The sequence below is a fragment of the Acinetobacter guillouiae genome (assembly GCF_002370525.2).
Taxonomy (GTDB): Bacteria; Pseudomonadota; Gammaproteobacteria; order Pseudomonadales; family Moraxellaceae; genus Acinetobacter; species Acinetobacter guillouiae.
In genome coordinates this window covers 2,595,218-2,825,903 of record NZ_AP014630.1, presented here as the reverse complement: position 1 = coordinate 2,825,903, position 230,686 = coordinate 2,595,218, and the positions used below count along the sequence as shown (strand labels likewise).

At 37.9% G+C, this 230,686-nt stretch carries 217 protein-coding genes, 2 tRNA genes, 3 rRNA genes, 1 other RNA gene and 2 pseudogenes (2 of these 225 cut by a window edge); 119 read left to right on the top strand and 106 right to left on the bottom strand.

Annotated elements, in window-relative coordinates; translation table 11 throughout:
* The 3 genes in view from rplI to rpsF are tightly spaced (at most 11 nt apart) and all read right to left on the bottom strand, a layout consistent with a single transcriptional unit that may run on beyond the window.
* Nucleotides 1-427: the 5' portion of a 50S ribosomal protein L9 gene (rplI, locus tag AS4_RS13130; protein WP_004719333.1), read on the bottom strand. The gene continues 20 nt to the left of window position 1, outside the view; only the first 427 of its 447 coding nucleotides appear in the window; the start codon lies at nt 425-427; its stop codon lies off the left edge, out of view.
* Between the two features lie 9 nt (nt 428-436).
* Nucleotides 437-664 (bottom strand): 30S ribosomal protein S18, encoded by a 228-nt coding sequence (gene rpsR / locus AS4_RS13125; RefSeq protein WP_004719336.1) that lies wholly within the window; start codon nt 662-664, stop codon nt 437-439.
* An 11-nt stretch (nt 665-675) separates the two neighbouring features.
* Nucleotides 676-1,062 carry a 30S ribosomal protein S6 gene (gene rpsF, locus AS4_RS13120; protein ID WP_004719337.1) on the bottom strand — a complete coding sequence of 129 codons (387 nt, stop codon included), beginning with the start codon at nt 1,060-1,062 and terminating at the stop codon, nt 676-678.
* A gap of 276 nt (nt 1,063-1,338) precedes the next feature.
* Between rpsF and AS4_RS13115 the strand changes: the two genes are divergently transcribed.
* On the top strand, nt 1,339-1,824 hold the full coding sequence (locus AS4_RS13115) for a hypothetical protein (protein ID WP_096734425.1): 486 nt from the start codon (nt 1,339-1,341) through the stop codon (nt 1,822-1,824).
* 60 nt (nt 1,825-1,884) lie between these two features.
* Here AS4_RS13115 and AS4_RS13110 read toward each other — a convergent pair whose 3' ends face one another.
* From AS4_RS13110 to AS4_RS13075, 8 genes are all read right to left on the bottom strand, one after another.
* Complete coding sequence (locus AS4_RS13110) at nt 1,885-2,634, bottom strand: DUF3142 domain-containing protein (protein ID WP_096734424.1); 750 nt, start codon at nt 2,632-2,634, stop codon at nt 1,885-1,887.
* A gap of 7 nt (nt 2,635-2,641) precedes the next feature.
* Nucleotides 2,642-4,774: a hypothetical protein gene (locus tag AS4_RS13105; RefSeq protein ID WP_096734423.1), complete on the bottom strand. Its 2,133-nt coding sequence runs from the start codon at nt 4,772-4,774 to the stop codon at nt 2,642-2,644.
* 86 nt (nt 4,775-4,860) lie between these two features.
* A complete protein-coding gene (cyoE, locus tag AS4_RS13100; protein WP_004719345.1) occupies nt 4,861-5,739 on the bottom strand; it encodes a heme o synthase in 879 nt (292 codons plus the stop codon).
* A gap of 6 nt (nt 5,740-5,745) precedes the next feature.
* Nucleotides 5,746-6,072, bottom strand: a complete 327-nt coding sequence (cyoD, locus tag AS4_RS13095) for a cytochrome o ubiquinol oxidase subunit IV (RefSeq protein WP_171066910.1) — start codon at nt 6,070-6,072, stop codon at nt 5,746-5,748.
* Nucleotides 6,069-6,689, bottom strand: a complete 621-nt coding sequence (cyoC, locus tag AS4_RS13090) for a cytochrome o ubiquinol oxidase subunit III (protein ID WP_056512630.1) — start codon at nt 6,687-6,689, stop codon at nt 6,069-6,071. Before cyoC ends, cyoD begins: the two co-directional genes overlap by 4 nt.
* A 4-nt stretch (nt 6,690-6,693) precedes the next feature.
* The gene (gene cyoB, locus AS4_RS13085; RefSeq protein WP_004719352.1) at nt 6,694-8,685 is read right to left on the bottom strand and encodes a cytochrome o ubiquinol oxidase subunit I; all 1,992 of its coding nucleotides are present in this window, start codon (nt 8,683-8,685) and stop codon (nt 6,694-6,696) included.
* 3 nt (nt 8,686-8,688) lie between these two features.
* Complete coding sequence (gene cyoA / locus AS4_RS13080) at nt 8,689-9,753, bottom strand: ubiquinol oxidase subunit II (RefSeq protein WP_096734422.1); 1,065 nt, start codon at nt 9,751-9,753, stop codon at nt 8,689-8,691.
* 295 nt (nt 9,754-10,048) lie between these two features.
* Nucleotides 10,049-10,828 carry an RDD family protein gene (locus AS4_RS13075; RefSeq protein WP_034613420.1) on the bottom strand — a complete coding sequence of 260 codons (780 nt, stop codon included), beginning with the start codon at nt 10,826-10,828 and terminating at the stop codon, nt 10,049-10,051.
* Between the two features lie 189 nt (nt 10,829-11,017).
* On the opposite strand from AS4_RS13075, the gene AS4_RS13070 reads away from it, so the two are divergent.
* Complete coding sequence (locus AS4_RS13070; protein ID WP_096734421.1) at nt 11,018-11,449, top strand: hypothetical protein; 432 nt, start codon at nt 11,018-11,020, stop codon at nt 11,447-11,449.
* Nucleotides 11,450-11,525: 76 nt separating this feature from the next.
* Here AS4_RS13070 and ppsA read toward each other — a convergent pair whose 3' ends face one another.
* The gene (gene ppsA / locus AS4_RS13065) at nt 11,526-13,904 is read right to left on the bottom strand and encodes a phosphoenolpyruvate synthase (RefSeq protein WP_004719359.1); all 2,379 of its coding nucleotides are present in this window, start codon (nt 13,902-13,904) and stop codon (nt 11,526-11,528) included.
* 154 nt (nt 13,905-14,058) lie between these two features.
* Between ppsA and ppsR the strand changes: the two genes are divergently transcribed.
* Together ppsR and AS4_RS13055 are read left to right on the top strand one after the other, a co-directional pair.
* The gene (gene ppsR / locus AS4_RS13060) at nt 14,059-14,895 is read left to right on the top strand and encodes a posphoenolpyruvate synthetase regulatory kinase/phosphorylase PpsR (RefSeq protein ID WP_004719361.1); all 837 of its coding nucleotides are present in this window, start codon (nt 14,059-14,061) and stop codon (nt 14,893-14,895) included.
* Between the two features lie 112 nt (nt 14,896-15,007).
* Nucleotides 15,008-15,760 carry a hypothetical protein gene (locus AS4_RS13055; RefSeq protein WP_227548073.1) on the top strand — a complete coding sequence of 251 codons (753 nt, stop codon included), beginning with the start codon at nt 15,008-15,010 and terminating at the stop codon, nt 15,758-15,760.
* A gap of 50 nt (nt 15,761-15,810) precedes the next feature.
* Here AS4_RS13055 and AS4_RS13050 read toward each other — a convergent pair whose 3' ends face one another.
* The 6 genes from AS4_RS13050 to AS4_RS13025 form a co-directional block, all read right to left on the bottom strand.
* Nucleotides 15,811-16,368, bottom strand: coding sequence for an NAD(P)/FAD-dependent oxidoreductase (locus AS4_RS13050; protein ID WP_096734419.1), 558 nt, complete (start codon nt 16,366-16,368; stop codon nt 15,811-15,813).
* A 17-nt stretch (nt 16,369-16,385) separates the two neighbouring features.
* The gene (locus AS4_RS13045; protein ID WP_034613436.1) at nt 16,386-17,315 is read right to left on the bottom strand and encodes a ferritin-like domain-containing protein; all 930 of its coding nucleotides are present in this window, start codon (nt 17,313-17,315) and stop codon (nt 16,386-16,388) included.
* Nucleotides 17,316-17,528: 213 nt separating this feature from the next.
* Nucleotides 17,529-18,011: an inner membrane protein YiaA gene (gene yiaA / locus AS4_RS13040; protein ID WP_096734418.1), complete on the bottom strand. Its 483-nt coding sequence runs from the start codon at nt 18,009-18,011 to the stop codon at nt 17,529-17,531.
* A 237-nt stretch (nt 18,012-18,248) separates the two neighbouring features.
* Nucleotides 18,249-19,262 (bottom strand): LLM class flavin-dependent oxidoreductase, encoded by a 1,014-nt coding sequence (locus tag AS4_RS13035; RefSeq protein ID WP_096734417.1) that lies wholly within the window; start codon nt 19,260-19,262, stop codon nt 18,249-18,251.
* Nucleotides 19,263-19,432: 170 nt separating this feature from the next.
* Entirely contained in the window at nt 19,433-19,972 is a 540-nt protein-coding gene (locus AS4_RS13030) for a glycine zipper domain-containing protein (protein WP_096734416.1), read from the bottom strand.
* Nucleotides 19,973-20,275: 303 nt separating this feature from the next.
* Nucleotides 20,276-20,707 (bottom strand): hypothetical protein, encoded by a 432-nt coding sequence (locus AS4_RS13025; protein WP_004822418.1) that lies wholly within the window; start codon nt 20,705-20,707, stop codon nt 20,276-20,278.
* Nucleotides 20,708-21,097: 390 nt separating this feature from the next.
* Here AS4_RS13025 and prfA point away from each other — a divergent pair, with 390 nt between their 5' ends.
* The gene (gene prfA, locus AS4_RS13020; protein WP_004719378.1) at nt 21,098-22,186 is read left to right on the top strand and encodes a peptide chain release factor 1; all 1,089 of its coding nucleotides are present in this window, start codon (nt 21,098-21,100) and stop codon (nt 22,184-22,186) included.
* Nucleotides 22,186-23,004: a peptide chain release factor N(5)-glutamine methyltransferase gene (gene prmC, locus AS4_RS13015; protein WP_096734415.1), complete on the top strand. Its 819-nt coding sequence runs from the start codon at nt 22,186-22,188 to the stop codon at nt 23,002-23,004. Before prfA ends, prmC begins: the two co-directional genes overlap by 1 nt.
* Before the next feature lie 145 nt (nt 23,005-23,149).
* On the opposite strand, the gene AS4_RS13010 is transcribed toward prmC, so the two are convergent.
* The 5 genes from AS4_RS13010 to AS4_RS12990 all read right to left on the bottom strand — a co-directional run bounded on the left by AS4_RS13010 (nt 23,150) and on the right by AS4_RS12990 (nt 27,871).
* Nucleotides 23,150-24,061 (bottom strand): bestrophin family protein, encoded by a 912-nt coding sequence (locus tag AS4_RS13010; protein ID WP_096734414.1) that lies wholly within the window; start codon nt 24,059-24,061, stop codon nt 23,150-23,152.
* 113 nt (nt 24,062-24,174) lie between these two features.
* On the bottom strand, nt 24,175-25,008 hold the full coding sequence (locus AS4_RS13005) for an ABC transporter permease (protein WP_096734413.1): 834 nt from the start codon (nt 25,006-25,008) through the stop codon (nt 24,175-24,177).
* Entirely contained in the window at nt 25,008-25,991 is a 984-nt protein-coding gene (locus AS4_RS13000; protein WP_096734412.1) for an aliphatic sulfonate ABC transporter substrate-binding protein, read from the bottom strand. Before AS4_RS13000 ends, AS4_RS13005 begins: the two co-directional genes overlap by 1 nt.
* Nucleotides 25,992-26,267: 276 nt before the next feature.
* Nucleotides 26,268-26,615, bottom strand: coding sequence for a hypothetical protein (locus AS4_RS12995; RefSeq protein ID WP_004719389.1), 348 nt, complete (start codon nt 26,613-26,615; stop codon nt 26,268-26,270).
* A gap of 227 nt (nt 26,616-26,842) precedes the next feature.
* Complete coding sequence (locus tag AS4_RS12990; RefSeq protein WP_096734411.1) at nt 26,843-27,871, bottom strand: AraC family transcriptional regulator; 1,029 nt, start codon at nt 27,869-27,871, stop codon at nt 26,843-26,845.
* Between the two features lie 190 nt (nt 27,872-28,061).
* Here AS4_RS12990 and AS4_RS12985 point away from each other — a divergent pair, with 190 nt between their 5' ends.
* The 4 genes from AS4_RS12985 (at nt 28,062) to AS4_RS12970 (ending at nt 34,775) form a co-directional block, all read left to right on the top strand.
* Entirely contained in the window at nt 28,062-28,832 is a 771-nt protein-coding gene (locus AS4_RS12985) for a 3-hydroxyacyl-CoA dehydrogenase (RefSeq protein WP_096734410.1), read from the top strand.
* A 206-nt stretch (nt 28,833-29,038) separates the two neighbouring features.
* The gene (locus AS4_RS12980) at nt 29,039-30,172 is read left to right on the top strand and encodes an acyl-CoA dehydrogenase family protein (RefSeq protein WP_096734409.1); all 1,134 of its coding nucleotides are present in this window, start codon (nt 29,039-29,041) and stop codon (nt 30,170-30,172) included.
* Between the two features lie 274 nt (nt 30,173-30,446).
* Nucleotides 30,447-32,093 carry an AMP-binding protein gene (locus AS4_RS12975; protein WP_096734408.1) on the top strand — a complete coding sequence of 549 codons (1,647 nt, stop codon included), beginning with the start codon at nt 30,447-30,449 and terminating at the stop codon, nt 32,091-32,093.
* Between the two features lie 216 nt (nt 32,094-32,309).
* Complete coding sequence (locus tag AS4_RS12970) at nt 32,310-34,775, top strand: ExeM/NucH family extracellular endonuclease (RefSeq protein WP_096734407.1); 2,466 nt, start codon at nt 32,310-32,312, stop codon at nt 34,773-34,775.
* 160 nt (nt 34,776-34,935) lie between these two features.
* Here the strand turns inward: AS4_RS12970 and AS4_RS12965 are convergent, their stop codons facing one another.
* From AS4_RS12965 to AS4_RS12955, 3 genes are all read right to left on the bottom strand, one after another.
* Nucleotides 34,936-36,876, bottom strand: a complete 1,941-nt coding sequence (locus AS4_RS12965; RefSeq protein ID WP_096734406.1) for a sensor histidine kinase — start codon at nt 36,874-36,876, stop codon at nt 34,936-34,938.
* Nucleotides 36,822-37,514 (bottom strand): LuxR C-terminal-related transcriptional regulator, encoded by a 693-nt coding sequence (locus AS4_RS12960; protein WP_096735528.1) that lies wholly within the window; start codon nt 37,512-37,514, stop codon nt 36,822-36,824. The genes AS4_RS12965 and AS4_RS12960 overlap by 55 nt, the downstream gene beginning before the upstream one ends.
* 446 nt (nt 37,515-37,960) lie before the next feature.
* Nucleotides 37,961-39,412, bottom strand: a complete 1,452-nt coding sequence (locus AS4_RS12955) for a SulP family inorganic anion transporter (RefSeq protein WP_096735527.1) — start codon at nt 39,410-39,412, stop codon at nt 37,961-37,963.
* Nucleotides 39,413-39,626: 214 nt separating this feature from the next.
* Between AS4_RS12955 and AS4_RS12950 the strand changes: the two genes are divergently transcribed.
* The 3 genes from AS4_RS12950 (at nt 39,627) to AS4_RS12940 (ending at nt 41,384) form a co-directional block, all read left to right on the top strand.
* Nucleotides 39,627-40,238, top strand: a complete 612-nt coding sequence (locus tag AS4_RS12950) for a glutathione binding-like protein (RefSeq protein WP_004719407.1) — start codon at nt 39,627-39,629, stop codon at nt 40,236-40,238.
* A 200-nt stretch (nt 40,239-40,438) separates the two neighbouring features.
* Nucleotides 40,439-41,020: an NAD(P)H-dependent oxidoreductase gene (locus AS4_RS12945; protein ID WP_096734405.1), complete on the top strand. Its 582-nt coding sequence runs from the start codon at nt 40,439-40,441 to the stop codon at nt 41,018-41,020.
* A 49-nt stretch (nt 41,021-41,069) separates the two neighbouring features.
* The gene (locus tag AS4_RS12940; protein WP_096734404.1) at nt 41,070-41,384 is read left to right on the top strand and encodes a putative quinol monooxygenase; all 315 of its coding nucleotides are present in this window, start codon (nt 41,070-41,072) and stop codon (nt 41,382-41,384) included.
* 109 nt (nt 41,385-41,493) lie between these two features.
* Here the strand turns inward: AS4_RS12940 and AS4_RS12935 are convergent, their stop codons facing one another.
* The 8 genes from AS4_RS12935 to AS4_RS12900 form a co-directional block, all read right to left on the bottom strand.
* Complete coding sequence (locus AS4_RS12935) at nt 41,494-42,201, bottom strand: hypothetical protein (RefSeq protein WP_096734403.1); 708 nt, start codon at nt 42,199-42,201, stop codon at nt 41,494-41,496.
* Between the two features lie 194 nt (nt 42,202-42,395).
* Nucleotides 42,396-43,100, bottom strand: a complete 705-nt coding sequence (locus AS4_RS12930; RefSeq protein WP_096734402.1) for a hypothetical protein — start codon at nt 43,098-43,100, stop codon at nt 42,396-42,398.
* Nucleotides 43,100-43,780 carry a hypothetical protein gene (locus tag AS4_RS12925; RefSeq protein ID WP_096734401.1) on the bottom strand — a complete coding sequence of 227 codons (681 nt, stop codon included), beginning with the start codon at nt 43,778-43,780 and terminating at the stop codon, nt 43,100-43,102. The genes AS4_RS12930 and AS4_RS12925 overlap by 1 nt, the downstream gene beginning before the upstream one ends.
* Nucleotides 43,781-43,857: 77 nt before the next feature.
* A complete protein-coding gene (locus AS4_RS12920) occupies nt 43,858-44,658 on the bottom strand; it encodes a thiazole synthase (RefSeq protein ID WP_004719418.1) in 801 nt (266 codons plus the stop codon).
* 14 nt (nt 44,659-44,672) lie between these two features.
* Nucleotides 44,673-44,870 carry a sulfur carrier protein ThiS gene (gene thiS, locus AS4_RS12915; protein WP_004719420.1) on the bottom strand — a complete coding sequence of 66 codons (198 nt, stop codon included), beginning with the start codon at nt 44,868-44,870 and terminating at the stop codon, nt 44,673-44,675.
* A gap of 50 nt (nt 44,871-44,920) precedes the next feature.
* Entirely contained in the window at nt 44,921-45,286 is a 366-nt protein-coding gene (locus tag AS4_RS12910) for a DUF423 domain-containing protein (protein ID WP_004719421.1), read from the bottom strand.
* A gap of 177 nt (nt 45,287-45,463) precedes the next feature.
* Nucleotides 45,464-46,333 carry an RNA polymerase sigma factor RpoH gene (gene rpoH, locus AS4_RS12905; protein ID WP_004719424.1) on the bottom strand — a complete coding sequence of 290 codons (870 nt, stop codon included), beginning with the start codon at nt 46,331-46,333 and terminating at the stop codon, nt 45,464-45,466.
* Nucleotides 46,334-46,471: 138 nt separating this feature from the next.
* A complete protein-coding gene (locus AS4_RS12900) occupies nt 46,472-46,711 on the bottom strand; it encodes a sulfurtransferase TusA family protein (RefSeq protein ID WP_004822372.1) in 240 nt (79 codons plus the stop codon).
* A 382-nt stretch (nt 46,712-47,093) separates the two neighbouring features.
* Here AS4_RS12900 and AS4_RS12895 point away from each other — a divergent pair, with 382 nt between their 5' ends.
* Nucleotides 47,094-47,306, top strand: a complete 213-nt coding sequence (locus AS4_RS12895; protein ID WP_004822370.1) for a cold-shock protein — start codon at nt 47,094-47,096, stop codon at nt 47,304-47,306.
* Nucleotides 47,307-47,412: 106 nt separating this feature from the next.
* Nucleotides 47,413-48,564 carry an ATP-dependent RNA helicase RhlB gene (gene rhlB, locus AS4_RS12890; RefSeq protein WP_004719428.1) on the top strand — a complete coding sequence of 384 codons (1,152 nt, stop codon included), beginning with the start codon at nt 47,413-47,415 and terminating at the stop codon, nt 48,562-48,564.
* Nucleotides 48,565-48,656: 92 nt separating this feature from the next.
* On the opposite strand, the gene AS4_RS12885 is transcribed toward rhlB, so the two are convergent.
* Nucleotides 48,657-49,037 carry a hypothetical protein gene (locus tag AS4_RS12885; RefSeq protein WP_004719430.1) on the bottom strand — a complete coding sequence of 127 codons (381 nt, stop codon included), beginning with the start codon at nt 49,035-49,037 and terminating at the stop codon, nt 48,657-48,659.
* A 322-nt stretch (nt 49,038-49,359) separates the two neighbouring features.
* Here AS4_RS12885 and AS4_RS12880 point away from each other — a divergent pair, with 322 nt between their 5' ends.
* From AS4_RS12880 to AS4_RS12840, 9 genes are all read left to right on the top strand, one after another.
* Nucleotides 49,360-49,935 carry a nitroreductase family protein gene (locus AS4_RS12880; RefSeq protein WP_171478422.1) on the top strand — a complete coding sequence of 192 codons (576 nt, stop codon included), beginning with the start codon at nt 49,360-49,362 and terminating at the stop codon, nt 49,933-49,935.
* 74 nt (nt 49,936-50,009) lie between these two features.
* The gene (locus tag AS4_RS12875; RefSeq protein ID WP_056512712.1) at nt 50,010-51,083 is read left to right on the top strand and encodes an NAD(P)H-dependent glycerol-3-phosphate dehydrogenase; all 1,074 of its coding nucleotides are present in this window, start codon (nt 50,010-50,012) and stop codon (nt 51,081-51,083) included.
* A gap of 91 nt (nt 51,084-51,174) precedes the next feature.
* Nucleotides 51,175-51,630, top strand: coding sequence for a SixA phosphatase family protein (locus AS4_RS12870; protein WP_004719435.1), 456 nt, complete (start codon nt 51,175-51,177; stop codon nt 51,628-51,630).
* 38 nt (nt 51,631-51,668) lie between these two features.
* Nucleotides 51,669-52,811: a type II secretion system protein GspL gene (gene gspL / locus AS4_RS12865; RefSeq protein WP_096734399.1), complete on the top strand. Its 1,143-nt coding sequence runs from the start codon at nt 51,669-51,671 to the stop codon at nt 52,809-52,811.
* Nucleotides 52,811-53,290 carry a type II secretion system protein GspM gene (gene gspM, locus AS4_RS12860; RefSeq protein WP_096734398.1) on the top strand — a complete coding sequence of 160 codons (480 nt, stop codon included), beginning with the start codon at nt 52,811-52,813 and terminating at the stop codon, nt 53,288-53,290. Before gspL ends, gspM begins: the two co-directional genes overlap by 1 nt.
* 89 nt (nt 53,291-53,379) lie before the next feature.
* Entirely contained in the window at nt 53,380-54,384 is a 1,005-nt protein-coding gene (locus AS4_RS12855) for a quinone-dependent dihydroorotate dehydrogenase (RefSeq protein ID WP_004719442.1), read from the top strand.
* A gap of 3 nt (nt 54,385-54,387) precedes the next feature.
* A complete protein-coding gene (locus tag AS4_RS12850; protein ID WP_004719444.1) occupies nt 54,388-54,981 on the top strand; it encodes a CvpA family protein in 594 nt (197 codons plus the stop codon).
* Between the two features lie 24 nt (nt 54,982-55,005).
* Nucleotides 55,006-56,550: an amidophosphoribosyltransferase gene (purF, locus tag AS4_RS12845; RefSeq protein ID WP_004719445.1), complete on the top strand. Its 1,545-nt coding sequence runs from the start codon at nt 55,006-55,008 to the stop codon at nt 56,548-56,550.
* Nucleotides 56,551-56,635: 85 nt separating this feature from the next.
* Nucleotides 56,636-58,528: a M48 family metalloprotease gene (locus tag AS4_RS12840; RefSeq protein WP_004822360.1), complete on the top strand. Its 1,893-nt coding sequence runs from the start codon at nt 56,636-56,638 to the stop codon at nt 58,526-58,528.
* Nucleotides 58,529-58,638: 110 nt separating this feature from the next.
* Here the strand turns inward: AS4_RS12840 and bioB are convergent, their stop codons facing one another.
* Nucleotides 58,639-59,628, bottom strand: a complete 990-nt coding sequence (gene bioB, locus AS4_RS12835) for a biotin synthase BioB (protein ID WP_004719449.1) — start codon at nt 59,626-59,628, stop codon at nt 58,639-58,641.
* Between the two features lie 290 nt (nt 59,629-59,918).
* Nucleotides 59,919-61,028 (bottom strand): tRNA epoxyqueuosine(34) reductase QueG, encoded by a 1,110-nt coding sequence (gene queG / locus AS4_RS12830; protein WP_096734397.1) that lies wholly within the window; start codon nt 61,026-61,028, stop codon nt 59,919-59,921.
* A 46-nt stretch (nt 61,029-61,074) separates the two neighbouring features.
* On the opposite strand from queG, the gene AS4_RS12825 reads away from it, so the two are divergent.
* Genes AS4_RS12825 through AS4_RS12810 form a run of 4 tightly spaced genes read left to right on the top strand, consistent with a single transcriptional unit; the run spans nt 61,075 to nt 64,103 of the window.
* Nucleotides 61,075-62,562 (top strand): NAD(P)H-hydrate dehydratase, encoded by a 1,488-nt coding sequence (locus tag AS4_RS12825; protein ID WP_096734396.1) that lies wholly within the window; start codon nt 61,075-61,077, stop codon nt 62,560-62,562.
* Nucleotides 62,562-62,834: an acylphosphatase gene (locus AS4_RS12820; protein WP_096734395.1), complete on the top strand. Its 273-nt coding sequence runs from the start codon at nt 62,562-62,564 to the stop codon at nt 62,832-62,834. Before AS4_RS12825 ends, AS4_RS12820 begins: the two co-directional genes overlap by 1 nt.
* 50 nt (nt 62,835-62,884) lie before the next feature.
* Nucleotides 62,885-63,769 carry a hypothetical protein gene (locus AS4_RS12815; RefSeq protein WP_096734394.1) on the top strand — a complete coding sequence of 295 codons (885 nt, stop codon included), beginning with the start codon at nt 62,885-62,887 and terminating at the stop codon, nt 63,767-63,769.
* Nucleotides 63,762-64,103 (top strand): hypothetical protein, encoded by a 342-nt coding sequence (locus tag AS4_RS12810; RefSeq protein WP_096734393.1) that lies wholly within the window; start codon nt 63,762-63,764, stop codon nt 64,101-64,103. The genes AS4_RS12815 and AS4_RS12810 overlap by 8 nt, the downstream gene beginning before the upstream one ends.
* Before the next feature lie 111 nt (nt 64,104-64,214).
* On the opposite strand, the gene ruvC is transcribed toward AS4_RS12810, so the two are convergent.
* Entirely contained in the window at nt 64,215-64,760 is a 546-nt protein-coding gene (gene ruvC, locus AS4_RS12805) for a crossover junction endodeoxyribonuclease RuvC (RefSeq protein WP_004719459.1), read from the bottom strand.
* Between the two features lie 311 nt (nt 64,761-65,071).
* On the opposite strand from ruvC, the gene AS4_RS12800 reads away from it, so the two are divergent.
* A complete protein-coding gene (locus AS4_RS12800; RefSeq protein WP_096734392.1) occupies nt 65,072-65,641 on the top strand; it encodes an FxsA family protein in 570 nt (189 codons plus the stop codon).
* Nucleotides 65,642-66,110: 469 nt separating this feature from the next.
* On the top strand, nt 66,111-66,740 hold the full coding sequence (locus AS4_RS12795; RefSeq protein WP_096734391.1) for a LysE family transporter: 630 nt from the start codon (nt 66,111-66,113) through the stop codon (nt 66,738-66,740).
* Here AS4_RS12795 and AS4_RS12790 read toward each other — a convergent pair.
* Nucleotides 66,737-66,925 carry a hypothetical protein gene (locus AS4_RS12790; RefSeq protein ID WP_096735526.1) on the bottom strand — a complete coding sequence of 63 codons (189 nt, stop codon included), beginning with the start codon at nt 66,923-66,925 and terminating at the stop codon, nt 66,737-66,739. The genes AS4_RS12795 and AS4_RS12790 overlap by 4 nt on opposite strands.
* 295 nt (nt 66,926-67,220) lie before the next feature.
* Here AS4_RS12790 and AS4_RS12785 point away from each other — a divergent pair, with 295 nt between their 5' ends.
* A complete protein-coding gene (locus AS4_RS12785; protein ID WP_004822342.1) occupies nt 67,221-67,472 on the top strand; it encodes a hypothetical protein in 252 nt (83 codons plus the stop codon).
* A 259-nt stretch (nt 67,473-67,731) separates the two neighbouring features.
* On the opposite strand, the gene metK is transcribed toward AS4_RS12785, so the two are convergent.
* Nucleotides 67,732-68,898 (bottom strand): methionine adenosyltransferase, encoded by a 1,167-nt coding sequence (gene metK / locus AS4_RS12780; RefSeq protein ID WP_004719464.1) that lies wholly within the window; start codon nt 68,896-68,898, stop codon nt 67,732-67,734.
* A gap of 568 nt (nt 68,899-69,466) precedes the next feature.
* Here metK and tkt point away from each other — a divergent pair.
* On the top strand, nt 69,467-71,455 hold the full coding sequence (tkt, locus tag AS4_RS12775; RefSeq protein WP_096734390.1) for a transketolase: 1,989 nt from the start codon (nt 69,467-69,469) through the stop codon (nt 71,453-71,455).
* A 173-nt stretch (nt 71,456-71,628) separates the two neighbouring features.
* Nucleotides 71,629-71,844 carry a hypothetical protein gene (locus tag AS4_RS12770; protein ID WP_004719469.1) on the top strand — a complete coding sequence of 72 codons (216 nt, stop codon included), beginning with the start codon at nt 71,629-71,631 and terminating at the stop codon, nt 71,842-71,844.
* A 206-nt stretch (nt 71,845-72,050) separates the two neighbouring features.
* Here the strand turns inward: AS4_RS12770 and AS4_RS12765 are convergent, their stop codons facing one another.
* The gene (locus AS4_RS12765) at nt 72,051-72,461 is read right to left on the bottom strand and encodes an OsmC family protein (protein ID WP_096734389.1); all 411 of its coding nucleotides are present in this window, start codon (nt 72,459-72,461) and stop codon (nt 72,051-72,053) included.
* Between the two features lie 299 nt (nt 72,462-72,760).
* On the opposite strand from AS4_RS12765, the gene AS4_RS12760 reads away from it, so the two are divergent.
* Nucleotides 72,761-73,339, top strand: a complete 579-nt coding sequence (locus AS4_RS12760; protein ID WP_004719471.1) for a YceI family protein — start codon at nt 72,761-72,763, stop codon at nt 73,337-73,339.
* Between the two features lie 234 nt (nt 73,340-73,573).
* On the opposite strand, the gene AS4_RS12755 is transcribed toward AS4_RS12760, so the two are convergent.
* The 5 genes from AS4_RS12755 to AS4_RS12735 all read right to left on the bottom strand — a co-directional run bounded on the left by AS4_RS12755 (nt 73,574) and on the right by AS4_RS12735 (nt 77,865).
* Entirely contained in the window at nt 73,574-74,167 is a 594-nt protein-coding gene (locus tag AS4_RS12755) for an Lcl C-terminal domain-containing protein (protein WP_227548071.1), read from the bottom strand.
* 290 nt (nt 74,168-74,457) lie between these two features.
* Nucleotides 74,458-75,492, bottom strand: coding sequence for a DUF6670 family protein (locus AS4_RS12750; protein WP_096734388.1), 1,035 nt, complete (start codon nt 75,490-75,492; stop codon nt 74,458-74,460).
* A 33-nt stretch (nt 75,493-75,525) separates the two neighbouring features.
* Nucleotides 75,526-76,149 carry a sterol desaturase family protein gene (locus AS4_RS12745; RefSeq protein ID WP_096734387.1) on the bottom strand — a complete coding sequence of 208 codons (624 nt, stop codon included), beginning with the start codon at nt 76,147-76,149 and terminating at the stop codon, nt 75,526-75,528.
* A gap of 114 nt (nt 76,150-76,263) precedes the next feature.
* Entirely contained in the window at nt 76,264-77,262 is a 999-nt protein-coding gene (locus tag AS4_RS12740; RefSeq protein WP_096734386.1) for an AraC family transcriptional regulator, read from the bottom strand.
* 210 nt (nt 77,263-77,472) lie between these two features.
* Nucleotides 77,473-77,865, bottom strand: a complete 393-nt coding sequence (locus AS4_RS12735) for a helix-turn-helix domain-containing protein (protein ID WP_096734385.1) — start codon at nt 77,863-77,865, stop codon at nt 77,473-77,475.
* A gap of 66 nt (nt 77,866-77,931) precedes the next feature.
* On the opposite strand from AS4_RS12735, the gene AS4_RS12730 reads away from it, so the two are divergent.
* A complete protein-coding gene (locus tag AS4_RS12730; RefSeq protein ID WP_096734384.1) occupies nt 77,932-79,158 on the top strand; it encodes an MFS transporter in 1,227 nt (408 codons plus the stop codon).
* Nucleotides 79,159-79,239: 81 nt separating this feature from the next.
* Here AS4_RS12730 and AS4_RS12725 read toward each other — a convergent pair whose 3' ends face one another.
* Together AS4_RS12725 and AS4_RS22025 are read right to left on the bottom strand one after the other, a co-directional pair.
* Nucleotides 79,240-79,794, bottom strand: a complete 555-nt coding sequence (locus tag AS4_RS12725; protein WP_096734383.1) for a lipocalin family protein — start codon at nt 79,792-79,794, stop codon at nt 79,240-79,242.
* Between the two features lie 76 nt (nt 79,795-79,870).
* The gene (locus tag AS4_RS22025) at nt 79,871-80,080 is read right to left on the bottom strand and encodes an acyl-CoA thioesterase (protein ID WP_096734382.1); all 210 of its coding nucleotides are present in this window, start codon (nt 80,078-80,080) and stop codon (nt 79,871-79,873) included.
* A 242-nt stretch (nt 80,081-80,322) separates the two neighbouring features.
* Between AS4_RS22025 and AS4_RS12715 the strand changes: the two genes are divergently transcribed.
* A complete protein-coding gene (locus AS4_RS12715) occupies nt 80,323-80,643 on the top strand; it encodes a hypothetical protein (protein ID WP_227548070.1) in 321 nt (106 codons plus the stop codon).
* On the opposite strand, the gene AS4_RS12710 is transcribed toward AS4_RS12715, so the two are convergent.
* The 4 genes from AS4_RS12710 to AS4_RS12695 form a co-directional block, all read right to left on the bottom strand.
* Complete coding sequence (locus AS4_RS12710) at nt 80,640-81,173, bottom strand: ClbS/DfsB family four-helix bundle protein (RefSeq protein WP_096734381.1); 534 nt, start codon at nt 81,171-81,173, stop codon at nt 80,640-80,642. The two genes, AS4_RS12715 and AS4_RS12710, sit on opposite strands and share 4 nt — an antisense overlap.
* 201 nt (nt 81,174-81,374) lie before the next feature.
* Nucleotides 81,375-81,644 (bottom strand): putative hemolysin, encoded by a 270-nt coding sequence (locus AS4_RS12705; RefSeq protein ID WP_096734380.1) that lies wholly within the window; start codon nt 81,642-81,644, stop codon nt 81,375-81,377.
* Nucleotides 81,645-81,974: 330 nt separating this feature from the next.
* Nucleotides 81,975-82,691, bottom strand: a complete 717-nt coding sequence (locus AS4_RS12700; RefSeq protein WP_096734379.1) for a glutamine amidotransferase — start codon at nt 82,689-82,691, stop codon at nt 81,975-81,977.
* 67 nt (nt 82,692-82,758) lie between these two features.
* Complete coding sequence (locus AS4_RS12695) at nt 82,759-83,325, bottom strand: TetR/AcrR family transcriptional regulator (protein ID WP_096734378.1); 567 nt, start codon at nt 83,323-83,325, stop codon at nt 82,759-82,761.
* 95 nt (nt 83,326-83,420) lie between these two features.
* On the opposite strand from AS4_RS12695, the gene AS4_RS12690 reads away from it, so the two are divergent.
* The 3 genes from AS4_RS12690 (at nt 83,421) to AS4_RS12680 (ending at nt 85,420) form a co-directional block, all read left to right on the top strand.
* Nucleotides 83,421-84,167 (top strand): SDR family oxidoreductase, encoded by a 747-nt coding sequence (locus AS4_RS12690; RefSeq protein ID WP_096734377.1) that lies wholly within the window; start codon nt 83,421-83,423, stop codon nt 84,165-84,167.
* Between the two features lie 178 nt (nt 84,168-84,345).
* Nucleotides 84,346-84,939 (top strand): 2-hydroxychromene-2-carboxylate isomerase, encoded by a 594-nt coding sequence (locus AS4_RS12685; RefSeq protein WP_096734376.1) that lies wholly within the window; start codon nt 84,346-84,348, stop codon nt 84,937-84,939.
* Between the two features lie 46 nt (nt 84,940-84,985).
* Nucleotides 84,986-85,420: a GNAT family N-acetyltransferase gene (locus tag AS4_RS12680; protein ID WP_197724417.1), complete on the top strand. Its 435-nt coding sequence runs from the start codon at nt 84,986-84,988 to the stop codon at nt 85,418-85,420.
* A gap of 16 nt (nt 85,421-85,436) precedes the next feature.
* Here AS4_RS12680 and AS4_RS12675 read toward each other — a convergent pair whose 3' ends face one another.
* Nucleotides 85,437-86,354 carry an AEC family transporter gene (locus AS4_RS12675; RefSeq protein WP_096734375.1) on the bottom strand — a complete coding sequence of 306 codons (918 nt, stop codon included), beginning with the start codon at nt 86,352-86,354 and terminating at the stop codon, nt 85,437-85,439.
* Nucleotides 86,355-86,501: 147 nt separating this feature from the next.
* Here AS4_RS12675 and AS4_RS12670 point away from each other — a divergent pair, with 147 nt between their 5' ends.
* From AS4_RS12670 to AS4_RS12660, 3 genes are all read left to right on the top strand, one after another.
* Nucleotides 86,502-87,374 (top strand): LysR family transcriptional regulator, encoded by an 873-nt coding sequence (locus AS4_RS12670; RefSeq protein ID WP_126606951.1) that lies wholly within the window; start codon nt 86,502-86,504, stop codon nt 87,372-87,374.
* Between the two features lie 54 nt (nt 87,375-87,428).
* Nucleotides 87,429-87,848 (top strand): hypothetical protein, encoded by a 420-nt coding sequence (locus AS4_RS12665; protein ID WP_096734373.1) that lies wholly within the window; start codon nt 87,429-87,431, stop codon nt 87,846-87,848.
* A gap of 91 nt (nt 87,849-87,939) precedes the next feature.
* Entirely contained in the window at nt 87,940-88,278 is a 339-nt protein-coding gene (locus AS4_RS12660) for an immunity protein Imm33 domain-containing protein (protein ID WP_096734372.1), read from the top strand.
* Between the two features lie 133 nt (nt 88,279-88,411).
* Here AS4_RS12660 and exaC read toward each other — a convergent pair whose 3' ends face one another.
* Nucleotides 88,412-89,923, bottom strand: a complete 1,512-nt coding sequence (gene exaC, locus AS4_RS12655) for an acetaldehyde dehydrogenase ExaC (protein WP_004719517.1) — start codon at nt 89,921-89,923, stop codon at nt 88,412-88,414.
* A 359-nt stretch (nt 89,924-90,282) separates the two neighbouring features.
* On the opposite strand from exaC, the gene AS4_RS12650 reads away from it, so the two are divergent.
* Nucleotides 90,283-91,464, top strand: coding sequence for a sigma-54-dependent transcriptional regulator family protein (locus AS4_RS12650; protein ID WP_004719519.1), 1,182 nt, complete (start codon nt 90,283-90,285; stop codon nt 91,462-91,464).
* A 57-nt stretch (nt 91,465-91,521) separates the two neighbouring features.
* On the opposite strand, the gene AS4_RS12645 is transcribed toward AS4_RS12650, so the two are convergent.
* The 3 genes from AS4_RS12645 to mdh all read right to left on the bottom strand — a co-directional run bounded on the left by AS4_RS12645 (nt 91,522) and on the right by mdh (nt 94,745).
* Nucleotides 91,522-92,484, bottom strand: coding sequence for an alpha/beta hydrolase (locus AS4_RS12645; protein WP_096734371.1), 963 nt, complete (start codon nt 92,482-92,484; stop codon nt 91,522-91,524).
* 40 nt (nt 92,485-92,524) lie between these two features.
* The gene (locus AS4_RS12640; RefSeq protein WP_096734370.1) at nt 92,525-93,367 is read right to left on the bottom strand and encodes an SDR family NAD(P)-dependent oxidoreductase; all 843 of its coding nucleotides are present in this window, start codon (nt 93,365-93,367) and stop codon (nt 92,525-92,527) included.
* A 205-nt stretch (nt 93,368-93,572) separates the two neighbouring features.
* Nucleotides 93,573-94,745: an iron-dependent methanol dehydrogenase gene (gene mdh / locus AS4_RS12635; RefSeq protein ID WP_096734369.1), complete on the bottom strand. Its 1,173-nt coding sequence runs from the start codon at nt 94,743-94,745 to the stop codon at nt 93,573-93,575.
* A 673-nt stretch (nt 94,746-95,418) separates the two neighbouring features.
* Between mdh and AS4_RS12630 the strand changes: the two genes are divergently transcribed.
* Nucleotides 95,419-96,537 carry an OmpW/AlkL family protein gene (locus AS4_RS12630; RefSeq protein WP_096734368.1) on the top strand — a complete coding sequence of 373 codons (1,119 nt, stop codon included), beginning with the start codon at nt 95,419-95,421 and terminating at the stop codon, nt 96,535-96,537.
* 167 nt (nt 96,538-96,704) lie between these two features.
* On the opposite strand, the gene AS4_RS12625 is transcribed toward AS4_RS12630, so the two are convergent.
* Entirely contained in the window at nt 96,705-98,243 is a 1,539-nt protein-coding gene (locus AS4_RS12625; protein ID WP_004822283.1) for an acetyl-CoA C-acetyltransferase, read from the bottom strand.
* 311 nt (nt 98,244-98,554) lie between these two features.
* Here AS4_RS12625 and AS4_RS12620 point away from each other — a divergent pair, with 311 nt between their 5' ends.
* From AS4_RS12620 to AS4_RS12610, 3 genes are all read left to right on the top strand, one after another.
* Complete coding sequence (locus AS4_RS12620) at nt 98,555-99,946, top strand: 3-oxoacyl-ACP reductase (RefSeq protein ID WP_004822281.1); 1,392 nt, start codon at nt 98,555-98,557, stop codon at nt 99,944-99,946.
* A 191-nt stretch (nt 99,947-100,137) separates the two neighbouring features.
* On the top strand, nt 100,138-100,992 hold the full coding sequence (locus AS4_RS12615) for a MaoC family dehydratase (RefSeq protein ID WP_004719535.1): 855 nt from the start codon (nt 100,138-100,140) through the stop codon (nt 100,990-100,992).
* An 80-nt stretch (nt 100,993-101,072) separates the two neighbouring features.
* Nucleotides 101,073-102,338, top strand: a complete 1,266-nt coding sequence (locus tag AS4_RS12610; RefSeq protein WP_096734367.1) for a serine hydrolase domain-containing protein — start codon at nt 101,073-101,075, stop codon at nt 102,336-102,338.
* Between the two features lie 116 nt (nt 102,339-102,454).
* On the opposite strand, the gene AS4_RS12605 is transcribed toward AS4_RS12610, so the two are convergent.
* Nucleotides 102,455-103,042: a TetR family transcriptional regulator gene (locus AS4_RS12605; RefSeq protein WP_096735524.1), complete on the bottom strand. Its 588-nt coding sequence runs from the start codon at nt 103,040-103,042 to the stop codon at nt 102,455-102,457.
* 114 nt (nt 103,043-103,156) lie between these two features.
* On the opposite strand from AS4_RS12605, the gene AS4_RS12600 reads away from it, so the two are divergent.
* The 5 genes from AS4_RS12600 (at nt 103,157) to AS4_RS12580 (ending at nt 112,248) form a co-directional block, all read left to right on the top strand.
* Nucleotides 103,157-104,644 (top strand): SmvA family efflux MFS transporter, encoded by a 1,488-nt coding sequence (locus AS4_RS12600; protein ID WP_096734366.1) that lies wholly within the window; start codon nt 103,157-103,159, stop codon nt 104,642-104,644.
* 324 nt (nt 104,645-104,968) lie between these two features.
* Nucleotides 104,969-107,203, top strand: coding sequence for a DNA polymerase III subunit gamma/tau (dnaX, locus tag AS4_RS12595; protein ID WP_096734365.1), 2,235 nt, complete (start codon nt 104,969-104,971; stop codon nt 107,201-107,203).
* A gap of 793 nt (nt 107,204-107,996) precedes the next feature.
* Entirely contained in the window at nt 107,997-108,734 is a 738-nt protein-coding gene (locus tag AS4_RS12590) for a hypothetical protein (protein ID WP_096734364.1), read from the top strand.
* 34 nt (nt 108,735-108,768) lie between these two features.
* Nucleotides 108,769-111,516: a magnesium-translocating P-type ATPase gene (gene mgtA / locus AS4_RS12585; RefSeq protein ID WP_096734363.1), complete on the top strand. Its 2,748-nt coding sequence runs from the start codon at nt 108,769-108,771 to the stop codon at nt 111,514-111,516.
* 12 nt (nt 111,517-111,528) lie between these two features.
* The gene (locus AS4_RS12580) at nt 111,529-112,248 is read left to right on the top strand and encodes an MgtC/SapB family protein (RefSeq protein WP_004719550.1); all 720 of its coding nucleotides are present in this window, start codon (nt 111,529-111,531) and stop codon (nt 112,246-112,248) included.
* 65 nt (nt 112,249-112,313) lie between these two features.
* Here the strand turns inward: AS4_RS12580 and AS4_RS12575 are convergent, their stop codons facing one another.
* The 3 genes from AS4_RS12575 to AS4_RS12565 all read right to left on the bottom strand — a co-directional run bounded on the left by AS4_RS12575 (nt 112,314) and on the right by AS4_RS12565 (nt 115,562).
* Complete coding sequence (locus AS4_RS12575) at nt 112,314-112,745, bottom strand: acyl-CoA thioesterase (protein WP_096734362.1); 432 nt, start codon at nt 112,743-112,745, stop codon at nt 112,314-112,316.
* A gap of 227 nt (nt 112,746-112,972) precedes the next feature.
* Nucleotides 112,973-113,779 (bottom strand): OmpW/AlkL family protein, encoded by an 807-nt coding sequence (locus AS4_RS12570; protein ID WP_004822265.1) that lies wholly within the window; start codon nt 113,777-113,779, stop codon nt 112,973-112,975.
* A 628-nt stretch (nt 113,780-114,407) separates the two neighbouring features.
* The gene (locus AS4_RS12565) at nt 114,408-115,562 is read right to left on the bottom strand and encodes an iron-containing alcohol dehydrogenase (protein WP_004822263.1); all 1,155 of its coding nucleotides are present in this window, start codon (nt 115,560-115,562) and stop codon (nt 114,408-114,410) included.
* 120 nt (nt 115,563-115,682) lie between these two features.
* On the opposite strand from AS4_RS12565, the gene AS4_RS12560 reads away from it, so the two are divergent.
* The 12 genes from AS4_RS12560 to AS4_RS12505 all read left to right on the top strand — a co-directional run bounded on the left by AS4_RS12560 (nt 115,683) and on the right by AS4_RS12505 (nt 128,442).
* Nucleotides 115,683-116,186, top strand: coding sequence for a low molecular weight protein-tyrosine-phosphatase (locus AS4_RS12560; RefSeq protein ID WP_004822261.1), 504 nt, complete (start codon nt 115,683-115,685; stop codon nt 116,184-116,186).
* A gap of 39 nt (nt 116,187-116,225) precedes the next feature.
* Nucleotides 116,226-117,254, top strand: coding sequence for a UDP-N-acetylmuramate dehydrogenase (gene murB / locus AS4_RS12555; protein ID WP_096734361.1), 1,029 nt, complete (start codon nt 116,226-116,228; stop codon nt 117,252-117,254).
* Between the two features lie 13 nt (nt 117,255-117,267).
* A complete protein-coding gene (locus tag AS4_RS12550) occupies nt 117,268-118,416 on the top strand; it encodes a YdcF family protein (RefSeq protein WP_056512837.1) in 1,149 nt (382 codons plus the stop codon).
* Nucleotides 118,416-119,447: an alpha/beta hydrolase gene (locus tag AS4_RS12545; protein ID WP_004719563.1), complete on the top strand. Its 1,032-nt coding sequence runs from the start codon at nt 118,416-118,418 to the stop codon at nt 119,445-119,447. Before AS4_RS12550 ends, AS4_RS12545 begins: the two co-directional genes overlap by 1 nt.
* Nucleotides 119,448-119,860: 413 nt before the next feature.
* A 16S ribosomal RNA gene (locus AS4_RS12540) occupies nt 119,861-121,399 on the top strand.
* A 59-nt stretch (nt 121,400-121,458) separates the two neighbouring features.
* Nucleotides 121,459-121,535 (top strand) — tRNA-Ile (locus AS4_RS12535).
* Nucleotides 121,536-121,579: 44 nt separating this feature from the next.
* Nucleotides 121,580-121,655, top strand: a tRNA-Ala gene (locus AS4_RS12530).
* Between the two features lie 337 nt (nt 121,656-121,992).
* A 23S ribosomal RNA gene (locus AS4_RS12525) occupies nt 121,993-124,883 on the top strand.
* A gap of 167 nt (nt 124,884-125,050) precedes the next feature.
* A 5S ribosomal RNA gene (gene rrf, locus AS4_RS12520) occupies nt 125,051-125,165 on the top strand.
* Together the 16S, 23S and 5S rRNA genes with 2 tRNA genes alongside form the textbook arrangement of a ribosomal RNA operon.
* A 378-nt stretch (nt 125,166-125,543) precedes the next feature.
* The gene (locus AS4_RS12515; protein WP_096734360.1) at nt 125,544-125,936 is read left to right on the top strand and encodes a putative signal transducing protein; all 393 of its coding nucleotides are present in this window, start codon (nt 125,544-125,546) and stop codon (nt 125,934-125,936) included.
* Between the two features lie 448 nt (nt 125,937-126,384).
* Complete coding sequence (locus tag AS4_RS12510; protein ID WP_096734359.1) at nt 126,385-127,584, top strand: leucine-rich repeat domain-containing protein; 1,200 nt, start codon at nt 126,385-126,387, stop codon at nt 127,582-127,584.
* Between the two features lie 294 nt (nt 127,585-127,878).
* Nucleotides 127,879-128,442, top strand: coding sequence for a DUF4256 domain-containing protein (locus AS4_RS12505; protein WP_096734358.1), 564 nt, complete (start codon nt 127,879-127,881; stop codon nt 128,440-128,442).
* Nucleotides 128,443-128,783: 341 nt separating this feature from the next.
* Here the strand turns inward: AS4_RS12505 and AS4_RS12500 are convergent, their stop codons facing one another.
* From AS4_RS12500 to AS4_RS12480, 5 genes are all read right to left on the bottom strand, one after another.
* Nucleotides 128,784-129,890 (bottom strand): porin, encoded by a 1,107-nt coding sequence (locus AS4_RS12500; protein ID WP_004822251.1) that lies wholly within the window; start codon nt 129,888-129,890, stop codon nt 128,784-128,786.
* A 221-nt stretch (nt 129,891-130,111) separates the two neighbouring features.
* Complete coding sequence (locus tag AS4_RS12495) at nt 130,112-130,528, bottom strand: HIT family protein (RefSeq protein WP_096734357.1); 417 nt, start codon at nt 130,526-130,528, stop codon at nt 130,112-130,114.
* A 28-nt stretch (nt 130,529-130,556) separates the two neighbouring features.
* Nucleotides 130,557-130,823 (bottom strand): YARHG domain-containing protein, encoded by a 267-nt coding sequence (locus tag AS4_RS12490; protein ID WP_004719576.1) that lies wholly within the window; start codon nt 130,821-130,823, stop codon nt 130,557-130,559.
* Between the two features lie 81 nt (nt 130,824-130,904).
* Nucleotides 130,905-131,777: an NAD(P)-dependent oxidoreductase gene (locus tag AS4_RS12485; protein ID WP_096734356.1), complete on the bottom strand. Its 873-nt coding sequence runs from the start codon at nt 131,775-131,777 to the stop codon at nt 130,905-130,907.
* A gap of 9 nt (nt 131,778-131,786) precedes the next feature.
* Nucleotides 131,787-132,878 carry an alpha/beta fold hydrolase gene (locus tag AS4_RS12480; protein WP_096734355.1) on the bottom strand — a complete coding sequence of 364 codons (1,092 nt, stop codon included), beginning with the start codon at nt 132,876-132,878 and terminating at the stop codon, nt 131,787-131,789.
* 141 nt (nt 132,879-133,019) lie between these two features.
* Between AS4_RS12480 and AS4_RS12475 the strand changes: the two genes are divergently transcribed.
* From AS4_RS12475 to trpB, 9 genes are all read left to right on the top strand, one after another.
* Nucleotides 133,020-134,207, top strand: a complete 1,188-nt coding sequence (locus AS4_RS12475; protein WP_004822243.1) for an O-succinylhomoserine sulfhydrylase — start codon at nt 133,020-133,022, stop codon at nt 134,205-134,207.
* 113 nt (nt 134,208-134,320) lie between these two features.
* Nucleotides 134,321-134,650 (top strand): YbaB/EbfC family nucleoid-associated protein, encoded by a 330-nt coding sequence (locus tag AS4_RS12470; protein WP_004719585.1) that lies wholly within the window; start codon nt 134,321-134,323, stop codon nt 134,648-134,650.
* Nucleotides 134,651-134,660: 10 nt separating this feature from the next.
* Nucleotides 134,661-135,257 (top strand): recombination mediator RecR, encoded by a 597-nt coding sequence (gene recR, locus AS4_RS12465; protein ID WP_004719588.1) that lies wholly within the window; start codon nt 134,661-134,663, stop codon nt 135,255-135,257.
* A gap of 347 nt (nt 135,258-135,604) precedes the next feature.
* Entirely contained in the window at nt 135,605-136,747 is a 1,143-nt protein-coding gene (locus AS4_RS12460; RefSeq protein WP_016539239.1) for a ribonuclease D, read from the top strand.
* 184 nt (nt 136,748-136,931) lie between these two features.
* Nucleotides 136,932-137,237: a YcgL domain-containing protein gene (locus AS4_RS12455; RefSeq protein WP_004822235.1), complete on the top strand. Its 306-nt coding sequence runs from the start codon at nt 136,932-136,934 to the stop codon at nt 137,235-137,237.
* Nucleotides 137,230-137,643: a hypothetical protein gene (locus AS4_RS12450; protein WP_096734354.1), complete on the top strand. Its 414-nt coding sequence runs from the start codon at nt 137,230-137,232 to the stop codon at nt 137,641-137,643. Before AS4_RS12455 ends, AS4_RS12450 begins: the two co-directional genes overlap by 8 nt.
* Before the next feature lie 20 nt (nt 137,644-137,663).
* Nucleotides 137,664-138,515, top strand: coding sequence for an AAA family ATPase (locus AS4_RS12445; protein ID WP_004719598.1), 852 nt, complete (start codon nt 137,664-137,666; stop codon nt 138,513-138,515).
* A gap of 15 nt (nt 138,516-138,530) precedes the next feature.
* Nucleotides 138,531-139,718, top strand: coding sequence for a vWA domain-containing protein (locus AS4_RS12440; RefSeq protein WP_004822231.1), 1,188 nt, complete (start codon nt 138,531-138,533; stop codon nt 139,716-139,718).
* Nucleotides 139,719-139,841: 123 nt separating this feature from the next.
* Nucleotides 139,842-141,050 carry a tryptophan synthase subunit beta gene (trpB, locus tag AS4_RS12435; protein WP_096734353.1) on the top strand — a complete coding sequence of 403 codons (1,209 nt, stop codon included), beginning with the start codon at nt 139,842-139,844 and terminating at the stop codon, nt 141,048-141,050.
* 262 nt (nt 141,051-141,312) lie between these two features.
* Here trpB and AS4_RS12430 read toward each other — a convergent pair whose 3' ends face one another.
* From AS4_RS12430 to AS4_RS12420, 3 genes are all read right to left on the bottom strand, one after another.
* Nucleotides 141,313-141,744: a CBS domain-containing protein gene (locus AS4_RS12430; protein ID WP_004822228.1), complete on the bottom strand. Its 432-nt coding sequence runs from the start codon at nt 141,742-141,744 to the stop codon at nt 141,313-141,315.
* A gap of 147 nt (nt 141,745-141,891) precedes the next feature.
* Nucleotides 141,892-142,269, bottom strand: coding sequence for a DUF2750 domain-containing protein (locus AS4_RS12425; protein ID WP_004719606.1), 378 nt, complete (start codon nt 142,267-142,269; stop codon nt 141,892-141,894).
* A 181-nt stretch (nt 142,270-142,450) separates the two neighbouring features.
* On the bottom strand, nt 142,451-142,684 hold the full coding sequence (locus tag AS4_RS12420) for a hypothetical protein (RefSeq protein WP_004719607.1): 234 nt from the start codon (nt 142,682-142,684) through the stop codon (nt 142,451-142,453).
* Nucleotides 142,685-142,906: 222 nt separating this feature from the next.
* Between AS4_RS12420 and AS4_RS12415 the strand changes: the two genes are divergently transcribed.
* Together AS4_RS12415 and AS4_RS12410 are read left to right on the top strand one after the other, a co-directional pair.
* Nucleotides 142,907-143,266 carry a hypothetical protein gene (locus AS4_RS12415; protein ID WP_004822225.1) on the top strand — a complete coding sequence of 120 codons (360 nt, stop codon included), beginning with the start codon at nt 142,907-142,909 and terminating at the stop codon, nt 143,264-143,266.
* A gap of 245 nt (nt 143,267-143,511) precedes the next feature.
* Nucleotides 143,512-143,838 (top strand): hypothetical protein, encoded by a 327-nt coding sequence (locus AS4_RS12410; protein ID WP_096734352.1) that lies wholly within the window; start codon nt 143,512-143,514, stop codon nt 143,836-143,838.
* A gap of 10 nt (nt 143,839-143,848) precedes the next feature.
* Here the strand turns inward: AS4_RS12410 and AS4_RS12405 are convergent, their stop codons facing one another.
* Nucleotides 143,849-145,459, bottom strand: a complete 1,611-nt coding sequence (locus AS4_RS12405; RefSeq protein ID WP_096734351.1) for a M16 family metallopeptidase — start codon at nt 145,457-145,459, stop codon at nt 143,849-143,851.
* 13 nt (nt 145,460-145,472) lie between these two features.
* Entirely contained in the window at nt 145,473-146,867 is a 1,395-nt protein-coding gene (locus AS4_RS12400) for a M16 family metallopeptidase (RefSeq protein WP_096734350.1), read from the bottom strand.
* Between the two features lie 176 nt (nt 146,868-147,043).
* On the opposite strand from AS4_RS12400, the gene ftsY reads away from it, so the two are divergent.
* From ftsY to AS4_RS12365, 7 genes are all read left to right on the top strand, one after another.
* Nucleotides 147,044-148,150: a signal recognition particle-docking protein FtsY gene (gene ftsY / locus AS4_RS12395; protein ID WP_096734349.1), complete on the top strand. Its 1,107-nt coding sequence runs from the start codon at nt 147,044-147,046 to the stop codon at nt 148,148-148,150.
* Between the two features lie 126 nt (nt 148,151-148,276).
* Nucleotides 148,277-148,597, top strand: a complete 321-nt coding sequence (locus AS4_RS12390; protein WP_034617593.1) for a type II toxin-antitoxin system RelE/ParE family toxin — start codon at nt 148,277-148,279, stop codon at nt 148,595-148,597.
* Nucleotides 148,590-148,862 carry a NadS family protein gene (nadS, locus tag AS4_RS12385; RefSeq protein WP_096734348.1) on the top strand — a complete coding sequence of 91 codons (273 nt, stop codon included), beginning with the start codon at nt 148,590-148,592 and terminating at the stop codon, nt 148,860-148,862. The genes AS4_RS12390 and nadS overlap by 8 nt, the downstream gene beginning before the upstream one ends.
* Nucleotides 148,863-149,357: 495 nt before the next feature.
* Nucleotides 149,358-149,951: a nitroreductase family protein gene (locus AS4_RS12380; protein WP_004719619.1), complete on the top strand. Its 594-nt coding sequence runs from the start codon at nt 149,358-149,360 to the stop codon at nt 149,949-149,951.
* Nucleotides 149,952-150,548: 597 nt separating this feature from the next.
* Complete coding sequence (locus tag AS4_RS12375; protein ID WP_096734347.1) at nt 150,549-152,711, top strand: malate synthase G; 2,163 nt, start codon at nt 150,549-150,551, stop codon at nt 152,709-152,711.
* Nucleotides 152,712-152,901: 190 nt separating this feature from the next.
* A complete protein-coding gene (locus tag AS4_RS12370) occupies nt 152,902-153,522 on the top strand; it encodes a 2OG-Fe(II) oxygenase (protein ID WP_004719624.1) in 621 nt (206 codons plus the stop codon).
* Between the two features lie 148 nt (nt 153,523-153,670).
* Nucleotides 153,671-154,342 (top strand): SOS response-associated peptidase, encoded by a 672-nt coding sequence (locus AS4_RS12365; RefSeq protein ID WP_096734346.1) that lies wholly within the window; start codon nt 153,671-153,673, stop codon nt 154,340-154,342.
* Between the two features lie 19 nt (nt 154,343-154,361).
* Here AS4_RS12365 and AS4_RS12360 read toward each other — a convergent pair whose 3' ends face one another.
* Entirely contained in the window at nt 154,362-154,826 is a 465-nt protein-coding gene (locus tag AS4_RS12360) for a MarR family winged helix-turn-helix transcriptional regulator (protein ID WP_096734345.1), read from the bottom strand.
* A 947-nt stretch (nt 154,827-155,773) separates the two neighbouring features.
* Here AS4_RS12360 and AS4_RS12355 point away from each other — a divergent pair.
* Nucleotides 155,774-157,312, top strand: coding sequence for a TerC family protein (locus tag AS4_RS12355; RefSeq protein WP_096734344.1), 1,539 nt, complete (start codon nt 155,774-155,776; stop codon nt 157,310-157,312).
* Between the two features lie 136 nt (nt 157,313-157,448).
* On the opposite strand, the gene AS4_RS12350 is transcribed toward AS4_RS12355, so the two are convergent.
* On the bottom strand, nt 157,449-158,306 hold the full coding sequence (locus AS4_RS12350; RefSeq protein WP_096734343.1) for an alpha/beta hydrolase family protein: 858 nt from the start codon (nt 158,304-158,306) through the stop codon (nt 157,449-157,451).
* 126 nt (nt 158,307-158,432) lie between these two features.
* Between AS4_RS12350 and AS4_RS12345 the strand changes: the two genes are divergently transcribed.
* Entirely contained in the window at nt 158,433-158,891 is a 459-nt protein-coding gene (locus AS4_RS12345) for a hypothetical protein (RefSeq protein WP_096734342.1), read from the top strand.
* A gap of 53 nt (nt 158,892-158,944) precedes the next feature.
* On the opposite strand, the gene AS4_RS12340 is transcribed toward AS4_RS12345, so the two are convergent.
* Together AS4_RS12340 and brnQ are read right to left on the bottom strand one after the other, a co-directional pair.
* Nucleotides 158,945-159,181 (bottom strand): hypothetical protein, encoded by a 237-nt coding sequence (locus AS4_RS12340; RefSeq protein ID WP_004719635.1) that lies wholly within the window; start codon nt 159,179-159,181, stop codon nt 158,945-158,947.
* A 652-nt stretch (nt 159,182-159,833) separates the two neighbouring features.
* Nucleotides 159,834-161,126, bottom strand: coding sequence for a branched-chain amino acid transport system II carrier protein (brnQ, locus tag AS4_RS12335; protein WP_096734341.1), 1,293 nt, complete (start codon nt 161,124-161,126; stop codon nt 159,834-159,836).
* A gap of 336 nt (nt 161,127-161,462) precedes the next feature.
* Between brnQ and map the strand changes: the two genes are divergently transcribed.
* A complete protein-coding gene (gene map / locus AS4_RS12330) occupies nt 161,463-162,257 on the top strand; it encodes a type I methionyl aminopeptidase (RefSeq protein WP_096734340.1) in 795 nt (264 codons plus the stop codon).
* A 349-nt stretch (nt 162,258-162,606) separates the two neighbouring features.
* Here the strand turns inward: map and AS4_RS12325 are convergent, their stop codons facing one another.
* The 4 genes from AS4_RS12325 to aceR form a co-directional block, all read right to left on the bottom strand.
* Nucleotides 162,607-163,779, bottom strand: coding sequence for a benzoate/H(+) symporter BenE family transporter (locus AS4_RS12325; RefSeq protein ID WP_096734339.1), 1,173 nt, complete (start codon nt 163,777-163,779; stop codon nt 162,607-162,609).
* Between the two features lie 655 nt (nt 163,780-164,434).
* Nucleotides 164,435-165,088, bottom strand: coding sequence for a leucine efflux protein LeuE (gene leuE, locus AS4_RS12320; protein WP_096734338.1), 654 nt, complete (start codon nt 165,086-165,088; stop codon nt 164,435-164,437).
* 149 nt (nt 165,089-165,237) lie between these two features.
* Nucleotides 165,238-166,221 carry a transaldolase gene (gene tal / locus AS4_RS12315; protein WP_096734337.1) on the bottom strand — a complete coding sequence of 328 codons (984 nt, stop codon included), beginning with the start codon at nt 166,219-166,221 and terminating at the stop codon, nt 165,238-165,240.
* Between the two features lie 88 nt (nt 166,222-166,309).
* Nucleotides 166,310-167,200 (bottom strand): HTH-type transcriptional regulator AceR, encoded by an 891-nt coding sequence (aceR, locus tag AS4_RS12310; RefSeq protein WP_034618362.1) that lies wholly within the window; start codon nt 167,198-167,200, stop codon nt 166,310-166,312.
* A gap of 147 nt (nt 167,201-167,347) precedes the next feature.
* Here aceR and aceI point away from each other — a divergent pair, with 147 nt between their 5' ends.
* The 6 genes from aceI (at nt 167,348) to AS4_RS12275 (ending at nt 175,814) form a co-directional block, all read left to right on the top strand.
* The gene (aceI, locus tag AS4_RS12305) at nt 167,348-167,773 is read left to right on the top strand and encodes a chlorhexidine efflux PACE transporter AceI (RefSeq protein WP_004822192.1); all 426 of its coding nucleotides are present in this window, start codon (nt 167,348-167,350) and stop codon (nt 167,771-167,773) included.
* 912 nt (nt 167,774-168,685) lie between these two features.
* The gene (locus tag AS4_RS12295; RefSeq protein ID WP_096734335.1) at nt 168,686-170,755 is read left to right on the top strand and encodes a hypothetical protein; all 2,070 of its coding nucleotides are present in this window, start codon (nt 168,686-168,688) and stop codon (nt 170,753-170,755) included.
* A 131-nt stretch (nt 170,756-170,886) separates the two neighbouring features.
* Nucleotides 170,887-172,602 carry an AAA family ATPase gene (locus tag AS4_RS12290; protein WP_004822190.1) on the top strand — a complete coding sequence of 572 codons (1,716 nt, stop codon included), beginning with the start codon at nt 170,887-170,889 and terminating at the stop codon, nt 172,600-172,602.
* Nucleotides 172,603-172,818: 216 nt separating this feature from the next.
* Nucleotides 172,819-173,040, top strand: coding sequence for a hypothetical protein (locus AS4_RS12285; protein ID WP_016539244.1), 222 nt, complete (start codon nt 172,819-172,821; stop codon nt 173,038-173,040).
* Between the two features lie 397 nt (nt 173,041-173,437).
* Nucleotides 173,438-174,892, top strand: a complete 1,455-nt coding sequence (locus AS4_RS12280; protein WP_096734334.1) for a SulP family inorganic anion transporter — start codon at nt 173,438-173,440, stop codon at nt 174,890-174,892.
* 538 nt (nt 174,893-175,430) lie between these two features.
* On the top strand, nt 175,431-175,814 hold the full coding sequence (locus AS4_RS12275) for a 5-carboxymethyl-2-hydroxymuconate Delta-isomerase (RefSeq protein ID WP_096734333.1): 384 nt from the start codon (nt 175,431-175,433) through the stop codon (nt 175,812-175,814).
* A gap of 38 nt (nt 175,815-175,852) precedes the next feature.
* On the opposite strand, the gene AS4_RS12270 is transcribed toward AS4_RS12275, so the two are convergent.
* Genes AS4_RS12270 through AS4_RS12260 form a run of 3 tightly spaced genes read right to left on the bottom strand, consistent with a single transcriptional unit; the run spans nt 175,853 to nt 178,564 of the window.
* Nucleotides 175,853-176,473: a DUF4240 domain-containing protein gene (locus tag AS4_RS12270; RefSeq protein WP_096734332.1), complete on the bottom strand. Its 621-nt coding sequence runs from the start codon at nt 176,471-176,473 to the stop codon at nt 175,853-175,855.
* Between the two features lie 60 nt (nt 176,474-176,533).
* Nucleotides 176,534-177,400, bottom strand: coding sequence for a hydroxyethylthiazole kinase (gene thiM, locus AS4_RS12265; RefSeq protein ID WP_096734331.1), 867 nt, complete (start codon nt 177,398-177,400; stop codon nt 176,534-176,536).
* A gap of 9 nt (nt 177,401-177,409) precedes the next feature.
* Nucleotides 177,410-178,564: a hypothetical protein gene (locus tag AS4_RS12260; protein ID WP_004719663.1), complete on the bottom strand. Its 1,155-nt coding sequence runs from the start codon at nt 178,562-178,564 to the stop codon at nt 177,410-177,412.
* A 306-nt stretch (nt 178,565-178,870) separates the two neighbouring features.
* Between AS4_RS12260 and AS4_RS22155 the strand changes: the two genes are divergently transcribed.
* On the top strand, nt 178,871-178,993 hold the full coding sequence (locus AS4_RS22155; RefSeq protein WP_319922693.1) for a hypothetical protein: 123 nt from the start codon (nt 178,871-178,873) through the stop codon (nt 178,991-178,993).
* A gap of 134 nt (nt 178,994-179,127) precedes the next feature.
* Here the strand turns inward: AS4_RS22155 and AS4_RS12250 are convergent, their stop codons facing one another.
* Both AS4_RS12250 and AS4_RS12245 read right to left on the bottom strand, forming a co-directional pair.
* The gene (locus AS4_RS12250) at nt 179,128-179,391 is read right to left on the bottom strand and encodes a hypothetical protein (RefSeq protein ID WP_004719666.1); all 264 of its coding nucleotides are present in this window, start codon (nt 179,389-179,391) and stop codon (nt 179,128-179,130) included.
* 128 nt (nt 179,392-179,519) lie between these two features.
* Complete coding sequence (locus tag AS4_RS12245; protein WP_096734330.1) at nt 179,520-180,713, bottom strand: hypothetical protein; 1,194 nt, start codon at nt 180,711-180,713, stop codon at nt 179,520-179,522.
* A gap of 278 nt (nt 180,714-180,991) precedes the next feature.
* Here AS4_RS12245 and AS4_RS12240 point away from each other — a divergent pair, with 278 nt between their 5' ends.
* Together AS4_RS12240 and AS4_RS12230 are read left to right on the top strand one after the other, a co-directional pair.
* Nucleotides 180,992-181,657, top strand: coding sequence for a YccT family protein (locus tag AS4_RS12240; RefSeq protein ID WP_096734329.1), 666 nt, complete (start codon nt 180,992-180,994; stop codon nt 181,655-181,657).
* A 437-nt stretch (nt 181,658-182,094) separates the two neighbouring features.
* Nucleotides 182,095-182,649: a GNAT family N-acetyltransferase gene (locus tag AS4_RS12230; RefSeq protein ID WP_406565198.1), complete on the top strand. Its 555-nt coding sequence runs from the start codon at nt 182,095-182,097 to the stop codon at nt 182,647-182,649.
* Nucleotides 182,650-182,696: 47 nt separating this feature from the next.
* On the opposite strand, the gene AS4_RS12225 is transcribed toward AS4_RS12230, so the two are convergent.
* The 8 genes from AS4_RS12225 to AS4_RS12190 form a co-directional block, all read right to left on the bottom strand.
* Nucleotides 182,697-182,993: a cyd operon YbgE family protein gene (locus AS4_RS12225; RefSeq protein ID WP_004719673.1), complete on the bottom strand. Its 297-nt coding sequence runs from the start codon at nt 182,991-182,993 to the stop codon at nt 182,697-182,699.
* 3 nt (nt 182,994-182,996) lie between these two features.
* A complete protein-coding gene (gene cydX, locus AS4_RS12220) occupies nt 182,997-183,098 on the bottom strand; it encodes a cytochrome bd-I oxidase subunit CydX (protein ID WP_002120988.1) in 102 nt (33 codons plus the stop codon).
* A gap of 30 nt (nt 183,099-183,128) precedes the next feature.
* Nucleotides 183,129-184,274, bottom strand: a complete 1,146-nt coding sequence (gene cydB / locus AS4_RS12215) for a cytochrome d ubiquinol oxidase subunit II (protein WP_004719675.1) — start codon at nt 184,272-184,274, stop codon at nt 183,129-183,131.
* Entirely contained in the window at nt 184,271-185,857 is a 1,587-nt protein-coding gene (locus tag AS4_RS12210) for a cytochrome ubiquinol oxidase subunit I (RefSeq protein ID WP_004719676.1), read from the bottom strand. Before AS4_RS12210 ends, cydB begins: the two co-directional genes overlap by 4 nt.
* Complete coding sequence (cydP, locus tag AS4_RS12205; RefSeq protein ID WP_004719678.1) at nt 185,857-186,048, bottom strand: cytochrome oxidase putative small subunit CydP; 192 nt, start codon at nt 186,046-186,048, stop codon at nt 185,857-185,859. The genes AS4_RS12210 and cydP overlap by 1 nt, the downstream gene beginning before the upstream one ends.
* 534 nt (nt 186,049-186,582) lie before the next feature.
* Nucleotides 186,583-187,197 carry an OB-fold-containig protein gene (locus AS4_RS12200; protein ID WP_004822174.1) on the bottom strand — a complete coding sequence of 205 codons (615 nt, stop codon included), beginning with the start codon at nt 187,195-187,197 and terminating at the stop codon, nt 186,583-186,585.
* 14 nt (nt 187,198-187,211) lie between these two features.
* Complete coding sequence (locus tag AS4_RS12195) at nt 187,212-187,523, bottom strand: Rieske (2Fe-2S) protein (protein ID WP_162242519.1); 312 nt, start codon at nt 187,521-187,523, stop codon at nt 187,212-187,214.
* Between the two features lie 18 nt (nt 187,524-187,541).
* The gene (locus AS4_RS12190) at nt 187,542-188,546 is read right to left on the bottom strand and encodes an adenosine kinase (protein ID WP_096734326.1); all 1,005 of its coding nucleotides are present in this window, start codon (nt 188,544-188,546) and stop codon (nt 187,542-187,544) included.
* 313 nt (nt 188,547-188,859) lie between these two features.
* On the opposite strand from AS4_RS12190, the gene AS4_RS12185 reads away from it, so the two are divergent.
* The 4 genes and pseudogenes from AS4_RS12185 to AS4_RS12170 form a co-directional block, all read left to right on the top strand.
* A complete protein-coding gene (locus tag AS4_RS12185; RefSeq protein ID WP_096734325.1) occupies nt 188,860-189,327 on the top strand; it encodes a GNAT family N-acetyltransferase in 468 nt (155 codons plus the stop codon).
* 356 nt (nt 189,328-189,683) lie between these two features.
* A complete protein-coding gene (locus AS4_RS12180; RefSeq protein ID WP_096734324.1) occupies nt 189,684-190,439 on the top strand; it encodes a COG4705 family protein in 756 nt (251 codons plus the stop codon).
* A gap of 231 nt (nt 190,440-190,670) precedes the next feature.
* Nucleotides 190,671-193,610: an insulinase family protein gene (locus AS4_RS12175; protein ID WP_096734323.1), complete on the top strand. Its 2,940-nt coding sequence runs from the start codon at nt 190,671-190,673 to the stop codon at nt 193,608-193,610.
* A 135-nt stretch (nt 193,611-193,745) separates the two neighbouring features.
* Nucleotides 193,746-194,786, top strand: a pseudogene (locus AS4_RS12170) (phospholipase A); the annotation flags it as partial.
* 817 nt (nt 194,787-195,603) lie between these two features.
* On the opposite strand, the gene AS4_RS12160 reads toward AS4_RS12170, so the two are convergent.
* A complete protein-coding gene (locus AS4_RS12160) occupies nt 195,604-197,475 on the bottom strand; it encodes an ABC transporter ATP-binding protein (protein ID WP_167468983.1) in 1,872 nt (623 codons plus the stop codon).
* A 397-nt stretch (nt 197,476-197,872) separates the two neighbouring features.
* Between AS4_RS12160 and AS4_RS12155 the strand changes: the two are divergent.
* Nucleotides 197,873-198,230: pseudogene (locus AS4_RS12155) on the top strand (type II toxin-antitoxin system RelE/ParE family toxin).
* Nucleotides 198,223-198,525, top strand: coding sequence for a helix-turn-helix domain-containing protein (locus AS4_RS12150; RefSeq protein WP_096734319.1), 303 nt, complete (start codon nt 198,223-198,225; stop codon nt 198,523-198,525). Before AS4_RS12155 ends, AS4_RS12150 begins: the two are co-directional and overlap by 8 nt.
* Nucleotides 198,526-198,927: 402 nt before the next feature.
* Here AS4_RS12150 and AS4_RS12140 read toward each other — a convergent pair whose 3' ends face one another.
* Genes AS4_RS12140 through AS4_RS12130 form a run of 3 tightly spaced genes read right to left on the bottom strand, consistent with a single transcriptional unit; the run spans nt 198,928 to nt 202,968 of the window.
* Nucleotides 198,928-200,490, bottom strand: a complete 1,563-nt coding sequence (locus AS4_RS12140; RefSeq protein ID WP_096734317.1) for a PepSY-associated TM helix domain-containing protein — start codon at nt 200,488-200,490, stop codon at nt 198,928-198,930.
* Nucleotides 200,491-200,493: 3 nt separating this feature from the next.
* Nucleotides 200,494-200,772, bottom strand: a complete 279-nt coding sequence (locus AS4_RS22020) for a hypothetical protein (RefSeq protein ID WP_056511720.1) — start codon at nt 200,770-200,772, stop codon at nt 200,494-200,496.
* A gap of 60 nt (nt 200,773-200,832) precedes the next feature.
* On the bottom strand, nt 200,833-202,968 hold the full coding sequence (locus AS4_RS12130; RefSeq protein WP_096734316.1) for a TonB-dependent siderophore receptor: 2,136 nt from the start codon (nt 202,966-202,968) through the stop codon (nt 200,833-200,835).
* 229 nt (nt 202,969-203,197) lie between these two features.
* Here AS4_RS12130 and lpxB point away from each other — a divergent pair, with 229 nt between their 5' ends.
* Complete coding sequence (gene lpxB / locus AS4_RS12125; protein WP_096734315.1) at nt 203,198-204,373, top strand: lipid-A-disaccharide synthase; 1,176 nt, start codon at nt 203,198-203,200, stop codon at nt 204,371-204,373.
* Nucleotides 204,374-204,533: 160 nt separating this feature from the next.
* On the opposite strand, the gene AS4_RS12120 is transcribed toward lpxB, so the two are convergent.
* On the bottom strand, nt 204,534-205,406 hold the full coding sequence (locus AS4_RS12120; RefSeq protein WP_004719710.1) for a DUF2797 domain-containing protein: 873 nt from the start codon (nt 205,404-205,406) through the stop codon (nt 204,534-204,536).
* A 32-nt stretch (nt 205,407-205,438) separates the two neighbouring features.
* Between AS4_RS12120 and AS4_RS12115 the strand changes: the two genes are divergently transcribed.
* Nucleotides 205,439-205,909 (top strand): DUF6231 family protein, encoded by a 471-nt coding sequence (locus AS4_RS12115; RefSeq protein ID WP_004822152.1) that lies wholly within the window; start codon nt 205,439-205,441, stop codon nt 205,907-205,909.
* Between the two features lie 125 nt (nt 205,910-206,034).
* Nucleotides 206,035-206,634 carry a YidB family protein gene (locus AS4_RS12110; RefSeq protein ID WP_096734314.1) on the top strand — a complete coding sequence of 200 codons (600 nt, stop codon included), beginning with the start codon at nt 206,035-206,037 and terminating at the stop codon, nt 206,632-206,634.
* Nucleotides 206,635-206,690: 56 nt separating this feature from the next.
* On the opposite strand, the gene AS4_RS12105 is transcribed toward AS4_RS12110, so the two are convergent.
* From AS4_RS12105 to glnL, 3 genes are all read right to left on the bottom strand, one after another.
* Entirely contained in the window at nt 206,691-207,407 is a 717-nt protein-coding gene (locus AS4_RS12105; RefSeq protein ID WP_096734313.1) for a hypothetical protein, read from the bottom strand.
* 120 nt (nt 207,408-207,527) lie between these two features.
* On the bottom strand, nt 207,528-209,012 hold the full coding sequence (glnG, locus tag AS4_RS12100; protein ID WP_004822147.1) for a nitrogen regulation protein NR(I): 1,485 nt from the start codon (nt 209,010-209,012) through the stop codon (nt 207,528-207,530).
* A complete protein-coding gene (gene glnL, locus AS4_RS12095) occupies nt 209,002-210,108 on the bottom strand; it encodes a nitrogen regulation protein NR(II) (protein ID WP_034613940.1) in 1,107 nt (368 codons plus the stop codon). Before glnL ends, glnG begins: the two co-directional genes overlap by 11 nt.
* A 363-nt stretch (nt 210,109-210,471) precedes the next feature.
* Between glnL and rimO the strand changes: the two genes are divergently transcribed.
* The 12 genes from rimO (at nt 210,472) to lpxA (ending at nt 222,914) form a co-directional block, all read left to right on the top strand.
* Complete coding sequence (gene rimO, locus AS4_RS12090) at nt 210,472-211,815, top strand: 30S ribosomal protein S12 methylthiotransferase RimO (protein WP_004719723.1); 1,344 nt, start codon at nt 210,472-210,474, stop codon at nt 211,813-211,815.
* 65 nt (nt 211,816-211,880) lie between these two features.
* On the top strand, nt 211,881-212,609 hold the full coding sequence (gene pyrH / locus AS4_RS12085) for a UMP kinase (RefSeq protein ID WP_004719725.1): 729 nt from the start codon (nt 211,881-211,883) through the stop codon (nt 212,607-212,609).
* A gap of 125 nt (nt 212,610-212,734) precedes the next feature.
* Complete coding sequence (gene frr, locus AS4_RS12080; protein ID WP_004719727.1) at nt 212,735-213,289, top strand: ribosome recycling factor; 555 nt, start codon at nt 212,735-212,737, stop codon at nt 213,287-213,289.
* A gap of 7 nt (nt 213,290-213,296) precedes the next feature.
* A complete protein-coding gene (gene uppS / locus AS4_RS12075; protein WP_004719730.1) occupies nt 213,297-214,049 on the top strand; it encodes a polyprenyl diphosphate synthase in 753 nt (250 codons plus the stop codon).
* Nucleotides 214,049-214,873 (top strand): phosphatidate cytidylyltransferase, encoded by an 825-nt coding sequence (locus AS4_RS12070; RefSeq protein ID WP_004719733.1) that lies wholly within the window; start codon nt 214,049-214,051, stop codon nt 214,871-214,873. The genes uppS and AS4_RS12070 overlap by 1 nt, the downstream gene beginning before the upstream one ends.
* Entirely contained in the window at nt 214,874-216,070 is a 1,197-nt protein-coding gene (ispC, locus tag AS4_RS12065) for a 1-deoxy-D-xylulose-5-phosphate reductoisomerase (protein WP_096734312.1), read from the top strand.
* A 2-nt stretch (nt 216,071-216,072) separates the two neighbouring features.
* The gene (gene rseP, locus AS4_RS12060) at nt 216,073-217,428 is read left to right on the top strand and encodes an RIP metalloprotease RseP (protein WP_096734311.1); all 1,356 of its coding nucleotides are present in this window, start codon (nt 216,073-216,075) and stop codon (nt 217,426-217,428) included.
* 36 nt (nt 217,429-217,464) lie between these two features.
* A complete protein-coding gene (bamA, locus tag AS4_RS12055) occupies nt 217,465-220,038 on the top strand; it encodes an outer membrane protein assembly factor BamA (protein WP_096734310.1) in 2,574 nt (857 codons plus the stop codon).
* Between the two features lie 43 nt (nt 220,039-220,081).
* On the top strand, nt 220,082-220,567 hold the full coding sequence (locus AS4_RS12050) for an OmpH family outer membrane protein (protein ID WP_004822135.1): 486 nt from the start codon (nt 220,082-220,084) through the stop codon (nt 220,565-220,567).
* Nucleotides 220,568-220,570: 3 nt separating this feature from the next.
* Nucleotides 220,571-221,641, top strand: coding sequence for a UDP-3-O-(3-hydroxymyristoyl)glucosamine N-acyltransferase (gene lpxD / locus AS4_RS12045; RefSeq protein ID WP_096734309.1), 1,071 nt, complete (start codon nt 220,571-220,573; stop codon nt 221,639-221,641).
* A gap of 2 nt (nt 221,642-221,643) precedes the next feature.
* A complete protein-coding gene (fabZ, locus tag AS4_RS12040) occupies nt 221,644-222,129 on the top strand; it encodes a 3-hydroxyacyl-ACP dehydratase FabZ (RefSeq protein WP_004719745.1) in 486 nt (161 codons plus the stop codon).
* Nucleotides 222,126-222,914 (top strand): acyl-ACP--UDP-N-acetylglucosamine O-acyltransferase, encoded by a 789-nt coding sequence (gene lpxA / locus AS4_RS12035; RefSeq protein WP_004822130.1) that lies wholly within the window; start codon nt 222,126-222,128, stop codon nt 222,912-222,914. Before fabZ ends, lpxA begins: the two co-directional genes overlap by 4 nt.
* Before the next feature lie 71 nt (nt 222,915-222,985).
* Here the strand turns inward: lpxA and AS4_RS12030 are convergent, their stop codons facing one another.
* A complete protein-coding gene (locus AS4_RS12030; RefSeq protein ID WP_096734308.1) occupies nt 222,986-223,858 on the bottom strand; it encodes a YbgF trimerization domain-containing protein in 873 nt (290 codons plus the stop codon).
* A 383-nt stretch (nt 223,859-224,241) separates the two neighbouring features.
* On the opposite strand from AS4_RS12030, the gene ffs reads away from it, so the two are divergent.
* An RNA gene (gene ffs, locus AS4_RS12025) (signal recognition particle sRNA small type) lies at nt 224,242-224,338 on the top strand.
* 387 nt (nt 224,339-224,725) lie between these two features.
* Here ffs and AS4_RS12020 read toward each other — a convergent pair.
* From AS4_RS12020 to AS4_RS12005, 4 genes are all read right to left on the bottom strand, one after another.
* Nucleotides 224,726-225,352 carry a regulatory protein RecX gene (locus AS4_RS12020; RefSeq protein ID WP_096734307.1) on the bottom strand — a complete coding sequence of 209 codons (627 nt, stop codon included), beginning with the start codon at nt 225,350-225,352 and terminating at the stop codon, nt 224,726-224,728.
* A gap of 617 nt (nt 225,353-225,969) precedes the next feature.
* Nucleotides 225,970-227,013, bottom strand: a complete 1,044-nt coding sequence (recA, locus tag AS4_RS12015; RefSeq protein WP_004719755.1) for a recombinase RecA — start codon at nt 227,011-227,013, stop codon at nt 225,970-225,972.
* Nucleotides 227,014-227,173: 160 nt separating this feature from the next.
* Entirely contained in the window at nt 227,174-227,614 is a 441-nt protein-coding gene (locus AS4_RS12010; RefSeq protein ID WP_004719756.1) for an RNA-binding S4 domain-containing protein, read from the bottom strand.
* The gene (locus tag AS4_RS12005) at nt 227,598-228,317 is read right to left on the bottom strand and encodes an HAD-IA family hydrolase (RefSeq protein ID WP_096734306.1); all 720 of its coding nucleotides are present in this window, start codon (nt 228,315-228,317) and stop codon (nt 227,598-227,600) included. The genes AS4_RS12010 and AS4_RS12005 overlap by 17 nt, the downstream gene beginning before the upstream one ends.
* A 288-nt stretch (nt 228,318-228,605) precedes the next feature.
* Here AS4_RS12005 and AS4_RS12000 point away from each other — a divergent pair, with 288 nt between their 5' ends.
* The 3 genes from AS4_RS12000 to AS4_RS11990 all read left to right on the top strand — a co-directional run.
* A complete protein-coding gene (locus AS4_RS12000) occupies nt 228,606-229,931 on the top strand; it encodes a DNA recombination protein RmuC (protein ID WP_096734305.1) in 1,326 nt (441 codons plus the stop codon).
* A gap of 31 nt (nt 229,932-229,962) precedes the next feature.
* Complete coding sequence (locus AS4_RS11995) at nt 229,963-230,190, top strand: hypothetical protein (protein ID WP_096734304.1); 228 nt, start codon at nt 229,963-229,965, stop codon at nt 230,188-230,190.
* 133 nt (nt 230,191-230,323) lie between these two features.
* Nucleotides 230,324-230,686: the beginning of a 3'(2'),5'-bisphosphate nucleotidase CysQ family protein gene (locus AS4_RS11990; RefSeq protein ID WP_096734303.1), read on the top strand. 489 nt of this gene lie beyond the right edge of the window; 363 of the gene's 852 nt are visible here — the first part of the coding sequence; the start codon lies at nt 230,324-230,326; its stop codon lies beyond the right edge, outside the window.

The window sequence follows — 230,686 nt, the reverse complement described above, 5'->3', positions numbered from 1 at the left end:
CGAGAACTTCAGCAGTAACATCATGATGCAATTGGATTGCGATGTTAAATTCGCCAGTGTGACGAAGTGCACCGTTCGGTAAACGAACTTCAGCACGGTCAACAACAAGACCAGCATTTGTTAACGCGTCAGCGATATCACGAGTACCGATTGAACCGAATAATTTACCTTCATCACCAGCTTTCGCAGTGATAACGATGTTTACTTCGTTCAATTGGTCAGCACGTGCTTGAGCAGCAGCTAAAACTTCAGCTTCACCTTTCTCAAGTTCTGCACGACGAGCTTCAAATGCAGCAGTATTCGCTTCAGTCGCTGCAACTGCTTTACCTTGAGGGATAAGGTAGTTACGGCCGTAACCAGCTTTAACTGAAACTTTATCGCCTAATTTACCAAGGTTTTTAATGCGTTGTAATAAAATAATATCCACGGCTCAACCTCACTTATGATTGTCAGTGTAAGGAATCAACGCTAAGTAGCGAGCTTGTTTAATAGCAAGCGCTAATTGACGTTGGTAACGAGCTTTAGTACCTGTAATACGGCTAGGAACAATCTTGCCGTTTTCAGTGATGTACTGTTTTAAAGTGTCGATATCTTTGTAGTCGATGTACGTAACGTTCTCAGCTGTAAAGCGGCAGAACTTGCGACGACGGTAAAAACGTGCCATTGATGTTCTCCTTATGCTTCAACAGAATCTTGAGCTTGTTGTGCTTCTTCACGTTGAGCTTTACGCGCACGTTTTTCTTCAGCACTCTTAGCGAGTAAAGATTCTTCAGTGATTGCGTTTTCACGACGGATAATCACGTTACGAAGGATTGCATCGTTATAACGGAACAATTCTTCTAATTCATTAAGCGTAGTTTGGTTACATTCAATGTTCATTAAAATGTAATGCGCTTTATGGATTTTGTTAATTGGGTAAGCCAATTGGCGACGGCCCCAATCTTCAAGACGGTGAATTTGACCTTCAGCATCTTTGATGTGAGAAATGTAGCGTTCTACCATTCCCACAACTTGATCGCTTTGGTCTGGGTGTACCAGAATTACGATTTCGTAGTGACGCATTGTCAGCTCCTTACGGTTTATACAGCCCCAACCTTAAAAAGATTGAAGCAAGGAGTCACAATCAGCATAAACTTTAAACAACAGTTTAAAAGCCAGTAGATTGTGCCGCAAAAATTGCGAGCGCCTATTATAGGAAAGTTTGTGCGCAAACACAATTTAATATTCAAATATTTATTGGAATAACCACTAAAATTTTACAGACCCGAGATTGAATTTCATCTTGTAACTATTTAGATTGAATTGGATTGAAAATGAATAAAAATATGGATCGCTAAAATGACAAACTACAGTACTGAAAAACTTGAAACCATTGAGTCTTATATTGAAAACCCTACACAAGACTTCTACTTTGATGTTTTTGATGGTCGTTATGACATTGTCATGGTGGTGGATTGGAGAGAAGAGGATGATGCAATTATTGGCTATTGTGAAAATATTTTAGAAACTGGACAATTGTCTGCTGAACTTGAAGATGCTGAAAATCAACAAGGTTTTAGCATCACAATTCATTATGGTGAAAAATCATTGTTGATTCCTTATCAAGGAGAAGGTGCTGATCGTGATACCACACTACGGGCACTCAGTGAAATTTTACAACCTGAGTATGAAATCCGTTTCTGTAAAGCTTCTGATGGTTCCGACACATTAGAATTTATTCCACTTCCGAAAAAATTATGGCATCAACTGGATATGAAATATGCGGGAAAAATGGATGCCTTATTTGCTCGGTTTGAGCATGATTCTGTTTTTTTTGGAAGTTAATTGGGGCACTCAATTAGACGTTAAATTGAATAAAAACGTGAATTTATTGATTAGATTAATTCATGATTTATTTTGTGGTAATAAAAACACCACAAAACCCTTAAAGTTTGGATCAGTATCAAATTTAAGTTGCTGATCCCATTTACCATGTTGTACCAAGCCAATTTTATAAGGCAGTTTCAATGTTGAAGCCTTGGTTAAATAAGTCTGATAATTTGGAATAGTCGTAGTGCCTTGATAGGTTTGAATCACCATTTCATCAATATTTTCTCTAAATAGCCTAAGTGTATCTGGATCACGCAGATTGGCCCAATCCATCAAACTGGTGATGCTGAGTTGATAATGCTGTGGTAACTGCTTTCTAAGCTGTTGTAGAAATAAGCCATATGCTTTTAAATTTTTAGTTGGTGCATCAAAGTCGATTTGAATACCTTGAATGTGATTGCCTGCGCTTTCCCACTGTCGGACGCGTTGTAAAATTTTTTCTATTTCAGTGCCTTGCCAATTTAAATGATGATTTCGAAAAACTAACCATACTTTCTGATGTGGAATTTTAACCACAGAAATGCCTTGTTGGATCAAGATAGATTGGTTGGAATTTTTCTCCAGCCTAACTTCACCTTGTAAAATATAGATTTCCTTAGCTTTGCTTAAATAAGGCGCAGACTTGATATTTCCCCAAATCCAAAAGGCATCATAGTCATTCGCATTGACCTGATCTGAGACTGTTGCGGATTGACTAGGTTGACACGCCATTAATCCTAAACAACATTGGATTGTCAGTAGAACCGAGAAAATCTGTTTAAGCATGAATCAACTACCAATAATATTTTAAAGATTTTGCCCATGTGGTATTTGGATAGTCACGTTTAATTTGTGCGTACCATTGTTTGCGTGTGGATTTTGTGGCCTCTTTTCCACCACAGACATTTATACTACTCGGCGAATAACACATAACAGCGCGATAAAGTGCATAAGCTTGTAATTCACTTTTAGAATTGGATTTAATAATTTCTTTATAAACTTCACCACGACTAAAAGTTTCACCTGTAAAGGCATTTTTCGGCTGGCTAAAACTTGGACCATAGTAATAGTCACCATAAAAACTTTCTAAAGCAGTGCCTTGATTACGCATATATTCGCCTAGGCATAAACGATAAGTTAAATTTTTTGGATTTTTTTCTAAGCCAGCTGTTAAGGTGCTTAATTTAGGGCATTTGAGCGTTGGTGTAATTTCATGACCATTCCAAACAAAAACTTCGAAGTGGGGTTCTGACTTATAAGCTTTAATTTTGCTGTTGTATGCTTTGTATTCTGAGGCATCTTGAGGTAACCATGTGGTATAGGCTTTATTGAATACCGCATAGTTTTGACTCATTAAGCTTTTATCTAATAATGTATATAAAGCCAGATTCTTTTTATCAGCTGAACTGTCTTTGGCAGTAATGATACTTTCCAAAGCTTTGACATCGGCAATTTGAGTAATGAATGCTTTCTGTAAGCTTGTTTGTTTGATTTTTGAATGATTTCCTAAAAAGGCACTTTGGTTATTGGTATTTTTATAGTGAATCGCTAGGGCGACTTCTGCCAAAGCTTTTTGATAAGGATTAGCAGAAATTGCGAGTAAATGGTCCCAATATTGTTCAACCAGATTTTTATCACTACTTTTTTCAAGAATGACCCCTTTAAGCGTATATTGGCTGAGTTCTAAATAATTTTGAATGGAATTAGGTTTTTGTTTCGGTAAATAATTTAATGCATCTTGCGGTTTTTTCTGAATAAAATATAAATGAACGGCTTGTAAATAACGGAACAACTCAGGTTGCTCCTTAAATACAGGTTTTTGTGCATTTAACTCGGACCAGCTAATTGGCCGGTACTGCGTAGAATCATTCTGACGCATATACATCAGATCATAGATGGCTAAAAAGAAGGGATCGTTGAGTGTTTTTGCATTGAAGTTTTCTAAACCAAATACCTTGCGATCTATTTCGGCCGCCAATGTGGACATATCGAGATTGTAATAATCTGATTTTGGGTGATCCATCTGCCAAATCATCTCTTTGACTAGCGCATCTTGTTGATTGGCAATCCAGTAGCCTCGGCGTAAAAAGCCTCTAGCACTGGCTACGTATTGACCTTTAGGGTAAAGCTTAAAATAATCAGTAATGCGATTAAAAAAAGTTTTAAGAAGTGCTTGATCAACTTTCTGAGTATCTAAATCACCATAAGTTCCTAATGACTGGCTATACAACTCATTTAATGATGTGCGGATGAGCATGTATTGAGCTGTTTCTTTTAACCAAGGGTCATCAACTTGACTTAAGGCTGTAAATATTTTAGTTGCTGAGGAATAGTTAGCTTTGTAAAATAAAATGATCCCATTTAAATAAGATGCATACTGTTGAGCGGACTGTGTCCATTGCGCATTGACCTGAATCAATGGAATAGTTTGTTGACAATCTTTAATCTGATTTCGTTGTTCTAACAAGCTGCCTTTTTCGTCTTGAGATATTTTCTTGTGATTTGAAACTTGTTGAAGAAAAACTTCAGCACCAGATTTGAGCGTTATACAGCGCTCATCATAGACGTGATCGTTTGCATCATAAAAAGCACGTTTGTTTGGAATTTTATTTTCAGATGCTTGAGTTAATTCGGTAGGGTAAAAAGGGACTAAGCCACTAGACGTATCCCATAAACTCATTTTATCAACTTCAAATGCTTTGATACTTGCTAAACCTTTGTCACTTAGCAGTAGCATCATGTTGGTTCTATTGTCATTGGCTGGATAGAGTATGGGGAGATTTAATATACGATATTGATTGTTGTTTAGGTCAAAAGTTGGTGATGCGATTTCTTCTGCAGCGCCAGCAAAGCTAGAAGTTGGATAAACTACCAAAGGTAAACCGATAAGAAGGACATATTGCAGTGTTTTATTTTTAAAAAGCATAAAGTGCCTATCGTTATAATAAAAATTTTAATATTTTAATTTTATTTATGCAGATAAAAAAAAGATAGAGAGAACTCTATCTTTTTTTAAAACAGTGGCAAATGAGGTGCAGGGGAGACATAACTAAAACTAAAGCTCACACTGAGCGCTGTAATTAGAATGACGGAATACAAAAAATATTTTTTTGCCCAGACCTGATCATTTTCAGCTTTAAATCCAATAATTGATAAATATACCCAATAGGCACATAAAGCATTAAAGGTAATAAGGAAGAAAATGTTGGTATAGCCAAAACAATACAATCCATTTAAAACTGCAGCAAACAGAATAACGTAAATTAAACTTTCAACTTTCGTGCGAAAAATTGAACGGGCTACAGGTAAAATTGGAATATTTGCATTTTTATAATCATCAAATCGATAGATTGCAATTCCCCAAGAATGTGGCATTTGCCAGAGTGCATAAGCTAAAAAAATCAGCAAAGCGGCAACATCAAATCCGTTAGAAACAGCAGTATATCCAATTACAGGAGGGCTTGCGCCAGAAATACTTCCAATCACAGTTTGGTGAATGGTAGTACGTTTACTCCAAAGACTATAAAAAATCACATACACAACAAAGCCGAGTACAGCAAAGCCAAATGCGTAGGCGTTGACAAAAAACCACAACAAAGCAAAGCCAATTAAACCGAGCACAGCAGAAAAAATTAAAGCAACTGTTGGGCTGATGGTTTTTTTGACGAGCGCACGATTCATTGTACGTTGCATTTTTTGGTCAATGTCTTGGTCAATGACATTATTCACCACACAGCCAGAGGCAACGACAAGCGTAGTGCCTAGTAATGTGATGAGAAGTAAAAGGAAATCTACAGAACCTTGAGCGGCTAAGAAAAAGCCGCCCAAAGTGGTAACGAAGTTACCAAAGAGAATTCCTGGCTTAGTCAGGAATAGATATTTTTTCAACATGACACCCTAGAGCATCATGTTTGAATGTAAGTAGTTCATGATCCATACAGAACCAATTAATAGAACTGCAATCGTCAGAATCGTATAGATGAATGCAATCACATTCCAGCGTTGTTCAGAAGATGAATTCATGTGCAAGAAGAAAACTAATTGTACAAGAACCTGAGCAATCGCAGTGATCGCAATCGTTGCAACAACTGCACCACCAGTCATTCCTTTCATCACCATCCCGAAAGGGATGATGGTCAATACGACAGAAAGAATGAAGCCGATAGAGTATTGTTTGATGTTTCCGTGCGAAGCACCAGCAGCATTATGATCATGACTCATTATAAAGCTCCCAGTAAATAAACTACGCTGAATACACAGATCCAAACGATGTCAAGGAAGTGCCAGAACAAACTTAGGCAAGCAAGACGACGTGTATTTGGAACAGTCAAACCATTTTTCTTGATTTGAACCATTAACACGATCATCCAGACCAAACCAGATGTTACGTGGATACCATGCGTACCTACAAGGGTAAAGAACGCAGATAAAAACGCACTGTGGCTAGGACCATGACCAGCGTGAACTAAATGATTAAACTCATAAAGTTCCATACCGATGAATGTTGCACCAAAGAGCCAAGTGATAATTAACCACATAAGCACTTGGTTGACATTTTTCTTGTAAGAAGCAAGTACCGCAAAACCGAAAGTCACAGAAGAAATCAAGAGAGCAAAGGTTTCAACAAGTACGAAACCTAAAGACTCACCAAATAACTCTTTTGGACTTGGAGTACCAGGCGGAATATGACTGCTTAATACAGCGAACGCGATGAAGAGTGTACCGAATAAAATCAAGTCACTCATCAAGTATGTCCAGAAACCAAAGACGGTGATGTCTGTATCATCGTGATGATGATGTTCATCGTGTCCGTGGTTGTCGTGATGAAGTACTTCAGCCATATCCTTAGTCCTTCTTCAAGTGTTTTTCAAGTAAAGCATAACGCTCGTTTTCGATACGTTCTACTTCAGCAGCTGGTACGTAGTAGTCCACTTTTTTAGTGAATGAACTTACGATGAAGCTGATAACAGCACCAAGGAAAGTTGCAACGACTAACCACCAGATATGCCAGATTAAAGCGAAGCCCATTGCTGTAATGAACAAGGCAATAACAAAACCAGCAGCACGGTCAGTTGGCATATGAATATCTTCATATTTCTCAGGACGTGCATACGCTACACCATTCTCTTTGTCATTCCAGAAAGTATCAATACCATTGATTTTTGGAATTTCAGCAAAGTTATAGAACGGAGCAGGGGATGAAGTAGACCATTCAAGTACACGACCATCCCATGGATCGCCTGTGTTGTCCATGTTGTCGTGACGTTGTAAGAAACCAACAATAACTTGCATTAAGAAACAAGCAATACCGATTGCTACAAGCACAGCACCAAACAAAGCAATTGCTAAGTATGGGTCCCATTCAGGGTTGTCATATGTATTCAAACGACGTGTCATACCCATGAAACCAAGGATATAAAGTGGCATGAATGCAAAATAGAAACCAAAGAACCAGAACCAGAACGATGCTTTACCCCAAGTTTCATTTAACTTCCAACCAAACATTTTTGGCCAGTAGAAAGTGATACCTGCGAACATACCGAATACAACACCACCAATAATTACGTTATGGAAGTGAGCGATCAAGAATAAAGAGTTGTGTACCAAGAAGTCAGCTGGTGGAACAGCCATCAATACACCCGTTAAACCACCGATACCGAAAGTCACAAGGAAGCCAAGTGTCCAGTACATTGGTGATGTAAAGGTAATACGACCCTTATACATAGTGAATAACCATGAGAAGATTTTCACACCAGTAGGAATCGCAATAATCATGGTCATGATACCGAAGAACGCGTTAACGTTGGCACCAGCACCCATGGTAAAGAAGTGGTGTAACCATACCACGAAAGCAAGTACTGTAATTGCAATCGTTGCATACACCATAGACTTGTAACCGAACAACGTTTTACGAGAGAACGTTGAAACGATTTCAGAGTAAAGACCAAAAGCAGGTAATACTAAGATATATACTTCTGGGTGACCCCATGTCCAAATCAAGTTCACATAAAGCATTGGGCTACCGCCAAGCTCATTGGTGAAGAAGTGGAAACCGAAGTAACGGTCTAGCGTTAACATTGCAATTGTTGCAGTCAATACTGGGAAAGATGCAATGATCAATACTGCTGTACAAAGTGCAGTCCAAGTAAAGATCGGCATGTCCATAAGTTTCATACCAGGCGCACGCATTTTGATGATGGTAACAAAGAAGTTAACACCGGTTAAAAGCGTACCTAGACCAGAAACCTGGAGTGCCCAGATATAGTAGTCAACACCAACACCAGGAGAATATTGAATGCCAGAAAGAGGTGGATAAGCCATCCAACCTGTTGCAGCAAACTCACCTAATACAAGTGAAACCATCATCAAACCAGCAGCACCAGCAAATAACCAGAAGCTCACAGAGTTTAATAATGGGAATGCAACGTCACGCGCACCAATTTGAAGTGGTACAGTGATGTTCATCATACCAACAACAAGACCCATTGCTACGAAGAAGATCATGATTACACCATGTGCGGTGAAGATCTGATCGTAATGGTCTGGATGTAAGTAACCTTCACCGCCACCTTTTGCAAGGAACAGTTGAAGACGCATCATGATTGCATCTGCGAAGCCACGAAGTAGCATCACAACAGACACAAGGATATACATAATACCAATTTTTTTATGGTCTACAGATTTAAACCATACATTCCAGAGGTAACCCCATTTTTTGAAATAGGTGATACCGCCGAAAACTGCAATTGCACCAAGAGCCATAATGACCATTGTTACAAGTACAATCGGCTCTTTAGGGATTGCATCCCAATTGAGTTTACCTAATAACAAAGACATGTCTTATTCCCCTACAGAAGCAGTTGCATGTTCAGCACCTGCATGTTCAGCACCTGCATGGTCTGCACCATGGTAGTTGCTCATGTAAGTGTTGATAATGCTTTTGAACAAGTCAGGCGTAACTGAAGAATAATAAGTCACAGGATGAGGCTTAGTAGGGAATGGACCTTTACGTTCAGCTTCGTGTGCAGCTTTAAGTTCTTCTGGAGTATGCGCATTGTTCAGCATTGCTTCAATTTGGTGTTTAGAACGATCACCATCTTTGAGCGTAGCAAATTCAGTCGCATCAAGCGTGGTTTTTTGGATCGCTTCAGGATTAATTGAAGTACCTTTACCTGCTTTAATAGCGTCTACCCAAGTGTTGAAGTCAGCATCTGAAACAGCATGAGCTCTGAAACGCATTTGCGTAAAGCCATAGCCGCTATAGTTTGCTGAGAATCCACGGTAGCCATCTGCAGGACTTGGATGTTCTGCAAGCATATGTAACTTAGTTTGCATACCTGCCATTGCATAAACCTGACCTGCTAACTTAGGAATGAAGAACGAGTTCATTGTAAAGTTAGAAGTGATTTGAAATTCAATTGGTTTATTGACTGGGAAACGAACTTCGTTAATTGTAGCTATTTGTTGTTCAGGATAGATAAATACCCATTTAAACTGTTCAGCGACTGCTTGAATTTTTAAATGTTCTTCCATCTGACCTTGAGTATTCGTTAATGGTCTGTAAGGGTCATATTTGTGTGAACCCCACCATGTTAAATACGCAAGAATAGCAATAATAATACACGGGATACCCCATACTACAATTTCAATCGCAGTAGAGTGTGCCCATGTAGGTTTATAGTCTGCATCTTTATTTGACGCGCGATATTTCCAACCAAACCACAATGCCATCAAGATCGAAGGAATTACGACCAATAGCATTAAGTAGATCGCAGTCATCATCAGGTTACTTTGACCTTCAGCGACTGGACCTTTAGAGTTTAGAAGTACTATATCACCACCACACCCAGTTAAGAGTGCGGCGATCGCAGATAAAGACAATACAGCTAAAGTCGTTTGTCTCATTTTACAACCTCGGTGAAGAGTCCCATTCCCTATATAAATATGGGATAGCGATTAAAGTGCCGCATGATTGAAAATGACTATTATTTCTAAATAGAAAACATTCTCAATGATCTGACACCGCTACGTTGTAGGGCATTATGCCTCATATCGTCAAACTTAGCTATACATAGAGGTTGAATATATTGATGTAAAAATACCTGATATTTTTAGTCGGAATTATAAGGAAAACAAAAACATAAATTATTATTTTGTGCTTGGCTAGCGATAAAAAATGGCGGTATAACCGCCATTTGAATTATTCTGAAAGATCAATAACTTTGGTTTTAGAAATACGATCATGTAATGCATAATTCTCTTTAGAGAAAAACATGAACAAATCAACAATGAAAATGATGGCAATCAGAGGTAATACGCTCATAACTTGAGACAGGATAAGAAATAAAAATGAACGAACAAAAAATCCTCTTAGGGACCCTGGCAATTGATTGGTATTGACATCAACAATCTGCAGTTTGAATATTTTTTTACCAATAGATTGCCCAAATTTGGTAATCATAAAGCATTGAGTGATCAAGAGAATAAGTACAAAGACCATCAGAGCAATATTCAGATAGGCTGGCATACTTTGACTGATCATTTCAGCAATTTTAACTTGGTTATCTACTGAAAAACCATCAGAAGCAACTTTGATTGCATCTTCAGGCATAAAATAAGCAATAGCGATGAATTGGGGTAAAAATAAAAGGGCGAAATCGATAAGTTTGGCTGAGATTCGTTTACCTACAGGTGCCGCTTTAATGATTTTTTTTGTACTTTTTTCAATTTTTATATTGGTAATAGCAGGATTCTGTTGACGATCAATTTGTTCGTTGTTTGATGACGTTGGTGTGACATAACCAATAGGCTCATAAACAAGTTTACCTTGTGTAAGTTCACCAAGCGCTTTCCATTCCGTTAATCCTTGATGCCAAGCTAAATCTGTTAAAAGTACTTGCTGGCTTGCAAGCATTTGATTCAGTTGTTCAATTGAATACGGACCAGCTTGTTGGTTATTTCTCGCCAAGTAAATTTGCATAAAACTCAATTCTCAAAATAAATCTAAAAGTACAAAATTGGTAGATGAAAATGAACATAACCGCAACTTTGTTCACCTACTTTTTTAAACCACTATGTATACTAGATTTTTGAATGTATTAACATTAAATTTACACGAAATCTTAAAATATCAAGAAAAATTAACCTATTTAGCAGGAGAGGGGTAACTGTGAAACTTCGTTTATCATTTAATGTAAGTGGCGAAAACTTTAATACACAATTATGTATCGAACGTTTGTATTCAAATGAGTTAAAGGCAGAATATGATGTTGATTGTCCAAATCATCTTTCATGGGTGCATCCAGATGAATTTACAGATTATCGTGATTATGAGAGTCGTTCAGCTTATGAGAAAGCATACTTAAACTTTATTATTACCAATATAAATATTCTAGATAGGTGTGGGGCGGATGATTTCTCTATATTTACAGAAATATATATACAGGCTGATGAGCAGTGTAATTTCGAAACATTAAGTGAAGGTTTTTATCCATATATCTGGAAATATACGATTCGTATGCCTACAAGTGTTTATATTTGCGATGAAGAATGTGGGTGTGCACAAGATTTTCTTTTAACCAATCCTAAATCTGATATTTGATAGCTTATTAAAATCAAAGTATTAAAAAATATGTATAAAAAAGACCCTGCTAGAGGGTCTTTTTAAACAGCTTTGATTAAGATTGTTTAATCTTTTCTTCTGCAAGGAAGAACCAAGTATCTAAAACTGAGTCTGGGTTTAATGAAACAGATTCAATACCTTGTTCCATTAACCATTTTGCAAGATCAGGGTGATCAGAAGGACCTTGACCACAAATACCTACATATTTACCCGCTTTACGGCAAGCATGAATTGCCATAGAAAGTAATGCTTTTACTGCTGGATCACGTTCGTCAAACAAGTGAGAAACGATACCAGAGTCACGGTCTAAACCAAGTGTTAGCTGAGTTAAGTCATTTGAACCGATAGAGAAACCATCGAAGTGTTCAAGGAATTGTTCAGCAAGTAATGCGTTTGTTGGTAACTCACACATCATGATCACTTTAAGACCGTTTTCACCACGTCGAAGACCGTTTTGAGCCAATAACTCAATAACACGTTTCGCTTCAGATACTGTACGTACAAAAGGAATCATGATTTGAATGTTGGTTAAACCCATTTCATCACGTGCTTTTTTCAATGCACGGCATTCGAGTTCGAAGCAGTCACGGAAGTTATCAGATACATAACGACTCGCACCACGGAAACCAAGCATTGGGTTTTCTTCTTCAGGCTCGTAAAGCTTACCACCAATCAAGTTCGCATATTCATTTGACTTAAAGTCAGACATACGAACAATCACTGGTTTGTCAGCAAATGCAGCTGCAAGGGTAGAAATACCTTCAACCAATTTTTCAACATAGAATTCAATCGGTGATGCATAACCTGCAGTACGTGCCAGAACTGCTGCACGTGTTTCGCGTGGTAGGCTGTCAATGTTTAACAACGCTTTTGGATGCACACCAATCATACGGTTGATGATGAATTCTAAACGTGCAAGACCAATCCCTTCGTTTGGAATTTGAGCAAAGTCAAATGCACGGTCAGGGTTACCTACGTTCATCATAATTTTGAACGGAAGTTTAGGCATAGATTCGATCGAGTTACGTTGAATTTCGAAATCTAACGCACCTTCATAAATAAAGCCTGTATCACCTTCAGCACAAGAAACAGTGACTTCTTGACCATCAACAAGCACTTCTGTTGCATTACCACAACCTACGATGGCAGGAACACCAAGTTCACGGGCAATAATTGCCGCATGACAAGTACGACCACCACGGTTAGTTACAATTGCAGCCGCACGTTTCATCACTGGTTCCCAATCTGGGTCAGTCATATCAGATACAAGAACATCACCTTCTTGTACTTTGTCCATTTCTTTAATTGAGGTAACGATACGAACTTTACCAGAACCAATACGTTGACCAATTGAACGACCTTCACAAAGAACTGTACCTTTTTGTTTAAGCAGGTAACGTTCCATTGTGCCGACATTTTCACGGCTTTTTACTGTTTCAGGGCGTGCTTGAACGATATAGATTTGACCATCATCACCGTCTTTTGCCCATTCGATATCCATCGGCGCTTGATAATGCTCTTCAATGATCAAGGCTTGTTTAGCAAGTTCTTGAAGCTCTAAATCATTTAAAGCAAATTGTTGACGATCTGTTTTTTCAACATCAACAACCACAACAGATTTACCCGCAGCACCTTCTTCACCATAAATCATTTTTTGGTGTTTAGAACCAAGATTACGGCGAATAACGGCATGTTTGCCATTTCTTAGAAGTGGCTTAGAAACATAGAATTCGTCAGGGTTTACTGCACCTTGTACAACCATTTCCCCTAAACCGTAAGAAGCAGTAATAAATACTGCTTCACGGAAACCAGATTCTGTATCAAGTGTAAACATTACACCTGCAGCACCCGTTTCAGAGCGAACCATACGCTGAATACCAGCAGAAAGCGCAACAATATCATGTGCAAAATTTTGGTGTACACGGTAAGCAATGGCACGGTCATTATAAAGTGAAGCAAAAACTTCTTTAATTGCGATAAGAACGTTGTCGATCCCACGAATGTTTAAGAAAGTTTCTTGTTGACCCGCAAATGAAGCATCTGGTAAGTCTTCAGCAGTTGCAGAAGAACGTACCGCAACAGCGATGTCAGGATTACCGTTAGAAAGGGCAGCAAATGCTTCGCGAACTTCAGTCTCTAGACCTGTAGTAAGTGGAGTTTCTACAATCCATTGACGGATTTTTGCACCAGTTTCTGCCAGTGCGATTACATCATCAACATTTAATGCTGCAAGTTCTGCATTGATTTTAGCATTTAGGCCACTTTGCTCTAGGAATTCGCGATATGCATCAGCAGTCGTTGCAAATCCACCTGGAACCGATACACCAGCATTTGCTAAATGACTGATCATTTCCCCAAGTGAAGAGTTTTTACCACCCACGATCTCAACGTCGTGTTTACCTAGTTTTTCCAGACCGATTACGCGTGCTTCCAAAGTTGTTACTCCACTTATGCAGTATTAATCACTATCTTGGCATGAAATTATAACAAAAAACTTAGCATTTTGATTCAACTAAGTGATAGTCATGTAAGATGGGCTTACTATAAAGATTATACATCGCTAAGACAAATGTTTGAGGAGATTTTTAATGTCAGAAAGTAACCAAATAAAGCGGAGCGTATTTTTTATTTCTGATGGTACAGCGATTACGGCTGAAACCCTTGGGCATTCATTATTAGCGCAATTTCCTCATGTAAAGTTTGATATCCATATTATTCCCTATATTACCTCTGAAGAAGCTGCAATGAATGTAGTCGAAGAAATCAATAAAAGGGCGGATAAAGATGGTCAACAACCTTTGGTATTCGATACTTTGGTTGACCCTTATGTTCGTGACATTATTAACACTGCAAATGCTGTAAATCTTGATGTTTTTGAAGGGCTTATTAGTAAGTTGTCGGACGTTTTAGGTACGCCACCTACAACTTTAGTCGGACAAACCCATGCTGTGACGGATTCTGAGTCGTATAAAGCACGTATTGATGCTGTTCATTTTGCTTTGGATAACGATGATGGCGCACGTACCCGCCATTATGACAAAGCAGATTTAATCCTGATCGGCGTATCGCGTTCTGGTAAAACTCCGACTTCAATTTATTTATCTTTGCAGTTTGGTATTCGCGTTGCAAACTACCCATTAACCGAAGAAGATTTAGACGATAACCGCTTACCTGCGGTACTGAAAGAACATAAAAATAAACTATTTGGTTTGATGATTGATGCTGAACGTCTCGTTGCCATTCGTTCTGAACGTAAAGCCAACAGTCGCTATGCGAGCTTTTCGCAGTGTCAGATGGAGCTACGCGCAGTTGAAGGGATCTATATTTCTGAAGGGATTAAATATTTAAATGTTTCAGAGATGTCGATTGAAGAAATTTCAACACGCGTTTTACAAATGACAGGTCTAAAACGTCGTATTGGATAATCCATCATTATATTTTTTTGATGTGTGTTGTGGTGTAAGAACAGTATGGAGCTGAATTAAAATTTGGCTCTTTTCTTTCATGTTTATTACTTTCTATAGTGTGACTTGTTATATGAATAAGATATTAAAAATAAGTTCATTTTTCATGCTTGTAAGTGTACAAAGTATATTTGCACAACAAACTAATGCTGAATCATTGAGCAATTTTGAAAATGGGTTGGTTGAAAAATATTATCAAAAAACCTGTTCAGGACGTGCTGAATGTGATCAGTACAATGAAAAAATTTCCAGCGAAATTGAAAATAAAATGAAAAATGATTCATCGAGTTTTGCATATTCGTTTGCAAAACTCACTGAAAAAAATATGCTGGATATCCATTACAGTCCTGATCGAAAAATTAAATTTTATACGATGGACGTTTCTGCTGGGGGAACGATGAGAGAACCATATAGCTTAATTCAAGTGAAGCAAAGCAATGGTTTGGCGTCCCAAGAGTTAGCTCAAGTTGGATTTATCGATAAAATTGCTCAAGTCAAAATTAAAAATCAGGACGTTTATTTAGTCACCAGTCTATTTATTAATAGTACTTGTTCAAGGAGCTATCGCATTCACTCCTTTGTATTGAATAACGGCAAATTTGTCGCGAAACCCATTTTTGAAACCAAGACTCAAAAACTTGATTCAATTGGTGTTGAAAATGATTGTCAGGAATGGGAGCGTTCTGCTGAAGATTTTATCCGTATCTCAAAAGACTTAAAAAATATTGATATATTGGTGGTGAATGCTTCAGGAAAATTGACCAATAACTATTTACGTTATCAAAAAGCTCCACAAGGTTATCGTTACAGTGGTGTGGTCAAATAATTAAATAAAAGAGGCCTAAAGGCCTCTTAAATTCAAACCTTCTCAAACTATTATTCGTAAGTGGTAATAATCACATCCACTAAATGTTCAATTCCTTCCATACTTTGTACTGCATTTTCAGTAATTTTAACGACTGGCCAAGTGATTAATTTGCAGTTTTTACGTTGTAGCGCTGTATAGTAGCTATCGGATTTTAAAAATACTTTACTCTTTAACGCAGAGTTCGGCATCAACTGACGTTTTAACCATTGTTCCTGAACTTGCGACTCTAGATAACGAATCGCCAACATTGATTTAACACGATGATTAAACAAACGACGATTTTTGATAATCAAAGGGTGCGAAATTAACTTTTGAACCCCTTTTTCAGTTTGCGGTAAAATAAAAGCGGGTGTGATTTGAAACACTTTTACAAATTCAGCACTGTTTAAAACGTGGCAAAGGTGTGTGACTGTAAGTTGATTTGCACCAATAATTGCCACGTTTAAACCGGTAAAATCGGTGAGTTTAATCTCAGTAGATGCAATAATTTTACCTTTATAATGCTTAAAAAATTCCGGCTGATTTTGAAAAAAACCTTCATTTTGACTCTTTTTCCTGTCGAGCATATTATTTCCTTTTTATACTAATTGGTCGCAGTGGGTTCTGACGTTAATTGATATATCCAACTTGGGACTTTAGGTAAAGACTTTTCAGGAATCTTGTCAGTCACGCTAACCATGGCATCAATCGGGATATGGAACCATTTTTTATTGCGATCTACTACATTTTTGCCATGAAATTGAATGATTTGGAACCACGGGTTACGGCGTCCTTCCACTGTTCTTCCGCCAATTTTCGAAAATTTATTCATTGCTGCATATAATTTTTCTTCAGGAAGCCCGAGCTTAATAACATTGTCACGCATTTTATTGATGAGTGGTAAGTAAGCCAAAATACCCAACATCAAACGAGGGTCGATTACTCGTGCAGCCATTTGGGCAAGCTCAATGACGCTTTTATTGATCCCTTGTGCTTCCATCACACTGAAACCCACACCTAAATGCCGTGCTTCATCACCATTAATCAGTTCAAAGGCTTGGTGGCATACAGGATCATCTACAGTATCCAATAAAAAGGTACATAAAGCACCATCCAAAGCAACTTCAAGCATCGGAATCACTGCGCCTAAAATATAAAAAGGCATTTCATCGGCATAGGTATCTAGCCATTCGATAATCAAGCGTAAATTTTTATTTGGTTTAGGGATATCACCATCTAACATTCCCCAGCGTTTCATGAGCGCCATTTCTGCATTGGCATGGCGTTGTTCTTCGGCATGAAATATAGCGTACATTTCACGTAAAGTTGCCGTTGGCGCTTTTTTTGACATTGCTGAAAATGCACGGGCACCTACATGCTCAATCCACATCAGATCTGCCATAAAGTCTTTAAGTTTTGGCCATTGTTCCGCTGTAACTAGCTCACGGCCTGGTGCATCCCAATCAATATCGGATAAAGTCCATTGTGTGTTTTTGACTTTATCTAACATTTTTTCTAAGTCAATTGAAGCCATAGCAAATCTATCAAAAATAAGGATTTCATTGCATTTTATTTAATATTTCTGTGAATCAATTGGCAAAGATATTCATTGTGGAATGATGAAAAATATCAACGCAGTAATGGTTTGATTTTGAATGTGAAAATTTAGCTAAGTGATTGAGATAAAAAGAAAGACTTGTCATAAAAGGACAAGTCTTATCATTTGGAGCAATAGATTGTTTAACAATTAAAATTTATCTTCTGGTGTTTCTAGGTCTTTAACTTCAACTTGTTGAACAGGGTGGGGCTGAGGCAGTTCAGGCTGTGAATGCGTTCTGAGATATTCCAAGTCTCGAATATTCTTTTGTACAGCAACAGCACCGAAAAGGCTAAGTAAAAAAGCCATGATATAAAAACCTTTCTCACTGAGTGCCATCGTCGCATTCCATAAACCCATTGCGAGTAGAACAATACAGATCACCACTGAAGCCCAACACAGTCCATAATAAATTGCTGTGACTGACTGACCTTCAAGTTTATCCCGAACAACTTTTTGCAGTGAAACAGCAGAAAATAAACCATAAAGGATCAGGATTAAATAATAGCCTTTTTCATTTAATAGAATTTGTGCATTGAATAAACCCACACAGTAGGCTGCCGCACCAGCAAGTAAAGCCACCCAACTGACTGCAATAAAAGCAGGGGTGGGTTTATTGATATATTGGTTCATTGTTGTTCCTTATTACTATTTTACTGATTTTTCTATGTTCTATTATGCTGATTTGAAATGAGATGGCAAATCTTTTCAATTTATTAGTTCCAATTAAAATAGGGTTTAAGTGCAAAGAATAGTAAATAGTATTTTAAATCAATTGGATATTTTAGTTATGCAACAGATAAATCAAAAAAAACCAAAATGAAATTTCTCATTTCATTTTGGTAAAGAGGAAAACATGATTGATTTGTATTATTTTTTTAAATCCATCAACAAACTAAAGTTATCTAAGCGCTTCTGTGTATCATAAATATCGCAAGTGAAAATAAATTCATCTACCTGATATTTTTCTAAAAGTTGCTTTAAACCGTTCTTGACCGTATCTGGTGAGCCAATTTGCGCCATACCTAAGAAGTTTTGTACTGACATTTTCTCTGATGCAGACCATCGGCCTTCCATTGTTGCTACAGGCGGTTTCAGTTTTAAACTTTGTCCTGTCAGTAATGCAAGAATACGTTGATACACACTTGTGGCTAGATACTCTGCTTCCTCATCGGTTTGGGCGACCACAGTAGGAACCCCCATAGATACAAACGGTTTATCTAAATAGGCGGATGGTTCAAAATTGTCACGATAGAGCTGAATGGCTTGGCCTAACATTCTCGGTGCAAAATGTGAGGCAAATGAATAAGGAAGCCCCAATTTAGCCGCCAGTTGTGCGCTAAAAAGGCTCGATCCTAAAAGCCACACAGGCACATGCGTACCTTGCCCAGGTGTTGCTTTAATTCTTTGCTGAGGCACTGCGTCAGCGAAATAGCTTAAAATTTCTAAAACATCTTGTGGAAATTGCTCTTCTGTTTCTTGACGACCACGTCTTAATGCACGCATGGTGGTTGGATCTGTTCCGGGCGCACGACCTAAGCCGAGTTCAATACGATTTGGATAGAGTGTTGCCAAGGTACCAAACTGTTCAGCAACCACTAAAGGTGCATGGTTGGGTAACATAATCCCTCCCGAGCCCACTTTAATATTTTTTGTATTGGCTAAGATGTAACCCAGCAATACAGCAGTTGCGGAGCTGGCGATACCATCCATATTATGATGTTCAGCTAACCAAAGGCGATCAAAGCCCAACTGTTCTGCATGCTGAGCAAGTTGCAATGCATGCTTAAGTGAAAACGCAACTGTTTGATCTTCTCGAACAGGTGCGAGTTCTAGGATAGAGAACTTCGTATTCTTTAATGCGGTATCTGTTAAAGACGACATTTTTAAACTCGAAAATAATATATATCGAAATAATACGATATAAGTGTGCAAATGTATATCGAAAATTGTCGATATTTGGTGGTTTTGATGTTGATTTTATTAACCGAAAAACGAATCAAGCACCCGATGGTGCTTGATTTAAATGATTAGCTATTAATTTTGGACTGAAATTAATTTTTCCAGTTGTTCCAACGATTTTTGTTTTTGTAGTGACCATAATGATTGCCATTGTCTTTACGATAGCCACGATCATTGTAGCGATAATCAACATTACGGTAACCGCTACGATCATATCGATCATTATAACGTCCATAACGGTTGTCATAGCGGTCATCATAACGACGATCTTCACTGACTTTTTGACCTAATGCCGAACCACCTGCAGCACCAAGACCCGCACCAATATAGCCACCAGTTGAAGTACCAGTCACATTACGACCTACGGTATAACCACCAGCACTACCTAAAGCACCACCGATGATCGCACCATTACGGTCACGTTTATTTGATGAAGCGCCTGCGCCAACACCACCACCGATTGCAGAACCAATCATCGCGCCTGTTGAACCACCCATTTGTTGGCCAATCGCAGCACCCACCACACCACCAAGTGCAGATGTTAATGCTGTATTGGTTGAGTTGCCTGCATGTGCAGTCGTCATCATTGTTGCTGCAATTACTGTTGCACCAAGGATTGCTTGTAATTTCATTTTAAACTCCTGATCGAAGCTTCTTCGAATTCTTTAACTTGAGGCTAGAATAACGAAACATTTAGCAATAATTATGGATTTGAATGTAAGCAATTTCTGTGTTTTGTGTGTGGATTGTATATTTGGCTGATTAATTTATTCATATTATGTGAATATTAAACTTAATTTTAAGTAAAACCTTATTTTGTACAATCAATATTAAGCTATGAATCATTACTTGTAGTTCTACACGATTGACAGTTTATCTAAGATGAAACAAAACAAAAAAGCACCCGAAGGTGCTTGATATCATTTACGGATAAATTAGTGATGACGACGGTGTTTTTTGTAGTACTTTTTATTGTACTTACGTTGATCTGCATGGCGGTCTTGAGAAACTTTTTTACCAAGAACTGAACCACCCGCAGCACCAGCAGCAGCACCAATATAACCACCAGTGGTACCACCCATATTTTTACCTACGGTATAACCACCAACACCACCTAAACCACCACCGATTGCGGCCGCAGTACGGTCCTTTCTATTGGTTGATGCAGCAGCACCACCTGCACCGCCTACTGCTGAACCAATCATTGCGCCAGTGTTACCACCGATTTGTTTACCTACAGCAGTACCAACGACACTACCTAGAGCAGAAGTTGCTGCAATACGTGTTGAGTTATCAGCATGAGCACTTACTGTAAATATTGAAGTTACTGCCAATACAGTACTAAATATGATCGTATTAAATTTCATGTGTTGCTCCATGTCCTTATCTGGACAGTTCTATCTCTATTCGATGTGGCAAATGTAACAAAAATTTTTCCAAAAAATGTGGAGAGGGATCTGAAAATTGATAGCGTTTGGTATCTGAATGTATGTTTTCTATTAAAAGTGATTTTAAAACACCCATATTAGTTAACAAATAGCATGAATAATGGAGAATAAAAGCATCTAATCAAAAATCATGCGGATCATCTTGTTATAAATTCTATAGCTTATCTTGACGGCGCTTATATAAATGTGTCATTTAAATGGCAGAATCGGTAAACTAGGCACAATTTTAGAATTTTCTTACCAATTTTAAATGGGCTGTTATAAAGCTCGATGTTTTTTGGTAAGGCTTAGCTTGAGAATGTATTTAAAATGAAAGAATCGTTACGTTTACGATTAGACCAACTTTGTGATCGACATGAAGAGTTAGAAGCATTATTGGCAGATGTTGAAGTCATTTCAGACAATAAGCGTTTTCGTAATTTGTCCCGTGAGCATAATGATTTATCAGAAATTACCGATGTTTGGAAAAAGTACAAGCAAGCTGAAGAAGATATTGAAACAGCAGAAGCAATGTTAACTGATCCAGATTTTAAGGATATGGCTGTTGAGGAAATCAAAGAGAACAAAGCTTTAATTGAACAACTTGAAGCTGAGTTGAATATTCTCATGATTCCTAAAGACCCAAATGATGCCAACTCGGCATATTTGGAAATCCGCGCTGGTACCGGTGGTGATGAAGCGGCGATTTTCTCGGGTGACTTATTCCGTATGTATAGTAAATACGCTGAAACTCAAAACTGGCGTATTGAGATCTTATCTGAAAATGAAGGTGAGCATGGCGGATATAAAGAGATTATCTGTCTAGTGAATGGTGAAGGTGTTTACGGTCGCTTGAAGTTTGAAAGCGGGGCGCATCGTGTACAACGTGTTCCAGCCACTGAGTCACAAGGTCGTGTACATACTTCGGCATGTACTGTGGCAATTCTTCCAGAAGTTGATGTAGACACCACAGTAGAGATTAATGCTGCGGATCTACGTATTGATACTTACCGTGCTTCTGGTGCGGGTGGTCAGCACATTAACAAAACTGATTCTGCTGTACGTATTACCCATCTTCCAACAGGTACTGTTGTGGAATGTCAGGATGAACGTTCACAGCATAAAAACAAAGCAAAAGCGATGGCGTTACTGGCTTCACGTTTAGAGAATGCGAAACGTGCTGCAGCCGATGCAGCAACATCTGAAATGCGCCGTGATTTGGTGGGTTCAGGGGATCGTTCGGAACGTATCCGCACATATAACTATCCACAAGGTCGTATGACAGATCACCGTATCAATTTAACTTTATATAAGTTAGATGCAGTAATGGAAGGTGATTTGACTGAACTACTTGACAGCTTACATCGCGAATATCAAGCAGATCAGTTGGCGATGCTTGCACAACAAAATGGTGGTTAATGAATATTGCACAGGCTTTGGCCTTACGTGGAGAAGCTGAAAGTTATGAGCGTCAAGAAAATGCTTGGTTACTTGAGCATATTTTAAAAATTGATGCTTTTGATTTGTCACTTAAATCTACGCAAGAATTAACCGCTAAGCAAGAACAGCAATATGTCGAGGGTCTAGCGCGGATTGCTGCGGGTGAACCCTTGGCTTATGTAACTGGCTCACAACCATTTTGGACTTTGGATTTAACCGTTACCAGAGATACTTTAGTCCCTCGTCCAGATACTGAGGTATTGGTTGAAACGGTTTTAAATCTTGATTTGCCTGAAGATACTCGTATGGTTGATTTAGGTACGGGTACAGGTGCGATCGCATTATCGCTGGCAAGTGAGCGCCCCAATTGGTCTATTATTGCCACAGATATTTATGAACCGACTTTAGAGGTTGCTTTACATAATGCTGAAAAGCATGACTTGGGGCAGGTCAAGTTTTTTCTAGGAAGTTGGTTTAAAGCTTTGAATCGTCAATTTTTTGATGTGATTGTTTCTAACCCTCCCTATATTGATGCTGATGATGAGCATATGCCGCATCTTGCTTCTGAACCTGAAAGAGCTTTGGTTGCTGAGCAGCATGGTTTGGCGGATATTGAACATATTGTTCAGCAAGGTAAAAAATGGTTGGCGACACAAGGCTGGATTGTACTTGAGCATGGTTATGATCAAGCTGAAGCGGTACAAAACATTTTTAAAGGTGCTGGTTTTAAACAAGTTAGAACTGTTAAAGACTATGGTGGTAATGATCGTGTCACGCTAGGTCAGTGGCCAAATTAGTTTTGCATCTTTGTTGTTTAAAAGACTTTGTTGGATGGCGGTGGTTGCTTATCCAACAAAGTCTTTTTTATTGGCGAATAATAAGGATTAAAAGAGTTCGGCGTATTTTAAAGCTAATAGGGAATATAACCTTTAGAAGAACATGCTAAGTCAAATTACTTTTCACCAATTGAATCGGCTCTAAGAGTTTTTCACCCAGAGAGCTGTGCATTTCTCTTTCAATTAAACGGGTAATTGAATCTAAAGGTAAATCATTTTCTTGTAGGCCAAATGGTTCTTCAAGCTGAGCACTCAAAGCATCTAGTCCCAAAAATAAATAAGCAATTAAACTGACGATGACGGGTGTCCAAATCCCTAAACTTGCTTCTAAACTAAACGGCAAAATCAAACAAAAGCAATATACTGTGCGATGTAATAAGACTGAATAAGAATAAGGCAATGGGGTGGTTAGAATGCGATCACAGCCAGCCTGAATATTACCCATAGCAACAATATGATGATTTAAACCTTGATAGATAATGTCAGAAATTTCACCTGATTTAAGTGATTGCACTAAAGATTTTTGGATTTCTTCTAAAACAAATTGTGCAGCGTTTAGGTGGTTTGCCAGTTGGCTGAAGCTTAATTCATCTAAATCAACTTTATTTTTATAAAATTCAATGGATTGATTTTGATTGCGTAAACGATTTCTTAATAAACGGGTAAATAGCATCACACGATACATTAAAACTTTACGCTGGTTTTCTTGTAAAACATGTGTGTCACGAGAAAGATGGCGTGAGGTTGCAATCAAAGCACCCCAGAGTTTACGACCTTCCCACCAACGATCATAACACGCCGTATTTCTAAAACTTAAGAAAATAGAAAGGATAATCCCGAACACGGTAAACCCAATTGCAGGTACAGCAGGAATTGTAAAATAGTGATGTGATGATAGGTAAACCAGAACTGTCGAGATCAGCACAACAAACGTTAATGCGGGTAAGACTTTGGGAAGAATGGTGCCGTGCCAAGCAAAGAGAAGTGCAAAGCTGTTACTTTTATCACGAATGATCATACTGTCTACCTAAATATTACTGTGACAGTGTTTCATAGAGAAAAGCAGAAATGCAAGTTGCAAAGAAGCAATTTAAAAAAATACGGCTGATTAAAAGCCGTATTTTGCACGGTTTATGTTCTCCAACGTAAAAACCAGTTTTCAATCAATTTCATTAGACTGTCTGTGAGTTTGCCGAGGACAGCCAGCAAGATAATCGCAATAATCACAATATCTGGTCTTGACGTTTCTCGACCATCACTGAGTAGATAGCCGATACCTTGTGTAGCCGCAATCAGTTCTGCTGCAATCATAAACATCCACGCTAGGCTTAAACTGTTTCTGAGTCCAACGAGAATTCCAGGCGATGCAGCAGGCAGAACAATTTGGAAGATACTTTGTAGATAGGTCAGACGGTATACTTTTGCCACTTCTAACAACTTTGAATCAACACCATGTATGGCAGATACGCTATTGGTATAGGTGGGAAAGAATGCACCAATCGCGATTAAGGTAATTTTTGAGGCTTCATCAATGCCTAACCACAAAAGCAATAATGGAATCCAAGCAAGACTTGGAATAGATTTGATCGCTGAAAATGTAGGTTCTAAAAATTCTTCAATGTGTTTGTTTAAACCCACTGCAATTGCAAAAATGAGTCCCAATAGGCTACCAATAAAAAAACCTAAAAAAACACGCCAAGTACTGGTATAGATATGGGTCAATAAATCACCTGCGGCAAGCTCCTTGAATGAGTCAACTAAGCTACTCGGTGCAGGGAGCAGATAAGACTCAATCCATCCAAAACGAACTAAATACTCACATAATAAAATGAGCAACAACGGAATCGTAATTCCTTTTACCCATTTTAGAACATTGGCTTTAAAGGCAGGTTTGTTTAAACCCGCCTGCGCTATATGTACATTTGATTCGCTTTGCGTCGATTGAGCATGTGTAGACTTTGTCATTACTTCTCAGCAACCTTGCCAATAACCTTTTGCGCATATTTGCTGTCAAATAGTTGATCCACAACTTGATTTACATTGGTGCCTTTTCGAACCAGTTCCTCTTCAGTCAAAATAGTGCCTGCTTTCTTTAGCGCATTAAGCTGTTTCGCGGTTGGAATGTTTTGATCTAGATTGGTTCGGCTCAATTGCAATTTCGCCACTTCAAGTGGCAATTTTGCTTCACGTGCTAATAATTCTGCAAGTTTATCTGGATTGGCTTTTGCCCATTTACGTGCTTGTTCATAAGCTTTAATTACAGCCTCAACTGCTTCTGGGCTTTGGGTGCTAAATTGATCTTTTACACTTAACACGCTGTAACTATTAAAAGCGATATTGCGATAGAGCAGTTTTGCGCCTGATTGCAATTGTGCAGATGCCATCAGTGGATCAAGACCAGCCCAAGCATCTACCTGACCACGTTCTAAAGCTGTTTTTCCATCTGGATGTTGTAGATGTACCAATTGCACATCGCGTTTATTTAAGCCGACCGTTTCAAGTGCTTGAAGCGTAAATAAGAATGGATCTGTACCTTTAGTTGCAGCAATTTTTTTTCCTTTGAGGTCTTTTAAGGATTTGATTGCAGAATTTTTAGCAACGACTAATGCAGTCCATTCTGGCTGGCTTTGGATATAAACCGTTTTAATTGGACTGCCATTGGCACGACTTAATACTGCTGCTAAACCCGCGGTAGAGGCGAAATCGATACTGCCACTGTTTAAATATTCAAGTGAACGATTACTGCCTTGGCTAAACACCCATTTGACCTCTGTCTTGGGTAAGGCTTTTTCTAATAGCTTTTGTTCTTTAACCACTAAACTTGTTGGGGCGTAATAGGCATAGTCTAATTTCAATGTTGTTGGGATGGCTGCAAAAGATGACATTGCGGATAAGCTTAAGGCTAAGGTGGAAACTAAGCGCGTCATTTTTTTGCTAAAAACTTTCATACATACCCCATAAAATTCAAAGAGAAACACAGAGCTAGATATGTATATTTTTTAGGGTGAAAGCACAAAAAAGAAAAACAGATATTGACTTCTTAAAATATGAAATGTAAAAAATATTGGTTTAACTATATGAATAAATTTATGTTTTTAAGGTATAGATATTTGCTTGTTGAATAGATGATTATTGAAATGAATTATAAAAAAATATTCTAATTAAATTTTAGTCATTAGACATAAAAAATGCCTCTATACAGAGGCATTTTGGGATTGGGCAAATTAAACTGGATAATCTTCCAAACTGTCTGCAATTTCAACTTGGTCTAATGCATTGGTTTCAAGTGCTAGACAAAGCGCAACAATTTTTGCAGTATCAGCAATGTTTTCTTTTTTCATTGCTAAGCCTGATTGAATTGCATCTAATCGCTCTTGGTGAATATCAAGCGCTTGTGCGACTTCTGCAGCATCATTGGTTTTGAAAAAATCATTCATGGCATGTTCAAAGTCATGATCTGAAGCTTTTAAAATACCTTCGATAAGCTCATCTAAATGTTCAGTTTGAGCAGAAAGGGAATGGATAAAGTTTTGAACTAGATTTTGCTCTAGTACATCAATCATCTTAATCATGTTAGTGACCTAAAAGTGATTAAAGGGGAGGAGGGTACCACAGGAAATAAGCAGAAAACCTGCTTTAAATTGGGTAATAAATATACCATTATTGATTAATTTGCAACCTTATTCAGATAAGCTGTAAATATCGAGCTTGTCTTTATATTGATATATTTTTTATTATAATTTTGATTTTAAATAAATTTTTTAAAATATTATCTTTTGCATTAACAATGCTTTCAAGGTTATTTGGGTTCTCTATAAGCACCTGGACTTACTCCAGTCCATTTTTTAAATGCGCGATGAAATGCGCTGGCATCCTGAAAATTCAACAGCTCACTGATGTCTTGTAAGGTATGCGTGGTTTTACCAAGCAGTTCAATCGCCATATCTCGCCGTATATCATTTTTGAGTTGTTGGTAACTGCTACCTTCATTTTTTAAACGGCGTTGTATGGTGGCTTCTGAAATATTGAGCTGCGCTGATAGTTCACCGAGTTCTAACCATTCAGCAGGAGCAATAGAAAGTAATTGCTTGCGAATCATTGAACTTAAAGCCAAAGGATTCTTAAATCTTAATAGTAGATTTTCAGGGGTGTTTTTAATAAAACCATACCAAGACTTTTGATCGCGTTTAATTTGAATGTTTAAGTAGTTTGCATCGAATTGCAGGTAATTTTGATCTGCTTGGTAAGTAATATTTTCACAGAATCGAACGCGATAATCGCTGTCATCTTCAGGGGACATGCATTTTAATTGCAATTGATTGAGTAAAACTCTTTGATCTACTAACCAACAGATCAAACTGTGAATCAACATAATATAAGTGGCATAGCAGAACATACGCTTAGTTTGTAATTTATCTGTAATGACAATGTATGCATAATTTTCATCAATAATCAGTTTGCTGGTGAAGTCATCCAAGACAAAATTAAAATATTGCAAAATTTGTTCAATCGCTGTCTGTAGTGTATCCGCTTGCATGACCATTTTAGACAATAATTTATAACAACCGCGTCGCATCTGATGCGAGTCCATGCCAAAGAACTCATCATTCATATGGTCTGCTATTTTAGTCCAAAGTTTTGCATAAGCAGAAACAGCAATACGTGATTTGGCTGCCTGAAATATTTCCAAGGGTATTTCTGCATCATGCAAAATCTTCTGTATATCATAGCCCTTATCTTGGGCACTGCTCAGCGCTTCATGTACCAGTGCAATTGAAATTGTGCCTTTGCTTTCACTGAATTGTTGATTGTTCACAGTGTATTCCATTATCTTGTGATACGTGTTTTGTGACTAAAGTTTTCCAAAAGATGTTTAAATTGTCCAAATACATCATACAGGATGCAACTTTTGGAAATTGTACTCAAGCTTGACTATGTTTACTCTGCATCTTAAGTCGAAAGTGGGTTTAATTCATCATTTAAACTGCTTAATTCAAACAATGAACTAGGAAAATAAAATGAAAATTGAAGGAAAAGTTTTTGTTGTGACTGGTGGTGCATCTGGATTAGGTGCAGCGACAGCCACACATTTGATTGGTCAAGGTGCGAAAGTGATCATGGTGGATATGAATCACCAGCTTGGCGAAGAAATGCAGAAGCGCTTAGGTGAAAAATCTAAATTTGTTCAACTTGATGTGACGGATGAAGTTGCTGTTGAACAATTCTTTAAAAATGTGGAGCAGGATTATGCTCAATTAAATGGCTTAATTAATTGTGCAGGGATCGGTCCATCCGCCAAAGTTCTGGGTAAAAATGGCATCCATGCTTTAGACGCATTTCAAAAAGTATTGAATATTAATGTCTCAGGAACATTTAACATGCTGCGTTTTGCCGCAGATGTCATTTCTCGTTATGAATTACAAGCAGGTGAAGAAGATCGTGGTGTGATTATTAACACTGCTTCAGTGGCTGCGTTTGATGGCCAAATTGGTCAATCCGCTTATGCTGCATCTAAAGGTGCTGTTGTTGCAATGACATTACCTTTGGCGCGAGAACTTGCGCAACATGCCATCCGTGTGATGACCATTGCACCAGGGATTATGGAAACCCCGATGTTGAAATCATTACCACAAAATGTTCAAGATGCGTTGGGTGAAATGGTGCCTTTTCCTAAACGCCTTGCGAAGCCTGAAGAGTTTGCACAGCTTGTTGGTCATATCTGTGAAAATAGCTATTTAAACGGTGAAACAATTCGATTAGACGGCGCAATCCGTATGCAGCCAAAGTAACCTGATCTAATCCATCTGCTTATTTCTAACTTTGCTTTAACGCAAGCAATAGCAAACTTTTAAAAAATTGAATACTGCCTGACATGATCTAAACCATCATGTTAGGCAGACTTTAGCCTAAATTTATACAAACAACGAGATTTTGATTGGTCGCTGATCATGATTGCAGTGATTTAAAATTTAAAAGTGCTGAGAGGGATGCTCAAATGATTCTCAATGATGAACAAAAAATGGTTCAGGAAATGATGCGAAATTATTCGCAGAATAAACTTAAACCCACAGCTGCTGAACGTGATAAAACTGCAAAATTTCCTCATCAAGAACTCAAAGAGTTGGGTGAACTGGGTGCATTAGGCATGACCGTATCTGATCAATGGGGTGGCGCAGGTTTGGACTATATTTCCTTGGTGGCGGCAATTGAAGAAATTGCCGCAGGAGATGGTGCAATTTCAACTATAGTCAGCGTACAAAATTCTTTGCCTTGTGGAATTATCCAAAAATATGGGACAGACCAACAAAAACAAGACTACTTAATACCATTGGCAACAGGTCAATGGCTTGGCTGTTTCTGTTTAACGGAACCACAGGCGGGTTCAGACGCAGGTGCTTTACTATGTAAAGCAGAACGTGATGGCGATTCGTGGGTAATTAATGGAACCAAACAATTCATTACTTCTGGACAGCATGCGCAAGTGGCGATTGTGTTTGCAGTTACGGATAAATCCGCAGCAAAGAAAGGCATTTCTTGTTTTATCGTTCCAACCAATACAGAAGGTTATATCGTTTCTCGGATTGAAGATAAAATGGGACAACATTGCTCAGATACCGCAACAATTGTTTTTGAGAATTGTCGGATTCCTGCTGAGAATATATTAGGAAATGAGGGTGAAGGATATAAAATCGCCTTGTCGAATTTAGAGTCAGGTCGCATTGGTATTGCCGCTCAATGTGTGGGAATGGCACGAGCAGCGTTGGATGCTGCGGTTGAATATGCCAATCAGCGTAAAGCTTTTGGAGTGGAGTTGGTACAACATCAGGCTGTGGCATTTCGCTTAGCCGATATGGCCACTCAAATCGAAGCAGCACGGCAGTTGATTTACCATGCCGCAAGTTTAAAGGATGCAGGTTTACCTTGTCTAAAAGAAGCATCAATGGCGAAGTTATTTGCATCTGAAATTGCTGAAAAAGTCTGTTCAGATGCGATACAAATTCATGGTGGTTATGGCTATGTTGTTGATTTTCCAGTAGAGCGAATCTATCGAGATGTTCGAGTCAGTCAGATTTATGAAGGCGCTTCCGATATTCAACGTTTAGTTATCGCAAGAGCGGTGATTCAGTAAGTTCAATTGCAGATTAGCGTATCAAAATTCTATCTCAAGACCAGCTTCGCACTGGTCTTTTTTATTTTAAAGCCTTCCACCATGACAGGAAAAGCAGATGTTCAAAAACTGCAATACAATTGAGGTATTTGGAAATTGTGTGTGATTTCTAATCATGGTTATCTATACGCATAGGAACACATGTTGAATGATTCAACATTTTTAGAAAAGCTAGAAAGCAAAATATGGAACCGCACATCGAGATGATTTGTGCTGAAAATACAAGGATATTGCCATGAAAACATTGGAACAAGCCTATCAAGAATTCGATTATGAAAAACTAATCAATGAACAACTGGTTGGCAACCCACAGTCAATCAATGCCTATATCGAGTGCTGCGAGCGTTTTGTCGGTTTAAATAAAGTGGCTTTGATCTGGGAAGGTAAAAACGGTGAGTCTTCACAATGGACCTTTGAACAACTGGCACAAGCATCAGGAAAATTAGCCAATTATTTACACTCGCTAGGCTTAAAAACTGGTGATTGTATTGCTGGCTTATTACCACGTACTCCAGAATTATTGATCACCATATTGGCAACTTGGCGTATCGGAGCAATTTATCAGCCCTTATTTACCGCCTTTGAATCAAAAGCGATTGAGCATCGCGTAGCAACAGCCAATACCCAACTGATCATCACTAACACTGAACAACGTCCAAAATTAAACGGGATTGAACTTCCACATATTCTGACCGTTCATCCACAAGATTTTGCTACAACAAAGGATGCAGATTTTTGGCAAGAACTAGCAGGTCAATCAGCTGAATGTGCACCCGTCATGTTGAGTTTTACTGATGATTTTTTAATGATGTTTACCTCTGGAACAACAGGTTTGGCAAAATCGGTTCCAGTACCATTAAAAGCGATTTTGGCCTTTAAAGAATATATGCGTCACGCCGTTGATTTACGTGAAGATGATTCATTTTGGAACCTTGCTGATCCAGGTTGGGCATATGGTCTATATTATGGTATAGCTGGCCCATTGGGATTGGGACACAGTATTATCATGGATGAACGTGCATTTAGTGTCGACCATGCTTTGGAAATTATTCAAAAATACCAAGTCAGTAATCTTACCGGTTCACCTACAGCATTTCGTATGTTCTTTGGCTTTAAAGAAAAATTTAGTACTTCAATCAAAGCGCATTTACGAGCAGTTAGCAGTGCGGGTGAACCTTTAACACCTGAAGTAATTCACTGGTTTAATCATGACTTAAATGTCAATATTTATGACCAATATGGGCAAACAGAATTAGGTATGGTGATTGGTAACCATCATGCTTTAGCACATGCAATAAAAGTTGGCTCAGCAGGCTTTGCTAATCCTGGTCATCGTTTTGCAGTGTTAAATCAAGACAACCAAGAAGTTGAACGAGGTGAGATTGGAACGCTAGCAATTGACTTCTCTCAATCGCCACTCACATGGTTTAAAGGTTATGGTGGAAATAATCGTAAATCCTTTGTTGGTCATTATTACTTAACTGGGGATACGGTTCGTTTGAATGAATTAGGTGGGGTTGACTTTATTGGTCGTGCAGACGATGTCATTACAACTTCAGGTTATCGTGTTGGGCCATTTGATGTAGAAAGTACCCTTTTGGAATGTTTTGAAGTTTTAGAGTCTGCCGTGATTGGTAAACCTGATCCAGAAAGAACAGAGATCGTAAAAGCTTTTGTTGTACTCAAGCCTCAGTTCACGGGTTGTCACCAATTGAATGCTAAATTACAAGAATATGTACGTTCTCGATTATCTAAGCACTCTTACCCACGTGAAATTGAGTTTGTTGAAAGCTTACCTAAAACATCTAGTGGCAAAATTCAACGTAATTTATTGAAGCAACAAGAAGTGGCTAAATTACAGCAAATGCAATTGCAGGCTTAATATCTTTTAAAGTTCCATGCTTTGCACCCGAAAGGGTGCTTTTTTATGATCTACATAAGATCTCGTATTTCTAAGGTCGTTATAACAATTTTAGTCCACTTTGCCTGTGATATATTTTGTCTAAACAATAAATGGATCAAATAGAATGATTCAAATTCACGATATTGTCATTAATAAAAATTAATCTGCTTTAAATTTCAACAAACGTTAAAAATTATGCAAAATTTAAAACCACATACACTTTGTTTAAGCCTTGCACTATTGGGCTGTTCATTTCCAAGCTATGCACAATTGATGTTTAGCCAATACATTGATGGTACAGGAAGTAGAAAAGGATTAGAAATTTATAATCCAGATGCATCAACCGTCAACCTTGCTGATTATCAAATTCAGCTATATAGCAATGGTAAAACAACTCCTACAACTGTTGATTTACAAGGAACACTTGCGACCAAAGCCAAATTTATTGTGGGCAGTACTGAATTACAGGCAGAAATTGGTAATAAATTAAATCAAGTTGCAAATGCTTTGTCATTTAATGGCGATGATGCCTTAGTCCTTGTGTATAAAGGCACAGCTGTAGATCGTTTTGGGCGGATTGGGGAAAGACCTGCAAGTGGCGGTTGGGGGAACACAATCACCAGTGCTGGAAATAGCCTAAGCAGAATAAAAAATAAAAATGATGTCAGCGCTGTAGATCCAAATAGTGCTTTTGATTTGGACAGTGAGTGGAGCAAATGGTCAGATCGTAATGCATTCAGTAGCTATTTAGGTACTGGTACAACGACACCGCCAATCACTGCAATCAGTTGTAGTACTGCTGATACTGCAATTGCAGATTTACAATCTGCGGCACAAAACCAGCAATATGTGGTTCGAGGTGTCATTACAGCGGATTATCGCTATCAAAATGGTTTTTCAGGTTTCTATATTCAAACCCCTGACAGTAAAGCGAAAGCAAATTTGAGCAATGCGATCTTTGTCTATCTCCCTGCTGCAAGCACAATCACTGGCGGTGAAGTGGGTGAAGAAGTTATTCTGAAAGGGCGTTTAACCAATTATGAAAATCAATTGCAAATTGATCAACTGAGCAGCAATATTCAAACCTGTAATAATCAAGCCGCAAGTTTGGTGAGTTCTACTCCGATTCAACTGCCATTTTCAAGTTTAACCGATGCTACAGGCAATGCACCTAAGCGCTATCAAGGCATGTTGGTAAAAATTCCTCAAACCCTAACAGTTAGCGAGAATTATGATTATGGTCGATATGGTCAATTGTCTTTAAGTTTGGGACGCTTATATATCCCAACCAATTTATATCCTGCGAAATCCAATGAAGCGGTTGCTTTAGCAAAACAAAATTTATTGTCTAAGATTATCTTGGATGATGGTTATAACAATCAAAACAGAACACCATGGTTACCACAAACATTTAATGCGGCAAACACTTTACGTACAGGCTATCAGCTTAAAAATGTTGAAGGGATTTTGGAATACCGTTTCAATGCTTGGCGTATTCAACCGATTCAAAACAAAGCTTTGCCTGAGGTTGTCAAAGACAGTAATCTGCGGAATTCAACCGTCTTGGCAAAAGAGAGTAAACAGGTTCGTGTTGCCGCATTTAACGTCTTAAATTATGACAATTCTCCGCTGATTGGTGTTAAACCAGATCGTGGTGCAAACACCGAGACAGAATTTAATCGTCAACATGCCAAAATAGTCAGTGCGATTAAAACCATTGATGCAGATGTTTATGGCTTAATGGAAATTGCCAACAATGGTTATGGCGAAAAAAGTGCTGTGAATTACTTAACCAAAGCTTTAGGTGCAGATTGGAAATATGTCATCCCACCGAATATGGATAAGTTGGGTACTGATGTGATTGCAGTTGCGATTATTTATAATAGCAAACGTGTAAAACCTGTTGGTAATCCTGTGGTATATGATGATTTGACACAGAAAAACCGAGTCACGATGGCACAAAGCTTCCAAGCGGTAACGGGAGGAAAAACCTTTACTGTTGTACCAAATCACTTAAAGTCTAAAGGTAGTTGTCCTGAGGATAAAACTTCACCAGAAGCAAACCAAGGTGATGGTCAAGGCTGTTGGAATCCGACTCGTGTTACTGCAGTACAAAAATTGATTCAGTGGATTGCAACCAACCCGACCAAAGCTGAAAAGCCAAATTATTTATTGGTCGGGGATATGAACAGTTATGCCAAAGAAGATCCAATCTTGGCATTTGAAAAAGCCAACTACAAAATATTGCTAAATGATGAAAAAGTAGGGCAAGGTAAATCTGCATATAGCTATGTCTTTGGTGTGGCCAGTGATGCAACCGGGAATGGTGGTGCGGGTAATTTAGATCACGCAATTGCAGATGCAAACTTATACCCAATGGTTAAACGTACTTTTGCATGGCATATCAATGCTGATGAACCAACAGCATTAGACTACAATGAAGAATATAAGACTGAAGAGCAAATTGCTTCTTTCTATGCGCCAGATGCTTTCCGTTCTTCTGATCACGATCCGGTTATTGTTGATTTAGATTTAAATGAATCAAGTGGTACTACAGGTGGGCATAAGAGCAGTGGGGGCAGTACGGGACTGTGGTCTTTATTTGGACTGATGTTGCTTACAGCGAGTTCAGTATTAGCGCGTTCTAAAAAGAAATCCTAATACGCGATATCTTTTTTAAAGAGAAACTAGTGATCTAGTTTCTCTTTTTTATGCTTTTATAAAACTATAGAACATAAAAAATTGCACCAACTGATTTAAGACTGAATCTCTTCATAGATCAAGCGAATGAGTGGTCGAAATTCTATTTCATCCATCCCAATTATTCAGTTTTATCTTTCAACGGTACTATGGCTCGGATCACGGTAAAACCCTGCTGAGAATGGATTTCAAAATTACCTCCAATTCTTTTTACTCGCACTTGCATACTCTGCAAACCCACATGCAAACCAGCTTGAACCTGATCTACTTCAAAGCCAATGCCATTGTCTTGAATGGTTAAAACGAGTTGTTGTCGTTCATCTTCAACCAACGAAACTTCGACATCAGTTGCATGGCTGTGTTTTACAATATTGGTTAAGGCTTCTTCTGCGACACGAGAAAAGGTTAAACAAATCAATGCAAGCGGTTTATGTTTCCATTTTTCTGCAAAAATCCAAGTCGATTCAATTTCCATTTCTTCGAAAATTTGTATAAAACGATGACGCAATGGCGCAACCCACATCACTGGGCTTTCTGGTATTTTTGCCCCAGCACTGCTTCCTGAGTCAATCACTTGGCGTAAGTCATTTCTTAACAGTTTAAACATAGAGATCACTTGCTGTTTTTCAATATGTTCACTGTGATCCAGTATAATCATCGAGCGAACAATTGAACCACCCAGTCCATCATGTAATTCATGAGATAGGTTTAGACGCTCTTGCAACCGCATATTATCAATTTCGAGTTGGTACTTTTTATCTAAAGATTGTTCTAAGTCAAACGTGACTTTTTCAATAGTTTCTTCAAGCGTCTGATTAAATTTTTCAATACGTCCAACATTCTGTGAAATACGATAAGCCAAGATAAACGAAATCGCTAAGCTGGTAATTGGTGCGGCCAATGGCGTCCAATAGAGCGTCTGATCCAGATGATGGATCATGCTATAAAAATCATGAACAATAATAAGTAAATAGATGAGGAAAATAAACGCAAGCAGGAGAATGTCCATCTTTCTACGTTTAAAAGCAATCCACTGAAAAAACAAACAATTAAAAATAAATACCATGCCAGAATAGAAAAAGACAGAGGATAAGCTCGGTTCTAGATAATTGATCGGTGTCAATAGCAATGCCGCAATCGCGATTGTAGAGGTCAATAAAAGTAAACGTTCTAAATACGGATAATTGCGATTGGCAAAACGCCAAGCAAATAAACAGAGGCAATAGGTATATCCAACTAAAAACACCAGATTTAGACGTGCTGTTAAGATACTGTCGGTAAAAGGAATAGGAATGGTCGAAATAATATTATAGGCAAACAATACCCATAAAAATGAAGTTAAACCAAACCAACCAAAGGCTTTTTCTTGGCGTCGAAATAGCCAAATGGTAAAACCTGTAGTTCCCACCACAAAGGTAATAATAATATTGATAAAAAATAAAGTTCGCCGTTCAAAAACCAACTGATCCTGTTGATTGGCGATATCTTCGGCCTGACCAAATTTAATTTTTCCTAGACCTGAATGTTGTGATGCAACCCCTACAACACGGACTAAAATTTCATTTTGCTGGTTTTGGATAGATGTCGCAGGAAGCACCCAATACCTTGGCATATTCCAACTTCTAGACAATGGTTCTATTAAGGATTTGTCTTTCCATAACAGTTCATTATTGCTATAGACAGCTCCTGCAATATTGATTCGTTCAATCAGCAAGGCGACAGGTTGATTTTCCTGATCACACTGATATTGCCATTTGATTTTATACCAAGCAGTGCCTGTGTAGTTTTTCCAGCGCGTTTCCCAGTCATCTGGCAACGTGACTGTTTTCCATCCCTGTTGGGGAACCTGTTCAAGATTTGCAAGCGCTTGAGCAACTTGTATGCTTTGGATTTGAAAATGACAGGCTACACCTGTTGTATTGGACTGACCTGTTAAGGCTGCACCAGCAAAAGCAAAATGCTGGGTCAAACTTAGCATAAGACCGAACAACCCGATTAATTTTAGAATTAGTCGAGTAATCCTAAGTTGCGTGCTGTATCGATGGCTTTGGCTCTGTTGCATACCGCAAGTTTCCGATAAATATGTTTAATATGAGATTCAACGGTATAACGGGATAAATTGAGTTGATCTGCAATTTCCTTATTGCTTAAGCCTTGAGAAACCAGTTCTAAAATTCCCAATTCTCTTTTGGATAATACACTGTCCTGATCAGTGACTTTCTGACAGGGTGCAGTTTTATTTGAATTATTTTTTTCATTAAAGTGTAGTTGTTTTAAAATTTTTTGAGCAATAAATGGATCAATCGGCGCTCCACCACGCAAGACACTTTTGATCGAAAGAGAAACTTCTAAGTCATCTCTTTCTTTGAGCACATAGCCTGTTGCACCTGCACTTAGTGCATTGAGGATCGCATCTTCAGTGCTCCACGCAGAGATCACTAAAATCATGATGGTTGGATCATAGTTTTTTAAAATCTCAATAAACTCAATTCCATTTCCATCAGGCAAGCCTAAATCAACCAATGCAAAAGAGGCTGAATGTATACTGAGTTGTTCTTTGGCTTGAGCTAAACTTTGGGCAAAACGTAAATCTGCAATTGAGTATCCTAGATTAATTAATATGTCAGTCAGTCTTTTTTGTATAAGCGGCTCATCTTCTACGATGATGACTGGAACAGGTAAACTTAACTCATTGTTCATGATGTAAAAAACTCGCCCATGTCTATTGGACTTAGTTTTTCAGATATTGATGGCTTTATCTATACCTGATAATAGGTATTTTTAGTATTTGATTCAGCGATATGGAATGAATATTCATTTTATTACAAACGAATATTAACAGGCTTACTGAGCATCAAATAATGCCAATATTCAATTTATTGAGACCAAGTTAAGGTTTTGAGATAAGGGTATTGAGACGGGTTAAGTAAATATTCAAATTTTAGTAGATAAAAATCACAATTTAACAGCAAAATATCGGTTATATTCGCTGAATAATGGATTATTTTTAAAATGGATGTCGTTTACGATGATTAAATTCCTTAGAAATTTGGCAGTGATACAATGTATTGCGATTACTATTTTGGCTATTGTTCTTTACCTGTATTAAACGCTTATCATCACTGCCTTGAGAAAAATAAAGCTGTTTATTCTACCGCACTAAATTGAGCAACCAAGCTACGACTTGCTTCATTCATCCCTATAATTTCAACCTGAATGTTATTTTGCAGAAACTTGTTTTGTACCTGATTGAACATGCTAACAGAGGTAATATCCCAAATATGGGCATGGGTTAAATCGATAATGACATGATCAACAGATTCATTAAAATCAAAAAACTGAAAGAATTTTTCTGAACTGCTAAAGAAAATTTGCCCAAAAATTTCATATTTGCGGGTTGTGCTGTTCAATAGATGAGACTGGACACGCACTGCATTTTCTAATTTATTGACTAAGAAAAGTGCAGATAAAAGTACACCAATCAACACACCTAAAGCTAAATTATGCGTCATCAGTACAATGACCACCACCGCAAGCATCACGCTATTGCTTTGTTTGGGATGTTTTGAAAAGTTTTTGACTGAGTCCCAGTTGAATGTAGTAAAAGCCACCATAATCATAATTGCCACCAGTGCAGCCATTGGAATATAAGACAGCCATTCTTTTAAAAAGACCACTAAACACAGTAAAAAAACACCAGCAACCAAGGTCGATAAGCGAGTTCGTGCACCAGAAGACACATTGATAATCGATTGCCCAATCATGGCACAACCTGCCATACCCCCCATAAACCCACTGACCATATTGGCGATGCCTTGCCCACGGCATTCTTTATGACGATCGCCTTCCGTTTGGGTCACTTCATTAACAATCGTGGTTGTCATCATGGTTTCGAGTAAACCCACGGTGGCCAAGGTGATGGCATAAGGAAAAATAATTTTTAAGGTATCCAAGTTAAGTGGAATGTCTGGAATTAAAAACAGCGGTAAAGTGTCTGGAAATTTTCCTAAATCACTAACAGTACGCATATCTGTACCCAAAAATAAGGCAGCTAAACTCAATATAATAATGCACACCAAAGGCGAGGGAATGAGTTGACCGATTTTGGGAATGTAGGGGAAAAGATAAACCACCCCTAAGCCAAAGGCGACAAATAGATAAGCCGTCAAATCCATACGTTGTAATTCAGGAATCTGTGCCACAAAGATGAGAATAGCCAACGCATTAACAAAACCATAGACGACAGACTGTGAAACAAAGCGCATCAGTTTTGCAACTTTAAAATAGCCAGCAAGAATCTGAAGAATTCCAGTCAAAATTGTGGTGGCAAATAAATACTGTAAACCATGATCTTTGACGAGAGTAACCATCAGCAACGCCATTGCGCCTGTGGCTGCGGAAATCATTGCGGTACGTCCACCGAAGAAAGCAATGCTCACTGCAATACAAAATGATGCATACAAGCCGACTTGTGGATCTACGCCTGCAATTGCAGAAAAAGCGATTGATTCAGGAATAAGTGCCAAGCCTACGACCATTCCAGCAAGTACATCTGTACGAATATTGGAAAACCATTCCGCTTTTTTTAGACTAATCACTATAAACCTTTCATCATTCTTTAAAGATGCGTATGTTAAAACATCTCTTAGTGAAAAAGCAGTTAACTTTGACTTGAAAAAGTCTTCATTTTGTTGAATATTCAAGTTATAGCTGATTTTATAAATTTATGCTTTTTGCAATTTTATGTTTTACGACTTGAAATTGTGATCTGAGCCATTTACAACTTAAACAGTCATATAACAAGGATTAGATATGAAATTATATTATTCACCAGGTGCATGTTCTTTAGCTGCCCATATTTTACTCAACGAAATTAATGTTGATTTTGATCTAGAACGTGTTGATTTAAAAACGCATAAAACAGAAAAGGGCGCAGATTATTACGAAATCAATCCAAAAGGCTATGTACCCGCATTAGAAATCAATCCAGGTTTACTTTTGACTGAAAATGTTGCAGTACTGCCTTTTATTGCACAACACGATCCTAAACAGGATTTGATCCCACCATCAGGTTTGGGACGTGCTAAAGTTTTAGAATGGTTGGGTTATTTAAACTCAGAGTTGCATGATGAATATGCCGTCTTCTTTGACCCAGCAATCACTGAAGATGAAAAAGTACGTGGCTATGCAACTATAGATAAAATGTTGAAATATATAGATGACTATCTTGCAGAGTCTGAATACGATTATTTGGTCAATGACCGCTTTGGTCCTGCTGATGCCTACTTGTTTGTCCTGACAAATTGGTCGAATTCAATTCATCATGATCTAACCCCATTTACCAATATTGTGGCATTACGCAATAAAGTCGCTGAACGTCAATCTGTACAGATTGCAATGCGTGATGAAGGTTTAATTCCTTAAGTATGCTTGAATTGATATACAAAGCACCTACGGGTGCTTTTTTATTGAATTGATTAATGTGAAATGGGTAGAAACAGGGAAAGATGTTTATTGTTGATTTTTAGTCAATAATGTTTTGCTTATTTTTGCATTTTTTGCGATAAAAATAAGCTCTATAGTTGCGCCATAAATCAAGCGTATTGGCAAAACATAGGTAAACAATGAGTAATATCTTAATCGTAAATGGTGCGAAACAGTTTGCACATTCAAATGGTGAGTTAAACGACACCCTGACTGACTTGGGTGAAGCAGTACTTAGCGATTTGGGACACAGTGTAAAAGTGACACGTACCGATGCAAATTACGATGCTCAAGAAGAAGTAGAAAAATATCTCTGGGCGGATGTTGTGATCTATCAAATGCCAGGTTGGTGGATGGGTGCACCGTGGACCATGAAAAAATATATTGATGATGTTTTTACCACTGGTCATGGCAGTTTATATGCCAACGATGGTCGTAGCCGTTCTGATGCTACCAAAAAATATGGCTCAGGTGGTTTGATTCAGGGGAAAAAATATATGTTGTCGTTAACTTGGAATGCACCCTTACAAGCGTTTGATGATCCTGAGCAATTTTTCCATGGTGTTGGTGTAGATGGTGTGTATTTACCTTTTCATAAAGCCAATCAATTCTTAGGAATGCAAAGTTTAGAAACATTTATTGTCAATGATGTGATTAAGGCACCACAAATTGCGCAATATGAACAGGCATATCGCCAACATTTACAGCAGCTTTTTGCTTAAGCAAATTGGAATTTTGAGTATCTCATTTAAAAAATTTAAGGAGTCTAAAATGTTGACCATTGTCGCTGAAATCCGTGCATATCCAAATGGATTACACAAAGATAAAATTATCCAAGCATTTAAGAAAATTACCCCGACAGTATTACAAGAGCAAGGCTGTCATGGTTATCAGCTATTGGTCGACGCTGGTGTTGATGTAAGTTATCAAAGCAAGGATTCTGATTTGATCGTGATGCTTGAAAAATGGGAAAGTATTGAGCATCTCAATGCACACTTACAAACTGAGCATATGCAAGCGTATCAACTTGAAGTAAAAGAGCATGTTGCTGATGTTAAAATCCGTATTTTAGAACATGGATTTTAAAGCTAATTTATTGTTATAAGCTTCTTTCTCGCTTTGGGAGAAGGCTAGGGTGAGGGATTCTTTTATGTTGAATTATTGTTTTTAAAAAATAATTTATAAAAGACATCCATCATTGAACATAACGCTCAAAGTTGATTTGCTCAAGTTTGGGCAAAGGTGCTTTCTTTAATTTTGACCAGGATATCTTTGGTGTATTTTTGCGATCAAGTTCTTGCGTACTGGTGACATTTTTGATTTTCCCTGTTAAAAAATTAGTACTTTCAGTTCGACTGTCACCTGATGGTATATCGAAATAATGTAAATCATAGCCGATCAGATCGAATGATGGGTTTTGATAGCGGAAAGTATAAATATTATTAAAGACCTCCCATGAATTACAACGAAACGAGTAATTTAATGTGATCTTAAGTTGTCCATTCTGGATGATTGGTGAATTGTCTACAATCAATGGATCGATAAGGCAAGGGCGTTCATTGTTGCTTTCTCTAGGGAGTGAAGAATTACTGGTGATAAGGCGGTAAGTTTGAGCGTCTTTAAATAGAACTAATAATTTTCGCTCATTTTGGTTAAGTAGAAGATTTGCTGGCTTTTTATGATTGAATTTATTTTTAACAATATTTATGGGATCCGTATTTTCAATAATCAGTACCATATCCGCTTGTTGATCACCATTTAAGTCACCTTGAACTTTGCTTAGTATTTTCCAATCTTTAGGAATGAAAGCTTGAACATCAGCTCCAGTAGCGGTTTCTGCCCATACTAAACTTGAGCAGACTGTTAATGTAAAAAATAGAAGTAATAGATTGTTATTTTTCATGGTTTTCTTCCAATTCACTGAATCGTAAATTTGTTGTTAAATTTACGCCTATTTTTAGGCATCTCTCCAAGCGATCACTTTTGATTACCTTGTCTTAGCTAATTTTTTATGGCAAATATCGAGTCCTCTTCGACACCTTTATTCTCAGAATAATATGGCATATTTATGAATCGTTGGTAGATACGAAACGTGTTTTATTCAAACTCGCCGTAGTCTTTAAAATTGATCTGCTCAAGTTTAAGTGAATAACTGTTCTTTAATCTTGACCAAGAAACTTGCTTAGCTTGATCCTGATTTTCAAACTCACCACCACCTGTAGTGTTTTTAATTTTACCTGTTAGAAAATTGATACTTTTCGCACTGGTTTCACCAGATGCACGATGGAAGTAATCTGTATCGTAACCAATCAGCTTAAAAGACTGGTTTTGATAACGGAAAGTAAAAGCATTGTTATAGACAGACCATGAACCACAACTGAGCCAATAATGTAAATTAATTTTAACTAATCCATTTTTGATGGTGAGTGGATCGCCTTCACCTAGAGGGTCAGCAAGACAAGGTGATTCTTGATCACCTTCGGTGGGTAGAGTGGAATTACTTGCAACAAGACGATAGCCTTGAGGGGCTTTAAATAAAATTAATAACTTTCGATTGTTTAAATTCAGCTGAGGATTACCTAATCCCTCATTTGTCACAATATTTTTTGGATCTGTATTTTCAATAATTAAAGCAAGATCTGCTTGTTGATCTCCATTTAAATCACCTTGTACTTTACTCAGCACTTTCCAGTTTTTAGGGATAAATGATTGATAGTCAGCTTTGGTGTTGGTGTCTGCCCAAACCAAAGCTGAGCATGTTGTTAATGTACAAAATAAAAGTAATTCAGTTTTGTTTTTCATTATTTTTCTCCAATAAATTGAACGCTAAAGTTATAAATAAATTGTTCGTTATCCCAAGGAATATTCTCCAAGGTATAGCTTGTCGAGGTTCTCAGTGTTTTCCAAACAATTTTGGTTGGCGTTTCAACTTCTGCAAAGATATTTGGAGTAGTGGTCACTTTGGCTTTGTTGCTTAGAAAGTTAAGGCTGGTTTCTTTTTGTTTGCCACTAATTTTATCTAAATCATAAGCATCAAATCCAATCAGGTGGAATTGATTGTTTTTTAGTTTAAACCCATAGGTATACATCAATCCATACGTATTGCTACAGGATGACATGGTATTGAATAACACATCTAAGCGTTGATTTTTTATCGTCAATGAGGAGTCATCTAGAGCATCTTCGATACAGAGTTCTTCTGAACGATAGGTCCAGTTAGGAATTTGTCGACTTAGCTTAAGTTGTAATTGTTGACCTTTTTGAAAAAGCACTAAAAGCTTTCGATTGTGCTGATTTTCATTTTTAGGTTGGATGATGAGGGCAATATCCTTTTTACCATCTTGATTCAAATCACCTTCTGCTTGAGCAAGAATTTCCCAATTGTTTGGGACAAATTTTTGTAATGAGGTAGAAGGCTGATTTGCAAAGCTTAGCGATGAATAAGCGCTCAGGAGCAGGGCGGTATTTATTATTTTATTCATGATCTTTCTCAATGAATTTATCAAGATATTTTGAGCCTAAAAGGACTTCGGAAAATCCTTTTAGGCAATTCAAACGATTATTTAAAGAAATAACCTGTTTCTGGTGAACTCGCATTTGCCATTCGTTTACGTGGCATACGACCCGCCAAATAGGCTTCACGTCCAGCTTCAACCGCTTTTTTCATTGCTGACGCCATTAAAATTGGATGATGTGCAGCGGCAATCGCGGTATTCATCAATACGCCATCGCAACCTAATTCCATTGCAATTGCGGCATCGCTTGCAGTACCTACACCAGCATCAACCAAAACAGGCACTTTGGCATTTTCTTTAATAATTGAAATAGTATGCGGATTTAAAATGCCTAGGCCAGAACCAATTAAGCTACCTAAAGGCATGATCGCAACACAACCCATGCTTTCAAGTTCTTGAGCCACAATAGGGTCATCCGATGTATACACCATCACTTCAAAACCATCTTCAATCAATGTGCGAGCAGCATCAAGTGTCGCTGTTACATTTGGATAAAGGGTTTTCTCATCACCTAATACTTCCAATTTGACCAGGTTATGGCCATCTAAAAGTTCACGTGCAAGCATACAGGTACGTACTGCGCTATTGGCGTCAAAACAACCCGCTGTGTTCGGTAAGATGGTGTATTTTTCAGGTGGAAGGATTGACAGTAAGTTGGGCTGATCTGGATTTTGCCCAATGTTTACTCGGCGAATCGCCACTGTCACAATTTCAGCGCCACTGGCTTGAATTGCTAAATCAGTTTCTTGCATGTCTTTATATTTACCCGTACCCACGAGAAGACGAGATTGAAAAGTACGAGAACCGATAATAAGAGGGGAGTTTTCAGTAGGAAAATCTAGCATGGGAGAGCTCCAAATTAGCCGCCACCGACAGCGTGAATGATTTCAATACGGTCTTTTTCAGCAATAGGGGTAAGTTCAAGTTTACTTTTGGAAATGATCATTTCATTCATTTCTACGGCAAAGCGTTTACCTTCGAGTGAAAGTTCCTGAACCAGTTGTAAAAGATTTTGGCAAGCGGTTTCTTGAGGCTCACCATTTAAGAAAATTTGCATATACATTCCATTCGATTGCGCAAATTGTGATGTCTAAAATCAAAATAATTTTATTTAGCGTATTTCAATGCATTCCATGCAAGGACCAGCCAACCTGCAATCATCAGTGCTCCACCAATGGGTGTAATTGCACCTAAACCTCGTGGTAAACCCAGTGCCATGACATAAAGCGAACCGCAGAAAAATAAAATACCAATTTGGATGAGTAAGAAGCTGGCTTTGATTGGAAGTTGTGGGATGACTTTACTGAGAATAGCCAGTGCCAATAGGCCCAGTGCGTGGTAGAAAAAATAATCAGTTGCTGTTTGCCACCATGCCAACTGAGCTTCAGTTGCGTGAGCTTTTAAACCATGTGCGCCAAATGCACCTAAGATTACTGCAAGCGCTAAATTCAGTGCTGAAATTGCAATCCACATAAGCCAGTCATCTGCATAAATTTGCGCATAACATTAACACAATTTCGAAGCGGGATTAAAGGCAAAATCTATTAAGAATAAAGATTTGACAAAAAATATCAGGCAAAATAAAAGGGCATGTCGCCCTTTTATTGAAAATATAAATTATTGGTCTGGTATGCAGACCGTTTTGAAGATTTAGTTGGATGACATGGCAACTTTGATTTTGTCCATGGCATTTTTTTCTAACTGACGAATACGTTCAGCAGAGACATTGTACTCTGCAGCCAGTTCATGCAAGGTCGATTTATCATCATCTAACCAACGGCGCTGTAAGATGTTGCGTGAGCGATCATCCAACTGTTCCATAGCATTATGCAAAGCTGAAGTACTTTGTTCTTCGTAATCTTCTTCTTCGACTAAACGAGCAGGGTCATAGCGGTTATCTTCGAGATAAAGCGCTGGTGCAACATGAGTTGAACCTTCATCATCGTCATCACCTTGAGCTTCAAAAGCAGCATCATAAGCGGTTAAACGACCTTCCATTTCCAAGACTTGTTCGGCTGTTACATTTAAGTCATTGGCAATTGATTGTGCTTCTTCAAGTGTAAGTTTTTTACTTGATTTTTTTAGGCTACGTAAATTAAAAAACAATTTACGTTGCGCTTTGGTGGTCGCAATTTTGACAATACGCCAATTGCGAATCACATATTCATGAATTTCAGCCTTAATCCAGTGCACAGCAAAAGACACCAAACGCACGCCCATATTTGGGTCAAAGCGTTTAACTGCTTTCATTAAACCGAGATTACCTTCTTGAATTAAATCACCTTGTGGCAAACCATAGCCCGCATAACTGCGCGCAATATGCACCACAAAACGTAAGTGAGACATCACTAACATTTTCGCAGCATCTAAATCTTGATCGTAAAAATAGCGATCAGCTAACTCTTTTTCTTGTTCAGCTGTCAAGATTGGAATCTGATTTACGGTGCTGATATAAGCACCTAAGTTAACACCTGGTGCAGATAAGGACAGGGGCATCAACTGATTGCTGCTGTCACTCATGGGTTCTCCTTATAGGAATTTCGTTGTATAGCTAATGCATTCATCTTAATTCGAATATTGTACATAAGTAAGGAAATTTGGGTATCGAAATGTAAAAATATATGCAAATTTGCAAAAAATAATTTGAATTGAAAATAATTAAGATTCAATTAAGTAATGAAATTCATGCTCTGATCGTTTAGTCAATTGGCAGGAAATCTTGTTGATCTCGCAATAACGCGTAATATCAATTTCACTGTGTGGATCAGAGGACATTAAAAGAAATATTTGATGAGGCAATGCTCTTTTTAATTCACGCTTTAACATTAATAGAGGCATTGGACAGGGTTTACCCATACAATTTATTTCAATCGCTGTCTGACCTAAAGGTTCATTCATTTTTTGGCAAGGTAACAACAGGGTTATGGAACACATATTTTACCAAGTTTATTGAAACACCCCAACAAAAATTGGAATATTCTTCAACAAATAAAAAATAATCGTGAAGCTGTTTAAAAAACACGCTTGATATCGAAAATAATTATCAAAAAAAATTCTATTAATTGTCATAAACCCATGTTAAGCTCGTTGCGTATTTAGGATTTATCAGAAACAATTCTTGTTTTGAAACCCTATTACAAGATGGATGTAACCGGGATTTTGTTAATAGTTTTACAGAATGATTACAAGCTTTGAAATTAGAAAATATTTTAAAACTTTGTTTGCTCTGCTGTTTGCAACACCGGGTGGTCCCTTTTTCTTAATAACTGAGGATTAACTTATGACAGCTCGTGAACAAGGCGTAGTTAAATGGTTCAACGACACTAAAGGCTTCGGCTTTATCCAACGCGCAGGCGGTGATGACGTATTCGTTCATTTCCGTGCTATTCAAGGTGACGGTCATCGTTCACTTCGTGACGGTCAACGCGTTGAATTCAGTGTTGTGCAAGGTCAAAAAGGTTTTCAAGCTGAAGAAGTTCAGCCTTTAGACTAATCTTAAATTTTTAAAATTTAAGTGGCGCTCCAATTTCTTATAAATTGGGGCGTTTTTTGTTTATAATGGGCGCAATTAAAAGTGTCTACAGTTAGAGCTCGTATTTATGTCATCAGGTTTCGAAACCCTTAATTTACATCCGCAACTTAAACAAGCGATTGATGCTTTAGGGTTTAAAGAAATGACCCCAATTCAGCAAAAAGTATTGAAATATACTTTAGCAGGTCATGATGCAATTGGTCGTGCTCAAACCGGCACAGGTAAAACAGCGGCATTTTTAGTCAGTATTATTAATGATTTGCTCACAAACCCAATTAAAGAACAACGTTTCCGAGGTGAGCCACGTGCATTGATTCTTGCCCCAACACGTGAACTTGCAATTCAAATTGAAAATGATGCAAAAGATTTGGTCAAATATACCAATCTAAATGTCGTGACTTTGGTTGGCGGCGTAGATTTTGATAAGCAAAGAAAACAACTGGATCAAGGTTTTGTTGATATTTTAGTGGCAACTCCTGGTCGTTTAATTGATTTCACAGAACAAAAAGAAGTTTGGTTAGATCAAATTGAATTTTTAGTGATTGATGAAGCTGACCGTTTATTAGACATGGGCTTTATCCCATCAGTTAAACGGATTGTGCGTTTTTCGCCACGTAAAGAGCAACGTCAAACCTTAATGTTCTCGGCAACATTTAGCTATGATGTTCTCAATCTTGCCCAACAATGGTTATGTGAGCCAGTTACAGTAGAAATCGAGCCTGAAAAGAAAACCAATGCTGATGTTGAACAGCGTGTATATGTGGTCGAAAAGAAAGATAAATATCGCTTATTGCGCGAAATTTTGGCAGATGAACCCATTGAAAAAGTGATGATCTTTGCCAATCGCCGTGATCAAGTACGTAAACTTTATGATCATTTAAAAGCAGATGGTTATAAGGTGGTGATGCTATCAGGTGAAATAGCGCAAGATAAACGTTTGAAAATGTTAGATCAATTTAAAAATGGTCAACATAATATTATGATCGCAACGGATGTTGCTGGCCGTGGTATTCATGTTGATGGCGTATCTCATGTGGTGAATTTCACTTTACCTGAACAGTCAGATGATTATGTACATCGTATTGGTCGTACAGGTCGTGCAGGTACACAGGGTGTAAGTATTAGTTTCTTGTCTGAAGATGATGCATTTAATTTACCAACTATTGAGAAAGCGATTGGGCAAAAATTGCCTTTAACGCGACTAGATGGTTATTGCTAAGTTTTTTGTTTTTTTATCAAATTGTGTTTAAAAAACCCACTTATTTAAAGTGGGTTTTTTATTGGCTATTTTAGTTTAGACGGCTAAACGGATTAACTTGCTTTACAGCTAAAGGTCAATGTTGTTTGATAGTCAGTATCTTTTTCAATACCGTAGTTTTTGCCCATTACTGAACCTAATACGCCTGCTGCTGCAGTGATCATTTTTCCAGTCTGTTCATCGACGACACCTTTTAAACTGCCATGGTATTCAGTTTTTTCATCCACTAACACTGGTGCACCTTTTTTACCGCAAGCCTTGTTTGCTGCAGTAATGGCATTATTTTTTGCGGTAATTTGGTCTTTACCTAAGCCAGTGACTTCATACTGGTTATCTGCTTTTTGAATCGCTAAAGTTTGTGTTGGATTTGATGCACACGCAGTGAAGAGTAACGCTGAACTAGCAAGTAAAGTGATCGTTGTTAATTTATTCATATTGATTCTCAAATTCCTGTACTAAAAATTAAAAGATACTGCTTTTAAATTAGTTATAATTTGAGCATAGAATGTGGGCTAAATATTGAGAAACATGTATAAATTTTGCAGTTTTTTGGTGGTTTCTTGATGATTTGGCTTTATTTTTAAGGCCAAAGGGTATTGAAGGCATTTTTTGCTAGCAATTGGATTATTAATAAAGTACCAATGAATCGTATGCAGTATTGACGGATGCCAAGTAAATTTTGTCGAAGATAGCTTAATGATTTTAGATTATGCTAATCTTGAAACAAGTGAAATTAACCAGATAATAGATAGGTCAATGTCAGATTTAAACTTCAAAGCAGTACATGACAATATTCATCAACGTCAATCGATTGGTCATTTGGTTGAACCAGCACCTTCACACGATCAACTGAATATTGCATTTAAAGCCGCTTTAACCGCACCAGATCATCACCGTTTAAAACCAACACAATTTATTGTAGTGGATGTTGAGCAACGTGAAGCATTCGGTGCATTACTGGCACAATCTATTGCTGACTTAGGTGAATTAGATCCAGCCCAAGTTGAGCGGGTAAAGCTTCATCCTTTTAGAGCGCCTATTTTGGTGCTTGCCGTGACTAAATTTCAGGATCATCCTAAAGTGCCTTTTTTTGAACAAACGCTGAGTTCAGGGGCTGCAATTGAAAACTTTTTATTGTCGATGCAGGCACAAGGTTTCGCAACCATGTGGCGGAGTGGGGCGGTTGTTGAATCTAAATTATTAAAATCAGCACTGGGTTTAGCTGAACGAGATTTAATTTCAGGCATTATTTATGTCGGCACGGCGGCAAAAGCGATTGCCCCGCGTGCAGAGATTGAAACAACACAATATGTTCATTTTTGGCAAGCTTGAGTCAAAAAGTTATTGATATTTTCAGATTGAAAAATCATTGGGTTATTAGGACAAGCATTTTAGGATAACAATAAATGTCGGATTTACAATTTAAAGATTTAGTTGAACCTATTGTATTGGGTCAGAAAACAGCGTTGCGTGTGACTGTGCTGGGTGGTGGTAGTTTCGGTACAGCAATGGCAAATACAGCAGTACGTAATGGTTGTGACACCATGATTTGGATTCGCGATGAAAGTATCGCAGCTGAAATTAATGCGACTCATGTCAATAAACGCTATTTACCTGATTTTCAATTGGAGGCGGGTTTACGTGCTGAGTCAAATCTAGAAGAGGCAGTGCGTGATCGCGATATTATTTTGGTGGCAATTCCAAGCCATTCTTTTCGTGATGTTCTACGTCAAATTAAACCTTTTATTAGTGCACAAGCCGTTGTTTCATTAACCAAAGGGATTGAAGCAAAAACCTTTAGCTTTATGAGTGACATCATTCGTGAAGAGCTTCCTGAAGTTCCTTATGGTGTTCTTTCAGGACCTAACTTAGCCAAAGAAATTGTTGCAGGACAACCAGCAGGTACCGTAATTGCCAGTGATAGTGAATTAGTACGTTATGCCGTACAACAAGCACTGCATAGTGCCTTGTTTCGAGTATTTGGCAGTGATGATGTACATGGTGTCGAATTGGGTGGGGCACTTAAAAATATTTATGCTGTTGCAATGGGGATGGCTGCTGCTTATAAAGTAGGTGAAAATACCAAGAGCATGATTTTAACCCGTGCCTTGGCTGAAATGAGTCGCTTTGCAGTTAAGTTGGGGGCAAATCCTTTAACGTTCTTAGGTTTGTCTGGTGTGGGTGATCTTTTTGCAACCTGTAACAGCCCGTTGAGCCGAAATTATCAAGTTGGTTTTGCCTTGGGTTCTGGAAAGACACTGGAACAAGCAACCTCTGAATTGGGGCAAACCGCTGAAGGGATCAACACCATTGTACAAGTCAATGCACGTGCAAAGGAGTTGGATGTCTATATGCCAATTACCACAGCATTGTATGAAGTTATTTTTGAAGGTGCGCCACCACTGAATATTGCCGTTTCTTTGATGAAGAATGGGCATCGTAGTGATGTAGAGTTTGTGCTTCCGCATAACGAAGTTTAATTGCGTGTTGTTGGCACAATATTCAAAACTTTAGAGATGGATTTGTAACAAAGCCTCGTTATAATCAGTGCAGTATTAAAAAGGAAATCTTATGCAACTGACTTTGGTGCGTCATGGTGAAGCAGCTCCACCCGTCAATGGGGTGGACAGTAAACGGCCTTTAACACAACGTGGGCATTTACAAGCACAACAAACGGCTAATTTTTTAAAAGAAATCGTGCAGCCAGATGTATTTGTTGTCAGCACTTTATTGAGAGCACAAGAAACATTGGCGCACATACAGACGTACTTCCCGAATGTATCTGTATTGGTCTGTGACAAAATAAAGCCAGATGATGATGCAAAATTAGCAATCGAATGGTTGTCACAATTGCCATTTGAACGTATTGTGGTGGTATGTCATATGAATGTTGTGGCACATATTGCAGAACAACTGACACATGAGCATTTTAATCCTTTTGCCTTGGCAGAGGCTCGTATCTATGAGCAAACTGTGATTGCAAATGGTCTATCTACACAAGATAAAGCCTTTATTCCAACTGTATAAAAGCATTGTTAAAAGAACTTAACGGCAGAAAACGATAAATGTTGTACTTATGGATGCCTGAAGCCAATGGGGTTTGGCAGTGGTCTCGAGGAAGTGATTGGACTAAATCTTCGAGCCTAGAACAATTAATACAAGATATTAAACTTTACCAAGGTGAAGAAGCTGTGGTTTTCTTCCCAAGTCGTGAAGTGCAAATTCTTCAACAGAAATTCAGTAAAACTCAATATAAACAATTGGGTGTAGATGGTGTCAAATATTTATTAGAAGAATATGTGATTTTGCCGATTGATCAGATGAAAGTGTTTTCACACTTTCAACAACCCGATCAGGTTTCAATATTGGGGATTCATCAATATGCTGTCACCACAATGCAGCATTCCTTGTCATTGATTCCGTTAAAAATTGTCTCTTTATTACCTGACTTTTTGATGCTGCCTGTACCAGAAGTCGGACAGACGATTTTGGCCAATGTCAACGGACAGTTATTGGTTCGAGAAGGCGAGTTCCTTGGTAATTCGATTGATGATCTGAATGTATATTTGGATTTCGCTGATCGAGAGAAAAGCTATTTATATAGCGGATTGACAGATGAGCAAGCGGTCAGTTTATTTGCGATTGCAGCAGCGGATCAGCGTGAGCCTTTTGATTATCAATTTAGTGAAATCAAAAAACCGAAACTACATCCTTATAATGTATTGCCAAAAGCCAAGCAAGCCAATCAAGGTGTTTCCCGTTATTGGCAAGCCTGTGCAGTTTTGGTGGTTGTTTTGATCATTGCGCAATTGAGTTACGATGCTTTGCGTTGGATTAAGCTGAAGAAAGTTGCGGATCAAACTGCTTTGATTGCAGTTGATCAGTATAAAAAATGGTTTCCAAATGAGCAACGGATTACAGAAGAGTCTGTAGAACGTCAGTTTAAAAATAAATTGGCTTTAAGTCAGAGTGCAAATACCCAAGCTTTACAATTACTCAGTCGTGTTGGGCCAATTTTAATGCAGCATCAGATTATTGCCAGTCGTGTAAATTATGATACAGCTGTGTTAAATATGGATCTGGTGGCGAAAAATGCTGAAGGCTTGCAGACCTTGGTGACGCAACTGAATCAACAGGGCTTTAAAGCAGAATTAGGCAATGTTCAGACGCAAGGCGCATCTGTCGTTGGTTTGGTGAAGATACAATAATGAAAACAATGGAAAATGTGCAAAATCGACTGGATATATGGTCTGAGAAAATCGCAGAGAATTTAGAAAAAATATCTCCACGTGAACGTGTCATGGTTATTTTTACTACGATTTTTGTCATTGTGGCAATTGTGGGTGCGGCATTGTGGTACACCCATAAAGCTGCCGAAAAACAACAAGCACGTTTAAATCAGATGAAAGATCTTGTGGTGTGGATGCAAAGTAATGTGGTGACCATGAAGCCCGCAGATGATTTGGCATTAACCACTGCGGATAAAATTCAGCGTGTGGCACAACAACAAGGGCTTTCGGTTGCCTCGCAGCAAGTGGGTGAGCAATTTCAGATTATTGCACAACATCAAAACTATGCCGTTTTAGCTAACTTTTTAACCCAAATTGCCCAAATGGGTGTGAGTTTAGAAAAGATGGAGTTAGCCAAAGAAGGTGGGCAGATTAAATTAACAGCGACGGTACAGTAGTAGTGAAAATAAACACAGTTCAAGCATAGCCTTTTCAACATACTGTGCCTATAATATGGCAACTTAAAAAGCAGTAGACTTTTGTAGCTATGATGTATTCACTTGCTCGCCCTTTGTTGTTTTCTTTAGCACCAGAGCGTGCACATGAACTCACATTATCCATGCTTAAATCTGCCCATAAAATGGGGGCGATTCGTCAAACTGTTGCTGCCAAACCAGTCACTTGCATGGGAATTGAGTTTCCAAATCCAGTTGGTTTAGCAGCTGGACTGGATAAAAATGGCGCTTATATCGATGCCTTAGCGGGTTTAGGATTTGGTTTTATTGAAATTGGAACCATTACGCCTAAGCCACAAGAGGGCAATCCCAAGCCACGCCTTTTCCGTATTCCCCAAGCCAAAGCAATTATTAACCGTATGGGCTTTAATAATGATGGTGTGGATCAATTGGTTGAGAATGTTAAAGCCGCAAAATTTAAAGGCATTCTTGGTATCAATATTGGTAAAAATGCCACCACACCAGTTGAAGATGCAGTTTCCGATTATTTAGTTTGTCTTGAAAAAGTTTATAACTACGCATCTTATATTACTGTTAATATCTCATCTCCAAACACCAAGAATTTACGTTCTTTACAAAGTGGCCATGCGCTCACTGAACTTTTGGAAACACTCAAAAAACGTCAGTTAGAGTTGGCAGAAGAATTGCAGCACTATGTTCCGTTAGTGTTGAAAGTTGCACCAGATCTAGAAGCTTCAGATATCGAATTTATTGCATCACAATTGTTGCAGTTTAAAATTGATGGATTGATTGTGACCAATACAACATTATCCCGTGAGGGTGTTGAAGGTTTGCCATTTGGTGATGAAGCGGGTGGTTTATCAGGTGCGCCCGTATTTGAAAAGAGCACGGCATGTTTGGCGGCTTTTTCAAAAATTTTACAAGGTAAAATTCCTTTGATTGGTGTTGGTGGAATTTTATCTGGTGAACAAGCTGTTGCAAAACAACAAGCCGGTGCAAGCTTAGTCCAAATTTATAGTGGTATGATCTATACAGGTCCTACACTCATTAAAGACTGTGTTGACGCTATGATTTAAAATATGAATACCTTAGACATTATTATTCTGATTCTATTGCTCATTGGAGGGCTAAACGGTTTGCGACAAGGATTCGTGAAAGCCTTTGCGAACTTGATAGGATGGATTTTTGCACTGATTGTCGGTGCTAAATATGCCAATATCATCGCACCTTCAATGTCTGCACTCAGTCAGGATCCTGTGGTGCAGAAAATTGCTGCATTTGCTTTTATTGTCTTGGTGATTATTGTTTTAACATGGATTGTCACAGCCTTACTCAATCAGATTTTAAAAACTTTAAAACTCGGTCCGTTAAATCGTTTAGCTGGAAGTGCTTTAGGGACCTTGAAAGGTTTGTTCATCGTCCTCATTACTATGCAAGGTTTAGGGCCGTGGGTTGAAAGTTCTCCAACGTGGAAACAATCCAAATTCATTCAGACGCTGTTACCATTTGCACCTTTGGCATCTGAAATCTCTAAAGATGCTGCAAATGAAGCATTACATCATATACATTCAGAAGATCGTTCCGATGATACTTCTGTAACTAAGGCTGATCGATCATCGGATACTCAAAGCGATGAAAAATCAGCACATTCGACAAAGAATCCGTTTTATTAGTCCTAGCTGGTCTGCGAGGTAGTTATGTGTGGAGTCGTTGGTATAGCAGGTAAAGCACCTGTAAACCAAATGTTATTTGATGCGTTGACGATGTTACAACATCGTGGGCAAGATGCGGCTGGGATTGTGACTTGTCATAATGGACGTCTTTTTCTAAGAAAAGATAATGGTATGGTACGTGATGTATTTCATACTCGCCACATGCGCGCATTACTCGGTAACTATGGTATTGGTCACGTGCGTTATCCAACTGCTGGTTCTTCAAGTAGTGCAGAAGCGCAGCCTTTCTATGTAAACTCACCTTATGGGATTACATTGGCGCATAATGGTAACTTAACCAATGCGGCTGATATTCACGATGACTTATTCAAAACTGACTTACGTCATATGAATACGGACTCAGACTCAGAAGTATTGCTAAACGTTTTTGCTCATGAATTGCAAAAATGTGCATCATTAACGCCAATGCCTGAAGATATTTTTCATACAGTTAAACGTGTACATGAGCGTTGCAAAGGTGCTTATGGTGTCGTTGCAATGATCACAGGGCATGGTATCGTAGGTTTTCGTGATCCCAATGGTATTCGTCCATTGATCTATGGTTCACGTTTAACTGAAAATGGTGAAACAGAATATATTATCGCTTCTGAATCTGTTGCGATTACCGCGTTAGGTTTTAAAGTAGAACGTGATATTGAGCCTGGTGAAGCGATCTTTATCAATTCAAAAGGTGAGTTCTTTTCACAACAGTGTGCGGCAAATTCGCGTTACCGCCCATGTATTTTTGAATATGTGTATTTTGCGCGTCCTGATGCAACCATCGATGGTATTTCGGTATATAAAGCACGCTTGAAAATGGGTGAAACCCTTGCGAAGAAAATTCTTCGTGAATGGGGTGATATGCATGACATCGACGTGGTAATTCCAATTCCAGATACGAGCCGTACTTCTGCTTTAGAATTGGCGAATATGTTGGGTGTGAAATTCCGTGAAGGTTTCATGAAAAACCGTTATATCGGTCGTACCTTTATTATGCCGGGTCAGCAACAACGTACCAAATCTGTTCGTCAAAAACTCAACCCTGTAGAGCTTGAGTTTAAAGGCAAGAACGTTTTGTTGGTTGATGATTCGATTGTACGTGGTACCACTTGTAATGAAATCATTCAAATGGCACGTGATGCGGGTGCGAAAAAAGTCTATTTTGCCTCTGCTGCACCGATGGTGAAATATCCAAATGTGTATGGTATTGATATGCCAGCAAAAGCAGAGTTGATTGCTTCACATCGTAGTGTTGAAGAAATTCAGGAGATTATTGGTGCTGATCGTTTAATCTTCCAAGACTTGGATGATTTAAAAGCGGCAGTAAGAACCAGTAAAGTACCTGTTATTCAGGATTTTGATTGTTCAGTATTTGACGGTGTTTATGTCACAGGCGATATTGATGAGCAATATTTAACTGATCTTGAGCAAAGTCGTAGTGATACTGCGAAAAAAGAAAAAGATGGTTATATTGATGTCAATATCGATGCAGCATCTGTGGATTTAAGCGGTATCAAAGAAGAAATGTAAGCAACTTTGATTTACATTGAGAAAAAGCGGGAAGTTCCCGCTTTTTTCATTTATAGTATTTTGCAATGTAATGAGGAATTTTACATTGAAAGATGTCAGTCATTATTTGATAAAAAACAAGAATATGTTGTGGTCTGCAAGTATTTGCTTACTTGCGGTCATTTTGACCATTTTTATTCTAAATACGGTTTTAGGATTACTGGTTCACTATGTGGATCCAGATCAAGAGATCTGGTGGAATATTCTCAGCCCTTACTGTGTTGGTTTGATCATCGTCATCATTGGTTGGTCAATCGCATATGAATTTTATGTGTTCCGTACAGGTGGTCACTCACTTGCAAAGCAATTAAAAGCGCGTCGTTTAAGTCAAATTGAAAGCACTCCAGAAGAAAGTGTGGCCTTAAAACTCGCAGATAAATTTGCAGAGACTTTTGAGATTGATGCACCTACATTATATGTATTGCCAGATGAGGTTGGGGTTAATGCTTTAACTGCTGGGTTTCATCCAAGAGATACCGTAATTATCCTGACGTGGGGCGCATTACAGAATTTGGATGAATTAGAGCTTTATGGTTTATTGGGGCATGAGTTTAATCAAATTTTATCAGGGGAAGCACGTGAAAATACCCGACTTAAAATTTTATACAGTGGTTTAATCACCTTTAGCCAGTTGGGAAGTAAAATCGCAAAGCAGGGCTTTAATCGTTATAACGCCAAGGGAAATCAGCATAAATTTGAAACCAGTTTTGTCGCAGTGGGTGGGGTGATTTGGCTGCTCGGCAGTATGGGGATTTTAATTAATCGTTTGATTAAATATTTCACTTTGGGTGGGCGTACTTTTTATAACGATTATAAAACTAAAAAATTATTGCTTAACAATGCCAATGTACAAACCTTATTGCGTATCTATGTCCATCATGCAGGCTCTCAAATTCATAGTGAGTTTTCCGAAGCTATTGCGCATATGTGTTTTGCCAATTCCTTAAGTCCGCAAAGTTGGTTAAATATCCATCCAAGTATTGAAGACCGTATTTATGAGTTAAATCCAACACTGTTACAGGATCTACAGCTGGAAAATTTAAAAAAATTACGCAGTCAGCCTTTATTTAGTTTGTTGCGTCCTTTGGAAGAATCAACAGGCGACGTTTATAACCCGTGGGTATCTCCACAGCCTTTACCTTTATTACGTTTATCCCCAATTAGTTTTGCTTTAAATGATGCAATTAAACCTTTAAATCCAGAAGTACGTCGTCAAATTGAGCGTTCTGACTTGATTCAGCGCGCTATGCAAACGGCAACTGGTTCTCGTGAGGTGATGGTCGCCATCTTAATGATTCGACAGTATCGCGAGTTTATTCCGTCTGATGCTGAGGTGAGTCGTGCCATTATTGACTCTCTGTTAAATTTAGATGGTCGGGTACATATTCAAATTTTCCATGATGCCTGTGAAAACCTCGGTAATATGCCTGCGACCAGCGCACGTCAATTCGTCACCAAGCTAGCGAAAATTATTCAAGAAGATGGCGAGATTGGTTTGTTGGATGCATTGCTAATTGAGCGTGTAAAGGCAGAATTGCATTTGCTGCCGATGCATACCCCCTCATCATTGGAAACGGTGAAGCCGCAAATTGTGCGCCTGATTGATGCCTTGCTGCACGTACAGCAAATTAACAGTGCCAATCAACTTGATGTGCGTTATGAGATTTTAGAACGGGTTTTGTCTAAGGATGAGTTAGAACTGTTTGAAGAAATTTCAGATGAACCTATCGATTTAGGTGAAATCTTAAATGATATCGCAGGGTTATTATTACGTGATCGGCTCAGTATTTTGGGTGTGGCTGAAATTTGTTTGTGGAATGATCGAATCATTACCCAAGATGAGTTAGATGTACTGCAATTGCTGTATTGGCGACTTGGCTTTGCTACAGACGATATCGTAGATCAAATGCAGAAAAAGAACAGTGTAATGATTATTTAATAAGGGTAAGGTGTGTTGTAGATAAAGTAATTATAGAAATGATAAAAAAAGAATTAGAAGGGAAAAGCTAACACCACTTGATCTCAAGTGGTGTTAGAAAAAACTTTGAATTAACTCGCCATCGCATCGACAGAAAGCTCAGCCACTGTTGGTTTGGCTTTTTCTGCTTTTAGACCTAGCTTATTAAACAATTGTTTGTCTTTACCTTCACCAGCATTCGGTGTGGTTAATAATTTTTCACCACTAAATAGCGAGTTTGCGCCTGCCATAAAGGCTAAAGCTTGATCTGAGTCAGTGAGAGATTCACGGCCAGCAGAAAGACGGATATAACTGTGAGGCATGATAATACGCGCAACCGCAATCGTACGAATCCATTCTGTTACATCAAGTTTTTCAACATCTGCAAGTGGCGTGCCTTCGATTGGAACAAGCATGTTGATTGGTACAGATTCGGGATGAACAGGCAATGTTGCCAATTCATGTAATAATCCAATACGATCATTACGATTTTCACCTAGTCCAACAATACCGCCACTACAGACTTTCATCCCCGCATTACGGACATGATCCAAGGTGTCTAAGCGATCATCAAAAGTACGGGTGCTGATGATATGTGAATAGTATTCACGAGATGTATCTAAGTTATGATTGTAATAATCTAGGCCTGCTGCATGTAAACGTTCAGCTTGTGATTGGTTGAGCATACCCAGTGTCATACAGGTTTCTAAACCTAATGCTTTAACTTCGCGCACCATTTCGAGGACATAAGGCATATCACGCTCATGTGGGTTTCGCCATGCTGCACCCATACAAAAACGTGAAGAACCTGATTCAATGGCTTCTTTTGCTTCACTGATTACTTTATCAACTGCAATACGTTTTTCAGCTTCTAATTTTGAATCATAGCGTGCAGATTGCGAACAATATTTGCAATCTTCAGGGCACTTACCAGTTTTAATTGAAAGTAAAGTACTGACTTGAATGGTATTGGCATCAAAGTGTTCACGATGAGTTTGCTGTGCTTTGAAAACTAAGTCTAAAAAAGGCTGTTCATATAAAGCTTGAATTTCTTCACGAGCCCAGTCATTACGTACTGTCATTAATTAAATCCATGATAATCATTATCTATCCCTGTATATAATACATAATTCATGCCAATTCCATAGGGCAAAAAAGTCCAAATACGATGGTATCTTACGATTAAAAAGATCAAGAGTATAGAAAACTAAAATTATAAATATAGTTGCAAAGTTAACCACATTCCTTGTGATTTACTCACAAAATTGTAACTTTAATTTTTATTAACTTCAGTGTATTGGTCATTAAAATATTCAAAAATTACAAACTTTGCAACGATCTGAAAATTATCACTCGGCACAATTTAAAGGCATCAATGGGCTGAAATTTGGTGTTGTTTAGCGTTTTGCTCGGTAATTGCCCAATCAATATGGACTTGCACAACTTCATCATGTAAGGCTCTATTTTGGGTCAATGCTGCAATAATTTGGGCTGAATACGGTGCATTACCTAAGCCAATTGCAATATTGCGCATAAAGCTTTGAAAGCCTGTACGTCGGATGGGGCTACCCTCAGTACAATTGAGGAAGGTTTGTTCATCCCATTGCCATAAATCCAATAAGTTAATATCGTCTAGGCCATGACGTGGGTTAAAGTCTTCAATCGAAGCTTTTTTGGCAAAACTGTTCCAAGGACAAATCAGTTGACAGTCATCACAGCCAAAAACACGGTTACCAATACCACGTCTTAACTCTTCAGGAATGATTCCCTTATATTCGATGGTTAAATAGGCGATACATCTGCGCGCATCCAGCATATACGGCTCAACAATCGCTTGAGTTGGGCAAATGTCGATACAGGCTGAGCATGAACCACAATGATGCGTTGCTGGTTCATCAAAGGGCAAATCAAGTGAAGTAAATAATTCACCTAAAACAAAAAAAGAACCCGATTTTTTATGAATCAATAAAGTATGTTTACCAGTCCATCCCATACCCGCACTTTCTGCCAATGATTTTTCAAACACCGGCGCTGAGTCGGCAAAGGGGCGGGATTCAAACGGACCAACTTTTTCTTTAATGAGGGTTGCCAAGGTTTTTAGCCGACCACGCATGATTTTATGATAGTCACGTCCACGTGCATAACGGGCAATAATTGCTGCATTGGGCTCATCTGGTACATAACGCGGTTTTGGTGTTTCCACCAAATAATTCATTCGTACACAGATGATACTTTTTGTGCCTGGAACCAGTAGTGTTGGATCCGCTCTTTTTTCTAAATTTTCTTCTAAAAACTTCATATCGCCATGGTATCCGCGTTTTAAATATTCTTTAAATCGTGGTAATTCAGCTTGAGCATCAGGACGAGCAATGACACAATCAGCAAAGCCCAGTTGCAAAGCCTGTTGTTTGATCCAAGATTTTAGTTCTTGAAGATCAAGCTGTTGCAAGGGAATGGATTGCGAAGTTAAAGTTGCCGACATAATGAATCAATGCGCTATAAAATAGTGAGAAGAAAAGGACAAAATGATGCATCAGCAAGTTTATCACAGCCGTGAAATACAAGCATGGGAAGCGCGTTGGTTTGCTCAGCAAAATAGCGTTTTTGGTTTAATGCAACAGGTGGCTTGGTCGATTGCGCAACGCTTAAATATTTTGTTTCAACAAGCTTCTCCCCCAATTACCACTGTTGCAGTGTGGTGCGGTGCAGGAAATAACGCAGGTGATGGCTATTGTGTTGCTCATTATTTGCATCAATACGGTTATCAAGTCGAAATATTTGCAACTGAAGCAGGGCATTCTCAGCAGTTAAAGGCGGCAATTGAATTAGTACAGACAGATAAAATAAAAATCCATCCACATTTTAATATCCAAAAGCGCTTTGATTGTCATATTGATGCACTGTTTGGTATTGGCTTAAACCGTGATTTGGATGATGCATTGCAAGCGATTATTCAACACTATAATGTCCAATCAGGTTTAAAAGTAGCCATCGATATTCCAAGTGGTTTAAATGCCAATACTGGACAGCCATTACCTGTGGCGGTAAAAGCAGATCATACATTGACTGTTTTAGGCCTAAAAGTGGGCTTGTTTACAGGGCAGGGTCGAGAATATGCGGGTCAAATTGAGCTCATTTCAATTGTTCCAATAGACCCACAATTAAAAGCGGTCGCACAGTTGTCACCTACCCAGATTCAATTGCCACAACGCCAAGCGTTCGGCCATAAAGGCAGTTATGGGCATGTTTTGGTGGTCGGTGGGCATGCAGAGATGGGCGGTGCTGTTATGTTAGCTGCTGAATCTGCATTTAGTGCGGGTGCAGGAAAAGTCACGATTGTATGTCATGCCAAACATCACACTGCAATTCTGGCACGCTCTCCTAATATCATGCTAAGAGATATCAACGCTTTAACTAATGTGGATATACAAGATTTATTGAGCCATGTGGATGCCGTCAGTTTTGGAATGGGTTTAGGGCGTGATGCTTGGGCAAAGCAACAATTCTCAAAATGGTTTTCACCCATTCATTTAACGCCACAGCTACAAGTGGTTTTAGATGCTGATGCTTTATGGTTTTTAACTGAACAAGCTGTTCAATTCAATCAACGAACTTATCTGACGCCTCATCCAGGTGAGGCTGCTAAATTATTAAATTGCTCAGTGGCAGAGATTGAAAATGATCGTATTGCTACGATTCAAAAACTTCAGCAAAAATATTCAGGACAATGGGTACTTAAAGGTTCTGGAAGTTTGATTTTAGAAAAGCATCTATGGATCTGTACTGCGGGGAATGCAGGCATGGGCACTGGTGGAATGGGAGATGTTCTTGCAGGAATGATTGCCAGTTTAAAAGCACAATTTGATGAGAATATTCACTTACATGAAATTGTCACCTTACATGCTTTGGCAGGTGATAGGCTCGCAAAAAACGGTATGCGTGGTTTACAGGCCCAGCAAATGCGTGATGCTGTGTATTATGTGGTCAATCATTCATTGTCAGGAGTGAGTATGTGATGAAAGCGGTTAAATTGTTAATTCGTGGTAAAGTTCAAGCTGTAGGCTATCGTCGTTGGTTTGAAAAAGAAGCCTTACAATTGGATTTAAAAGGCTATGTGAAAAATCTAACTACAGGCGAGGTTGAAGCTGTTGTGGTCGGAGATGAACAAGCGATTTTAAGTTTGATTCGTCATTGCTATGTTGGGCCTTTACGTGCTGATGTTACTAGTATTGAACAACAAAACCTAAATCATGATTTCGACTATAGTGATTTTAAGATGATTCGTTAAAGTGATCATTTAGAATAGCAACCACATACTGATATAAATCAATATTACCTATGATGATCAACAAAATTTTATTCAGCTGTATTTTGATGTGCGGTATTCATACTGAGCTTGTCGCACAACCAGTAGACGTTGTGATGAATAAGAATAAGATTGTTTTAAAAGATTTGGACTTTAAAACTGTGATGAAATCTTTTTATCAACAGCAGATCCAATATGTCAAAATCCCTCAATTAGATCAGAGCAATATACAGTATGTCGGGATTAAAAATGCCGAATATACCCATGTCTTCGATCGTGATGATGCTGTGATTGTATTTAGTCCTGCGAGTGCTTATCAAAATGCTCAAAATGAGTTGCGCTATCTTATAAGTACAACAGAAGTTTCCATAGATAAAAATAATGAATTACTAAACTTTTGTGGTGTATGCGCAACATTTACTAAAATCTACCTATTTAAGAAAAATGCTTTAGGCCAATTTGAGTTAGTGAGCCAGAGTAAGGATGAAAATAGTTGGATGAATGCAGATTTTAATTATTTGCCTTATCTGACTGAAAATATAGTCAAAAATATTCGAGAAATTGGTCCGAGAATAAAAGGTTATGTCGAAGAACAAGCGTATAGTCGACAAGGCTATTCAACGAGCACGCTCTATATCATCCCATTTGATGAAAACCCTGTAATGGTCAAATTGGAAGTTGCAGAAATTGGGCATGACAATGAAGTGACAGGAAGTGATAAAATCTACAATACACAAGCTGATTATCGCTTTTTAAGCACTGAGCATGATGGTTTGTACGATATTGAAATTCGCTATTCTGGTACGCAACAAATCTATGTTGGAGATATTGCTAAAATTGTGCCTATAAATGAAACCCATGTTTATCAGTATAATGAAAAACAGCAGAAGTATATTCGAGTGAAATTACATGATTGATAAATATTTAGTTGTTGGAATTGTATTTGCTGCGTGTTTGGTATTGATCATTTATACCCAACTCGATAGTGGAAAAAAAGAAGATAAATCTTTGTCATTTAAAGCAAAGTTACAAAAGGAATTTCCAAATTATACAATTCTTGAGCGCAATCAAAATTTCATAATTTGTCGAGAAGGAAATAATCCGCGTATCCCAGAAGAGTTGGTATTGATTCGTGTTGATTCGGAACAGAAGAAAAATCTAAGAACTTCTGGAAAAATGTTAATTGCAACATACACGAAGCAACCCAGTATTCGTGAGATTCGAAAAGATACTTTGCCTTATTTAACTTGAGATGGGGGATACCATCTCAATAAATAAAAACGCTTTGTATTCACCTTTATGATTGCGATAGCTTGGGCTTAGACTTGGGTGGAGTGAGGCGTTTTTGGTGAAGTATGTAAATTAACGTCGACGACTACTATTGCGACTACGCCCACGAGCCATACCGCCTAAAGCATTCAGTACAGCTAATTTGCTCATACTGCCAGACGCATGGGCATGGCAAATTGCTGCAGCGAGTGCATCGGCAGCATCTTGTTGGGGTTGGATTGATAAGTTAAGTAACTTCATTACCATCATCTGAACTTGTTCTTTGTCTGCAGCACCATAGCCCACAACAGATTGTTTAATTTGACGGGCCGTATATTCTGCAACTTGTAAGTCTAAATTGACCAATGCTGCAATTGCCGCGCCACGTGCTTGTCCAAGTTTTAAAGCGGAATCAGGGTTTTGTGCCATAAATACTTGCTCTACAGCAGCTTCTGTAGGACCATGAAACTGAACAATACGTTCAACTCCAGCAAAAATTCGTTTGAGTCGTTCAGGCATTTCTGTTGTTTCAGTGCGAATTGTACCAGCATCAACAAAAGTAAGTTTTTGACCATCTTTTTCAATGATGCCGTAACCTGTTAAGCGTGAACCGGGGTCAATTCCAATAATTAAAGGCATAATACTGCTTATCGTAAGTCTTGCTTCAATTATATGATTCTAAAAATGAATTGTAAGTAAAATTTTAACTTAGTTGTATAATCAAAGTACACAACAGTATTATTTTCCTTAAACACAGTGCTAGGGTATTCATTATTTATAAAACCTTGGTCAATAAATCGCAGAAATACACAAAATCGCTGTCAGAACACAAAATTACCCTTTAAAAATTTTTAACTGCCCATATAAATGATAGAAGCAACAAAATTCATTGTTTTTATATGTGAATTTTTAAGCTCACTTTTAATTTATCTTTGAGATGCCTTGTTTCGATGAAACTTTTTCCTATTATTTTAATTGGTACGATTCTTGAAATTGCTGTATGGATTGGTGTAGCCCAGTTCATTAGCGGTTGGTACGTATTTTTCTGGTTTATCATTGCTTTTGTAATTGGTTTAAACTTGTTACGTTCAAGTACCGCAACAATTATGCCGCAATTACAACAAATGCAAATGACAGGAATGATGGGGAATGATCCTGCAATTGCCAAAAAAATGGCGACAGCATTTGCGGGTATTTTGTTGATGATTCCAGGTTTAATCACCGATGTCTTGGCGCTACTGGTTATTCTTCCACCTGTACAGAATGCGATTAAAAATGCAGGTATGAAATATATGGCGAAAAAGCAACAAGCCATGATGAACAATATGATGGGTGGAATGGGGGACATGGGGGGTGCTCAAGGTCAAAACCCATTTGCAGATTTGATGCGTCAAATGCAGGATATGCAGAACCAGCAATCTGGTGGGCAATATCATGATTCAACCATTATTGATGGTGAAGCGCATGAGGTTGAACCGCAGCATAAACAAATTGAATTGAAAGATGTAAATAAAAAATAAAATATAGTCTACGATATTGAATAGAACGCCGAATCAATGATTCGGCTTTTTTTTGCGTGAAATCATAGGGTCTGTTGACAATTCGTCTACGTTTGCGACTACGAGTGTTTTTTAGGCGATACTAGGCACGAAATACGAAATTTAGTCATTCTAAATGATGAGAAACATCGTTTCGCAAGGTAACGACGTAGCGGCAAAAAACACGCTAGTCCCCCCACTGCGCCTTGCGCTGCAAACAAAGCAGTGCTTTGTTCTTGCTCAGGGTTGTGGCTAAAATTATCTCAGCCTGCGTTATGAAACTCGAAAATAGTCTCGCTATTCTCTTCGTTTCATGCCTTGCCTGCTCAATTTTAACCTACAACGCAAGCCATTTATGAAATGTCAACAAACCCTAAAGCAAGCATAATTTCTTAAACATATTTTTGATCAAACGATATAATCACTGAGTCACAATTTTTAAGATTTTATTATGTCGATGTTATTGACTATTTGTGCACTACACTTTGTTGCGCAGTTGAGTCCTGGTCCAGATGTATTACTTGTCGCTAAAAGCTCAGCATCGACAACACGTGCCAATACTTTAAAAATCATTTTAGGCATCTCTGCTGGTGTGGTGGTATGGGTTGCATTAACCTTGCTTGGTTTTACGGTTTTATTGGAACAATGGCCATGGATTCAACAAGTCTTGATGCTGATCGGGGGCTTATTCCTTGCTAAAATGGGCTATGCAATGTTGAGAGGCGGCATTGCAACACTTAAACAAAATACCAATTTAGATGGCGTGATAGAGCAGCCCCCTAAAAACTATTTTCTATTGGGCCTTTATACCAATTTAGCTAATCCTAAGATTGTGATTTATTTTAGTAGTGTTTTTTCATTGGCATTGAGTTCAACAGCAGGTGCAAATTTAAAACCGCAGTTGGCAGTGATTATTCCAATACAAACATTTTTAGTTTTCAGCCTGTTGATGATGATCATGTCAATTCCTAAAATTAAACGCGTTTATCAAAAATCGGGAAGTTATATCGATATTGTTTCAGGAAGCTTTTTCTTATTATTTGCCATTTTCCTTTGGTTCGATGTCTTGAAAATGTTTTAGTGGTCGGGATGTTGTTGAAGATTTACGGGTTGTTGTTGTGACTGAAGATCATTGCGACTATCGTTTTGATCTTGAGTGGTATAGCGATGTGGATCTAAGGTTTTAATATTATTCTCAGATTGCGTGTATTTACGGCTGCGATTTGCACGTTCTCTTAATCCGCCTTTTTTAATCAGCTGTACCAAAATAATCTCCAGAACAATATCTTTCACTTTGTAGATTATAGCCTGAATCAGTGTGATACAGAATATTGAATGAATGATCCACAATTTGATAGGCGTTGATTTACAATCACTTATTTTAGTCTTTAAATTTAAGTTATTGAATTTATATAAGAATATATTGAAACAAATTTGTCTTGTCAAAAGACACGAATCATGTACACTAAAAAAAGAAACAGATTTTTTGCATTACATATATGGATATAATTGTAGTGTAATAATTAAAAACAATAATAGCGCCATAAAAGGAGATCTGAATATGATTCTACAATATCATTGTGCTTGTTGTGATGAAGCGGTCAGTTCAACACAAAAAGTTTGTCCAAAATGTGGCTCTCAACATATTAAAAGCCCATATGGATTATGGACGTTTTGTCTGGTTGCTTGTTTGATTGCAGCAGTAACGTTTAAAGTGGGACATATTTATTTGCAAAATCACAATACAGAAACCCCAGCACAAGTTTCTTTATTGAGTGTGCTACAGCCAGATGCTAAATCAGATGGTCAATAATTCGTGTACGTGTAGATGGTGGGTTTAATTGTATAAAGATTTGATTTTTTAAAGAACAATAAAATTAGATCATGCTAATGATTAAAATAAACAAACCATTAGAGCTGTTTTAAGTTATAAATATCGATAAGATATTTAACATATAGATATTCAGTGGAGTAGAGGAGGAAAAATTTTGAGGTATTCATCCCGATAACATTAATTCAATAAAAAAGCTCGCATTTGCGAGCTTTTTTCAGATTTAGATCTTAGGCTAGCATTACAAATTTGCAGAAGCTTTAAGTGCTTCAACTTTATCTGTCTTTTCCCAAGTAAATGCAGTATCTGAACCTTCACGACCAAAATGACCATAAGCAGCGGTTTGCTTATACATCGGTTGAATTAGATCAAGCATACGGGTGATACCGTATGGACGTAAGTCAAAATGCTCACGAACCAATTGGATAATCAGTTCATCAGATACTTTGCCGGTATTAAATGTGTTGATCGAAATTGAAGTCGGCTCTGCAACACCAATTGCATAAGACACTTGAATTTCACATTTATCCGCCAAACCTGCAGCAACAATATTTTTTGCAACATAACGGCCTGCATACGCAGCAGAACGGTCAACTTTTGATGGGTCTTTACCCGAGAAAGCACCGCCACCATGACGCGCCATACCACCGTAAGTATCTACAATGATTTTACGACCGGTTAAACCACAGTCACCCACTGGACCACCAATCACAAATAACCCTGTTGGGTTGATGTGAAATTTAGTACCTGCATGGAACATTTCAGCAGGGATAATTTTTTTCACGATTTCTTCAATCACAGCTTCTTTAAGATTGGCTTGTGAAATTTCAGGATCGTGCTGAGTTGAAAGAACAACTGCATCTAAACGAACAGGTTTACCATTTTCATAGGCAAAGGTTACTTGGCTTTTTGCATCTGGACGTAACCACGGTAGTGCGCCGTTACGACGTAATTCAGCTTGTTTTTCCATTAAGCGATGCGCATATGAAATCGGTGCTGGCATCAACACATCAGTTTCACGGCTTGCATAACCAAACATTAAACCTTGGTCACCTGCACCTTGGTCTTCTGGTTTCTGACGATCTACACCTTGTGCAATTTCAGGTGATTGTTTACCCACCATGTTAATCACAGCACAAGTTGAACCATCAAAACCTAAATCGGTATGGTGATAGCCAATTCCATTTACGGTATTGCGGACAATAGTTTCAAAATCGACATTTGCAGTCGTTGTAATTTCACCTGCAAGAACGACTGCACCAGTTTTTACTAATGTTTCGCATGCAACCCTAGCGTATGGGTCTTCTTTTAAGATTGCATCCAAGATAGCGTCACTGATTTGGTCAGCCATTTTATCTGGATGGCCTTCGCTCACAGATTCCGAAGTAAAAACAGCATACTCGCGCATGAAAGTCCTATCACAGTAATTTATAAAGACGCAATATGTTACATCGACTTCAGCCTGAGGACTAGCATTACCTGACTAAAATGCATGAATTAAATTCATTTTCATGTGTTTTTAATTGATATGCTCATTAGAAAAATTGATAAAAGATTATGATTGAGTGCTGTTTCTTGGAAAATTTGCAAAAGCAGGGCGATTAGCATTCAAGTTAACATGACTTTTTATCGCGTGAAACGCTTTAGCAAGATCTTGTTCTATTGAATAATGATCAGCATGAAATTTTCAAAATTTAGACTGAATCGGATGGTGAAAGAATATCCGAAAGTAAACGTATAGCTTAAACACAATCAAATTTGTTTTGCTGATGTTGAGATGTTCGATGTGATTAAGAAAAAAGACCGTTTTTAACGTTGATTTAAGACTATTCGGTATATTTTTTAATTAATTTGCAACCTAAGCGGATAAATATAGACTTAAGTCTTTACCCTGATCGCTTTTTTTAAGACAATACATCCCAGTTTTTGAATTTTCTATTCATCTTCCTATATTTTAATTTATTGGACTCTGATTTATGACAACCCCGCTGAATGAACGTCGTATAGCTAACGCAATTCGTGTATTGGCTATGGATGCTGTGCAAAAAGCTAATTCTGGACATCCAGGTGCTCCAATGGGGATGGCAGATATCGCTGATGTCGTATGGCGTGAATTTTTAAACCATAATCCAAGCAACCCACAATGGGCAAACCGCGACCGTTTTGTATTGTCAAATGGTCATGGTTCAATGTTGCAATATGCTTTGCTTCATTTAACCGGTTATGATCTTTCTATTGAAGATATTAAACAATTCCGCCAATTACATTCTAAAACTCCTGGTCACCCAGAATTAGGTTATGCACCAGGGATTGAAACGACAACAGGTCCACTTGGTCAAGGTGTTGCCAATGCTGTAGGTTTTGCACTTGCTGAGAAAACTTTAGCGGCACAATTTAATAAAGAAGATATTCAAGTTGTAGATCACTTCACTTACTGTTTCTTGGGTGATGGTTGCTTAATGGAAGGTATTTCCCATGAAGCATGTTCACTTGCTGGAACATTAGGTCTTGGAAAACTCGTTGTTTATTATGATGACAACGGTATTTCTATTGATGGTGAAGTAGAAGGTTGGTTCTCTGACGATACAGAAGAGCGCTTTAAAGCTTATGGTTGGCAAGTACTTCGTGCAGACGGTCATGATGCAGATGCAATTCGTGCTGCGACAGTTGCTGCGCGTGCAGAAAGCTCGAAACCAACGTTGATTATCTGTAAAACGATCATTGGTTTAGGTTCTCCAAACAAACAAGGTAAAGAAGATTGCCATGGTGCGCCATTGGGTAATGATGAAATTACATTAACTCGTGAAGCATTGGGTTGGAAAGAAGAGCCGTTTGTTATTCCTGCTGATGTCTATACCGCTTGGGATGCAAAAGCAAAGGGTTCAGCTTCAGAAGCTGCTTGGAATGACGTTTTTGCAAGCTATGCTGCAAAATACCCAACAGAAGCGGCTGAGTTAAAACGCCGTGTGAATGGTGACTTGCCTGCAGAATTTTTGGCACAAGCGGATGCTTATATTGCTGAAGTGAATGCAAAAGGTGAAACCATTGCAACACGTAAAGCAAGCCAAAATGCGATTCAAGCATTTGCACCTTTACTACCTGAAATTTTAGGTGGTTCTGCTGACTTGGCTGGTTCAAACCTTACACTTTGGAAAGGCGCGAAAGGGGTTGAGTCTGATCCTGCGGGTAACTACGTACATTATGGTGTGCGCGAGTTTGGTATGACTGCAATTGCCAATGGTGTAGCATTGCATGGTGGTTTCATTCCTTATGTAGCAACCTTCCTTATGTTTATGGAATATGCTCGTAATGCAGTTCGTATGTCTGCATTGATGAAACAACGTGTGATCCATGTTTATACTCATGACTCAATTGGTCTAGGTGAAGATGGCCCAACCCATCAACCTGTTGAGCAAATTGCTTCTTTACGCGGTACACCAAATTTAAATACATGGCGCCCATGTGACACAGTTGAAGCGTCTATTTCTTGGAAATCTGCTTTAACACGTAACGAAGGTCCTACAGCCTTAATTTTCTCTCGTCAAAACTTACCATTCCAAACACGTACTCAAGCTCAGATTGAGAATGTTGTGAAAGGTGGTTATGTATTGGCTGAAGAAAAAGGCGAATTAAAAGCGATCATTATTGCGACTGGTTCAGAAGTTTCATTGGCGATGGAAGCATATGCACAACTTGACGGTGTGCGTGTAGTGTCTATGCCATGTGCTGAAGAATTTGTGAAGCAAGATGCTGCATATCGTGAAGCAGTATTACCATCAAATATCCGTGCACGTGTTGCAGTTGAAGCTGGACATGTAGATTACTGGTGGAAATTTGTAGGTTTAGACGGCAAAGTCATTGGTATGTCAACTTATGGTGAGTCTGCACCAGCCAAAGATTTATTCCAATTCTTTGGTATTACCACTGAAGCTGTTGTTGGTGCTGTAAAAGAATTAACTGCTTAATTCTTACATCATTTTAAATATAAAAACGCCCCGATAGGGGCGTTTTTATATTGTGAAATTTGTTTGTAAATTAAGTAAATTTTAGTAGCAGTTTTTAGCAATAGGTATATAGTTGTGCCATTCATTGGGTATTCATGAAACATAGTGATACATATCCCAGAAGTGAGGAAAATATGAGCCTTTATGAACAAATTAGTGATGAAATTACCTTGATGGACGCAGGTGAGCAAAAGTGGATTGGGCAAGATTTGCCGCTTGAATCTATGGTTGCAGTTGAGTTGCTGTTACAGGATTTTCAAGAAGATAAGTTGATTAAGATCCGCCGTAAAAACCATGAAAAACAATCTGGTTTAAAACAGGTCGATCGTGTCTTGGTTGAAAAGTTATAAGTTTAAAAGCCCCGAAAGGGGCTTTGATTTTTATCGTTTGTAATTTTAAAAATTAATTTTCATCTAAATTAACAGCTGAAAAAAATTATAATAATACAATCTATGATCAAGGAAATGCTAACTGGGTCAGAAAATGGATAGAGGGCATTGAGCGGGGTATTTATTAATAAGAATACCTGATCCTCTTGTCAAAAATGAGGGAATTTTTATTCAATCCCCAACTCTGTCTGAATTTGGATATTTGAAGTCAATAATTTATGAACAGGGCAGCTTTCTGCAACTTTTAGCAGTCGTTTATGTTGCTCCTCGGTAAAATCACCTTTAAGAATAATTTTCCTTGAAATATTATTTTGACCTGCTTCAGGATCACCCTCAGGATTTAAAGCTAAATCTAATTGAACATGTTCAATTTTAAGCCCTTTATGATTTGCATACATTTCTAGGGTGACCACAGTACAAGCGCCTAGTGCTGATAATAAAATTTGAATTGGATTCGGTGCAGTATCTTGACCACCTTTATCGCTAGGTTCATCGGCATACCATGTATGTCCTTGCGGATTGGTGAGTGTTACACGATAAGCTGTTTGTGTACTTTGTGCTTGAGCAATATTTGCCATAAAATGTTCATCAGATAAAAAAGACCAGTACCATAAATATAAAATTTCCCTAAAATGGTCTAGTGTAATTTATTGAACTTTAAATTTTAGATTTGAATTTAACTTCTGATCCATACTTGGTTTAATTTGTTTTTATTATTTAAAACAATATTTTATATTGATTTTTAAGGGCTTGATTAAGTTTTAAAAACGCTCATTATAGAATCGTTGCATATATGCAACATATCGTATTATCAATAACAATGAATTTATACGGGAAGTGTATAAACTAATATCCATTCGATAGCGAGAATATAAAGATGAACTTTAAAGCATTAACATTGGGTTTAGCCGTAGCATCAGTAGCAACTTTCAGCATGGCAAAACCTGTAGATTACAAAATTGATCCAACACATACAGCAACAGTATTTACTTGGAATCATTTCGGTTTTTCAACTCCTTCTGCAAACTTCAGTGACATTCAAGGTACGATCTCTGTTGATAATGCAAAACCAGCAGACTCATCTGTCAATGTAACTATTCCATTGTCTAGTTTAAATACCAATGTCGCAGCATTAGATGAACATTTAAAAAATGCAGATTTCTTTGATGCTGCAAAGTATCCAAACATCACTTTTAAAAGTACGAAAGTTCAAGCTTTAGGTAAAAATAAATACAAAATTACAGGTAACTTAACTGTGAAAGATGTGACGAAACCTGTTGTTTTAGATGCTGTTTTAAACAAACAAGGTGAGCATCCAATGACTAAAGCACAGTCAATTGGTTTCAATGCAACGACATCATTTAATCGTTCAGCATTTGGTGTTGGAGCATATGTCCCGAATGTAGGTGATAAAATCACTGTAAATATTACAACAGAAGCTTCTGTAGCGAAGTAATATTTAAATAGATTAAAGGCTTATAAGGTTGATTTTACTTGCTTTATAGGCCTTTTTTATCGTCTATTCCTTATTCAATTTAAGATATTTAAATAATCATTACTCACTATGATTTGCTCTAGAGGCAAAATCAGCTATTTTTCAGTCCTTGCAATTCTTTTATATTTTTAAATTTTTTCTAACATTAGCATGATACTGCTTATATAAAATGCTAGACAATTTCCTGCTGGGAAACTAACGACTATTTCGAACTGCTCTAGAAAAACTACGGTCGTCTGTGTAGTTAATGGTCGGTGCAAAAAAACCAGTCTTAAAGTCGACATTCCATGCCTTATATTTGTAGCCGATAGGTTTCCATGGGGATAATGAACTTGACCAATATTTACCATTAGATGGGGTATTAGGAAAAATATGAGTATCTAATGTAGGGCTAGTTGAATCATCAGCACAGTTAGCTGGAGCTTTTTGCCCATAAGGTAATTTTTTCATTTCAAGTTCATGATCTTGTCCATATTGTCTCCTCTCTTGTTCTGGTAATTGTATTTGTCCTATTTTTCTCCAGCCAGTACTACATTTACGAATTGTTATTAATTCTTTTATTTGGGGAACACGCCAGTTATTTTTACCTTCAAATCCACCATTTTTATTCATTTGATTAAGATAATCTTGTGCATCTTCCCAGTTTTTAAATTCCAAAGGATCACCCTTACAAGTTGAGCCTGTCCATGATTGCCCAATTGAACAACGCATCCAGATTAGACCTGTTGCAGGGTCACGCCATTGCCCAGATTTGCTTAATTGCTCATCCGTTTCTGCGTAAACACTCATGGCGCTTGTTGACAATATTAATAGCAAGGATGCTGGAATTAAGCTTTTACGCTGCTCAATACAAAATTTAAATTGGTTAAAGATATTCATTTTGTCTTAGTGCTTAAGGAATAGTTCTCTTTAATTTACTTTTACTTTCCTCCAAAGTAAATGTAGAAAAGACCGAATACCGTATTATCGTTGCCTTGATATATTTCATAACTACATTGATGAATATCGAGCGATGGTAAAGCAGCTGATATATCTGTTTTAACTAGGCTTTTTATCACCTAGTTAAAAGTTGAATCGATCTAATCAGTACGGATATCTAAATATTCAATATAACCAGTACCTTCAACTGCACGATCCTTGAATGTACCTTTATATTTATAGCTCCCTGCATAGCCTCCCGCCATACCATATTGAAAATCAGCATTTGTTAGACCATCAATATGGATTAACGGGTTTCCATTATCATCATTCACGCTCCATGAGAAAGTACGAGCTAAACGCATTGATAAACCATTCGGGGTTATAACGCGCTGATCTTCAAATGCATGGACATTAAAATTAAATCCATTTGAATGAATACTGCCATGATCATCTGTAGAGCGAATATATACTCGACGTTGCAATACCAGATTTAATGGACCAAGGATTTCTACAAGTAGGACTTGAGTTTTCTCATCGATATTTAAAATATGATAGGTAAAATAATTGATATATAAATTTACATCTACTGCACGAGCATATTCATAAGTACACAGTCCTTGAACTGCAGTTTTCTTACCTTGATATTCAAGAAATCCTTCATATTTACATAATAATGCCCAGTGATCATATAAACCCAATGACATTTGTACAAAATGGGCAATTTTATCAGTCGCATGAATCTTTAAATCAAAATTGAAATCATGACCTTCACGCTGCGCATGAAAATTTGGATATGTACCTTCGAGTAACACGTCACGACCAAAACTTAAAGATGAACCATTGCTTTCCAATACACAGTCATTTTCTACACTATAGCCATTAAAATGTTCTTTTGTACCTACTGCGGTACCGATTAATACATTTGCAGTATCAAGCGCAGTGGTTTGGATTAAATGTTGATTCCGAAAAATTTTTACACGAGGTTGACCAACCACAATTAAAAGATTCAAAAAATTAAATGGTGCTTCAAGATTTGGAATCATAACCCCATAATGAACGCAAGAATACTTTCCTTTTGGTGTATGCGTTGGCGTATTCACATCAAAAGGTCTTCCGTTGATTGTCTCTGAACGATCGATAAAATGATGTAAAAACTTTGGCGCAGCAATGTGTTTGGGGAATAATCGTTTCATCAAAATGATCCTTAATACTTTATTTGTTAAAATTTACAGTTCTAATGAGATGCCCTGACGAGTACTTTTTATATCCAATGCACTCTTAGAGGTAATTTTAAGATATGATTTTGCAAATATTTTCTGTGATGTCTTGTTTAGGATTATTTCAAGATTTTGAGGTAGTTTTATTCCTAGGGGATTGCTTTCTTTAATCGAAAGCTCAGTAAAAACACGTGTTCCCATAATATAATCAAACCACGGACGTGTAACACACCAATTGGCATTTTGATTACTTGCCATATGATGATCATAGTGCCAAGGGATCCGTTTACGCGCGTATTCTGGGTCTAGGTGAGATTTTGCATGTACACGCCAATAATTCCAAATCCCATAATATAAGCCGGCAGTAAAAAATGGTGCAATGGGTAAAAATACAGTTGAAACCGCGGCTAAACCTAACAATGCGGTTTTTTCATTATAAATTTCTGCATTTTTAAACATAGATTCACGATATCCTTCATCATGAAACAGATCTGTTCTGGCACGTTTATGATGTGCTATATGTGTGAAGAAAGGGCTATTACGGTGTTTACTTGGAAACTCATGCAACCATACCTTATGTGCATACCATTCAAATCCATTCGCAACTAAAAGGCCAATTGGAAAACCTAACATCTCTGATCCTTTTCAATTAAGAAATAACCATCAGTGTAGAAAAGAACAGCTCATTTTTTTTGACCGAAAAGCTAACTCGTTAAATGTCATTAGAATCAAGTTATAGCTAAAAACTTATTTTTGCTTGCGCTGGCGATAATGGGATGGCGTTTCATTTGTCCAACGTTTAAAGGCACGTGAAAAGGCGGAAGGCTCAGAAAAACCAAGTAAATATACAACTTGATCTATGCTTATATTGGGATTCATCAACAGCTTTTTTGCCATTTTTTCACGATAAGTTGCCAAAACTTTTTCAAAAGTCGTGTTAACTTCTTTAAGATCTGCACGAAGTTTTCGGGGTTGTAGCTCTAAATGTTGGGCAATTAATTTTAAATCTAATTGTCCTGATTCTAATAGACCAGAGCTGAGTAAGTTTTCTATATCATTAATCAAATAATATTTATCGACAACTTTCACCTGCTGTTTAGCGATATGCTCATGTATTTTTAATAGCATTGGCTCAGCCGATGCTGAAGCTAAACTCAATATTTCCGCATCAAAAATTATACAGCCGTACTGCATACCTAAACGAGTCGGGCATTTCCAGATACGTTGATATTCATCTAAACTCGCGCCTTCTTGGTAAGGCAACCATATTTCTTTGGGATAAAAATGATTGTTACTGATATAGTTTAAAAAATTAAGCATAACGCTTATGGCACATTCTAGATAATGACGAACTGGGTGCTGAAGATTCGTGATCATTGCATTTTGATTTTCAATGTGTAAATGAGCCACAAAAGCATCGGTAAAAATTTTCTGATAACGCAACGCTCTTTGTAAGCCGTCTCCAAATGTAGGGCTACTCATAAAAATGTATTCTAATATTTCGCCTCTAAAAATAGGGAAATGTTCACCTACATGAAGTCCGATATTCTGATCAGCACTGATTTCTTCAGCTATTTCCCAAAAACGTTGTTGGGTCGAATTATCTCGCCGTATGGTTTTGTCAGGTGGTTGTTCAGATAATCTTATTTGTGAAAATATCCGATTTGCGTCCAAATTCATTTTATTTAGAGTGTGATATGTTAACCAGAGGAAAACACCAGAATCACTAGATTTGCTTTGATCCATAAATCAAAAATACCGATTTCAACAGATACAATTTATATTCGTAGATCAGGCTACAAACGTATAAAAGTCATCAAAATTTAAGCTTGTTTTATCATCTTAGAGAAAGCCATTTGACTGTTCAATGTCATTGCGTGCTAATTTTAATTATTGTTCTACAATCTAATTTAGCTATTCAGCAAATACTCATCAAAAATCTTTTAAAAATTTCTTTTATTTCTGAGCTGCCTTCTCAACTAGTCGCTTAAAACTCGGGCATTGCAAATGCGATGGTGCAGGGCAGTCACCTACGTGGCGAAGTATGTCTCGGAGTGCGATCAATTTCTGAATTTGAAGATCAATCTCATCGGCTTTTTGATGAATAACACTTGGAGAAAGATCAAGTGCGCCACGACTATCGAACATTGCTGCGATTTCTTTAAGTGAAAAGCCAGCCGATTTGCCCATTGAAATTAAAGTGAGTCGTAACAGAACTTCAGAAGAGAATTGTCTACGTAATCCATGGCGAGAAATTGAGAAAATCAGACCGATTTCTTCGTAATAGCGTAGTGCTGAAGGTTTAATTCCACTTTTTGCTGAAACTTCACCAATATCAAGAAATTTCATACTTGACCTCAAGTCAACTTGAATTAGTAGTATGTGCTTAAACACCACTGCTGACAAGAGCGCAACATGACAGAGCAGACAGAATCATTAACATTGACAAACAAGACCCAAACTGGAATCACGATCACTTTGTCGTTATCCATGCTATTGGCATCGCTGGGAACAAGCATTGCTAATATCGCATTACCCACACTAGTTGAGGTCTTTTTACTGCCATTTATTCAAGTACAGGCTGTTGTAATTGGATATCTGATCTCGTTGACGATCACGGTTGTGATTGCTGGACGCTTAGGTGATCGATATGGATGTAAGTCTATGCTGATCGTTGGACTGATTATATTCAGTTTGGCTTCACTGCTATGTAGTGTCTCATCCAGCTTATGGGTATTGGTTGCTGCTCGATCATTTCAAGGAATAGGTGCGGCATTTTTAATGACACTTGCAATGGCACTTACACGTCAGACAGTCAGTAAATCACAGTTGGGAAGCGCAATGGGAATGCTTGGAACGATATCTGCTTTAGGTACAGCACTTGGACCTGTGTTGGGTGGGTTTCTGATTGCCATGAGCGGTTGGCAAAGCATTTTTGGGCTACAGTTTATACTTGCGAGTATTGCGATTATTCTGGCTTGGGTACTGTTGCCAAAAGATTCCATTAGAAAAGAAATTCCTGCGCTAATTTCTTGGCAACCTGACCAGAATATAACGCCAAACCTGCTGGTTAATTTGCTGGTTGCCGCCATTATGATGACCACACTTGTCATTGGACCTTTTTATCTCAGCCTTGGTCTAAGCTTGGATCAAATACATGTGGGTTTGATTATGGGGATTGGACCAGTGGTTGCTATCTTAAGTGGAATTCCATCGGGTCGACTTGTCGATCGTTGGGGAAGTCGCTATATCGTCACTATAGGGTTGATTTTTCTGATTATCGGTAGCTTGATGCTCGCTATCTTACCGAAATTGATGGGTATAAGTGGCTATATTTTACCTATTATTATTTTGACTTCAGGTTATCAGTTGTTTCAGGCGGCCAACAATACGATGACCTTGGCGGATGTTCCTAAAGCTCGACAAGGGATGGTATCAGGACTTCTTAGCTTATCTCGTAATATGGGCTTAATTATCGGGGCTTCTGTGATGGGGGCTATTTTTTCATTCGGTGTCGGCACAATTCAGTTCAATCAGGCAACAGCTTTAGCAATCATTGATGGGATGCAATTTACTTTTGGGTGTGCTGGAGCATTGATGGTTGTGGGCTTACTCATCAGTTGTGTCTCATTTCTTAGATAATATTGATCAGAAGGGCTTGTAGTGCAATCGTATAAAATGAGCCAGATTCAACAAGCCCTCAAAAAGAGGGCTTGTATGCATTTATTTTTGTTTGGTTTCAATTAAATCACTTAAATCATACCCTAAGCTTTTAGCATAATTTAAATATTCTTCAGTCGTGGCTGGATCAAGCTGTTGAGATCGACTGAGTAACCATAAATATTTCTTATTGGGTGTACCGATCAATGCAACTTGATAGTTTTCATCCAGCTTTAAAATCCAATAATCACCACGCCCTACAGGTAACCAACGAAGTGCTTTTGGTAAAAAACTCACTTTTAATTTGGAGTTTGTAGGCGCGTTTTGTACAGATGCTTCGCCAATTGATTGTTGAAGCTTGCCATTTTTATCGTAACAACGATTATCCACTTTGATTGAGCCATTTTCATTTAAGGAATAATCAGCAGTAACGTTATAATCGCATTTCTTTTGAAAATACATTGGCTTGCGTGCAATTTCATGCCAAGTACCCAGATACCTCTTTAAATCTACATTTTTAACGGTTTGAATCTTCTCATTTCCTGCATAAGCAAATGCCGCAACACTCAGTAATGCTATTCCACCGACGAGCGTTAATATTTTAAACTTGTTGTTCATGACATAGCCCTATATTTAAGTATTTAATATATATATTCATTATGTCGCGCCCGATGCGGAGATATTGTAATTTTGCTTACAAGTCATGTAGTTTTTTCATGTAAAAATCTCTTCTAAGCAGTCCAAGTTGACTTTTTCTTGCGATAATTTCATCATGTTGGTAGGGCAGTATTTCAACCAATTGATCAACAGTTAAATGGTTGTTTTCAATGAGAAAGCAATCTTGATCTGTTGACCAAGCAGAGGATAACAATAGTTTTCTGTTTGGTTTATTTCTAGGGGACATGGATTAAATTCTTTACACCTTGATGGCTGATAATCAATAAAACTACAAGTGATTGAATTTTAACGCTCTGCACTTTTAGTGAATGATATTCGATCTGTTTATATCAAATCTTGATTTTGTTACTTAATCAAGATCTTAATACGTACTTTAGTAAAACTCAAATTTTAATTGTTATCGATAAATTGAGCGGGTGATAAAAATAGTTTATGCTCAGTTTAATCTAAGAACAATGAAACAGATTTATGAAAAAAATAACAATGGTAATGGTAATGTTGCTGATGCTTACAGGCTGTATTACACCAAATCCTCATAGTTTGGTATTGATTCAGCAAGAAAAACCAATTGAAGTCATGCATGAGCAACTGGATAATGAAAATACCAGTAATGAGGTAAATAGAGCATTATTATGTGGTGAATATGAGCGTGTCTATAAAACAGAATACCTACCTGCTTTAATAAAATATGACAAATCCTTGGGGCAAGAAAAACCAAAACAGTATTATTTGGATGAATTAAATAACACCATTTCTCAATATTTAGAACTGAAAAAAATAACCTGTTAAGGCTTTTTAGTTGGTTTAGTATTTATGTTGAGTTTCTTCCATTTTCTGATTTGAACTCTAAAGTTGGTAAAAGGGGCGACAGTGTTGATATGAATCCATTTATACAATGGCCAGTTGGCAGGTGTGGTTGCCCATTTACGTTGATTTATTTCAAATAGTTCTTCATCTGTTAGATTTTCAATCCAGTGTGTGACTTCTTTGACCCGTTTAGACAATAACTGAGTATTTTCTTTTAATGAATGCTGGGCATGGGTTTGATAAAAATTTTGATATAGACTTGCTAAGTTATTCCATTTATAGCCTTCTTTTGGCATTGAAACGGGGAAACCTGCAAGTTCTTTGCTTTCCCATTCTAATAATAAATTTACCCATCCCAATTGATAAGCTAAATTTTGGGCAGGAGTTTTATCTACAGCTGCAACTTTATGATCTTTTAAGTCTTCGGATATTTCTTCAAATTCTGTTAAATATTGCTTTAATGAATTATTAATTGCAACAATCAGTTCCTGTTTAGATTGGTAGGTTTTCATTTATTCAATATTCCCAAAATAAATACAATACTGTTTATATTTAATGCATGTTTAGATCTAATTTATTTTAACGATGACAATGATGGAGCAACTCATTACCGTAGTGAATATACAGTAATGAGTCTGAAATTTATACCAATAGAAAATCAGTCATTCCAGAAGGCTTATCTATTGTTTATATTCCGCAGCGATTATTCAAAATTATTTAGTAGTAGCTTGCTCATCGCCTTGTGCACTTCTAAACAACTTCCATTCATCAACCACTGTTCCATTTGGAAGCTTACAATATCCTACTTCATTTCCTAAAGCATCTTTTTTAATCTGAGACTCTCCTCCCATTTTTTGACAATACACACTTGCAGGATTGGCCATGCCAAGCGGTTTAGCATTTTGATTATTTACTTCAGGGGTAGAGCAGGCAGAAAGAAGTGTTGTCATGAGCAAAGAAGCGCCAATATATATTTTATTCATTGCAAACAAAGTCTTGGTTTTAAAGTATGCAGTATAAATAAATCAGCAAGCTTTAATGTATCTACTCTGTTTAATCCTGTAGCTCAAACATAATGATCAGGTATGATTTAGTGTAAAATATTAAGTTTGATTAAATAATATTGTGTGAGAATAAAGAATATCTTTTTAATGTAAATGCTATAGTCAGTTAAATATAATAATCAGTTAAATATAAGTAATGCAGTATTGATATTATATTTCGAGCAACGCCGTATTAATGGGTGAAGAGTAAATACGTTATAAAAAGCACGAAACAGAAAAGTCTATTTCATGCTGATATAGATAAACAGATTATACATTTAAGTGTTTGATAAAATGCTCTAAAACCAATGGTGATTTTAATTCAAGATTTGGGGCATATTTTTCATTTTCAGATCGTAAATGAGGAATATTTAAGCCAGCTTTACGTAATTCACAGGTATGACCAATCAACCATTTTTCCATATCGTCTGCCGCAACTTCGACATGGAATTGTAGTGCCAAGATATTTTGCCCAACTCTAAATGCCTGATTTGTATAAATTGCAGAGCTTGCAAGTAATTCAGCCTGTACAGGCAAGTCAAAGGTATCACCATGCCAATGTAAAACTTCGGTATTAACAAGTGGTAATAACGGATTATTTTGAGCTAGATTTAGCTTCAATTGACTCCAGCCAATTTCTTTTTGATGGCCTGCATAAACTTTTGCGCCCAAAGCGTGTGCAATCAATTGTGCACCTAAGCAAATACCGATCGTTGGTAAATTCTTGGCCAAACGTTGTTTAAGATAAGCGATTTCATCATTTAAAAAAGGATAATCTTCAGTTTCATAAACACCAATTGGACCACCTAGAATGATGACTAGACCTTCAAATTCAAATGCTTGCTTTAAATCATCCATACCCGCTTCAAAATAACGTATGCGATAGCCTAAATCATAAAAAGTGTCTTCAAGAATACCTAAATCTTCAAATGCTAAATGTTGAATGGCATAGATTGTCTTCGGCAAAGCGTGTGTGGAGGAAGTCATGGTTTTATAATGATTTAACGAGAATATTGCTAATTTATACTAGATTGTGTTGGGTTGAAAACTAAATTTATGCTGTGATTTGCAACATGGAATAAATACAGTGTTTGCTTGATTCCAAAATGGTCAATTTAACCGAATCATCAGAAACACTTCTTGCTATCAGTATAGCACCCACCAGTTGACATAAGACGCCCCAAGCTTTTTCTTCACTTCCGAGGCGTTGAGTAAATAGGTCATGACCGCGTTGTAATTCTTGTTGATAGCGTTGTTTAATCTCCTCATCAGAACGTGCAACTTCTGTAGCGAGTGTTGGCAATACACAACCATAATCTGGATGTTCAACATGCGAGAGGGTTAAGTAACGATTGAGTTCAAATTCAATCCATAACTCAGCCTGCTCATGGGGATTGTTTTGCCACATCTGAATGCTATTTTTGAGTTCGTTTTCAATCAATGCTTTAAACAAATCCTGCTTGGAAGAAAAATGTGAATAGAATGCACCACTGGTCACGCCAGCAGCTTTCATAAAGCCATCTACACCGGTTGCAGCAAAACCATCTTTTTTGGCCAGCTGTCCACTGATTTTTAATAGCTCTTTTCTTTTTTCTTCTTTATAGCCAGATTTGTATCGCATATTTTCCTCGACCAAATTTGTTCTTGACGGTCTAGTAAAACTATAACATAGTAATCGTTATAATAACGATCGTTATGCAAAAAGAGAAGCATGATATGCAAGATGAAATAACAACATCAAATCAGAAGGTTGCATTGATTATTGGAGCAGGTGATGCAACAGGTGGCGCAATTGCGAAACGTTTTGCCAAAGGGGGATATATTAGTTGTATGACCCGTCGCAATGCTGACAAGTTACAACCACTGATTGATGAGATTGAACAGGCAGGTGGAACAGCATATGGTTTTGCATCTGATGCTCGAAAAGAACAGCAAGTTATACAATTGATCGAAGAAATTGAAAGCAACATTGGCGAAATAGAGGTACTGGTTTTTAATATCGGTGCCAATGTCCCATGTAGCATCCTTGAAGAAACCGCGCGTAAATATTTTAAAATATGGGAAATGGCGTGTTTCTCTGCCTTTTTAACTGGTCGTGAAGTGGCGAAACGAATGGTAAGCCGACAACGCGGGACATTGATCTTTACTGGTGCGACTGCTGGTCTACGTGGTGCTGCTTATTTTTCAGCATTTGCAGGGGCAAAGCATGCACTTAGAGCTTTGGCACAGAGTATGGCGCGTGAACTTGGTCCACAGAATATTCATGTGGCTCATGTGGTAGTTGATGGTGCAATTGATACAGATTTTATTAAAAATAGTTTTCCTGATCTTTATGAGAAAAAAGACCAAGATGGTATTTTAAATCCTGAACATATTGCTGAAAATTATTGGCATCTTGCCCAGCAACCACGTGATGCATGGACACATGAGCTAGATTTACGTCCTTGGATGGAAAAATGGTAAGTCACTTTATATTAGTAAGTTAATTAATGGTTGCTAGTTGCTATTAGTCATGTTGTATAAGCAGTTGGCTTTATCTTTATATAGCGAGAGTACGTCTGGATGATTTAAGTTTTTTCTAGAATCATTTTTACAGTAGTACGATAAAAATACGATCAGTACAGTTAAGGAATAACACTGAATGAAACAGGTAGAATTTTATTTTGATTTGGGTAGTCCATATAGTTATTTAGGCTTTTATCAGATTCAAAAAATTGCAAAACAAAATCAAGTGCAAGTGATTTGGAAGCCAGTCTTGCTTGGTGGGATTTTTAAAGCCACTGGGAACAGTAGTCCAATGGCTGTGCCAGCAAAAGCCAGTTATTCAATGATCGATATGGGGCGCTGGTCAAAACTTTGGAATATTCCAATACAAATGAATCCCTATTTTCCTATTAATACCTTAAATCTGATGCGCGTGATTACAGCGGTTCAGCTTTATCAAGCTGAAAAATTTTTAACAGTGTTAAACGCTTTATTTGATGCAATGTTTGGGCATCCACGTAATTTAAATGATATCAATGAACTTATTAGCTTGCTTCAATCATTGGGTTTGAGTACGGAGCAGGTGCAAACTTGGCTTTCAGATGAACAGGTCAAAGCCCAACTAAAAAATTTGACAGAAGAAGCCATTGGGCGTGGTGTTTTTGGTGCACCGACATGGTTTATTGGCAATGAAATGTTTTGGGGCGTTGATCATCTTCACTTTGTTGAGATGGAATTGGCTAAATCTTGATAAATACGCTTTTAAATTCTGGTTCCATTATTTAGGGTGCTATAGCATGAGAGAATCCATAGAAATTCGAATAGCGACGCAAGCTGATGTCAATAGAATTGCAAATTTGTTGGTGCAATTGGGCTATCCCACAGAGATTTCTGAGTTTGAAAAGCGTTTTAAGCGACTTTTAAAAGATGAAAATGAATTGATTTATGTTGCTGTTATTGCAAATCAAGTGTGTGGATTTATTTCGATGCACTTTATACCCCAAATTGCAATGGAAGGGGATTTTGCACGGATTAGTTATTTTTGTGTGGATCAAGCTTTTAGAGATCAAAAAGTTGGTCAGAAATTACTTGCAGAAGCTGAGCGATGTGCAAGTTTACGTGACTGTGACAGGATCGAGTTGCATTGTGCAGCACATCGCCATGCAGCACACCTATTCTATAGAAAGCAAAACTATATCGAATCAGCAAAATATTTGATGAAAAAACTCTAATCGCAAATATAGCGGATCAAACATAATAATGCTGTAATAGCGCAAGGATCAGAGCCAAAGTGAAAACTGATAAAAGCGTTTGCATACTGATGCTTGCAGCCATTAATTGATGATCGCCGTTTAACAGTTTGGTTAAGATATAAGCGGAAGATGCCGTTGGGATAGAAAAGAAAATCATGATGGCAATTACGGCGGCATGACTGAGATCAAAAAACTGCAAACATACAAAGGTGATAAGCGGAATCAGCAATAATCTGAATAGGCTAATAAGTAAAGACTTTTTCAGATAAACTTTGAGGGTCGAAAACTGAATTGCTGTTCCTACACATAATAAGCCCAACATCAGACTACTACTTGAAAAAGCATTTAACAGATTTGCAAAGCCAGACCAAATAGGGATGTTTAAAACATTAAATGTAATACCCAATATACAAGAACTGATTAGTGGGTTTTTGATTAAAGACCAGAAAATATTTTTAATATTCAGTTGATTTTTATCTGTCAGTGAAAGGATCGAAACAACATTAACCAACGGAATCGCTATAGCAAGGATATTGACCAAGATACTTTTGATTTCAGCATTATTGAGTGTCGTGGCAATCGAGAGGCCGAGATAGGTATTAAAACGAATCAAGCTTTGAACATATACACCGATCTGGGCAATAGGTGTGCGGTTTAACTTTGCAAACAGATAAACGCCAGCAATGATCATGGCCATAATTAAAAAAATGACCGTAAGAATGCTATTGAGATGCCCCATATTCATATCTGCATTTGCAAGAGAACTAAACAATAAGGCTGGAAATAAAATATAGTAATTGAGCTTTTCTGCGCCATTCCAGAATTTTTCATCAAGGATACGTGACTGGAACAGATAAAAACCTAAACCAATCAGGGCGATGGATGGGAAAAGAATAGTAATCATTTGTAGCATGATGAACGCTCTATGCAGAACCTAATTCGACCAAGTCCTACCCACTGATTTTTTCATCTGTAAGCTAAACCCAAGTAAACTTTAATCAAGAATATGACTTATGCCTATTCATGGTAAAATGAGTTTTTACTCATGGATAGAGTGGCGATGACATTTACTCAACTGACTATTTTTGCCATGTTGGCTGAACAGAAAAGCTTTACTGTCACAGCGCAGCGTTTGCAAATTTCTCAATCTGCGATTTCTCATGCAATTAAAGGCTTAGAACAAGATTGGTCAGTCACATTGTTTTATCGCAATCATAATGAAGTTGAGCTAACTGAATCGGGTATACGGCTTTTAGTGCATGTGAAAGAAATTTTGAATATTTCTAATGTATTAAAACAAGAAATCTCCGATATACAAGGATTTCATTCTGGGACTTTAAGAATTGGATCTTTTGGTGCTTCATCTTCTAATGTACTGATTCCCTTAATTCTAGAAAAATTTAGTTTAAAATATCCAAATATTGAAGTGTTTATTAAAGAAGGAACGGACAAAGATATTACCCAATGGATTCATGACCGTACTATTGATGTTGGATTTGTGGTTTTACCTGAAGAACGTTTTGATACTTTTCCTGTGATTGAGGATATTTTTGTAGCACTTATTCCCAAATCCTATGCACGATCACAACAAAGTGCAGTTCGATTGGATGAATTGGTAGAACATCCTTTTTTAATGACCTCAGCAGGCAGTCAAAACCATGTGACAGAGATGTTTAGAAAAGCCAATCTGAGTCCAAAAATTAAATGTTATTTTTCTCAAATTTTGACCATTATTAATATGGTGAACAATGGTGCTGGTGTTTCAATTGTCGCAGATATGGCCTTGAACAAAGAGTTGATGACGCTGTTTCCCAATGTTCAAAAATTACCTTTATCACCCAATATCAAGCGGTCTATTAGTCTGGCAGTGAAGAATAAAAAACAGATGAGTCCAATTACACAGGCATTTATTGATATTGCACAAATGGTTTAGCATCTTATCGTGAGCCTTTCGCAAAAGAACAAAAGAAGAGTATAAGCACAGAGAATGAATGATTTGATTTATAAACTCATAGAACGTCCTAAAACAGCATTTATATTATGTGGCTGTATTGCTAACCTATCCTTATGGGCAATCAGCCATATCAAAAGCTTTAGCATTTTATGGGTACTCGGCTTTTTCATTTTTACCGCATTTTCTGCATTGGCTTTGTCTGTATATTTGATGGAAATTGTTGAGAAAAAGCCAAGATACAAAATCTACTTTCAACTGTTGTTTTACACACTTTTGATCATTTTATATTTAGCATTGAATACTTATAAATCTGTTTTAGATCAGAAATTTTTTCCACGAAGTTTAGTGATGTTTGTGATTGTGTTTTTCACAATGTTATTGATGATGAATTTAAGAGTCGTGGTGGGATATAGCTTCGAAAATATTAAAATGTTATGGAAAAGACTTAAATAATTTTGCTGCTGATCTCAATATATCTGATTTGAACGTATTGGTTTATGCAACTAAACAAACAATACTAAACAAGCAATAAAGGAATGTGTTGATGGATTTAGAAACATTACAACGGCAAATCTGCAAAAAATATCAGTCAAAATATATCGAATTTAATCTGTCGGATAGGGTTGCAATTGCATTACAGAGTCTAGGTCAACAACCGATTTATGCAGTTCGAGTTGCGCTTAAAAAACCAGACAATGTTTCTTGGTTTATTCACTGTGGAGAATATTCTTCCGCTGATGATTTTTATCAACCGCTGCATGCCTCGCATTTACAGCAATATTTACCTGAAATTTTACCTTATTTGGCGCTTGAGCACGGTTATCATGTCATTATTGATAAGCATGGCTATGAAGATGTTTGGATGAATCCAACAACCGACTAAATTTAGCGAATCATCGCAATCTGTATAAAATAATGAATGAATTGATAGTGATAAGAATTAAAAAGCATCTTCATCATGACCAAAAAAAGCGAACCGAAGTTCGCTTTTTTAAAGTGTAAATCAACTATTAAACTTAGAAGAAGCCCATTGCTTTGGTTGAATAGCTAACCAATAAATTCTTGGTTTGTTGATAATGATCGAGCATCATCTTGTGGTTTTCACGGCCAATACCTGATTTCTTATAACCACCGAATGCAGCATGTGCAGGGTAGATATGGTAGCAGTTGGTCCATACACGACCAGCTTCAATCGCACGACCCGCACGATAAGAGGTATGCGCAGAACGCGACCATACACCAGCGCCTAAGCCATACATCGTATCATTGGCAATTCGGATTGCATCGTCATAATCTTTAAATGTTGCGACAGAAAGCACTGGTCCAAAAATTTCTTCTTGGAAAATCTTCATACTGTTGTCGCCTTTGAAAATGGTAGGTTCAATATAGAAACCTTGACCGACTTCCTGACGATCGCCACCACCTGTAAGCAATTGAGCACCTTCAGCACGGCCTGTTGCGATACAGCCCAAAATTTTGTCTTGTTGCTCTTGAGATGCCTGAGCACCAATCATGGTGTCTGTATCTAGAGGATGTCCAGTTTTGATGCGTTTTACACGTTCAACTGCCATTTCTAGGAATTTATCTGCAATACTTTCTTGAACCAAGGCACGTGATGGGCAAGTACATACTTCACCTTGGTTTAAAGCGAACATGGCAAAGCCTTCAAGCGCTTTGTCTAAATAATCATCATCTTTATCCATGACATCTTCAAAGAAGATGTTTGGTGATTTACCACCAAGCTCAAGTGTCACAGGAATAATATTTTCAGTTGCATATTGCATGATCATTTGACCAACAGCAGTGGAACCCGTAAATGCAATTTTAGCAATACGTGGATTGGTTGCCAGTGGGCGACCCACTTCAACGCCGTAACCATTGACAATATTTAAAACGCCTGGCGGTAAAATATCTTGAATGAGTTCAGCAACAACTAAAATACTTGATGGTGTTTGTTCAGCAGGTTTCAGTACAATACAGTTACCCGCTGCAAGTGCTGGTGCAAGTTTCCATGCTGCCATAAGAATAGGGAAGTTCCATGGAATGATCTGACCAACTACACCTAAAGGCTCATGGAAGTGGTAAGCAATGGTATCTTCATCAATTTCAGAAATACCACCTTCTTGTGCACGCAAACAACCTGCAAAATAACGGAAATGGTCAATTGCTAAAGGAATATCGGCTGCCAATGTTTCACGAATTGGCTTACCGTTTTCCCATGTTTCTGCAACCGCTAGTAATTCTAAATTTTCTTCTAAACGATCTGCAATTTTCAGCAGTACATTTGAACGTGTTGTTGGAGATGCTTTGTTCCATGAAGCTTTGGCTTTATGTGCTGCATCTAATGCAAGTTCGATATCTTCCGCAGAAGAACGTGGAATTTTGGTAAAGGCTTTACCATCTACAGGAGAAACATTATCAAAATATTGCCCTTTAACAGGTGCTACCCATTTGCCATCAATAAAGTTTTCATATTGGGCTTTGAACTGTACTTTTGAACCAGGCTGATTTGGATCTACATAACGCATAAGAGTATCCCTTTACTTATATTCATGATCATTCATGATGTGTTTAATATGGCATGTATGAACAATGATTGTTTACATGATGGTTTGAGCATAGAGAGTCAAAGGTAGGGAAAAGGTTGGATGAAATCCAAGACACATTTGCGCTATGCTTTAATCTTTGGCAATATTTTCTTGTTTATTGAAAATTTGCTAAATATTGGAAAAAATTGGTTTTATTCTAACGCTTTGGTATGAGTTGTGTTGACTGAGGTTAAGCTCACTGTGTTAATGTGCTAGAGTAATTTATAGGCAGGTCCGCTGGATAAAAACAACAGAGAAAGGATAGGATATTTTTTAACGAATTACAGAGGAAGTAGCGTATGTTAAGCCAACAAGAGTTATCAAATAAACGGAGTTTAATTGAGCAATTACGCCAAAGTAGTAGTTTGTCTTTAAAACATGCTGATCAACTCGGGCAGAGTATTGCAAGTTCATGGCAACGTTCCAATTCAGCTGCGATTCCCAAAGATCGTGATGCTGCACCCTTGATGAATGTAAAACAAGAAAGAAAAACACTGTTAGAAAAAGCCATCGAACATTGTCGTGATGAATTAACTCATATCGCAGAACAGTCGGCAATGGTTGCTGCAGTAGGGGATATCGGCAGTACCATTATCTGGTCAGCCGCAAGTGGGCAAATGCGCAATGCCGCAGAACGTGTTCATTTTATTGCTGGTGGACAATGGCGAGAAGATTTGGTGGGAACCAATGCTTTGGCACTGTCATTAAAAACCCAACAATCCAGTTGTGTGTTTTCTAACGAACATTTTATGTCTTCTGTGCATGACTGGGTTTGTTATGCCTCTCCAATTATAGATCCATATTCCAAACAAGTTTTAGGGGTGATTGATCTGTCAACCACATGGAATCATCACAATAGTTTGGGATTACTGGCAGCTGAACGTTGTGCCTCAATTATTCAATCGGCATTGCTAGAGTTTCAGCAACAACATTTATTTATCCGGGCTTTTGCTGTGCCACAAGTGTTGTTCAATGGCAAGATCGTGGTACTGACACCACGACAAATTGAAATTTTGACCATTCTTGCGTTGTGTCCACAAGGGATGAATCTGGAAAATTTACATCAAGCGCTATATGGTGAACGAAAAGTAAGTGTCGGCACATTAAAAGCTGAAATGTCGCAGTTGCGCGATATCTTGGGTGGCATGTTGGGTTCACGGCCCTATCGTTTATTGGCACATGTTGAGGCAGATTTCTTGCAAGCAGAGAATGCTTTAGATGCGGGTTATACCGAATCCGCTTTAAAATTATGCAAAGGTGTATTTTTAGCTAAAACTGAAAGTCCTTTTTTATCTGCATGGCGAGACTGCCTTGAATCACGCCTGAGTGAAGCGATTTTTAAAGCCAATGAAACAGATGCTTTATTAAAACACCTTGCACATTTTCCAGAGGCGATTGATGCCGTTGAGCGTCTGATTGAACTTACACCAGTCGGGCATCCTGCTCATCAAATTCTAATGAAATATAAAGATGAACATTGATTTTGCAGGATACTTTTAACTGATCATTCGCTTGTAAAGAAGAATGAATTGGCGCTTTTAAAGCTGTTTTTGGGCTAACCAAGAAAAAAGTTGATGATAAACTTCTTTTCTGACTTTTGGTGCCGATAAGACCAAGTCATGCAGTCCATTTTGAATGGTCATGACATTAACGTCGCCCTGTATTTTACCTGCATCCCTCACGATGTCTTTGACCTCTAAAATAACATCAGTGCTTTGAGCATCTCGGTTAAATTTCTTGGGATAGGTTGTTTTGTGAGAATGCATCACTAAGGTTGGTACATTGATCTGTACACCTGCATGAATTTCTTTTTGCGCTTCAAAAATTGCATGCACAAAGCTTAAATATACTTTGGGGTAAGTTGGTTTTTTCCACTCTAAGCTGAAATCCCATTCGCCTTGCAAATCTTTATGCAGACTAGTGACATACCATTTATTTAATTCACTTGGAAACTTTAAATTAGGTAAGCGTTTACCCAATGCGCTGAGTTTGGGGAGGGCTAATTTTTTCTTCCAAGCAGGCATATTAAAGTCATAAAAAGGACTATTGCACCATAAGGCTTGAATAAGGGAGTGTTGTGGATAATGTGCTGCATATAATGTTGCGATCAATCCACCTGTAGAATGTCCTGCCAGTAACACCTCAGTGTGGCCTTCCTGACCAATAATCTTTAATGCTTGGGTGATTTCCTCATCATATTCATTCAAATTTAGAACATAATAATATTTTTGATGTGGTAGGTAAGAACGACCATATTTTCTTAAATCAAGTGCATAAAAATCATAATCATGTTGATTAAATTGTTCAGCCATTTCTGTTTGAAAGAAATAATCGATAAAACCATGGATATAGAGCACCGCTTTCTTGCTCGCTTGAGCTGCTTGTTTGCGTACCAAAGTCGCAGTGACTTTACCATCATAGTCATCTGGTAAGTTTAAGGTTAGTTTTTCATAACCTGTACCAAGGATATCAGGTTGATATTCAGTAGATTGAGTGGTCATAGCATATTCCTGAATTTATTGAAAAATGAAATCCGAAAAATTACAGATAGTCTTTTACCAGCGCATAGGATTCATCATATAGTTTTTGTGCCAATTGCATATCTTTAGCTTTGCCTGATTTAAACGCAGGGGTTTGCAAACTCACATAATCACCATTGCGCTTTTCCCATGATGGATCAAGAGCAATTTTCTTAATTAATTCGGCAGGCTTAGATGGTGGAATAAGACCAAGTTTAATTATTGCATATTGCCATTTGGGTAATTCACGATAAATCTCAGAATCTACGCCACCTGGATGTAATGCATTGCTGGTAACATGACTTCCTTGTAGTTGTTTGGCAAGGATATTGCTAAACAGCAGATTGGCTAATTTACTATTACCATAGCTCAAAACACCATTGTATTTTTTCACTTGATCCGCGTTAAAGTTTTCAGGTTGGATACGACCTAAAAGATGCATCATTGAAGCCAAATGAATTACACGACCTTGTTGGGCTTTTTGAACCAATGTAAGAAGTTTCAATGTCCAAAGAAAAGGCCCCAGATAATTTACCCCAAACTGTTTTTCAAAACCATCAGCTGTGGCCTCAAGATCAGGTGTCATCATGCCAGCATTGTTGACTAATACATCAATTTTTTCATATTTGGCAATAATTTCATTGGCTGCTTGGTTAATTTGTTCAAGACTATTTAAATCAAGGAGAATCACGTCTACTTGACCTGTACCGAATGACTCTAAGTGTTGTTGTGCTGTTTTTGCTTTTTCAGGATTACGACAAGCAATGATCACATGGTGACCATCCTTAATAAATGTTTCTGCAGTTGCAAGCCCGATTCCAGTGTTTGCACCCGTGATGATGATGGTTTTACTTGTTGTTGTCATTGCTGAAATAATCCGCTGATGTTTTAAGCATCATAGTCATAGATTGTGACTTTATCAATATATCTGACAATAATGATTGTCATTTTTTGATAAGCGTATAAAAAAGGAATATTACCTAAGTAATATTCCTGAGTATCAAGCACAAGCTTCATTGGATTTGGCCTAAAACAGTTGTCAGGCTGACGTAGAACCAAAGAGTATCGTTTTACATTGCTGATTCAAAAATTTTAATGACTTGAGCATCAGTTGCTTTACGTGGATTTGTCAACATACAGGCATCTTTTTGCGCATTTGATGTCATTACTGCATGATCTTCCGCTTTGACACCCAGTTCAGCTAAGCCAGAAGGGATGCCAATAGATGATGATAACTCACGGATTGCATTAATCGCAGCAAAGGCAGCCTCAGTAACGGTTAAACCCTCGGTATTGACACCCATTAATTGGGCAATTTTTGCATAACGGTCAGGACAAGCAATTAAGTTAAACTCACACACATGCGGTAATAGAATTGCATTACATACGCCGTGTGGAAGGTTATAGAAGCCACCTAATTGATGAGCCATTGCATGTACATAACCTAAAGATGCATTGTTAAATGCCATACCTGCTAAATATTGTGCATATGCCATCGCATCACGAGCTTCAAGATTTTCACCATTGGCAACAGCAGGGCTTAACCATTCACTAATCATCGAAATGGCTTTTTCTGCACATGCATCAGTAATTGGGTTTGCAGCAGTTGAAACATAAGCTTCTACAGCATGAGTTAAAGCATCCATACCCGTTGCAGCAGTTAAAGCTGCAGGTTTTGCAATCATGAGTTTAGGATCATCAATTGCAACAAGCGGTGTACAACGCCAGTCAACAATCGCCATTTTTACATGGGTATCTGTATTGGTGATAATACAGAAACGAGTCATTTCAGAAGCAGTTCCCGCCGTTGTATTGATTGCAACAAGCGGTGTCATTGGGACTTTACTTTGATCAATCCCTTCATAATCACGAATATGACCGCCACCTGCGGTGACTAGGCCAATTCCTTTTGCACAGTCATGAGAAGATCCGCCGCCTAAAGACACAATAAAGTCACAGCCATTATTGTTATATTCATTTACGCCGTTATGTACATTAATATCTGTCGGGTTTGGTTCTGCGCCAGGAAAAACATGACTGTCTACGCCAGCTTCTTTGAGATAGCCTACGATAATGTCTGCAACACCAAATTTGAATAGGCCAGCATCAGTGACGATGAGGGCTTTTTTTGCCCCTAAATTTTGTGCTTTAGCGCCGACTTCTTTGGCACAACCTGGACCAAAAAGTGAGACGCAAGGGATATAAAAACCGTTTGTTTGATCTGCTATATTTTTAAAAGCCATGGTGCGATTCCTTCTACCATTGTTATTTCATCATTCCAGAAAGGTGATGATCACCTTGAGGTTGAGTATCAGTTTTGAGGGCTGGGTTGAATACCTACTAAACACCTACCAAATTTTAATCATGCAAATTTTAAATTAAGTATTTGATATTTATATTTAAAATAAAATGATGAAGTTTTTCTTTATAATTTTAAGCTGAAAATCAGGCTTTAACGTGAGTTTTGATTAAAAACGACAAAAACAGATTTTATTTGGTATTTTTTGCTTTGACAGATCATTTTATTTTTAAAAAGTGAATCGTTGCGTTAAATTTCGGGGATAAATTTTAAGATCCATCAAAATAGACTAAATTATCAATTTGTGAGAATGTGTGTTAATAATTAAAAAGTGAAAATTATGTGAAAAATTTGATATTTCTATAATAGGCCAGCAGGGGCTTAAATAGACTTTTTAAATATACCAGCACTGTTAATTTATGCTAAATGATAAAAATAACACAATGATATATATCATTAATAAGTAGTATAAAAAATTTAAAAATAAAAGTACCAATATTTTTTACGGATGAGTGTAAATGCTGTTGATCAGAATTTTATACATAAATATTGTTTTTTATTTATGTTTTTTAAACAGGTTGCCACGGTTCGGTAATCTCATATTTTAAGGATAAAAAATGAAAAAAATATTAACGTTAAAAAATATTGTCATAGCAAGTTCATTGTTCGCGATTACTAGCATGAGTTTTGCGGGGGAGTATAAACGCTTTTCAGTATCTGCAGGCTGGTTACATGTCATGCCTCAAGGAAAAGCCAATCCCTTTAATATTAATACCAGTGTTAAAAATGGTACCAATGCAACAGTCGGAAGTATCTCTACAACCAGTTTTTTAAACTCAGTTGATCCTAATGCGATGGGAGAAGACTTAGGCGGAGTGCCATTTAATCAGAAAGAGGTGTTAACTGAATTTCTCAATGATGCCTTTATGCAAACCTTATTGACTGATGGTAAGGGGAATATTTTGCCGGAGGTCGCAGGAACCGCAAATATTCATGGCTTGGAAAATTGGCAAGCAAAGGGTACAGGGCTCGAAGTCGATGACGTGGATACGCTGGGCTTAATGCTAAATTATTACATCAACGACAATGTTTCTTTGCAACTCATTGGTGGGATTCCTCCAAAAGTGGATATTAAAGGTAAAGGGGAAATATTGGCACCGCTCACAGGATTAGCCACTTCGCCAAATGAGTTGGTCAATATCTTATTTCCAGATGGTATTGGTTTAAATCAAGCCATTCCAATCACCAATTTAGGCAATAAGTCTAAAGCAGCATCGGTGCGTGCATGGACACCAGCGCTGGAAGCGCAATATCAATTTGGTCAATCTGGTGTCAATAAATTGCGTCCATATATTGGGGTAGGGGTGATGTACTCTCATTTCACTGATATTAAGTTGAATTCACAGATCAAAAGTGATCTGGTTGCAGCGGGACACATGATTCAAAACGTTTTAGATGGAAAAGCTGGGGCTGCGTTAGATGGCAAACCTTCCAGTGCAAATCCTTATGTAAGAGTTAAAACGACTGATGCTATAGCACCCATTGTAAGTCTTGGTGCTACTTATGATATTAATGAAAACTGGTTTGGTGTGGCTTCTGTTTCTTATGCCAAGCTCAACAATCAGGCAAAGATTGATGTCGTTGATGCCAAGACTGGTAAGCGACTGATTAATTCCACGACAAAAGTCGATATAGATCCATTGATTACTTATGTTGGTGTGGGGTATCGCTTCTAAAATCAACACTATTTTCCCTAAGAATAGTGAAGATTTTAAATGGTTAGCTTCGGCTAACCATTTTTTGTGGTCTAGGTAAAATCTTGTTAGCGATATGTAGATTGACGAGCAATAAAAAAGCATCCATTCAGGATGCTTTTTTGAAGGTATCGTACAAATCAGAGAACTTATTTCTCTACGATTGCAGTTACACCTTGACCACCAGCAGCACAAATCGAAATTAACACACGACCTGAACCTTTTTGGTTAATCAATTTTGCAGCAGTTGCCAAAATACGACCACCTGTTGCTGCAAATGGATGACCAGCAGCTAAAGAAGAACCTTTAACATTGAGTTTGCTACGGTCAATTGAGCCCAATGGTGCATCTAGACCTAAACGTTCTTTACAGAACTTAGGATCTTCCCATGCTTTTAAGGTCGAAAGAACTTGTGATGCAAAAGCTTCATGAATTTCATAGTAGTCGAAGTCTTGAAGTTTAATACCCGCACGAGCCAACATACGTGGAACAGCATAAGCAGGTGCCATCAATAAACCTTCTTTCTTATTGACAAAATCTACAGCAGCAGTTTCAGTGAATGTTAAGTACGCGAGTACTTCGTGACCATTTGCTTTCGCCCATTCTTCAGAGGCTAAAAGTACAACTGAAGCGCCGTCTGTAAGAGGAGTAGAGTTACCTGCAGTCATTGTTGCAGTTTCACCTTTACCAAATGCAGGTTTAAGCTTAGCCAATTTTTCAACTGAAGAATCAGGACGTAAGTTATTGTCTTTGTCTAGACCCATAAATGGCGTGATCAAATCATCGAAGAAACCTTCTTCATATGCTTTGGCCATTTTTTGATGTGAAGATGCAGCAAGTTCATCTTGAGCTTCGCGAGGAATACCCCATTCTAAAGCAGTAATCGCTTGGTGATCACCCATAGATAAACCTGTACGAGGTTCACCATTTTTTGGCGCATCCATCAAGTCTTTAACATTGATTTTAGCTAAGGCTTTTAAACGATCTTTACCTGTTTTTGCAATGTTTAATTCAAGCAATGCTTTACGTAAGCCGTCACCAAATGCGATCGGTGCATCAGAGGTAGTATCCACACCACCAGCAATACCCACTTCAATTTGACCTAATGCAATTTTGTTTGCAACAAGGAAAGCTGCTTGTAAGCCAGTACCACATGCTTGTTGAATATCATAAGCAGGGGTTTCAGGGGCAAGTTGAGTATTTAAAACACATTCGCGTGTCATGTTGAAATCACGGCTATGTTTTAGAACTGCACCAGCAACAACTTCACCTAAACGTTGACCTTGAAGGTTAAAACGTTCAATTAAACCGTTTAAAGACGCAGTAAGCATGTCAATGTTTGACGCTCGGAAATAAGGGCCATTTGAACGTGCAAAAGGAATACGGTTACCGCCAATAATTGCTACGCGACGTACAGTGTTTTGACTCATAATTTTATCCTGCTGACCAGAAGTTTGAGTTTTAGAAGATGAAGCTGTTGTAACTTTTTTTGCCGTCGATGCTGTTGCTTTGCTACGTGAAGCAGCTGCTGGTGCACGAGTCGGTTTCTTAGTCGTGTTGGCTGCATTGGCATTTGTAGAATTTGTGTTGCTACTTTTACTCGTACGAGTACGAGGTTTTGATGTATTTGACACAGTTTCTTGTACAGTGCTTTCAGCGTTTGAATTTTCTTGAGTTGTTTTGCTCATAAGGCTTTTCCAAGCATGTTCGCAATATTCTTAGTGCTTACATTAACATAATTGGCTATGACTCGAATTGACTATAATGACATTTGCATATTCTTTCAGGTCAAGTCATCATTTTGGCAACTCAAGTATGATTTAACTGAAACTTATGGGTCATAGAGATGATAGCGTTGTTGACGATTCCTCTAAGCCTTGCGCGAAGAACAACGCAAGCCATTTAAGAAAGCGCAACACAGCTAAATATCTGAGATTATACTGAAGTTAAAAGATAGCTTAAGCCCCATACAAAATTAATTTGATGAGAGATAAGAAACATGTCTGACCAATACCAAGCATTTGCTAAATCTCCAATTGGTAAATTTGTCATAAAAAATTTAGGTTTACCATCACCAATCCAGCTAGACCGCTTTGAGTCTGCCACTCCTGTCGTTAAAGGTGCTGTATTATTTGGTGCAGCTCCAAAGAGTCATTTCACTGGTGAAGTTGCGCAGGTTCTTAGTAATATTCACGCCAACACTTATGCAGGGAATAACGCAGAATTACAACAAGCTGCGGCAAAATCTGGTTTGAATGTCGGCGCTTTTAATGAAGGCGATAAAGAATCAAAATTTAAAGCAGTGATATTTGATGCATCAGGGATTCAAAATTCAGAACAATTACATGAACTACACAAGTTTTTTAATCCTGTTGCCCGTCAAATTGCGACATCAGGCCGTGTAATTATTATTGGTTTAACACCTGAAACTGCACCAACGATTAAGCAGGCGATTGCACAACGTGCATTAGAAGGGTTTGTTAAATCGGTTGGTAAAGAGTTTAAGAAAGGAATTGCTGCTGATCTTATTCTGGTTGATGCAGATGCTGCACAAAACTTGGAATCAAGTTTACGTTTTGCAATTTCTCCACGTTCAGCATACGTATCAGGTCAAGTGATTCGCGTATCTAAAGGTGATGTGATTGATATCGATTGGGCAAAACCGCTTGCAGGCAAAACTGCACTAGTAACAGGTGCAAGCCGTGGTATTGGTGAAGCGATTGCACATGTATTGGCACGTGATGGTGCGCATGTAATTTGTTTAGATGTTCCACCACAACAAGCAGACCTAGACCGTGTTGCAAGTGAAATCGGTGGTTCTACGCTCGCAATTGATATCACTGCTGCTGATGCTGGTGAAAAAATCAAAGCTGCGGCAGCTCAACAAGGTGGTTTAGATATCATCGTACATAATGCGGGTATTACACGTGACAAAACTTTGGCAAATATGAAGCCAGAGATGTGGGATCTGGTGATTAATATCAACTTATCTGCTGCTGAACGTATTAACGATTATTTATTGTCAAATGATGGTTTAAATGCAAATGGTCGTATTGTTTGCGTATCTTCAATTTCAGGTATTGCTGGTAACTTAGGTCAAACCAACTATGCTGCATCAAAAGCAGGTGTCATTGGTTTGGTGAAATTTACTGCGCCTGTGTTAAAAAATGGTATTACCATTAATGCTGTAGCACCGGGTTTCATTGAAACTCAAATGACCGCTGCAATTCCATTTGCAATCCGTGAAGCAGGTCGTCGTATGAACTCAATGAGTCAAGGTGGCTTACCTGTTGATGTTGCTGAAACAATTGCTTTATTTGCATCTTCAGCATCTACAGGATTAAATGGTAATGTTGTGCGTGTTTGTGGTCAAAGCTTATTGGGTGCATAATCACGCATAACTGAAGTCCTGTTTCGTTTAGGGGATTACCGCGAAGCGATTATTTGTGTATTTAAATAACGCTTTCGCTGGTTTTCTCTTCAACAAAATCAGGATGTTTAAGCTGTATCATCCGTTAATTTCCAACTGAAATGTTGGATTTTTTAAATGTTGAATAAGAATTAATTTTTCAAAGGTCCAGTATGAATACTCGCCATTTTAGTCAACTTCCTAAGCCATATTTAGCTTATCCAAAAGTGATTCAGGGTTTAATTTTTAAAAAGCCAAAAGGTGAAAAAGTTCTACCGCAAGTTGAATATGTGGTTGATTCATTCAAAATTGATCCAAATCATTTAAAAGCATATAACGAAGTGTGTGGCTTTAAAAATAATGGGTATATTCCCGCAATTTATTTAGCTGTTTTATCGCAAAGTTTACAAATGCATATGATGACCTCTGAAGCATTTCCTTTTGCAATCTTAGGCTTAGTGCATATTCGCAATCAAATTAAGCAAACACGTAAAATTGGGGTCAATGAACAGCTGACTTTATCTTGTCAATTTGGTGAGTTAAAGCCCCATGATAAAGGGGTTCAGTTCGATTTCATCACAACAGCCAAAGTTGGCGGTGACGTGGTCATGCAAGGATTAACCACCTATCTAGCACGCCAAAAAACCGATGGTTCAGTTACAGAAAAACCAAAAGATAAAAAAGAACCAAATTATCAAGTTCAGGCGGTTTGGGAAGTTTCTGAAAATACTGGTCGTCGTTATGCTATGACATCAGGTGACTTTAACTTGATTCATATCCATGCATTAACTGCAAAAGCATTTGGTTTTAAACAAGCGATTGCTCATGGGATGTGGAGCAAGGCGCGTGTTCTCGCTGGGCTCAACTTACCAGAAGCTTATGAAGCCGATGTATTGTTTAAATTGCCGATGTATTTACCTTCAACAGTAGAATTTTTAACTGCACAAGATGGTACAACAACTGACTTTTTGATTCGTAATCAAAAATCACAAAAACCTCATGTTTCTGGTGTGGTTAACGCTTTATAAGATAAAATATAAAGCCTGAGTCGAGATGATTCAGGCTTTTTTAATTAAAAAAGTTATGATTAAAAAAATAGGATAGGGCAATGAGCAGTTTAACGGACATTATTTTTGCGAATACGAAAAATTATCAGGGCTATGTGGATGAGCGTTTTCAAGATCTCGCTGTTCAATTTAGTCGTTTGCAGGATGGTCGTAGCGAAAATGGTGGTGCTGCTTTAACTGTTTATTTTCAAAATGAAAAAGTTGTCGATATATATACGGGTAAAAAATCAAAAACTGAGCAATGGGATGAGCGAACCTTGTCGGTTTGTTATTCCACAGGGAAAGGTGTACTGGCAACACTCGCGCACATTTTGGTGAGTGAAGGTTTCTTAGACTACGATACGCCTATAGTCAATTTTTGGCCTGAATTTGCTCAAAATGGTAAAGAGAATATGACACTGCGTCATATTTTAAGTCATCAAAGTGGCTTATACGATATTCGCAATATTATTGCTGGTGCCGTTGAAATGGCAGATTGGCAGCATATGCTCAAGGTCATGGAGCAGGCCACACCTCGTTTTGCTGTAGGAACTGATATTGCATATCAGGCATTAACATTTGGCTGGTTGGTGGGTGGTGTTTTAGAGAAAGCAACGCAACAATCTTTAACACAGTTAATGCAGAAGTATTTGGTTGAACCCCTACACCTTGATGGTGCCTATTTTGGTGTGCCTGAATCTGAGTTAAATCGTGTGGCGCGTTTAATTCAAAAAGCAGCACCTGTACAAAAGGCAAAAACAAAATCCAGTAAGAGCAAAGCCAAGAAGCATCATAAAACGTCTTTTTCCGATAAATTGGTTGAATTAACTGGACAAAATCCGCAAGATTTTTTAGATGCTATGGTACCGAAAGGGATGCGTGATTTTAGTTTCTTTACTGACCAAGGGCTTCAAGCGATTATTCCAGCGGCCAATGGGGTATTTAGCGCCAATAGTCTTGCAAAAGTTTATGCCATGATGGCAAATAAAGGGGTTTGGGAAGGAAAAGTTTTCATTCGTCCTGAAATATTTGCTGAATTAAGTCAAATTCAATCGATTAAACGAGATCGCGTGATGCCAATTCCGATGAAATGGCGTTTAGGCTACCACCGTGTGATTAGTATGGGTAAACGTGCCAAGCAAGGCTTTGGTCACATTGGATATAACGGTTCTGGGGCGTGGTGTGACCCGCAACGAGGGCTTAGTTTTGCCTATACCCATAATTTTGCCATTGGTTCAATCACCGGTGATTATCGTCTTTGGGGACTGACCCAAGAAACATTGCGTTGCGCCGATGGTTTACTTAAAGGAAGTAAAGGCTGGTTCTAAATATTAAGATCAAAGAGATTGAAATTTTATAGAAGATCAGATGGCTGAGTCTTATTTTGCAAAAGAATTAAAAATAAGGACTTTAAACAGCAGTATATAGATTTATCAATATTTTCTTAGGCAAATAACTCCATTTTTAGGATGGTTTCGACATGGTGTTTAAACGAGTGTTGGTCTAGACCTTTTAAGCCAAGTTGATAGATTCCTTCTAAACCACAAACAAAAGCAATCAGCCGCCAAGCAATGTCTTGGCTGCTGCTGGCTGTAGCAATTTTAAATTCTTGTTGGCTGACGCCATGTTCAATCGCAGTAACCAAGGCTACATGCCATTGTTCCATCGTAATATTATAAGCTTTTTTAATTTCAGGATCTTGATCGATTAAAATCTCAGCTTCATTCCAAAGTCGTAAATAGGGTTGAGTTTGTTCAATATTTTCAAAGCCTAGCAAGAGAGATAAACGCTCAAAACTACTGTCGGTTTTAATTTGATCTTCTACTTCATTGAGTTGATCCATTAATTCAATAAAAACTTCGGCCTTTAAATGCGAACTTGATTCAAAGTGATGATGTACTTGTCCTGTTGAAACTTGTGCTTCTGCGGCAATACGGCGCACAGTTAATCCATTCAATCCATCTTGTAATGCAACACGCTTTGCTGCATCCAAAATCATAGTACGACGCTGTTCTCGGTTTAAATAGTTCATCACTTTTAATACAACAAAATTTACAAAACAAATATTAAACAAAGTTGGACGTTTGTTCAAGTCTGGTTATAATGACTCAACTTGAACAAGTGTCCAACTTTAATTAGGTGTGTTATGTACCGCAATTGGGTGATTTTGGCAATCATCGTTTTAATTTATTTACCGGTTTCAATTGATGCAACGGTTTTGCATGTTGCCATCCCAACATTGAGTGCTGCCTTATCACTATCCAGTAATGAAATGCTCTGGGTGATAGATATCTATTCACTGATCATGGCAGGCTTGATTTTACCCATGGGGGCATTGGGGGATCGTATTGGCTTTAAACGGCTGATGCTAATTGGTGCAGGTATTTTTGGTGTGGCTTCTCTCATGGCTGCTTTTGCGAGTTCAGCCTATATGTTGATTGCTGCCAGAGCATTTCTTGGTGTAGGCGCTGCCATTATTTTACCTGCAACCTTGGCAGGTGTTCGTAATACCTTCTTAGATGAAAAACAACGTAATTATGCTTTAGGTATTTGGGGAACTGTCGGTGGCGGTGGAGCGGCTTTTGGTCCACTTTTAGGTGGATTTATCTTGGAACATTTTTCATGGGGAACCGTGTTCCTGATTAATGTGCCAATTATTATTTTAGTCTTGGTCTTAACGACATGGCTGGTGCCGAAGCAAGCAGTACAAACCAAACAACCTTTAAATCTATTACAAGCGCTCATTTTGGTCACTGCTATCTTAATGCTGATTTATTCAATTAAGACCTCTATCTATGCGTTTAGCCTCGGGATGATTTTAATTTTTGTGCTTGGATTGGGATTGTTAGTGGGATTTATCCGCCATCAATTGAAAACAACCCAACCGATGATTGATTTTAGTCTGTTTAAGAATCCTGTGATTTCAACCAGTATTGTGATGGCAATGGTGGCAATGATTGCATTAGTTGGTTTTGAGCTACTCCTTTCACAGGAATTACAGTTTGTGTATGGATATAGCCCATTAGAAGCAGGTTTGTTTATTTTACCCTTTATGATAGCAATCAGTATTGGGGGACCCTTTACCAGTATTTTAATGAATCACTATGGTTTAAGACCTGTAGCAACTGTTGGGATGCTGATGTGCGCCTTATGTTTCTTCGGCTTAGCCATGACCAATTTTGACATAGATTATATTCAAGCTTGGGTGTGGATGGTGCTGATGGGGATCAGTGTTGAAATCGCGTTATTATCCTCCACAGCAGCTATTATGTCTGCTGTACCTCCACAAAAAGCAACGGCTGCTGGTGCAATCGAAGGTATGGCCTATGAGTTAGGGGCTGGTCTCGGGATTGCGATTTTTGGACTATTGTTGTCTATATTTTATGCGCATTCGATTATCTTGCCTGATCATTTACCGCTGAATATCGCAACTCAAGCAAGTTCCTCTATTGGTGAGGCATTATTACTGACCAAACAGTTAGAGCCTGCATTGATGCAACAAGTAAAGCAAGCTGCTTTTGAAGCGTTTATTCATTCACATAGTAAAGTCTTGGGCATTTCGGGTTTGATGTTCTTGGTTTTATCTGTATTTGTTTGGCGTGCTTTACCAGCAAAGAAACAGATTGCTGTGTAGAATATTGCGCATAATTTAAATTATGCGCTTATTTTTCACACTGAGATTTTACAGTGTGAATATAAGAGTTTGATATACAGATTGAAAACTTTAGCAAGCCAAATTGTCATTTATTTAACACTGCCACGGCAGTGTTTTTTCAAGTAAATTTGCTAGTGTATATTTTTAAATCTATTTAAGAGATAGATAAACTTTATGTTGTAGAGTACGGTGTCGAATTCGAAGAAATTGATCGAATTATCTCTAATAAAAAATAACTCTACAGTTCTTCATTCACTAATCAGCAAAAAAACAGTATCCTTAGACCTGTAACTAGGAGCTTCCATGTATCAGGTACTTGCACGTAAATATCGCCCACGTAACTTTAATGAATTGGTCGGACAGAATCACGTTTCACGTGCACTGACCAGTGCTTTAGATCGTGGACGTTTACACCATGCCTATTTATTTACTGGAACACGTGGGGTGGGGAAAACCACGATTGCTCGAATTTTAGCGAAATGTTTAAATTGTGAAACAGGGGTAACCTCTACACCTTGTGAAGTTTGTGCAACCTGTAAGGCGGTAAATGAAGGGCGCTTTATTGACCTTATTGAAATCGATGCGGCATCACGGACAAAAGTTGAAGACACACGTGAGTTGCTGGATAATGTACCTTATGCACCGACCCAAGGTCGATTTAAGGTATATTTGATCGATGAGGTACATATGCTGTCGACGCATTCCTTTAATGCGTTATTGAAAACATTAGAAGAACCGCCTGAACATGTAAAATTTTTATTTGCCACAACTGATCCACAAAAATTACCAATTACGGTGATTTCACGTTGCTTGCAATTTACATTACGTCCATTGGCTGTAGATGAAATTACCCATCACCTTACAGATATTTTAAATAAAGAAGAAATTTCATCAGAGCAAGATGCGATTTGGCAAATTGCTGAATCTGCCCAAGGTTCATTACGTGATGCATTGTCTTTAACTGACCAAGCAATTGCCTATGGTCAAGGTGCAATTCATCATCAAGATGTCAAAGAAATGCTGGGTTTGATTGATAGAACCATCATTTATGATTTGATCTTGGCAATTCATCAAAACCAAAATGCACGTGTCAGCCAATTATTACTACAATTTAGGCAACAGGCTTTAGATGTTTCATTGGTTTTAGATCAGTTTATTTCGACTTTGCATGAGTTGGCAATGTTGCAATATTTGCCTGATTTAAGCCTAAAATATAGTGCTGAAATTAATCAAAAAATTATGCAGTTATCAAAAATTGTCTCTGCACAAGATTTACAGCTTTATTATCAAATTGCCAGTAAAGGTAGAGCGGAGCTACAACTTGCAGTAACACAAGAGCAAGGTTTTGAAATGACAGTATTGCGTTTACTGGCATTTAGACCGATGCAAATCAATGAAATTGTAGTCTCTCAAGCTCAACAACCACAAAACAATCAGAATATCGATCAAGTTGCTATTTTACAGCAACCGCATCAAGCATCTGTTCAAACGGGGCTTGTGCAACAAGCACAGATTAAGCAAGCGCAAATTCAGCAAGAGCCAGCTCATCAACAGCAGGCTCAGCAAGTGCCTGTTGAAAAAAACAGTGAACAACAAAATGCTACTTTGAATATAAGTTCACAACCAGAAACTGACGCGCCATTAGCGGAGGTACAGCAAGCGCAGATTGAGGTCAATTCGCAGCGTGTAGTGAGTGATTTAGATCCAGCCTTTGACCAAGTTGAAGATCAGCAAACTCAACAGCAAAGTGTTGACCATGAATCGAGTAGTGATGACTATTTAGATGACTTTGCTGAGGAAGTACAACAAAGTGCTGTGGTCGAATCAACGGCTCATAATAATCAAGGTATTGAAGCACAGCAGCCAACTGTTCAAGAGAAAATAGACGTAGAAAATGCAGAACCAAGTTTAACCTTGTTTGGTGCTAAGTTAAGTCAACCGAAAAATACCACGTCTCCGTCTAGTCCAAATCAAGATGTATTCTTTTTAGCACCTGAAAATCAGGATCAAAATGTTGAAATTGATTTGGTTGAGCCTATTCATTCTCAAACAGATACTCCAGCTCAAGTTTCTAATATTATCCCTGAAATAGAACACGGATCTTTTTCTGAGGAACAAACGCCGCAACAGATACTTGCCTTAAAATTACAGGTCTTAGAAGGTGAGTGGACGGTTGATAAATGGGAGTATTGGTTTAGAAATAGCTCACTTTCTCCAGCTGTTCAAGAACTTGCACAGCATGGGTTAATGACAGGGGATGTGAATGGTCAATCTATTTTTCAAATTTCACAAAAATATGAAAAATTATTGAACCAAGCACAACATGACCTTGAGGCAAAATTAAAACAACAGTGGCCAAATACGCTATTTACAGTGCAATATGGTGAAGTTGAGTCGACCACACCTTATATGATGCAAAACGAGCGTAAGCTTCGAGCGTATGATCGTGCCAGTGAAATGCTTCAAAAAGAACCTTTGGTCAAAAGCTTAATTGAAGCATTGGATGGAAAGTTGGAAAATATTCAGCTTAAAGCTTAGGGTCTGTAGACATTTCATAAATGGCTTGCGTTGTAGTCTAAAATTGAGCAGGCAAGGCAGGAAACGAAGAGAATAGCGAGACTATTTTCGAGTTTCATAACGAAGGCTGAGATAATTTTAGCCACAACCCTTCGGGACTTGTGTGTTTTTTGCCGCTACGTTGTTACGAACTACTCATTTAGAATGACTAAATTTCGTATTTCGTGCCTAGTATCGCCTAAAAAACACACGTAGTCGCAAACGTAGACGAATTGTCAACAGACCCTAATTTTAGAAAACATCTAGATCAGATATCGTTTTAAACAAGCTCAATTTTACTGGAATTGGGCTTGTTTTTATTCCACTGTATTTTGCCGAAATTTAGACAATATTCACAATCCTTTTCTGCCTGTGCCAAGGTAAATCATTTTAAAATCTCATCAGGTTCTCAATTTATATAAGAATTTTAATTCAAATTATGATGATCAATCTTGCATTTATGGGCGTTGTTATGCTGAAAATCACTTGTTTTAAATATTTTTATGGTTATAATTGCGGCAACTTTAATTAGCGGAGACCCTAAGTGGCAAATTGTTCATCGAGGCGCTGTAGTTTATATACAGCCATTATTCGTATCTGAGCAAGAGAGCACTGCCTTTAGGAGAGCTGTCTTGCAATGAGACAGTTATAATCTGATTTTAAACTACATCCCCATTTTGATGTGAAACAGCTCAATTTTGACTTTAATCAGTTCAATTTTGGCTTGTTTTTGTGCGCACTTAGATTCATACCGCCTCAGCAATGAGGATTACGGATGGTAATCAATCAATTTTGTATGATAGAAACAGTACTGATTACGGGCTGCTTTTTATTACTTATTATTCATAAATCAGCATATGCCGATCCTGTATTAATCACAGATGATGCAAGTGTTGCTGATCTATATACTTGCCATTTTGAAAGTAATATAAACTTTTATAAACATCAGGAGGTTAATTCCAGTTTTTCTCCAGTATGTGGCATTGCCAAAAATTTGGAATTAAGTTTTCAACTGGATGATCATGTTCAAAATAAGAATCGTCATGATGTGATATCAGGTCAATTCAAACGTAATTTGAAAGCAGTGGAGTCAAATAGTTGGGGCGCTGCCGCATCCTTAACAATAAGCCGAAATATGTATGGTGATGACCACTCGAGTTGGAAAGTGAATCTCCCCGTAACTTATTTATTACTGGATGATCGGTTATTTTTAAATGGCAACATCTCCTATGTACATCAGGGCAATACTCAGTATGTTTTAGCTGCAATTTCAAGCAATTATTGGATCAATGCTAAAACTTCGCTCAGTGCAGAAATCTTTAATCAAGATCATCAGTCTGTATTTTTTCAAACCGCATTTGGTTATGAGTTGATTCAAGATTTTGTCAGGGTCCAAGTGGCTTATGCAGATCGATTTGACCACCATCATGATCGCTGGTTTGGGTTGGGAACTGAGTTTCTCACCAATTTTAAACTCATAAAAAAATCATCTAATTCAATTCCTGTTCAATAGGAAGAAATTTTTATTGCCAAAAAAGGAGAACATTATGCTTCATAATCTATGGCAACGTTTATTTTCTAATTTCATCAAAAAATATCATATTCAACACTTATTTGAACGTCATCGTTCATTTAAAGAATTACATCAAGCCAGTTATGCCAGTGAAATTAGTAAAAAGCTTTCACAAAGTTTGATCAATGCTTCCTATGTAGCTTCAGAGCAATTGCTTAATCATTTAAATACAACAGAGCAAGGCTTGTCAGCAAAGCAGGTTGAACAACGACAAGAACAATTTGGATTAAATGAGCTTGCGCATGAAAAACCACTGCCGTGGTGGAAGCATCTTTGGTATGCCTATCGTAATCCATTTAATATTTTACTTACCATTTTGGCTTTGGTGGCTTTCTTTACCGACGATATAGAAGGCACAATCATTATTACAACCATGGTTGTACTTTCTACGGTACTGCGCTATTGGCAAGAATTTAAGTCAAATAAGGCAGCCGCTGCATTAAAAGCAATGGTGAGTAATACAGCTACTGTGATTCGTCAAGTAGATTGGGATGATCCAGACCTTGAAACCATGCAATACGACCTAGATCAAGGATCTCAACAGGTTGAGCTTGCGATCCAAGATTTGGTCCCTGGTGACATCATTTTATTGTCTGCTGGAGATATGATCCCTGCGGATTGTCGAATTATCTTTGCAAAAGATCTGTTTGTTTCACAAGCGTCGATGACAGGTGAATCTATTCCTGTAGAAAAGTTTGCTGATCAAAAAGATCACACCCTGCAAAATGCATTGGAACTGGAAAATATTGTTTTTATGGGAACCAATATTGTGTCTGGTTCTGCAAAAGCGGTGGTGGTGAATACTGGGACACAAACCTATTTTGGGGCATTAGCACACCGAGTATCCCATGCAGATCGTGCAACGACCTCATTTCAAATGGGGGTAAATAAAGTCAGTTGGTTATTGATTCGATTTATGTTGATCATGGCGCCAGTTGTATTATTTATCAATGGCTTTACCAAAGGCGATTGGAGTGAAGCATTGCTGTTTGCTTTATCTGTAGCTGTGGGTTTAACACCTGAAATGTTACCGATGATCGTGACCTCAACATTGGCCAAAGGTGCAGTATTTTTATCTCGTAAAAAAGTTATCGTTAAACGTTTAGATGCGATTCAAAATTTTGGTGCAATGGATGTTTTATGTACAGATAAAACAGGTACCTTGACTGAGGATAAAATTTGTTTATCACAACATGTCGATGTAAATGGCAAGACATCACAACGTGTACTGGTACAGGCTTACTTAAATAGCTATTACCAAAGAGGGCTGAAAAATTTACTGGATGCTGCAATTTTGGACCATGCTGCACAAGACTTACAGGATCTAAATTTTAAATTTAAGAAGCTTGATGAAGTACCGTTTGATTTTGTGCGTCGACGTATGTCAGTAGTAGTCAGAACCTTGCAGGGTAATGCACGCATTATCACTAAAGGTGCGGCAGAGGAAATGCTGAAAGTCTGTTCGCACGTAGAGATAAATGACAAGATTGAGCTATTAACACCAGACCATCTTGAGGCGATTCAAGAAAAAATACGCCAATTTAATCTTGAAGGTTTACGTGTTATTGCCATCGCGTATCGAGATTTTAGTGGTAGATCAGATGACTTTTCTGTCGCAGATGAAAGTAATTTGATTTTAACTGGATATCTGACTTTCTTGGATCCACCTAAAAAGTCTGCCGCACCTGCTTTAGCTCAATTGGCAGCGCATGGCGTCAATGTCAAAGTGCTTACCGGGGATAATGAGTTTGTTACGCAAAAGGTCTGCAAAGAACTTGGTCTGGACTGTGAACATGTTCTTTTAGGTGGGCATGTTGAGAATATGACTGATGAAGAACTAAAATTTGCCGTTGAATATACACAGGTATTTGCCAAGTTAAGTCCTGTTCACAAAGAACGTATTGTGATGCAGCTGAAAGAGAATGGACATGTGGTTGGATTCCTAGGCGATGGAATCAATGATGCGGCTGCGATACGCAGTGCTGATATTGGAATTTCGGTTGATACAGCAGTGGATATAGCCAAAGAGTCAGCAGATTTAATTTTACTTGAAAAAAGTTTAATGGTGCTTGAAGAAGGTGTGCTAGAGGGACGACGTACATTTGCCAATATGCTGAAATATATCAAAATGACGGCAAGTTCAAATTTTGGTAATGTTTTTTCGGTATTAGTAGCTAGTGCTTTTATTCCGTTTTTACCAATGCTACCGATTCATTTGCTGGTACAGAATTTACTTTATGATGTATCACAAATCGCCATTCCATTTGACAATGTTGATGATGAGTTGATTGAAAAACCGCAAAGCTGGAAACCAAATGAAATTGGCCGTTTTATGATTTTCTTTGGGCCACTCAGTTCGATCTTTGACATTTTGACCTTTGCTCTCATGTGGTTTGTATTTCATGCAAATTCACCAGAACAGCAAACCTTGTTTCAGTCAGGTTGGTTTGTCGTAGGATTATTAACACAAACGATTATTGTGCATATGATTCGTACAGAAAAAATACCATTTATTCAAAGTCGTGCAGCAATGCCTTTGATGGTCATGACCTTGGTCATTGTGGCTGCTGGTATTTTCTTACCAATGGGGCCTTTTGCTGAGTACTTAAAATTACAAGCTTTACCATTAACTTATTTCTTATTTTTACCTTTCATCTTGCTTGGCTACATGCTGGTTGTGCAACTGATGAAAAAAATTTACATCCGTCGTTACGGGTGGTAATGGAGAACTCCAATGCAACTCCAATTCATGCAACATCTAGAATTAGCGAATATGCTAGATACCTTGATTAGTTTACTTGGCGCTTTTATTTTAGGGGGATTGATCGGGTTTGAGCGACAGTATAGACAGCGTACAGCAGGTTTAAGAACCAATGTATTAGTCGCACTTGGCGCTGCTATATTTGTTGATATTGCCAATAACTTAACAGGTGCTGATGGTTCAGTACGGGTGATTGCTTATGTGGTTTCTGGCATTGGATTTCTTGGCGCAGGGGTAATCATGCGCCAAGAAGGGAATATTCAAGGACTCAATACTGCTGCAACCTTGTGGTGTTCTGCTGCTGTCGGTGCTGCGGCCGGTTGTGACCGTTTGGTGGAAGCAATATTAGCGACGATATTTATTTTGGCAGCCAATACTTTATTACGTCCTATTGGGCATATTATCGACCGTAAACCTTTAAATGTTGATTCGGAAATGCAACATGAAATTTATGTGGTTTGTCAAAAAGAGCACAGTAAATATGTTATGGATGAGCTGAATAAAGCTTTAAAGCGTTATCATTTTCCTGCTAAAGATTTTGATGTAGAACCGTTTGGTGAGCAAGATGTGGAAATTAAGGCGATTTTGATTGCGAACTCCGTTGAGGAAAAAGAAATTCAGCCGATTATTGAAATGTTAAATCAAATGCCTGAAGTGAGTCAGGCTTTTTGGGATCAAAATACCTTGGCTTAAAATGATGTTTGATTTTTATGCTATCGGTTTTAAGCTATTTTGAGCGTCGATTTTTAGCTTTAGCCTTAAAGCATATAGTCTTGCAAAGCATCTCGCATTTTTTGTGGAATCGGGGTGCTTTTCTTTGTCTCACGCTCAACAAATACATGCACAAATTGACCTTGTGCTGAAGCTTCAGTTTTACCCTGTTTGAAAATAGCCAGATCATAGCTCAGTGATGAATTACCAATTTTTGCAATGGCGACCCCAACCTCAATAATTTCTGGATAGGTGAGTTCTTCGAGAAAATGACATGAAGAATTTACCACCAAGCCAATGATGGGTGAATGGTGTATATCAAAGTCTGTTTTTTGGATCAGGAGCGCATTTGCCGCGGTATCAAAATAACTATAATAAGTCACATTATTCACATGACCATAAATATCGTTGTCTGCCCAACGTGTTTGGATAGGGAAGATAAAGGGATATTGGGTAAGTAATTTTATTTCTGGTTTCATTTGGATTATTCATTCAAATAGATAAAAAATTAACAGCGCTTTTTCGTGATCAATCACCAAGTCAATGCTTTTCAAGATTTTATAAACAAGTAACTTTATAGATGAATTTTGCACTTGTTTACAAGTGTTTTAGTTAAACATTTATAATCAAGTGTATGCCATAAAAAAGCTCATTAAGTCTAACCTAATGAGCTTTTGCAATTTAGAACTGATTCAGTCCAAATTGATTAGAAACGATAACCAAGACCTAAATAAGTCACGATTGGTTTAATCTCAATGCTGCTTTGGCCTGAAATTAAAGTGGTTTGTCCAGCTGGCGTTGTACCATTAACATTTAATTTTGCTTTTGTTGTTAAATGCGCATATGAAACAGAAGCAGTTGCATACCAATTTTTGTTGATATTGAAATCTGCGCCAAGGATTGCAACAGGTGCAAACGCGTCATCCACTTTAACTTTACCTAGTTCTGGATTGTATCGACCAAGTAAAGGATTGGCTTTTAATGCATCATTGATTGCTGAATCAGTCTCAACATTTGAGAAATGAGCATACATCAAGCCTGCACCTACATAAGGACGGATCTTGTTGTTGATTGAACCAAAGTGATAACGACCAGAAAGCGTTGGTGTATAAGCATCTGTAGTTGCAGCTTTATCAAATTTATTTAGATCAACGACAGTAACACCATGAACTTTAATGCTACCTTTACCAGCAAGCTCCATTTCAGGAGGAGCGCCTAAAGTTAATTCAAGCGAAACATTGTCATTGACAAAATAATCAAGCATTAAGCCTGCTGTATCTGCATTTTGTACTTCAAAGCCTGCATCTGGGTTATTGGCTTGTATATTCGCCAATGGACCTAAATAAGGACTATTACCAGTTTTACCATTTACGCCTTGTCCTTTACTTTGAGGCATAACATGTAACCAACCAGCAGAAACACCAAAAGTTTTACCATCTGAAGTTGCTGCGTGAGAAACGTTGCTTAATCCAAATGCTGCTAATGGCAGAATTGCTAATGTAAGTTTTTTCATAGAATCATTTTCCAATACTAGTTGTCTTAATTTTCCGATTAAGATCTGTCGCGATTTTAGAGTAATTATTTTAAAAATTAAATAAAAATTAAATAAAAACTAATTACTAGCTAGTCATAAAATAAACGTTTAATGGGTTAATGGTTTGATAATTAATCATTTTTAAATAAAATCTTTAAAAAAACTTTAAGTTCGATTGATTAAAAAATATAACAAAACGAGGCAATAAGATGGTTTTTTCATATTTTGAGAATAATCAAGTTTAATTTTAATGCTGTATTTTTACAAGATTATAAATTTTGTTCAAAATTTAGGTCGATTTGATCTAATGCAGGCCGCATATTTCAAACACAAATTATAGGTCATATGATAGATATTTTGATACTTTTAAATAAAACACTCAGCGAGTATGTCTCAATTGTACTTCATGTTTATTCAAGATTTTTCATGAATCAAAAAATGATCATGTCGAGTGAGTCATATTGGTATTGAAAGTGCCTTCTCCCATTGGAAGAAGGCTAGGATGAGGGCGCTTTTATGTTGATTTATGCTTTTAAAAAGGACTTATGAAAGAAGTCTATTTAAAAGCGCATTCAATAAATCAGTGCACTATTAATGTTGATAAATTTTAATAAATCGCCTGATAAATTTTTAATGCATCTGCGTGGAGTAGAGGCCTTGGATTATTTTGTAAAAGACGGGTTTGCAGCATTGCATCGGATGCCAATCTATCCAGTTGCTGCTCGTGTACATTTAAATCGCGTAATTTCAAAGTCAAACCACTATGATCTAAGTGTCTCTGCATATGATCAATAAATAAGTCACATAAGCCTTCTGTACTGCCTTTACTATAAGGATCAAGCCATTGCATTAACTCTGCATAAAGTGCTTTTGCATCAGGCGCATTGAATTTTAACACTTCCAATAAAACCAAAGCGTTAGTATGCCCATGTGATAAATGAAAATGACCACCTAAGGGGTATGCTAAAGCGTGTACAGCACCTACAGGAGCGTTGGCAAAAGCCTGCCCTGCAAGCATAGAGCCAACCAGCATATTTTGACGAGCTGCTAAATTTGTACCATCCGCCAAGACCAATTTTAAATTTTTATTTAAAAGTTTAAGGGCTTGTTTAGCAAGCATGTCTGCATAAAAATTCTTTTTAATTTTAGAGGTATAGGCTTCAATAGCATGCACCATCGCATCTATGCCTGTTGCTGCTGTGATATGTGCAGGTAGCCCTGAGGTAAATGTTGCATCTAGAATTGCCACATCGGCATATAAAATGGGGGAAACGATACCTGTTTTGGTGGTTTCACCTGTAGTGACAATTGAAATGGGGGTGACTTCAGAGCCTGTGCCCGCTGTTGTTGGAATAAGAATTAAAGGAAGGCGAGGGCCTTTGACATTATTGACCCCATAGATTTCCTGAATACTTTGTGATTGCTTTGGATTTGCCAATATCGCGATGAGCTTAGCAACATCCATAGAGCTACCACCACCAAAGCCAATGACCACATCTACTTGATTGTCTTTGGCGAATTGAACTGCCGATAAAACAATCTGCTCTGCTGGGTCTGCCTGTACATCGGCATAAATTTCATAGTCTAAATTGCATTGCGCTAAAATTTTTAATAGCGGCAAATGCAGTGCGTGTTGAATCATGCCTGCATCTGTCACGATTAATGCTTTGTGGTATTGATTGCCTAATACTGTGCTGAGTTCTTGGATTGATCCTAAACCTGAAATAATATTGGCTACAGTTTGGAATTGAAAATGACTCATATGTATTATCCTTAATCTATCATCACAAATTAAACATTATTGTTTTAAGGTTCTATAGGATTCGCCTGCTAAATAACTTAACATAAGACTTTATAAAAGAAATGATCATTTGAGGTTGTTATGTCATCCAAAATGCCATACAAAGTTTTATGTGTGTGCTTAGGAAATATTTGTCGCTCACCCACAGCAGAGGTGGTTTTACGACACTATTGTGATGAAAAACGATTAAATGTAGTTGTGGATTCCGCTGGAACGAGCAATTATCATCCAAATAAATCACCCGATAGTCGCAGTCAAAAACATGCAATAAAAAGAGGCTATGATCTTTCTGGATTACGTGCTAGACAATTAAAAATACAAGACTTTTTAGAGTTTGATTTGATTCTTGCCATGGATCATCAGAATTTTGCGGATATACAGCATGTGTATAACCAAGCCAGCAGCCAATTTGGTCTTGCTCAAATCAAAGCTAAAATTGCTTTAATGAGTGAGCACGATCGCGTTTATCCACAACAGGCGCTTCCAGATCCTTATTATGGTGAAGCTGATGGATTTGAACGTGTGCTTGATCAGTGTGAATCAAGCAGTTTGGCTTGGGTACATGTGTTTCAACAACAGTTTTAATGCAAGTGATTGAAATATTTTAGGAAATGAATTTAAGTTATGAATATTGAATCACAGGTTCAGCTCAAACCCTTTAATACATTGAGTTTGAACTCGATTGCATCACATTATGTCAAAATACAATCTATCGTAGATCTTCAACAAGCGTTGCAGTTTTCTAAAGCACACGATTTAAACGTTTTACTGCTTTCAGGGGGCAGCAATATGATGCTGCCTGAGCATATTCATGCGCTTGTAGTTGCTATAGATATACAAGGTATTGAATTTTTAAGTGAAGATGCCGAAAGTAAAACAATCAAAGTGGGTGCAGGGCAAGTTTGGCATGACTTTGTATTGTGGACGACAACGCAACAGCTTTATGGTTTACAGAACTTGGCTTTGATTCCGGGCTTAGTCGGTGCATCGCCTGTGCAAAATATTGGCGCGTATGGTGTTGAAGTTGGTGAATTTATTCAATCTGTAGAAGTATACGATCGTCAATCAGCACAGACACTTTCAATTCAAGCACAAGATTGCCATTTTTCTTATCGACACAGTATTTTTAAGGATGACCCAGATCGTTATGTGATTACCCATGTGATTTTTAAATTACTTAAACATGCTGATTTAAAAGTAAATTATGGGGATTTAAAAGATGCAATGATGGATGATATGAGTGCTGAAAACTTACAAAAGCAAGTGATTCATATTCGTCAAAGTAAACTTCCAGACCCAAAAGAATATCCAAACGTGGGAAGTTTCTTTAAAAATCCGATTATTAAGCAACAAGAGTTTTCACAATTAATTGCAAAATTCCCTAATATTCCACATTATCCTCAAGCAGGGAATCACGTTAAAATTGCAGCGGGTTGGTTGATTGATCAATCAGGTTGGAAAGGTAAACAGCTTAATCAAGTGGGAATGTTTCATAAACAAGCTTTGGTATTGGTGAATTATGCCGATGCAACATTGACAGATGTACGCGCAACATATCAGGCAGTACAAAAAGATGTTTTTGAGAAGTTTGGTGTGCACTTAGAGCCTGAACCTGTGCTTTATAATGAACTAGGGTTAATCAAAAACCATTAAATTGAGTAAATATATGGTCAAACCGCATTGGATGGTCAGATTTCTACGAATAATTGCCATATTATTTGTATTATTCGGCTGTTTGGTCGTTTTTTGGTACACGCCGTTTTATTCGACAATGATGGTTAAAATCCTGAATAGTATTGTTCCAGTTGAAGTGAATCAGGTGGCAGCAAAGAGCCAACAAAATGCCGCACTTTCTGAGGCTGAAAACTTAGAACCTGGTTCTGACTTATGGATTGCTCGACAAGCCTATCTTAAGTTGATGGATGAAGCGATTAAGAGTAAAAATGCTCAGGATTTAATGCTACTTCAGTTACGATATAAAGCCTTGCAGGAAAAAATTGCTGAAGATCAAAAAAATGATGATGAAGAACAAAACAAACCGGTAATTCCATTGGTGTCTGAACATGCTGCATCAGAGGTTGTTGAGAATCAATCGAACGATGTGGTTAAAAACTTATTGGATTTAAATAGTGAAGACAATAAGGCTTTAATGGATGAATATTTAACATTCTTAAAAAAACATAAAATTGATGAAAAATTACTTCAAGAAAATTCACACACATTGGCAAATGAATTGTCAAGTTCACAAGTACAAGAAGATCTTGAAAGTTTGCCTACCAAAACCAGTGAACAACCGAAGCCAATCAGTCAACCTTATGCAATTGTAGTCTTGGGCGGTGGTTTAACTTTAGATAAAAATCAAAAAGACATTATTGTGAATGACTATACCAAACTAAGACTTGAAACAACCTTAGCCTTAGAAGAGAAAGTTAAACTTCCTATTGTGCTGAGTGGTGTAGAAGCACCCTATATGCAAAAATGGTTATCTGAGCGCGGTGTACAAGCAAAACTATTAGAAAATAGAAGCATGAACACCTGTGAAAATACACGCTTCAGCTCATTGCTTTTACAGAAGAAAGGTGGTGCACCTACAGTCTTATTAATTACCGATCGTTACCATATGCCAAGAACGCGTCGTTTATTTGCATTAAATGGGATCGAAACAATTCCTGTCAATGCACCCATGCCAACTCAATTAACAGCATGGCAGCCTAGCAAACAAAATTATGATCATAGTCGTAGAGCCAATTATGAAACTTTAGCAACAATCCGAGATATGTTGTTTGGTTCGAGTGGCTGTAGAGAGGTGCCTTAATGGCAGATATTCCATTTTTAAATCCAACAATTCTAAAGCAACTTGACTTACCTATACCAAGTCGAGATACAACACCACAACTATTAGAAGCCTTAAACTTAAATCGTGAATATATTCCAAATAAAGAAATAAAATCTTATCAACGTCTTTATGGCTTTGATCAACTAGACTGTGTGCAATGGCAAGGTTTTATTGATATGCCGTTGTTTAAACTGCATGTGCAAGTATTTAAACCCAATATAGATAAAATAAAAGGCACTGTGTGTTTGTTGCATGGCTATTTAGAACATAGTGGTATTTACCAACCGATTGTGAAAGAAATTCTTGAACAAGGGTTTAGTGTGATTACTTATGATTTACCAGGGCATGGGCTGAGTAATGGTTCGCCTGCAAATATTCAAAACTTTGATCATTACCAACAAGTGTTACATGCGGTCTATCAATATGTAAAAAATGCAGAGCAGCTTCCTAAGCCGTGGTTGGGAGTGGGACAAAGTACAGGTGGTGCAATTTGGATGCATCACTTACTTGAGTATGCACAAAAACGTGAAAATCCAATTGTGGATCGGGTGTTACTGCTTTCACCATTGGTACGACCTGCAAAAACAGCGTGGTGGCATAATTCTATTGGTCTAGGAATTATTCGCAGAATTAAAAGAGAAGTTCCTCGTCACTTTAAAAGAAATAATCACAATCCTGAGTTTTTAAGATTTGTACGCCTTAAAGACCCTTTACAACCTCGAATGATGGGAATGGATTGGATTTTGGCAATGTCTAAGTGGATGTTAGAAATGGAAGCCTATCCAAAGTGCCGCATTCCGGTTTGGTTAGCACAAGGTGCACAAGACCAAACTGTAGACTGGAAATATAATATTGATTTTGTACGTCGACAATTTAGATTACAGACCTTATTGATTCTTGAAGAAGGCTCGCATCAATTGATTAATGAGCGTGCTGATATACGTGCAGCTTTAACTGGATTAATTCCTGCGTTTTTACATGCGCAATCTTCTGGTGACTATTTTGAATAATAGATGTAGCTTACTTTTAGGCTGAATTTCTCAAAAATGCCTAAAAAATAGGTGAATTATGCGGTTTTTTGAATATTTAGATTAAAAAATAATCACACGATGCATTTTGTTGAAAATAGGGCTTGCGCTGGTTTAAAATCTGTATAGAATACGCAGCATCCCGACGCGATACAGCAAACGAACTTAGCTTAGAGGGTTAAGTTGTTAAATGTTTATTGCGTCTTATTTATCACTGACGAAGTGATAAATTAATCATTAAGAGAATATGAAGAACAACTTGTGTGGATTTTTACTGATTGATTAATCGAAATATTATCATTGATTGATTGGTTTAAATTACTCGAAGTTTATTTGAGAGAATTTGTCAGTACATTGATGAGCCAGAATTGTGACCTTAAGTCACTAATGATTTTTAACTGAAGAGTTTGATCATGGCTCAGATTGAACGCTGGCGGCAGGCTTAACACATGCAAGTCGAGCGGGGAAGGTTGCTTCGGTAACTGACCTAGCGGCGGACGGGTGAGTAATACTTAGGAATCTGCCTATTAATGGGGGACAACATCTCGAAAGGGATGCTAATACCGCATACGCCCTACGGGGGAAAGCAGGGGATCACTTGTGACCTTGCGTTAATAGATGAGCCTAAGTCGGATTAGCTAGTTGGTGGGGTAAAGGCCTACCAAGGCGACGATCTGTAGCGGGTCTGAGAGGATGATCCGCCACACTGGGACTGAGACACGGCCCAGACTCCTACGGGAGGCAGCAGTGGGGAATATTGGACAATGGGGGGAACCCTGATCCAGCCATGCCGCGTGTGTGAAGAAGGCCTTATGGTTGTAAAGCACTTTAAGCGAGGAGGAGGCTCTCTTGGTTAATACCCAAGATGAGTGGACGTTACTCGCAGAATAAGCACCGGCTAACTCTGTGCCAGCAGCCGCGGTAATACAGAGGGTGCGAGCGTTAATCGGATTTACTGGGCGTAAAGCGTGCGTAGGCGGCTTTTTAAGTCGGATGTGAAATCCCCGAGCTTAACTTGGGAATTGCATTCGATACTGGGAAGCTAGAGTATGGGAGAGGATGGTAGAATTCCAGGTGTAGCGGTGAAATGCGTAGAGATCTGGAGGAATACCGATGGCGAAGGCAGCCATCTGGCCTAATACTGACGCTGAGGTACGAAAGCATGGGGAGCAAACAGGATTAGATACCCTGGTAGTCCATGCCGTAAACGATGTCTACTAGCCGTTGGGGCCTTTGAGGCTTTAGTGGCGCAGCTAACGCGATAAGTAGACCGCCTGGGGAGTACGGTCGCAAGACTAAAACTCAAATGAATTGACGGGGGCCCGCACAAGCGGTGGAGCATGTGGTTTAATTCGATGCAACGCGAAGAACCTTACCTGGTCTTGACATAGTAAGAACTTTCCAGAGATGGATTGGTGCCTTCGGGAACTTACATACAGGTGCTGCATGGCTGTCGTCAGCTCGTGTCGTGAGATGTTGGGTTAAGTCCCGCAACGAGCGCAACCCTTTTCCTTATTTGCCAGCACTTCGGGTGGGAACTTTAAGGATACTGCCAGTGACAAACTGGAGGAAGGCGGGGACGACGTCAAGTCATCATGGCCCTTACGACCAGGGCTACACACGTGCTACAATGGTCGGTACAAAGGGTTGCTACCTAGCGATAGGATGCTAATCTCAAAAAGCCGATCGTAGTCCGGATTGGAGTCTGCAACTCGACTCCATGAAGTCGGAATCGCTAGTAATCGCGGATCAGAATGCCGCGGTGAATACGTTCCCGGGCCTTGTACACACCGCCCGTCACACCATGGGAGTTTGTTGCACCAGAAGTAGGTAGTCTAACCGTAAGGAGGACGCTTACCACGGTGTGGCCGATGACTGGGGTGAAGTCGTAACAAGGTAGCCGTAGGGGAACCTGCGGCTGGATCACCTCCTTAACGAAAGATTGACGATTGGTAAGAATCCACAACAAGTTGTTCTTCATTGATGTATCTGAGGGTCTGTAGCTCAGTTGGTTAGAGCACACGCTTGATAAGCGTGGGGTCACAAGTTCAAGTCTTGTCAGACCCACCAAGTCTACTGAACACAGAAGAGCAGATATATTAAGATCTTAAGCTGGGGACTTAGCTTAGTTGGTAGAGCGCCTGCTTTGCACGCAGGAGGTCAACGGTTCGACTCCGTTAGTCTCCACCACTATATAAAGACTAAGTGATTACAGAACTTAGTAAGCAGATAGCTTATTAAGTTCTGTGATTTATCACAGTTAACTACTCGCTGACGAGGCGGTAGTGAATCATTAACAGAATATATTTGAGTTGAAATAATTGTTTAAACTCGTTTTAGTTGATGTTAGCAAGTAATTGTTAATATTGAATGAAATGAGCACTAGCGATAAAACTGAATCAAGCGTTTTGGTATATGAATTAAATTGAAGCTGTATGGTGATTAAGTTCACAGGCAACAAATAGAAGTGATTAAGTTCACATTGTTGATCCTCCTTGTAGGGATTAACGACTGTTTGGGGTTGTATAGTCAAGTAATTAAGTGCATGTGGTGGATGCCTTGGCAGTCAGAGGCGATGAAAGACGTAATAGCCTGCGATAAGCTTCGGGGAGGCGGCAAATATCCTGTGATCCGGAGATTTCTGAATGGGGAAACCCACTTACCATAAGGTAGGTATCGCATGATGAATACATAGTCATGCGAGGCGAACGAGGGGAAGTGAAACATCTCAGTACCCTTAGGAAAAGAAATCAATTGAGATTCCCTCAGTAGCGGCGAGCGAACGGGGATCAGCCCATTAAGTTATATGTGTTTTAGCGGAAAGCTCTGGGAAGTGCTACCGTAGAGGGTGATAGTCCCGTACACGAAAGGGCACATATAATGATGACGAGTAGGGCGAGGCACGTGAAACCTTGTCTGAATATGGGGGGACCATCCTCCAAGGCTAAATACTCCTGACTGACCGATAGTGAACCAGTACCGTGAGGGAAAGGCGAAAAGAACCCCTGTGAGGGGAGTGAAATAGATCCTGAAACCGCATGCATACAAGCAGTGGGAGCCAACTTGTTTGGTGACTGCGTACCTTTTGTATAATGGGTCAGCGACTTATATTCAGTAGCAAGGTTAACCGCATAGGGGAGCCGTAGAGAAATCGAGTCTTAATAGGGCGTTTAGTTGCTGGGTATAGACCCGAAACCGGGTGATCTATCCATGAGCAGGTTGAAGGTTGGGTAACACTAACTGGAGGACCGAACCCACTGTCGTTGAAAAGCCAGGGGATGACTTGTGGATAGGGGTGAAAGGCTAATCAAACTCGGTGATAGCTGGTTCTCCCCGAAAGCTATTTAGGTAGCGCCTCGGACGAATACCATAGGGGGTAGAGCACTGTTTCGGCTAGGGGGTCATCCCGACTTACCAAACCGATGCAAACTCCGAATACCTATGAGTACTATCCGGGAGACAGACTGCGGGTGCTAACGTCCGTAGTCAAGAGGAAAACAATCCAGACCGCCAGCTAAGGCCCCCAAATTATAGTTAAGTGGGAAACGATGTGGGAAGGCATAGACAGCTAGGAGGTTGGCTTAGAAGCAGCCACCCTTTAAAGAAAGCGTAATAGCTCACTAGTCGAGTCGGCCTGCGCGGAAGATGTAACGGGGCTAAAACTATATGCCGAAGCTGCGGATGTATACTATGTATACGTGGTAGGGGAGCGTTCTGTAAGCCGATGAAGGTGTATTGAGAAGTATGCTGGAGGTATCAGAAGTGCGAATGCTGACGTGAGTAACGACAAAACGGGTGAAAAACCCGTTCGCTGAAAGACCAAGGGTTCCAGTCCAACGTTAATCGGGGCTGGGTGAGTCGACCCCTAAGGCGAGGCCGAGAGGCGTAGTCGATGGGAAATTGGTTAATATTCCAATACTTCTGTGTAATGCGATGAGAGGACGGAGAAAGTTAAGTCAGCCTGGCGTTGGTTGTCCAGGTGAAAGGCAGTAGGCATGCATCTTAGGCAAATCCGGGGTGCTCTATGCTGAGAGCTGATAGCAAGCTAGTTTACTAGCGAAGTGGCTGATACTATGCTTCCAGGAAAAGTCTCTAAGCTTCAGTTACACAGGAATCGTACCCTAAACCGACACAGGTGGTCAGGTCGAGTAGACCAAAGCGCTTGAGAGAACTCTGCTGAAGGAACTAGGCAAAATGGTACCGTAACTTCGGGAGAAGGTACGCTGCTGACGGTGATAGGACTTGCTCCTTGAGCTATTGGCAGCCACAGAAACCAGGCCCCTGCAACTGTTTATTAAAAACATAGCACTCTGCAAACACGAAAGTGGACGTATAGGGTGTGATGCCTGCCCGGTGCTGGAAGGTTAATTGATGGGGTTAGCGTAAGCGAAGCTCTTGATCGAAGCCCCAGTAAACGGCGGCCGTAACTATAACGGTCCTAAGGTAGCGAAATTCCTTGTCGGGTAAGTTCCGACCTGCACGAATGGCATAATGATGGGGGCGCTGTCTCCAGCAGAGGCTCAGTGAAATCGAAATCGCCGTGAAGATGCGGTGTACCCGCGGCTAGACGGAAAGACCCCGTGAACCTTTACTGCAGCTTGACATTGAACTTTGATCTTACTTGTGTAGGATAGGTGGGAGGCTTTGAAGTAGTGACGCCAGTTGCTATGGAGCCATCCTTGAAATACCACCCTGGTAATATTGAGGTTCTAACTCTGTCCCGTTATCCGGGACGAGGACCATGTCTGGTGGGTAGTTTGACTGGGGCGGTCTCCTCCTAAAGAGTAACGGAGGAGTACGAAGGTGCGCTCAGCGTGGTCGGAAATCACGCGTAGAGTATAAAGGCAAAAGCGCGCTTAACTGCGAGACCCACAAGTCGAGCAGGTACGAAAGTAGGTCTTAGTGATCCGGTGGTTCTGTATGGAAGGGCCATCGCTCAACGGATAAAAGGTACTCTGGGGATAACAGGCTGATACCGCCCAAGAGTTCATATCGACGGCGGTGTTTGGCACCTCGATGTCGGCTCATCTCATCCTGGGGCTGAAGCAGGTCCCAAGGGTATGGCTGTTCGCCATTTAAAGAGGTACGCGAGCTGGGTTTAGAACGTCGTGAGACAGTTCGGTCCCTATCTACCGTGGGCGTTGGAAATTTGAGAGGATCTGCTCCTAGTACGAGAGGACCAGAGTGGACGAACCTCTGGTGTACCGGTTGTGACGCCAGTCGCATCGCCGGGTAGCTATGTTCGGAAGGGATAACCGCTGAAAGCATCTAAGCGGGAAGCCTACCTCAAGATAAGATTTCCCTAGGACTTTATGTCCTCTAAAGAGCCGTTGAAGACTACGACGTTGATAGGTTGGATGTGGAAGTGCGGTGACGCATGAAGCTGACCAATACTAATTGCTCGTGAGGCTTGACTATACAACACCCAAGCAGTTGTATACGAAGCATCATTTGATTCATAAAAGATCAAACATACTTGATTTAGTTGTAAAGCTAGTTACAATACCCAACTCAAATGTTCTGTTAAACTCATTTGGTACGAAGTAAGGCATTTAAATAAGACCCGAACAAGTCCATAACAGTTTGCTGGCGACAATAGCAAGAGTGAACCACCTGATCCCTTCCCGAACTCAGAAGTGAAACCTCTTAGCGCTGATGGTAGTGTGGGGTTACCCATGTGAGAGTAAGTCATCGCCAGCTTTTAAATCTAAAACACCCCGATCTCTAACGAGAGCGGGGTGTTTTTTTATGTGCGGAAAAAAAATAAATAGTAAGAATAAGATATAAATTTTGCTGTTTCACTTCCTCATCAAAATATAGCAAAGTAGGATAGAGTTAAGACTAACTATAGTTATTGGTTGTTTAGGCAGAATAGAAAGAAGAATGACATTTAACGGAAATAGATAAAATGCACTGCTTTAAAACCTAGCTATACTTCAACATATTTCCTTATTCTTATGAAATTTTCTTTCCTTCGTCATAACTTGAAAAATGGAAGCATCAACTGAATAAATTTATGCAATATACAGTTAAATGGATTGAGCTTAAAATCCATTTTTATTTCTGTTAGGTGTTCTTATGCAATGGGTGGTCGCTGAAACATATTCATTTCCTTACGAGGCTCAGATTGCCAAAACGCAATTAGAAGCAGCTGAAATTCCAGCACGTATTGAAAATGAACATACTATTAATATGGATTGGCTTTACTCCAATGCTTTGGGTGGTGTGCGACTGTTAGTTCCTGAAAGCTATGCAGAAGAGGCTAAAGCATTACTTGCCCAAGATTTTAGCCAAGAATTAGAACAACAGTTTGGAGCAAGCGAAAGTTGCCCTCATTGTGGTAGTCGCGATATACAGCCATATACCGAAGGAAAACGTCCCGCTTATTTGGTTTTTCTATTGCTTGGTTTTCCGCTCTTTTTTTATAAAAATGGAACGAAGTGTAGACAGTGCCAACATTTTTGGTGTTAGAGCTCTATTGGAAAGTCGGCAAGATATTTTAAATAAGCAAACTTTAGATCAAATAAATTACTTACTAGAAAATATCGTAAAATTTGATTAACAAAACCAACGCATCATTCAACAGGATTTTGAAGTTGAAGGGATAGTCAAAGACTATGTGGATTTTCATATTGAAGAATTAGGTGATGATTGCTTAGAAAAAATTGGGATTTCTAATCCATCAACTGATTGTGGTCAAAATAGATCATCAAGGTCATTTAGATCATCTAAGTATCTAAGTTGGGAAAGTTGAAATATAGAGCTAAATCTAATATGTTCATATTTTGCTAAAATGAAACAAAGGCTAAGCTTTAAGCTTGATATATTCTGTGTTGAGTTTATATGCTTATTTGTACAAGTATAAGTAATTAATATTTGCTGAAAGCTGAATCGTACAATTTAAAAATAATGGATCAACATGGATAGAAATACTCCCATTTATGTTTCTTTAACAGGTACAAATAGCCATCAGATAAAAATTCCTGCTGGGCAAGGAAGCTTCTCAATTGGTCGAATCGGCATGGACAAGAAAAAGTTTGATGTTCTTGTTGAAGAAAATGCTGTAATCAATTGGGATGCTTTTAATACTTTTTATACGCCACATGGTCAACAAAATGCGCATTTACATCCTTATGGAGATTGGCCAAGATTTTTTTATTATTGGGGAAATGATCAAGGTTTTACTGAATGGTCGAAGAAAAGAGTAATAGAAGATTTTTCTTGGCGACCTACGCAAGCAATTTGTCTAGATTTAAGTCATGCTCAAATTCATAACTTTTCAATTAAAGCAGATCAACATCCAATCACATTAGTTTTAAATCATGCTGATGGTGAGAATAAGAAGGGGGTATATTCGCTTCATTTGGCTGGTCATATTGAGCATTTTGAAATTATTACCACAGCAGCATATCCCCATATGAGAATAGAGCCAACGACAAGCAAAGATCCAATGGTAACGGCATACCATCTTCCTGTTATGAAAAATTTAACGGCTATAACTTCGTTAGATTTAACTGTTAAACCTTTAGGTCAAGCTTTTGATTGTGAAAGCTTATTACAGTTTCCTAATTTAAAAAATCTAAACTTAACTGGGAATATAACCAATACAGCAAGTCTAAAACAACTTCAGCAACTTGAACGTATTGGAATACGCTATGCCGTAAATTTGGAAGGCTTTCCAGCTTTAAATACTTGGGAAAACTTAAAGTCCTTCATTGGATGGAATATTGATGAAAAAACAGGGAAAAGGTTAAATGCTGAATTAAAGCATTTAGTTAAAGAAAAACAATTGGATTATTCGTCGGTGTCTAAACTGAGGAGTTCAATATGGTTTACCACTGAATATGGAATTCCATTTGAAAACTGGGAAAGCAATAATGCAAAAATTGCGATCAAAGCATATAAATCTGCTTTAAAAGAAATCTCCAAGGCGAAGACAAAACAAGATGTGAAAGGTGCAATTATTGAACTTGTTGAGATAATTAATACATTGCCCAATATTGAAACTGTTGAAAGAGAAGATACTGGTCTTGCTGTACTGCAACTGGTTGAAGCTTCAACATTCGATATAGATCAAGAAACAGTGAATGCTTGGTTTGATGAAATACGAGATTTTTAAAATATTCTGTTGTTAAGTAAAAAACGGCAAGATTTCTTGCCATTTTTTAAAATTAAGATTAGAAGCTATATCCCGTAACTTACGATCGCCACGACGATTTTTCTGTCGTTGCAAAAATATATTCAGCTTTTAGTTGGATCGGTGTAGAAAGAATTGCATATGCAGAGAACTCCATTGAATTATCCGTGCCAGACTATTTAATCAATCCACTTCAGTATGCCCAAAAAGCGGATTTGGTTGCACTTGGTGGATAATGTTATGTTAGTAAAGGCTTAAAATTAGGCAGTAAAATAAATGATAAAACAGCAAGAAAAACTGAGTCCATTGCAAATTGAAAACCTATTAAAAACCTTAGCACAGCGTTTTCAGCAGCATACAGAACGACATGCACAAATGAGCTGGGATTTTGTCCAAAAACAACTTTTGCTTTGTCCTGAAAAGTTATGGGCTTTACAACAAATGGAAATGACTGGCGGCGAGCCAGATGTGGTTGTTTTACCGAACACAGAAGGTGTGTATTTTTTTGATTGTGCAATTGAGTCGCCAAAAGGAAGGCGTAGTCTGTGTTATGACCGAGATGCATTACTCAGTCGCAAGGATCATCCTCCTGAAGATACGGTGATCGACTGGGTAAATAAGCATGCCTTAGCACTAATGACGGAACAACAGTATTATGCTCTACAGCAAATATTCAATTTTGACTTAAAAACATCCAGCTGGGTCGAAACACCAACGATATTACGTCAGCAAGGTGGGGCGATCTTTTGTGATCAGCGTTATGGGCGTACATTTACCTATCATAATAGTGCTGCCTCATATTATGCAAGTCGTGGGTTTCGAACCTATATCAAACTTTAATTGTTAAAAATTGACAGCGTGGAATCCTAAGATTCTGTCGAGCTTGTTTGTATTTTTGGTGTTTAGATATAACTCTTGTTATATCCTACATACTGATATTTAAATTAATGATTTTCAGTTTTGGTTTGGGGAGCTGTATGCCTATCCAACGATGAAATTCATGTTGCTAAATGATAGATCTGTCATGGATGATGAAACGATACGTGCGTTATTTATAAGAGCGCTAAATTTATATGATGGTTACTCAGCTAATGGATATGTATTTTATAAAATGAGCTTTTGAATAATTGAGTCGAAAAAAAACGGCAAGATCACTTGCCGTTTTTTATTAAAGGTTCGGATTAGAAGTTATATTCCATACCTAAACCAATAACAGTTTTCTTTTTCTCTGGTGTAGATGTAGTTGACCAATCACGCTTTTGTTGACCAACAACACCGTAGAAGCGAGCTTGCTTGTTGATGTTGTAATCCGCGCCAATCCCGTAAAGGTCTTGTTTACGATCATCACGGCCATCTAGTTCTGTCGTTGCAGAAATATATTCAGCTTTTAGCTTAATCGGTGTAGAAGGAATTGCATATGCAGCAGTGATGCCATAAGCATTTTCTTTCAAGCCTTTGAACGATGTTACTGTAGTACCAGAAGTGGTTGCAACAGTATCATCAGACGGTTTAGCAGTTTGCCATAATGCACCAAATACTAAGCCATCAAGACCCGCAGGTTTCAAGTCTACAGAACCTGTAACACGGATTGCGTCAGAGTAGATTGTGTTACTACCTAATTCAGAGTTATATGCATTATATTTAGATGCAACACCGAAGTTACCTGCAACAGCAGCAGCAAAACCGTAGTCTTTGTTGTCATAAGTAAGTGATGTAGAGATACCATCACCGAAACTATCACGGCTACCTTTTTGACCTTTAGCATCATTTTTTAAAGCAGATGATTCTTCACCTTGCTGAAACATGATGTTGAAAGCTAAACCAGCCAATAATTTTTTATCTGTTTCAAAACCGATCACGTTTTTTAAACGATCTTCACCAACTAAAATCGCAGTCATATCGAGTTCGTTGTGATCGTTGAAGATATCTTGGTTGTTGCCAGCAGCATTTTTGAAATATGAATCAAACTGACCAACTTTTAACGTTGCGATACCGTCTGATTTAATCCCCACGAAACGGTTACGGTTGGTGAAAGCATCGCCATCACCATCAGCACTGATTTGCCATTCTGCCAAGTAAACAGCAGACAATTTATCTGTTAATTTCTCTTCGCCTTTAACACCAATACGAGAAGCGTTAGAGTTTACTTTAGTTACGCTTTCGTCTTTAAAGCCATTCTTATCAATTTGATCTAAAGTTACGTTGAATTTACCATACAATGTTGGCGCTGCTTGAGCTGCGCTTATGCTAAGGGTGGCGATTGCTGCAGCGAGTAGCACTTTTTTCATTGAGATTTCTCCAAAACATGTTCAATGGGTTTGCAGTTACTTTTTTTATTCAGTAAGTGTGGGTTTGTGCACTACTTACTAACTTGCATGCAGTATCTGTAAACTTTGTTACATATCAGTGAAGAAAAAATGACAATTTAATGACGCGAATTTAACATTTGTGTAATTTAAATAAAAAAATGAGGCTTGATTAGCCCCATTGATTCTAAAAAGTTTTTTAATTAAGCCAGTGCAGTCTTAATTTTTTCAGCAAACCCTTTAATTTTTTCTTGATCGCCCATTTGAATAGCATGACGACCTAATTCATGCACCGAGCTCGGAATCAAATGAAAGTGTACATGAGGTACAGTTTGTCCAGCAGCAGCTCCAGAAAGTTGCATCAATACAATACCTTGAGTATCCAAAGCTGTTTCAATTGCTTGCGCTATTTTTTGCACAATCTTGATTGTATAAGCTGCAATTTCAGGATCTAAGTCGAGCAATGTCACTGCTGGCGTCTTCGGAATAATCAGGGTATGCCCATCGGCTTGCGGCATGATATCCATAAATGCAAGCACATGATCATCTTCATAAACTTTAATTGCAGGAAGTTCACCACGTAAAATTCGTGCAAATATATTCTGATCATCATAAGCCATGTTTATTTCCTTGAAGGTGTGAATGTGATTATTTACAGTTCAATTCTTTCTGACGTTCCTTGATAGAGTCAAGTTTTTGCTGCTCTTTTTCAGAAAATTTAGGCTTACTTGTATAACAATTGTCATTATTATATTTTGCTTTTGCTTCAGGATCTTTAAAACAGAATCCTTTTGATGCATAAATGACATTGTAATCATCTTGCAATTTTTTACATTCTTGGGTGTTATCAGCAAAAGCGTGACTAGCGACTAAAATAGATAAACTAGAAAGTGTAGCAATTACATATTTATTCATGATACGACCTCGAAATTGACATATTTACATGTCACTTAATGTGATTATAAGGTTTAGTTGTGATTATTCAATGACGAAAAATTAATCTAATGTAATTTTGCTCCATGATTCATACATTTTTACGGCGGTAGAAAAATCGCTATCAGGCTCTGAAAGACTATTGGCGGTGGTAATTAAGCTTTGTGTTAAACCAAGAATAGGTGCTGATAATCTTGCATCACGAACTAAATCAATGGCAATACCTGTATCTTTTGCCAAGAGTGGTAAAGCAAAGGTCAGTGGAAAGCTGCGATTGAGGATGCGTTGCGGTAGTGCAGTTTCAGTCACACCACTTTTACCACTAGATGCATTGATACAATCAAGTGCTTCATTTAAATCTACCCCATGTGCTTTCAGCGTGGTAAATCCTTCAGCGGCCGCACATAAATGAACCGCCATCATCATATTATTTACAGCTTTTACTGCAAAGCCTGCGCCTGAGTCACCGACATGTTTAATTAATTTACCCATCGCTTGCATTGCAGGTAGGGCAATTTGAAATGCTTCTGCCGAACCGCCGACCATAAAGGTCAGCGTTGCATTCTCAGCACCAATGGTTTGACCACTTACAGGTGCATCTAAGAAGTGAATATTATTTTTGAGAAGATACTCAGACTGTCTACGCGCAGCATCAGGTACACCACTGGTACAATCGACCCAAATCGCGCCATTTTTGATTTTTAAATCTTGGATTAAATCATCAATATCTTGGCTGGTTGGTAAACATGAAAAAATAATATCAGCTTGTACCGCTTGATCGAGTTCGACAGCTTGAGTACCAAACTCAGTTGCATGTTGCTTAGCCTTTGCAAAATTTCGATTCCACACATATACGGTATCAAAATGTTTGGGTAAATGTGCTGCCATACGATAGCCCATTGCGCCTAAACCAATAAATGCAACTGTAGTCTTCATATCTATCTCTTAAATTTTTGTCGATCTTTGTTCTAACCATCTGGACAGTGTAGGCCAAAATTCATCCGCACTTTTTTGACTAGACATTAGCCCTAAATGTCCCCCAGGAATAAGAGTAAACGTGACATCACTACTCTTTGTCAATTCGCTTAAAGGCTTAACTGCATCTGCGGTGACCATTTGATCATTTTTTCCAGCCCCAATCATCAGTGAACAGTCGATATTGCGAAGTTCAATTTTGTGGTTACTGAGCTGAATTGCCCCATTTTTCAGTGGATTTTGCAACCAAACATTAAATAACATGTCTTGATTGACACCACCGGGGTAATCCACCATGTGATTTAAAAAATTTCCAAGGGTAGCGTGTTCATGCAACAGCTCCTTGTCGTCTAAATTTAGCAACAACTGTTTATGACCTTCATACCAGCCTTTTGGATCTAAAATCTTAAAACCAATGGCATTGAGTAAGCCCGGGGTATGGATCAGTTTTTTCGGTAAACCACCTTTATATAAAGTATCTTTCAGTTTTTGATTCTTTATAATCAGATTATTTATTTTTTGATAAAGTTTACCGATGCCACCCGATGCATAACTGTCAATTGGGCTGGCTAGGATAATTAAGTTTTTAACATAATTAGGTTGGCGTAATGCTGTGTAAAGTAATACAAAAATACCGGCCATACTCCAGCCATGTAATGAAATTTGCTCACTTTGAGCATGTTCTCGGATTTTATTAATGCAAAGTGGTATAGCTTCATCAATAAAGTATAAAAAGTTTAAGTTGCGATCCTGATAACTGAGTTTCCCCCAGTCCAATAAATACACATCATAGCCTTGTTCGGTAAAATATTTAACGAGTGAACGATAAGGGTAGAGGTCATAAATAGCCATATTGATCGACAATGGTGCTGTAAAAACCAAAGGTTCCTTAAATTTTTTTTCAGCAGCTGCGTAGTAACGCACTTTGGTTTGATGATGCTCCGCAATAATTTCATAAGGGGTACTTTGAGATAAAACCAATGACTTACCATTGAAGATACGAGTGGTTAGATTCTTCAATTTGGATTTGCGCTGTTGGAACTTAGCTGATACTTGTGTCATAAGCGGTGATTGTCTCATTTTTATGCAGATTTAAGCGAAGTGTATGTGATAATTTACGATTTTACCTTGACCTTAAATACATAGGGCGCTCAAAATGTTGGCAATATTTTACAAAGGCAGTTTTTGGACTGAGTAGTTGAAATGAGCCAGCACGACGACATTGAATACCAACTTGATACTTTAGCGATTCGTACAGGTCATACACGCAGTTTTGAAGGTGAACATAGTGAGCCAATTTTCCTCACTTCGTCATTTGTGTATGAAAATGCAGCGGAAGCAGCAGCAAAATTCTCTGGTGCTGAACCAGGTAATATTTATTCACGTTTTACCAATCCAACTGTAGCTATGTTTGAAACGCGTTTAGCTGCACTAGAAGGTGGTGAGCGCGCTGTGGCAACAAGTTCAGGTATGGCTGCAATTATGGCCGTTGCAATGTCGTTCTTAAAAGCAGGCGATCATGTGATTTGTTCACGTGCTGTTTTTGGTTCTACAGTTTCATTATTTGAAAAATATGTCGCTAAATTTAATGTCGCAGTGACTTTTGTTGATTTAACTGATTTAACCGCTTGGCAAGACGCGGTCCGTCCTGAAACTCGATTACTATTTGTTGAGTCACCATCAAATCCCTTGGCTGAAGTCGCAGATATTCAAGCATTATCAGATTTAGCACATGCAAATGATGCTTTATTGGCGATTGATAATAGTTTTTGCACACCAATTTTACAGCGTCCATTACAATTTGGTGCAGATTTAGTGATTTACTCTGCCACCAAATATCTAGATGGACAAGGTCGTGCACTGGGTGGTGCTGTGGTTGGTAGTCACAAATTACTTGAAGAAGTATTTGGTTATGTTCGTACCACTGGCCCATCGATGAGCCCATTCAATGCATGGGTCTTTTTGAAAGGTTTAGAAACCTTAAGACTGCGTATGAAAGCGCATTCTGAAAGTGCACAAAAAATTGCCGAGTGGCTGGTTGCTCATCCAAAAGTGGAAAAGGTTTATTTTGCTGGCTTAGCAGATCATGTTGGGCATGAGTTAGCAGCCAAACAACAAACTGGTTTTGGTGGAATCGTTTCTTTTGAAGTGAAAGGTGAACGAGAAGGTGCTTGGAAAGTTATTGACCATACACAATTTATCTCGATTACAGGTAATTTAGGTGATGCTAAGTCAACAATTACCCATCCAGCAACAACGACTCATGGTAAGCTTTCTCCTGAAGCAAAAGCAGCAGCGGGTATTCGTGAAGGTTTAATCCGTTTGTCTGTTGGTTTAGAAGATGTCGATGATATTATCCGTGACCTTTCTCATGGATTAGATTTAATTTAAGATAAGCAAAATTTGCGAAAGAGTTTCTTTCATTTTCTTCTAGGCTTTTGAAAATACGAGCCATGAAACTGAAAGACAGAGATTTAATTTAGGACTTTTGTTCGGAGTATTTTATGAACATTAATATGCTTATGCAGCAAGCGCAACGTATGCAGAAAGATATGGAAAGCAACGTTAAAAAGGCAAAAGAACAACTTGCCCAAACTGAAGTGAATGCTGAAGCTGGTGGCGGTTTGGTAAAAGTTACAATGACTTGCCGTAATGTTGTTAAGCGTATCGAAATCAGTCCAGATTTGTTGCAAGACGATCCAGATATGATTGAAGACTTGATTGCAGCAGCAATGAATGACGCGGCTCGCCAAGCTGAAGTCATTACAGAAGCGAAGATGAAAGAAGCCAATTCAGGTATGGGTTTACCACCAGGTCTTTCAGGATTGTTCTAAGGAATCATAGGTGTTTAGCGACCGTTTTGATCAACTCGTACAAGCTTTACGAATCTTACCCAGTGTTGGGCCGAAATCGGCTCAACGTATGGCACTCCATCTGATCATGAAAAATAAAGAAGGTGCTATAGGTTTGGCGCATGCGCTAAATGAAGCAACTTCCTATATTCATGAGTGTAGTGTTTGTCATTCTTTAACTGAAAATGAAGTCTGTGATATTTGTTGCTCAAATGATCGGGATGATCAGCTGCTTTGTGTGGTTGAGTCTCCTGCAGATGTAATGGCAATAGAACAGTCTGGTAGCTTTAGAGGCAAATATCATGTATTGGGTGGACATTTGTCGCCTTTAGATGGTATTGGTCCTGAAGAAATAGGTATTCCATATTTAGTGCAGCGTTTAACCGATGGTAAAATTACTGAAGTAATTTTAGCCACCAATGCAACAGTAGAAGGGCAAGCGACTGCGCATTATCTTGTAGAAGCGACAAAACATTTGTCTTTGCAAATGACACGAATCGCACAAGGTGTTCCACAAGGTGGTGAATTGGAATATGTGGATAGTCATACATTGAGTCAGGCTGTTCATAATCGCATGAGAATGAAATAGCGATCTTAGACTTGCTAACATTTAGAGTTTGTTGAGCTTGAAAGTTTTGCGTAAATGCGATAACGACTAAAAGATCAACAAACTCTGTCTCATTTAAAAATTATTTACATTCACGCTAAATTTTTTAGGTAAACTCAAGCTAAAGCAATGATTAGCCATGTTATTTATTACTTTAAAATATACTTTTATTAAGTTGTAAAACCTATATATAAAATAAATATTCACAAGAAACTTTATTGAAAAATAAGGTGTTTACGGAGAATTAGTTTAAAAATATTATATTTAAATTTTATATATTAAGGTAAAATCATATTTCATTTGAATGTAACATTTTGACTTAAACTGACATGTTTCAATTTATTAATCAACAGACCGATCTCGAACATGTGTTGAATTTGATGCAACATACTTCGACTTATGGTCTAGACACTGAATTTATTAAAGTCGACACACTTTGGCCAAAACTCGGTGTATTCCAAATTAATGTCAATGGTCAAGTATTTTTGCTCGACGGCACAACCTTAAATTTAGATCGCTTTTGGTTTCAACTTTTTCAAGCACAGCAAAATATTTTTCATGCTTGTGGAGAAGATATTGATCTCATTTATCATTATGCAGATCAGAAAAATCTGAAGAATGTCTTCGATACCCAAGTGGGGTTGTCTTTTTTAGGACATGGTCTACAAGTCAGTTATCAAAATGCATTGAAATTGGTTTTAGAGATTGATATTGATAAAGATCAAACACGTTCAGATTGGCTGGCTCGACCATTAACAGATGAACAAATGAATTATGCAGCCAATGATGTTTTATACATTATGCGTCTGGCTGAAAAAGTAAAAGCTGAATTGGTCGAGAAAAGCCTATACTCACATGTGCTTGAAGATTGTCAAAATTTAACCTTTGAAATCGCTTCAGAAACACCAAAAGAAAAATTATATTGTGATATTGGTAATTATCGTCATTCCAGAAAACAATTGATGCAATTGCAACAATTAAGTGTTTGGCGTGAAGAAATGGTCAAGGCACTCAATCAACCACGTAGCTTTATACTAAAAAATGCCACGATGATTGATTTGGTTGAAGTCAATCCTAAAAATAATTTTCAATTGTCCTCTGTGAAGGGAATACGTCCAAATATTGTGCGTGAACATGGAAAAACTATTTTAGATTTATTGAAGTTTCTGCCTGAAACCGATGAGTGGCCACTGCGTATTGCGCGCCCAATCAAGCATTCTTCTCAGGGAATCACACTTGAGGTGGATGAGTTAATTTCTCAGGTTTCATTTGAAATGCAAGTACCTAAAGAAGTACTTATGCGTAAAAAATGGTTAAATGCCTTGTATCATCATGTGGTATTTCATGGCAATGAACAGGATTTACCCGGTTATTTGTTGGGGTGGCGCTATGAATTACTTACCCAGCCACTGATCCATCTGTTACAAGAAGATATTAAGTTTTTAAGTATGCAGATGAAGGTCAATGAATAGCGGCTGTTGCTGTTGTTGTTTAGATGAATAATCACCAATAGCCAAGAAAGCTTACTGCGTTATTATTGATCAAAGATTTAGCAATTGGACATAAATAACGACTGATGCGTTAACTTTCGATAATGTATCCGTCGTTTTTTTCATGTATGCTGTCAACTAAGTTTTACTGTAGCTGTTGTTTAAAATGCATTGTGATATTTATAAATCGAGCAAAAAAGATGAAATGTATCTTTATGTGGCTCGCCCAAATCATCCAAATACAGACGAAAGTGCAGATCCCTTAGCGGCTCTTTCTGAGCCACTACGTGTTGCCTTTGGTCGTGCAACGCATGTAATGCATCTTGAACTGAGCGAAGCTCGACCATTGGCACGTGTAAATGTGTTACATGTAATCGATTCACTCAATACAAAAGGCTTCTTTATTCAAATGCCGCCAGAAGGTTTAATTAACCCAAATGCGGTTGAACCAGAGGGATTACGTGGTGCTTGATCAGTTATCAGGAATATGGGCAAATTTTTTAGATCTATTTGATGCTATCCCAGAAGATAATATCGCAATAACCGTCTATATTCTTGGGACGCTGTTGATTTTATGGTGCTGGTATTCGATTTCAAAACGATTGCCATCGCCACTTGGCGGTATTACATGGATCATTGTATTTGCCGTTCTTGCAACCCCGACCATTTCTGAAGGACCAAACTCAGCGATTGCGCCAGCAATATTTGGATTGTTATTTGGAATTCTGACCAAGGATTCACCATTGATTTGGTCAAATCTTGCCTTAATTACTTTTGTCATGGGTATTGGTTTAGTCATTGGATTTTTTTGGTCTAAATACAAAACCAGCAAAAATACCCAAGCAAGCGCTGTAGCAAAAAATATTTCACCACTTTAAATAAAAAATAAAGGTAAGTTATGTCTGTCGATTCTCAACAATTCACAGGTACTGAACAGTATATCGCAACGGATAGTTTAAAACTGGCTGTAAAAGCAGCTCGAGCATTGCAAAAGCCATTATTGGTGAAAGGCGAACCTGGTACAGGTAAAACCTTATTGGCTGAACAAGTTGCTGAGAGTCTAGGTCTTAAATTAATTACTTGGCACATTAAATCTACAACCAAAGCACAGCAAGGTTTGTATGAGTATGATGCAGTTTCTCGTTTACGTGATAGCCAGTTGGGCGATGACCGTGTTTACGATATTAAAAACTATATCAAACCAGGTAAGTTGTGGGATGCATTTACCAGCGAAGAACGCTGTGTATTGTTGATTGATGAAATAGACAAAGCAGATATTGAATTCCCAAATGACTTGCTACATGAATTAGACAAAATGTCATTTTTTGTCTATGAAACAGGCGAAACCATTACTGCAACCCAACGTCCGATCGTAATCATTACTTCAAATAATGAAAAGGAACTGCCAGACGCATTTTTACGTCGTTGTTTTTTCCATTATATTGAATTTCCTGATGAAGCAACGATGCGTGAAATTATCGCAGTTCATTTTCCAAATATCTCTGGAACATTGGTTTCAGAAGCATTACAAGTCTTCTTTAAATTACGTCAAGTGCCTGGCTTAAAAAAACCACCTTCAACATCTGAATTGATTGACTGGTTAAGCTTGTTAATGGCAGATGATATGCCAGAAGACATTTTGCGTAATCATGATAAATCAAAAGCGATTCCACCTTTATATGGTGCATTGATTAAAAATGAGCAAGATGTACAGTTGCTTGAACGCTTAGCCTTTATGTCACGTCGTTAATGAGGAGATCGCAACATGTTTGTGCGATTATTTTATACCCTCAGAAAATATGGTGTTCCAGTTTCAACACGAGAACTCATTGATCTCAACCAAGCAATTAGTGAAGGCTTGGTTTTTGCCGATCAAGATGATTTTTATCAATTAGTAAAGACAGTCATGGTCAAAGATGAACGCTTCTTTGACAAATTTGACCGTGCCATGAAAGATTATTTTGAAGGTATTCATACTTTTGATATCGATGATCTACTCAGCAAAGTTCAAAAACTTCCCAAAGACTGGTTTGATTTAGAGTTACTTGAAAAACATCTCACACCTGAACAACGTGCTGAATTGCTGAAAGCAGGTTCGCTTGAAGAACTGATGAAGATGTTGGAAGAACGCTTGCGTGAACAACACAAAAAGCATCAAGGTGGCAACCGTATGGTTGGCACAGGTGGAACTTCACCGTTTGGTGCTTTTGGTGACCATCCTGAAGGCGTGAGAATTGGCGGCCCGAGTCGTAAAAATTCAGCAGTAAAAGTTTGGGAACAGCGTAAATATCAAAATTTGGATGATGAACAAATTTTAGGTACTCGACAAATGCAAATGGCTTTACGTCGTTTACGTAAGTTTGCTCGTCAAGGCGCTGCAGAAGAATTAGACATCAACAGTACTATCTATGAAACTGCCAAACAGGGCATTTTAGATGTACAAATGGTGCCTGAACGGCGTAATCGTATTAAAGTTTTGATGTTGTTTGATGTAGGTGGGTCGATGGATTCGCACATTGCACAATGTGAAAAATTGTTTAGTGCGGCAAAAACTGAATTTAAAACCTTAGAGTATTTCTATTTCCATAACTGTCTATATGACTATGTGTGGAAAGATAATCATCGTCGTTCTTCTACCCGAATGAATACATGGGATTTATTCAATACCTATGGTAAAGACTATCGTGTAATTGTGGTGGGTGATGCAAGTATGGCGCCTTATGAGCTGAAATCGGTCGGTGGTTCTGTCGAATATATGAATGATGAAGCTGGGGATGTATGGTTACGTCGCTTACGCAATCATTTTGAAAAAACAGCATGGTTAAATCCAGAAGAGCAAGGTTATTGGCATTACACGCAAACTATCGCTTTAATTAAACAATTATTTGACGATCATATGTTTCCAATGACCTTGAAAGGCATTGAGGATATGACGAAATATTTATCTCGGTAAATTAGGGTCTGTTGATATTTTATAAATGGCTTGCGGTGTAGGCTAAAATTGTCAATAAACCCTATTCTCAAGCAAAGTTGTTATTCATAAATTCAACGGCTGATTTATTAAATAGGGAAAGAAATGGATCATCAAATCAATGGTATTGCGCTACCAAATGAACAAGGCTTTTTTGGTGAATATGGTGGTCAATTTATTCCACTTCATTTAAAAGAAGCAATGGATGAAATCAATGTCGCATATGAAGAAATTCGTAAAACGCCAGAATTTCAAAATGAATTGGCTGATTTGTTTGCCAATTATGTAGGTCGCCCTAGTCCTTTATTTCATGCAAGACGCCTTTCTGATCAATTGGGTGGCGCACAAATCTATTTAAAGCGTGAAGACTTAAATCATACAGGCGCACATAAAATTAACCATTGTTTAGGCGAAGCTTTGCTTGCCAAATATATGGGTAAAACCAAAGTAATTGCAGAAACAGGTGCTGGTCAACATGGCGTTGCACTTGCAACCGCATGTGCTTTGGTTGGTATTCCATGTGAAATTCATATGGGGCAGGTGGACATTGAAAAAGAGCATCCCAATGTTGTGAAAATGAAGATTTTGGGTGCAAAACTGGTTTCAGTCACTCAAGGTACTGCAACACTGAAAGATGCTGTAGATAGCGCATTTGAAGAGTATTTAAAAGACCCTAAAAACTTTATTTATGCGATTGGTTCTGTGGTTGGACCGCATCCTTTCCCAAAAATGGTACGTGATTTCCAATCTATTATCGGCAATGAAATTAAAGTTCAAACCCAAGATCGCTTTGGCGCACAACCCGATTATGTGGTTGCGTGTGTAGGCGGTGGCTCAAATGCAATTGGCGCATTCACGGCATTTTTAAATGATGCAGAGGTTAAACTGGTTGGTGTGGAACCTGCAGGTCATGGTCTGGATACTCAACAGCATTCAGCAACATTGACTTTAGGAAAGCCAAGTCAGATTCATGGTATGGCTTGTTATGTACTAGAAGATGAACAGGGCGCACCATTGCCTGTGCACTCGATTGCATCTGGTTTGGATTATCCGGGTGTAGGTCCTCAACATAGTTTTTTAAAAGATTTAGGCCGTGTGGAATATTCAACAGCAACTGATCAAGAGTGTTTAGATGCATTTATGACCCTTTCACGCGTAGAAGGGATTGTTCCTGCATTAGAAAGCTCTCATGCTGTGGCGTGGGCAATTCGTGAAGCGCCTAAATTAGCGAAAGAAATCAAAATTGTTGTAAACCTTTCAGGGCGTGGTGATAAAGATGCCGACTATGTTGCTGAGAAGTTAAACCTAAACTGATGATTAAAAATTGATTGATCTAAAAACCTAGCTTTGGCTAGGTTTTTTTATTTTATCGTTAAATTTGAAATTCTGTCTTAGCTTTCGTTTAATGAACTCGATTGTTTATCCCCATGATAAATAAAGACATGCAACTCAAAGCGGGTGATTATTTCTATTATCATGAAATTTAAAAAAGGTTTTACATGCAAGCTGAGCTGCCAATTTACTATACACAATAAAAAAACCCTCCACATGGAGGGTTATATTTTTATAATGTCACTTAACCTGAAATATATTGTCTTAACTGTTCAATCAATTTTCGTTGATCTTCCATGGTGGCTTTGACTAAATCGCCAATAGAAACAAATCCAACTAGCGTTTCACCTTCAATCACAGGTAAATGGCGTAAGTGTCCGTCAGTCATTAAATTTAAACATTCTTCAACAGTATGACCACGTGTCACAGAAATCACTCTAGACGTCATAATTTCAGCGACCGTTGTATGGTCAGAGGTACGCTGCATAAGGGCAATTTTACGCGTATAGTCACGTTCTGAGAGGATTCCGACGACCTTTGTATCTTGAGTGACAACCACAGCACCAATACCTTTGTTTGCCATAAGTGTAATGGCTTCTAATACTGTGGCAGAGGGTGAAATCGTATAAATTTCACGACCAATCTTATCTTGGATTACTTGTGCTACTGTCGTCATAATTATTCTTCCTTTTCTAGGGTGCTTACCAATCTGCACACCTTTAACTTAACTGTATTTTTTAACTTTGCAAATACTTTGCAGTCATAAAAATATAAAGTTTATTTTTTACAACAATTTTAAACCGCTAAAAATATATCTTTGCCTTTAAGCCGGTTGAAATTGAACATGACTATGAAAAAAGAAATGTTCCATTTGAGAGGTTGAGAGTTTAAATTTTCGCGATGAGGAATTAAACAATGCAGGCATGATATTGAGCCGTGTCAACGTGGGTAACAACGATTCTCTAAAGTCTTTAGGTGTAATTCTGCGAGGGGTGTAGTGAGGCCAATGAATCTTTGCATACTGATGGGCTTGAACAGCGTTTAGCCAAAAAGGAAAATAAACTTCATTTGAACCAGACTTCATTGCCCAGCCATCATGGTAAAGTCCCCAAAGTACACCACAATACATGAGTGATTTTAAAATAGAAATTTTAATAAACAATTCATTCGAAATGGGCTGAAGATGAATATACTTTTTCATAATTAACAATCTTATTTAGTACATTGCCTATTGTAGTTGAAATTCATATAAGAACTGTTGGTGCTTTATGCTCAATCGTAAGCATTTATTAAAACAATAAAAAATGTATTGAAAGCGTAATGATTTATTAAAAAATAAAAAGAATAGGGGGTAAAAAAAACGCCACCTAGGTGACGTTTTATTATGCTTGCATGGTTGCCATCTTTTGCCAATATTGGGCTTTTAAAGAATCACGTTCAACGCGGAAACCTTGGTAGTAAAGTTCTGCAAGAAACATTGCTGCTTTACCATGACCAGCTTTCGCCGCATCTTCTAATGCTTTTACCGCTTCTACAAAGTTCATTTCACACTGGATTGTATTTACAGCATCTGCATAAACATGTTCTAAGTCTTGGTGAGAGATTTGATGAATCATATATAACTCCTTATTGTAATTATGATCTTTTAACATAGCTCCCCAACGGAGCTTATACTTAACTAATCTAACTTAACTTTATTAAACTAATATTACAGTTAGCCTTGTTTGTCAAGCGATTTAAAATCTATACTTGACGAAGATAAGATTACATGATTAAACATTAATCAGAAATAATATTTATTAAAATCAATATGAGAATTAAGACAAAGGGAGAGCAAAATGACAAACACTATAGATGGCTTTATTTTTGATGTACCCGCTGCTGAGTCTCAGATCGTAGAATTAGCTCAGTATCACCGTAAACAACTGGATGAGGCAATTTATCATCAAGAAATCCATCTTGGGGATTATTGTTTAGCCCAGCGTAAACGCGTGTACGATTATACCCGAAACTTAAATCCAGTGCAAAAAGCAGGCTTTTATCGAATCTATGATGGTGAATTAAGGCGTCTTGCTGATGATGATGATTTGCATCCTGCACATGCAGAGGGGGGAGTAAGTATCTTTGCTGTCAGTATTGCATTGGCAATAATCGCGATTATTTTATATTTCGCATTCTTACGTGCAACGATCCTTTAATTGGCACGATATAGAAATGATTCACGCGTTGTTTAACTTGGCTCAGGCCCTTTTCTTGAATAAGAGAAGAGGGCTTTAAATCTCATATCGACAGGCGATGATATCTATGGGGAGATTATTTAAGCACTGTCGTTCTCGCAATTTTGATCTTAAAGATCATCTTACAACCGATCTTCAGCTGTCTTGAAGAAAGCCCTATATTTTTATGGTCAGGATGATAAACTATCTGTAATTAGAGGTAGTTCATGCAAAAATTCAAAGATTATTTTCAAAAATTATTCTATTCATTTCCTGTGGAAAAAATCTTGAATTCTTTTGTTGTCGTGATCATCGCACTGATGATTTTTCTTGCAACATTGGCTTTAACACGGCCAATTAATCCAGATCAATACAAATATGTGATGCAATATTCACAACAAGCCGCCAATCCTAAGACGCAAAAAATTGCCAATCAATTGCGCCGCCAAGATCGTATTTATGTGGTTGAGTATTTACGCCTACTACGTGCCTATCATTTTGAAAATCAACAAGTAAAACGATATCCTGCGCTGGATAGTAAAGATCCGCAATAACTGATAATACTCATTTGGTTGATTCCGCTTGCGGACGAATTGTTTTTTGAATGATCAATGTCGGGACATCTGGCATGGCTTGCGTATCCACTTGCTTGTTTTGATTTGTACTGGATTGATCTGGGTTGGCTAAATCAGCACTTAACATGTCTTTTAATTCATTCTGATCCAGTGTTGGTGCAACAACAACCAAGGTGAGACGATCTGCACGAAGATGTTTTTGAATGGCTTTTTGGACTTGTTTGGTGGTGACTTGGCTCAATTGCTTTTGATATTGGGTCAAATAATCCGCAGGAAGTTGATAAAAACCAATCGATGCGATTTGTGCATTGATATTGGCATTGGAACTAAAGGTCATTGGAAATGAACGTAACATGCCTTCTTTGGTTTCTTCGAGCTGTTTTCTTTGGATTGGATTTTTTACAAAATCACGTAAGGCTTGATGTGCAACTTTGATACTGTCCATCAATTGATTTTGTTCAGTGGAATAACTCAAACTAAAAAAACCCTGAGCCAAAGTGGAGGTCAAATTACTATACGCTCCATAGGTATAACCCCGTTTAACCCGAAGTTCTTTCATTAAAATGGAATTAAATCCGCTTCCGCCAAACATTTGATTGGCAACTTCTAATGCAACACGATCAGGGTCGCTGCGCTGAATAGCCAAGTGTCCCATCATCACATTGGCTTGTGTTGAGTTAAATGGAATGTAATGGATATTAAAATCACTTTGATCTTGTGGTTCAGGAAGTGCTTGTGCGGCTTCACCTTGAGTTAGATTTTGACTGATTAAATTGGCCAGTTGGGTTGCATCGGCTGCAGTTAAATTACCAGTAATGGCAATATTCATGTTTTGGGCAACAAGTAGTTTTTGTCTATAGGCTCTAAGTAGTTCTGGGGTAATTTTTTTAAGGCTCCCATTGGTCCCTACAGTGGGTTCGGCATAAGGATGTTGACCATATAACGCACGATAAAAGCGAATATTCATAATCCGACTTGGATTTTCTTGGATTTGCTTTTGCCCAACCTTGGTATTATTGAGCACAAGATTTAAACCCGATGGATTAAATTGTGCATGATTCAGCACATGCAACATGGTATTGATGGCAGGGTTTAATTTTTCAGGATCTGACAAGACCCGAAGTCGAACCACAAACATATCACGGTACGCCGTAACGCTAAATTGAGCGCCTAATCCTTCAAATGTAGACGCGATTTCTTTTGCTGTATATTGATCTGTACCTTCAGTGATCAGTTTGGCTGCCATATTTGCCATACCATACAAACCTTTTCCTAGTGCTTCATCCTGTGACGAACCTGCATTAAAGGTGAGTTGAATATCCACAATAGGTAGGTCGGTGGCTGAAACAAACAGTGTTCTGACTTTTTGATTGTTGGAGAGGTCTTGAACAAAGGGCGCTTGGTATTGTTGATGTTTATCTAAATTTTTTAAGCTTTGTAAGGTCGAATTTGCCTTAAGTACGGAATCATCTATAACCGCATCCGTTTCATCATGATTGTCTAATTCAACCTCTGCATGGTTAAGGGGGGAGTAGAGTAAGCTGATGCACACAAACAGGGGTATTTTTATCGAATAGGTCGAGAATGGATTAAAATTCATGAGAGATCCTTTTTTATTCTTTTGTACTTTCAGGCATTAAATACAAACTACTCAGATTGGCTTTGACAAAATAAATATTGGCAATTCGTTGTAAATCTTGTGGTGTGACTTTGTCATAATGTTTGGGTAATTCATCCATTAAACGAAAACTTAGGCCGTTTACTTCCAAATTCCCAATCATATTGGCTTGTCCACCAATATCATCCTGACTATAGATTAAGTTTGAAACGAAGTTGTTTTTGACACGATCAAGTTCGGCTTGATTGACCAATTCTGTTTTAAATAAATTCATCTCTTTTTCAATGGCTTTTTGCGCATCTTCCAAAGATACATCATCACTTGGGATGGCGGAGATCATAAATAGACTGTCGCCACGATTATAGGGGTCATAACTGACACTGATTGCAGTCAGCACTTTCTTATCTCGAATCAGACGGTCTTGTAAGCGTGCGGAAATTCCGCCATCCAGTAAAGACTGGATAATGGTCAGTGCGTAGGCATCTTGTGGGTTTTTTGCTGTGGCAATGGATTTGACATTCCAAGCCATAAATAAGTTGGGCACATGAACTGGCAACTGTACTTCCATATGCCGATATCCCATTCGATCAAACTCTAAAACATCATTACGGTCAGGAAGTTCCTTTTTGGGAATTGCCGCAAAATATTTTTCAACCTGTTTAAGTGCTTGCTCTGCATTGACATCACCCACAATGACTAAAGTTGCATTATTGGGGGTGTACCATGTTTGATACCAATGTTTAAGATCATCCAGACGAATATTCTGTAGGTTTTTCATAAAGCCAATCACTGGTTGACGATGGTGACTGGTTGGATAGGCGATCCATTTAAAACGTTCGTAGGCTAGATTTCGTGGATTATCATCTGTCCGTTGTCGTCTTTCCTCCATCACCACTTTGATTTCAGGATCAAAGTCTTGTTGTTTGAGGACCAGATTTGTCATACGGTCTGCTTCAAGTTCCAAAGCCAATGGAAAATATTTCTTGGGATAAAGTTGATAATAGTTGGTGTAATTTGTATATGTGGCGGCGTTGGTACGACCACCATAAATTCGACTCAAGCGTGCAAACTCATCATCAGGAACTTTTTTGGTTCCTTTAAACATCATATGTTCAAGCACATGTGAAATACCAAGTAGATTACCAGACTCATCACTACTTCCCACGCCGTACCAGATTTGGGTCATAACAATTGGTGAACGATGATCTTCACGGATAATCACTTTTAAACCATTTTTCAATGTGGTTTCAAAGGTGGTCCTAGAAAGTTGGCTTTGAGGCGCTGCCTGAAGTTGCGTATTTACCGTGTTAAAAGATAAAAATAAAAGTGGCGCAAGGATAACTTTGGATTGTCTAAGAAGATTTAAGAATTTAGATTTCAGAATATACACAGATAACCCAAAAATTTATTTTAAATTTAGAACTATTCTTAAAAAATTAATGATTTAAAGCAAGGCTGGAATGTTGCATTTTGGTTTGCTTGTTTTATCGCTGCTTTAACGCTAAAAATGATGCAATCTATGCTAAACTCATTCTTTTTTAACGCTATGCTTTTCAAGGAATCGGCATGCAAGAACAGCAAAATAAATTCTTGATTGATGCGGATATCGGGGATGACGATGTCACATTACCTAGTTTACCAGCCGTCAATGTGCCTATTATTGAAAATAATGTAGAAACACCTAAAACGGAACCTGTTCAAACTGAAAGCCAAGACGCACAGATTGAATCGGCAGATGAAAAATCTAAAGGTGGCTTTTTTAGCCGCATGAAAGAAGGTTTGACCAAATCACGTAAAAGCCTTGCCGATGGTATGGTCAATATCCTGATTGGTGGTAAAGAAATTGATGATGAGTTGCTTGAAGAAGTAGAAGAGCAACTTTTGGTTGCTGATATCGGGGTAGAGGCGACTAAAACCATTATTGCGAATTTGACTGAGCGTACAGAACGTGGTGATTTGATTTACTCACATTCATTGTATAAAGCGCTACAAGAAGAGCTGGTTGCTTTACTTGCGCCTCGGGTAAAACCATTGCATATCGATCCCAATAAAACTCCATTTGTGATTTTGGTGGTGGGCGTAAATGGTGTGGGTAAAACCACCACGATTGGTAAATTAGCCAAACGTTTACAAGGTGAAGGCAAGAAAGTCATGCTTGCAGCAGGAGATACCTTCCGTGCAGCGGCAACTGAACAACTTCAAATCTGGGGTGAACGTAACAATATTGCTGTCGTGGCTCAAGGTCACGGTGCAGATAGTGCTTCAGTCATTTTTGATGCTTTTGAAAGTGCACGTGCCAAAGGTGTGGACGTTTTAATTGCTGATACAGCAGGGCGTTTGCATAATAAAAGTAACTTGATGTCTGAGTTGACTAAAGTAAAACGTGTGATGCAAAAAATTGATGCAACTGCACCACATGAAGTGATGTTGGTGGTGGATGCAGGTACTGGTCAAAACGCGATTAACCAAGTTGAAATGTTTGACGAAGCTGTAGGTTTAACAGGCTTAACCATTACCAAATTAGATGGAACAGCAAAGGGTGGTGTGTTGTTTAATATTGCCAGTCGTACTCATGTACCAATTCGATATATTGGTGTGGGTGAGAAGATTGATGATTTACGTCCATTCTCTGCAAAATCATTTGTCGCTGCACTGTTTGAAACAGATAAGTAATTTTGATAACTATTTATCTTAAATGAGACTCCGCTTTATGCGGAGTTTTTTATTTTCTAAATTTATAACTTTTGATTATTCTTTTTTATGGTAGTATTCTATATACGCCATTGACGTATATCGTGTATGTTATTCATTGAAACTAGTATTTTTACTAAACAAATCAAAGAGCTTGTGACGGATGATGAATATCGTCAGCTTCAACAAAATCTATTGGTACAACCTGATAAGGGTGATATTGTTAAAAATGGCGGTGGTATCCGTAAAGTACGCTGTGCTCAAGGTGATAAAGGAAAAAGTGGTGGAATCCGCGTGATCTATTATTGGGTTTCAGAGGATGATCATATTTTCTTTTTAGTCGCGTACCCTAAGTCTGTAAAAGATAATTTAACGGATAAAGAAACAGCAATTCTGCGCCAATTAGTGAAGGAGCAACTTCATGGATAACAATTTATTTGATGACCTTGTTTCTTCGATTAAAGAAGCAGGAGAGATTAAACGTCAAGAGATTCAAGCAAGTCGAGTCACTGAGCTTGAATTACCTGATATTAAAGCAGTACGTGAGAAAACAGGTTTAAGCCAAAATGAATTTGCTGCACGCTTGCATATTAGTCCTCGCACGCTTCAAAACTGGGAGCAAGGTAGACGTTATCCGACTGGTCCAGCTGCGACTTTAATCCGTATTCTAGATACGCATCCAAGCCTAATTTAAAATTATAGACAATAAAAAGTCCGATATCCTGTCGGACTTTTTCGTCTGAGTTCGATATAAAATTTTTAATGAAATATGATACTCGGATATGTCGGTGGTATGTTATTGAAAGAAGGCATCATAAGAATGTCATCGAGATATACTTTAATGCGATGTTTAGAATTGTATGTCCAGATTTGCAATATTTTTACCACAAAACAAACAATGAAATGTATATAGGATATTTGCCATATTCTTATCGTTGAAAAGCTCAAGGCAATAGGCTGAGTTTAATGGTGAATTTTAATTTAATTATTTGATTAATAAATACTTTAATTACAATTTAAAAAGGGGACCACATAAACACGATAGCATTTAAAAATGCCCGATTTCACATATTGTTCTAAATATAGAACACATTGTTATGTATATAAGCATGACGAAACTAAGAATGATGCAATACACTCAAACCATGTTAAATAACACGACCCATATGGTCATAGAAGGATTAACACCATGTCATTTTTAAATCAAATCAAACAACGCCGTACAATTTATGCAATTGGTAGAGATTTAAGCTTAGACCAAGCGAAAATTGAAGAAATCATCAAAGATGCAATTAAGCATAGCCCATCTTCATTTAACTCACAGTCTTCTCGTGCTGTGATTTTATTTGGTGATTCACATGTTAAATTCTGGACAATCGTTTTAGAAACTTTACGTAAAATCGTTCCAGCTGAAGCATTTGAAGGAACTTCGGGTAAAATTAACAGCTTTATCGCTGGTGCTGGTTCAGTGTTGTTTTATGAAGATTTAAGCGTGATCAAAGCTTTACAAGAACAATTCCCATTATATGCAGACAATTTCCCAGTATGGTCTGAGCATTCAACAGGTATTGCACAATTTGCAACTTGGACTGCATTGGCTGAAGCGGGTATTGGTGCATCTTTACAACATTATAATCCAATCGTAGATGAAGAAGTGGCAGCAACATTTGATGTACCTGCTGACTGGAAACTTCGCGCTCAATTAGTATTTGGTTCAATCGAAGCACCAGCGGGCGAAAAAACATTTATTGATGATGCAACACGTTTTAAAACTTTTAACTAAGTGAAGCATTTTGTTTTAAGCTGAGGTCTATTGCTTATTTAGCTTAGACCTTGCGATTCCAGAAACCTGTTTAGAATGAAAATTTTAAACAGGTTTTTTATGTGCGGTACGTTATCCCTGTTTGTCGCCAGATAATAGATCGACGCTGTAGGATTAAATGATACAAAGATGTTTGAATAGCCACATATAAATATTGCAACAATAAGATGAGATTTGAACAAACAGAAAAAATATAAGTGAGTCGAACAATTCTTTACACAGAATTATGGATTGGTTTTATCGACATTTAGCGCTATTCATGGCTTAATCTTTGCTCAAGGAATAAAAGTGTATAAAAAAATGGGGAAATTAGGGTTGATTCAGCACTTTGGTCTAATTTAGACATTTTAAAAAATTTATACACTGTTAAAAAGCGATTTAAGTTGATGATTTAGTTGATGGTGTTGCTGTATTTTTGATCATTATTTTTTAAGTTAATGTCACTATTTTTTTAATTAAAATGATCACTATTTAGCAATGTGATAGTACTATTCAGCATGGTTTAAATCGGTATACTAGAAACTCTTGTTATAAAAAGTAGCAATATCAGGAAAGACAATGACTGCACGTATTCAAAAAGGCAAGTTAGCGATTGCTAAAGAACTTTACGATTTCATCGAAAATGAAGCACTACCAGGTTCTGGTTTAGATAGTGAAACATACTGGAAAAACTTTGAGCAAGTTGTTGTCGATCTTAGCCCTAAGAATAAGGCGCTTTTAGCAAAGCGTGACGAGATTCAGGCTAAAATTGATGAATGGCACCGCAACAATAAATTTGAACTTCAAGCTTATAAAGCTTTCCTAAAAGAAATTGGCTACTTACTACCAGAAGTAGAAGATTTTCAAATCAGTACAGAAAATGTAGATGAAGAAATCGCATTATTGGCTGGTTCGCAATTGGTGGTACCTGTGCGTAACGCACGTTACTGCTTAAATGCGGCAAATGCACGTTGGGGTTCTTTATACGATGCGCTTTACGGTTTTGACGTGATCTCTGAAGAAGGTGGCGCGGAAAAAGGTAAAGGCTATAACCCTGTTCGTGGCGATAAAGTTATCGCATTTGCTAAGAATTTCTTAAATGAAACATTCCCATTGGCAAATGGTTCACATGCAGATGCAACAAAATATGCTGTTGAAGGCAAAAAACTTGTTGTAACACTCAAAGATGGTTCAACCTCGACTTTGGCGAAAGAATCACAATTTGTCGGTTTTAATGGCGAAGAATCTGCACCTGTTGAAATTGTACTTTTAAATAACGGCTTACACGTTGTTATTGAAATTGATGCTAATAGCCCAGTGGGTAAAACTGATGCGGCTGGTGTTAAAGATCTTGTTTTAGAAGCTGCTGTTACCACGATTCAAGATTTGGAAGATTCGATTGCTGCTGTAGATGCAGAAGAGAAAGTAGAAGGCTACCGTAACTGGTTAGGTCTAATGAAAGGTACGCTTGAAGAGTCAATTGAGAAGAACGGTAAAACCGTGACGCGTACATTGAATAAAGATCGTACACATAAGAACTTGATCGGTGGTGAAACAACACTTCATGGTCGTTCATTGATGCTTCTTCGTAACGTTGGTCATTTAATGACGAACCCTGCGATCCTTGTAGATGGTGCTGAAATCTACGAAGGTATTATGGATGCTTTAATTACACCATTATTGACTTTCGCAGACATCAAAGGTCAAAACGAAAACAAAAACTCTCGTAAAGGGTCAATGTATATCGTTAAGCCAAAAATGCATGGTCCTGAAGAAGTTGCATTCGCTGTTGAATTGTTCGAACGTTCTGAACAAGCACTTGGCTTACCAGCGAAAACGTTGAAAATCGGGATTATGGATGAAGAACGCCGTACATCTGTAAACTTGAAAAACTGTATTGCACAAGCGAAAGACCGTACTATTTTCATCAATACTGGTTTCATGGACCGTACAGGTGATGAAATTCATACCTTTATGGAAGCAGGTCCTTTCGTTCGTAAAGGCGAAGTGAAAAGCCAAATTTGGTTCCCAGCTTATGAAAACCGTAATGTGATGGTCGGTCTACAAGCAGGTTTACGTGGTAAAGCACAGATTGGTAAAGGCATGTGGCCTAAACCTGACATGCTTTTAGACATGTATAAAACCAAAATTGAACATCCTGAAGCGGGTGCGAGCTGTGCATGGGTTCCTTCACCATCAGGTGCTGTGATTCACGCGATTCATTATCATCAATGTAATGTTTCAGCACGCCAACAAGAGTTATTGAAAACTGAAGCGCTTCCGTTAGATGACTTGTTGACACCACCTTTAGCCACAGATACAAACTGGACTGAAGAAGAGAAGACCAAAGAGCTTGAAAATAACCTTCAGGGTATCTTGGGTTATGTTGTTCGTTGGGTTGATTTAGGTGTAGGTTGTTCTAAAGTGCCAGACATTAACAATGTCGGTTTAATGGAAGACCGTGCAACTTTACGTATTTCTTCTCAGCACGTTGCCAACTGGTTACGTCATGGTATTGTGACTAAAGCGCAAGTTGAAGAAGTTATGCAGCGTATGGCGAAAATTGTTGATGAACAAAATGCCAACGATCCTGAGTACAGCAACATGGCGCCTGGTTTTGACGGTTATGCTTATAAAGCTGCTTATGATTTAGTATTTAAAGGTGGCGAACAACCATCGGGTTATACTGAGCCATTATTGCATGCGTATCGCTTAAAGTTAAAAGGTTACACAGGCGATTAATTTTATCGTCTCATTAACCGATTAATTCATCAATAAAGCCTCTTCGGAGGCTTTATTATTTTTTATGGTTTATTTTAAATGTTGCTTTGCCTGCATATATAAAATTTGTAGACGTGACTTTGAGTTTTCAGCCAATAAGATAAAATCTCTGATACAATTTAACGGAATTAATCATTAAGCTGAATTATAAATGACATCAATTCTGAAATTAGATGCGCTGAAAAATGCTGAAGTTGCGAGTACGCCTTATCCGTATTTTGTGGTTGAAAATGCTTTGGCTGATAGTGAAGTCCAGGCGGTAATCCAAGACTTTCCTAAAATTGAACAGGGCGGAAGCTTTAACATCGAAGATGTAGAAATTAAGCCTAATTTTGATCGATTTCTAAAATCATTGGATACACCAGAATTTCGTCAAATTTTAACAGATAAATTTGATGTCAATGTGATGGAACATCCGATGATGATTACTTTACGTGGTTATTCTCGTCAAAAAGATGGGCGGATTCACAGTGATTCAAAAAGCAAATTGTTGACGGTTTTGATCTATTTAAATGAATCTTGGGATGCGCCGAATGGACGTTTACGTATTCTCAATGATGATAAAGACATCAATAACTATGTCACTGAAATTAATGCAGGTCCGGGCTCACTGGTTGCATTTAAAGTAACTGACAATGGTTGGCATGGCTATATTCCTTATGAAGGGCAACGCCAATCTATTCAAATTAATTTTTTGACCAGCGAAAAAGCCAATGCAAAACATAAGTTTTTCCATGGTTTAAGTGCCAAAGTGAAAAAGATTTTTGGATAAAAGTTAAGTGAAGGGGGTAAACTTCGGTTTATCCTCAATTGAAATCGCGTGCTGTCTCAAGTTTTTATCAATGTCTAATATTCTTATCAATGGATAGCGCGATAGATAAATTCAACAATTATAAATCAATATTTTAAATCTTATTATTATGTGTGCTAATTTTAAACCGATCAGCTTATTACAAGTTCAGCAGCTTGGCTTACCCGCGATCCCTTTCCTTTATGAAGAAGAAATATTTCCAAGCTTCCAAACGCCGTTGTTATTTAAATCCGATCAAGGGATGGAATGGCGTTTAGTTAACTTTGGTTTAGTGCCAAAATGGGCTGAGGATAAAGACGCGGCAAAACATACTTATAATGCAAGAAATGAAACCCTGATGGAAAAACGCAGTTTTGTCGAGGCTTTTAGCAAGTGCCAATTTGGTGTGATCCCCGTGACAGAATTTTATGAATCCAAGTATATCAATGGTCGACCACAACGGTGGGGTGTAAGACGTAAAGATGGTCAGGCTTTTTATATTGCTGCACTGTATGAGATTACCCGACTAAAAACAGGTGAAGTTGTTCGTTCAGCCACTATGATTAGTATGGATGCCCACAGCCATCCAATGATGAGTGAGTTTCATGAACCTCGAACAGATAAGCGTTCGGTGGTGGTCATCCCACATCATCGACTTGATGAGTGGTTGGGCTTAAAACAGCCCAATATTTCGAGTTTTATCGAGGGGTTCCCCGTGGCTGAGTTTGAGTGTTTTTATTGCCCCAAAATCTCAAATAACAAAAACTCGCCACAGTTGAACATCTTTGATGAAGAATCTTAACGATTAATATGCAAAACGATTAATGTGCAAGATTCTTAAAGATAATTTTTAAATTTTCCATGGTTTTTTCAATTTGTAGTGGGGTTAAACCGTCAAATGACTGTTCGAGTACCACACTCATCAAATCATTAATTTTATGCGTCATTTCTTGCCCAGCTTCTGTTAAATGTACCCGTGTGATACGTGCATCATTTTCACAAGAGTAGGTATCCACGAAGCCTTCCTCTTTTAAGCGATAAACAATTTTGGTTGTTGTCGACATTTTTGAAACGATCATTTCCGAAAGCTCAGAGACACTTGCATCTGGCTTGGCTTCTAAAGCAACCAACAATCTTCGTCTAGAGTTGTCTACCCCATACTTTTTAAGTACGTGATCTAAATTTAAAACATACTGTGAATGAACTTGAGTGATCCAGTAGTATGGGAAATTTTCGATATTAAAATTTTCAGTTGCAGGTAAAAATTTTGCATATTTTTTAGTCATTTAGAGGTCCCTGTTTTTTGTAATTATTGCCATATCTTAAGCGCTAATCATATTTACTTCGAATACTTGAATCAATATGTGATAGATCACTTAATGAAAAAAACAAGTAAAATCGACGAAATGTAAATTTTGCTTGAACTAAACTTAAGTTAAAGTATTCAATAAAGGCATTGTATAACTGTCTTTAATCCGATAAAAAGTAGTAATACCTTATGTAAATTTAGTCGCTTCTTCATGCAATTTAGAGTGAAGTGAATTCATTCTCTAGTTTTACTGTGGAATAAAAAGTTTCAAAACAACCCCAAAGGTCGATTTTATTGAAAGTCCTTGTTTCATAGTTGCTCATCCTATGTATTTCAGCTTACTCAAGTATGAAATTACCAAGAAGATGTTGTTAAAAGCAAGCTTATTAGTTAAAAAAATTAACATCTGATGTTATTTTAACTGAAAAATAAGAAAAATCAACTTGGCTTTACTGTAAATAATTCCTGTTGATTTGGTCATAATGGGAATAAATCTTAGTATTTCCTTTCTAAATGCCCATATATCCGATTGAAAATCATCCATTAAATTAAAGCGATTTATACCGTTAAAAGGTAAATAGCATTTAATAACTATAGTTATACACAATTTATATTGAAAAAATCCAATGACATTTTTGTAAGATTGAGTGAAAAATAATTTGAATAAGATGAATCGGCATTTTTAAAACATTGAGTTGCTATTGCAAAGGTAGGGATGAGCTACAATTCGACATATCGCAAGGTTATCCATAAGAAAAATCTTAAATAAATGTAAAAATTTTGTGAAAAATAATTACAACCGCAAGATATTGTGCATAATTAAGCTAATTTAGTTGAAAAGGTTTCATTCATGGATCCGTCGTCGTGTAGGTCAAATTTATTTTTCTCCACTTTATATATTAATAATAAGCAGGAGCTCTAATAATGGAATTTTTATTAGACCCTGGAATTTGGGTTGGTCTTTTAACCCTAATTGTTTTAGAAATTGTACTGGGTATTGATAACCTGGTTTTTATCGCTATTCTTGCAGACAAACTTCCTCCAGAACAACGAGACAAAGCACGTATCATTGGCTTATCTTTAGCCTTAATTATGCGTTTAGGCTTGCTGTCTATTATTTCGTGGCTGGTCACATTAACCAAGCCTTTAATCGCCTTTGGCGGGTTGTCTTTCTCAGGTCGAGACTTAATCTTATTGTTCGGTGGACTGTTCCTCGTCTATAAAGCCGTCACTGAACTACATGAAAAAATGGAAGGCAAACCTGAGGTTAAAAGTTCAGGTGCGGTCGTTTATGCCAGCTTCTGGGCAGTTGTTGCGCAAATCATCGTTTTAGACGCTGTATTCTCACTTGATTCGGTGATCACCGCGATCGGTATGGTCGACAATATCTACGTGATGATGGCCGCTGTAACGATTGCTGTGGTTGTGATGTTGATTGCGTCTAAGCCGTTAACCGCTTTTGTCAATAAGCATCCGACTGTCGTGATTCTATGTTTAAGCTTCTTATTGCTGATTGGTGTGAGCTTAATCGCTGAAGGTTTTGGTTTCCATATTCCGAAAGGCTATATCTATTCGGGTATTGGCGTGGCAATTTTAATTGAAGCCTTTAACCAGTTTTCCAGCCGTAATGTTGAAAAGCATCAGTCGAAAACGCCATTGCGTCATCGTACCGCAGATTCAATTTTAAAATTGATGGGAAGCAAACTGGATGCAGATTTATTACAAAGCCCTGAAGCTTTAGCTGCTCAAAAAGCCTTTGGTGATGAAGAACGTTATATGGTTGGTGGTGTACTGACACTTGCTGAACGTTCAGTTGCTTCAATTATGACGCCAAGAAATCAAATTTCGTGGATCAATCTTGAAGATGATGCGGAGAGTATTCGTCAGCAAATCTTGGCTGTACCGCATAGTTTATTCCCCGTATGTCGTGGACAATTGGATAAAGTGGTTACGGTTGTCCGTGCGAAAGAGTTAATTGACGTACTGGATGAACCAGAGCAATTACAAGCCTTGCTTAAACGTAGTCGTCCAATTTTTATTTTTGAAAAAATGAAAGTGATTGATGCTATTCATACTTTAAGAACGTCTAAAGGTTCTTTGGTCTTGGTGAGTAATGAATTTGGTAATATCCAAGGTTTAATTTCTCCGTTGGATGTGTTTGAGGCAATTGCGGGTGAGTTCCCCGATGCAGATGAACAGCTAGAGTTGATCAAATTGAATGATACAACGTGGAAGGCATCAGGTATGCTTGACTTGTATCAGCTTGAGTTGGAACTTGGTATGTTGGATCTGGTTCAAGAAGACTCAGGTTACTTTAGCGTAGCAGGTTTGATTTTAGACAAAACTCAAGGCGAAGCAAAAGTAGGCACTCAGATTGAACAAGAGGGCATTTGGTTTGAAGTCATCGAAATGGATGAAAATCGGATCAAGACGGTAAAAATTACCCGTCCAGAGCAATTTTGATCACTATTTTGCGATTAAATCGCAAGTAGATATAAAAAACGAAGTAAAAAAAATGCCTCATTGATGAGGCATTTTTTTTTGAATAAAAAGAGCACTTAGATAGGATTACTTATCTAAGTGCTTAAAACTAAAAAGTTTAATTAAATATATTCTGTGTCATTGTTGGCCATAAGTTTTGATGTGACCTCTTAAACATCAACATATGACCAATGGCTTTATGACCTGTATCTTTCGGTTTAAGCTCTATCATTTCTGTGCTGGCTTTGGGATACAAGCGAAGTAAGTCTTTGACATTGGCTTCAGTGGCGATCTCATCATCCGATGACCAATACACCGTAATTGGGCATTGAATTTCGTTGTGATAGTCCTCGAAAATCGTTTTACCTACAGCGTTCATCACATAACCGGGTTTACTGCAAAACTCAGCCCATTGTTTTGCAACATTTTTGGGTAAATTTTCTCCCATGCCTAAAAACTTGGTTGCGCCATAACCTTTAATTAAGCTCGAAACAGGGAAGATCATTTTGAACATGACAGGTGCCATACGTTTGGTTCGCCCTTTAAGCCCTTTTACATGTCCTGTAGAGCCTGAAATCGCAATCACTTGTGCCACTTTCTTATAGTTAGAAACAATGCCTAATAATTGTCCCCCAGCACTATGACCTAAGAGTATGACTTGTTGTTTACCTGTCTTATTCAGCAAAGTTTCAATGGCTGCAGGAATATCCAGTTGTCCCCAGTCTTGGATACTTGCATTGGACTGACGAAGAGGACCGTGTAAGGATTCACCTATACCACGGAAATCGAAGACCAGCACATCTGAACCTTGTTGAGCAAGCCACTCGATAAAATGATGATAAAAACCTTGGGTAATCCCTGTTGCAGGGCAAACCAAAATAGGCAATCGATGGGTTGATTGTTTTGCCGGATAAAAACGTGCAGTTAAGCTATAGCTATCTGCACAAGTTATGGTTAAATTTTCAAATGTATTCATAACAATTCTATGAGTATGCTTTAATGATTACTTTACATAAGTTCCAAAAAGAAACTTGATCAAAGTATGACTTATGAGTCAAAGCTAATCTAAATATTTTAAGCTGTTGGGATAAAGGTGTTTTAAATGGATTTTGTGGGTTTGGGTTTGTCGGTAAAGTTGGCTTTAATATTTAGTGGGATTTATCTATGGGTGGGTATGCTGACAGGGGTTTGGAAATACTACCAAATTAGTCGATCAGCAATGGCCCGCGCGCATTATTATGTCGATATCGCACATCGCAGTAGCTTGCTTTATGCTCCAGCCACTTTGATTTTAGCGGTAATGGCCTATTGTTCAAGCTGGACAGAAAGCACAAATTTAATTTTTGTCTTGATCAATGTATTCTTTTTTAGCTTTTCAATCGCCAGCTATGTTTTGCATGGTTTTTTAAAAGATACGACAAATCAATTCAAAGAACCACACCAATTAGGAACAATGCACTTACCGAAAATATTGTTACGTATAGCAATGCTGTTATTGGTACTCGGGGAGATTGTTGCGACTGGAGGATTATTACTAGGAATGTTTAATACTTTGTTTTAATACTTAAATTTTTATGATTTTCTTATTTAAGATGGATGCATGGCATCCATCTTTTATTCTGTAATCTTCGCGAGTTTACGAGATTTATGATCGACTACATCCCAAACATAGAAGGCAGCAGAAACGACTAATGCATAGGCAAAAAATTCAGGTTTTAAATTGCCTTGAATGAGTCCATGAATAAACAGAGTCACTAAAAGTGCAAGTGTTGTACTTAGATAGATGACCAGTTTTGTATTTGTCTTCAAAGAATTAATGAAGACTTGCTTATTGAAATGTATTGATAACATCCCCATTCCTCCTGTCTGCTCGACAAAAACCACATTGTTTTAGTCTGGATTGGTTTATTCAGTTGTACCATATCTAATTATTATTTCAAGAGCAAATAGCTCTATTATTCAAAATAATTATGACATATTTATTACAAGTGATGATTATTTTATAAAAAATGAAAATATAAGTGATTTTTTTGATAAATGATGTAATTGTTGTTGAAGTAGTGTGAGCTAGTTATCAAAATAAAATACAATAACTGAATAGGTCTTGAAAGTATTTTCGACTAAAGTTGATAAAAATTATGCAATATTTATGCAAAAATCGAAAAAAATGACTATTTTTTCAAAATAATTCAATTTTGGCATGGAGAACGGTTCACTCATTCAAAAAAAGCAACAACGCGACTGAATTTAGCTTTGTTGAGTGAAAAATGAGTTTTGGTGTTCTATTTTTTAGACAAATGATTTTTAAATGCGAAGAGAGAAGCTTGATTCGATCTATTGAGGTGCATTGATCAAATGCTTGAAGCACCAAAATATATCAAACAACGTTTTAAAAATTGTGTCGCAAACAATAACGGCCTGTGGGGTAAACATGACAATTATTGATCACTGTTAAAATAAGATTTGGGTAAAATCAAATTTTAAGGATGATAATTAAAAAGCTTTATTTTTTAATTTTATCAATTACGACACAGATGATTAACACGATCAATGATGGGATCACCCATGCCAGATTCTGTTCATTTAACGGTAAGTTTTGAATCATCAAAGGTAAGCTGTCTTTAAAGCTTGTGACTTTAATTCCTTCAATAAGACCAAATAGAAATGCAACACCAGTAACAGGTGCGATAACCGTGGTTGGGTGATTGAATTTACCCCAAAAGAAGCTTAATAGAATGACCACAATTGCGGGTGGGTAAATTGCACTGAGTACAGGGACTGAAAAAGCAATCAGTTTGGTTAACCCTAGATTTGAAATCACCAATGAAAATAACACCAATATAACCACTAAAACTTTATATGGAATTTTTGTCAGTTCAGAGAAGTATTCAGCACATGCACAGGTTAAGCCAATTGCGGTAACCATACATGCAATAAAAATCAAACCTGTCAGGAATAAAGAGCCTAAGTCACCAAAAGCATGTTGAACATAAGCATGCAGGATCACTGCGCCATTTTCAGCATTTGGAGCGGCATCATGACTGCCTAAACCCAGTTTAAATAAGCTGAGATAAACCAGCGTTAAACCTACACCAGAAATCAAACTTGCAATAATGGCATATTTGGTTACCAGTTTTTTATCTGTCACACCACGAGAGTGAATCGCATGAATAATCACAATACCGAAAACCAATGCACCTAAAGTGTCCATGGTTAAATAACCATTTACAAAACCTTCAGAAACAGGGCTGGTAGCGTAATTGTTGATTGCAGGAGAAATTGAACCAGTCGGGATTAGAAATGCAGCAATACCTAAAATTGCCAGTGCAATAATTTTTAGCGGTGCAAGAATATGACCCACTGTATCCAATAATTTATTTGGATAAAGTGAAACCAAAGTCACAAATGCAAAATAGATAACGCTATAAATAAATAATGCTGTACCACCATTTCCAAAATATGAGGAAAAACCAATTTCATAGGAAACCGTTGCAGTACGTGGTGTAGCAAATAATGGCCCAACCGAGAGATAACACACTACAGTCAGTACTAAACTTGCGACTTTACCTAAAGGCGAGCTTAAAATCGCAATAGAACCTTCAGTTTTAGAAAGTGCCATAATGGTAATAACAGGTAAGCCTACAGCTGTGACTAGAAAACCTAGCGCTGCGAGCCATACATGTTCACCGGCTTGTTGAGCAACAATGGGTGGAAAAATAATATTGCCTGCCCCAATAAATAAGGCAAAGGTCATAAAACCTAAAGCAATAATATCCTTTGTACGGAGATTAGTCATAAACTGTGGTTGAAAAAATCAAAACAGCGATTTTAGTAGAAATAGCTTATTTTTTGTATTTTATTTTATGGATAATATTCCCGTTTTTTATAAATTTTAACCAATTAGCCATATTGATTATATTTATGTGGATGATTCACCGTTAATTTTCAAAAATTGAAAAAATCAAAATTTTCAAAAAATATAAAGTGGATAAAATCATCATATGGAAGGATTATGCATATTCTAAAATATATGTGCTTGATTTTGCATTTTTATTGAATATGATAGGCGGTAAATTGCCCTAAACGTATTGAAAAGGCATATAATATTTTTTCACTTTTGCGGACAGATCCAATGAAAGCTTCTACAGTCACCATTAAAACCGAACAAGACCTTGAAAAATTAAGAGTGTCGGGGCGTTTAGCTGCTCAAGTTTTAGCAATGATTGGTGAATATGTGAAGCCGGGTGTGACGACTGAGTATTTAGACGATATTTGCAATGATTTTATTGTCAATACGCTAAAAGTGATCCCTGCAAATATTGGATATTATGGTTATACCAAAACCACCTGTATTTCTCCAAATGAAGTGGTCTGTCACGGTATCCCATCAAAACACAAGGTTTTAAATGATGGCGATATTATCAATATCGATGTTGCGATTATCAAAGATGGTTATTTTGGTGATACCAGCCGTATGTATTATGTGGGTACAGTGAAACCTGAAGCGAAAAAACTGGTTGAAACGACTTATGAGGCAATGGTGGCTGGGATTCATATGGTCAAACCCGGTGCAACACTCGGGGATATTGGTCATGCAATCCAACAAGTTGGGCAACGTGAAGGTTATACGATCGTTCGTGAATATTGTGGTCATGGGATTGGTAAAATTTATCATGAGCAACCTAACGTCTTACATTATGGTCAACCCGGACAGGGCTTAGTGCTTAAAAAGGGTATGGTTTTTACCATTGAACCGATGATTAATGCGGGGAAATCCAGTGTCAAAGAGTTGAAAGATGGCTGGACTGTGGTTACTGCGGATAAGTCACTGTCAGCACAATGGGAACATATGGTTGCTGTCACAGATACAGGATTTGAGTTGCTTACTCCTTGGCCTGAAGGCACTGGTAGCTACCCTGAAATTTAATCTTTAGACTTTGGTCTAATGAATGAATTATGATCAGCGACTTATTGTTTTTTCATCTTTTAAAATGAGATTTTTCTCACTTTATTTACTGGAAATGTGAATATTTTAGGGGGTATTTTCGTTTAAGAAATATCCAATAAGTGTTTTTAAGTATTGGTTTAAATATTAACCAATCGCTAAGATAGCTTCCAGATTCTCGCTGTAGTTTCTATTGTTGTTTCAAGCTTTCTAGCTTACCCATCCTAGGGTAAGCTTTTTTTTGTCTATCGCTTTTCGATTTGCTTTGATTCGACGATTGAAAATTTAAAATAAGATGAATGAGCCTCCATTCATCTTATTGATCAGAATGCTATTTTTTAAGTTTAAAGTTTAAAATAAACGAAACAGCGAAGCCAAATAGTAGCCCCCAAAAAGCGGAACCAATCCCAAAAAACTGAACACCTGATGCACTGAATAAGAAGGTGAGCAGTGCAGCTTCGCGGTCTTTGACTTCATGAAAAGCAATCGCAATATTATGACTAATCGTACCAAACAAGGCGATCCCCGCTAATGCCACAATAAAAAGATGCGGAAAAGACATCAATAGACTTGTCAGTGTTGCCGCAAATAGCCCCATTAAAATATAAAAGAAGCCACAGCTCATGCCAGCAATATAGCGCTTCGCAGGGTCTGGGTGAACTTGGTCATCCAGACTGACAGCAGCACTGATTGCGGCAATATTCACGGTATAACAGCCAAATGGTGCAAGCAAAGTCTGCGCTGTACCCGTCCAACCGATAAGTTGGTTAACATGGGGTTTATAGCCATAACTTTTAATCATCGCAATCCCCGGTAAATACTGAGATGCCATATTGATTACAAATAAAGGCAGTGCCAATCCGAGAATTGCAGACCATGTGAACTCAGGTGTCATCCATACTGGTTTCGCCAATCCCCATTGTAAGGTTGGAACATGAAACTCCATAAAAAATGGACAAATGATGATTCCAGCGATCACGGTAATCACAATACAATAACGTGCCCATAGCCGTTTAGTGATGATATAAACCGCCAAAAGGCTGAGAATAAATGCCCAGTCATTTTGCATACTGGCAAATAGAGCAATACCAAACTTGAGTAATACGCCAGCCAGCATGGCACTGGTCAAACTCTGAGGAATATACGAAATAATTTTTTCAAATATGCCTAAAAAGCCTAGTGTGGCAGTCAGTAAACCACTCACCAAGAAAGCACCAATGGCTTCATAGAGTGAGTAGCCGCTGGCAGTGGCAATGATGAGTGCAAGTGCAGCGGTTGACCATGAGGTGGCAACAGGATATTTGAATTTCCAAGAAAGAATTAATCCTGAAAGACCTATACCTAAACCGAGTGCCCAAAACCAAGAGGTAATTTGTTCAGGGTTTGCGCCAAGTAATTGAGCTGCTTGTATGACGAGTACAGCCGAAACACTGATACCAATTAAGAAGGTAATGAAACCTGCAAATACAGCAGGTATAGAGAAGTCTTGGAGTAACTTTTGCATGATCCCTTGCTTTTAAATTTGATTGAATGGTTGAAAATGCAACCATCATACATGGATCATTTTAAAGCTTATAGGGTTAATTGGAATTAAATAGCAAAAGCAAAAATAAAATTGAATAAATTCTCATTTTGGGAGAATTTGGCTTTTTTAATCTAGAACTGTTTTAGTTGAAAACAATGTATAGTCAAACCACCTAATTATTCATATAAGTGATTTGCATCAATTCATTTTTGGTACTTTTGAATCATAGTTGGTGATCCTATCGTGGGCCGACATGGATGTCGCCGTTGGGCGGGGGTATAGGATGTACCCCTCGCCCATGAGCAAAAACAAAGCACTGCTTTGTTTGCAGCGCAAGGTTTGGCAACCCTTACGAAAAGTGAGGCATCGCCTACGCAAAGGTATTTAAACGTTGAATGTAAGGTGTGGCATTGCAAGCTTTTTATAATCAAACATTTTTTTCATGCAATTGATTTGATTGAAAATATTAATTGAAAAAAAGTTGTATTATTGTGTCTGAGTTTTTTGACAGGTTGACTATAGATTACCCATTAATAAAGATTAGATATTACCTTGAATAGAAAGCGCAGTTTATCCAAAATCACGATCCAAAAAAGAATGCTTTTAATCGGGAGATTTATTGAGCTAAATCAGCTTACATCGTTGAAACGGCAAGCTTTATTCCAAAAGCACAGAACAGTAAGCCTACACAAGCAACACAACCTGCAGCAATTTTGTAGCGTGTATTGAAAAAAGTGGCGAGTTTAACGCCTGAGAAGATCAAGATCGTCAAATAACTCATACTGATGATTTGCAGAATCACTGAAAGTGCCGCAAAACTTAAAGCAGGGTAAGGGTAATCAGGATCGACAAACTGAACAAAGAACGAGAGATAAAATAAAATTGCTTTTGGGTTGAGTAAGCTAATGGTGAGCGCTGTTCGAAAAGGGTGGAATTGTTCAGTATTTGGAGTATTCGATGTATTTGTTTGCAGCGTTTGTGGTTTGCTCTGCCAAGTTTTGATACTTGCGATCAACAAACGAATACCGAGGTAAGACAGATAGCTTGCACCTACAACTTTGAGAATGATAAATAACCAAGGAAAGGCATGTAGTAGAGAGGCAGCACCTAAAACAGTGCAGAGAATCAGGATTAAATCCCCTGTAAATACGCCTAAAGCACCGATATAGCCCGTTTTAATTCCAAATCGAGAGGCAATTGACATGACATACAATGAGTTAGGACCGGGTAAAATGACGATAAAAATAGTCCCTAGTATATATGTCACAATATCGGTAATACCAAACACAACATTCTCACTGTATAAGAAAAGCGAAATAAAAAAGCCGAGCGTTTATGATAACAAACTCGGCTTTAGAGTGTGAGCGATTTTAGTGCAATTTTAACCAAAAGCGCATCTACAATTTAGATTTATATAAATCATTCTAAATGCATAGATTAGTCAATAAAATCAGCATCTAGACCAAAAGATTGACGCAATAATAATGCAAGTTGTTCACGCGCTTTGATAAAACCGTCAATCCCGCTTTGCAATAATTGGAATGCCATTAAATCAGCTTCCAATTGTTGTTTAAATTCAGCTTTAGAAATCTCTTGATGTTCTTGAGCAGTCAGTTCAGTGTCTAAGCTGAGTTGAGAAACAACATGACGTTGATCATTGTTCAATTTTTCAAGCAGACCTGGTGCAACGGTTAAAAGATCACAACCAGCTAAACCTAAAACTTGGTCAATGCTACGGAAGCTAGCACCCATCACTTCAGTTTTAATTTGATGCTGTTTGTAGTAATGATAAATTTGTTTAACAGACAATACGCCTGGATCTTTCTCAATTGGATAGCTTTCTACATTTTCAGCTTTTTTAAACCAATCTAAAATACGACCGACAAATGGAGAAATCAAAGTAACATTGGCATCTGCACAGGCTTTGGCTTGGTGTAAACCAAAAAGCAGGGTTAAGTTACAATGAATACCTTCTGATTCAAGTACTTTCGCAGCTTGAATACCTTCCCATGTAGAAGCGATCTTGATCAGAATACGGTCTTGGTCGATCCCATATTCTTTATACAATGCAAGTAGCTCTTTAGCCTTGGCAATGGTTTCTTCGGTATTATAGGAAAGGGCTGCATCCACTTCTGTTGAAACACGACCTTCTACAATATTTAAAATTTCGACACCGAGTTTGACGGTGAGAATATCGATGGTGCGTTCGACGAGCGCATCTAATTCATAACCTTCTTTTTTTGCTTGAGCATAGGCATCTTCAATCAGCTCACGACTTTCAGGCTGTTGTGCTGCTGCTGTAATGAGTGAAGGGTTCGTCGTTGCATCCAAAGGGCGAAATTGTTGAATTGCGTTTAAATCACCTGTATCAGCAACGATAGTGGTTAAGCGTTTTAATTGATCTAATGCAGATTGTGTCATTACCGATTATTTCTTAGTTAAATTATTTGTGATTTATTTATAACACAATGCGATTTGAGCAAAACAGCAAAATGTACTGAAAGGCCTATTATTTTGTATGAATTCTTTGATTTCGTATGTGATTAATCAAAAAACGAGCAGCTGAGCCTAAATTGCTCTCACGACTCCAGACTAAGTCGACAAAATATTCAAATTTTGGTGTGAAATCGAGCAAATCTAAGATTTTTAACTTATGTTTGAGCTCAGGATTTTCATTAAACATTTCTAAGGGAAGCACACCCCAACCAAGTTCTTTTAAAATTAAGGCACATGCTGAGTGGTGATTGTCTGTACGCCAATAGTTTTTAGAATAGAGCAGTTCGGGTTTAATGGTTCGATCACGGCTTGCCACGACAATTTGTCTGGACTGTAGGATTTGTTCAAAAGTAACTTGTTTATGTGCAGACAATGGATGGTGAATAGCTGAAACAGGAACCAAGGCTTCTTTTTTAAATTCAACAAATTGCTCACGACTTTCAAGTATTTCACGTTCAAACATCAATGCCAGTTGTGCCGTCTGATTCATCAGCATTTTCAGCGCATCTTCTTGTGGTGCTGAGAAGATATTAATTTCTAAAGTTGGAAAATGCTCTCCCAGCAGTGCAATGTATTCAGCCCAGTCTGTATGCAGTAATTCTGAAACCACCACGATATTTAATGAGGATTCCAAGCCTTCGCTAAGTGCAATGGCTTGTTGTTTCCACTGGTTCATTTCTACCAGTAGTTGTTCAGTTTTTTCATATAAGCGTTGAGCTTGAGGTGTGGGTATTGGTTCACGACCGACACGGTTAAAGAGTTTTAGATTTAAGTCTATTTCCAAGTTGGCGATAGACATACTGACAGCGGAGGGGACTTTACCAAGCTGTCGGGCTGCTGCTGAAAATGAACCTGTTTCCATCACCGTTTTAAAGATGGTGAGTTGTTCTTGGTTAATATTCATGCGCTGGGCACCATTATGTTTAGTTTTTCAGTCATTAAATTTACCCCAATTCACGCAACCTTTCAATAAAATTGAAAGAACCTGACTCGATTGATCAATATTATAAAAATATAATGCATCCATCGAATCAAGAAAGAGTAGTTTTAAATGATGATTTCCAAAAGAAGGGTTATTCATGCATTAAGCTATGAAGTCATCCTGTTGGTGATCATAGCGATTGCATTAAGTTTTATTTTTGAAGTACCAATGGAAGTTACCGGTGTATTAGGTGTTGCGATGGCCGTGACTTCAGTGGTTTGGAATATGGTGTTTAACCATTTCTTTGAACAATTTGAACGTAAGAGAAAACTTAAACGTACCATTGGTGTTCGTATTTTACATGCTATTGGTTTTGAGGGTGGTTTAATGTTAGCCACGATTCCAATGGTTGCTTACGCAATGGATATGTCTTTGTGGCAAGCAATTTTATTGGATTTCGGAATGACCACCTGTATTTTGGTGTATACCTTTATTTTCCAATGGTGTTATGACTTGATTGAAGAGCGTATGGGGGCAAAGCCTGTACATTCTTAATTAAGCCTGCAATGCATTTATTTTAAATTTTAGTGAAAATTTCAAATGTGTTGCGATAGAGATCCCCCCTTAGTTTTATTGAAAAGTAAGGGGATTTTTTTTTATAAAAATTTAATTGAATTAATTTTCTGGAAAAATTGTTTGATTATAAAAAAACTGCAATGCCACACCTTACATTCAAAGTTTAAATAACTTTGCGTAGGCGATGCCTCACTTTTCGTAAGGGATTCCAAACCTTGCGCTGCAAACAAAGCTATGCTTTGTTTTTGCTCATGTTTGGCGAGGGGTACGTCCTTTACCCCCGCCCAACGGCGACATCCATGTCGCCCCACGATAGGATTACCATCTATGATTCAAAAGTACAAAAATGAATTGATAACCAATTGTTACTCAAAGTTCATATAAAAACATAAGCTTCATTTATGATCAGTTGCTTGATAGAAGTCACATGTATAAATAATTAGGTGGTTTGACTATAAGGAATAAAAACTAGGTAAAGCATAATCAATAAAGATAAAAGCCCGTTACACGATCACTGCTCAGTTTAAACAAACTTTTGCAAAAGATAATTGAATTCAATTTGTTTTGTAAAATTGTTCGCCTACAATAGGGTCTGTTAACATTTCATAAATGGCTTGCGTTGTAGGCTAAAATTGAGCAGGCAAGGCATGAAACGAAGAGAATAGCGAGACTATTTTCGAGTTTCATAACACAGACTGAGATAATTTTAACCACAACCCTTCGGGACTAGAGTTTTTTTGTCGCTACGTCGTTACGAACTACTCATTTAGCTGACTAAATTTCGTATTTCGTGCCTCGAATCGTCTAAAAAAACTCGTTGTCGCAAACATAGAAGAAGTGTCAACAGACCCTAATAAATTCAATATATGTAAGAGATGGATTGAGGCAAATATGGTGCAGACAGTTCAGGAGCAGCTGCCACATAGACACCAGCTTGCTGCTCAAGAATTACTTCAGGTTTCAGCAAATTTAAATAAGATTTATCTTGATCAATTTGACTATTTGTCCGAGATTACTGCGCACAACTTTTTCCAGTTTGATCCACAGCAGCATAAATTCAGTCTGGCAAATCAGTTACTCAATATCTACTTTGATGAAGAAAAGGGTTTAATTTTTGATTTAAATTTTGAAAAGTTACCGCGTTGTTTAGAAAATAAAATCAATATCAATCGTTTTGTTCAATATTTCTCAGAAAATATTTATTTTTATACAACAAAATATCATGAGATACATCCAACTGATTTAAAGACCAAAGCCCAAATCATCCGCCAAACGCTGATTGAGCAGGTTTTCGAGTGGGTGGATGGTGAAAATCGGGTAGAGCAGTATTTATATAATATTAGTGAAGCAGATGCAGAGCGTATTGATCAAATTTTGCTGCACTATGAATATTTTGATTATCCCTATGTTTCTGATTTTGCCAAATATGGTAAAGCGATTCCTTTAAGTGTTGAAATTAACATTAAGCATTTAGTGCTGATTAATTCTGTATTGGGTCAAGAGTTTTTACCGATTCAGTCATTGGTACCCAAATTTCAACAGGCCATTTTTTCTTTAGATCAGTTTATTCCAGCGCATTATTTGCGTATTTTAAAGATTTTCCACCCAGAATCATTACGCTTACACGAACTCAGTCAGTATTTTGCAAGTTATCAATTACTGGCTGTACATGCGCAAGAACAACCGCAAATGCTTGCTTATGCAAAATATATGAAACGGGGCTTTTGGCAATATCAGGATTTATTGAGCAAGCAGCACTTTTTACAAAAAGATGCTGAATATTGGGAACAGGATCAAGTTCCACAACTTCCAATTTGTAGCCTTAAGCGCACGGCAAACTGGCTATATAAACAAGATCAACAGGTCAATGATTGGATTAGTCGACATATGCAGGACCCTAATGTCAGGATTACCATCACTGCATTAAGTCTGATTGATACTTCAAAGATTTGTCCTGAAGTCACTGTAAGTGTTTTAAAGTATTTTAAAAATATTGCAGCACGGCTATTTTTAATTGAATGTCATTCCTTTGCAATTACAAATGAATGGCAAAATCACCCAAACAACAATCGTTATAGTTTTTTAAAAACAGAGATTGAAAATAAATCGAATAAGAAAACGATTTCTAATTCTTATTTATATATCGAAGAATGGCTAGATTTCGCTGCGCTGATGTTGGCGGATCAACCGCAGATGTATAAAAAAATATACTTTAAGATAAATCGTATTGTTCAAGCATTTATGCTGTTTGTACAACATATTGCTCAGGGTTTGCCCAAGCAACTGATTAAATTTATTGATCCGCAACGACAACAACATGCAGAATTTTTTATTCAATTGCAAAAGCACAATATAACAGTCGATGATTTTCGTAAAAAACTGAAACATATGCAGATCGGCCGTGCATCCAACCATAGTATTTACGACAGTTTTGTTTTGGACTATGTGATGCATTTATTTAATGATCATCACGATATTGAGCGAAATGTCACTTGGTCTGGTCTATATCAGCAAGCACAGCGTTGGCATCAACATCATTATTTTGTTGATACTTTATCGACACTTAAAGAAAAAATAGATGTAGAGGCTTGGGATCGCGTTGCACCAATGCAAAAGATTTATTTTGAAGAGTGGTGCTATGAAGAACTGAATAGCCTAAAACGAATTATTCAAGAGTCGTTGGTGTTTAAACACTGTTTGGCATTGTCCTATTGTGCACGGATCGCAGATCGTGAATATGTAGCATTTCATGTATCGAAAGTTGATGATGCGACTCAGGAAATGACTTTGGGTTGTTATTATAAATTAGGACGTTTGGTCTTTGATCAATTGCGTTTACCCAATAATCATATTCCTGATGAGTTTTACATATTGAAAGCTCAAGCTTTTATTGAAGATGTAAATCAGCATTTAAAATGGAAAAGCAGTATTCAACCCAATGAAGAATTGGGAAACTTATAGTTTGACGCAGATCATTTTTGAGTGAGCGACTTGGCTTTAATTCACTTTTCATGATGCATTTGGCTTAACTTTTTATGCAAAAATCGTTAGGCTATAGCCGTCCCATCCTGTTTAGGTAATTCAAGGCTGTTATGAAACAAGAAACTGCACTCAAACTTATGAAAGCGGGTGAAAATGTCTTTTTGACTGGATCTGCTGGTGCAGGAAAAACCTATACGCTTAATCAGTACATCAATTATTTAAAAGCACGCAAAGTCCCAGTTGCAATTACAGCATCTACAGGGATTGCAGCAACACATATGAATGGTATGACGATTCATACTTGGGCAGGCATTGGGATTAAAGATACGCTGACTGATGATGACTTAAAGCGTATGAAAGAGCGTAAATACTTAAAAGAGCATTTAGAAAATGCCCAAGTCTTGATCATTGATGAAATCTCAATGTTACATGCCAAACAGCTTAATTTAGTCAATCAAGTTTTAAAATATTTTAAAGAATCTGATGATGCTTTCGGTGGTATTCAAGTGATTGCGGCCGGTGACTTTTTTCAGCTGCCGCCTGTAGGAAAAAATAGCGAACTAAATCGAGATAAATTTTGTTTTATGTCAACCGCTTGGGTTGAAGCAAAATTCCGTGTTTGCTACCTGACGGAACAGCATCGTCAAGATGATTCGGCATTGAATGACGTACTCAATGCAATTCGTGCCCAGAATATTCAGCCACAGCATATTCAAGCGCTACAAGATACCCGTAATCAAGACATTGGTGATACCTACACGCGTTTATATACCCACAATATGGACGTGGATAGCATCAACTTTCAGCATCTCAATGCGATTGAAGGGGATGATCATCAATTTGTAGCGGTGACAGATGGTAATGAAAAGCTGATCGAAACATTGAAATCTTCTGTACGTGCACCTGATGAGTTGACGCTTAAAAAGCATGCCAAAGTTATGTTCGTTAAAAATAACTTCGATATGGGCTATATCAACGGTAGTTTAGGTGAAGTTATTGGTTTTGAAGAAGACGATGAACTAGGAATGTTGCCTAAAGTCAAAATGACCGATGGTACAACCTTATTGGTTGCGCCAGAAACGTGGTCTGTTGACAATGAAGGTGGTAAAACCATCGCCAGTCTACAACAAGTGCCATTACGATTAGCTTGGGCGATTACTATTCATAAATCACAAGGGATGACCTTGGAAGCTGCGGAAATCAATTTAAGCCATACCTTTGAAAAAGGTCAGGGTTATGTGGCTTTATCCCGGCTTAAATCGATTCAGGGTTTAAGATTGTTAGGTTTTAATGATCAGGCATTGGAACTGGATAGTCTTGCAATTAAAGCAGATCGCCGTTTTCAAGAGTTATCCAATGAAGCCGAAGTGCATTATGCAGATTCAGATTTAACCACACAGCACAATGCCTTTATTCGTCATTGTGGTGGCACGTTAAATACCACTGAAATTGAACGTAATGAGAAGAAATTAGCGCGTAATAGTGGTAAAACCAATTATGCCTCGGCAACACTTGATGAAACGCGTGAATTGTTTGAAAGTGGTTATGAGATTCAGGATATTGCGGTTGAACGTGGATTAACTCCTGCGACGATTATCAATCATTTGGCTCGTTTACATCGAGAGCAAGGTTTGGATATCTCGATTGCAAATCCTGGTGAAGAAGTTGTAGAAAAAATCCGTGTAATCTATAAAAAATTGAAAAAACGCCAAGATCCAAGTCATTTTAATGATGATGGTGCAATTAAGTTACGTCCAATCGTTGATTTAACCAGTCCAAAAATGGGCTATGATCAGGTACGTTTGGCACTGTTATTTGTTGAGTGATAGATGTTTTTAGTGATGAATTAATGGCTAAATTTGAGAAAAAGTTATTAAGTCCACGTTTAGCTATTTTGTCTAAATGCAAATATTCTAATAGTTATAATCTCTGCTTTCAGTTGTGCCCATTTTATTATGCACATGAATTGATAGATTCAAATATTTCTTTTGAAGGGTTGGAGCTACCATCTCCATTTTTTAAAAGATTTGCTTGGGTTGACGTTGGTTTTTGATGAAAATGAATGTGATGCATTTAATGGGTGTTTTACCATTAAAAGTATCCATAATCCTGTCGATTTATACCAATTGGCATTTATTGAAAGTCGTGACGGATATCTAAAAGTGATTGCGAAAATCAAGATCGATTTTGAGTTTGAGCAATTTGATGATTTTGAAAATCTAGAATTGGTGATCAATGCTACTGTTGCATCTCAGATCTTATAATTCAATCGTTTTAAGTTAAAAAGTATGTATTAACACAGATGCTTATTGATGATTTTGTTAAGGTCTATCAATAGAATACAATTGATGTTGTGCTTTGAATGAGATAAAGAACCATAAAGCGCACTAGTCCAGAAATGTTTCATCTCATGGTTATTCTTATTCTAAAATTAAAGTGAATTTCAGCATCGTATAGCTGTGTAGTAAATTTGGATGCTATACTCGCACTTTAACTTCTTTCAAAACCAGCGCTTTTTTATGACACTTACGCCACCTTAAGTTTATTTACCTCTTCTAATCTGTAAATAACTCATCACTGTCTAGTGATGTGGTGTAGTCGTTTGTGTGTCGTATATCACATCACTAGCCTATCAAAAAATCAAAAAAATAGGCGCTATTTATGTTATCTAATATCCGAGAACAATGGTTCTCTAACATCCGTGGGGATGTGCTTGCTGGACTTGTTGTAGGGCTTGCACTCATCCCTGAAGCTATCGCTTTTTCAATTATTGCTGGTGTAGATCCAAAAGTGGGTTTATATGCATCATTTTGTATCGCCGTCGTGATTTCGTTTGTTGGGGGACGTCCAGCAATGATTTCAGCAGCAACAGGCGCTATGGCATTGCTTATGGTCAGTTTAGTAAAAGAGCATGGCCTTGAATATTTACTTGCTGCAACAATTTTAACGGGTGTGATTCAAATATTTGCAGGCTATTTGAAGTTAGCGAAGTTAATGCGGTTTGTTTCTAAATCTGTAGTGATTGGCTTTGTGAATGCTTTAGCTATCTTAATTTTTATGGCTCAGTTGCCTGAATTTGTGAATGTGACTTGGCATGTTTATGCTTTGGTTGCATTAGGTTTGGTAATCATTTATTTATTTCCGCTCATTCCAAAATTAGGAAAAATACTGCCTTCACCGCTTGTGTGTATTATTGCAATTACGATATTGGCAATGAGTCTTGGAATTGATGTGCGAACAGTTGGGGATATGGGGGCTTTACCTGATACGCTTCCAATATTTTTACTTCCAGACATCCCTTTGAATGTTGAAACATTGAAGATTATCTTGCCGTATTCATTCGCATTAGCGGCAGTTGGCTTACTTGAATCTATGATGACAGCGACGATCGTGGATGAAATGACTGATACACCAAGTGATAAATATCAGGAATGTAAAGGGCAAGGGATCGCGAATATTGCATCTGGTTTTATGGGAGGAATGGCGGGTTGCGCAATGATCGGTCAATCTATGATTAATGTGAAATCAGGCGGTTTTTCTCGCTTATCAACATTCTCAGCGGGTATTTTTCTTCTTATTCTTGTTGTGTTTATTAATGACTGGCTCAAAGTGATTCCAATGGCTGCATTGGTTGCTGTAATGATTATGGTCTCTATTAGTACCTTTGAATGGCGTTCTCTAACTAACTTTAAAGCAAATCCTAAAAGTAGTAATGTTGTGATGATCGTGACCGTCATAGTGGTCGTGGCTACTCATAACCTCGCATTAGGTGTACTCTGTGGCGTTTTGCTTTCAGCGCTATTTCTTGCCATTAAATTAGAAGATGATATTCAGGTGAAGTCTGCTTTTGAAGGATCAGCACGTTTATATGATTTAAGCGGTCAGATTTTCTTTAGCTCTTCTGAAAAATTTATGCAAAGTTTTGACTTCAATGAGAAAATTTCAGACGTCATTATTGATTTGACTCACTCCCATATTTGGGATGTCACATCTGTTGCGATGTTGGATTCTGTTGTAAGCAAATTTCGTAAGAATGGAATCAACGTCACAGTACGTGGTTTAAATGAAGCGAGTTCAATTATGATCGATAAGTATGGCACACATGCCAGAATTTAAATTAAGGAGACTCTATATTTATGTAGAGTCTCTAAAATCGGTATAATCTTAATTATGCAAGTACTTCGTAATATGAATTAGCTAAGATTCATTTATGGGATATATGCCACAAATGCTAAAACTAAAATCAGCAAGAGAGAACGGTTTTAGCTTGTGGAATATTGATACAGCTGAAAAATATAATCAATGTAGTGTAAAAAAAATGTTTGAAATAATTAAGATGCTAACTTAAGCCCAATGTCTTGTTTTTAAAAAAGATTCAAACTTAAAGTAATATTTACAGATTAAAATCAACGAAATATAGATTAGTATTTGATTTATCTCAAACTCCTTATCATTTAGAAAATTTAGTATTTGGAAGTAAATTTGTAGAGCTAAAAGTAAGCTAAAAAAATAACACCTCTACGACTTGCTTTTTCTTTTACAGTTCTCATAAATCTAAGCGCTAAAATGCTAATTTAGCGTTAATTTTACAGTTTTTTTGCATGTTAATGCTATAATTCTGACCAATATCCAGTACTTTCAAATGGTTAATACGATGCCACAAATGTTTATTGATTATTCTGACAATATTCAGAATTTAGACAAAAAGAAATTGATGTTGGGTTTAAATCATGCATTGTTTGATACAGGCTTGGTGAGTGAAGCACATGATATTAAATCCCGTATTCAATCAGTTTCGGATTATTTGATTGGCTTTGGGGATGAACGTGGCGAGCAGAGTAATCAGGCATTTATTTTCGTACGTTTACAAGGTTTAAGTGGTCGCACTGAACCACAAAAAGACTTAATGACTGAAAATTTATCGCAATTTTTACAGTCATTTGAAGATTATTCTGCACAGGGTTTAGAAATTCAGCTCTGTGTAGAGTTTGCTGAAATGCCACGAGAAATTTATAAAAAAGTTTTTGTGCAAAAATAATCAGCTTGGGGCTTAAAAAATAAGCCCCAATCTTTTACTTATTCACTTCTGAGTTCGCATATTGCTTTAACCAGTTTTGGATATCGCGCTTGTAACTCAATACCATTGAGTAAATCTCTTTCAATCTCGCCTGCGGCAAAATCATAGTGATGTTCTGGATGTTGTAGATATACCGCATCACGAATCTCAGACTCTTCTTCATTTTCATGATGGACGTTATACGCCTCATCAGCAACATAAAGTAGACCTTCAGCCCAAGTGTCGCCTATATCAAAACTATATTTTCCGCTAACAAAGTTTTGAACATCTTCTTGTATGTCATCAAAGAATTCCTTGCCTTTAAGGATTAACCAACATCTAAAATAAATAAAACCATCATCTGATAGATAAGCATCGAAGTTGAAAATACCATCTTTTTCAGTAAAATCAGATTCTAGAATTGTCGAGAGTTCTGCGATTTCAGCACTATAGAGTTGTGAGAGTTTGAGCTGGAGTGTTTTTTCAAAAATAATCAGTTGTTGTTTATCCAACTGAGATAAATATTGCACAAGATCTTGTAAATGTTGGTCAATATCATAGTCAGACCAGTGAGCATCTTTGTTATGGTTCGACTGGTCTATTGCGTCCCAAAACAATTTTTCTTCTTCTTGTAATGACATAAGTGATTCCAGAGGTTTAAGCTTAATTTTAATGCTAAAAAGCAAGTTTATCTGTTTAGTCTAAAGACTTAAGACTTCTATATCTGCATATTGCCAAATTTTATCTGCACTCATTTGATATATTTCATCTAAAAATGCGACATTAAAGCTTCCAACAGCTTGGGCTTTTTCAAAAGCCAATTTTCCTGCAATCGCAAAATGGATATGTGCAGAGACTGCTGCGATTGTGGCTGTTGTGACTGCACTATACGCAGCAATTAAAGCGCCTAAAGCGCATCCAGTTGCTGTGACTTTAGGTTGTAAAAAGCTTCCGCCATTGACCTGAATCACGCTATTCAATTCTTTAGAGAGAATAAAGTCAGATTCACCAGAAATTGCCACACATTCGGTATGAGTTAAAAGTGCTAAAGCCTGTAAATACACTTCATTGCTTGACACAGTACTGTCTACACCTTTGGATTCAACTTGATTGCCTGCAAGTGCACTGATCTCTGAGGCATTACCGCGAATAATAGTCGGTTTAAGCAAAACTAATTGATCGACCATTTCACTGCGCCATTTGAGAAATGCACCATAACCAACAGGGTCGAGAACCCACGGTGTATTTTTACTTGCTACAGTTTGTGCTGAAATTTGCATGGCCTGCATTTGTTCAGAGGTCGGTGTTCCTACATTGATACTTAATGCCGCAGCAATAGAAGCAAAGCTTTCAGCCTCAAATGGGTTATCAATCATTGCAGGGGAAGCCCCAGCAGCCAATAAGACGTTGGCGGCATAATTTGCTGCAACACTGTTGGTGATGCACTGGACTAAGGGCTGTTGAGTTTGCAACTCAGTCCAAGCATCCACAACTTTTTGTAAAATGACATCAGTGTGGGTATGAAGTTGATCCGTTTGAGAATGTGTAATATTTTCAGGATGATTCATAAATGCTCCTTACTGAGTAAAGTAGTGGTCTTGGTGTTTGCAACTGCGACAAAATAATGTCACATAATTTTGTGCGTCATACTCAACCGTTAATTCGTTTGAGCCACAATACATACAGCGCTTTTGCGAGTAGAAATTTAAGCGTGGTTCAATCTTTTTCCAAGATTTCCACACAGGTTGAAAGAAGATACCTTCATCGTAGCCTAAAAACCGATAAAACAGTATTTCACTCATCCTACTTAATGGAATATTCGGTGGACGTGGTAGGGTTGATGTTTCCCATTTTTCTGCAATTGCGCGTTCTCGATATTGTTGCACTGTTTTTTTGAGAATATTGGTATTAATAAAGTTTTCGTTACGAACTTGTAGCGCCTTTTTTTGATATAAATATTCAAGCGCAGTTTGAATGAGATAGAAAATTTGCCCAACGGCTAATGTGTCGAGTAGGTGATAACAGAAGATTTGGAAGTTTTTATTGCCCGAAATCTGGATACCCCACGTGCGGCAATAATGTTGGGTAAACTGTACAATTTCTTGATACAGCACAACATAGAGCGCATTTTTGACTTCTTCGGATGTTTTAAATGGGATACCTTGGCTTAGATTTTCATAGAACCAATGGCGTAGTTGTGTTGCGATACTAAACATACTCGGTTCGGAATAACCATCTAAACGGACATTGATATAGTATTGGTGTGCATCATCACTAAAATCTTTAGCAACAAATACATTGTCTTTAATCAGTTGATTGAGAAGTTGACTTTGGAAATAGTAATTGGGGGTAATTGGGTGATATTTAATCACTTCCCAATCAATAAATTCTTGATGGTTGGTATTTTCATGTACCTGATTGTCTAAAATACTCAGTAAAAATAATTTATGTAAAAAACTGAGCTGGTCTAAACCTAATTCAAAATTATCTTTTTTCTTTAGCTTACGGGTTTCTTGCAAGCGAGTTTCTTTAATCAGTTTACGCCGTTTGCTTTGGCATGTTTCACAATGACAGTTGCGTTGATTGTTTTGAAAAACTTGATGATTGCAATGGCTACATTGGTGAAAACTGACTTCTTTCTCAAATTCTTCAGCTTCAACATAATACATACTTGCCTGACAAAGCGGGCAAAATGTACTTTCATCCAGCTGTTTTTGCAGAATTTGAAGCATATAGATAAATATATAAATTATTAAGGACTTTTCATTATACACATCTATATAGATGAAAGCTGATTGCTTAAAATGAATGTTTTATAAAATATACAATTCGATGATGATTGAACCCATTGTATGATTATTCAATGATATTCGAAGACTAAATCTCAACGATCGAATCCAGTTGAGTGAAAGTTTAGATGTTTCGGAATGGCATTATTTTTTAATCTTTCCATCTGGTCTGTACGTAGAATACCGTTATGGTATTTTCTTGTTCAAAGCACTTAAAATATTCAAATTGATCCGATTGAGAACCGTTATATGGGGCGTCTCGTTGCGTTAAAATATATTGACCATTCAGAAGTCTTGCAGGATAAAATAGCGCAGACTGGTTTACATTATCATTTTGAAAAGCAAATATTCGTAATCCCTTTGCAAAAGTAACAATGTGGGGCTTTGGGGAAATGAAGCTTGTATGGTTTAGCAGTTTATATGATTTAAATACGGTAAATAGAACGTATTTAATGATTCTATTTACCGATAAAAGGTGATTTAAACAATAATCCTAACACCTACCCTTAATAAGCAGCAGGGCACGGTAATTCAGAATCCTCAAAATGCTCCATTTTAGCTTGAAGCAATGCCTTGGCTTTTTTAGCTGGAACTTTGTGCTGTCCTAGCATTTCATATTGTTTTAAAAGCGCAGTCACTTCACTGGTTTTTAAAGGAATGCCTTCACAAGTCATAAACATCGCAATAACCTGATGATCTAACTTCGCTTTATCCAGCATTTGCATCGTTTTAATGTTTTCAACACGGACTATATGGTCTTTAAAAATCATGTTGCACCTCATTTTTTGTTGAGTATTTTTATTGTGCGATATACACAACATTAAACAAGCAAGAACTGTGCTCAAAATGTAGTCGCTTTGAAAAAAGTGTAATGTTGTGCATCGTGGGGTTTAATGTTTTATCGTGCACCTACAGGTTGGTATAAGCCATTTCCTCTACCAATCTCTGCTTGATAGATGGGTATCCATGGCGCAAAGAATATATTTTGTTTCCATTCATTTAGCACATTGAAACCATTACGTGCAATCGTAATACGATGTTGTACATTGGCCAGATTGGTTGCAGTGAATGGCGCGCGTATAATTAGATAGGGGGTGAAAATTAATTTAAATTTATTGATGCCCACAAAAATATCACCACGTAAGCCTAAGTTCTCTAAACTCAGCGAGAGCATAAAATCATTAAGTTTAGCAAAATCACGCATTAATGGCTTATCCCACATCGGTTGTAAAATTTTCTCCTGTTCATGAATGCCAAAGCTAATGGCTGCATTTGTAGCCAGTTTTTTAAATTTTGATGAATAAATACCTGATCTAAGTGCTTCTTCATCCGCGGTTTTTTGTAATTGAAACGCTTGTGTCAGGGTAGATCCATAGCCAGTCAGTTGTTGTGCTAACACCAAAGCATCATAGTGTTGATGCATGATACTGAGTCCGCCAATATCTGCCATCACATTGGCTTGTCCATTAATTAACTCATTATTGGCTTGGGCAATAGTGGACTGTAATGTGGGTACATTCATCCCTGCAATAATGACACTTTGACCATTGGTGACATTTAACGGATCTAAAGCATTGGACAATGAGAAGGTTAATGCATACGTTGAACGGACATCATTGGCTACAAAAATCCCCAGATTTGGCCAGAAAAATTTTGGGTTATTACGACTGAGTGCATCGTAATACATCAAAATAAAGGCATTGGTCGCCAACACTATTTTTTGTTGTGATTGATTACCATAAGTATTTATCGCCAATTGTTTGACCGTTGAAAATTGTTGACGAATTTTGCTACGTATACTTTCATATTGTTGGATAGTGGAGGTAATAGATGGGTCGTATAGAAAACTTTGATTATTGGCAATGTTGTAAAGTTGCTGATACAGATTTTTTTCAGATGTGTTGAGGTTGCGTTGTGCCATATTGGCATTCATATTGTAGGCAAGTTTTGACAGTTGTGCAGGACTCGCTTGAGTGGCATAGCTGGTTGCTGCCATTGTTTGTGTGGCATAAGGTACGACAAAAACAGTTGTAATACCGATGATACATCTCGTTAATATTGATTTAAATCTGGATATGGTTTTCTTATTCATGGGGAACATCCTGTTAATTTGTTTTTTAGAATTATGCTTATTTTGAATGTGTGCTATTCAAATGCTGTAGTTATAGATAAGAAAAAATAAATTTAAAATGTGCGTTCAGGACAAGCAGATGAATGGTTTTTCCAGTAAATGATAAAATTATGTGATAAGTAAAATGAATATAGTTTCATTATAAAAATCAGAACAAATCGCCATTGTCATAAAACTGTCATCACGACATTGCATAGTGCAATAAATTTTACATATTTTTGACATAAGAGTAGAGCAATATGGCTTTTAAATACGGCGTTGCTGCATTAGCTTTAATGCTAAGCGGATCAGTTTTTGCAGCAGTCACCTTATCTGCGCCAGAAGAAATTGTAGTATTGGCGGTGAACGATCAAGAAGTGAATTCAGGTTTAATCCGTAAAAAGAATGAATATAAAGTCGATGCAGGTCAAGTTGCGGTAAGTGTTCGTTATCAACAATATTTTGAACATTTAAATGGTGAACATGACATTTTAAAATCGGGTGTGGTTACAGTGACAGCGCCAGATTTAAAAGATGGTCAAACTTATAAAATTGCTTTAGTCAATCCACCTCAGCGTTTTGAAGATGCAAAAAAATATGCAGAACAACCAACGATTGCGATCTATGACAATAAAAACCGTCTCGTGGTGCAACAGACTGGTGTAAATACTGAAGCGAAGCCATGGTTAGGTTCTGGTTTATTCGGCAAAGTGATCGATTTAACTTCAAGTAAGAAAGCGCCAGTAAATCAACCCGCAGCTGTATATGCAACAACGACAAGCCAATCACCAGCAACAACCTCAGTTGCTAAGACCACTCAAACCGTGAGTGATGTCAATTCAGCAGATCGCCAATTGATTCAAATCTGGCAAAATGCAAGCAAGGCGGAACGTCAGAAGTTTATGACTTGGTTAGCTGAGCAATAATTTTGAGTATATGTAAAAGACCATTTCGGTGGTCTTTTTTTTGTATTTAACGGAATAATACAATTTTATAAAAGTTAATTTATATTTCTGTGGAGTTTGCACTGCCACATCTTTCTTTGAAAATTTAAATATCTTCGTGTAGGCAATGCCTCACTTTTTAGAGATAAAAAGTGACAAAAATCTTTCGTTTGGCGAGGGGTACATCCTATACCCCCGCCCAACGGCGACATCCATGTCGCCACGCGATAGACACACCAGATATGATTAAATAATGCAAAAAGCATAAACGGTTTGATTGATACAATCTTCATCATCTTGATGAGTATAAATTATTCTATGGGTAAGACGGAATTGAGTGAGAATAAGGCTTTTCTATCTATCATTTTCATTTTATAAAGTACTTTGCTCAGCATTTAAAATGATAGAAATAAAACTTGATAAAATATCAGCTTAATTTTAGAACAGCACGAATATCTGACATTACAAATTTAGTTGATCTGATTAATTCTGCTTATCGACAACAAGATGGTCGTAGTTGGACGAGTGAGTCAGAGATTGTCACGGGTGATCGAATCAATGCCAAGCAATTAGAACAAGCATTGGCTCAGGATAATTTTCAGTTATTTGTTGCTGAATTGGATGAGCAACTTGTCGCATGTATTGGTCTGACTTTTACCCAACATGATGTCGAAATCGGCACATTTTGTATTGCAGCTCAATTACAAAATCAAGGTATTGGCAAATATGTTCTAGATTTTGCTGAACAGTATGTGCATGAAAAAGTTTTATCCAACCATTGCTATTTTACGCATTTCGTTATGTGGGTTTTAAGTGTACGTCATGAATTGATTGCTTATTATCAGCGCCGTGGCTATGTACAAACGGGTGTAGTGGAGGATTATCCTTTAAGTGCAAATGTAGGCATACCTGTTGTAGATTTGCATTTAATCGAAATGAGAAAGAGTGTCACAAGTTGCGTTTCATCCAATTAAAATAAAACCCTGAATAAATCAGGGTTTTATTGTTTCAAATTTTGGACTTAGCTAAAGAACCAAGTGTAATAGCCCCACAGCATGAGTGGCCATGCGACATAGGGGCTAAATAACCATTTCCATAACCAAAACTGTGGTAGAAATCCTACCCCATGTATAAAGCCACCTGAAATACCAATCATCACCATCATCAGCGCACTATGGTTATAGTGGCCATTGGCATCAAGCATTGCCCCAGGGTGAATCAACAATACCGCAGCAAGAGGCAATGCCATCAAAAACGAAATGGCCATTGCAAACTTATTCGGCTTTCTTTGTTTTGTTGTCATTGCGATCTCTGTCATGGTTTATTCCTCATCCAAATCTTGATGATGTTCAATATAGAGTGCGCTTAAAACACCTGCAAAACACGCCATCAAGATCCCAAGAATCCAAGCGAAATACCACATAAATATTCTCCTATTTGCTTAGACACAGCCTTAGTACAGGCTGTGTGAGTTATCTTGAACATGTTTGTTGGTGATAACGCCCCACATTTTGTAATAACACCATGTGGTATAGATTAAAATAATTGGCACAAATATAGAAGCAACCACAGTCATTACTGTCAATGTATTCTTACTTGAAACCGCATCCCACATAGTTAAACTTACAGTTGGGTTAATGCTTGATGGCATTAAGAATGGGAACAGTGCAAAACCAGCAGTTAAAATTGAACCCGTCACCGCTAAGGTAGAACCTGTAAAGCTGACGCCAGCTTTGTTTTTACCAGCACCAAAGATAATCAGGATTGCGCCAAGGATTGCAGAAATAGGTGCAAGCATGGTGATTGGGTAAATTGAATAGTTATTCATCCAACCATGATTACCCGTTGTTAATACTTCTTTCGCAAGCGGATTGGCAACAGCATTGGTATTAAATGGTTGTACCAAAGTATACCCTTCGATGCCACCAAAATATAACCAAGCACCCACGCCCAAGAAGGTAACTAAGAAGAGTATACCCATCAATTGTGTTGCTTTAGCAGAACGTTGACGTAATACACCATCTGTACGCAGCATTAACCATGCGCCACCATGTGCACACAGCATCGACAAACTTACTATACCGCAAACCAATGCAAATGGATTAAGCAGGGCAAAGAAGCTACCTGTATAAGTTGAACGTACAGTCTCATCTAAAGTAAACGGGACGCCCAAGAACATATTACCAAATGCAACACCGAAAACCAGCGCAGGTACAGCACCACCGATACATAGGCCCCAATCCCAAGAATTACGCCATTGGGTATTTTGCAGTTTAGAGCGATAGTCAAAGCCAACAGGTCTAAGGAAGAGTGCAAATAAGACCAGCAAGAGCGCCCAATACATACCGGAGAAAGCCGTTGCATAAACCATAGGCCAAGCAGCAAATAGTGCGCCACCCGCAGTCACGAACCAAACTTGGTTGCCTTCCCAATGCGGAGCAATGGTATTGATTGCTGCACGGCGTTCATCATCAGTTTTACCTACAAATGGCATCAGTGCCATTGAGCCCATATCGAAACCATCTGTGAGGGCAAAACCAATCAGTAGAACACCGACTAAAACCCACCAGATAATTTTGAGAAGTTCATATTCGATCATGATTGATTCTCCCCAGTTTGAGCTTGCTGAGCTTCAAGTTTCTCGAAGTGATATTTACCTGTATGTAAAGAGCTTGGTCCTAAGCGTGAGAATTTGATCATTAAATACATTTCGATAATCAATAACACTGTATAGAACGCGGCTAATGCAATGATTGATCCCCATACATCGCCAGTACTTAAACTTGATGCTGAGAGGTGTGTAGGTAAAACTTCACCAATAGTCCACGGTTGACGACCACCTTCTGCTACATACCAACCTGTTTGTGCTGCAATCCAAGGTAATGGCAGTGCAAACAATGCAAATTTAAGTAACCATGGTTTATTTTCTGCATTACGTTTTGCCACAGCAAATGTTGCAAGAATAAACAGAAGTAGCATCAAGAAACCAGAAGCGACCATTGCACGGAAAGAGAAGAATAATGCGGTTACATTTGGAATGGTATCTTTTGTTGCTGCTTGAATATGTGCTTCAGAAGCATCTGTTACATTTTCAGTATATTTTTTAAGAAGTAAGCCATAACCTAAATCTTTTTGGTTTTCTTTGAACGATGCCATCAGTTCAGGCGAACGGTCACCAGCACGAAGTTTTTCGAGTTCGCTATATGCCACCATACCATTACGGATACGTGCCTCATGTTGAACCATCAAATCTTTAAGCCCGGTGACTTCTTTATCGAGTGAACGTGTGGCAATAATACCCATCGCATACGGGATTTTTATGGCATAGTCAGTACGTTGTTCTTCCTGATTTGGAATACCAAATAAAGTAAATGGCGCAGGTGCTGGATGTGTTTCCCACTCAGACTCAATTGCAGCCAACTTGGTTTTTTGAACATCACCAAGCTCATAACCAGATTCATCACCCAATAAGATAACTGAAAGTGTAGACGCTAAACCAAAGATTGCAGCGATGGCGAAAGAGCGACGCGCAAATGGTAAATCACGTTTTTTCAATAAGTAATAACTTGAAATGGCGAGAACAAAGATTGCACCAGTGACATAACCAGCAGACACCGTGTGAACAAATTTCACTTGAGCTACTGGGTTAAAAATCAAAGCACCAAAATCGACAAGTTCCATACGCATGGTTTCAAAATTAAATTCTGAACCGACAGGATTTTGCATCCAACCATTGGCAACTAAAATCCATAATGCGGATAAATTCGAACCCAGCGCAACTAACCATGTCACACTTAAATGTTGAACTTTTGAAAGGCGATCCCAGCCAAAGAAGAATAAACCAATAAAAGTTGATTCTAGAAAGAATGCCATCAATCCTTCAATGGCAAGTGGTGCACCAAAAATATCACCCACATAGTGAGAGTAGTACGCCCAGTTTGTACCGAACTGGAATTCCATGGTCAGACCAGTGGTTACACCTAAAGCAAAGTTAATACCGAAAAGTTTGCCCCAGAATTTGGTCATGTCTTTATAAATTTCTTTACCAGAAATCACATAAGTGGTTTCCATAATGGCAAGAATAAAAGCCAGACCTAGAGTAAGTGGTACAAATATAAAGTGATACATCGCGGTCATTGCAAATTGGAACCGCGAAAGATCGACCACGCTTTCAGAAATCATCAACGTGTCTCCTTGATTTGGGAAGGACTGCCAGCAATACGCTCAGCAACTTGGTTATCAAAATCTTTAGGAATAGTCGGCGCATCAAACCAGATATGTTTGATCGTCATTAAAAGGGCAATCTTAATTATTAATATGACTGCAATTTCTCTGACAAGCCGACGGTTTAAATCGTTAGGTTTTAAGCTCATGCGTTAAGCCTATTATTTAAATATGCTTATATTATTAAACAAAACGCAACAAGAAATAAATAGATAAAACAGTTAAAATAAAAATATATTATTAAGATGATATTAAACAATAACTTAAAAATTTGTAATGTTAAAAAATATACTAATTTATATTCATTTTAAAGTTGATTAAAACACTTGTAATTAATAAAAATAAAACCTAGTAAAATAGTATTGTTTAGATTTTATTAAACCAACTAAATCGGTTTGAATTAAGTTTGATGAAAAATTATTCCGATTAAAATGGTTGGTTTTAAAACTCATTTAATTGTTATTTAAAATATGTTAATCAATGGGTCTTTTCCATAAACCAAAAAATGATCATGTGGATTGAATCCTATTGGGATTGAAAGTTGCTTCTTCTCTTGAGAGAAAGCGGGGGAGGCGGGGCGATTGTGTTATGTTTTATGGAAGTAACTAAGTTTAAAAATACAATCAGTCATTGAGCCCATGTGTGGCACAAAAGAACGTTGAGTTGAAAGAAAAAGTTGTAAATTAGTACTGATCTGAACTAAATAGATGATTTGAGATCGAAATTTTCTTGGCAATATAATGTGATTTTCTAAAACGTATTAAGATAATTTGCGATTGAAATTCTAATTCACCAAATTCTGGTTCGACTTGGATATAGTGCAGTTGTCCATTTTCATCACGGACTCGTGCTTGAGCTGAAAACCCTGGTCGTGCATTACCACTAGAGACTGTAGCCAATCGTCCAAGCAAGTCAACTTGATTCAACGTAACTTTAGGTTTTATCACCTGATCCAAACAATGAATCATAAACACGGTAAAGAAGATTGCAATCACCAATGCGGGTAAAACTACATAATACCAAGCGGCAAATACTTGTTTGCTTGCAAAGATAGAGAGCTGTAAAAAATAGCCTGCAAAACTAAAATTCAATAATAAAAAAACGAAAATAAGTACTTTGGAAAATTTAACTTGTAACAGGGGCGACTCAATGAGCCAATCTGGTGAAATTTTTTTCAGAAAGGTACTTGGCCGTAAGCCGATATAGTAGCCAAAAGTTTCTGCCATACTCAGTAGAATTAAAGCCAAGACACTGAGGTGAAAGGGCATTAATTCATGTTCAAATAAGAATCCAAGCATGGCAGTTTCCAACCTTATTCGTCCTCGATGTAGATACCACCATCTGAATGGACTGAAATATTTACTTTTTCAAGTTTATCACCCAGACATGGTCCTGAAATACATTCACCTGTTTCAACTTCAAACAAAGCACCATGCGTAGAGCATTGAATATATTCGCCGTCTTGGTCTAAAAACTGATTTTCAAGAAATTCTAGTTCAGTTTGTAGGTGTGGACAGACATTTTGGTAGGCATAAAATGCACCATCACGTTGAGTGATAAAAATGGTATCGCCAGTCATTGTGTCAAACGCACGTGCCTTACGCTCTTCAATTTCATCGGTCATTGCAATTTTTTCAGACATTTATGCACATTCCTTTTTGAACGTTTCGAGTAGATTTGCGTATTCTGCAACGTCTAGGCGTGGTCCAAACTTAGACACGACTTCACTTGAAATAAGAATAGCAAGTTGTGCTGCAGTTTGTAAATTTTCACCATTATTTAAAGCATATAAGAAAGCACCTGAGAATGCATCGCCAGCACCATTTGCATCTACTGCCGTCACTTTACGACCTTGAACATAAAAATGTTGTTTTTGATCTGCGACTAATGCACCTTTTTCACTCAGCGTAATCACCACATCTGTACTGAGTGTTTTTAATTTATTCAGCGCAGCTTCTACAGAGTCAGTTTCTGTATACATCATAGCTTCTTGTTCATTACAGAAAATTAGATCTACACCATCTTCGATTAATTCATTTAAACCTTGACGTGCATATTGCACCATTGCAGGGTCAGATAGGGTTAATGCGATTTTAACCTTGTGATCTCGGGCAATTTGACGTGCTTGTTTTACGGCTGCGCGTGCTGAATCACTTGTAGACAAGTAGCCTTCGATATATAACCATTGCGCTGTTTTTAAAGGTTCAAAATCCATTTGTAGATTTGAAAGTTCTGCGGTAATGCCGAGATAAGTTTGCATCGTACGTTCTGAGTCTTCACTGACCAGAACCATACATGTACCCGTAACACCTTCACTGATCGATTTTTTCGACGTTTTGATGCCTGCTTCATTTAAACCATCGAGATAAATTGTGCCTAGAGCATCATTTCCAACACGGCATGCATAAAATGCTGAAGAACCTAATGCACTGAATGCCACTGTGGTATTGGCAGCTGAACCGCCAGATGCTTGACCTTTATAATTTTGGCTGGCTTTTAAATTATTATATAGCCGAGTTTGAGATTCACCATCTGCGAGTTGCATGGTGCCTTTTTGCAAATTTTGTTCAGCTAAAAAGAGATCTGATACTTTAAATTCTTGGTCAATGAGCGCGTTACCAATTGCAAAAAGGTCAACTGTAGCCATGTTCTTCATCACATCAATGTTAAAAACATAAAGTTTACACGAATGCTCAGCTTTACAGTAGTTTGTTGAAAAAATTTCATTTACATTTGTCAAATATGCTTTGTTGGAATTTTACAACCTGCTGGTGTGCTGAACAAAACCTGTTTTTGAGATAATTATTGCGTAATTTAAGCCATTGTGTTCATCAGTGTACGTGATTAAATTAGATCACTTCACTGTGATTGATTGAGATCACTAGGCTAGGTTTTGTTGAGACATAAACATAGGCATTAAGTTAAAACTGTCTACAGAGCCTAAACATATTGGAGGTTGAGTGAATATTTTAATTCAACAGGTAGATCAATTGCCTGCGCAAATTCAAGATTTAGCTGTAGTTGCTGAAAAAGAAGGGTTTCATTTTATTCAACGTTTGGTTGATGAGTTTCAGCAAGGCACCAATAGATTTAATCGACACGGTGAATTTTTATTGGTTGCGTTTGATGGAGATAAACTGGTTGCATGCGGTGGTTTAAATATTCAAATCAGTGAAGATGGTGATACAAAGCAGAACAAGGAAACTCAGCATAAAATTGGTCGGGTGCGCCGTTTCTATGTATTGCCTGAATATCGCAACACTGGATTGGGTAAAAGTTTATTGCTTGAACTTGAAAAAAGAGCAAAATCTAATTTTTCTGCATTGTGCTTAAGTAGTGAAAAAGATGCAGCGCCATTTTATCAAAAGCAAAATTATGTTTTTGTCTCAAATCATCCAAATTATAATTACTTTAAATATTTAATTTAGTGAATTTGCAAATATCTAGCTCTATAGCGCTTAACTTTGAATAGCACCATAATTCGATAAAGGGGCTGCTGGTTTATAGCGATAGGCTTTGAGCTCGTATTTATTTTTTGGAGATGAATTGGTATTGATCTCCAAAAATTTATTTCTTGATAAAATAGCCTAAGCAATTCTTTTCTATAAAAACCTAAACACAGATCAGCCATATCTAATCAGCTTTTGTGAAGTTCTGATAAGTACTAAATACAAATGATGACTCAGTTTTTAACAGGGTAAAGTGACTTTTATCACGTTTTTAATTCTATTTTAAGTCGAAGCATAGACTATAGTTTTTAACGCATAATTGCTGAATAAATCAAATGAAGCAAAATGATCTAGATGTACTGATTGCTAAAGTTCCGCAAGTCACATTACTGTTTTGGATCACCAAAATCTTTGCAACCACCTTTGGTGAAACGGCTGGCGATGCTGTGTCAATGTCGCTTAATTTAGGGTATTTGGTTGGTACCTTTATCTTTGCTTTTATCTTTATTGCTTTTGTTTATTTTCAAATTCGTGCTAAGGCTTTTCACCCCTATTTATATTGGTTGACCATTATTGCAAGTACGACAGTGGGGACGACACTAGCAGACTTTGTTGATCGTTCACTGGATATTGGTTATTTAGGTGGAAGTACGTTATTACTCAGTTTGGTATTGTTGACTTTATATGCTTGGTACAAAGTCGAAGGAACAATTTCACCACATATCAATCAGCCTCGTGCAGAACTGTTCTATTGGTTAACCATTACCTTTTCACAAACTTTAGGTACTGCATTGGGGGATTGGTCATCAGATACAGCAGGACTGGGCTATAGCGGTGGGATTGTGCTGTATGTGGTGTTGATTCTCATCGTCATCGCCTTGTATTTATTTACAAAAACATCAAGGGTTATTTTGTTCTGGAGCGCGTTTGTGCTTACTCGACCATTAGGCGCTGTGGTTGGTGATTTTCTAGATAAACCGATTGATCATGGTGGATTAGCCCTGAGTCGTTTCACTGCATCGGCTGTATTATTGATTGCAATTTTCATCTGTATTTTTATTGCTCAGCGTTGGGATACAGAAAAAACATAAGCATTACTAATTTAAAAATATTGAGTTAAAAAAGTGAAGTTTTACAGTGATGATTGAATCTTTTGATCATCACTTTTTTTTATTTATCTCATTGCTTACGCTTATATTTCAACAGCAAGTCGCGATTAATCCTGATTGATTTACTAAGAATTAGTGTTAGGAATAAATCGCATTTATTTAAGTTTCGGTTATACTTGAACGTATAGATAAACATTTAATATTGGAGATCGCATGACTGTAGATGTCACTGAAACCTTATCTCAAACTGTTCATCCTGCGTTTCAGCTGGTACGTCAACACCATGTAGAAGCTTTAGACATTTTAGTGTCTGAATATAAACATAAAGTGACTGGTGCAATGCACTACCATTTAGCAACTGATCACGACGAAAATGTGTTCCTTGTTGCTTTCCGTACTCAACCGATGGATTCCAAAGGTGAGGCACATATTCTTGAACATACAGCATTGTGTGGCTCAGAGAAATTTCCAGTACGTGATCCATTCTTTTTGATGATTCGTCGTTCATTAAATACTTTTATGAATGCGTTTACAGCAGCAGATTGGACTGCTTATCCATTTGCAACTCAAAATAAAAAGGATTTCCAAAACCTTTTGGAAGTCTATTTGGACGCGGCTTTTGCTGCCAATTTAAATCCATTGGATTTTGCTCAAGAAGGTATCCGTATTGAGCTGGAAAATGGTGAGCCTGTTTATAAAGGTGTGGTATTTAATGAAATGAAAGGGGCAATGAGTTCACCTTCAGATCAGCTTTACCATCAGCTTGCGCATCATCTATTCCCGAAAACGACTTATCATTATAATTCTGGTGGTGATCCGAAGGATATTCCTGACTTAACTTATGATGAGTTAGTGGCGTTCTATAAATCACATTATCATCCAAGTAATGCGGTATTTATGACCTTTGGTGATGAGCCTGCTTATAAACTACAAGAACAATTTGAAAAGTTGGCGTTGTCTAAATTCAGCAAAGGTGAAACGATTTACTCTAAAGAAGAGCAAAGACTAACAGCACCGATTGAAGTACAAGAAACCTATGCTGTTGATGCAGAAGATTTAACAGACAAGACTTATCATATTTTGTCTTGGTTATTGCCAAAAACCAGTGATGTTAAACTTCGCCTGGGTATGCGTTTGGTTGAAGGGATTCTTTTAGAAAACTCTGCTTCGCCGTTGCGCCATTATTTAGAAACATGTGGTTATGCACAGTCTACAGGTCCAATCATGGGCGTAGATGATTCTAACTATGAAATGACGTTCTATTGTGGAGTTCAAGGTTCAAATCCTGAGCATACTGAAGAATTTAAAAATGGCGTGCTTAATATCCTTCAAGATGTTGCTTCAAAGCCTATCGATAAAGACATGGTTGATGCAATTTTGCATCAAATTGAATTACATCAACGTGAAATCAGTGGTGATGGTACGCCGTATGGTTTAACACTGATTCTCAATGGTTTGGGCAATGCAATCCATCATAATGATCCAATCCATGCTTGGGATGTGGATACTGCCATTGCAGAAGTAAAAGAAGAACTCAAAGATCCGATGTGGTTATCCAACTTGATTCAAGTTCATTTATTGGATAATCCGCATCGTGTACAAATGACTTTAGTTCCAGATGCAAATAAATCTGCTCAAGAAGCAGAAGATGAAAAAGCACGTTTGGCGAAAATTGCTGAGGCTTTGTCAGAAGCAGATAAAGCTGAAATTATCGCGCAAACTGAAGCTTTAAAAATTCGTCAAGAAACTCCAGATGATTTGAGCTTATTGCCTAAAGTTGGTTTGGAAGACATTCCAGCTGAATTGGCCATTGTTCAAGGTCAATTGCGTGAAGTGATTTGCAATGGGGTAGATACACCATTAAATCTGTACCATGCAGGCACAAATGGAATTTACTACCAACAAGTATTGATTCAAATTCCAGATCAAATTGTAAAATCGCCTTATTTTAACTTATTGTCTGTTCTCATGGGAGAAGTGGGTGCGGGCGAATATGATTATCTTGAACTTCAACAGTTACAGACGGCTGTTAGTGGCGGTTTGGGAATGGGTGCTTCGCTTCGTTCTAAAACCGATGACAAAGGTCAAATTAGTGCATGGTTGACTTTAACAACCAAATCTTTAACGGATAAGTTTGATGCAATTCAGTTGCTTAAATTGGCTTTTGAGCAACTACGTTTTGATGAAAAAGATCGTATTATCGAACTTTTACAACAACGTAAAACACGTTGGGCTTCTCGTTTATCGGGTTCTGGACATAGTTATGCAATGCAAATTGCCTCACGTCATATGAGTGCGTTGGCAAAACGTGATTATGACAATACCGGCCTAGGCGCACTGAATTGGCTAGGTGATTTGATCGCAAAAATTGAAAAAGATGATGCGGCATATGATGCGTTTATAGATGAGTTAAAATCAATTCATAAAGGCTTAATGCTTGCACCAAAACAATTTTTATTGGTGTGTGAAGAGCATCATTCAGAGCGTTTAGTTGAAGAAGTGCAAACGGTTTGGGATAAACTTGCAGTTGATCAATCTCCTGTCTATTTAACGCAAGTGGCTATGGATGAGAGCAATGCAGATCAAGCGTGGTTAATTCAAGCCAATGTTCAATTTTGTGCTTCTGCTTACCAAGCTGTAGATGTTGCGCATCTAGATGCAGCGCCGTTGATGGTGCTTGCAGGCTATTTACGCAATGGTTTCCTGCATAGTGCTATTCGTGAAAAGGGTGGTGCATATGGTGGGGGCGCAAGTTATGATGGCAATGCTTGCTCGTTCCGATTCTATAGTTATCGTGATCCACGCCTTGCAGAAACTTTCCAAGACTTTGAAGCAAGTTTAGATTGGTTGTTAAACAAAGAGCAGCATGATTATCAGCTTGAAGAAGCCATTCTTGGTCTGGTTTCTAGTATGGATAAACCTGGTTCACCAGCAGGTGAAGCCATTACTGCATGCTATGCATTGCTTCATGGACGCACACCTGCGTTTAGAAAGCAATTACGCGAGCGCTTATTAAACGTTACTATTGATGATCTTAAGCGTGTCACACAAACTTATTTACTTGAGCAAAAGCCTGTAAGAGCTGTAGTCGCTCCAGTTGCCAAAAAAGAAGTGTTGGAACAATTAGGTTTTGAAATTAAGAAAGTAAATTAACCCTATAAATTCTTTCTGGAGAATTCTATGTCGTTCAAAAATTTTGAACGTACACCATTGAATCTGAGCATCTTAATGATGCTCAGTTTTGGTTTGGTGACCATTGCTCATGCAGATGATACTGCACAAGTGAATCCTGCAAGTACGCAAGCCTGTGTTGCGCTCGAATCTAATGCTGACCGTTTGGCTTGTTACGATAAAATATTTAAAACAGCTACGGCTGCTCCGCAAGTTTTGGTGTCAGAGCAACGTGCTGCCTTAGATATTCAAAAAGCCGATGTTGAACCTGAAACATTGAAAGATAAAATCACCCAGAAAGCAGAAAATTTATTTGCGATTCATGGTGATAAAATTGACCCAAATACCTCATTACTTGATCGACGTTGGGAGCTTTCCCAAGACAGTAAATTAGGCACGTGGAATATTCGTGCGAACCAACCTGTATATTTGCTTCCTGCATTTTGGACCAGTAAGAAAAATGAATTTCCACAGAGTCCAAATCCTCAAAACACCGTGGATGAAGACCAAAATTTAAAGTCGATGGAAGCGAAATTCCAGATTTCTTTAAAAACTAAAGCTGCCGAAAATCTGTTTGGGAACAATGGTGATGTTTGGGTCGGTTATACTCAATCTTCACGCTGGCAAGTTTACAACAGTGATGAGTCTCGTCCATTTCGTGAAACAAATTACGAACCTGAAGCAAGTTTGATTTTTAGAACCAATTATAATTTATTGGGCTTAAATGGTCGCTTACTGGGCTTGACTTTGAATCATCAATCAAACGGACGTTCTGATCCGCTATCACGTAGTTGGAATCGAGTCATTTTAAATCTTGGTTTTGAAAAAGATAATTTTGCCTTAATGGTGCGTCCGTGGTATCGCATCGAAGAAGATTTTAAGGATGACAATAACCCTGACATTAAAAATTATATCGGTCGTGGTGATTTGACTGCATTCTATCGCTGGAATGACAATGATTTTTCTTTGATGCTACGTCACTCTTTAAAAGGTGGGGATGATTCACACGGCGCAATGCAATTTGATTGGGCATTTCCAATTAAAGGCAAGTTACGTGGGCATTTTCAATTGTTTGATGGTTATGGCGAAAGCTTGATTGATTATAATCACCGTGCGACCTATGTCGGTCTAGGTGTCTCGTTAATGAATTGGTATTAATCATTTAAAATAGCGTTGATTGGCTAGATTGAAATAGAAAGCTGTCTTGATACAAGGCAGCTTTTTTGTTTGCGGTTATTGAGTTATAGGGAAGAGTTGTTGTTTTATTAGGATAAATAAAGGGAAAGCTCAAGAGTGCTGTTTGTATATTAGATTAAGTGCAACAATCTAAGTAATAATCTGAGTACGAATGATGGAAGGCACTTAATTGTACCGAAACCACCACTTCTGTTGCCTCATGAAGCCGACTAATTCTTGACTCAAAAAATATAATTATAGAACTGATTGTAGTACCTAAAATATATCCAAATAAAGCTGTGATTGGTGTGATAAATGCATAATCGATAGAATAGCTATAGTTAAACCACCTAGTTGTTCATACAAGTAATTTGCATCAAGTCATTGATCATATATGAAACTTATGTTTTTTATGAACTTTTAGAAACTATTGGTTATTAGTTCGTTTTTTGGGCTTTTGAATCATACATGGTCGTTCTATCGTGTGGCGACAGGGATGTCGCCGTTGGGCGGGGGTACAGGACGTACCCCTCGCTCAACGAAAGATTTTTGTCACTTTTCATCTCTGAAAAGTGAGGCATCGCCTACGCAAAGGTATTTAAACTTTGAATGTAAGTTGTGGCTGTGCAAGCTTTTTAGAATTAAACAATTTGTTCTTTCATATGATTGATTTAATTAGGAATATTAATTATGAAAAATTATATTCTTGAGTCTGAGTTTTTGAATGGTTGACTATATAATAAAAAACCACGCTATTTTTAACGTGGTTTTTTATAATTTGGTTATTTAAATGCTTTATTTACGAAGTGCTGACTGTTGAATCTTCATCTTCTGTGGCTTTTTGTTCAGGTTCAACTAAAAAACCACCTGTCTGTCTATGCCATAAATGCGCATAAATACCGTTTTGTGCGATCAGTTCTTCGTGAGTACCTTGCTCTGCAATTTGACCTTGATCTAACACAATCAAACGATCCATTTGTGCAATGGTTGAAAGACGGTGAGCAATCGCGATCACAGTTTTATTTTGCATTAACTCATCTAAACTTGATTGAATTGCAGCTTCAACTTCGGAGTCTAAAGCACTGGTTGCTTCATCCAAGATTAAGATAGGTGCGTCTTTTAAAAATACACGTGCAATGGCAATACGTTGACGTTGACCACCCGAAAGTTTAACCCCACGCTCACCAACATAAGCATCATAGCCAGTACGGCCTCTTAAATCTGAAAGTTGTGGAATAAACTCATCTGCTTTGGCTTTTCTTACTGCTTCATACATTTCTTCATCAGTCGCATCAGGGCGGCCATATTTGATATTTTCCGCAACTGTACGATGTAATAAAGAGGTATCTTGGGTCACAAGCGCAATATTTTTTCTTAAACTATCTTGAGTGACTTCTTCAATATTTTGACCATCAATGGTAATTTTTCCATTATTGATGGTGTAAAAATGTAAAAGTAATTGAATTAATGTAGATTTTCCTGCACCAGAACGTCCAACAATCCCAATTTTTTCACCCGCTTGAATGTTTAAATTAAAGTGATCTATGACTTTTTTGCTGTTATAGGCAAATGTGACATCACTAAATTTAATATTACCTTGAGTCACAACAAGTGGTTTGGCATCTTCTTGGTCTTGGATATTGATCTGACGACCTAAAGTTTGCATACCATCTTGAATTGTGCCGACATTTTCAAATAGGGCGGAGGTTTGCCACATCATAAACTCAGCCATACTATTGAGTTTAAGAATCATGGCTGTTGTTGCTGCAATCACACCAATCGCTGCTTGACCCTGTAACCATAACCAAACGGCAGTACCTAAAACGCCAAAGAATAAAACGGCTGTCAGCAAATTGATGCAAAGTTCGTATGCAGTGCCTAAACGCATTTGTTTGAACACTGTACGCATAAACTCTTTCATTGACTCTTTTGCATACTGGCTTTCGCGGCCTGCATGCGCAAAAAGTTTTACGGTCTGAATATTTGTATAGGCATCTGTTACACGTCCGGTCATCACCGCACGCGCATCGGCTTGTTCTTTAGAAATTCGTCCTAATCTTGGAATGTAATATAGTGCTGCACTAACAAACAACGCCAACCATAATAAAAGTGGAATCAACAAAATAGGCGAAATTGATCCCAATACAATACTGATGGTGATGAAATAGATGACAACATAAGTCACCATGTCGCCCAAAATCACCCAAAACTCACGTACCGCTAGCGCCGTCTGCATGACTTTTGCAGATAAACGTCCAGCAAAGTCATTATGGAAGAAGTCTAAGCCTTGGCGTAGCATTAGATTATGGAATCTCCAACGCAAACGCATTGGAAAACTACTGTATAAAATCTGATGTCTGATAATCGACTGCATACTGGCAAAAAAGATATTTGCCAACAAAATACAGCTTAAAAAGATCAAATTTTCACGATGATTCACTAAAAAGTCTTGAGGTTTAGACTGTGTCAACCAATCGACTAAATGTCCAATTTGTGAAAAAAATAAAGCTTCAAAACTTGCTGTTGCAGCAGTGAATAATATTAAAATCAATAAATAACGCTTAACACCAGTCGCAGCTTGCCAAACAAATGGAAAGAACTTGGTGGGTAATGGTTCGTTTAAACCTTTCGACGGATATGGATCTACTAACTTTTCAAACCATTGCAGCAACATAAAATCCTCGTGGAAATTTTATAGATTGATTAAATTGTAAAATATTGAAATGAAGTTACAACCTGAACAGCTTAAATTATTTTAAGGCAAATTCAGCAGAAATTGGGAGAATAGTGGGGTAATGTAGATTGTATAGTTTTCGTGGAAATTACACCAGTTATTTATATCGAATAAAAACGATTTATAGTATAGCCAAAGATAATTAAAAAATTATTGTACTTTAACAATCTAATCGTAAATTGAACATTAATCTTCTAACACTTTAACAATCATAAGAAAGTAACAACACTGCTCGAATGTTTTTTACATGAGCGTTCAATTCTTAAAAGAAACTTTGCCTTTCTATAAGTACTATATTAAAATATAGATTACAGTCTATATTTCTAGGTTTCGCATGTGGACAGTCATTACAACGGATTTGTTTAATGAATGGCTTGAACAGCAAGATGATTCAACACAGGAAAAAGTCTTAGCTGCATTGGTTGTTCTACAACAGCTGGGGCCAAGTTTAGGTCGCCCTTTAGTTGATACCGTAAATGACTCGAAATTCATGAACATGAAAGAATTACGTGTTCAGCATAGATGTAAACCACTAAGAGCCTTTTTTTGTATTTGATCCATTACGACAGGCTATCGTGCTTTGTATTGGTAATAAGGGCGGTAAAAAGCGTTTTTATAAAGAGATGTTAGATATTGCAGAACAGCAATACGAACTTCATCTCTCAACCCTAGGAGATCAATCTAATGGCTAAAACCTTACAGGAACTATTGGCTGGTCGCTCTCCAGAGAGTCAAGACCGAATTCAAAAAATGGCTGATGAACTACGTTTACAAACGCAGCTTTATCTTATTCGAGAAGAATTAGAGATTTCGCAAAAAGAATTAGCTGAGATACTTGGAATCAAGCAACCGTCACTTTCAGCAATCGAAAATCGTGGTCATGATCTTAAAATTTCAACCATAAAGAAATATGTTGAAGCAATGGGGGGGAAGCTCCGCATTGATGTAGAACTTCCTACAGGAAAACATATTGGATTCAATGTTTAACAGTCGAAAATGGAAGCGATAAGCTTCCATTTTTTTGATAGGAATAAGCACGACTATACTGATAATTATCTAAACTTAAATTTAATTGAGTCTAGAGCTGTGTTCAAACGCTAGATGTCTACTTTTTTATTTTAGGTTTTAAATCATTTACAAAGAGTATCAATCCAAACAGTATTGGACTACTCAGTATGCACAAGGCCACAAAAGAGATGCTATTGCCATAATTTACACTGAATAAAAATAAAGCCGAGATGATCAACGCAAACGCGATAACTTTTACCAATTTCACATGTTGTGTCAAAACAGACAATTTACTTTTCTGAGTCTTGGTGATCTGCTTTGAGCTGATCAAATACAAGCTATAACTGGCAATCAGGATCAGGAGGAATGCTAAGGTCAATATCATGACACAGACTCCTGCGCTTGTTTTTGTTCCAGCTTTTTCTTGATCTTAGCCACAGCTTTGTTTTGAATAGGTGTGATTCTTTGATGTAAAAAAATCGCTAAAATGGCGAACAACCAAATCATTAAGTCCACACGTAAAAATAACCAATAGTCCTGTAATGAATGAATATATTGATTAGAAATCAGATAATAGATATTTAAAATAGGCAAGGCTAATGTCATGGCAATTAGCAGCTTGAGCTGAGTTTTCCAGAGATATTGTTGTTTTGTGCAGAGCGCAATAATAAAACTGAATAACCACAAAGTAAAAAATGTATAGACTTCATAATTTGGTGTATCTGCTTGAAGTTGCACAAAACGATTGGCATATAAATAACCCAACATCGCAATGGCTAAACCAATAATCATCGTGGTATTGAGTCGGTTTACCAGATAATGCCCAAAGTGAAAATGCTCATTTTTCTTTTGTAATTGTCGTTTTAAACTCCAGAGCAATAAACCAGAAGCAATCATTGCACAACCTAAGAGGCCAGAGAAAAATAAGCCTAAACGTAATAAAGGTTGGGCAAAATTCGCCATATGCAGCCCGTACATACTGGCATTTAATGTTGCAATTGCACTGTTATTACGGGTATTTCCAATTAAAGCACCAGTAGCGCCATTAAAGCTAAGTTGTGCTTGATTACGTGTAATTGAATGATCTTCTAAGGCAGTAATCGTGAGCTTGGCAAGCTGTGTATTGGGTTGATCTACGGTAATGTTATCAATATTCGTTTTCCCCCATTGCTGTTGGGTTTGTTGCAGGAAATGTTGAATAGATAACATATTCTTCGGCTGTGCTTGTTGAGCCTTGTTTGCAGTTGAAACATGACGAATTTCATCAAAATACTGATATGGATTATCTGGATAGGTTTTTTTCATCCCTGCGGGGAAAAGCAGATAGAAAAAGATCGCTAAGCCGGTAAATGTAATGGTTAAGAAAAAGGGCAATGCGATTACCGAACTTACATTATGAAAATCTAAATATGAACGCTGACCTTTAAATACTCTTAAGGTAAAGAAATCGGTAAATATCTTTTTATGGGTAATAATGCCTGAAATCAAGGTTATAAACATAATTAACGCTGCAAAGGTGACAATCAAACGCCCAATCGAATAAGGCATTCCATAAAGCTGATAGTGAAACCCATAGAAGAAATCACCGCCTTGTGTGGCAGAAAGACTCAATTCTTTACCTGTATTGGCATCTAAAGTTTTACTTTCATAACCACCATCGGCTTTTTGCCAATAAACTTTATTTGCAGGGGTATTCTGATTTGCAACGCCGATATACCAACTTTTTGCATCTGGGGCATTTTTTTGCAAATAAGCAAACGCAGACTGTATAGCGGATTCCTGTTTGATTTGCATACTCGCGAATTGTGGTTGCATCCACATACTAATTTCATGACGATAATATGTTGCAGAACCTGTCAAAAAAATTGCAAATAACAGCCAGCCGAAAGTAAGCCCGATCCAAGAGTGTAACCATGCCATAGATTGACGAACAGATTTATGCATGAGTTAACCTATAAACTTGGAAAATAGGAAAAAAGTAGCGACCAACGCTAGGCTGATCAGCGTAAGTTTCTTTAAAGAATGAATACAAAAGCTTAGAATCACAAAAATAATGTAAAAAATAAGTGCGCTAAATGCCGCCAAATAAATAGATTCAGCTTTGGCAAAATAAGGATAAAAAACATCAATTAAAGCTAAGGATACTAAATAACTGCACACATAGCCCATACCAAAAGCCAGTATAAAACGATAGAGCACTGATAAAGGGTAGAGCACAATCTGCATAACGATCACTTTCTTGCAATTGAAAACGCCTTAATCCTAAAAGATTAAGGCGAATTCAGATTAGTATTTAAATTTCACTGCAACATTATAGTTTGCAGATGGGCCATAAAATGCTTGACCATCTGGGAAACTATATAAATATTTTTTGTCTGTTACATTGTTTGCATTAGCTTGAAGCGAAATATGATTATTCAACTCATAGCTGGTCATCAAATTCACTAAAGCATAAGCATCTTGGGTAATTGTACTCTTTACAGTAGAGTCATACAGCTTGGTTGCATCTTGCCATTGTAAGGCTGCGCCAATTTTCAGTTTAGGTATTGCAGGAATGGTATAAGTGGTTAAAAGATTAATGGTTTGGTTCGGGTTGTAAGTACGTGCCTCACCACCATTTTTCAAGTCTTTTAAGCTAAATTGGCTATAGCCGAATGCTAGATTTAAATGATCTGTTAATTGTCCAGCCAGCCCGACTTCTACCCCTTGAGAGCGTAAATCACTGGTTTCAACTTTTCGATTGAGTGGGTTTCCATCAGAGTTACGTAAAGGGTAATTACTTTGTTCAGTTCGAAACACCGCCAAAGTTCCAGTGAGTTTGTCATCTAGCCATGAACTTTTAATACCTGCCTCATAGCTTTCACCCTCAACTGGTTTGAGTGCTTTATTATCAGTACCTAATCCAGATTGTGGACGGAAAATAGAGGTGTAGCTTAGATAACCTGTGTATTCAGGGCTAAAGTTATAGGTAATGCCAGCATAAGGAGATACTTTGTTTTCATCATAGGCCATTGATGAACCGTAACTTTCACCTTCACTTTTAGCTTGAACATAATTTAAACCGAGTAAAAGTTTTAAATCATCGTTTAAGTGTAGGCGTGTTGCTGCATATACAGAATTGAGCTTTTGAGTATAGTTTGCAGCATCACTAAACGCTGACCAATTTACTGATTGGGGTGTCCAGCTTGCCCAGTCCGTGGTTTGATTATTATTGATATTGCTGTCATTAATTGTGCCTGAAGTTTGTTGATCATACTGTTTACTTTGTAGATAACTATAACCCAGTGTTGCTTCATGCTCACGGCCAAATAATGAATATGAGCCTTGCACATTTAAGTCAGCAAAATGTCTTTTTAGACTTTCTTTCCCGCCCCAAGCGGTAAGGGCTACACCCGCTCCATTTTGATCAGGGTAACCGAAATAATAGAGTAAGTTACTGTTGTGGTCGGTTTGGGTGTAGTTATAGCTCAGCTTTGCTGTCCACTTATCATTAATTTTTTGCTTTAACTCAGCAAAAGCATTTTGAGACTTGTTGTCCCAATATGCCCAATCTGGATTAGGATTATAATTACGGTCATAGGAAAGTTGTTTCCCATTTGCACCGAGAAGTGGTAAAGCACCCCAATTATTTGCATTAGGTTTGTTTTGTTGTTGGCTATAACCGACTGTCAATAATGTGCTATCACTTAAATCCGCGTCAATGATGCCAGAAAATCCATTTTTTTCGGATGAATAGCGATCTAGATAAGAATCTCCAGTTTGCTCATAACCCATCAAACGTCCGCGAATGCTACCTTCTTTGTTTAATGCACCTGAAACATCTGCTTCATAGCGTTGGGTATTCCAAGAGCCATAACTTAGTCCAGCATTGGCTTGAAATTCTTGGGTAGGACGCTTACGGATATAATCGATTGTTGCGCTTGGATCACCAAAAGCATTGGTTAAGGCATCTGCACCTTTAATCACGTCAATACGATCATAAAAATATGTATCAGGGTTGGTATTATTATAATTGTAGCTGCTAGAAGGGAAGCCGACACCATCAGTTAAAATATTTGAGATTTCAAAACCACGTGCAGTGTAGGTTGAACGTTCGGTTTCTTGACTGCTGACAGTAATCCCAGGTGTATTGCTTAAAGCTTCACGCGCACTATTGAGCGCAAAATCATTTAATTGCTGACGTGTCACTACATTCACTGTTTGTGGTGTTTCTTTAACAGGAATATTTAGCTTGGCAGCGCTTGTAGATTTTTTAACGATATAAGATTTCGATTGTTCAGAGCTTAATTCAGTTTGATCAGCTGTGGCCTGAACTGAAATCGTGGGTAGATTTTCAATATCTGCAGCAAAACTCTGCTGAGCGCTGAATACCGCTAAACTAAGAATAGAGAATTTAAAACTGTGTGGAAGAGAATTCAACATTGCTTATCTTAAATGATAATAATTATCGCTTAGTTTATTGTTTGTAAGATGTGCTTACAAGCGTCGTGCAATTGAAAATATAAATAGAAAATAAAATAACGATAGAAAATTAGATGAATAGTTATATAAATTTACGCTTTTGTCATGCCAGTATCTTGTTTTGACTATTCGCAATTAAATCCTATGAATATGCTATCATGCAGTTATAGTGCTGATCAGGAAGAATATCTTGCAAAATCGAAAGCTTAAAATTGGAATTGTCGTAGGTGAGGTATCAGGGGATACTTTAGGCGCAAAACTTATTCGTCGTTTTCGTGAACAGGGTATTGATGCTGAATTTGAGGGGATTGGTGGTCCTCAAATGATTGCAGAAGGATTTAACAGTTTTTATTCAATGGATATTTTATCTGTGATGGGGATTGTTGAAGTGCTTAAAGATTTAAAAAAATTATTTGCTGTACGTGATGGCTTAGTCGAGAAATGGACTGCCAATCCTGTAGATGTTTTTATCGGTATTGATGCGCCAGACTTTAACTTACGTCTTTCAAAAAGTATAAAACAGAAAAACTTGCCGATTAAAACGGTGCAATATGTCAGTCCATCTGTATGGGCTTGGCGACAAGGACGGGTACATGGCATCAAAGCCAGTATAGATTTAGTGCTTTGTCTATTTCCTTTTGAAAAAGGCTTTTATCAACGATATGACGTACCAGCAGCCTTTGTTGGGCATCCACTGGCAAGTCAATTGCCATTACAAAATCCAATTTTAGATGCAAAGCAAGAGCTTGGTTTAGATATCAGTCAAAAGCATATTGCCTTGTTACCGGGAAGTCGGCGTGGTGAGATTGAACGACTTGGACCGTTGGTTTTAGATGCAGCAAAAATTCTTCATCAAAAATATCCAGATTATCAGTTCCTGATTCCTGCCATTAATGATTTACGCAAACAGCAAATTCAGGAATTATTAAAGCATTATCCAAGTGACTTGGTTGCAAAAATTCATTTACTGGAAAATACCGATAAAGAATCAAAAATTGGTCGTCAGGTTATGAATGCTGCCAATATTGTAGCTTTGGCATCAGGGACAGCGACACTTGAAGCATTATTGTTGCATCGTCCAATGGTGACTTTTTATAGGTTGAATTGGTTAACCTATGTGATTGCAAAATTTTTGGTGAAAATTCCGTATTATTCATTGCCGAATATTATTGCGGGTAAAAAAGTGATTCAAGAGCTTATTCAACAAGATGCCACAGCAGAAAATTTGGCCAATCAAATTGAAAAATTAATGAATATTGAAACTGCACAAATTCAAGTGATGCAATTGATCACCATGCACAAGCAACTTTTGGCTGGAAATAGTGAAGATCCTGTTCAGGCGATTTTAGCACTTTTAACAGCTTGATTTTTAACGCTAACAACCGATTAAGCAAATATCCGTTTGCTTATCGAGCTGCTGGAATACTTTGTAATCAGTTTAGAAAACCTTTAACCAATAAAAACTCCTCTAAATCTAAGATAAAGAGGAGTATGTATAAATCAATTTCTGGGTTTGAGTGTGAAAACTATTCCGCCCGAACTTTAAGTTCATAACCTGTATATTTACGAATATTGATGACACCTGTATCCATAATCAGATATTGACCTTTGATTCCTTGTAGCTTGCCCCGAATGATTGGGGTTTTATCTAAATTGTGCGATTTAACTTTTTCAGGATAAATATCGACAGGGTAGATAAATTCACGGGGTAATTCATTTTCTAACAATTCAACCGTTTCATTAAACTCAAGATTTTGCGCAAACTCATCGCGAATGCTTTGAATCTTTGGGGAAAACTCTTGAACCAATTCATTACGAATTTCAATCAGATCAATCGGTTCAGCTTCACCCTTAAGTAGTTTTCGCCAATCCGTTTTATCTGCAACCTGTGTACCAAACATGACTTCAAGTTGACCTGAAAGACGGCGTGAACCGACTTTTAAAATAGGCAGTGCTTGGGTCGCCCCTTGGTCTAACCAGCGTGTTGGCATTTGACCTAGACGGGTAATCCCCACTTTTAAAGCACTTGAATTTGCTAGATAGACAATATGCGGTTGAAAGCAAACCTCATGAGCAAAATCATCTTCACGGCAAGTACCTAAATGATAATGGCAAGTTTCAGGCTTCATGATACACATGTCGCAAGATGCCTTGGTTTTCATGCATTTAAAGCAATGGCCTTGCGAATAAGACTTTGGTGTTTTTGCGCCACAAGAAACACAATAAATATTTCCTGTCGCTTCAATCTCAATTTCCTGGCCTAAACTAAATGGTAGCTCGGTTTCTGAGCGATCTAATATAAATTTATATTCAACATTTGCCTTATGTGTTTGTTGATCAGTTACACTAAGGTCTTTAAGACCTGCATGCATTTTATGACAAATGCCTTGTAGTTCCATGTTTAATTACTCGCTTCAAAAAAGGTGCAGTTATGGCTGAGCAAAATGTCATCACTTCAATGCTAGACGATTTATCGCAAGAACAGCCAATTCAAACTGCATTGTGTATTGGGCAAAATTTGGCGCAATACCCTACAAATTATTCAATTCAATGGTCCTATTTTAACGTATCTGAGTTTTTAAGTCTGCCTTTTACGCAACGATATGATTTAGGATTTGTACTTTTAGATACAGATGAAATGTCTGGGATCACCGATTTACAAAAATCCCAGTTATTGGTCAAGTTGCGTGATTTATTGGCAAAACGAATTGTCGTGGCATGTCAGCTAAAAGATGAGCAGTTACTCAGATCGCTTGGTTTTACCCAACTGATTGATAAAACCTTACATCAAAATGATTTTGCACTTTGGCAATTTAATATTTTGACCTATAAACATGTACCAGATTGGTTTAATTCTAAGTTTTGGGCCAACCCAGAAAACTGGAATAAATTTCGTTGGTAATGGTTTTATTTTAGTTATAAAAACCAGCCTTAAGCTATTGCAAAATTTAACAATTCCAATTTTGGTGAATAGGATAAAGCCAAGTATGCTGTACTTGTCTCATAAAACTTAAAAAAGGAAAACTTATGACAGATTTAACCAATATTGTGGAAATTCTGGCAAAACAAGCACTTGGCGGACAACAACAATCACAAGGCGGGCTTGGTGGTGGATTAGGCGGGGTACTTGGTTCAGTGCTCGGTGGCTTGGGTGGGCAGCAACAACAATCACAAGGTGGATTAGGTGGTGTACTTGGTTCAGTTTTAGGTGGTTTGACAGGTGGACAACAACAAGCACCGCAAGCGGGTGGTTTTAATGCCTCTTCTTTATTGATTGCAGTTGTGCCATTGGTCTTGGGTTGGATTCAACAAAATGGTGGTCTACAAGGTGCTTTAGCTAAATTGCAAGGCGCAGGTTTAGGTGGGCAGGTTCAAAGTTGGGTCGATCCGTCACAAGGTAATGGTGCTGTAAATGTAGAGCAAATCCAGAGTTTATTTGGTGGTCAGCAAGTTGAACAAGTTGCTCAACAAGCCAATGTTCCGACCAATGAAGTATATGGTGCAATCTCTACAGTATTACCGCAAATTATTGATTCACTCACACCACAAGGTGATGCAACAGATCACACTGAAGCCAATGGTGATATTCAAAATGTCATGAATTTGGTATCAGGCTTTTTAAAGTAAAATCGAATATAAAAATGACAAAAGCCAGTCAATAGCTGTTGACTGGTTGATTTAAATTAAGGCTGTGGGTCATCGCCAATTGCTTCGCTACTTTTTACGTCGCCATTCTGTTTCTTTTTAATGTATTTAATTTGCCCATACCCTTCAGCATACCATTCATCCAATGTTTCATCTCCGATTTGAGAAATGAAATGACATGCATTATCAAACTTTAAGGTATTGGCATCATTGTCAATTAAAGTTAGATCCTCAAATCCTACAAATACTAAGTCAATCGTCTTATTATTTTCTGACTTATCATTGTTATCCATTTGCGATTCAATGACTGCGTTATACGTCATTTGGAATTTTTGCTGTGGTTTAAGATTGGATGGGAATGTTGGAAGCGGGGCTTGATAGGTGGTTTTTACCAGCACATCATTTGGATTTGATCCGAGCGCAGCAATACCATAGTCCAAGTTTGCAAGCATGGTGCGGCCAGTTAAATCGTAGATATAATCTGTACGCACACCTGCGCCTTGTCTAACGATTGCTATTGCATTCTGATTGTTGAAGGTTGTAGGAACAATCTGTATTTGTGTTTCTTCATTGTTGTTCAGGGTAAACTGTTTGTTGGGTTCTAACTTAAAACAATCATCTGAATTGGCTGCTTTATGTGCTTTTTTAACCGCTGGGGCTTCTGCTTGATGTTCAGAACTGTCATGCGGTTTATTTTTAGAGCAAGCAACACTAAAAATAGAGAGTAAGCTAATTACAACAACAGTTTTCTTCATTTTTACCCTAGACGATAAAGTTTAAATTTCACGAGGCTATTTTTCACTATGAGCCAATAAAAAACAACCATATTCTTACGAAATATGGTTGGAGTAAACTTTATATTTATGAGTTGCTTACTATTCAGCTAAGACAGTTTTGTCTTCCTCTTCATCATCTTCAGCAGAATCCATACCTAATTCTTTGAGTTTGCGGGTTAAAGTATTACGCCCCCAACCTAAAAGTTCAGCAGCATGACGTTTACGACCACGGGTTTGTTGAAGTGCTGCGATGATCAAAGTACGTTCAAACATTGGGGTGGCAATGTCTAAAATTTTCATTTCACCATTTTTAAGCTTTTGAATTGCCCATTGCGCCAGTAACTCATCCCAATGATGTAATGCAATACGATCAATTCCAGCTTGTGCTTGGCCCTGATCATCAGATTTGTTGATTGGAATTTGTTTTAATTCAGACGGCAAGTCTTCTGGATAAACTTCACGCCCTGTGATCATTACAGTTAACCAGCGGCAGGTATTCTCGAGTTGACGTACATTGCCTGGCCAAGGCAGTTTTTGAATATACTCTTGCGTTTCTGGGCGTAAAATTTTCGGACTAACTCCGAGTTCTTTACCCGCGCGTGCCAAGAAGTGTTGCGCCAACATCGGAATATCTTCAGAACGATGAGCAAGTTTAGGAATATGAATACGAATGACATTCAGACGATGATATAAGTCTTCACGGAAACGACCATCATTGACCAACTTTTCTAAATCTTGATGTGTTGCTGCCACGATACGAACATCAACACGAACTGGAATATGACCACCAACACGATAGAACTCACCATCTGCCAAAACACGAAGCAGACGTGTTTGGGTTTCAAAGGGCATATCACCGATTTCATCTAAGAATAAGGTTCCGCCATTGGCTTGTTCAAAACGACCTTGGCGTTGGGTATTGGCACCAGTAAATGCACCTTTTTCATGACCAAATAATTCAGTTTCAATCAAATCTTTTGGAATAGCGGCCATGTTTAACGCAATAAATGGTTTACTGCTTCTTGGTGAGTGGCGATGTAAAGCGTGTGCAACTAACTCTTTACCTGTTCCAGATTCACCGTTGATCAATACAGTAATATGCGATTGAGATAGACGTCCAATGGCACGGAAAACTTCCTGCATTGCAGGGGATTCACCAATAATTTCCGTAGATTGAATCGGGGTAACTTTGGCAGATTCTTGTTGTTGCAGCTTGTTGATATGCAAAATCGCACGATTCACCAACGCAAGTGCTTCATCAATATCAAACGGTTTTGGTAGATATTCAAAAGCACCTGTTTGATAGCTCGATACTGCAGATTCTAAATCTGAATGTGCTGTCATAATAATCACGGGCAGATCAGGATAACTTCCTTTGACTTTTCCTAGGAAGGTTAAACCATCAATGCCGGGCATACGAATATCAGTGAGAATGACATCTGGAGCATTGCTTGGAAGTTGATCTAAAGCAGATTGTGCTTCTTCAAAACTGGTGACATCGAAGCCTTCTTCTTTAAATGTTTTTTCCAAGACCCAACGCATAGCACGGTCGTCATCGATCACCCAAATTTTATTATGCGACATGGTTAGACTCCCAAGGTAGATATAAGCTAAATACTGTTTTTCCAGGAACGGATTGGCATTCAATCATTCCGTTGTGTTGATGCATGATATTTTGTGCGATGCTTAAGCCAAGACCTGTTCCTTTGGCACGACCAGTCACAAGTGGATAAAACACAGATTCTAAAATTTCTTCAGGAACACCAGGGCCATTGTCTTCAATATCAATACGAATGGCTGATTTATTCAGTACGCCATTAATCGTCACCAAACGTTGGATACGTGTACGCAACATCAGTTCAGGTTGATGATCAATAAAAAACTCACGATTCTCCGTCATCGCCTGTACTGCATTGACACTGATGTTGAGCATCACTTGAATCAGTTGATCGCGATCCGCTTTGACATCAGGCAATGAAAGGTCATAGTCTCGTGTGATTTTAATTTTTTTCTTGGTCTGATTTACAATTAATGAGCGAACACGTTCAAGCGGTTCATGCACGTTGACCAATTCGTAGCTCGGGAGCTGACGTGAACCCAGCATGGTATCAGCAAGGTTTCTTAAGCGATCGACTTCACTGATAATAATATCGGTGAACTCTGCGTACTGTGGATCATTTAAACTACGAGCAAGCAGTTGAGTCGCGCCACGAATTCCACCGAGTGGGTTTTTGATTTCATGTGCAACACCTCGAATCAGTTGTCGTGCAACTTGGTGTTGTTGAATCAGGTTTTCTTCTTTAGAAATTTTAAGCATCCGATCAATCGGATTTAATTCAATTAATAGTAATGGGTGATAGGGTCTTCCTGTATTTAACTGCGATACGGAATAATCAACATGCATGTCTTTAAAGTTAACATTGATAATCGCTTCACGGCGTGTATAGGCTTGACCTGTTTTTATTGAGTTGTTTAATGCTTCCAAGGTATTAAAGCTATCATTTGGTGCATGTAAAATATTAATCACTGGCTGACCTGCCGCACGAAGCAAGCTAATATCAAACAATGCTTCGCATGATGAATTAAGATAAAAAATATTTAAATTACAATCGACCAAAAGAATTGCAGTGGTTAAATTATCCACAAGCAATCTATAATCAATTGTTGGGTATTGATCCATTAGCAGAGCTTTCCTGTCTTTAAATAGCGCAATGGCATCTGCACCTCGTTTTCTATTTTCCCGAACATGGGTGATTGAATCGGTTAAATCGTCCTGATATAAAGCAAGATGCACGCCAACTTTTATATACTGCGCAGTTTTCTTACATGAATGATAAAAATTGCGCATTTACTGCGCTTTATTCACGTGTAAAAACCAGCATTCATATTACGCTATCATTATATTGTTCCAAAATGGTGCATTGTAGTAATTTAATTATTTGATTGGATGTATTTTGGTGCATTATACAAAGAGTGCAGTTTCCACCTGTTTTTATCTCTTGAAAAGTCATACAATACGCGGATTATAGTGGAGCGCAGATTCATGAAGTCCCCCAAAGTCGGTTTTGTATCTTTAGGTTGTCCTAAGGCATTGGTAGATTCTGAACGCATTTTAACGCAGTTAAAGACTGAAGGTTATGATGTTGCATCAGATTATGAAGGTGCTGATTTAGTTGTTGTGAACACCTGTGGTTTTATTGAATCTGCAGTACAAGAGTCTTTAGACGCAATTGGTGAAGCCATGAGCGCCAATGGTCGTGTGATCGTCACAGGCTGTTTGGGTAAAGATGAAGATAAAATTCGCCAGATGCATCCAAATGTCTTAAAAGTGACAGGTGCGGCGGCGTATCAAGATGTGATGGAAGCTGTCCATCAGTATGTTCCAGAACCACCAAAACACAATCCTTTTGTAGATCTTGTACCTGAACAAGGTATTCGTTTAACACCTAAACATTATGCTTATTTAAAAATATCAGAAGGCTGTAACCATCGTTGCACATTCTGTATTATTCCAAGCATGCGTGGTGATCTTGTGTCACGTCCTGTTGGCTCTGTATTAAATGAAGCACAGGCGTTAAAAAAAGCGGGTGTAAAAGAAGTCTTGGTGATTTCTCAAGACACCTCCGCTTATGGTGTAGATACCAAATATAAGCTTGATTTCTGGAATGGTCAGCCTGTTAAAACCAAATTCTATGACATGTGCGAAGCGCTCGGTCAGTTAGGGATTTGGGTGCGATTACATTATGTTTATCCATATCCACATGTGGATGCGGTAATTGACTTAATGGCACAGGGTAAAATTCTTCCATATTTAGACATTCCTTTTCAACACGCCAGTCCGCGCATCTTAAAATTGATGAAGCGACCAGCTCATAGTGAAAATACCTTGGAACGTCTAAAATTATGGCGTGAAAAATGTCCTGAATTGGTTATTCGTTCAACATTTGTTGTGGGTTTCCCTGGTGAAACTGAAGAAGATTTTCAAATGTTATTGGACTGGTTACAAGAGGCGAAACTTGATCGTGTGGGTTGCTTTACCTACTCACCTGTAGAAGGCGCAACAGCCAACGATTTGCCTGATCATGTTCCTGAAGAAATTAAGCAACAACGCTATGAACGTTTTATGGAAGTTCAACAAGCGATTTCTGCTGAAAAACTGCAAAGTCGTATTGGTCAAACCATGACGGTTTTAGTAGATGATCTTGAAGAAGAATTCCCAGTCGCAGTTGCACGCTCTTATGCAGATGCACCTGAGATTGATGGTAATGTTTTTGTTGAAGATATTGATAAGTCAGTGATTAAAGCTGGTGATTTACTTGAAGTCGAAATTACAGATGCAGATGAATACGATTTGTTTGCCAAGTTGATTCGCGTTAAATCAGCTTAAGTGTTGCCGATTTCGATTTGATTAAATACGAATAAAATTGTAGATATAAGTATTGGAGTTTTGTGATGTTAGATTCTAAAAAGCCACGCTATGAGCGAATTTTGCTGAAACTTTCGGGTGAAGCGCTTGCGGGTAATAAAGACATGGGGATTGATGCCCAAGTCTTAGATCAAATGTCTTTATCTATTGCTCACTTGGTTGGTTTGGGTGTGCAAGTGGGTATCGTGGTGGGTGGTGGTAACTTATACCGTGGTAGCCAATTACAAAAAGATGGTTTGGTTGGCCGTGTAACGGGTGACCAAATGGGTATGCTTGCCACAGTGATGAATGGTTTGGCATTACGTGATGCTTTGGTTCGCCGTAACATCAAAACCCGTTTAATGTCAGCATTGCCAATTGGTGCTGTGGTTGAAGCGTATTCAAGCCGTGATGCAATTCGCCACTTAACCCAAGGTGAAGTGTGCGTATTTGTTGCTGGAACAGGTAATCCATTCTTTACAACCGATACAGCAGCTTGCTTACGTGGTATTGAAATTGAAGCAAACCTTATTTTAAAAGCCACTAAAGTTGATGGTGTCTACAATAAAGACCCAAGCAAATATGATGATGCTGTTAAATATGACCATTTAAGTTTTGATGAAGTTTTAGATGAGAAACTTGGTGTCATGGATTTAACTGCAATTTGCTTATGCCGCGATCACAATGTGCCACTTCAAGTATTTGATATGAACAAGTCTGGTGCTTTGCTTTCTGTGGTAATGGGCGAAAAAGAGGGCACTCACGTTACAAACTAATGTACGTGGGTAGTAAAGCTCTTTATACTACTGCAATTTTAGATTAGGGTGTAGTGACACTTCGTCTGTTTATGAAATGTCACTACACCCCATACACATTTAGATAAATAAGTAAGGAAGATCATATGATTAACGATCTTAAAAAAGACGCAGAAGACCGTATGAATAAGTCATTGGAGTCTTTGGAACATGGTTTTGCAAAGGTTCGTACAGGTCGTGCGCATCCATCCATCCTAAATGGAGTTATGGTTCCTTACTATGGTTCTGACGTGCCATTAAACCAAGTGGCTAACGTGGGTGTTGAAGATTCACGTACTTTGTTAGTTCAACCATTTGAACGTTCAATGGTTTCTGCAATTGATAAAGCAATCCGTGAATCAGATTTGGGCTTAAACCCAGTAACTGCTGATGCGATTCGTGTGCCAATGGCAGCTTTGACAGAAGAAACACGTAAAGATATGCAGAAAGTTGCACGTAACGAAGCAGAAAATGCCAAAGTCGCGATTCGTAACATTCGTCGTGATGTTTTAGGCGATATCAAATCATTATTAAAAGATAAAGAAATTTCTGAAGATGATGAGCGTCGTGCAGGCGATGATATCCAAAAAATTACCGATAAATTTGTTGCTGAAGTGGACAAACGTCTTGCTGCGAAAGAAGCTGAATTGATGAAGGTCTAAGATTTAAATGACCACATCTGAAGACAACCATCTTCCAAAACATGTTGCCATCATCATGGATGGCAACAATCGTTTTGCAAAAAAGAAACAACTGCAAAAAGGTGATGGACACCGTGAAGGTAAAAATGTCCTTGATCCGATTGTAGAGCATTGCCGTAAAGTTGGCGTTCAGGCGCTTACTGTGTTTGCTTTCTCAAGTGAAAACTGGAACCGACCGCAGTATGAAGTTGATTTGTTAATGAAATTGTTAGAAGACACAATTCATGAACAAATTCCACGGATGGAAAAATTCGAAATTTCGTTGAGATTTATTGGTGATCGTAGTCGGCTTTCTCCAGAGCTACGTGAATTAATGTTGCATGCTGAACAAAGGACTGCTAAGTTCAGTAACATGACTTTAACAATTGCGATTAGTTATGGTGGTATGTGGGATATCGCAGATACTGCACGTAAACTTGCGCAACAGGTTAAAGATCAACAAATTGATGTGAATCAAATCAATACTGAGTTATTTGCACAACAAATAAGTTTGGGGGATTTGCCACCCGTGGATTTATTGATTCGTACAGGCGGTGATTACCGACTGTCTAATTTCTTACTGTGGCAGGCTGCATACGCTGAGTTATATTTTACTGAGACATTATGGCCAGAATTTACAGTGCAAGAGTTGGATCATGCGTTCAATATTTTTTCAGGGCGTGAAAGACGTTTCGGAAAAACCTCTGAACAAATTCAACAAGAACATATAGAGAATTTATAATGTTAGAGCGGATTATAACCGCATTGGTATTGGTGGCAGTTGTACTGAGTTGTATGTTTGCAACAAAATCTCAATATCCAATGTTAGTGTTAATGATTATCGCAGCTGGGGCAGCAGGTTATGAGTGGTTTAAACTCATGCCACATGAATCTGACCATGTGAAGAAAATTAAAGCTGCTGGATTCGGTGTATTGACCGCTTTTTTTTCAGGGTTAGCATTATATTTTAATGATTTGGCGCTTATTCTTTGGAGTGCCTCTATTCTCACTTGGTTGTGTAGTCTGTATTGGGTAAAACATTATCCTGAATACGATGGCTGGTACAATATCACTTTAAATATTGTTGGCTTGGTTTTAATCAGTGCCGCAGTTACCGCTATTTTTGAAGTTTGGAAAAGCTCTCCTTGGTGGTTGATGTACCTGTTCCTGTTGGTTTGGGGCGCGGACAGTGGTGCATATTTTGTTGGGCGTAAATTTGGTAAGCGTAAACTTGCGCCAGATGTGAGTCCAAACAAATCAATCGAAGGCTTAATTGGTGGGATTGTCACTGTTGCGATTGTGATCATCGTGGTTCAATCGATTTACCTACATTTAACGCTTCCACAACATATTCTTTTCCTAGTTTTGTCTATTGTGACTGTGTTTAGCTCTGTGCTTGGCGACTTGTTTGAATCTATGATCAAACGTCGTGCAGGAATTAAAGACTCAGGTCGTATCCTTCCAGGACATGGTGGGGTGCTTGATCGTATAGATTCATTGCTTGCTGCGGCTCCGTTTTTTGCGGCTGGCATGTATGTTTTAAAACTTATTGGTGTAGATTTATAGATGTCACAATCTGTTTGTATATTAGGTGTTACAGGTTCTATTGGGCGCAGTACTTTAAAAATTTTACAACAGCATTCGGACCAGTATTCAGTTTTTGCAGTGACTGGATTTAGTCGAATCAAAGAACTCAGTGAAATATGCAAACAATATCGACCGAAATGTGTGGTTGTACCATCGGATAAAGTAGATGAGTTACAACAGCTACTTGCTATACATCATATTTTTGATATCGAAATCCTCACAGATGAAGCAGGGCTTATCACTGTATCGGAACATCCTGATGTAGATGTGGTGATGGCTGCAATTGTTGGTGCAGCAGGATTGTTGCCGACTTTAGCCGCAGTGAAAGCAGGTAAGCGCGTTTTGCTTGCCAACAAAGAAGCCTTGGTGATGTCTGGCGATATTATGCTTCAAGCAGCTAAAGATCATCATGCTTTGTTACTGCCTGTCGACTCTGAACATAATGCTATTTTTCAATGTCTTCCGCAAAATTATTTACAGATTCAACCCAATGGTGAGCCTCAATTGGGGGTCAAGCAAGTTTTGTTGACTGCTTCAGGCGGCCCATTTTTAAACTTTAGCTTAGAACAATTAAAAACCGTAACACCTGCACAAGCCTGTAAACATCCAAATTGGTCGATGGGACAAAAAATTTCGGTAGATTCTGCAACCCTGATGAATAAAGGTTTAGAATTGATCGAAGCATGTCATTTATTTTCAATTAAAGAACAATTTGTTACAGTTGTTGTTCATCCACAAAGTATCATTCATTCAATGGTTCAATATGTGGATGGTTCAACTTTGGCTCAAATGGGTAATCCTGATATGTGTACGCCGATTGCGCATGCACTTGCATGGCCTGAGCGGATTCAAACGCATGTCCCGCCACTGGATTTATTTGTCCATTCACAACTTGACTTTCAAGCACCAGATATTACGCGTTTTCCATCGCTTAAACTGGCTCGGCATGCTATGCAGGCGGGCGGATTGGCGCCGTCTATTCTCAATGCTGCCAATGAAATTGCTGTGAGTGCTTTTTTACAGCAAAAAATTGCATTTTTAGAAATTTCACAAGTGGTTGAACATACCTTAAATCACGTTCAAAATGGTTTGGCAGATTCGATTGATACGATTTTGCAGACAGATCAACTTGCGCGCCAAGTTGCTTCACAACGCATTACACAATTGGGAAGCTGATCATGAGTGTTCTATTTATCATTGTTGCTGCCATATTCCTACTTGGTCCGCTGATTGCGATTCATGAATTTGGGCATTATTGGGTTGCACGTAAACTCGGTGTAAAAGTACTGGTCTATTCGATTGGTTTTGGTCCAACTTTGTTGAAGTGGACATCGAAAAAATCAGGCATCCAATATCAACTTTCTGCATTACCACTGGGTGGTTATGTCAAAATGTTGGATGAGCGTGAGGGGAATGTTAGTGCGGAAGATTTGCCGTTAGCATTTAACCGTCAGCCACCATGGAAGCGTATTGCGATTGTTGCTGCAGGTCCATTGATCAATTTGATTTTTGCAATAGTCCTATTTTGGATTCTATTTCTGCCTGCACAAGAGCAATTAAATACTCGTGTTGGTGCAGTTCTACCCAATACACCTGCTGCAACAGCTCAAATGCAGATTGGCGATAAAATTGTTGCTGTAGATGGAACAGATGTCAGCACTTGGGAAAAACTCAACTATGCCATCGTTGATCGTGTTGGTGAAACAGGTCATATCGATGTTCAGGTTGAGCGCAATGGTCAGCCGCAGAGTTTTGCTTTACCCATCAAGAATTTCTTAAAAGACCAAAGTCAGTCACCATTTGATGTGCTCGGTTTTACCCCATATCGTCCACAGATTCCTGCAACTGTTTATAAGTTAAGTAGTGATGGCGCTGCGATTCGTCAAGGGATGAAAGAAGGTGATCAAATCATTTCAATCAATCAGGTGAAAATGAAAGATTGGTTTGATGTGGTAGATGTGGTACAAAAATCACCTGAAAAGTTACTTAAAGTTGATGTGTTGCGCCAAGGGCAAATTGTACATTTACAAGTGATGCCGCAAGGTAAGCGCGACAATATGGGCAATGTAACAGGTATGTTGGGTGTGCAAGCACAGACTGATAAACTCACTATTCCTACTGAATATAAACAAACAATACAATATAATCCTGCTGAAGCTTTTGTTGTTGCTGTTGAAAAGACTGGGCAACTTTCGGCAATGATTTTGAATTCGATGGTGAAGATGGTTCGTGGTTTAATTGGCTTAGATAATTTGTCAGGTCCAATTACCATTGCAAAAGTCGCCGGTCAAAGCGCTGAAATGGGATGGCAGACATTCATTTCATTTATGGCTTTGATGAGTGTGAGTTTGGGGATTTTAAATTTATTGCCTATTCCGATGTTAGATGGCGGTCATTTGGTTTATTACATTATTGAAGCAATTCGTGGTAAGCCTGTTTCTGAACAAATACAATTGGTTGGGTTAAAAATTGGTATGGTACTGCTTGGTAGCATGATGCTTCTTGCAATATTTAATGATTTTATGCGTTTATAACGCAATTGTGGATTAACTTACTGGAAAATAATAGGCATGCAGCACTCACATTTATTTATGCCATTAGCGCTCGTTAGTGCGATGGCAGCTGTACAGCAAGTACAAGCGGCAGATGAGTTCATTGCACGAGATATCCGTGTGGATGGCTTGGTTCGTTTAACGCAACAAAATGTTCTTGCACTTTTACCAATAAATAGTGGTGACCGTGTCAATGATCCTGCAATTGCGGATTCAATTCGTGCTTTGTACGCTTCAAATCTATTTGATGATATCCAAGCATCTAACCAAGACGGTGTCTTGGTGTTTAAAGTGATTGAACGTCCAGTAATTTCAAAAATTAATTTTAAAGGCAATAAACTAATTCCGAAAGAAGCTTTGACGGATGGTTTAAAGAAAATGGGCTTGGCCGAAGGCGAAGTGCTTAAAAAATCTGCGTTACAAACATTAGAAACTGAGTTAGAGCAACAATATGCTCAACAAGGTCGTTATGATGCAGATATTAAAGTTGAACAAGTTGCTCAACCCAATAACCGCGTTGAATTGAATATCAATTTTAATGAAGGTAAGCCTGCAAAAGTTTTTGATATCAATATTATTGGTAATACCGTATTTAAAGAAGACGACATTAAACAGGCGTTTGCCGTAAAAGAGAGTGGCTGGTTATCGGTTATTTCTCGAAATGACCGTTATGCACGTGAAAAAATGTCTGCAAGTCTAGAGTCGTTGCGTGCGCTATATCTCAATAAAGGTTATATCAATTTTGATATTAACAGTTCAAATTTAAATCTTAGTGAAGATAAAAAGCATATCTTTATTGAAGTTTCAGTGAATGAAGGCGAGCAATTTAAATTTGGCGAAACTAAATTTTTAGGTGATGCACTTTATAAAACTGAAGATTTAAAAGCGCTACAAATCTATAAAGATGGCACAACGTATTCTCAAGAAAAAGTCAATGCTGTAAAGCAGTTACTACTTCGTAAATATGGTAATGCGGGTTACTACTATGCAGAAGTAAATGTCGTCCCTGAAATCAATAATGAAACCCATATTGTTGACTTAAATTACTATATTAATCCTGGTCAACAAGTGACTGTGCGTCGTATTAACTTTACCGGTAATACCAAAACTGCGGATGAAGTATTACGTCGTGAAATGCGTCAAATGGAAGGTGCTTTAGCAAGTAACGAAAAAATTGACTTGTCTAAAGTGCGTTTAGAACGTACTGGTTTCTTTAGTAAAGTTGATGTTAAACCTGTTCGTGTACCGAACTTGCCAGATCAAATGGACTTGAATATTGATGTTGAAGAACAACATTCTGGTACCAGTACATTGGCTGTAGGTTATTCTCAGAATGGTGGTATCACATTCCAAGCAGGTTTAAGTCAAACCAACTTTATGGGTACGGGTAACCGTGTTTCTATCGATTTGTCTCGTTCAGAAACCCAAGATTATTATAACTTAAGCGTGACTGATCCATACTTTACCATTGATGGTGTAAGTCGTGGATATAACATGTACTACCGTAAAACCAAGTTAAATAGTGATTATAACGTTAACAACTATGTGACTGACAGTATCGGTGGTGGTGTTACATTTGGTTATCCAATTGATGAAAATCAAAACATTAGTGCAGGTCTAAACATTGACCAAACTAAAGTAACAACTGGTGCTTATGTTTCTACCTATGTACGTGATTATTTGTTGGCGCATGGCGGTAAGCAAACCGATACAAGCACTTATTGTGCAGGTTCATATAAGTCACAAAAAGATATTGATATTGGACAAGGGAAGGAACCACCAGTTCCACTGCCTGAAGGCTATGATGTAGCAACGAACTGTGTTGATGATAAATTTAATGCAATGACCTTAGATGAGTACGGAAGTGCCTTTGAAGGTAAGTTCTTAACATATAATTTAAATTTGGGTTGGTCATATAATACATTGAACCGTCCTATTTTCCCTACTAACGGTACATCACATCGTGTCAATGCTGAAATCGCATTGCCTGGTAGTGATGTTGAATATCAAAAAGTTACTTACGATGCACAGACTTATTTCCCATTAGGTCGTGATTTCGTATTACGTGGCTATGGTAAGTTAGGTTATGGTAATGATTTACCATTCTATAAAAACTTCTATGCGGGTGGTTTTGGTTCAGTCCGTGGTTATGACAACAGTACATTGGGTCCAAAATACCCTGGTGTGACCTATAACGAAAGAAAAACCAAAGATTATGACCCGGAAGAAGTGGGTGGTAATGCTTTAATACAATTCGGTACAGAATTGGCTTTACCTGTTCCATTTAAGGGTGATTGGGCACGTCAGATCCGTCCTGTAATCTTTGCTGAAGGTGCGCAAGTCTTTGATACAGACTGTAGTACAGCGACTGGTGACCTTTATTTAGATGGTTCAAAAACACCAATTAATGCGAAACAATATTGTAAAGACAATAATGATTTTGACTTTGGTAATATGCGTTATAGCGTGGGTGTCGGCTTTACTTGGATTACCATGATTGGCCCACTTTCGTTGAGTTATGCATTCCCATTGAATGATAAACCGGGCGATGAAACTAAAAATATTCAATTCGAGATTGGTCGTACTTTCTAAGTACGATCTTTTTACGAGATTTAACTTAATATAAGGAACAATGATGAAAACAATGAAAATGGCCATTATGGGCTTAGGCTTGGGTTTTGCTGGATTGGTTCAAGCGGCTGGTTTTGGTGTAGTTGATCTAGAAAAAGTTGTAGAAAGTAGCACCTACTTAAAGCAACAGAATGCAAGTTTAGAACAATCGGTTAAACCGCAAACCACCAAGCTTGAACAAATCACTAAAGATATTGAAGCATTGAAACAAAAAGCACAGGCTCAAGGTGCAAATGTTCAGCAAATTAATGCGCAATACCAAGCAAAAGTGAATGAATTCCAAACGATTCAGCAAGGTGTTCAGGCGAAAGTACAGAGCACAATTCAAAACACCAATGCAACTTTTGAGGCTCGTGTAAAGCAAGCTGCTGAACAATTGCGCCAAGAAGCTGGATTAGACTTTGTTTTGAATAAAAATTCAGCACTTGCTTATGACGCAAAGAGTGATTTAACTGCTAAAATAATCCAAAAGGTTAATGCAATTAAATAATCAATGAAATCAAATCGTTTTCATCTCGATGAATTAGCTCAGCTTGTACAAGGTGAGCTAATTGGTCAAGCCAATTTTGTTTTAGATGGGCTTGCAAGTTTAGAACACGCGCAATCCAATCATATTTCTTTTGTAAATAACGACAAATATTTGAATGAAGCTCAAAACTCTAAAGCTGGCGCTTTGATCGTCACGGCGGAGTTAAAAGAACAGCTTACAAATTGCCAGAATTTTATTGTTGTCCGTAATCCCTATCTTGCCTTTGCGATTTTAACCCATCAATTTGAAATTAAACTCAGCAAACGGGGCATCGAAAGTACTGCGCAAATCTCTCCTTCAGCAATTATTGCAGATGATGCTTATATTGGTCATTATGTTGTGATTGGTGATGATTGTGTGGTGGGCGCAAATACAATTATCCAATCGCACAGCAAAATTGATGATGGTGTTGAAATTGGCAAAGACGGTTTTGTCGATTCTCATGTGACCATTACAGGCCAAACAAAAATCGCAGATCGTGTTCGGATTCATTCCAATACTGCAATTGGTGGTGAGGGCTTCGGTTTTGCACCTTATCAAGGAAAGTGGAATCGTATTGCTCAATTGGGTTCTGTACGTATCGGAAATGATGTACGTATAGGTTCAAATTGTAGTATTGATCGTGGTGCTTTGGACGATACAATCATTCATGACGGTGTCATTATTGATAACCTTGTGCAAATCGCCCATAACGTGCAGATTGGCGAGAATACTGCCATTGCAGCCAAGTGTGGTATCGCGGGTAGTACGATTATTGGCAAAAACTGTGTTCTTGCAGGTGCTGTTGGCATCGTAGGGCATATAAAAATCACAGATAATGTCACAATTACTGGAATGTCAATAGTCACAAAAAGTATTTCTGAAGCAGGTTCTTATTCTTCAGGTACTGGACAGTTTGAAACAAATCATTGGAAAAGAACGGTTGTGCGCTTAAGACAATTAGCAGATGTGCCATTGACCAAACTGGTGAAACAAATAGATCATATGCAGGCTCAAATTGAGTCCATTGAATCAACTTTAAAGTCGCGTAAATAATTATGACTGAGTCTAAATCTCTACCTTTTACGGTTCCTGAATTACCAATGCAAACCCAAACGATTCGCGAGTATTTGCCACATCGTTATCCATTTTTGCTTGTCGATCGTGTAACTGAAGTTACAGAGAATGGGATTGTAGGATACAAAAACGTTTCAATTAATGAAGAATTTATGCAGGGTCATTTCCCTGGCTATCCAATTATGCCGGGTGTTTTGATCGTTGAGGCGATGGCACAAGTTTCTGGTGTGCTTGGTTTTATCATGAATAATGAAAAGCCAAGACCAGGTTCTTTGTTCTTATTCGCTGGTGCTGAAAAAATACGATTTAAAAAACAAGTCGTACCAGGTGACCAACTCGTGCTAAAATCTGAATTACTCATGCAAAAACGTGGCATTTACAAGTATTTATGTACTGCCAGTGTTGACGGCGTGGTAGCAGCAACCGCTGAAATTATCATTTCTCATCAGAAATTAGAGCAGGCATGAGCAGTAACGACTTAATCCACCCAACCGCTATTATTGACTCTTCTGCAGTGATAGCACCAGATGTCCAAATAGGGCCATATTGTATTATTGGTCCACAAGTGACGATTGGTGCTGGTACCAAACTTCACTCACATGTTGTGATTGGAGGCTATACACGTATTGGTGAAAATAACGATATTTTCCAATTCGCAAGTGTAGGTGAAATTTGTCAAGATTTAAAATACCAAGGTGAAGAAACTTGGTTAGAAATTGGCGACAACAACAAAATCCGTGAACATTGCAGCTTACATCGTGGCACTGTTCAAGATCGAGGCCTAACCAAAATAGGAAGCAATAACCTATTGATGGTGAATACGCATATTGCACATGATTGTTTGATTGGAAATAACAATATTTTTGCAAATAATGTCGGCATCGCTGGCCATGTTCACATTGGCGATTTCGTCATTGTGGGCGGGAACTCAGGTATCCATCAATTCTGTAAGATTGATTCTTATAGTATGATTGGTGGTGCATCACTGATTCTTAAAGATGTTCCTGCTTATGTTATGGTTTCAGGCAACCCTGCGCATGCCTATGGTATGAACGTTGAAGGGATGCGTCGTAAAGGTTGGTCTAAGAATGTGATTCAAGGCTTAAGAGAGTCGTTTAAATTGATCTATAAAGAGAATTTAACCACTGAACAAGCCATTGAAAAAATTCGTCAAGAAATCCTTCCAGAAGTTGAAGAAGTCCAGTTATTGATTGATTCAGTATTAGAATCTAAGCGCGGTATCGTGCGTTAATTGTTAAAAATATCAATAAAAAATGCCTCTATTGAGGCATTTTTTTTTGGTCTAAATTGTGAATAAGCGGATTAACCTTTTTTGAAAAAACCTGCTTCTTCTGATTTAGGGTAGGTGCTTAACAGTTTGCTTTTATAGACATTTGCAGTTTGTGTATTCTTGTTAACATCTTTGGCAATACTATAAAGTTGGTATAAAGCACGCGGTGCTTTAGACGAGTTTGGAAATTTAGCTGCTACGATTTCATAGTTTTTCTTGGCTTCATTATAGTTTGGTGGATCAATTGCCAATTGAAACTCAGCTAACCAAAAATAAGCATTTCCAGTATAAATACTGTTTGGGTAGTTTTTAATAAAGTTTTGCATAGGGGCGATGGCTTGTTTTGCACCGCCTTTTTTATAGGCATCTAAAGCAATCGTATAAGCTGCTTTTTCCAGTGCAACAGGATCACTGGTATTGTTGCTACTGTTGGCCGGTGTTGCTGGATTTTGAGCCGTTGTTGGTGCCGAGCTATTCGTTGTAGCTTTGCTTGCAGTGCTTGCAGTGCTTGCAGTGCTTGTTTGATCGGTTGCGGTTGAACTATCGACAGGTGCATTTTCAGCAGGCGCTTGTTCTGGTTGATTGCTTTCAGGTTCAAGTTTCTGATTGAGCAGTTCAAGGCGCTGATCTAAATCGGTATAGCGGTTGGTGAGTTCTTTGTTTAGTTGATCAATGGCATGATCTTGTTCTTCAATCTTGCCACGTAATTCACGAATTTGATTTTCTAATTGTTGATTCTTTTGTATTAAATCCCAATTCATATTTCCAGCAATGGGTGCTGGTGAATTCGCTACATCATTTCGAGATGATGCAGTATCACTTAATCCACGAGATTCTATAGGGATTGCATATAAAGATGCTGAACTGAGTAAAGCAATAGAAAACAGGGCATGCTTTTTTAGCATAATTTAAAATCCATCAAAGTCAAAATTTTTCAAATAGACTGATATGGGCTATTTGAAAATCAATAATTGTTATCATTAAAAACGGCTAGGGGCGGAATTGCAAGATGCTTTTACAATCTTCAGCTAATTCTAATGCAATATGAAGCTTTTTTGTATTTTAACACCTGCAATCTATGAAGTAGCACTGAGATAAAATTCAGTAAAATATTGACTGATGCTTGATAAGTTTAATGGACTATTGAAAAGAAAAGTTAGAATTGCTGTTAAAAATTAACCATATTGATGATGAAATAAGCAAACGAATGAATAACTTGAGAAAATCACAATGTTTGGCTTGAAAGAAAATAAAAAATCTCTATACTCTGTTCTTGCAATGGTAGCCCTGCTGGTGGTTTCGCAATTGTACTCTGAAAACCCCGCCAGGACCGGAAGGTAGCAACGGTATCAGAAATACGATGTGCCGAGATTTTGCTAGTAGGGCTGCCACCAGATTTCTAAATCTACCAATAATAATAACTTAATATACCCATTCGATTTATATCCTACATTTTAAAACCATCTCTGCTTTTTAATTCCTGAAAATTTTTATATTCTCAATCTTTAGAGCAGCTGATTTAATTCAATCATCATTTTTTAGTCGTGACTAAAGATCTATGACCCTTATTGAGCTTTAATATTGAAAATACGCGTATAGTTTTACAGATGAATGAAATGATAGTTTGTACAGTGCTAAAAGATATTGGATCTGCTTAGAATTTATAAGAAATCAAAAGTGAGAAGGGAATTCTATCAATAGATTTTCAGCCTAAGATTCTCAACCTAGCGTTTAATGAAAAGTTGATCTTGAATTGTATCGACTGACCATCATCAATCATCATTTGGTTTTTTTGAAATTGCTTTCATAATCGCATCCATTTCAAAACCACGATATTGTAAAAAGCGAATTTGTTTGGCTTTAATTTTTGGATCTTTGCTGACCTCTGTACCATATTTTTTAACTTTCAATTGATAGGCTTGTTCATACCAATCAATTTCTGCAATATCCTCTTGTACTAAGGCTCTATCCAGTTGTTTGGCGCGTAAAGCCAGTTTGATTCGATTCGGGCCTTTACCTCTACGGACTTGACTACGCACAGTCATTTCTGCCACACGTTGGTCACTTTGGTAGTTATTCGCTGATAACTCATCAACCAAAGTTAAAACCTCCTCTCGGCTCTGCGCATAGGTCATCAGCTTTTCAATTAGATCAGCTTTGGAATACTCTTTTCGAGTCAACACCGCAAAAGCATAAGAACGCAAACGTGTACCGGTTAAGCCCTGTGGTTTGGGTGCAAGATCCTGTTCCGCATTAAAGGCGTGTTCATCATTTGCAATGTCAGACTCAGGTTCTGCAGGTTGAGATGTAGAATGCTGATACGCTGTTGTTTCTTGTTCACCAAATTGCTGTTTGAGTTTTTGGTAATCTAACAATTTGGGAAATTTTGCTTGGCTCATAGCTATTGATAACAATCTATTTATTTCAGAGATAAACACTAGTTTAGCTTTAATTCATTTTTTTAACAGTGCAAATCCTATACGGATGAATTTTCCTCCGCCTAAATATCAAAGAATCTAAACCAGTATAAGAGGGGAAGATAAGTAGATATCAGGGTTTAGATTTGTTATTTAAAGCGCTTCATGTCGAAGCTTAATAACGCCTAAACTGGTTTACCGATACTATCCGTTTCTATTTGATCAATGATTCGAATTGATTTAGGGCAAGGGTAGCGAGAGGGATTTTTAAGTCATTCGCTATGTCGTAATGGTGCAACTGATGGACAAGTCTATACATGAGCAATTGATAAAACCCCTTCATTAATTTCGATTCAAATGTTACGAAATTGTTTTCTCAAACTCATCTTTGATAGGTCCTTTTTTAAATCATAGATCAACATAAAATTCCCCTCATCCTAGCCTTCTCCCGAGGGGAGAAGGGACTTTTAATATCAATAGGATTGATTCGAAATGGTCATATTTTGGTTGATCAAATAAGATCTATTAGCGTTTATGATGCGGTATAAAAACAAAAAGCACCATATGAGGTGCTTTTTGTGGAGCTTTAAATATGTGGATTACACATCTAAAAAGTCAGGCTCTTCTTCTTTCTCTTCTGCTGGTGCGGCATTGGCAGTAGTCAAAAGCTTTTCACGAATCATACGATCAAGTTCTTGAGCCAATTGAGGGTTTTCCTCTAAATGGCGAATGACATTGTTTTTACCTTGACCGATTTTGTCGCCTTGATATGAGTACCAAGCACCTGCTTTTTGTACAAGTTCTTGTCCAACAGCAAGATCAACCAATTCACCTAAGTGGTTTACACCTTTACCATACATAATTTGGAAAAGTGCTTCACGGAAAGGAGGTGCCATTTTGTTTTTCACAACTTTAACTTTGGTTTCAGAACCTACAATTTCATCGCCTTCTTTAACTTGTCCAATACGACGAATATCTAAACGTACAGAAGCATAGAACTTCAATGCGTTACCACCAGTTGTGGTTTCAGGGCTACCAAACATCACCCCAATTTTCATACGAATCTGGTTAATGAAGATAACCATACAGTTTGAGCGCTTGGCATTACCTGTGATTTTACGTAAAGCTTGGCTCATCAAACGTGCTTGTAGACCCATGTGAGAGTCACCCATTTCGCCTTCAATTTCGGCTTTAGGGGTTAACGCTGCTACAGAATCGACAACGATCATATCGACTGCACCTGAACGAACCAACATATCTGCGATTTCAAGTGCTTGCTCACCATTATCTGGCTGTGAAACTAAAAGGTTGTCTATATCTACCCCAAGTTTACGTGCATATTGTGGATCTAAAGCATGTTCCGCATCAATAAAGGCACATGTTCCACCTGCTTTTTGGCATTGTGCAATGGCTTGTAGCGTCATTGTCGTTTTACCAGAAGATTCAGGACCGTAAATTTCAACGATACGACCTTTTGGTAAGCCCCCAATACCCAATGCAATATCAAGTGTTAAAGAGCCTGTAGAGACCGCTTCAACCGCTTGAACAGTGTTATCACCTAAGCGCATCACTGTGTTTTTACCAAATTGTTTCTCAATTTGGCTCAGTGCCGCATTCAGTGCCTTGCTTTTGTTATCATCCATCTCGTAAACCTCAAACGATGTAATATCACTAATATCTTAAGTGGATGTCATTAAATTTGATCTTTCGTCCACGGCAGTAATAGTGACAGAAAATAAAAAATGGTTCTATATTAAAAAAACATTAGTACGACATAAGATGTCGTACCCAACCTAAACGAATTCAGTCATCATCATAGGACCAAGATTGGTCAAATTGTTGATCATTTTCTTGTTTAAATTTGCTAATTTGTCGTCGATCTTTTTTACTTGGTCGATGATCAGGGCGCGCTAGATTATGCAATTTTCTTTGGGATGAAATCAACTCTCTACGTGCCACACTCACCTCAGTTTCTTCATAAAGCTGTTGGGCAATCGGTGCGCCGCCACGAACAACGGAGAGTGCTTTAATCACTACCGTTTTACGATCAAAACCTTGTTGTATGGTGAGCTCCATTCCAACACGAATCTCTTTTGAGACTTTAACACGTTCATTATTATGATGAACTTTACCACCCTCGATTGCATCTTTGGCAATAGAGCGTGTTTTAAAAAAACGTGCAGCCCAAAGCCATTTGTCTACACGCATTGTTTCAAGTTGTTGTTTCTCAGGCTGTTTTGACATCGACATCCTTATGTTCTAAATCTGTTGACTGTAAATTTGCTAACGCTACGTTTTTCAGTAATGGTAAAAGCTCAGTTAAATGATTAATTGCAGGGTATTGCAATTCTAAGTGATGACGCGCAGCACGACCACTGGAAGGTTGGGTAATCGTGATTAAGTGCGCTATACCAAACTTTTCAGCACCTTTTAATACAGGAATGGTGTCATCCACAAAACATGCATTTTGTGGATCAAATGGATGCTTTTGCTGCAGGATTTGCCAAAACTCAATAAACTCTTTGGAATAGCCAATTTCTTCACTACTGATCATTACTTCAAAATAAGGGCTGAGATCAACATTTTCAAGTTTAAGTTTTAAGCCAGCACAATCTGCATTGGTCAGTAACCAACAACGATAACCTTGTGCTTTTAATTGTTTTAATAATTCAAAACAGCCCGTTCTTGGGGTGATTTTATCTTTAAAATCATATTGTAACTGTAGGACATCAACCCCAACTTTTTCAGACCAGTATTTTGAAGAATACCAGCAGAGGGTATGATTATGTTGTTGATAAAATGCATTTAGAATGTTTTGACTGTGCTCTAAACTACATTGATGGGTTTCTGCATGCCGTTCAGGGAGTTTTGTGTTCCAGATCAGATCATCAAAAGCTAAATCAAGGAGTGTGCCGTCCATGTCAAAAAAGATGATCGGTTTTTGCATTCAAGGAACTCCAAAGTTTTTTAAAGTTTAACAAAGTTCATCTGAAATTGTAAAACGAGTTCATTTTAATAAATTACAGATAAATTTTTGAAAAATAAAAGGCGATTGAATTTCATATTGCACAATAATGAGGCAAAAGATATCCTATCTTTAATAAAAAGGGGATATAAATGAATAGATTATTATGGGTTGCTATACGATTTAGCCCAACGACCATATATTTAGCTTTAGATTCTATAGGTATGAAAATTACAACAAACTTTATGCATTACTGGGACTACTAAGACAATGGAAAATGTACAAATAATTATACTCGTTGCCATAATCATCGTTGCAATTTTACAAATATTGCTCTTATTAAAAAAATCAGGGAAATTCAATACAGATGATATTTTAACCCCGATGAGTCAATCTTTTGAGCGTATTGAGCGATTCACAAGCAATGAATTGGGGAAAAGCAGGGAAGAATCTAGCCAGCAATCAAGATTTAATCGCGAGGAGCTTGGAGGTACAGTTAAAGCAGAATTATTAACTTATGCACAAACAATGCGAGAAAGTCTAAAACAGATTTCTGATGAGCAAACAAAGCATTTAAATGCCTTTGTAGAGCAAATTAACAGTCTAAATCGATCTCAAACACAACAAGCAGAATTACTTAGAAATAAGATTGAAGAAAAGTTAATTAACTTACAAAAAGACAATTCTGAGCAACTAGAGAAAATGCGTCAAACTGTCGATGAAAAACTCCAAGGTACGCTTGAAAAAAGATTATCCGAATCCTTTAAGTTGATTAGTGAACGCTTAGAATCAGTTCATAAAGGACTTGGCGAAATGCAAGTTTTAGCCAGCGGTGTTGGCGACCTTAAAAAAGTTTTAACAAATGTTAAGACTCGAGGTACTTGGGGAGAAGTTCAATTAGGTGCCATGTTGGAACAAGTACTCACAATTGATCAGTATGAAGCGAATGTGTCAACGAAAGGTAATGCTGAGCGTGTTGAATATGCTGTCAAGATTCCAAGTAAGAATAGTGATCAAGAGATAGTATGGTTACCTATTGATGCCAAATTCCCTATGGAATCATATAGCCGTTTAATTGAAGCGCAAGATAATGCAGATGCAGTTGGGGTTGAATCAGCTTTAAAAGAATTGGAATTACGTATAAAGCAAAGTGCCAATGACATCAGTAGAAAATATATTTCACCACCATCTACAACTGATTTTGCAATTTTATATTTACCAACTGAAGGTCTATTTGCTGAAGTGACCAAACGTTCGAATCTTGTTGATATTGTTCAGCGTGATTATCGAGTGGTATTTGCAGGCCCTACCACATTATGGTCGATATTAAATAGTTTACAAATGGGATTCCGAACCTTAGCAATAGAAAAGCGTTCAAGTGAAGTATGGAACACATTGGCTGCTGTTAAAACGGAATGGTTTAAATATGGTGAGGCATTAGATAAGGTTAAAAAGAAACTTGAAGAAGCTTCAAATAGTATTGATCAGGCACAAGTCAGAACAAGAGCAGTTGGACGTAAGTTAAAAGAGGTTCAAGAGTTGCCAAGTTCTCAGGCGGATAATATTCTTGATTTAGAAGACACACTTCCTCAATAAATCATTCATACGTATATTTGGAAATTATGAAATGGCAACAAAAATAGCCCAACAAATGATGATGTGTAAATCTTGCGGGAGACAAACATTACATCAAAAAAATACCAAAGAGATGAGTTGGCTAATGCATTTGGTATTAACCGTTTTTACGGGTGGTTTGTGGTTAATTATTTGGATTATTATTTTATTGTGGCATATGATCGCAAAACCTGCTTCTGCTGTTGCAAATCGATGGATTTGTTCACAGTGTGGTAAATAAAAAGCACCTTTAGATGCTTTTTATCACCCCAAACTCAGGATATTTATTAATTAAAAGCTATTGTTTTCATGCACTCAACATAAAAAAATGGTAGGCTTGTGGACAAAAATCAGACATCCTACAGGTCGGATCAATGTTTATTACCACTCAAGCACCACAAGATGAACAAATTTTAAAATTAGTTCCAGTTTTGGCATCTGCAAGTCAGATCTTGCTCGAGGAATACCAAAATTATTGTGCTGGAAATGCGTTTAATATTGATAAAAAGGATGATCAATCACCTGTTACCCAAGCTGACTTAAAAGTAAATGCCTATCTAATTGAACAGTTAGCGAAAATCACCCCTGAAATTCCAGTGCTATCAGAAGAGAGTGATTATTCTCAACGACATACATGGAATATCTGCTGGATGCTGGATCCTTTGGATGGAACCAAAGAATTTATTCATGAACGTGATGAATTTACGATTAATTTAAGTCTAATTCACAACCACCAA

Coding starts and splice junctions, on each gene's coding strand:
- rpsR (WP_004719336.1), bottom strand. CDS start 664: ATGGCACGTTTTTACCGTCGTCGCAAGTTCTGCCGCTTTACAGCTGAG.
- rpsF (WP_004719337.1), bottom strand. CDS start 1,062: ATGCGTCACTACGAAATCGTAATTCTGGTACACCCAGACCAAAGCGAT.
- AS4_RS13115 (WP_096734425.1), top strand. CDS start 1,339: ATGACAAACTACAGTACTGAAAAACTTGAAACCATTGAGTCTTATATT.
- AS4_RS13110 (WP_096734424.1), bottom strand. CDS start 2,634: ATGCTTAAACAGATTTTCTCGGTTCTACTGACAATCCAATGTTGTTTA.
- AS4_RS13105 (WP_096734423.1), bottom strand. CDS start 4,774: ATGCTTTTTAAAAATAAAACACTGCAATATGTCCTTCTTATCGGTTTA.
- cyoE (WP_004719345.1), bottom strand. CDS start 5,739: ATGTTGAAAAAATATCTATTCCTGACTAAGCCAGGAATTCTCTTTGGT.
- cyoC (WP_056512630.1), bottom strand. CDS start 6,689: ATGGCTGAAGTACTTCATCACGACAACCACGGACACGATGAACATCAT.
- cyoB (WP_004719352.1), bottom strand. CDS start 8,685: ATGTCTTTGTTATTAGGTAAACTCAATTGGGATGCAATCCCTAAAGAG.
- cyoA (WP_096734422.1), bottom strand. CDS start 9,753: ATGAGACAAACGACTTTAGCTGTATTGTCTTTATCTGCGATCGCCGCA.
- AS4_RS13075 (WP_034613420.1), bottom strand. CDS start 10,828: ATGCAAATTTACTTGGCGAGAAATAACCAACAAGCTGGTCCGTATTCA.
- ppsR (WP_004719361.1), top strand. CDS start 14,059: ATGTCAGAAAGTAACCAAATAAAGCGGAGCGTATTTTTTATTTCTGAT.
- AS4_RS13055 (WP_227548073.1), top strand. CDS start 15,008: ATGAATAAGATATTAAAAATAAGTTCATTTTTCATGCTTGTAAGTGTA.
- AS4_RS13050 (WP_096734419.1), bottom strand. CDS start 16,368: ATGCTCGACAGGAAAAAGAGTCAAAATGAAGGTTTTTTTCAAAATCAG.
- AS4_RS13045 (WP_034613436.1), bottom strand. CDS start 17,315: ATGGCTTCAATTGACTTAGAAAAAATGTTAGATAAAGTCAAAAACACA.
- yiaA (WP_096734418.1), bottom strand. CDS start 18,011: ATGAACCAATATATCAATAAACCCACCCCTGCTTTTATTGCAGTCAGT.
- AS4_RS13035 (WP_096734417.1), bottom strand. CDS start 19,262: ATGTCGTCTTTAACAGATACCGCATTAAAGAATACGAAGTTCTCTATC.
- AS4_RS13030 (WP_096734416.1), bottom strand. CDS start 19,972: ATGAAATTACAAGCAATCCTTGGTGCAACAGTAATTGCAGCAACAATG.
- AS4_RS13025 (WP_004822418.1), bottom strand. CDS start 20,707: ATGAAATTTAATACGATCATATTTAGTACTGTATTGGCAGTAACTTCA.
- prfA (WP_004719378.1), top strand. CDS start 21,098: ATGAAAGAATCGTTACGTTTACGATTAGACCAACTTTGTGATCGACAT.
- prmC (WP_096734415.1), top strand. CDS start 22,186: ATGAATATTGCACAGGCTTTGGCCTTACGTGGAGAAGCTGAAAGTTAT.
- AS4_RS13010 (WP_096734414.1), bottom strand. CDS start 24,061: ATGATCATTCGTGATAAAAGTAACAGCTTTGCACTTCTCTTTGCTTGG.
- AS4_RS13005 (WP_096734413.1), bottom strand. CDS start 25,008: ATGACAAAGTCTACACATGCTCAATCGACGCAAAGCGAATCAAATGTA.
- AS4_RS13000 (WP_096734412.1), bottom strand. CDS start 25,991: ATGAAAGTTTTTAGCAAAAAAATGACGCGCTTAGTTTCCACCTTAGCC.
- AS4_RS12995 (WP_004719389.1), bottom strand. CDS start 26,615: ATGATTAAGATGATTGATGTACTAGAGCAAAATCTAGTTCAAAACTTT.
- AS4_RS12990 (WP_096734411.1), bottom strand. CDS start 27,871: ATGGAATACACTGTGAACAATCAACAATTCAGTGAAAGCAAAGGCACA.
- AS4_RS12985 (WP_096734410.1), top strand. CDS start 28,062: ATGAAAATTGAAGGAAAAGTTTTTGTTGTGACTGGTGGTGCATCTGGA.
- AS4_RS12980 (WP_096734409.1), top strand. CDS start 29,039: ATGATTCTCAATGATGAACAAAAAATGGTTCAGGAAATGATGCGAAAT.
- AS4_RS12975 (WP_096734408.1), top strand. CDS start 30,447: ATGAAAACATTGGAACAAGCCTATCAAGAATTCGATTATGAAAAACTA.
- AS4_RS12970 (WP_096734407.1), top strand. CDS start 32,310: ATGCAAAATTTAAAACCACATACACTTTGTTTAAGCCTTGCACTATTG.
- AS4_RS12965 (WP_096734406.1), bottom strand. CDS start 36,876: ATGCAACAGAGCCAAAGCCATCGATACAGCACGCAACTTAGGATTACT.
- AS4_RS12960 (WP_096735528.1), bottom strand. CDS start 37,514: ATGAACAATGAGTTAAGTTTACCTGTTCCAGTCATCATCGTAGAAGAT.
- AS4_RS12950 (WP_004719407.1), top strand. CDS start 39,627: ATGAAATTATATTATTCACCAGGTGCATGTTCTTTAGCTGCCCATATT.
- AS4_RS12945 (WP_096734405.1), top strand. CDS start 40,439: ATGAGTAATATCTTAATCGTAAATGGTGCGAAACAGTTTGCACATTCA.
- AS4_RS12940 (WP_096734404.1), top strand. CDS start 41,070: ATGTTGACCATTGTCGCTGAAATCCGTGCATATCCAAATGGATTACAC.
- AS4_RS12935 (WP_096734403.1), bottom strand. CDS start 42,201: ATGAAAAATAACAATCTATTACTTCTATTTTTTACATTAACAGTCTGC.
- AS4_RS12930 (WP_096734402.1), bottom strand. CDS start 43,100: ATGAAAAACAAAACTGAATTACTTTTATTTTGTACATTAACAACATGC.
- AS4_RS12925 (WP_096734401.1), bottom strand. CDS start 43,780: ATGAATAAAATAATAAATACCGCCCTGCTCCTGAGCGCTTATTCATCG.
- AS4_RS12920 (WP_004719418.1), bottom strand. CDS start 44,658: ATGCTAGATTTTCCTACTGAAAACTCCCCTCTTATTATCGGTTCTCGT.
- thiS (WP_004719420.1), bottom strand. CDS start 44,870: ATGCAAATTTTCTTAAATGGTGAGCCTCAAGAAACCGCTTGCCAAAAT.
- AS4_RS12910 (WP_004719421.1), bottom strand. CDS start 45,286: ATGTGGATTGCAATTTCAGCACTGAATTTAGCGCTTGCAGTAATCTTA.
- rpoH (WP_004719424.1), bottom strand. CDS start 46,333: ATGAGTGACAGCAGCAATCAGTTGATGCCCCTGTCCTTATCTGCACCA.
- AS4_RS12900 (WP_004822372.1), bottom strand. CDS start 46,711: ATGAATGAACCTTTAGGTCAGACAGCGATTGAAATAAATTGTATGGGT.
- AS4_RS12895 (WP_004822370.1), top strand. CDS start 47,094: ATGACAGCTCGTGAACAAGGCGTAGTTAAATGGTTCAACGACACTAAA.
- rhlB (WP_004719428.1), top strand. CDS start 47,413: ATGTCATCAGGTTTCGAAACCCTTAATTTACATCCGCAACTTAAACAA.
- AS4_RS12885 (WP_004719430.1), bottom strand. CDS start 49,037: ATGAATAAATTAACAACGATCACTTTACTTGCTAGTTCAGCGTTACTC.
- AS4_RS12880 (WP_171478422.1), top strand. CDS start 49,360: ATGTCAGATTTAAACTTCAAAGCAGTACATGACAATATTCATCAACGT.
- AS4_RS12875 (WP_056512712.1), top strand. CDS start 50,010: ATGTCGGATTTACAATTTAAAGATTTAGTTGAACCTATTGTATTGGGT.
- AS4_RS12870 (WP_004719435.1), top strand. CDS start 51,175: ATGCAACTGACTTTGGTGCGTCATGGTGAAGCAGCTCCACCCGTCAAT.
- gspL (WP_096734399.1), top strand. CDS start 51,669: ATGTTGTACTTATGGATGCCTGAAGCCAATGGGGTTTGGCAGTGGTCT.
- gspM (WP_096734398.1), top strand. CDS start 52,811: ATGAAAACAATGGAAAATGTGCAAAATCGACTGGATATATGGTCTGAG.
- AS4_RS12855 (WP_004719442.1), top strand. CDS start 53,380: ATGATGTATTCACTTGCTCGCCCTTTGTTGTTTTCTTTAGCACCAGAG.
- AS4_RS12850 (WP_004719444.1), top strand. CDS start 54,388: ATGAATACCTTAGACATTATTATTCTGATTCTATTGCTCATTGGAGGG.
- purF (WP_004719445.1), top strand. CDS start 55,006: ATGTGTGGAGTCGTTGGTATAGCAGGTAAAGCACCTGTAAACCAAATG.
- bioB (WP_004719449.1), bottom strand. CDS start 59,628: ATGACAGTACGTAATGACTGGGCTCGTGAAGAAATTCAAGCTTTATAT.
- queG (WP_096734397.1), bottom strand. CDS start 61,028: ATGTCGGCAACTTTAACTTCGCAATCCATTCCCTTGCAACAGCTTGAT.
- AS4_RS12825 (WP_096734396.1), top strand. CDS start 61,075: ATGCATCAGCAAGTTTATCACAGCCGTGAAATACAAGCATGGGAAGCG.
- AS4_RS12820 (WP_096734395.1), top strand. CDS start 62,562: ATGAAAGCGGTTAAATTGTTAATTCGTGGTAAAGTTCAAGCTGTAGGC.
- AS4_RS12815 (WP_096734394.1), top strand. CDS start 62,885: ATGATGATCAACAAAATTTTATTCAGCTGTATTTTGATGTGCGGTATT.
- AS4_RS12810 (WP_096734393.1), top strand. CDS start 63,762: ATGATTGATAAATATTTAGTTGTTGGAATTGTATTTGCTGCGTGTTTG.
- ruvC (WP_004719459.1), bottom strand. CDS start 64,760: ATGCCTTTAATTATTGGAATTGACCCCGGTTCACGCTTAACAGGTTAC.
- AS4_RS12800 (WP_096734392.1), top strand. CDS start 65,072: ATGAAACTTTTTCCTATTATTTTAATTGGTACGATTCTTGAAATTGCT.
- AS4_RS12795 (WP_096734391.1), top strand. CDS start 66,111: ATGTCGATGTTATTGACTATTTGTGCACTACACTTTGTTGCGCAGTTG.
- AS4_RS12785 (WP_004822342.1), top strand. CDS start 67,221: ATGATTCTACAATATCATTGTGCTTGTTGTGATGAAGCGGTCAGTTCA.
- metK (WP_004719464.1), bottom strand. CDS start 68,898: ATGCGCGAGTATGCTGTTTTTACTTCGGAATCTGTGAGCGAAGGCCAT.
- tkt (WP_096734390.1), top strand. CDS start 69,467: ATGACAACCCCGCTGAATGAACGTCGTATAGCTAACGCAATTCGTGTA.
- AS4_RS12770 (WP_004719469.1), top strand. CDS start 71,629: ATGAGCCTTTATGAACAAATTAGTGATGAAATTACCTTGATGGACGCA.
- AS4_RS12765 (WP_096734389.1), bottom strand. CDS start 72,461: ATGGCAAATATTGCTCAAGCACAAAGTACACAAACAGCTTATCGTGTA.
- AS4_RS12760 (WP_004719471.1), top strand. CDS start 72,761: ATGAACTTTAAAGCATTAACATTGGGTTTAGCCGTAGCATCAGTAGCA.
- AS4_RS12755 (WP_227548071.1), bottom strand. CDS start 74,167: ATGAGTGTTTACGCAGAAACGGATGAGCAATTAAGCAAATCTGGGCAA.
- AS4_RS12750 (WP_096734388.1), bottom strand. CDS start 75,492: ATGAAACGATTATTCCCCAAACACATTGCTGCGCCAAAGTTTTTACAT.
- AS4_RS12745 (WP_096734387.1), bottom strand. CDS start 76,149: ATGTTAGGTTTTCCAATTGGCCTTTTAGTTGCGAATGGATTTGAATGG.
- AS4_RS12740 (WP_096734386.1), bottom strand. CDS start 77,262: ATGGATCAAAGCAAATCTAGTGATTCTGGTGTTTTCCTCTGGTTAACA.
- AS4_RS12735 (WP_096734385.1), bottom strand. CDS start 77,865: ATGAAATTTCTTGATATTGGTGAAGTTTCAGCAAAAAGTGGAATTAAA.
- AS4_RS12730 (WP_096734384.1), top strand. CDS start 77,932: ATGACAGAGCAGACAGAATCATTAACATTGACAAACAAGACCCAAACT.
- AS4_RS12725 (WP_096734383.1), bottom strand. CDS start 79,794: ATGAACAACAAGTTTAAAATATTAACGCTCGTCGGTGGAATAGCATTA.
- AS4_RS22025 (WP_096734382.1), bottom strand. CDS start 80,080: ATGTCCCCTAGAAATAAACCAAACAGAAAACTATTGTTATCCTCTGCT.
- AS4_RS12715 (WP_227548070.1), top strand. CDS start 80,323: ATGAAAAAAATAACAATGGTAATGGTAATGTTGCTGATGCTTACAGGC.
- AS4_RS12710 (WP_096734381.1), bottom strand. CDS start 81,173: ATGAAAACCTACCAATCTAAACAGGAACTGATTGTTGCAATTAATAAT.
- AS4_RS12705 (WP_096734380.1), bottom strand. CDS start 81,644: ATGAATAAAATATATATTGGCGCTTCTTTGCTCATGACAACACTTCTT.
- AS4_RS12700 (WP_096734379.1), bottom strand. CDS start 82,691: ATGACTTCCTCCACACACGCTTTGCCGAAGACAATCTATGCCATTCAA.
- AS4_RS12695 (WP_096734378.1), bottom strand. CDS start 83,325: ATGCGATACAAATCTGGCTATAAAGAAGAAAAAAGAAAAGAGCTATTA.
- AS4_RS12690 (WP_096734377.1), top strand. CDS start 83,421: ATGCAAGATGAAATAACAACATCAAATCAGAAGGTTGCATTGATTATT.
- AS4_RS12685 (WP_096734376.1), top strand. CDS start 84,346: ATGAAACAGGTAGAATTTTATTTTGATTTGGGTAGTCCATATAGTTAT.
- AS4_RS12680 (WP_197724417.1), top strand. CDS start 84,986: ATGAGAGAATCCATAGAAATTCGAATAGCGACGCAAGCTGATGTCAAT.
- AS4_RS12675 (WP_096734375.1), bottom strand. CDS start 86,354: ATGCTACAAATGATTACTATTCTTTTCCCATCCATCGCCCTGATTGGT.
- AS4_RS12670 (WP_126606951.1), top strand. CDS start 86,502: ATGACATTTACTCAACTGACTATTTTTGCCATGTTGGCTGAACAGAAA.
- AS4_RS12665 (WP_096734373.1), top strand. CDS start 87,429: ATGAATGATTTGATTTATAAACTCATAGAACGTCCTAAAACAGCATTT.
- AS4_RS12660 (WP_096734372.1), top strand. CDS start 87,940: ATGGATTTAGAAACATTACAACGGCAAATCTGCAAAAAATATCAGTCA.
- exaC (WP_004719517.1), bottom strand. CDS start 89,923: ATGCGTTATGTAGATCCAAATCAGCCTGGTTCAAAAGTACAGTTCAAA.
- AS4_RS12650 (WP_004719519.1), top strand. CDS start 90,283: ATGTTAAGCCAACAAGAGTTATCAAATAAACGGAGTTTAATTGAGCAA.
- AS4_RS12645 (WP_096734371.1), bottom strand. CDS start 92,484: ATGACCACTCAATCTACTGAATATCAACCTGATATCCTTGGTACAGGT.
- AS4_RS12640 (WP_096734370.1), bottom strand. CDS start 93,367: ATGACAACAACAAGTAAAACCATCATCATCACGGGTGCAAACACTGGA.
- mdh (WP_096734369.1), bottom strand. CDS start 94,745: ATGGCTTTTAAAAATATAGCAGATCAAACAAACGGTTTTTATATCCCT.
- AS4_RS12630 (WP_096734368.1), top strand. CDS start 95,419: ATGAAAAAAATATTAACGTTAAAAAATATTGTCATAGCAAGTTCATTG.
- AS4_RS12625 (WP_004822283.1), bottom strand. CDS start 98,243: ATGAGCAAAACAACTCAAGAAAATTCAAACGCTGAAAGCACTGTACAA.
- AS4_RS12620 (WP_004822281.1), top strand. CDS start 98,555: ATGTCTGACCAATACCAAGCATTTGCTAAATCTCCAATTGGTAAATTT.
- AS4_RS12615 (WP_004719535.1), top strand. CDS start 100,138: ATGAATACTCGCCATTTTAGTCAACTTCCTAAGCCATATTTAGCTTAT.
- AS4_RS12610 (WP_096734367.1), top strand. CDS start 101,073: ATGAGCAGTTTAACGGACATTATTTTTGCGAATACGAAAAATTATCAG.
- AS4_RS12605 (WP_096735524.1), bottom strand. CDS start 103,042: ATGAACTATTTAAACCGAGAACAGCGTCGTACTATGATTTTGGATGCA.
- AS4_RS12600 (WP_096734366.1), top strand. CDS start 103,157: ATGTACCGCAATTGGGTGATTTTGGCAATCATCGTTTTAATTTATTTA.
- dnaX (WP_096734365.1), top strand. CDS start 104,969: ATGTATCAGGTACTTGCACGTAAATATCGCCCACGTAACTTTAATGAA.
- AS4_RS12590 (WP_096734364.1), top strand. CDS start 107,997: ATGGTAATCAATCAATTTTGTATGATAGAAACAGTACTGATTACGGGC.
- mgtA (WP_096734363.1), top strand. CDS start 108,769: ATGCTTCATAATCTATGGCAACGTTTATTTTCTAATTTCATCAAAAAA.
- AS4_RS12580 (WP_004719550.1), top strand. CDS start 111,529: ATGCAACTCCAATTCATGCAACATCTAGAATTAGCGAATATGCTAGAT.
- AS4_RS12575 (WP_096734362.1), bottom strand. CDS start 112,745: ATGAAACCAGAAATAAAATTACTTACCCAATATCCCTTTATCTTCCCT.
- AS4_RS12570 (WP_004822265.1), bottom strand. CDS start 113,779: ATGAAAAAACTTACATTAGCAATTCTGCCATTAGCAGCATTTGGATTA.
- AS4_RS12565 (WP_004822263.1), bottom strand. CDS start 115,562: ATGAGTCATTTTCAATTCCAAACTGTAGCCAATATTATTTCAGGTTTA.
- AS4_RS12560 (WP_004822261.1), top strand. CDS start 115,683: ATGTCATCCAAAATGCCATACAAAGTTTTATGTGTGTGCTTAGGAAAT.
- murB (WP_096734361.1), top strand. CDS start 116,226: ATGAATATTGAATCACAGGTTCAGCTCAAACCCTTTAATACATTGAGT.
- AS4_RS12550 (WP_056512837.1), top strand. CDS start 117,268: ATGGTCAAACCGCATTGGATGGTCAGATTTCTACGAATAATTGCCATA.
- AS4_RS12545 (WP_004719563.1), top strand. CDS start 118,416: ATGGCAGATATTCCATTTTTAAATCCAACAATTCTAAAGCAACTTGAC.
- AS4_RS12515 (WP_096734360.1), top strand. CDS start 125,544: ATGCAATGGGTGGTCGCTGAAACATATTCATTTCCTTACGAGGCTCAG.
- AS4_RS12510 (WP_096734359.1), top strand. CDS start 126,385: ATGGATAGAAATACTCCCATTTATGTTTCTTTAACAGGTACAAATAGC.
- AS4_RS12505 (WP_096734358.1), top strand. CDS start 127,879: ATGATAAAACAGCAAGAAAAACTGAGTCCATTGCAAATTGAAAACCTA.
- AS4_RS12500 (WP_004822251.1), bottom strand. CDS start 129,890: ATGAAAAAAGTGCTACTCGCTGCAGCAATCGCCACCCTTAGCATAAGC.
- AS4_RS12495 (WP_096734357.1), bottom strand. CDS start 130,528: ATGGCTTATGATGATCAGAATATATTTGCACGAATTTTACGTGGTGAA.
- AS4_RS12490 (WP_004719576.1), bottom strand. CDS start 130,823: ATGAATAAATATGTAATTGCTACACTTTCTAGTTTATCTATTTTAGTC.
- AS4_RS12485 (WP_096734356.1), bottom strand. CDS start 131,777: ATGAAGACTACAGTTGCATTTATTGGTTTAGGCGCAATGGGCTATCGT.
- AS4_RS12480 (WP_096734355.1), bottom strand. CDS start 132,878: ATGACACAAGTATCAGCTAAGTTCCAACAGCGCAAATCCAAATTGAAG.
- AS4_RS12475 (WP_004822243.1), top strand. CDS start 133,020: ATGAGCCAGCACGACGACATTGAATACCAACTTGATACTTTAGCGATT.
- AS4_RS12470 (WP_004719585.1), top strand. CDS start 134,321: ATGAACATTAATATGCTTATGCAGCAAGCGCAACGTATGCAGAAAGAT.
- AS4_RS12460 (WP_016539239.1), top strand. CDS start 135,605: ATGTTTCAATTTATTAATCAACAGACCGATCTCGAACATGTGTTGAAT.
- AS4_RS12455 (WP_004822235.1), top strand. CDS start 136,932: ATGCATTGTGATATTTATAAATCGAGCAAAAAAGATGAAATGTATCTT.
- AS4_RS12445 (WP_004719598.1), top strand. CDS start 137,664: ATGTCTGTCGATTCTCAACAATTCACAGGTACTGAACAGTATATCGCA.
- AS4_RS12440 (WP_004822231.1), top strand. CDS start 138,531: ATGTTTGTGCGATTATTTTATACCCTCAGAAAATATGGTGTTCCAGTT.
- trpB (WP_096734353.1), top strand. CDS start 139,842: ATGGATCATCAAATCAATGGTATTGCGCTACCAAATGAACAAGGCTTT.
- AS4_RS12430 (WP_004822228.1), bottom strand. CDS start 141,744: ATGACGACAGTAGCACAAGTAATCCAAGATAAGATTGGTCGTGAAATT.
- AS4_RS12425 (WP_004719606.1), bottom strand. CDS start 142,269: ATGAAAAAGTATATTCATCTTCAGCCCATTTCGAATGAATTGTTTATT.
- AS4_RS12420 (WP_004719607.1), bottom strand. CDS start 142,684: ATGATTCATCAAATCTCTCACCAAGACTTAGAACATGTTTATGCAGAT.
- AS4_RS12415 (WP_004822225.1), top strand. CDS start 142,907: ATGACAAACACTATAGATGGCTTTATTTTTGATGTACCCGCTGCTGAG.
- AS4_RS12410 (WP_096734352.1), top strand. CDS start 143,512: ATGCAAAAATTCAAAGATTATTTTCAAAAATTATTCTATTCATTTCCT.
- AS4_RS12405 (WP_096734351.1), bottom strand. CDS start 145,459: ATGAATTTTAATCCATTCTCGACCTATTCGATAAAAATACCCCTGTTT.
- ftsY (WP_096734349.1), top strand. CDS start 147,044: ATGCAAGAACAGCAAAATAAATTCTTGATTGATGCGGATATCGGGGAT.
- AS4_RS12390 (WP_034617593.1), top strand. CDS start 148,277: ATGTTATTCATTGAAACTAGTATTTTTACTAAACAAATCAAAGAGCTT.
- nadS (WP_096734348.1), top strand. CDS start 148,590: ATGGATAACAATTTATTTGATGACCTTGTTTCTTCGATTAAAGAAGCA.
- AS4_RS12380 (WP_004719619.1), top strand. CDS start 149,358: ATGTCATTTTTAAATCAAATCAAACAACGCCGTACAATTTATGCAATT.
- AS4_RS12375 (WP_096734347.1), top strand. CDS start 150,549: ATGACTGCACGTATTCAAAAAGGCAAGTTAGCGATTGCTAAAGAACTT.
- AS4_RS12370 (WP_004719624.1), top strand. CDS start 152,902: ATGACATCAATTCTGAAATTAGATGCGCTGAAAAATGCTGAAGTTGCG.
- AS4_RS12365 (WP_096734346.1), top strand. CDS start 153,671: ATGTGTGCTAATTTTAAACCGATCAGCTTATTACAAGTTCAGCAGCTT.
- AS4_RS12360 (WP_096734345.1), bottom strand. CDS start 154,826: ATGACTAAAAAATATGCAAAATTTTTACCTGCAACTGAAAATTTTAAT.
- AS4_RS12355 (WP_096734344.1), top strand. CDS start 155,774: ATGGAATTTTTATTAGACCCTGGAATTTGGGTTGGTCTTTTAACCCTA.
- AS4_RS12350 (WP_096734343.1), bottom strand. CDS start 158,306: ATGAATACATTTGAAAATTTAACCATAACTTGTGCAGATAGCTATAGC.
- AS4_RS12345 (WP_096734342.1), top strand. CDS start 158,433: ATGGATTTTGTGGGTTTGGGTTTGTCGGTAAAGTTGGCTTTAATATTT.
- AS4_RS12340 (WP_004719635.1), bottom strand. CDS start 159,181: ATGTTATCAATACATTTCAATAAGCAAGTCTTCATTAATTCTTTGAAG.
- brnQ (WP_096734341.1), bottom strand. CDS start 161,126: ATGACTAATCTCCGTACAAAGGATATTATTGCTTTAGGTTTTATGACC.
- map (WP_096734340.1), top strand. CDS start 161,463: ATGAAAGCTTCTACAGTCACCATTAAAACCGAACAAGACCTTGAAAAA.
- AS4_RS12325 (WP_096734339.1), bottom strand. CDS start 163,779: ATGCAAAAGTTACTCCAAGACTTCTCTATACCTGCTGTATTTGCAGGT.
- tal (WP_096734337.1), bottom strand. CDS start 166,221: ATGACACAATCTGCATTAGATCAATTAAAACGCTTAACCACTATCGTT.
- aceR (WP_034618362.1), bottom strand. CDS start 167,200: ATGAATATTAACCAAGAACAACTCACCATCTTTAAAACGGTGATGGAA.
- aceI (WP_004822192.1), top strand. CDS start 167,348: ATGATGATTTCCAAAAGAAGGGTTATTCATGCATTAAGCTATGAAGTC.
- AS4_RS12295 (WP_096734335.1), top strand. CDS start 168,686: ATGGTGCAGACAGTTCAGGAGCAGCTGCCACATAGACACCAGCTTGCT.
- AS4_RS12290 (WP_004822190.1), top strand. CDS start 170,887: ATGAAACAAGAAACTGCACTCAAACTTATGAAAGCGGGTGAAAATGTC.
- AS4_RS12280 (WP_096734334.1), top strand. CDS start 173,438: ATGTTATCTAATATCCGAGAACAATGGTTCTCTAACATCCGTGGGGAT.
- AS4_RS12275 (WP_096734333.1), top strand. CDS start 175,431: ATGCCACAAATGTTTATTGATTATTCTGACAATATTCAGAATTTAGAC.
- AS4_RS12270 (WP_096734332.1), bottom strand. CDS start 176,473: ATGTCATTACAAGAAGAAGAAAAATTGTTTTGGGACGCAATAGACCAG.
- thiM (WP_096734331.1), bottom strand. CDS start 177,400: ATGAATCATCCTGAAAATATTACACATTCTCAAACGGATCAACTTCAT.
- AS4_RS12260 (WP_004719663.1), bottom strand. CDS start 178,564: ATGCTTCAAATTCTGCAAAAACAGCTGGATGAAAGTACATTTTGCCCG.
- AS4_RS22155 (WP_319922693.1), top strand. CDS start 178,871: ATGGGGCGTCTCGTTGCGTTAAAATATATTGACCATTCAGAAGTCTTG.
- AS4_RS12250 (WP_004719666.1), bottom strand. CDS start 179,391: ATGATTTTTAAAGACCATATAGTCCGTGTTGAAAACATTAAAACGATG.
- AS4_RS12245 (WP_096734330.1), bottom strand. CDS start 180,713: ATGAATAAGAAAACCATATCCAGATTTAAATCAATATTAACGAGATGT.
- AS4_RS12240 (WP_096734329.1), top strand. CDS start 180,992: ATGGCTTTTAAATACGGCGTTGCTGCATTAGCTTTAATGCTAAGCGGA.
- AS4_RS12225 (WP_004719673.1), bottom strand. CDS start 182,993: ATGACAGAGATCGCAATGACAACAAAACAAAGAAAGCCGAATAAGTTT.
- cydX (WP_002120988.1), bottom strand. CDS start 183,098: ATGTGGTATTTCGCTTGGATTCTTGGGATCTTGATGGCGTGTTTTGCA.
- cydB (WP_004719675.1), bottom strand. CDS start 184,274: ATGATCGAATATGAACTTCTCAAAATTATCTGGTGGGTTTTAGTCGGT.
- AS4_RS12210 (WP_004719676.1), bottom strand. CDS start 185,857: ATGATTTCTGAAAGCGTGGTCGATCTTTCGCGGTTCCAATTTGCAATG.
- cydP (WP_004719678.1), bottom strand. CDS start 186,048: ATGAGCTTAAAACCTAACGATTTAAACCGTCGGCTTGTCAGAGAAATT.
- AS4_RS12200 (WP_004822174.1), bottom strand. CDS start 187,197: ATGCTTGGATTCTTATTTGAACATGAATTAATGCCCTTTCACCTCAGT.
- AS4_RS12195 (WP_162242519.1), bottom strand. CDS start 187,523: ATGACCGATGAAATTGAAGAGCGTAAGGCACGTGCGTTTGACACAATG.
- AS4_RS12190 (WP_096734326.1), bottom strand. CDS start 188,546: ATGGCTACAGTTGACCTTTTTGCAATTGGTAACGCGCTCATTGACCAA.
- AS4_RS12180 (WP_096734324.1), top strand. CDS start 189,684: ATGAAGCAAAATGATCTAGATGTACTGATTGCTAAAGTTCCGCAAGTC.
- AS4_RS12175 (WP_096734323.1), top strand. CDS start 190,671: ATGACTGTAGATGTCACTGAAACCTTATCTCAAACTGTTCATCCTGCG.
- AS4_RS12150 (WP_096734319.1), top strand. CDS start 198,223: ATGGCTAAAACCTTACAGGAACTATTGGCTGGTCGCTCTCCAGAGAGT.
- AS4_RS12140 (WP_096734317.1), bottom strand. CDS start 200,490: ATGCATAAATCTGTTCGTCAATCTATGGCATGGTTACACTCTTGGATC.
- AS4_RS22020 (WP_056511720.1), bottom strand. CDS start 200,772: ATGCAGATTGTGCTCTACCCTTTATCAGTGCTCTATCGTTTTATACTG.
- AS4_RS12130 (WP_096734316.1), bottom strand. CDS start 202,968: ATGTTGAATTCTCTTCCACACAGTTTTAAATTCTCTATTCTTAGTTTA.
- AS4_RS12120 (WP_004719710.1), bottom strand. CDS start 205,406: ATGGAACTACAAGGCATTTGTCATAAAATGCATGCAGGTCTTAAAGAC.
- AS4_RS12115 (WP_004822152.1), top strand. CDS start 205,439: ATGGCTGAGCAAAATGTCATCACTTCAATGCTAGACGATTTATCGCAA.
- AS4_RS12110 (WP_096734314.1), top strand. CDS start 206,035: ATGACAGATTTAACCAATATTGTGGAAATTCTGGCAAAACAAGCACTT.
- AS4_RS12105 (WP_096734313.1), bottom strand. CDS start 207,407: ATGAAGAAAACTGTTGTTGTAATTAGCTTACTCTCTATTTTTAGTGTT.
- glnG (WP_004822147.1), bottom strand. CDS start 209,012: ATGTCGCATAATAAAATTTGGGTGATCGATGACGACCGTGCTATGCGT.
- glnL (WP_034613940.1), bottom strand. CDS start 210,108: ATGGATCAATACCCAACAATTGATTATAGATTGCTTGTGGATAATTTA.
- rimO (WP_004719723.1), top strand. CDS start 210,472: ATGAAGTCCCCCAAAGTCGGTTTTGTATCTTTAGGTTGTCCTAAGGCA.
- pyrH (WP_004719725.1), top strand. CDS start 211,881: ATGTTAGATTCTAAAAAGCCACGCTATGAGCGAATTTTGCTGAAACTT.
- frr (WP_004719727.1), top strand. CDS start 212,735: ATGATTAACGATCTTAAAAAAGACGCAGAAGACCGTATGAATAAGTCA.
- uppS (WP_004719730.1), top strand. CDS start 213,297: ATGACCACATCTGAAGACAACCATCTTCCAAAACATGTTGCCATCATC.
- AS4_RS12070 (WP_004719733.1), top strand. CDS start 214,049: ATGTTAGAGCGGATTATAACCGCATTGGTATTGGTGGCAGTTGTACTG.
- ispC (WP_096734312.1), top strand. CDS start 214,874: ATGTCACAATCTGTTTGTATATTAGGTGTTACAGGTTCTATTGGGCGC.
- rseP (WP_096734311.1), top strand. CDS start 216,073: ATGAGTGTTCTATTTATCATTGTTGCTGCCATATTCCTACTTGGTCCG.
- bamA (WP_096734310.1), top strand. CDS start 217,465: ATGCAGCACTCACATTTATTTATGCCATTAGCGCTCGTTAGTGCGATG.
- AS4_RS12050 (WP_004822135.1), top strand. CDS start 220,082: ATGAAAACAATGAAAATGGCCATTATGGGCTTAGGCTTGGGTTTTGCT.
- lpxD (WP_096734309.1), top strand. CDS start 220,571: ATGAAATCAAATCGTTTTCATCTCGATGAATTAGCTCAGCTTGTACAA.
- fabZ (WP_004719745.1), top strand. CDS start 221,644: ATGACTGAGTCTAAATCTCTACCTTTTACGGTTCCTGAATTACCAATG.
- lpxA (WP_004822130.1), top strand. CDS start 222,126: ATGAGCAGTAACGACTTAATCCACCCAACCGCTATTATTGACTCTTCT.
- AS4_RS12030 (WP_096734308.1), bottom strand. CDS start 223,858: ATGCTAAAAAAGCATGCCCTGTTTTCTATTGCTTTACTCAGTTCAGCA.
- AS4_RS12020 (WP_096734307.1), bottom strand. CDS start 225,352: ATGAGCCAAGCAAAATTTCCCAAATTGTTAGATTACCAAAAACTCAAA.
- recA (WP_004719755.1), bottom strand. CDS start 227,013: ATGGATGATAACAAAAGCAAGGCACTGAATGCGGCACTGAGCCAAATT.
- AS4_RS12010 (WP_004719756.1), bottom strand. CDS start 227,614: ATGTCAAAACAGCCTGAGAAACAACAACTTGAAACAATGCGTGTAGAC.
- AS4_RS12005 (WP_096734306.1), bottom strand. CDS start 228,317: ATGCAAAAACCGATCATCTTTTTTGACATGGACGGCACACTCCTTGAT.
- AS4_RS12000 (WP_096734305.1), top strand. CDS start 228,606: ATGGAAAATGTACAAATAATTATACTCGTTGCCATAATCATCGTTGCA.
- AS4_RS11995 (WP_096734304.1), top strand. CDS start 229,963: ATGGCAACAAAAATAGCCCAACAAATGATGATGTGTAAATCTTGCGGG.